This window comes from Rhizobium sp. MHM7A, assembly GCF_005862215.1.
Taxonomy (GTDB): domain Bacteria; phylum Pseudomonadota; class Alphaproteobacteria; order Rhizobiales; family Rhizobiaceae; genus Rhizobium; species Rhizobium bangladeshense.
Genome location: NZ_VCHT01000001.1, coordinates 1 through 221,673, shown reverse-complemented (window position 1 = coordinate 221,673; position 221,673 = coordinate 1). Strand labels below are relative to the sequence as shown.

The following is a 221,673-nucleotide window of genomic DNA, read 5'->3' as shown; positions in this document are numbered from 1 at the left end:
AGAAGGCGGGAAGTCTCAGCGAGGCAAGAAATCGTCACCGCGCAGCGGCATGCTCACCCAGCGCAAGTGGTTCAAAGACTACATGGCCGGGCAGGGGTTCGAATGGGTAGCCACGATGACGATTGGCTCGGGATGCAAGGTTCACCTGACGGCCGACGAACTGCCGAAGGGACGACTGGTAGCCTCGGTCAGCAAGCACTACACCGCCATGATCGATGGCGTAATCCATGACACGTCCGACCCGCGTCGCGGCGGCGAGAGATGCGTCTACGGCTACTGGATTTACAAGAAAGCCGAAGAGGAGCGATCCGCATGAGTAACCAGAAGCCCCCGTACCGCATCGCCTTCAGGAAAGGCGGACAGCTGATCATTGAACTCGACTGCTATGCTCTCCCATCGAAAGGCGATGTCGTGACCCTTGATGACTGGGACTACCTGGTGGATCGCCGCCAGTTCCACGACCTCACTGAAGCACAGCAGGTTGTTTCGATTGAAGTGATCACGCTCTGAGCGTGCACACAGACTTCACGCACAAGTGCGGCCAAAAAGAAAAGGGCCGCCCTGTTGCACTCCTTGCGGACGTGTGGCGACCCGAAGCCTGATCATAATCGCTTACGGCTACGCGGAGCGCAAGAGACCGGCTCATCAACCGTTCGTCTACTCCCTGAAGCTCGAAGCCTATCCTTTTCGCTCGGCAAGCAAGCCGCAATTCCTGGTGTTCCATGCACGAGGCTCCAGCAAGGTGTCTGCAGATAACCCGGATCAATGACATGCATTCAATTTTCTCGGCCCGCATCCAAGGCTTCGCATCTTCACGCCTCGACCCTCTGTTCCCCGGCATCGCCTTCCGCTGCAGATGGCTGGACAATGTTGGCGCATATCGATCAAGCAACCTCACAGAAAAGCACTTCCTGGAGTTCGCAGCTCACGACCTCCTGCAGACGGCCAGAAACACCAAGGCAACCGACATCTACGGCCTCGTTGGCGCAAAATTCAGAGATAGGCTCATCGAACACCTGCCCAGCAAGCCCGTATCATTGGAAGTCACCAATCACTTCCTACTCGCTCTTCGGGAACGTTGTTTTGTCGATATTCCCGCAATGAAATTGCTCGGGAATGATGCCGATGTCGGCTTTCTGATTGATGTTCATCGCCGATACGGCTCGACGAATGTCTACGGAGCCACAGACCCCACTCCAGCCGAACTGAACCAGGCCGCCATTCACTTCAGCAATGTGCTGGAGGACTACGGCCGCATGGCCAGGCTTTCAACATCCCTTAGCGACGACGAGACGTTCAAAGCAGTTCTCGCTACCGCAGAGACCGCATCAGTGGCATTTACCGACATCTGCGAGGCGCGAGTCATAGAAGCTATCCAGTCAGGGACAGAACGACTTCGCGAAGCGACGCATTCGAGAAGTGTCGCGCCTTGAACTAAAACTCCTTGCGAACTGCAAGAATTCCTTTATGTAAACCTTAAAACGAGAAAAGGAATTCTCCATGCGCTTTTCGAAAATGCTTATTTCTCTGATCGTCGCTACGACGACTGTCATTCCTCTGGCAATGGCTGGAGAAGCTGATCAAAAATCAGGAGCCATTTGGCCGGACAACTCGCGCGATGAGCTGACCCACGAACAAATCGCCGTCGGTCTTCGTCTTGCCGGAAACAAAATGTACAGCGTTCTCGACAACGACAAATGCAAAGGAGGCGTCAGAGACGCCTGGAAATATTGCATCATTGGGGACTATCGGTTCAGTCAAGACACCCATTACGCGGCTACGGGCTATCTCCAGTCGCCCAAAGACCCAGACGCTTACTCACCTGTTCTCATCATCAACAGTTCAAACGTCTACCTCAACTCCAACCTGGACCCGAAGCAGGCGAGAGCGATTTCTGTCGACTTTGCGGAGACGATCCTGAACAGGAAGCTCAATGAAATCGACCCCAAAGACCCTGACACCTTCTTCGATCCGCGTGACCTGGACCTCATGAACTTGTACTTCCGTGCAACGCAGAAGGTTCAAGGCGCGCTCGCGGACGAGGCCTGCAGCAGCAAGGAACAGGCATCGTACCTCAACGGCGAACAGACACCCTGCACGTTTGGCCGGTTCTTCGTCAGGAAGGACGGGGAATATGATTACACCATCCTCACGCGCCATGGTGATGAGGCTGTCGTCTCTGGCTACTTTGGCGGCGGAAGCTTGCTCATGGATGCCACGGCCAGCGATGCCGAGAAGATCGAGCAGGCGCTCGAATTTATCGAGGCGACACTGAACATCAAGCGAGAAACCATCATTGGCATTCCACTCCGGATCAAAAACGCGCAAGCAGACGCTCGTTTCGCTTCAGTTACGAAGAGGATCACCGACTTTGCCAAGGAACGAAAGTGCGACTACGACGCCAGCACGGATTACCTGAAGGGCATTCCAACGAACTGTGAAGTCGGCGGGTACTTTTTTGACCGCCTTGACGACGGGGGATATCAAGTCCGTATGAGGAATGAGCCCAACACGACCAACGTCGCGCTCTGGATCAAGGATGGGAAACCTTTCATCCGCTTTCACGATCTTGCCGACCAGCCTTATCTCGATACATCCAAGGTCGTTCCAGAATTGGATGGCGCTTTCGTAAAGCTGGAGCAGGCCACCGCTAGGTAGCACCCTAGCACCCTGACACACCGATGGCCGTCGGTATCGGTGACGAACGAGCATGGAACACTGCACTTCCAAGGGCGCGACTCAGCGCCCTTTTCTCGTTCTTTTGCCAATTGCATGTATGGACGTCATCATTCCAACCAGAGCACACCGCCTGAGTTTTTCAATGACCGACCTCACATTCACATCCTACGGCCGCGCCATCAAGTCCGCGCCTACAACCGCATCCGCAAGCCTTTACGCGTCAACTTCATCCGGCACACAGATTGGTGCCGTGTACAAGCACGAGTCCGGTAATGGATGGTACGCTCTAATTTCCGGTCGCTGGTTGGAAGATGCACTCTCCCCCATTCACAAGACCCGCAAAGACGCGCAGAACTGGCTCGCACATGAAGTGGAAAGGCAGGAACTGCAGCGTTCCACGAACCCTAACAATGCGAAATATCACATCTTCTCAACGCGAAACGGGTGCCGAGCATCGACACTCTTGAAAATTCTTCAGATTTTCGACGAGCACAAGATGATGGTGGGCCACATTGCGGACACTAATAACGAATTTAGCGCACTTATGAAGACGCCATTTTATGCCGCGATGCAGTATTCCTCCTACGCACTCCCCGACATGGACAAAACAGGTCTCAGAGACTTCCGCTTTCTATGTGCCGCTCAGGAGCCCATTCTCGAAGCCATGGCAACTTTCCCGAAAGAGGTCAAACTTCACGAGACCGTTTTCCTTCCCCTCCATGAGCTTTCTCAAAGTCTCGACGCAAAGTTTCACCCAGTTGCCGACGAAATTGCACGAATTGCTGAAATATACGAAAACGAGCGCAAGGGCAGGGCTCCAAAATAGGAATTCCGGCACCGGTCTTTTAACGGTTTTCCAGACATCTATATAGGAAACGACGGCAAACAAACACGCACGGAAATTACCTATGTCCTACAAAGCAGAACCCCACGAGGTCGGTGAACGTTTCAAGCTCATTATGCGCCGGACGACAGCCCGTAATGTGTGGAACAAGTCGGAGTACATCGACCGAGCAAAGGCAGCAGTCATCGAGTTGGCGAAAGACAGGAACCTTCCCGAGGTCAACGGCCGACCCTGGAAGGAATTCTGGATGGAGAAATTGAACGGATCAAAGTCAGAGCTTTGCCGCCTGCTTTCGTCACGCGACACAAAGGACGCCGACATCACCCGTTACAGCCCATTCAGCCTGGAATGGATGGACGAGATTTTTCAGGACCAAACCTGGCGCACACGCGCAATCCGTAAGGCGAAGATCGGGATCATTTCACTTCAAGCCAGCCTTGCACGCAAGGGCGATCCTCGGGCGAACCACCAGTTTCTGTGGAGCGAAGTCAATGAGGAACTGGCACACGAATTTGCCCGGGTCGCAGACACAACCATGCCCGCCTTACCCTGAGCGTTCTACCTAAAACGCGGGGGCATGACTTGGCTCCAAACCACAAGCCTTCAGCAATTTCCCGGCCAGTTCCTGCTGGCTGTCACCAAGCTCAAGTTTCTCGGTTCTCCGCATCAGAATCCACCGGATCGACGCCCACAAAATCGCGCGGCTATCTGAGGGAACCTCAAACTGCAGCGGAGACCGCGAACCGGTATCCGGCTCCAGGTGGTGAAGGAAGTCGACCGCTGCCTGAAAATCGTCCCCTTCAAACTTTTGATGTTCCCCGATCAAGGCGTGTGCAAACGCAGCCGTTACGATACGGCGCTTTTGCTCGGTAAGACCTTCAATCCAGCTTACATCCTGGGTAGGTGGCTTCAGCAGAGCCTCCACTTCCTTAAGTGAGGTAAACGATCTGACTTCCTGGCGCTCGCCAGGACGGGCGGACGCCCATTTAACTATGTATCTCGCGGGAAGGTCCTGCATCTTGGACCGCTTCTGGTAGTGAAGTGCCACCGTGCAGCCCAGCGCCTCATTGAAACCAGCCATGTAGAGATGCCCGTTCTTGGACTCACGCATGACCGGACGCTCCACGAAACACGCAAAGAGGTTGTACGGCGTCTTCTGTGACCACCGTTGCAAATCGATGCCTCTGTGCTGCCGCTCTACCAATCCTACACTCATCTCAAAAACTCTTTTACGTTGCTGGCAGGATGACCTGACAAAACGTATGGAACAAGGCCGGGACCGTTCATCGCAGCCCGGCCCCAGCCGCCTCTACGCCGCAAAAGCCAGCACCTGATCATAGGTGTAGACGGCCGACAGATTACGATCCTTAAACATCGCGTTAACGCCGGAGAACAGGCCATGATTACGCCCACGGAAAGCCCTGACGCTGCCGTCGGGATAGTGGACCTGATAGTTCGGATAGACGCCTCGGCCGGTGGTGCCAAACCTGATGCCTGCCGGATGACCAAACTTGATCATGTTCGCGAGCACCTGACGGTAAAAGCCCTTATCACCCAGCGTTTCCCAAAAAGCTTGACCTGAATTCTTCATGTGGACCTCCTTTAAGCTCGCCAATCGAGCCGACAGGCACATATTCAGGTGAGGGCCGTTTGAATTTACACTTGGAGCGACGAAATTCTCAGCGTTGCCAAAATGTCACGAAAATAGGGGGCGGATGCGAAAGCCGAGCTTCTCCGTCTTGTAACGCAGCAGCCACTCGTACACCTTGACCGCCTCTGCGTGCTCCTCTTCCCGAGCATCTCCCAATGCCTCGGCGATCTCGACTTCGAGAGCGCCCAGCACTTCCTCAATGCCGACTGCATCCTCGCGCCCGTAGAGAACATCGAGCTTATGCGCACTATGCTGTGAAAGCCCTTCAAGGGTGTTGATCTCCAGGATGTCTTCCGCAAAGCATTTCTCACAGCTCGTTGCAACGCAGGTGCAATCGCCACAGTGAAATCCGCTTTCAAGTTCGACCAACATGTCGTTGGCGCGTTCTTTCAAGCCATTTTCATCGAGCGCGTGCTGCAGATATGACCTCGCTCGATCCGGATCGTAGAGCTTCTCACTTTTATCCCGCAGATGCAGAGCTGCAGACTGAGCCGCACTCTTCAACTCTCGAATCTTGGCCTTTTCGGCGAAGATTTTCTTCTCAATCTCATCAAGGACAACCGAAGTCTTCAGCGGGTTTTCGTGCCAGTTAATTTTCAAGAGATGCGCCTTCAGTCGGAATTTCCTCACCCAATATAGGCCATTTGGTAAGCCTCTCAAGATTTCAGATTTGCGACTCACACACCTAGGCTTCCCGTGCGCTCGTCCCTTGCCTATAAACGCGACATGCTCCTGAGACCGCTCACGAAGGACACAGCTATGAGACCCGACACCCACTATCTTCTTGGACCAAAGGAATTCCGCGAGTTCATCGACAATTTCGAGTATCAGGACGACATTCCGGAACGGCTTCGCGATGGCAGCTTCATCGCACAAGCAGTAATGGACGCTCCCGCACCCGATGAAACCGAGATCGACCTCAAGATCATCGGTCTGAATGGCCAGGTCTTCGACGCGGGTCGCAATGACAACGAATACGATGCTTTTATCTCGGCGCTGACCGGTCAGACCGTAATGATCGGCAAGGACATGACCGAAACCGACACTGTCGTCCTCTTTCGCCGCGATGAGGAAGGCGAGATCACGGCTGTTATGCCGTTCGAACAGGGCTCTCCCGACATGATGATATGCTACGCCCACATCGGCCAGCACGGCAGCTGCCATATTGACTGGGTGAAGGAGACCTTCCCTGCAAGTGAAGACGAGTACCGCGCCCTCAAGGCCGAACTCACAAGCGCCCCATTCGACTACAAGTTTCTGATCCTGGACGATCTGACCGCAATCGACCTCGAAGAACAGCCGACTCCCGCACCAACGCTCTAGGCGCAAGAACCCTGAAACAGAAATGCCGCCGAACAGACCTCGTGTCAGTTGGCAGCATTCTCATTTGATGGGTCACGATTAGCCTCAGAGGCGAGGGCCCTTTGGCGGAAAATTGCCGTTCTCGTCAAAATAGGCCTGGAGTTCGTGAATGTGTGCCATCCGCTCTTCCGGAACCGCGCGCAGCAGGTTGTCCAACTGCTCACCGGTTGCAGGAGCATCGAAGTCGAAAGAGTCATCATCGGTTTGCGACTGGCGAATGATACCGCACCATGCTTTCGTCTCGAAGCTATATGACAACGTTGCGATGGATCGGAGATCGCCTTCCACTTCCAGGTCGAGATCGATGTGAGGCACGCTGTCAGATGGTTCCTGGTTGGTCAGCGTGAATTTCACCTTGGCCTGATCCAGAAACAGGTGGTCGAAGTCGCGAATTTCCGGCATGTCGTATCCTCCTAAAAGATTCCCTGCCGAACAGTACGCAGCAGTGAAGCAATCCGCAAACGCTGCACGCAAGGCATTACACCACCATCGTGTTGACAATCACGCCATTTGAGACCCACCCTGGACTTCCGGTCACCGAGAAGTTCAAGATGATAATTCCTCAAGAAGAGCACCTTGCCGTCGTTTACGAGGACTCAATCCGCATTCCCGGAGATGATGGCGAGCCCTCATATTTCAAGCACCATACGGTGTTCCTACCGTTTGAGAACGAAGATCGCCTGAAGGAGTGGCTCGAAAATGAAGGGACCAAGGTCAAGCACCGCGTTCTCCGCTGCATTCCTCAGGACGTGACGCGGAAAGTCTCCTACACGTTCAGCGACCGGTAACGCAGACAGGGCATCAACAAATGACATTCATCGACTCCTTCAGCTCCGGCCTCGACGATCTTCCGCTACGCAAGCAGCGCAGCACGAGACACGTACTTCAACACCTTGAACGGCATGGACGCTTCTCCGTCTTCGAAGCGACTGACAACGACACGATTGCCGCGACCGTGGATCGTGTTATCCGACGCGGCTATATCGAGACCGACATTTCCTGCGGATATCCCTGGACGAAAACGCAGCTTACGGAGGCTGGCAAGGCCTATCTTGCAAAGTTGACACCGGCCTGATCCATAAAGAATAGATCATGCTTTGAATAATTCGATCTTGACCGCTAAGTTCGTCCTATCTCAATGCGGACGACACGATGACCACTAACGCTGCGCTGCCGACAACACACCCCAGCCGTCTGACCCATTTCCTGATAAGCTCGTTCAAGCGCAAAGCGTATTCGGCAGTCCTGCAGGAGCTTCACGACAACAAGCCCTCCCGGGCGATCACCCGCGATCCCAACTCGCTTGTCGAGGCATGGAAATCGATGCTGGATGCTGCGCAGCGCACCCGCGACGGTTTGAATGAAGCAGATCGACCGCTTCTTTACGCGCTTCTGCACACGGGCCTTGCCATGGACTATGTTTCATTTCTTCGCAGCAATGAAGAATTCGCTGAAGGCATTTCAACGGTTCGCGAAACCTCTCTCTATCGCCAGGAGCAGGAACTGCTTTTCGATGCACTGTGGGACCACCCATTCGCGAAATCCATGCGTGAAGAGTTCATGCTGCTCGACCGCGCAACCGCATTGGACAAAGTGAAGACCGCATGGGACGAAGGCGATATAAAGGCCTTTCTCTATATCGTGAACGCTCTGACATCGATCCAGAACCACCAGCACCGCCGCACTGACCCGCGTTTTTCGGAAGGAACCTTCAGCGATGCAATTGCTTCGCACCCCGGCCTCGAACTGATTGTTATCCCGGTACAACGCGGAAACGGTGTCGATAGCGGCGATACTCAGGCACCACTGCCTCCTTTGAGGCTTATCGTATCCAACAAGCCGTTGCCGGTTGAATACGCGCAAGAGCCGACAGAAGAAGATGTCACCGGTTTCGTCCTCGCGAGTGCGGCGGGAACCTACTCATCGCTCAAGCGCTATATGGTCGACGCCTTGTCAGATCGAAATGAGAGCATCGGACACGGACCGTATTACTACACCTCAAATGACGACCGTGGGCTGGCACCGGCATCGAATGTTGTCTCCGCCATCCATCATTACCTGGCAACTCCAACCAATTTTGCATTCAATGCTCAGGAGCGTATGAAAGAGCAACTCGAAGCCATTAGAAACGTTGCGGTCGGACCGACCTATGCCCATCGTTACCTTAGGGCAGACAAACAAGTAGACTGGTCGGAGGCACTGAACTTCGCCAATGGTTTGTCGAAAGAACTGAAGACGCTCGATCCGCGCGCGGCATCGGAAGTCCTCGTGACCCATGGCATGTCCTACGCAGTCGAGAACCTTTTGAAGCTCCGGTTCAAGGACGAAGCAGCCGTGGAAGAAGTAAGGACCGGTTATCTGCAAGGCATTTCCATCCTGCATGCCGATATGGTCGAACTGATTCACGCCGAAGGCGGGAGTACGGAAGCACTTGAACGCTTCGAACGCTATCGGGGCTTCCACCCGGACGTCCTCATGTTTCCCGTCGAAGAGCGCTTGCGATTGGCCTTCCAGGACATCAGCGACATGATGACCGCTCACCTTACTGGCTTGACCATTCTCGAAGAATTATTTGACGAAGAACGACCACTCGCTTCGAAGATCGATTTCGCCAACATCGTGAGAACGATGATCGTCGCGGGCGATATCACCAATGCGATGCGCGTTTACGAGAGCCTTGGTGTCCAACGCAACCCAAATATTGCCGACGCGATCAGTCAAACCTTCAAGGACCTCGGCTACCACGTCTTTCCCGAGTTCAAAGTGACAAAGCTCGACGGATTGGCGGGACGCGCACTCCTCGACAGCCACGGCAATCTCTATTCCAAACTCGTCAAAGCGCCTCACTATCAATCGGTCGACCAAATCACGGCGGGAACCGACTTGCTATCCGCATCGCTCGCCTACTACGTCCTGACATCGCTGAAATTCAGGGACGATGTCGGCGAGCGACCAGCGCAGCAGATAGCAGCTCTCAAGGACTTCATAGCTCAGCGATCACTGGTCAAAGAGCTGAAAGAGAACATGCAAGACCTACCAGACCCCTTGAAGCCGCTGTATCTGGATGGCGTGAAGCTTGAGGCTGACGATCTTGCCGACAATCTGGCGCTGAAGGGCGTCAGAAACCCCCAGGAAGCAGTGAAACAGGCTATTTCAGAGGTGAGCGGCAACAAGCCGAGAGCAGCCTTCCATCGTATCATGAAGGCACTCGGCAACGTCAGTGAGTTGATGAGCAATAAATCGAAGAAGTGAGTTTGGGAGGTGAGGCTTTCACGGCCGTTGTCGGCCTCACCTAGCAATCCTGCACATTTCGCGTACGGGGCCGGAACCCTCTACGGCGGCACCAGGTCTCCGGTCAACGGGATGCAATGCATCTGGAAGCCTTCGACTTTCGTGCCTTCTGCTACTTAGCGATCAATTCGCCTTCCCATCCCTAAATGCTATGCAGCAGCCGCATCGGTGACAATAGGCCAGAGCACTTGCTCTTCCGAAGATCACCAAATAGCGTGAGATGAGTAAGGAGTTGAGCGATGCTTAAGCAATTCAAAGAGCTTTTCAATCGTCACGCAGCATTGATCTCAGAGCTTCGGGCTCGCCACGAGGGTCGTCCCTACCACAACTGGAACCACATCCTCGCGATCCTCTATCTGGCCTCCAAACATCCGCATCTGATCAATGATATCGAGGCCTTCTTCTGGATGGCAGTTTTCCACGATCTCATTTACCGGAGCGACCGCCAGGACAACGAGGAAAAATCTGCTGCAGCCGCGCAGGAAAGTCTCATTGCCCTGATTTCAGAGGCTCGCTTGACGCTGGTCTGCCTCGGCATCTCTGCCACCGCCAAGCATCAAGTCCCTGAAGGTCTGAGCCCTGCAGAAACTCAGGACATCGCTTTCTTCCTCGATTGCGATCTTGCAATCCTTGGCACGGATAGCGAAACGTTCAGTACCTACGACGCTGCCATTCGGGAAGAGTATGCATGGGTGCCTGAGCCGCAATGGCGAAGCGGCAGGGCAGGGGTCATGAAAAACTTCCTGGGAAGAGACCCGCTGTACTTCACTGCGGAGATGCGCAAGGAATTCGAGGCGTCTGCTCGCTATAACATGAAGGCACTTATAAAGGAGTTATCGGCGTAAAATTGAAATTCTCATCAAATATTTTTGGAGAGAATTCCTTTGCGTGATTGACAGGCAGCTTCTTTCCCGATTTATTCGCGCAGAATTCCTTTGAGCGTGGATATTTTCTTTGTCTGTTAGCCGCACTTTCAAAATCCTTGGTTCCGGCACGTTTCGACCTGATCGGGAAGTCACGTCTATTGAGCTTGATGATCGCCTCAAGCGTCGACGCGGATGGGTCGAGAACAAATCTGGTGTGAAAGCTCGGCGATTTGCTGGCGAGAAGGATACGACCGTTTCCATGGCAGCAAACGCCGCTCAGGCAGCGTTTGCGAATGCAGGCTGGTCGAAGATCGCCGTCGGAGACATCGATTGCATCATTTCCGCGTCAGGCACCATGGAGCAGGCAATTCCTTGCACCGCTTCCCTGATCCAGAAGGCCCTTGGCCTGTCACACATGAATATCCCTTGCTTCGACATCAACAGCACATGTCTGAGCTTCCTCACGGCCCTGGACAATGCCTCAGCTCTGATGGCTGTCGGCCGCTACCGGCGCATTCTACTGGTGTCGAGCGACATTCCTTCTCTCGGCCTCAATTGGGACCACATGGAAAGCAGCCTGATCTTTGGCGACGGCGCAGCGGCCATGATTATCGAACGATCCAGCTTCGGTTTTTCCGCGTCGGCGACCGTCAGGGCAAGCCACATGGAGACTTACAGCGTGGCCGCCAACGTATGCCAGGTGCAGGCTGGCGGTACGAAGTTCCACCCATCGAGACAGAATGGTGACCTTTCCAAGCTTGCCCTGTTCGAGATGGACGGCAAAGCCGCCTACAAGGTCACAGCCGCTAACATAGACAGTTTCCTCTCGACGCTTTTTACTGGCACGGGCCTCCAGATGAAGGATATCGACCTGGTCATTCCACACCAGGCGAGCTTCCTCGCGATGCAACACCTGCGCAAAAAGTTGAAAATCCCGCAAAACAAGCTGGTCGATATTTTCGCTGATCACGGTAATCAGATTGCCGCCTCCATCCCGACCGCCTTCCATATCGCCAGGACCGACGGACGCCTGAAGTCCGGCGACAATGTTCTCCTCATCGGCACCGGTGCCGGAATTTCGCTCGCAGGCATGATTCTGCAGTTTCACTGAACAATGGGAATTTCACGTGACGATTTCGCAAGACCTTCGCAAGATTGCCGATGAGTACGCCCCTCAGGCCGTTCTTCCATTCACCTACGATGAAATCATCTCCATAGCACGGGCCAAGCTCGGCATTCGGCAAGAACAAGTACACTCAGCGCTGCACCAGCTTTACGCAGCTAAACAGATTTCCTACCCGAGAACCGATGTACCCTATCTTCCGACCGTCCTTCTTCCTGACCTGCCGCTGATCATGTCCGCCCTCGACGTGAGGTTCTCGACCGATGAACCAGCGCGACATCACAACGGCCATTACATGTCCCCGGCCTGGAGAAGCCCGGAGAGTTTCGATCTGCATTACGGGATCATTCCGACAAGCGCGTTCGATCCAGAACTGTATGACACGATGCCCGATGAATGGCGAAAACTCTTCGACCTCATCGTCGAACGTTTCGTCGCCGTGTTTACTTTCAAACCGTCCCTCATCTCCAAGGAGGCGCGCGCAACACTCCTCGCTGCAGCCGACCTTATCGATCAGCTTGAAACGGACGTCAGCGACGAAAACAAGGGGCTTTGGCGCTTCTGGAGCCGCAAGGCCTCAGAGCTTGCCTCCAAGCTTGCAGACAAGGAATTCTCATGAGAGCCCTCGTTACAGGCGCGACGGGCGGCCTTGGCCGGAACCTGGTTGAACGACTTCATCGCGACGGTCATGACGTTATCGCAACCGGCCGCAACAGGGCTGTCGGCCAGGCAATTGCCTCGGAAGGCATTCGCTTCGAGGCTGTCGATCTGGCAGAAGATCAGCGACTTCAGACCCTTTCAGAAGGATGCGATGTCGTATTCCACTGCGCCGCTCTATCCTCACCCTGGGGACGCAGGGAAGACTTCGAAGCCATCAACGTCAATGGCACGATCAACGTTCGTGATGCCGCGCTTGCCGCTGGCGCGCGACTGGTTCACGTCTCGACCCCGAGCATCTACGCAAACTTCAGCGATCAGTTGAACATCAGCGAATTCTCCCTGCTTCCGAAGAGAAAGATCAACGACTACGCACGCACGAAGTGGGAAGCTGAAGCGCACATCGATCTTTCCGTTCGAAACGAAGGTCTGGAAGCGATCATCATTCGACCGCGCGGCATTTTCGGACCATATGACACCACCTTGATGCCGCGCCTGATGGCGACCGCCGAACGCGGTCCAGTTCCGCTTATCAACGGCGGCCAGGCTGTCGTTGATGTGACCTATGTCGAGAACGTCGTCGACGCACTCATCCTTGCTGCGGAGGCCCGCCACATCAAGCACGGCGAGGCATTTAACATCACCAACGGAGAGGCGGTCGTAATCGCCGACCTCATCAAACAGGCTCTGACCGCAGTCGGCGTGCCGTACACTACGAAGAACGTTCCTTACTGGCTGGCCAATCTCGTCGCCCGAGGCATGGAATTTTCCGCAAGGATTGGCGCGATCAAGGGCGAACCTGCACTCACCCGCTATACAGCCGGTCTGTTCGCATTCGACCAAACCCTCGACATCACGCGAGCCCGAACAAACCTCGGCTATTCGCCACGGATTTCGATCAAGGAAGGGATCGCTCGTTATGCCGAGTGGTACCGCCTGGATAGGTTCAGGGGACAGCAAGGATGATTACCGTCAGGAGCAAGCTATACGTCGCCGGTTTCTGCAAGAACATCGGCGCTTTGACTATGCGCGGCGAACCCTGGGCCGTGACGAAGTTTCCGGCGATTTGCGCCCTTATTCAGCACCCTTCCGGACGAAACATCCTGTTCGACACTGGCTATGCAAAGCGTTTCCACACGGTGACGCAGAAGCTTCCCTACAAGTTCTATGCATGGTTCACTCCGGTTACCGTAACCGCTGAGGATGAACTCCATTCACAGCTCCTCCTCGACGGCCTTCGCCCGCAGGATATCGACACGGTCATCCTCTCACACTTCCATGCCGACCACCTCGGCGGCATCAAGGACTTCCCCGACGTGACCGTCATCGCGTCTCAGAAAGCTTTTGACGCCGCACAGGCCCTTTCACCGATCCAGGCTGTGAAGACTGGCTTTATCCCCGACCTTATCCCGGGCGATTTCAAAAATCGCATGATGCCTCTGGAGAAGATTCCGACTGTTCCCGTTCTGGACTACCTTCCAGGCTTCCAGAGTGGCTGGGACCTGTTTGGCGATGGGAGCGTGCTCGCTGTGCCGCTTCCAGGACACGCCAAGGATCAGTTCGGCATCTACTTCCAGGATGCGCAGCATGGCGAAATCTTTCTGGTCGCAGACGCTGCATGGTCCAGCCGGGCCATTCGGGAAAACCGCCTGCCTTCGTCCTTGGCTTATTCAGCCTTCGACAGCGGACAGGATTACGACCGCGTCATGGGCAAACTCCATCACCTCACGAAAACCAGGCCGGAAGTAAAGCTCGTGCCTTCCCACTGCAGCGAAATATGGAAGGAAATCGACAATGCCCGGCCTCTTTGACAGCGCCACCGTGCTTTGGCACTACCTCGCGGCCAAACGCCGTCTTGGAGCGATATCGTCCAAGGCTGACGTTGAACAAATCCAGACTGATGGCATGGCCCGCTTTCGTCAAAAGGTCATGGCACGATCACCATTCTATCGCGAATATGTCGACGCTCCACTCTCGGAGATTCCGATCATAACGAAGCGGGAAATGCTTGAAAATTTCGACCGGATGAACACGGCCCGAATCAAACTCACCGAGGCTTTGGCGGTTGGTTTGCAGGCCGAGAAGGACCGAGACTTCTCACCAATGATAGGGGACATCACGGTCGGACTTTCCTCCGGCACCTCGGGCAGCAGGGGCGTCTTCCTTGTTTCCAAGGAGGAGCGTCTGCGATGGGCGGGCATAATGCTCGCGCATGCGCTTCCACATTCGATCCTGAAGCCCACTCGGATCGCATTCTTCCTGCGCGCCAACAGCAATCTCTACACCACCCTCAACAGAGGCAAACATCTCGTCCTGGACTTCTACGACATCACTGCTGGCCACCTTCTGGGCGGCACCAGATCAGGGAAAGGCGACGAAGCCTATGTGGACAGGCTCACCCGCACACAGCCGGATGTCCTTGTGGCCCCAGCGTCAATCCTTAGGCATCTTTCAAACCTTGCTTCCACCGGCAACTTCCACATAGCGCCCAAGCGCATTTTCTCGGTAGGCGAGGTTCTCGAACCTGATGACCGCAAACATATCGAAGGCGTGTTCAATAGGCGCGTCGACCAGATTTATCAGTGCACGGAAGGTTTCCTGGGAATATCGGACAATTCAGGAACGCTGCAGTTGAATGAGGCGTTCGTTATCATCGAAAAAGAATGGGTCGACAAGGCATCCGGCCGGTTTCGACCCATGATCACTGATTTTTCTCGGACCACCCAGCCCATCATCAGGTATCGACTGGACGATATTCTGATTGAAGACCGTTCACACATTGGGCCGTTTACCGCGCTGAAGCAGATTGAGGGCAGGGCGGATAGCACGCTCTACTTCCCGACAGCCGACGGTAAACTGAAGCCGATTTTCGCAGATGCGATCCGGCAAGCTGTCCTCGCTTCCGATCTCGGCACAGCAGAATATCAGATCGTTCAGACGGCACCGGACAACATCGAGATGCAATGGGGGCCAGCACCCGCCGTACCGGGACCGATCCACACCAAGACCTTCCAACGCCTGCTCGCCGATGTTGCGCAGCGTCATGACTGCCTGCCCCCTAGCGGCTTCGTCAAACCTCTTCTGCGAGCGGCTTACGACGTCAAAGTGAGGCGTATCGCGAGACATTTCCCGGTCAACGAGGGGCAGACGCGATGAAAACGGTTCTCGTAACCGGCGCGCGCTCACCGGCCGCCCTTGAAATCTGCCGAGGCCTGCAAGCGAGCGGATCGCGCGTCGTGGCAGCCGACAGCATGCGCTTTCCCATTTGCCGATTTTCGAACTCTGTCGACCGCTCGGTTCGGATTGCGCCACCAAGGCAACAACCGAAAGCGTTCGTCCGCGACCTCAACCGGATCATCGCAGATGAGAAGGTCGACATCATCATTCCAACCTGTGAGGAGCTCTTCCACCTTGCACTTTACCAGCAGGAGATCAACTGCCAAATCTTCACCGGCGACATAGCCCAGCTTTCCTCCTTTCACGACAAGTATCGCTTCCTCCAATGCGCCGAACCCTACGGCATTTCGATCCCCAAAACGGCAATCCTCAACACACGAGAGGCAATGCTTGAAATCGCAAACACGTCCGCAATCGAGGGCGACAAGGTCAACGGCCTGGTCTTTAAACGTGTTTTCTCTCGCTTTGCGGAGGGAACTTTCGTGAAGCCCACAGCGGCGCAGCTCGATGCAATCCATCCGACCGCGCAGAACCGCTACATCGCGCAGGAATTCATTCCAGGTGAAGAATTCTGCTGCTATGCGATTGCGGCCAAAGGAAAGCTGAAGGCAATCAGCATTTACAAGCCAAGTTATCGGGCGGGCAGGGGTGCAGGCATCTTTTTCGAGCCGCTTGATCAACCGGAAATAAAGCAGTTTGTCCGCGCTTTCGTGGACGGCCATTCCTTTACGGGCCAAGTTAGCTTTGACTTCATCGCAGCACCTGAAGGCCGAACCTACGTCATCGAGTGCAATCCGCGCGCAACGAGCGGTGTTCACCTTCTTGACAAGGACACGGACTGGAACCGCATGTTCAGCATTGGTCCCGAAGATGAAGATCACTGCCACACGCCGCGCATGGAATCGAAAATGGTGGCGCTCGCCATGCTCACCTACGGACTCAAGAATGCAAGACCACGAGCCTTCCTGACCGATTGGAAACGCGCCAAGGACGTCACCTATCGCAGAAACGATGTCTTGCCCGCAGTCGGCCAGCTGGCAACAATGACAGAATTCCTTCTACGATCAGCGAGAAAATCAATCTCGCCTCTCGCAGCAACCACGCATGACATCGAATGGAACGGAAATGACTGACCATCCTTCTTCCGCCGACCACGGCCAGGCCATGGACCGTAAATACAGGCGTGCGCGGCATGTGTACGATCTGACGCGATTTGGTTTCCTGCTCGGACGCAACCGGGCAATCCAGGCTTTGGCAATCCAGCCAGGCAAACACATTCTTGAAATCGGCTGCGGCACCGGTCGGAACCTACATCTGATGTCGAAACGTTCTGACAACGCACACTTCTACGGGCTCGATATATCCGAAGAGATGCTGAAGTCCGCGACACGTAAATTGCAGGGCACGCCGAACATCAAGCTTGCCAAGGCTGATGCTTCCAACTTTTCGGGACAAGAGCTGTTCGGAAAGCGGACTTTCGACGGCATCTTGATGTCATTCACGCTGTCGATGATGCCCCAATGGCACAAGACACTGGACCTTGCTCTTTCCCATCTGGGACCTCAGGGCGTCGTTTCGATTGTCGATTTCGGTGATTTTTCAGGATTTGGCCCACTGCGTTCATGGGCGATTACCGAATTGGGGAAACACCAGGCTCCACCGCTTCCCGACCTATGGGATCAGATTTACGAGCGGACATTCGGCAAAGACGGCAAATACTATCCATCCTTGCGACAGGCATACCGAGGTTTCGTTCAGTTTGCGACGATCCAGAAATCAATGAATTTTGGCAAGGACACGAACAGGGCCCATGACGATGTCATAAGCCCCATTTCGCAACCGCACCGAAAAGCCTGACGAAGACCATCAATTCTGATGCTTAGCCTTGATGTCCTGACAATACTGAACATGCTCCGGGTTTTTAGCGAATTCAGGATTGTCACATCTCGCGATCCTTGCGCTATTGGCCTGGCCCCAGAACATCATCACCAGAGTAACCAAAATCACGAATACGCAAAGTGCAATAAGATGCTCGGGCCAGTTTCTCAATATCGTCTCCCTTAAAATTTGAACGGCTCTCGTCCGCGAGAAATTCCAGAGGACGGCGACAGCCTGACCAATCGGTACCCCCACCAGTTTTTAGACTGCAATTCCTGCGCGACCGACGAGCCTCTTCAGAAGTTTTGACTTATAACCCGGCCGCGTCAATTCCTTGTGACGCTCCAGAAAAGCCTTCGCCGCCTGGTCCGGCGTCCAGGGAATTACCTTGAAGTCGTAAGGCAATAGTTCCTTACCGTCTGCCGACCAAGATTCACCGCCCCAGTTTGTGAGATCGCGGCGCTCGGTCATCAGGAGGCGTACATCCATGATCTTGATCTCAACCGGATGGGTCATCACGACTTTAAACCGCCGCAGGATCGAACTTTCACAGCGCTTTTCGACAACCTTGTAATCAGGGCAAAGGGACTTCAACGGCGCGCTCATATCGCCGCAAACCGCCTCCCCAGCCTCATGCCAGAGGGCCTGCAGCCGCAGCTCTTCCTCAACGGAATAGCTGCCCAGAACGCAATGTTGCGCGGTCGCGAAAAACTTCCGTTTCTTCAGAATGTTACTATAGCACTGTCCTGAAAAGCGCCCCTCGTAACCAAGCCCGTAGGCAATGTCCTCGATTGTTATTTCAGAGGAATCCGGGTCACAAAAATCGAAATACGATCCCGATCCGAGGATGATGGTGGGGCCAACTGCATGCTTGACGACACTGCCGCGAAGCCGGTCAATTTCCTTTTGCTCGTCCATGAAAAATCTAGAAATCAGAGTGCGATCCTGAAAGGGTCAACCAATTATCTTCATCGCGCAAGGAATTCCTTGCTGCTCACCGCAGGAATTCCTTGATGTCGATATTTTCACGATGGCACTCAGATTTGGCGGAGAGGACTGTTTCCCTCTCCGCCAATACGCCTACCACTGTTTCAGGATCGCTCGGCCGCGCTTGTCGATCTGCTTCCACTTCATCTTGAAGCTGACAGAGTCTACGCCGCCAAACATCGACGCATTTGCGTGAATTTCCGAGAGACCGATAAGCATCAAGGTTGCCGCTTCCGGTCGGGACGCAAACTCCGCAACATCGGCATCTTTGATCGTATGAATGTCCATATCCATACCGATCAACCGACCGATCTGCGGATCACCCCCGATTTCAAGCCAGATACGTTCACTCGCAGCAGCGTGCCCCGGAAAATGCTGACGGCCGTCTTCATCAACGGTCCGGACCGAGGGTTTTCCACAATCGTGCAGGCGTGCGTATTCCCTGACCGTTTCCCGGTCCAGTTGCTTCTCCAAGACCCTCGGATCAGCAACCCAGTCGGGAAGCTTCCATTCCCCCTTGAGCGGCGATCCCGTTTCCAGGTGTGCAATGAGGTCATCGTAAAAGTCTCTGACGAGTTCGCCGTGACGAAGAACCGACATCCCTGCAGTCTGTTCGCAGGCCTTCATCTCGATTTCGAGAAGAGCGAGCTTTTCCTGAAAGCTGTTCATGACATTTTCCTTGAAGCCATGCGCAACCGGCGTCGCATCCATTCCAGGACATGCGATATCGTTCACGGCGCGCGCGTTGATCTGATCGTGGTGGAAGTCGAGCGTTAGCTTTCCACGATCTGGCGGCTTCAGGATTTTGTGGGAGGGTCGGTCGCCTCTGTACGAGGATTGCTCAACGACGCTTGTCGGAGCTGAGGCAGACCTGCTGCGGGTATTTTCAGTTGCTGGTAGTCCAGCGCGGGCGTCCCGTATGGAAGAGCTACAACATGTTCATTTTCCAAATCTCCTGCTGCTTAAACCAAAAATAGAATGCTGATGTTCGCGTTTCAAGAAGGACCGTTCAATTCATCGGTGATAACCCGAGCGTCTCGACAGTCCTATTACATCAAGGACGGGACAACGCTCCGTCATCCATATCTTTCCAATTTCCAGATTTTCTGTGGTCAGCGGAGAGAAGGCGTCGATCAGATACTCTCCATCGCTCCCTAGTTCGCAACGCCGCGACCCATCAAAGCCCCGTATTGTTTTGAGCGAACCCTTTACCTGCATCACCGGAATGTCCTCCGCGACATCGGCCTCTGGCATGATCGCCATCAGATGAGATTCCTGGCCGGGCACACCATATCTTGCATGCTCGAAGTGCGGTTGAATTAGCACGAAATGACCTGGGTGACCCGGGTGTCGATAAGCCCGAAACACACAGACACCAGCTTCATGGGTCATATTACCCAACTCCACCCGCCATTGATCCTGGGCATCCTCGACGTCCTCCCCAATCAAACCACATTGAGAACGACCTGACTTAGGCATCGGGCCAAACCGAATGAAAATCCAGTCTGACGACGAAGGTTCGAACTCAACAGTACGGCCGTAAGCTCCTGACTCTTCAAGATCGTCTCTGTCTTCAGTCTCCGGCTCATCATCGTCCGGCAGACCTGCTGCCAAGGCTATTTGCTCTTCATGCCAGGCGTTTGACAGAGCAATAATCTCCTCAACGCTCTGCGTCTCCAGCGCAAACCATGAGTTCAAGTCGCCATCTGCGTGGAAAGCGTTTGCCCTGAACATCGCGTCAACAAACCAACCCACGCGATGCAGATCACGCAGAACCCTTTCCCTGCACTCAGATGGAGTTTCGCGCCAGACTGCAACAATACGATCCCGCACGGCTTCTCTGACGCGACCACCGCCGAAGGAGTGGTAACGCAGGTGCACTTCTTCAATCTTGGCATCTTCGTCCGTCATGTTGTCGATTATGCAGACCTGTCTGCAAAATTGAAGCCGCCATTCAAAACCGTATATGAATAAGGCCGACCCCTACACACCTTCTTATATGCATCGCGTAAAATTATGCTGGGCAGACACAGGAGTAGCACCATGTCAGAACACTTTGGAATCACAACGGACCTAATTCATTTCAGTGACGCACCCGCACTGCTCGGAGTTGACACGAATGGAGCAGCCCCGCAGCGCGTATACGGAATTTTCGTCGAAGCCGAAATGTACGAGTACGAGGGAGACATAACCCAGAACTACTGGCTTAAACTGGCAACAAGTTCGACGTTCGACAAGAGTTCGAGCCAGCCAGGGGCGGAACACTTCATGTGGGCCAGTGACGTTCAACGCATCGATCTTTTCCTGGGAGCTATCGTCAGCGCCTCAGTTGTCAAAGGATGGAACAGAGAGCTGAACGGCAAATTTGATGGCTACCAGAACATCGCGCAGGTTGAATTCTCCGAGGACGCGACAGAGGAATGCTGGGACAATCTTTCGTGCAGAGTGAATTCAACCGATGGTGGCTTCGAAGCTCGCCTCTACAACAAGCATGCTACACTCGCATCGATCTATGCCGCCCTTTCAGATAAGGGCATCGACCAAGCTCTGGACGCCGTCAAGGAGCTGAGAGAATGGGCCGACAAACATCAGCGGCTCCTATACAAATCGATTGCTGAGAAGAACGAAAACGAGCCAGCTTCGCTCGGAATGCGATAATTGACCAATTTGCGCATTGAGATGCGCAAAAATCCTTGTTTCTCGCTCTCGATGAGATCAAATCCCTCAGAGAATGGAGCGACAAGCACCAGCGCATTCTCCTGAAGGAAATCGCCGCCAATCTGCTGCGCCGGGCATTCGCTGATTAGGGGCAGGAGTGGCCAGAAAATCTTCTTGCCACTCCTTTTCACCTTGCAAGAACCTCAAACCAACGGCGACAATAGCGCCGTGAATATCGGGACTTCACCGCCCCTTACCTGTGCAGGTTCATGAGCGTTAAGATTTATCACGGCTTCAAGTTTCAATCAGGCAGCCTTCAGGAGTTGCAGGAATTCCTTATGAAGTGGCGGGGAATACTCAAGCCTCTGCACCGCGCGGGACTCGCTGCCGTTCACGCTCGCATCGCAACCGACACTTTTGACCAATCCTTCATAAACCCGAAGAGTAAAGCCGGTAAAACGCCCCTGATGGAGGCGTATCACTCCGTCATGGACAGGCAGAGAGAAATCAAGAAGACCGGCTACAGGGACTGTGAAGTCGATTTTGACTTCGAGGTCTCGATCATGCCCCATGGCCGAAACATCTATGGGATCATCTACACTGAACGAGGCAGTTGGCGCGATCTCTTCATGGACCAACCGGAGATTTCCGATTTTTCCTATTGGGACAACTCAGACAGACCGAGCGAAATCACCGCCCGCCAATGGAGACATCGTTACAAAGTCTGGGATGCGCTCCTGCTTAGAGGCCCCGATGCGATCCCCGCCATGAGAGGGCTGTCGGCCCAATGCACAACGGAATCCTTCTATGTCGAAGCGGATGACATTGTTGCGGCGATCAAGCCTCACGAGGTGCGTGTTCGCAACCTGGCCCGAAGCGCCGTGATGGACGCAGACATGAAACGCCGAATGGCGAGACTTTCAGAAGCGGAAGTTAAATCCAGGGTTTTCGAGACCTTTTTCGATGTCGAAAAATGGCTCAAGAGCCCCGACGGCAATGCCGCGCTTCAGGCCAAGATCAAAGAGCTTGAGATCATTCTGCCGAAAAAGCTCACCAAGGATATGCTCCTAGAGAAGCGACCGACACCAGATGAGCCAGATAGTCCTACACCTTCATAATGCCTGGCTTCTTAGCTGCTATTCGACATGACCGCATTCCCTTCGATTGAGGGGCCACATCTATTCCAGCTTAAATGGGAACAGACGTTCAAAGGTGGAATAAACCTTCCGACCTTCACCAAGATGCTCAGCCACACTTACAATTGAACTGACCAGCGCCATCTCTTCTGGCTTAGCCCCCAACAACGGCAGTACCGTTGCGAGATCGTTTGCAATCCTCCGAGCATCGACGAGAACACGATTGCCCATCCGCGCCAATTTCACAGCCTCATTCCAGTCGTCTATCGTCCCCAGACTGCTCATGACTATCCCGGCCGGTAGAAGTCGGTCTCGAACCCGCCAGACGTTAGGCGCGCAATAAACTGGAAGACCATGCTTCTCCGACAGCGAGGCAGCCCGAACGCCGACATAGGCCGACCTGGTCGCGGTCGACGGCCCGACAAAGAGGTCGATTGAACCAGAACCCGGACCGTCCGAACCAGAACCTGGACCATCATCTGAAGTAGGAACAGCACGACTACGGCCCTTCTTCAGATGATGCATCAAGGCGTCACCTTTCCATCCAAAGGCTTCAGCAACCAGATTGATCCGTTCAAACTGACGAAGATTGCCGCTATCCACCTTGGCAAAGGCAGCGGTCAGCTTACGCATGATTTCATGCGTCAATTCTATACTCGACATCCCATACTCCTAATCGGACCGTAACAGAATGCTCCCGTTTTCCGAATTCCGATTTGAGAAAGGAAATTCGATGGTTTTCTTGCTCGGGTTTAGCATGCCTTTCGGTGGGAGCTGCCTGGTTGACCGACGACCAAAATTTAACCTAAAGGAAATCTCGCGAAAATAAATAGGGATGCAAAGGAAAATCTAGGAATAATGGAGCTTTTTAGTGTCGCGAATTAATCATCTGTTAAGGCGCAGATGCGATGGATTTTTTGAAATTAGAATAGGAATTCATCATGCCGAGACGCAAAATTCACCGCCGCAAATCCTTCAAAACTGTCCGTTATATTCAGTCCGTCGGTGGCGCTGGTATCGAATGCACCATGGTCGACATGCACTCCGAAGGTGCTCGCCTGAAATTCAAGGGCCCTGCTCCCGAAACTGCATCTGACGTCGAGATCATGATCCTGCCCGAACTGATCCCAGTGCGCGCGACACTCGCCTGGAAAGACAAGAATGAAATGGGGATTACGTTTCGCAGACCGCTCGAATATTTGCGCAAAAGCGATCATCCGGCCGTACCGCGAGCGGTGTCGGGTTAACGCCGCAGCCCCTTCTGCTCATCAGCTTCCGCTAATGACTCCACGTATCGACGATTGTCCAGAGGGATGAAGGCTCGATACCCAAGCATGTCGAGCGCCCGGTAGATCGAAGCCGCATTTACCTTCAAATCGGCCAACGGCCTATTCCCAAGCCAGCGGGCCTGATTTGCGGTTATCAAACCCTCATCGACCCGGGACTGCTTGCCCAGAAGCTCGCACACCGCTTTGGTTACGTCCGGGTCGTTGATCGGCCAACGAACAACGCCGTCTGCCTCATTGAACTCCGGCGCGTTGTGATCTTTCAAAACGACAGACCGCAGTCTGCGTGCACCCATATCGTAGTCTTCCACACCACAGACACGCAGTTCCGGCTCCTCATTCACGAAGACCCAATAGGTCGGATCGATCACGATCCCTTCCTCCAGTTCCAGCCATCCATGGCGAATCAGCGGCTTGTCCGAGAACTGGTTTCCTTCCAGAACGACGCCAAAATACTGACCATAAGTCGCCTGGATCAGTCCGAATTGATCTATCACCGGCTGGAGAAGGCCGGAATTCAGCAGAGCCTCGGCGACGCCGTAGCAATTTCCTTTCCAGGTTTCCGCCGGTCCTATGGAAGCCTCGATCTGCGCTATGGAGGGCAGCAGACTTTTCAGTTCGTTCATCCGATACTCAGCTGAACGATTGGCTCCACGAGCATCGTCTGCAGCCAGGTAGATGGGATGACTGAAATCGAGGGGGTCGACATCCTCTTCCAGAGAAAACGTGTCATTCGCCTGCGTTTCCCAGTAACCCTTCCGCCAGTGATGATAACGGACAGTGTTATCCTCGTACGGACAGTCGTCGACTTGCTTGCCGTCGCAATAGGCGTCCCGCCCTTCCTCAACATAAGACACCAGTGCCCGCATCGTTTCATTTCCCAAAAGCTTTGTTCCACACTAGAGAGTTCGCCTGCAGCAAACAACGACGATGGGATCGCCTCAACGCAGCCTTGACCTTTTCAGGCCGGATCAGGAGTATACTCCTCAGAACCGAGGACCTCACAGTATGAAAGATACTCTATTATTGGCGACAGCCTGCCTTAGCGCCGTAAGAAGCAGGGCCGACGAAATCAGCGCGGCGAATGCGAAAGATCAAGACCTACCCCGCTCCCTCCTTCAGGAGGAAGCTAACGACATCGTACGTGGGATCGTCCGCTCGGAGGTTCGCTATGACGCGAACGAAATTCCGACCTACCTCAAGCGCTTCCCCGACCTCCTGAAGGTGCAGTCGGGCGGTGGGGAACTCAATCACGAGATCGAAGACAGCCTCCACCGATCCTACACGAAGCTTATTCGCCCGCACCTGAACACATTGCTGCTCACTCAGTACGAGGACTTCACCCTCGAAAGCATCACGCAGACGCTGGCCGACACGGACCGAATCATCAATCACAAGTCCGAACCGGCACACCTGTTTTCGAAGGCTGTGGCAAAGCTCAGGCAAGACCCTGATCATAATGTGCTGGCGGAACTGATTGTCCGTATTCACCTGCTCAACCAGGACCTTGCCGAGCAAGGCGTCACCTACACCGGGGAAGGACTGCGGGAGGTGCCGGTCAGTTATGAAGGAGCGGTCAATCGCCTGAACGAGATCAGGGACTATCTGGACCTGCTTCTGGAAGGCGATGGGTTCGACGCCCTACTCAGCCCCGACAACGGTCCAAGACCTTGAATTCAGCTGGCGCGGGCGAGGGCCCCGCGCCAAAAGCCTTCAATACCACTGATCCAGAACAAGGACCTCGGCATTCTTATAGTGCTGCAGCCCCAGGTCATTCACGAGATAGGCCCGCACCCACTCGATGTCGTCAAGAAGGTCCTTGTTAAAACGCTTGAGGTAGAGACCACCGCTTTCCTCGCGAAAATCCAGGAATGCCGGGAAATACCGCGACGTCAATTTTACGCCGTAGAGGTGAACGTCCTCGCCCACGTCCTCGCCTTCATGATCCCATTTGAAGACCTCTGCGATCCCGATGGCCGACGTCTCCCGTGGATGTACGGACCAACCATATTTCGTCTTCAGATAATCCAGGGCGACACTTCGTGGCACGATATCTTCGACATAATGTTCTTCTTCCTCGCGCTCACCCGAAGCGTCCGGGAGATACTTTCGATACAGCTCTTCGCCAACCGCCGCAATAATTTCCTGTTTGCCTGCGAAACCCAGATAGATGTCCGACTGAAACCCCATAGATAAACTCATTGATCGCACTTCGACACATTAAGGTTGATGGCGAATTCCTAGAGAAACAAGCAAAATCGCACCAGTGGAAGGGCGCTCCCTACGGCTACTGATTGACGCTCAGAATTTTAAAGTTAACGTTTGAGCCGACAGAAGTTGCCTCTAGATTATTCGGAGGTTTCAATGTTTAACGTCGAATGCGTTCATGAATACAATCATCCATGTGAACCGCCAGTTCATAGCGAAGAATGCGAAGGATGGTGGCAATCGGCCGGTCTACACCCTCAAGGGTCCGCACGGGACCAGGTACGCAAGAGAGGTGATAAATCGAGGCCCATCCAAATTGGTTTACAACGGCAGTCAACTTTCTTGCGGAGCTAGAGCCTGGATCGAGGCAGATTGGGAAAATCTTGAGCTTATTGACGAGATGAGCTTCGCTGAGGCGAAGGCTACCGGATCGGGCTGGTAGCGAAATTGGCGGCGCTATGGTGATCCTTGAAGTGGAAACAGGGTTGCCTTATGTATCCCGTTGACCGGCAATGACTTTTCTCTGAGGGGTAAATTTTCAAATGAAACTCCACCTCCTTATCGAACGTGGCGTTGCCGGACATGGCTCTTACGCCCGGGAGTTTGTACTCGCCGACGAGAATGACAGAGTTGTGGCGGTCATCAGGGGCGATAATCTCGATCCTGAAAAGCTTTCGATTGGTGAGGCCAGAGAGGCTACGGAAACCATCATTCGCGGGGTTAATGGCGAACCCACCTAAACCTTCGGGGTATTGGCTGATTCTGTCTGCCGATTCCATCGTGCCATTGCAAACAGCCATACCGGGGAAAAGACTATAAGATTAAGGAGACCAGTCACTACTGGCCGGGGCATTCTCCGGAGGAGATCGGAGATTCGAAATACGACCGCCGCGCCAGGCCTGACCTCAGGGAAGGCTGCGGACACCACCCACTCTTGCTGTGGCCACTTGCCCCATAATGCAGCAAAATCGCGTGCTTTCTTGACCGCACTGAACAGTGAGAGCGATCATGTAACGATAGAGCACAAGAGCACACCATGAACGCCAAACCTCCCAAGAAATCGGGTCACAACCATCTGGAGCCGCCGCCCGATATTCCTATCAAGGCTTGTCCCGGCTTTCCAAGGAATCCGCTTTTCGCCACGAGCTATACGCAGCAACTCTTGCCAGCGTCGGACTTCTTTTCCTCGGGGTCAGCTGGAAAGAATTCGCAATAGGCATCTCCTTCATCCTGATCGTTTTCGCTGCGGAAGCTTTAAACACTGCCATCGAAGAAGTTGTCGATCACGTCTCGCCGGATTTTTCCCATGCCGCAAAAGACGCGAAAGACCTGGGGTCTCTCACTGTTGCAATCGCAATTGTTGCCGCATTCATCTATTTTGCTGCACTGGCAGCAGAAAAACTGATGGCGTAAGTTGCACTTGCAGTCCGGACTTCTAAATTGGGAAGAACAAGGGGGACCCAATGCCTTATCTGAGCGAAGACAGACTAACGCCTGGAGTTATCGACGGTGCGGCCGAACACGCCTTTTCTCACGGCGCTTGTGCGGCGCTCGCTTATGCCCTTCACGAAGCCACCGGCTGGCCCATTATCGGGATTACGGACAGCCACAACATCCACGACAGAAAGCTTGGTGGCGGCTCTTCATTGCATTGGGGTGTTGAACACCCGTCCGGAAAGTTTCTCGACATCGACGGTCTTCGGGACTTTGACGAGGTGGTCGACAATTACAGCGCCGATGCTGACGACGGCGAAGCCGCATGGGGTAGAGGCACCCGCGCGGACATAGAAGAATGGTATATTGCGGCACAAGGCGAGCCGATTTCGATTAAGCTGGCGCGGACCTTTGTCGACCCTCTGCTCGACCGTATAAATCCATCTGCGCCGCAGCCATAATCAGGACGGAAAACACATGATCAATATCGACCTGGCAATCGTCCAGACCATCAAGAACCTTGAGCAAATTGCCAGGGAAGAGAACACCATTATTTCCCCGCTTGCCGCATATAGAGAAGCGAGCGCGGTAATCTCACAGTCTTTCCACTTCGACCTCGCGAATTTCGGCATTTACATCAAGCAGTATCCAGACCTGGTGACTGACCGCGCTATCGAGGGCGAGGAAATCACGGTCGCCATTGAGCGCAATCTTCGCAGCCGCATCCTCATCGACACAGTCAAAGGCGTAGAAGCGCATATTGCGGAGAGAGGCGATGTCCGGGGCCAGCCGCTTGAACGCCTGCTGTCAGACATTGTCGAACTAACCAAGGAATGGGATCGCATCCAGAGTTTCAGAACTTCTTACGCTGACCGGGTGATGGTATGGGCCGAACGCTGCAAGCACGACCTCAATCCGAACACCCTGAGACTGCTTACAACCAGTCTGGACAACTTTCTCCGGCAAGGCACGTCTTCCGTGCACCTAGAACTCCAACTGGTGAGAGGCAAGCTCCAGGACATTTTCCATGTCCTCAAAGCCGAAGCCGTAGTCCAAGCCGCTGCAGCTTGAACTGAGTTTGTGCCTATCGGCCTAACCAGATATAAACGTCCGACATTCGGGAGAACCCTCATGCGCGCCCACGTCCACATCACCGCCAAACTCCCAGCCAACCGTGACAGGTTCTTCGACCAATTGACGGACGCGAACATCAGACTCTCTACGGAAGAGCACAGCCCCGTGCTCACCAGGAATGAATTACTCGCCCTCCCAAGCGACCAAACGACAGAATTGTTCGTCACCAACGATTACGGGATCGACGCCATCCGCAACGCGAAATATGTTGCACATTTGATCCAAGAAGCCGGTGGCGAAGCTCTCGTGGTGGGTGAAAAGACCGTTACTACGAAAGCAGACAAACCGGGTCTCGTGACGACCAATTCCAAATTTAGCGAACAGCTCAAGAAACTGATCGAGGCGAAGAAATTTGAGCCCGGCATCGTCATTCCGGACGAGATCACCCTCGCCGCCAAAACGTACGACGAAGCTGAAGACAGAATTCTCGCTGCTCCGACCATTCGATAGGATCGCGAGCAACGTTGCCGTTGCGTCGGAATTTGCTATGGTTGCGCGCCGAGATGACGAGTAATCGAATGACAAAGCAGAAAACCGCTAAATTACCGTTCATCGGCACCGACCGGGACAAGCACGATCCTGCGGTAACGATCACCGATCAGGACTACTTGTGGGGAGACCGGCTGATACCGGCAGGTTCGGAAACAAAACAGTTCGAGACCGATGTTTCGTCCTGGGTAATATGGAAGCAGCCAGACGGTGCGACAGGCATCAAAAAGCAGACGATCACACGCGCCCGGCAGCTAGCCAGGTAAAAGAAGTTACAATCACCGAAACTTGGGTTTCAGGATACCTGGATCGAGTTCCTCATTCACATTCTGAACTTCGGCTTCGTGCGCGGACTGGCCGACCTGACGCTGAAGCTGCGCGTGTGCTTTGCCGGTCGGGGCCAGATGGACTATCGCTGGCAATGGCGCGATGCGGCGATTGATACGTCCCATAAACTGCACGAAGATGTCGCTCTTTCGCGGACCGGGGACAAGCCTATCTACAAGGCAGTTTTCATCAAATCCCTGCTTCGGGTCGCCTGAGGTCTTGAAATCGGTCATCACGTATCTCCTGCTTGTTCACCCACGCTGCGGGGAAAGAACGCAAACAACAACTTTTCCTATGCACTCTTCGACTGCTGCCGCGCCTTCCGCTCGGCAGCATGCTTTTCCATCAGCGCCAGGGAGTGTTGCGCCTGCTCCTCGGTGACCACCCCCGAAACTTGGCCCTCCAGGTCGATCCGGTTGGTCTGCGCAACGGCGGTCAAGCGCAGGTAAGCAGGGTGATAGACGTAACCGTTGACGAAGTTTCGGATCGTTTTCTTGGACACATCCGGATATTTTTCACAGAGGTCCCGGTGAATGCCGACTTTCAACGGCGCAAGGCGAGCGACAGGCGAGGCGGGATCGCTGAAAGTTTGCGGATGGTTCTTGGCCAACAACTTGTGAAAGTCAAGAACTGCTTCTCGATCTTGCTGCCCCAGCCGCTTCGCCATACGCCTTCTCCACGCTAATGAACTGCGCCGCATATAGGCAAGCAGACACCCTCGCGCAATCAACGCCCGCCATGTTCCTTACTCAGAATGTTCTGCCGTACCTTTTTAACTCATTCTGGCGGTCGATATAGGCGTTGTAGTGAGTCTTGTCCGACAACCACCATCCGGGTTCGCGGGTTCCACCCTTCAGGGTATCGACATCTTCGTCCGGGACGCCGTCGTAATACGGCAGCCAGGCATCAAGCGCTGATGCGTCAGGGTGACCAGGGTGGTAATCCACGTAGAACTCCGGCCGGTACCGACCGATTTCATCGGAGTCACTCTTGATGTGAGAAACGGAGAAGCCTTCACCGAATTGATCCCGTGTAGGATCGAGAATGGAGCCATCGGGAAGGACATTGATCACATGCCCGCCGCCACAGATGATCTCGCCGCTTGGCGAAAGATAGGATACGTAAAGCCTCTCCCACCCATACTCCTCGGCGAGATAGTCGGTGACGATGTGGCACATTCCGCCGCCACCTTCCTGTTCTCGCACTTCATCGCGATATGCCTCGACTTTCGAGACGAACTCAGGTGTCAGCTCGAAATCATGTACACGGCGTCCACCTATGATGCTCGCAAAGAACTGGCGTGACGCTTCAGGCAATATAGACATCGAATAGCTCCATTTTGACCACCCTGCTGATGGGCGAGGTAAAGGTCAATGGAGCCATTCGCTCTCAAAGTGCTCACGAACCTTCGACAGTCGCGTAGCTATTATCCGCGTTGGATCAACTCAACGTATTTTGAACGACTAAAGGGTCGCTGGATTTCCTATCCCGACCTTCCGACTGATTGATCGGGAAACAACACTGTCGTGAAGTCTAAAAGAAGCCTTCAGGCTTTGAGCCAGGTTCCGGCTTAAAGTCTTTCAGTTCTTTGAATCCGATTGAGCTTACTAGTTTGAATACGCCATCTTGTTCGACGAGATCGCCTACGCTGGTGCTGCGGAACGGCCCCTCGCCAATCGGCTTCACGCCTTCTGCCGGAGGATCACTCCATGCTTCATCGATGTTCTGGGTGTATCGGAAAGCATATTCCGGGCTGTCACTATCAATCTCGGCGACCTCCACGTAGAACCCAAAGTCGAACGCGGTCTTCGCGCTGTCAAAAACATCATCCCCTTCAACCAAAACATCACCACTTTCACGGCCCGGAAAAGTGAGGATTGAGTGAAACTCGTGCTTGTAGCCACGCGCCCAGTCCAGATGATAAAGTTTCATTCCAGTGCCCTCTCAAAAACATGAAGACCTATTTAGGGGATCGGCGAACTTGCAACAAGGATGAGCCGCCCACCGACAGCTTATCGCCGCGAACTATCCCCTGAAGAAGCAAAAATGCCCCTGTAACCGCCAGACACGACGGCCCAGGCAACCACAACGACAATCATCGGTGTCGGCACCATGAGAACCGTCAACCAGAAATTCGTTCCGGTTGCCATAGAGTAGACGGCAGATGCGACATAGCTACCCACCCACACCAGTTCCTGCTTGGTCCTGATCCGAAACACGTTACAGAACAGAAAGAAGACCGCACACAGATGCAGCGGGATAACGGCGATCACAGCGGAATGCAGAGTAACGTAGAGCACAACACTTGCGACAATGACCAGGAGGATGAAAACCAAATCAGACAAGCTGACCCGAAACCCTGGCGCTGATTTCCGCTCAAAGAAATGCGACTTCATCGACCAACTTCCCATCAACCAGGGTGCTTGTGATCTCGCCATATCGGTTCTTGAAGTTCCGAACGGCCACGCAGCGGGAGACGACTGACGTAACGTCGCCCTTCGCATCCACCTCGAAACTGATCGGCCGGAAGAGTTTCAGAGCTTCCTCCAGGTCCTTGAACATGGGTCCGGCGCGCAGCACAGCCATCACCTCATCGGCGACGTGCGGCGTTACTCCCTCCCACACGATTTTCCGCCTGAAACCCCGGCTGTGCCCCACTTGCACTCCAGCCCCCGAGGCGTCTCGGGTCAGGTAATAAAATAGCGGCGATACGCCCGATGGGATCGCGGTGGCAGCCCCGCTCTCACAAACGACCTTCGAGCGCCACCAAACCTTCAGGCTGCTATAGGTCGCCAAAAATGAGAACCAGGCCAAGCAAACGGGCAGGGCCGGAAATTCTGACCAGAGCGCCCACACAGCCAATCCGCTTGCCGCGAAGACATAGATATCGACGAAGAAAAAGGCATCGACGGAATAGCGGCGAGGGGATGGCCACGTAGCACGGACACCAAACGAGTTCAGCATGTCAAAAGCGATATGTACCAGAGAGCCGAGAAAGCATGCCAACGCGACCACAATCCAACTCGCATCGAGGCCAAAAGCCAGAAGAGAACCCACCCACATAGCCAGAAACGGCAACACAAATACCGAATGAGTGATCGACTGATGCAGGCGCAGATATCTAGATTTACCGAGCGCCATGAAGACGACATCGAGATCGGGGAGCAAGGAGCCGATTAGAAAGCCAACCGCAGCGTCTACATTTCCCAGTTGCTGCGCGACCAGCGCTCCACCGAAACCGATGACGCTGTGATGAACGATATCGACCATGGCCAGACCTTTTTCTGACCAGCATCTAGGTTCATCCCGTCGGCCGCAACAGCCGCGAACGAACAACTCCTTGACGTCGTCCCTCTTTCAACAGGAGCATAGGTTAACCCTCTTCAGAACAAGCTGCGCCGAATGCGTAAACACCTGCCGGAAATCCTCATCACCATCTTCACCCTCGTGATGATCACCTTCCTCTGGAATATCTGGGATTCGAAAACCGAAGCTCGCCTAGCGGAATGCAAGGGGCGCGTTGAAGAATGCCGCGAAGAGGATCGAGTAGCCCGAAGCAAGCTTCCCAGATCACTGCGCTCAGCGGTTCCCAGAACGGATTATCAAGAATACAATTGACCGTTGACGGTTACATTTGCCGTTTAGGCCGCGCTTGGCGGCTGACGCGCTTCCGGAGGTGCCTTACCGTAGTGAGGTTCAATCTTCGCCTTCCTCAGCGCATGAGAGAACTGAAAGTCCGCATCGCAGAAATATTGGTGTTCGGCAACGACAACCCACTCCCAACGCTCAGCGATAGCCCTTGGAACAATAACTAGCCAATAATCGTCTGTCCCATTATACAGATCGATCACCCGCATGTCCTTCGCCTCAGCAAGCGGGCGATAGGCAACATAAGCCATGCCGGGACCTTCCCCACGCGAAGAGAAGGCCACGTCTTTCAACGACCGCTCAGCCGCTTCGACGGCGATGCCAACCCGCGTCAAAAGACGGGAAAACTCGTTGACACAGTCTCGGATCGGCTCTCGCCAGTCGAGCCTCACAACCCGTCCGGAGAAGGCCAAGCACTCGATAATAAGCTGCATCAGAGAGGCGTCAGCATCCAGCTCAGCGATAAAACTATCAGGGCTGATGGTCTTGTTCTTGATCGCTTCAATAAGCGCCTTCGTTCCCATGTCGTCACCCACGACATCCAGGATAAAAGCAAACGCGTCGTCACGGGTGAATTTTGATTCAAACTTCGACATGATTTCCTACCTGAATATGGAATTTAGCTTCCATATAGAGGTCCAACTCCTTACCGCAAACGAAAATGCAGCAATTCAGGTTAAACTATTGAGGACGTGCAGGAGAATTTAAGGTCCGAAGCCGCGATCAGCGTTGATGACATCAACCATATCCCAACCGATTGAGGCTGGATTTTTGAATTCTCGATCAATTTGATTGAGTGCTTCCTCTCTCACAGCTTCGACATCAGAGAGGTCCTCGATGTTGTCACGGCCATAGAGACTGTCAATCACGGTCAAAAGTTCATCGAGGTCCGCCGCCAATGCTTTATGCCTCGCTTCGCTACGACCTTCCCGATACATTGGTTCCGCCGACATGTGACCACTCCCTTGCCTTTCGACCACTATACGACCGAAATAGCCTACATCAACCGTGATCAGCACAATTCCAGTATGAATAGCCGTCACGGGCGGCAACAGAGCACCAAATTGACACCCGCTGGTTTTCCGCATTTCATTGTATAGGATGCACACCGCGTGGACGCCATCTAAAATGGTGAAACGCGCCAGGACTACGGTCTTGAGACCCGACGGGCTCAACGCTCTTTCATGCCGGTTACGACTAGCATGAAACAGGCAGGTTTTACGCTGCCTGACCGGCTGGTGGGCGTCCCCATTTCCCTTGTTGGAATTCCATCAGCAGACTATGTGAGCTGCAAATCGCCCGGGACGAAGAAAATCCCAGAGGGTGAGCCAAACCCAAACTGTTGACTATGGTCGCAGCTCAGCGATCATATTGCCAGCTTCATCCAGAGTATCCCCCATGGTCCTTCGCTCTACATTTAGCGCTGCAAGGCAAGCGCTTCAGGCCGCCACTGACACTGCCAAAGCTTCAGTCATGCAAGCATCCGAACTCGCCACGTCCGTCAAAGATAAGGTCGTGGATACCGGAACCGCTGCCTTTGACACTGTCATCGACACCAAGAACCTGGTCGTTGATACCAAGAACGCAGTCGTCGACACGGTAGCGCTAGCGACCGACACTGTCTGTACGATCACAAAGAGCGTGGTTTCCTTCGGCGTGACTACAGCCGTCGTTGCAGGCGGCGTGGGCCTGGTCGTTGCTGCCGTAACAGCCCCCGTGCCCGTTCTCATCGGTATTTGCATCGTCGACATCATGACGATGGCTTACGCCTTCAAGCCCAACCCACTCGACGAAGTGGAGATGAGAGCGATCAAACGACAGAATGGCCGCCTGATCGAGAAGCTGGCGCGATACGGGGCGATTCCAGCGACATCACTCATCGAAACTCCGAACGCCAAGTTCCGCCTGGACATGAACAACGGCACGATTTCAGGAACGATCAAGAGCGGATTTTTTAGCTCAAGCGACATCCAGACCATGTCGACGGACGACCTTAGGTCCGTCGCAGCCAGCACGGACAAGGAAACCCGGTCGCTGATCGAAGCCTATCTGAAATTCCGGGCCGCCCAGGAAAGTCAGCAGGCAAGCTAACAAGGCTCGTGCATACAAAGAGAGCGCCCGAAACTCTTTATCGGGCGCTCTCGCATGCTGAGACGATAAGGACGGAGAGAATGCGGGCTAGGCCGCATCGCTTTCCAGATCAACGCCCTGCGCACCGATAGCCATAGCCCGAGCAATGGGAACCCACTGTTCAATCGAAAGCTTTTTCGGGCGGCCACAAATCTCGATCAAACCGTCTTCCGTCTTTTTGTAAAGCAAGGAGACGCCGAGATAAGGTTTATCCTGAACACCCCATCCGGACGGGAAACCTTCGGTGTAAAAATCATCAACCGTCGCCGTTGCAAAGACGATCTCAGAGGAATTCTCACTGTCCGAAACCACGAAGATTTCCTTACGCGCGATCATCATTTGAATGACGTATGAAGAAACCTTGCGTCCATGCCCGATCCTGACGTCGCCATTCTCCTCGCGAAGCTCCCGTTTCGACATCACTTCGAAACAACCTGCACCTCCCTGACCCATCAGGCCCCGGAGGCAGCCACCTCCACGGATCATCGTCAGAATATTCCCAGAATGATCGAAGGATTTCTTCATTTTAAATGGAACGTGGGGCGCGGCTTTCCACTCGCTATCGTCGATGATGGCAATCGAATTAGGGACAGGCATAGGATTTCCTCTGAACGGACGGGTTGATATGGGAGCCGCAGCGCGACACGCTGTCAATCTAGAAAGGCCAGCGACTTCCTTCCTGTTTCCGCAAATCAATATATTCGGGCCAAGCACCTTCGTCGGCAGGAGTGAGAACACCGAGTCTCCGCAGGTGGGCCCTCATTACTTCGGTGCCACTCAAATCTCGCTTATAGATGCTCACCTTCCAGTCCGGCAGTTTGAGGTCCAATGTTGCGAAATCGAACTTGCCAGGAAGGCCACGGAACCCAAGCGCCTCCCACAGAGCATCCACTGACTGAACCGGATCGATTTTCGTCTTCTTTTGCGAAACACCGCCAACTCCCTGACGAACCCACTGCGTCATACCACCCACGAAAGGTACTATCCGCGCGAACTTGCCGTCGTCATTAATGAGAGATGACACCATAACGTCAAACTCGACACCGACCGGATCGGCAAAATTTTGACTGTCGATCAGGGACTTCGTTTTGAAATCAAAGAACCGGAGGCCGCAACCGAACGGCGCGACCGGGTAAGAACCGTACTCCTCATCAGAAGCCAGTTCGTCGATCCGGCGACTGACAAAGGTCGATTGACCACGAGCCAAACCATCGTCGAGAACGAAGTCCTGCAGGTGATTGGTGTAGAACAGGGCGCTCTTCACATCACCACTCTCGGACCTCATGCCTACCGTAATATAGCCACCCATACCGATTTCCTTGTCGTCGAATTGCTTTGACAGCGCTCTATTTTCGCAAAATCCTATCTTATCTAAACGACAGGGTAGGGCAATGCGAATCAGTTTCCGGAAATCCTTTAACCTTGGTCCTTTCCGAACCACGATCTCCAATCGTGGCATCACGAACAGCATTGGCGGCGGCGGATTTAGAGCAGAGTTACCCGGCTACCGTCGGCGCGGCTCCACCGGCCTGTCCCGACCTACCTCCCTTCTAGCCAAGATTATCTGGGTCATATTCATCCTCGGCCTCTTCTTTATGTTTGGACGCTATCTATGACCAATAAGACATCGAACAATTTTCAAGCCGCGATCATGGAAGGAATTCTGAAATCACAGAACCAATGGATTGAGCCCGTTACACCTGAGGAGCCGCAGCCGGGGAATGATTACAACGCGCTGAACCGCGTGTTTCACGAAATTGGCGCTGAAATCATCGAATTCTCGAAGCACACGACGAAGATCGGCCATGAAATCGACCCCAACCTGGGCGGACATATCGATTTGGCCGAGCAGACACAAAAGGCAGGCAAGTTCCAGCTCGTTCTCATTCATATGCAGGAAGAAACGCGACGCATTCCCGTTGCCATCCTTCAAACCAGTGAAAAGGGCTTTCCTGTTTCACTGACGTGGCCTCGCCCAAATCCCCACGACCACGATACGATCACCGCTTATAACGACGAGCATCTGGCCACAGCCATCAAGAAGATGGTCAGCGAGTATTATTTTGGATGCGCCCTGAAGACGATTATGGAACACGTGCCGTCGAACGAGCCCAAGGTCGTTATCCACTGATCGACGCGCCATTGCTATCTTGCATCGCTCCCGGATAGAACTTATCGCAGCTTCATCCGGGAGAATTGACCGTGACCAATCCTACACCCATTGCAAAAGCCCTGACCTGGGTGATCAAAGAACAGATCGACGTCGCCGAACAGAACTGCCTGGACTACTCGATCAAGGACTCCCTGACAGTCGTAAATGACCTGATGATGTTGTCAGTCCACCTCGGTGAACTCGGCGGCGATAGAGACGAGGTCTTGGCGCTGATCCAGCGAGTAGAAGACATGGAAAAATCGGTGCGAGCCCGTCCCGACTACGGTCCATCATCGCAGAAGGACGATCTCGCCAAAAGCCCTGTGGGTATCGCCATCGCGGAAGGGTTTGAGCCATTTCCGATGATGAGCACGGTCCAGCTCAGAAAGCATATGGAACATGCTGACGGGTACTGGATCATCACCAAGAGCGGCGGCGTGAACACGAGGTCCAACGTAGATGTCGCAGACTGGAACGTTGCTGCCTACATCAATCACGACAAGGGCGTGAGCGATACAGTTGTGGTCGAACTCGCTTCCCTCCAGCAGGTTCTCGACAATTACAAAGCTATCCCCGACCCGCAGCCGGACGCCAACGGCCGCAGAACGCAGACTGACATCCCTACCTGGGCCGATATCGGCGTATCGCTTCATGGACCGCGCCCTGGCATGTAAGCGCATAGCAAACTGCAGAGCCGTCCATCTTCATCGGTGGGCGGCTCATTTATGTTCCCGGCTCTCTACGGACGAAGTGCGTTGATCCGGCTTTTGATATCGCCCTCTACGCAATGGACACCCCAGCGTATGGTTGCCACCTCTGCGATACGAGCCCAAGAGACAAAGGCCCCAATGTGAGCGCCTTCCGCGACCGGCCAGTTCTCAAGGATATGGACGGGCACCTTCATATCCTCGCGGAGCTTGCGGTATGACGGGAGAGCGTAGAACTCTTCCTGATCATAGTGGTCGACCGCTTCTCTCACCATCAACCCAAGTTCACCCGTAACCTTCGACCTGACGACATCACTGTCATCTCCCTTAGTCGACAACAGTTCCTGGAATTGAGCATGCTCCCCCTTATAAACCGTCAGGGGCTGTTCACTGGAGTGGATAGCGTAGACGTTATGAACGTCGACCGGCAAAATCGAGCGCGACAGCACCAGAAGCGAAAGTCGATTGGCTTCGAGACTGCTCGGCCGGTGCCGCGTTGCGTGAAATCCGAAGCTCTCTACGCCCTTGCGCACATACCGCGTCATTTGAACCGAATAGATGCCTTCGTAGGCCGCAGGCTGCTTTATCTCGATCCGGATCGTCCTCGACCGATCTTCTTCGCCATCTTGCTGAACCGCCGTGACCGCATACGACTTCTGATCCTGCCAATCAGGCCGGGCAGCAAACTCCTGCTCGACAACCTGTGCCGCGACCGCTGTGGCCAGGTCACAACCGAAGTCCAACGACCGCTTCACCGCAGGATTGATGCTGACAGCCATGGGAGTGTAAGCTTCAGGCTCGGCGGGCGACGCGGACTCGGCGGGCGACGCGGACTCGGCGGGCGACGCGGGCTCGGCGGGCTCCCTCCACGAGACCTGCTCGATCCTCGGCGCAGGATCGTCCAGGACCCGCTTCCAAACACCTCCTACGCCGTCATCGGCGCTGACGCGGACATCTCCACCCTCATAAGCGTCAACCGCGACTTTCACCACGTTGCTCGTGAGGAGTTCTACCTTGCCCTGACTTGCCATCCAGGCGATGAAGCCGTCCCCATCGACATTATCGGAATACTCTTGACCGAAATGATGTTCGATCAAGAGTGCCGCTGCAGGCTTTCCAGTACGAGCAAGCCATTCAGCGTAACGCTCCATCAGGTCGGGAATGTCGATGTCGGCATTCGCTTTCAACGCCACATGCTTGCGGACGAATTCCGGGTAATCGAAACCTCCGCCGAAGGACGTCTCAAGGATGAAAAACTCACCGGCAGAATAATGCAAAGACATAAGGAACTCCTTCTTCTTGCAGAAAGAGATACGGACAAAAGACCTTATTACAAGAGCCAATCAGTCAAGATGACGCCTAAACTGTCGTTTATTTCCGATACACTTAACGTGATTTAACGGAATTACCGCATTAAAGGGTGTAAATTACGAAATTATGGAATCGTGGAGACCGAATTACGAAATTATGGAATCAGATTTTCGGGGCCGACGGCTCATCACCTGGCGTCTGCTCTTCGACTTTCGCCACCTTTTCATCAGCCTTTTTCGCCTTCATCTGCCGAGCAAGTTCTGCCGCAACCTTGTCCAGGACACTGCTGGGGTTTGAAGCCTCGACCTCGATCTTTAAGCCATTCTGATAGATGCGCGATGCATAGACCGTTTTCGTACGGTTCCGCGCAAAGCCAACCAGCTTCCCGTAATGAACCATTCCACCGATGCGCTGACCGGCAAGCTCGATGCCGCGCCGACCGCCAGGCTCAAACGTCATCTTAAGGTCGTCTCTCAGGTTCGCTTTCGAGATCGGCTTGTCGTATTGCATGGTCGCACCTCTTCATCTTCAGACGCCAACTATGTTCCGAATGGCTGCAAGAACCAAGCGGTCCTACTGCCTTGAACATTGGGTTTGGCTTTAACCTGGCCAGCCGCCACTATCAAACCCTGAACTTCAAACCGTTCATCCGTCTGAAATTTCTCGGTCGAGAAAAACTTAAAAGGCCGCCAATCGACGCCCGCTATCTCAACCTTCGCATTTGCCTTCAGGCGGACTTCTCGTTCTTCACCGACGGTGTAGAGTTCTGACGCGTTCAGACGAATTGTCTCTGTCCAGTCGACATCATCGATCTCAATGATCGAGACGAGTCGCACTTCTATCTCTTCTTCGATTTCCGGGGCGCAAGTAGCCAGCTTCCCATTCACGTCCGGATCGTACCAGCGGGCGAATTCGTAGTCCCACGACCAACACACGCCAACAGGGCGGGAAGTGATGTCGCTCTTAAGCCACTCAGCATTAACCAAGAGTCCTCTATAAAGGTTGATCGCACCGTCGTTCTCGTCAATTTCTTCTGCCAACCGTCCAATTTTCTCGTCGATCAATTCTTGCGCCCGCGTACGTACGAATTGGAGAAATTCATTCGACAATCTGCCATCCGAACATCTCGGATCAACGTTGTCGGGATTCTCGGCCTCAATGCTCTTGCCATACTCCCAACATATCAAACTCCCAGGGGCGACATGCGTCATTAATGCGCCAACCGTCTCCTCAAGAAGAAGGGACTGATTAATCCGGGAGATAATGTCGCACGCTCGCACCTAAAAACCACCGCTCAGATGCCTGGAACTGCGCCAGACAAAAATGAGGGAGGGGCCATCCGCGCGATTTCGTAAATTTCGTCAGCGGTGAAACTTATGTTGCGATCCTTGATGGCCGTAATATCTCCAGCCTCAGAAACAGCGACTTCCATAACGACAGCAGCAGGCTCCCACTGCTCGACGGTCGCGAGCATTTCAGGCGGCAGATCATTCAGATATTCGAGCTGATCCTTGGCGATGATCGCCTGCGCTTCAAGAGCGGTCTGCTTGATGAAAGGCGCATAAGCCTCCGCAAAGTTTGAGGCCTCTTCTGCAGGCTTCCGACATGGCTCCATGTCTCCACCCACGTCTATCATCATCATCCAGCCGCGTGTCAATTCAGTCATTTCTTTTCTCCATCTACACGTCGATGATGCTCAATCTGATCGCAATACACAAACGACCCGCTTCATTGACGCTTCTTGCCGCACGCGCCGCCGATTGCTAGGATTTCTGAAGTCACGGAAAGGAAAATTGAGATGACCAAAGGTGATGAAATCGGATTTATCGTAGGTACCGAAGTCGGCCTTATCCATGCGCACGCATTCGTTTGCGGGATTGATACCATCGTCTAATAACGAAGAGCAGGGTTCTTCCTAGCGAGCTTGAACAAGATCGCTGGGTCGCTATCTTATGGCGAACAATAGCTTTCGAGTTCACCTATGAAACCCGACCACGCCGCAATGTTGCGGGACCAGTACGAACATTTCTGGACCGAACGGCTCGCCAGTTTTCCAGATGGCTGGGGTGATTTGCTGATCGAGTTTTTCGCTCGGCTCGGCAAGTTGAATGATTTCCACGCAAGAGATCGTCGATCTGCATGGGTGAAACTCGATTTTCTACTCTACCCCGGCGGCGGCGGGATGAACATCAAAGCTACGCCGCTTCATTCTCCCAGCACATCGTGGACCCGCCCACAACGCGAATATCTCGCGCAAACGCTTGAGTGGATTAACGTAGAAATTCAGAAAGTGTGCGAAGTCTGCGGCAGCCCTTCTGAGGCGCTTTTCAAAACTCAGATGGGAGAGGGCAGGGATCGCTTGTTGTGCAAGCATCATCTCGCTGAAGCAGTAATCGCATAAGCCCAATCCCAGAACACAGTGTGGAAATAATGTCGCTAGCCGAAATCAACCTGAAAAATGCCATCGACAACCTCTGCGAAAACACCGCAGGTTATAGTGCTGACGAAAATCCAGGAACACTAATCACCGAATTAGGCAAAATGCTCGGTTTGCTTTGGCTCGATGGTCGATTTATCCACGAAAAACACGTGGTCGTCTCGGTTGAGGCATCTGAGCTTGACACGTTTGGAGCCGGGTTTGTTGCCGCGCTGAGAGAGAACGGTGCGCACGTCAAGTTGTCGTGTATCTGGAGCGAATTCATCCCGAAAAAGATGATTTCAGAGCCGCTCGACCAAAAGGCGGATTACTACGTTTTCGCCGCTTCCAACTTCTCAAACATGAGCGCGGGCTCATTTGTTCTAAGCTCCCTACAAGCAGGGGCCCCGAACGTATCACTCGCATGCCCTGCTCGTGTCGATCTACAATATGGGCAATTCGTATCGAACTGTTTGGCCTATGCAAGCGCCAACCTACTCTTGTCCGACTGGCTCGCACTTCCTCGTATCGAAATTGTCGGAACTAAGTTGGAAACCAAATTCGAAGAAACCGGCGTTTACGATGCCGCGATGAAACGCTGCAGCGCCATTACCGAATTCTTCTTCCAACACCGAACATCTCTTTACAATCACCGTTGGGACAGCGAAGTCGATCAATTGAGCTACGAGAATTACATTCCGGAGCTTGTTGCCGAGTTAACTCACCCAACGACATGGCATTGGAAACGCCCGACTAAAATGGACGAGTTACGCGTGAAATCTTCTTTCGCCGGGGCTTTTCGATAACTAGCCAAGAAAGCGATGGCTGGGGCGGCTGGATTCGAACCAACGCATGCGAGTACCAAAAACTCGTGACTTACCGCTTGTCGACGCCCCAAAGCTCGTCGGATGCATCCAATATAGCTTTACAAACTCCTTTGACAAGTAGCTCCCACAGATTTCCTCAAGGAGCCGGTGCCACATCGGCATTAGGAGACCCGAACACCTGTTCGATCACTCGTTGATCAACGATTTTAACCTGCTCGACCGACTTTGCATGACGTCATAGACCCCCATAACGAGCCACTTTCTTCGGATAATCCTTGTCATTCCAGGGGCTTTGCGTGTTGTCACCCATCGCATCCAGGTCTTCCTGCAATGCAGCCGATACGAGACGATACCGAATGAGCTGCAATGCGCCTAACGTTTTCAGAACTTCGACTGCTCTTGGCTCCTTTGGCGCATTCTGCGACTTCAGAATGTCATCCAAGGGAACGACGCACAGGCATGAAATCTTCCATACGACCGAAATGCCCATTTTTGTTTGTCATGATAGGTTTCCCTGAGATTTTCTTCACTAGACGCGCTCTCGCCGCATTAAACCATTTGATTGGCTGCGCCTGTCAAGTCATGATCTCCTTGACAGCAAGGAGATCGCCATGTCGGTCGGATTTTTCTACGGAGCCCGTGATGTCTTGTAGGTGAAACACTTAACAGGAGATCATAGTGAGCAAAACGGTTCGCGCTAAATCCGGCGACCAATATTGGGCGACTTGCGACCACCCGTGGGCTGACGAGACTTCGTCATGGCGTCAACGCGACGCCACCCGCGCAACCTACTTCCACTCAGACTGCTTCCAGCGAGATGGAACAGGTGGTCAATACCTGAAGGCCAAGACAGCCTGGCGTCGCCGGTCACGCGACCGCCTGGAGATGCACAAGCTGCTCAAGGACGACGAACACGACTTCTTCGACATCGGAAAAAGCTACAAAAGCTGGCACTTCCGCGAATACTACTGAGTTAGATGATGGCCGGTGCCGCAGCGGGAGCCACACCCTCCGGCACCGGCAACATCTGAACATCATAACCTTCATCCTCATTGCCCACGTAGGTCGCGCAAAACAGAGGGATGACGACATCGTCCTTCTCAACGCGACTTACGCGCACGCCTTCTACGCCCGTGCTCCACTCTGAGATTTCGACGGCATCCTGACGATAATATGTGAGGCTCTCGTTCGCCGCAGCCATGGCTTCTTCAAGGGTATCGCAGTCATGACTCTCGCCACATTCGCGATCTTCGTACCTAAACATGAGAGAATTCCTATGCATCGAGGAAAGGTAACGATACGCTATCGCCGGGCTTCCACAAGATCAAACAGAGACGAGTGATCAGGAATTCGCGAAGAGATCGCTTTCCCGCCCGAAAAGCTGACAGCTTCCCTCGACCTGAGCATAAGTGTCTCCGTTTGCATTAGGCCTGCCAAAGTGGAATGTTCATATTCAGACACACACTTGGAGCCGCCATGTCCATTTCCTGCCTTGCAACCCGATGGTAAACTCGCTGTCTTCAACGGTCCGACCGGCTACTTTCTTGCCTTCGGGTTGACAGAGGAGGACGCCCGTCTGGTAGGCGTCGCCCACGGAATGACAGCAGACGATGCTGACAATGCCGTGAAGGATGGCCTGCACGACAAGGTGTATGCCGACATCGACCAACCGTTCGGCACCAGGCGCTGGAACGAGCTGATTTGCTCAATCGAGAAAGATCGTGGCGAGACCATCGCCAAGCTTGCACTAGATACCAGCGGCCACACAGATTACGTCGTGCCGGACAAGATCAGAGCCCGCTTCAACCTTCCGACGGAAACACAGCCAGCCCTTGGTCGCACCACGCCCAATAACGTCATGCCCCTGTATTTCCTGAAATGCGATGACACAACAGGCATGGTCCACTTCCGCGACGACATGGCAGAGCGCTGCTCTTTCAAGATAACGGCAGACGGCGGTTTTGAGCTGTGGCGACTTGAGGAGGACATGACGCCCAGCAGCAAGTTCGATATCGAGGGAATGGAATTCGAAATCCTGCTTCCTCTGCGCGGCGACACGAAAATCAGACGCGAGTTCGAGCGCTGGTATCAGGAAACATACCCGAACGCGGTCAATCCAGCCCCGGGCCTGCGCTGAAGCCTAGAAAAGACTGGCAAAGCCGAAACGCTTCCACGACAAACTATATGCCAAAAGTAGGCACTTTCTCTTCCGGAATGACGATGTACCGGAATTCCGCTGGCTGCGTATTCATAATCCGCTCAAGCTCTTCGACGCGATCCGTGATCTGATTCCAGTCAGACAGCGCCTCTAGTGCGGCACCCCGCTCAGAGGGCTTTAGTTTCAGAATCTCTTCAGCTCGACGCTCATAGGCCCGCAGCTTCTGTGTCAGGGTCGCCACATCCCTGGCGGCCATAACAACGGCCTCGTTCACCTCAATCCGCCACTCCAGCGAATTCAGCAGTGCAGCTCCGGCAGCTGTACTCATCCCGAACTGAATGACTTGCTCTGGATAGGCCTCCTGCAGCGCCACGACCAGTGCGGTGCCAACGCCCTTGCGGCGCTTCTCTTCCAGGACATCGACAATCTGGACAGCTACCTCACCCTGGTAAACCGAATACTCCAGGGCTCCGGCATATTCGCCGTCCAGTGTAGCGATCAGACTGAAATCGTGCTGCCCTGAATGGCTGTTCCTGTGCTCACGTTTAATCTCGATCATGAGGCTACACCTTGTAAGCTAGGACCCTGTCTATCTCGAACAGCTCGCGATTATCAACAACGTCCTTTGCAAGCTCCCAGCGCCTAGACAGCTGATCCTTGAATGCTTCCGACTGCTGACAGACCGACTTCAGCTTTTCCAGCATCGGATGAGCATAATTGGGCTCATGGGTCATACCGGCGATCCGGTTAGCCTCTGCCAAGTCGTCCATCTGACTGCGCAGTGCAATCGACCCGATGCCCTTGGCGTCGGTCATCCAATATTGTTCCATTGCTTGAGCCGCATCTCGAAGCAGGGCTACCGCGTTGTCGGCAGGCGAGAAATCATCACCGAACTGAGCAACGTAAAATTCTTCTGCAGTCGCCCTCAGCTCCTGCTTGATCCAGTCCTCATAGGCATATCTCGTCGCCTCGATAACTGTCACGCGCTCGATCTCATCAATCACATGGTTGGCCAACTGAGGATACCGTTTCAGGATGCGTGTCACATCGTCACCGCTATCGACACCCGAGGCTTCAATGATCGCCACACTTTCAACGAGCTTGGCAATTTCATCCCTTGTTAGAACTTCCTGACGCTCTGCAAGGCTTCGCCGCAGGTCCTGTTTCAACGCTTCAATTTCCATTTCATCCAAATCCTCATGACGCTTGAGTACCGTTATGAAGGACATTTTTGAAGGAGACAAACACCTCCTGAGCTTGCAGTTGCACCACAGAACTTCTATCTATTTTCGGCATAAGAATGGATGGAAACCATGCAATACACCTTCGCACATTTGGTAGGACAATCCCAAAAAGCCATTGAAACAATTATGGGTGAGCAGGACTACAATCCTATTTCCGTCATTCAGGGAGAAGTCGCCACCATTATTAAAGAGCTATCCGCTGACGATCTGCGCAAGCTCATTATTGAGCGGCCTTCGATCCTCGATCTCAAGCCGCCCAGGGATTATTACACCGCGCAGTGCCCGTCCGGTGCCGATATCATCCGAGCATGCGTCCAGATGGAAATTGAAGCCAACATCGACTTGAGCCCATTCAGTGACACCGTAAAAACGTGGATCGCGCAGGTCTTCCGGCCGCCCGAACACCTACTCTCCAAGATGAAAACGATTGCCCAGGCAGCCTGACAATCCAATCAGCGGGCGTAATAATCGCCGGTCGGAATATCACAACGCGGTTCCGAGGGCAGGGGCTTCTTGCCTTCCTTCCAGATAAGATAGGTGCAGGCGGCCTGGATACGCAGTCCCAGTTCGTCAAAATCAACCTCCGGATGATCCTCTGAGGAGTAGACCCATTCCGACCATGTATCGAGGTCAGCAGTCAACTTCTCAACCGACACAGCATCGGTGCCGTAGTGCGCCTTTAAAATCTCTGGAAACGGCATCTCTTTTAAGGCCATAGCGTTTTTCTCCTGTCTTGAGTTGAAAAATCGTATCATCGCACTCTGCAAGCACGAACTGACTTGCGACACCCCGGCGCGACCTCTATTTATAGGAGAGGAGCCGCCAACAGCCTCCGGCCGTCCTCACCCTCACGGGCACGCTCAACGTTGGCATCGACAATCTGATCGCTTGCGAACTCTTTCCAATGGTCGCTGGCGGACGATGAGGACAACCGCCGCTAGACCAGTGAAGGAATTCGCATGTCCGTGTCCATGAACCACGACCAAGTCCGCGTCTTCGCGCAGTTGCTGCGAGAGCTTACCGGACGGGACGTCAAGCACTCACAAATCCTCAAGCAGATCGCCGCTGCGAAAAGCGTCGCCTATGACGCCCTGATGCACCGCCTCAAGAACCGCGAGACCGAACGCGTCGAACTCACCAAAGCTGAACTCCAGTCCATTGCGACGCTTTTGAGCGCTGTCAGCAAGCGAACAATCGAGCTGGCTCAAGTCGAGAATGCTGCAGCCCTGTCAGTCGACGATACTTCGAAGCCTGACATCTACTCGATATGGGCCACATTCAAACGAAACGCTCAGGGTAAAATCGCGCTATTCCCATTCACACCCAAAAAACCTGGAGACCTTCCAACTGAAGATTTCGGTTTTGGGGACGCAAACCTAGTTGATGCATTCCGGCTCGCCCCGATCATCGCAAACTTCGACGACGGCTCTCGCAAAGAAGCTGACGTTGAGATTTCATCCGCCTTCACACTGAAGCTTCTGGTGGTTCCAGCAGAAGGCAACAAGTTCAAATCGTCAGGACTCCAAGCCGTTGATAATCTCCTCAACGCGCTGACGGTATCATTCGCACCAAAAGGAACCAGGTACATCGCCGATGGCTGCGTGTTCCGGCCTGCGACATTGAAGCGTGTACCAACCGTGACCGCTGAAATGACCCGGGCGATTGAGCAGCTGCAACCACTCCTCAAGAAAATGCCGCTCACAATTACCAGCGGCGATCAAAAACCCTCATCCGAACAGGAAGACATCCAATCGAACCATAACCATTCATCGTCGCTTACTCTGCTGCGTCACGCCTTAAATGGCATGATCTTCCTGCAGTCGATACCGGTTCATGAGTGGCGAAAGGAGATCAACTCGATTGAGATCGAAGCGCGCGACCTGACTTTTCAGGGGCACAGTGGACCACTCAATGACTACAAACATCTGATCCAATCACTCTTCGACGCTCTAAAGGTCATCGTCGGCATTTACGAACTGGCAGCGATGCCAGTCGAGGATGATAGATGGAAGGATGTGAAAGGCTTGCTGCCCCTGATCGAGAACATCATCTTGAAGGACAAGCAGCGCGAGAGAGTTGGCAACTCAGTGCACCGAGAACAGCTTGCCAGGGACATCAACGAGTCAATCGGGCGACTGCGCACAATGAGCCAGATTTTCAACGAGACGGGCGAAGAGCAGTCCGACAGGACTAGCGCCTGGATATCAGCCGTCTGGGAACTGATGCGCAACCCGCTCTGGACCGTGATTGATGACATTGCCATATATGTCAGGAAGAACCCCATGACGGCCTATAACGGCTATCGCTTGTCGTCCTGGACCCCCGATTGACAAAACTTGAGCCGGGAACCAAGCTTTGAGAAGTAGCGGACAGGGACGCTTCCGCAAGGACGCCGCTACAAGCCCGCCCATGAGGCCGGTACACCACGATAAGGGGCAGTCTCTCGGTGCTCAGGCATCTGAATAGGGTCGCGATAAGCGGCCCTTTTTGCTGCGCCCGTTCAAATCCTGGGGCTACTTGTCCATCGCATCCGTCCAGATTTTTATCGACCTTAGAACGCGTAGCCTAGCGCTGGAGCAACAGATGACCAAATTGATTTCCGACGAAACCGCCGTAACCGCAATGTACGTCTTCGAGACCGTCCAATGGATGCTCAAGAATAAGCCCGCCGATCACCCTGTTCACGCATGGAGAGCAGATCGTGGGATTGTCGACACTCGTTTCCAATGCGTCGACATGGCCGAGCAAATCGACGCCGTCTGGGGCAGCTTTAAAAACGATGAACTCGACGGCATTGAGTTCGAAGAGCACTTCGTTCCGACGATGTTGGAACTGATGGACTTTGCGAGCGCCGACTTGAATACAGGCCCCAAGTTCAAGGGCGGCTTGGAAGCTGCTATCGCCTATGCAAAGAAAGACGCCGAACTGGCTCTTGGCACTCCCACGCCGTAAAGGATCACTGGGCGTAAGCCCTCTACGGCTCCGTCACGACTTTAACTGTCAGTGCGGAGCCTTATTTTATCCAGGAACTCCTTCTGAATCTAATTCTGCAAGGAATTATTTATTGACGAATTCTTTTTAGCAGCTAAAACGGTTGCGCTTGAAATCCTTCTAAGGCGCATCGAATGAGCAATTCCCGTTTCGATAACACCCAAGAAAACCCGCTTTATACGGTAAGCCCGCGCCTCGCGTTTCCCTTTTTTGGTTCGCTTTCAGCACCCGCACCGCAGGAGCTAATTCCACTCGATCCTTTCGACGAAGATTCCTTTGACGGCTCGTGGCACCATGAGAGCGATTTTCGGTCTTTGAAACCAGCAGAATTCGAGCTGGATGGAGAAGACCAGGAGAAGCTCAACATCCTGCGCGAAAGTGATGCCCCCTGGGCACTCGGGTACAATGGCCGCTGGATGCGTATCACCGAGACTGACACTGAAAATGTCAGCGTATCACTGCATATGATACTCAAAGACCGCGCGACATCAGCCATTTCACTAGGCGCAACTCCAGTGAAACTTTCGCATTTCCTACCGGAGGCCTGGGAAGGCTCGGAATGGTTCTCTGCACACATTGTCAACACTCTCCAGCAGGCGACAATCTCCCTCACTGTCTGGGATTGTCACAAGCGGGAATGGAAAGCGATCAACAGCGTTTCCGAGATCAAAAATTCTACAATTCGAGGTTCCGCAACTGCCCTGCTCGACATGATCTTTGCATGCAACACCTCTGGCAAAACCCTTGACGCCGGGGATTTCAAGCTCTCCCCAAGCCGTGGGGTGGTAACGTTTTGCCTTGGCGAGACAGAACTTGCGAGGACTTACGCGATCAACTCTGCCGTAGTCCCCAAAATTGACGCGGCCACGTTTAGCTCGCAAGTCGCCGATGCCCACGCCTTCGCAGATCAACTCGTACGGCCAAAAATCGAAGAGGGGATTGCCGATCTCGCCAATCGTGCAATTTTGTCCCGCCCGGTGCAGTCCTTCGCCGCTGTGGTCGACGCCATTGCCGACCAATACAGGGATGATCACCGCATTCTATTTGAACTTCTCGCCCGGCCTCGACCCACCTGGACCTTCGAACCGAGCGCGAGAACGGTGATTTCTAAACTGTGTTCGATGCAGGAGCTATCAGCTCCCTTCGCATTAGCGACATTGGCGGGCCTACCCATTGTAGAAAAGGCAGAGAACAAGCCGCACTTCTATCAGAGCAAGATTCCCGTTGAGGACGCTATGAGGCTGCGGGATCGCTACCTGCGTGAAGGTCCGAAGGCGTTCGAGGGCGCTTTCTGGAACGAGTACCAGCCAGAATTTCAATCCGGCGCACGACTTCCGAGAGAGATCGGAAGTGTCCCGGTGCTATGGGTCCATAGCCTCCCGCATGACTCCGTTATCGAAAACATCATCGCTTTTCGTCCGGAAGCTGAACCTCTGATGCGCAGGTGGCGCGAAATTTGGGACCGCTCCTTCCCAAACTGGCAAAACCACGAACCATGGACCACGGACAAAGTCGAAAAGAGTCAGGAGGAATACTGGAAGGAATGGGCCACCGATGCTCTAAACGAAAAGAACTACAAATGGCAGCCTATCGACAAGCTTCATGTCATGGATAACGCAATCCATGCAGACAAAGCAGACCTGCGAGACTATCGCCTGCACGTGATTGACGATGCCGACAAAGTCCTCAACATGACCCAGTTGGACGATGGCATGGGCATTCTAAAGGTCATGGATGAACCCGTTATCTACGTCGGGAGACATTCGGACGGCATGGCAAGGTTCGAGTTTGCGAAGCATGTCTCCAAGTACCGGATCAACAAGCCTCTCCATGAAACACCGCGCTACTGGAACTGGCCGTTTTTCCTGAAGCACCTCGGCCGAAAAGGCGCTGTTGCTCCTTCGAAGGGCGCGGCTGGAGCAATCCTGTTCGATATGTCACTGCAAGGGCATAGTCACGCGTTCCTGAAACTTGCCAAGGGCAAGGGAACCTGGACAATACCCCTGACAGGCATCAACACCCTGACCGATGCCGAGAACAGATTGCTCGCCCTTCTCCTCAAAGATCGCTCAAACGAGAACCCGAACCTCATCATCCAGGAGCACGTGCCGTTTACGCACGAACAGCGTTTTTACATCAACAATGGCCGAGTATTCGCCTCTGCTTGCTCCGACCGCCACTTCTGCGTCTTGGATGCCAGCGGCAAGCGACTGGATCACAGGCTCGCCGTACTGACGCGTCCATCCATCGACAGCGGCTACTTCGACCGAGGCATCACGCGCCACATTTCGGATCGCAAAACGTCGGCACTTTTCGCTCGTAAAGCGCGCCGGATCGCTCGGGAGCTTAAAGCCCACGGCATTCTGGAATACAGCCTGGATATCGGCCTGACAGAACGTGGACCGGTATGCATCGAAATCAACACGCTTCACAATGCTGGCCCGTACAATCTCCGCCGGGAATTGTACATGAGAGCCTACAAGGCGAAGACAACACAGATGCGAAGCTCTCTCTACGCCGCTGTCGCAACCCTGATCGAAGACCTGATCGAGGACAAAGACCTCAAAAGATGGTCTCATGACCTCCTGGACAGAAATCGCGAACGGCTGCCAGAAATATTCCTGGCGCAATTCGACGCGCTTCCGCCATCGACTGAACCTGACAACAGCACAAATCTAGCTGCACTGGTTGCGCAGTCGTTCGTTCTCACCGCAATGCTTGAACAGCCTGCCAACGTTAGCACTGTTATCGAGGTAGCAGCATGACCACCAAAGACACGTTTTTCACCCCCGAATTCAAGCTCGACGCGCTAGACCGAATTGCTAACTGGGAATTGAGACAACACGAGAAACCAGCGTGGACCGGCGTATTCTGGCCCGGCACACCGCCTGCAGAGCAACCCTACAACGCATTCCATCACGATGGACGCTTGACGATTTCACTTAACGCGACACTTCGCCGAAAGGATTTCGAAGCCGCCATTTGCCGCTTTCCCGAATCGAAGGCGGCTATCGAAAGCCTTCAGAAAGCTTTGTCCGAAGCAAACGTTGCGTTCGATGAGGACGATCTTTCACTCTTTGAACATGCCGTCGGCGGACAAATCAGCCGTTACGAATTTCACAAGCATATGCTGGAACTCGTTGCCGAACCCGAGGACACCATTGTATTTCGTATTGCGTTTGTGGCGGAGAGGCTCGAACTTGCTGCGCAAGCTGCTCTAACAGGGTTACTCTTCAAAATCGACAAGAGTGTGAGGCCCAATTTCTTCAAGGTCATTTGCTCTGAAGGCGGGTCCTACACGTTCAACTCCTTAGACACCATCAATGATCTGGACGGAGCGTTTCACCGGCGGCGTTCTGATAATGGTGAATTCGACGCTTACTGGCGAAGAAGAGAAAACGCGCGCGCGCCACAAAAAATCAACATCTTCAACAACCCTAAATTTGGGGAGTTTATTTCTGGTGAAGTCCTGTACATCACTCGCGCAACAGGCGGCCATTCAAGACTGGCTGTGATTTTGACGGACATGGCTGCACAAGGAATTAAACAAGTTCAACTGATCGACCATAAAGGACAAAGCCACACGCTCGTCGATCTGGATCAGCTCACAACTCTTAAAAAGGCTCGCGCCCGTATCCACGAATTGTGCGGTTGGAACCCGTTTGCTGCTATCCGGGAACTCCCATCCCCACAAACGGTCCACCGCTTCATCGTGGTAAATCGACAGGTCATTGCCGACACGCCGCTCCTTAACGCAGACACGGTGGGTTCAATGTCGGAAATGTCCTACGTCTGTGCAAACGGCAGAACGTCCACAGCAACGCGCAGCGTTCCCAAACAGACCGTGAAGGACACCGTGCTCGACTGGGTAAACAAAATCATTGATGCACTCCATCCGGCGCAGACCAGCGTCTTGATCGATGTCGGACTATCCGCCACGGGACCCAACCTCGTTGCGGTCCATGATATCCTGGAGGAAGACTGGTTTACCGCAGATAGAAGCCTGATCATCGGCAAACTCGCCGAGCAGCAGGATAGGCTGTACGACCATCGTGGTTTTAGGCGTGTGCCCGATAGACCCAGCGTCCTGGCGGCGTTGCGCGTCCTCGACAACGTCGATCTTCAACCCGACACCTAGTCGGACCGTTCAGATTTTTATGGGACCCGGACCACAGAATAAGGTTTTAAACGGGTCCAGCTTACCTTTCGTCACTGGAGCGATCTGAATGATTGGCTCGCTCATATTGATCTCCTGCCATCTACTAAGATGACGATGACAGCGGGCCTTGTCCGACGCAAGCCGCGCTTGAAGATCAGGCAAGCCAGGCTTCCTGAAGCTTACCGACCAACAATCACCGAGGACCATTTATGACCAGAATGATTATTGATGAGATCGCAGTCACAGCGATGTTCGTTCACGAAACCATCAACCGAATGCTCGAAATGCAGTCTGCCGACCACCCAATCCACGCCTGGCGCAAAAAACTTAGCGGCGTTGAAACACGCTATCAAAGCATTGGCATGGCGGTGCAAATCGATGCCGTCTGGAACAGCTTGGCCGAAAGCGAGATCGACGCCATCCTTTTCGAGGAAGTTTTCGTTCCGAAAATGCTGGAGCAGATGGACTTCAGCGTTGCTGACTTGGAAAATTCCCCGAAATTCAAATACGGCGGCAAGGGCGCACAAGAGTATACGAGGCAGCACCTCTTGACGGCTCGGAACGGATAACTCTCGCTTCACCGGCGTTTAATCACGGAATTCCTTTTGATTCTCCCGCGCCAAGGAATTCCTATTGACGAATTTGAATTAAACTCTAAAACAAATCCCAATTAACTCCTTTTGCGAGAATCCCATGAACCGCATCGAGCAATATTTTAAAGACAACTCCTTGTCTCCGCTTCCGGACGATGAGCTGCTGTCCCTGTTCTCCGGGGTCGCCGAGTTCATGACGCCCGATCATATCATCGCCTACGTCGAACGCGCCAAGCGCTTCGACACTCAGCCAGTTCACGTGTCGGATGAGAACTTCATCCATAGTGTTGTCTACTGGTATTGCCTTCGCGCTGATCTGCGAACTATGCCAGCTTTCTTTCAGGCAGGACAAAAGCTCGGACTAACCAACGACGACTGCAATACCCTGCTGGTCAACCTTGCCGACGCCTGCAAGTACGACTTCCGCCACGGCGAAGAGTTCATTTCTCTCGCGACTGCCATTTTTTCCGGCCTCATCGAACGAGATCAACGGCTTGATGTGACCGCTTTCCAGGCCTTCCTCCTCATCGCCAAGGAAGACGGCGAGATCACACGCGCCTTGCGCGTCGTCAAGCTCTGCATGAATACCGGGCTGTCGATTGAACAGAGCGCCGACATCGTCAAGCGCCTATATGAAGCGCCTGGTATCGTCGGGTACACGCTCATGCACTTCTACGACGAAATCGACGCTCTGCGCGCGAATGCAGTAGAGCCCGCGCTTCTTTACGATGCTCTAAAAGCCATGATCGATTTGGACATCAGCCCCAAGCGATTTACACAATTCCTGCAGATCGCAGCCGCCAAGTCGCCGCTCCCACAGGCTGGAATACTCGGCCGTTTTCTGCAGATCGCCAAAGATTTCAAACCAGAAGAGAAGGGGGAAGCCATCCTCCTCGCGACTCTGGAATCCATCACTCCACAGGGCGTCGACTCCCCAAAGCCAGTGACGGACTACTTCCCTGAAATCCCGGGGAACAAGCTCATTCTCGGCTGCTTGCCGTATCGACTTTCGAAGTCCCTGGAAGAAGGATTGACCGACCTCAAGCAACTGATGGAAGAGGAATACACGCAGGGTGTCTGGGTCTTCGATCAGCAAAGCGAAACCTGGTACTCGATGGGTGGCCGGACCCAGAATTCGATGAACCGCGTTCGCCACGAATTCTACCCTTACGACATCTCCTCATTGAGCAGCACGCCGATCATCGTCAAGACGAACCCTGAGCAGAGCGAGATACTGATCGCGCCTGATCGACGAAACCTCGAATTTCCCAAGCTGGAGAAGCGCCTGACAGGTTTCCTGACCGCGATGCCGAGCGGCGCTGATCTCGGCATGATTGCCGAGCTTCAGAAAGCTTCGACCAGGAAGGTGCCGATAACAGGCCTTATCGTTTCATCCCAAGGCGTCACCGAGTTTTCGGTTCCTGACGATGCGTCAGTGATCGCCGAAATCGCACCAAACCTGAGAGGCATCAAAGGGCAGGTGATCTCCGAACTTGATCAGGCGAACGCGGTGAGGGAGTTCGGCACGAACGGCAACAGCCCCGAATTCGTGCGGTTCATGAAAGACAAGCTGATCAGCTTGCTGCCTCCAGGCTTCGTGATCGCATTTCACACCTTCAAGGGGTACGGCAACTACCTGCAGCGACAGTCCGAACCCGGCTTTACAGCTTAAGGCACAGGATCAAGGCTTCGGAGCACTCACAGACATCAATGTCTTCAGGTCTTCGTAGCCTGCATCACTCTCTTCGAGCTTCATTGGTGACGTCCAGCCATGTGCGTCCTCAAGACCGCTGAAATATGCCTTTTTCTCGGCTTCATTAGAGAAGGTGATCGACGTCTCATCGCCGCCAAAACTCAAAACGACGGTGAGTCCTTTATCCTGGACGACTTCATACTCCATGCAGTCTGGCAAACCCTCCAGACCCTCAATGTAGGACTGCAGTTCTTCGGCGGTGTCGAATTCTCGGGAGAAAATGTTGCCGACATCCGGCTCGCGACCATTGGCTATTTTGAGTTGTTCTTCGGCGGTTGGGATAACAATAACGCTAGGCACTTGGGCTCTCCCGGTGTTCATAGATGGAATTTCACGCAGGTCTTTGCATTCCACCAGGTGACGGTAACACGCAGGATTACCTTCGTCCGGAGCCAAGGTTGCCAAAATGAAGATGGCCGAACCGAAGTTCAGCCATCACATACGTCCACGGTAGCAGCACACGCTTAGCACCAGGGGTCGAGTGTCATCTGGCGAACCAGATGTCCCGTAGATAGGCCTCTTGCCACGCCTACCGTCCAGCATCGACGGACCAATCGACAAGTGATGTCGGCCGAAAATGCTCTTACGCCGTAGAAACATCATCAAGCAGGAAATACAGGCTGGCAAGCTCAATCCCGATGCTTACGACACCAATATCGGCAAAGCTCCGATTTAAGGGTGTAACCTGCAACATTTTCCAGTTCAATCGAACGAGATCGTTCTCAAAGGTAATAAAATGTCGAATGTTTTTCAGGTTTCCATCGCAAGAATTGATGCTGGCATCACCGCCAGCTACGGCAACGCGGTCGAGCGCGCTTACTACTGTGGCTTTGACGAGGGATATATCGGCGAAGCGGAAGCAGCGCCGGACGTTCTGATCGGAACGCCCTATGAAGGCAGCCAACTCGACCTGATGGCGAGGGCCCTGGAAGAAGACAGCTCGGTCGAAGGCATCGTTATCACCAAGCACGACATCGAAATGGAGCCGAGATCGAGTTCCAACATTGGGCCCGCACCATTCGGCCGGATGGAGGTACCGACATTCGCCTTGCAGCAAGCGATCTACGATGTAGCATCTGGCTCTGACCCGGCCTTCGCACGAGAAAATCTCAAGCACCTGATGGATCGGCTTGTTTCAGGTGTTGGGCCGACGTTTGCGGAACAGCAGATTTTCTACTTCGATTGCCGGGACGCCGGTCGATATCTCGGCACAGCCTACCGCGATAGACTTCTTCCAATACCGACCTTCAACCAGAAGGAAAGCCTTCCACAACTGATCGACCAGATTCCATACGGATGCCTGTCGGAGTTCGACAAAGCCGTTGAGCTAATTGCAGAGCTTCGCGCTGAGGCGACGCCCCGGCCGTAGGCGTTGTACAGTCAGATTTTTAAGCCTGACTCCAGCTGAGGTTCCAAACGAGCGGTGATTGCCCGCAAGACATCCCTATCAACGATGATGTCACGCTCCTCCGCCTTCTCCAGGGCCTCAGCTTCGTCGACACCCATGTATCGCACCATGAGCGCAAGAAGCACACCGGCGAAGCGCGGTCCGTGTGGTGGCTGACGCGGACCCTTCAGGCGAGCAACGACGTGATGAGCCACTTCATGAACGGTCGTATGGTTGTCGACCATGTCAGCAGCCAGGACAACCGCCCCGCCCTTGTAATAGCTGTGATCGGTTAGGTTCTTCCGACCTGCTTTGACCGTTACATCCGAAATCCCGAGGTCGTTACATATTTCGCTCGCCAGTTCCTGAGCTTCCGACAAATTCTCAAACTCGCGGTACCGCGACTTAAACGAATGCTCCCACAGATACAGCCGCTCTCGCTGCTCGTCTCGGGGACGATTCTTCTTCGGGCCGTATGGAGGCAGGAAGTCCCTGGCAAACTTATGAGCTTCCTTGAGCGCGAGACTCACGTGACTGTGGCGCGAAAGACCGACGATGTCCTTTCTTATCCGACCATCAATCCGCCAGCCCACAACGATATCCGCCCCTGTGTGCTCCCCAGTGTCGATCACGACGATTTCGCCGTCCTGCCTGGCTGGGATCACGTGTTCGACGCGAGCTTCAACTCTTAAATCAAAAATGTCTGGAACGCGAAGAGGAGAGGAAAGTGTTACTTTCCTTTCATAAGAGATCGGGCGATCAACTAGAACAAGACGGCGAGGATCGACAGCTCCAAAGCCTGTTCCAAACTCAAAGACGACGTTGCCGTTGTCGTCCCGCAACCAGACGTCCACGATCTCTGCGAATGGATGCATTTCCAGCGAAATCTCGTCGCCTTTGATAATCTGATATTCATCCCCACCCACGACGCCTTCGAACACGTCCTTCGCCGGGAATAATCGATCCGAGCGGCCGTCAAACCAACGCGCAAACAGAGACCGTGCCTGTCTACTCTCGAAAGGACCAATAACGCGGCCGTCCGGAAGCACGTGGTCATGCTCAGTTGGAATGTATCCTTTCGAACTGTAACCCAGTAAATTCAAAGCTCTACTCTCTCATGTTCACGTAATTGTTCATCGATATAACGCCGCGTGCTGACTATGCGAACTGTCCTCGACAAGTCTCACCACCTTCAAAGGCGATAATAGTCTTGTGCCTGAAGCGCGTCGAAGCGCGCTTCAAACTCGTAGGCATCGGCGCGATTTGTCGACCACTGACTACCATCAAAATAGATTTTGATGGGCGACACACCGCTCTCAATGACAAAAATGTCAGCCATCATCATTCCTCGCCCCTTCGAGATGACACTCATACATGGCGCGGCATCGCACAAGCCTATCCCGGAAGCGTTGAGACTCAACGGGCATATCCCGTCGCAAAACAACACGGAACCGACTTGATCGCTTCAAAGCGGCGTTCGACACCTGCTTCGATGGGAGACCACATCAACGAACTATTCAACTTCTTCAAGCCAAGCGCACACTGAATTAAAAGGCGAGGCTCACACGTCTCCTCCTTGGCAAAGATTTCGCAAGCCGCTAACTCTGTGACAGAGCCTGCGGGACGGCAAAACAATGACAGAAAGATTCCTCCATGAGTGCAGTCGGCGATAGCGATCCAGTCAAAACCAAGCTCGTCCTGCAGTGTGGGGCAGGGCCATTCCGAGCAGCCCTCCAGCGCCTTCCCGAAGAAGAGCGAATAGCTTTCATCAGTATCGTATGGCCAGACATCGATCCCGGTATCGCGCGACTACTTGCCCGGTATCCCGATGAAACGAAGGTCAACGGTGCGCAGTTGACGCTTCCGAACTCATGGAACGACGCCAAAACTAGATAGCTGATGATACGGCATTAGTCAGTTCGTGTTGCCCTTTGCTACGCCACGAAGCCAGGATCAGCGACTAACCATTCTTATTCGCTGAGACCAAATGTCATTTGAAGAAAAATCACCGGTCATTCGCGACACGTCAATCGCCTACCCTAGCGCTCGCGATGAAGACTGGCACATCGCGTATCCTTTGCCCGGCGTCCAGGATAAAACCGTCGCAGAGCACTGCCGTCAGCTATTCCACGCCTTGGAGGACAGTTGCCTATTCGACGAGGACGAGGAATGTCACGTATTCCCGACCGGAAAGGCATTTTACATCTGCACCAACTGGGCCAATCTCACGCGCCGGTATTTTGGCGAGGATCGCGCTGTTGTAATGGGCTATCTACATGACAACAACGAGACCTCGGCCATTTCCGAGAAATACGAAGGGCACGATTTCACACTCCTGGACGGCAGATACATCGTTGACGGATGGGTAACTGGCGTAGGTCTGGAGAAGCCTGGCAGGGCGACACCGGGTCTCTATGACCTGCAAAACGAAGACGACGCTGCCGAGATTGCGAGACTTTACGGCAATCAAGCTGCATGGGAATTGTCGGGTAGCAGCTATGAGAGCACTGAGCCAAAGCCGTTTTAAGCCCCTTGTTAAAGGCTTTGCCCTGCATTCATCTCGAACTAGAAGCTACCATCTGCAGACAGGACACGATGATCGACGAACTCAAAGCTCTCATTCAAGCACAAGACGATAGCGTACCCTTCAGCGCAGATGGGCCCGCAACGTTCCCCGACGGCAGTGACTGGGCTATTTGCAGCAACTGGGCGCAAGACCTCCATAAACGCCTTGGTGCCCGAGTGGTACAATACGGGTTCGACGATGAAGATAACGAGACATCCGAGATTGCCCAACTTGCTGGCGGGCATGATTTTGCGATTGTCGACGGCCGATACATCGTCGACGGCTGGCTCGTCAAAGTCGAACAGATGCACAAGACAGGTGTGTTCGACCTCGAAGATGAGAGCCAGTTTGCGGATATTACCCGCTTATACGGCGACCCAAGATGCTGGAAGGACGGCTCCACCTTCGACTTTCTTGACGAAGACGACGAAGACGATCTTCGCAATCAGCTTGCTACACGTTTTTCAGGTTCAACACATGCTCCGGCGATTTGATCAGGGCCACTAAAAGCCGCCTGAATGCAGACGCAAACGCGACCGATGTCCAGGTCCAATTTGGCCTACCTTTCTGCAACTTAACTTCGAAACGCTGAACTCTCCATCCAGATCGAAGGATCAATTTCCATGTGACACGCCTCGTTGCCTTTGCGAATTTTGCAGCATTATGGAGCAAGTGACACAAGCCTCAGCGCAAGTTAGTTAATTTAGCGCATTACCTGTAGTATCCGCCTGCTGTTTGCTGCGGCGCAAAGATGACGGAGGGTCAGCCGGAAAACGATAACAACATGAAGACGGGGCTATCTCCCCAATTGTTAGAGAACATCGATGACCCTTCAGATACCAAGGCGCTTCATACTCGCCGGAGCTGCGCTCGCTGGGACCTTCGCATCACTAGCCAATCACGCGGTTGCGGCCTGTTATGCGGATCAATTCGTCCCGGGAACACTCGCATGCGAGACAACAAAGTCCAGCTCGGCCGACTTCGCGTTGGGCTGTGATGCCACCCCCGATAGATTTGTTCAGGTGGAGGTGGAATGCCCTAAATTCAGCCGCGAAACCGATAATACCAGCGGTGACTACTATGATGGTGTCGATAAGAGCGATTCCGCCTGGTAGAATCGTGTCAGTCTGACTGTTGGGAGCCGGTGGATCGAAAGAAATCCATTCGCTTTCAATAGTCGGTCACTGAGATGGGTGCTGGACGGCCTCATCTTTGAAACGTCGACAACGCGAGTGATCATGCATCGATCCGAGGGCATTGAAATGTTTTCACTTCGGGGCCCGAGCCACGCTCTGCCGACGTCTATCCATCGACAACGGTCGACATTTTGTCCCTTACAACAATGGATGGCTCAATCGCTCCAGCGCAAATGTTGGAAAGAAAATGGCCCTAGCATATTTACAGCTCAGGCTCCGCGAAGCCGCCACCCAATCCGCTCTGTCAGCTTTCAACGAGCAGGTTCGTCGCCGCAACGCCGGTACGTTCCAACGCGAACCCGCAGCTGAAAAAGCGATCCTGAAACACTGGCCAACTGCTTATCGCTACTGCAAAGAAATTCTTGGCAGACCGTGGCCCGAATTTGAACAATCCATGACCGCAGCGCCACCCAGCACCGACACCCGCGACGCCAGGGCAGCATTCAACTACGCCCACTATATCGTCAAAGATCGCATCGAAAAGATCGAGAAGCACATCGCTCCAGATGCGATGGCCGCCCTGGATTATGCCAAGGAAGTGCTTTGCCGTCCATGGAACAAGGCTGACGATCAATACGAGATCGCCACACGCTCAATTAACCAGCATCCGACTGCGCTGAGAAGCTATCAGATGGAAATGCCGCCGAGCAGACGCTCAACGGCTTTAGAATTAACGCCGTAAATTTTTACGAACTAGAACGACGCCGTGTATTGCGGCTCTTCATTCAGGTTCCAGATAACAATCCCATATTCACTCGACATGGAGATTGCTTCACGGAAGTTGTCCAGCTTAATCTGAGCATCTTCAAGCGTATCGGCACCTTCCACCTCGATGTCGATTGCGAAGCTGCCAGCATCAACTTCTCTCAGGTTCGACATCGTGAGCCCCCACTCGGTGCCGGGAAGAGCACTCTCACGGAAATTGTCAAAAAGATCGGAGACGACGGACAAACGCTGCGATACTGCATTCTTGAATTGAATCTCGGCCGTGGTTCTCAATCCCATATTATTCTCCTAAAGCTGTTGGTTCGCATGCTGGTAAGTTCACCATACGAAAGTTCTCGCATACGGCAAGGGCCCCAACGAGCGCCCTCAAAGCGACGGTAGAGGAGACAACGTCAACAACCTCAAAATGCTGGCTTTACCTCTAAAGTCTTTGAAGGCCTATTGATCAATACGGGCTTTCGACTGCTGTACCTGTCATAACTCCAGAACTGCAAATCTCTGACTTCATCCGCCGACGAAGGCACCGGGTCAAACCCCTTCTCCTTCTTGAACTGGTTCCGGGTCCATTCCATCCACTCGCCATCGACACTGAACCGGACGCTACCGCCTTCTCCGGATGCTCGATATTCAAATCTGGATTCGATCTTCAAGCCGTTCATCTCGTAGGTGGCCTTTGTACCATGGCCAGCCAGATTGATCCCCCGAATATCGCCGTTGAACATCAACCATTCCGAAGCGGTAATCTCCACTTCCTCAGGCGGGAATTTATGATCTGGTGAAAGCCTGATGATCCACTCGCGTTCATGTTTGTTCGTCATAGGGTCCTTGCCATCAAGTTCCTCGTTGAAACTCCAGGCCGCGACAACATCGACTTCTCGCGGGTCTACGCTAACGACAAACCCAGCTTCATTGGCAAAGTATCTCGCGACATCGACATTCGCAGTGAACGAGAGAACGTTCCCAGGAAACATCGGCCCCACGCTGTGACCCACAAGATGATCGAAGCGCGCTTGTGTAAGAGATGCCGCGAACTCCTCGTACATCTGACCCTTAGCACGCTCGATACCAAATTCTGGAAACTCAAGTTCTCCCGCACGAACCCCTCGATACAACTTCTTTGGCAACTTCACCGCACCCGAGCGGACCATCGCGGCGTTACGCTTTTCCCAAACGTGAAATGCACGAGCCATCTGATTGACGTATGCGACCCCGGCCTCTGACGCCGTAATGGCGACGACACCCCGCTCGCGATGGAACCGCGCACCATGATCCTTGCTCCGCACAGCCTGCAAGTTCCGCGAACCCTGACCGCCGACCCGACACAAGCCCGCCAGAAAGTGCGTCTGATGCTCCAGGCTGTTAAACATCTTCTTGCCCGCACGAGCAAAAGGGGCATTGCCGACCGCACTCAAAAACGAGCGTCCAGGATTTTCCCGCCATTCCTCAAGGGAGCGGCTGACCACCTCAGTAAACTGATCTGGAGGTAAGGGCGAGAAGTACGCAATGTCCGCCTGATCCATCTTCAGAAGATCGCTGTCCGACAGCGCCTTCACCGATGCCCAATCTCCGTCGAATTTCACCATAGCTTCTTCAGGGAACTTGCCCGAAGAGGGCAGGCGCTCACCGTAATCCATTCGGCGTTCTTGACCAAAGAATAATGACATAACAAGCTTCCATTACCGTCCCCATGAACCTACATATCTGACTTGAAATCGACAAAACTCCTTTGCAAGATTATCTTGTAATCTGATCGCCTCAAATTTTGAACGGACATTCGCCATGCACCTCATCACACTTGCAGACGGTCGCACTGTCGACATCGACGTGAATCCTGTTCTTGAGGCAGGCTACGCTCTCCTGAAGGACAATCAAGCGGTCGCTGACTTCCTCAAAGACAACAAGGCCGCACTGCAGGCCTATCTGGTCCTGCGTGACGATGACTGGTTTATGCCTGATGGCGAACGATTTTTGATTGGATCGATTTGTTACTCCACACTTCTTACCCGAATCCGCAGTGCCGAAGATGAACATCACAAGAAGCTTTGGTGGGACGCTGCGTTCGACAAGGATGGGTACGATTTCGAACTGATCGAAAAATTCGTCGCCATTATGGAAACGGCTGGCTGGAAACGCGAGACGTTCGGCACCACGTTCAAGCCGTAAGCTTAGGGCAGGGGGACGCGGTTGCCCTCAAACTATGCACGCCGATTTGGTATTGCTGCCCAAACGCCACCGAGAGCCTGATTATGATCGAAGAAGTTGAAACCACGTATGGCCTGCGCCACAAGAGCGGTAAGTTCGTCCGTTTGAGCGACGAACGCGAAGGCCTGTATGGAGGTGAGTTCTACCTCACCATGGACGCAAGCGAACGCATTTTCCGAACTGAGATGCTGCATGATGTCATGCGACTGATGAAGCACGAGGTTCACGGATGGGGCACGAGTGAAACCCAGCCTTCGAACCGGCACATCTGGAAGAACATTTCTGATTTCGAACTCGTTGCGTTTCGCACGAAGCGAACCTACGACATCGAGGGCGGCGACCCGATCCTCACTTCCGAAGTGGTGGAGAGACCGGTCATTCGTTATATCTCCGGACACGAACCGCAGGGCCTGATGTTCGACCGGCACCTGACGCCGCCGCGCGTTACCTTTGAATCTCAATACAAGCGCTACAAGAACGACGACAGCGACCGCTCTCCATTCTTTGAGGAAATCTACCTGGTGACCGACAGGGAACCTGAGCCGGGTATGTTCTTCATCAACAGGCACAACAACACCTGGGAAGTTCTCGCAGCCGAAAGGGTCATGAACCCGTTCGGAGGACCGACCTATGCAATCCTGTTCAACGCCAACCCGAACTTTGCGCTCGATCCCGAGATGGAGCCGTATTCGCCAGACAGCCCCGCTATCGAGTACGACGACTCCGGCCTCCGACTTTAAGGGGTCATCGTATCCGAAGGGAAGAGGTGTTCCTCAGCAGCCATCGCAAGGTGGCTGTCGATATTACTCAGGACGTTCGTGCTTCCCGGACCGATGTAGAGGGTTTCGCCACTCACTGTCACTTGCCTGCCGGGCGTGAAGGAATCCGCCACAGTCTGGACAATGCCGGTCTCGTTGAAACGCTTGCCGGTATGCAATTTCATCCGACCATCTAATTCGTCGCAGCTCAGCGTCCACAGCAGCTCCCTTTCGTCTCTTGCTGTGACGGTCACTTCACGGCGTTCCGCAAAGTCAGCAATCGTCACCTTGGCTGTCGCGTGATCACGAAAAGCCGAGACCGATGCCGGGAAGGCAGACTTCATCTCATTGAACAGGGATGAGTGCTCGGTCCAGATCACCTCGTTATGCAGGTGTTCGAACTGCTCATTAGCCGGGTTCTGTCTGTAATCAAGCCTCTGCGTAGGGCCTTCGATTTCACTCATACGACCGACCTTGGCGAAGGACGCCAGAATGTCCTGATCGCGTGTGAATCCGCCATAGGAACGCTCAAAAGCTCCGCCACGCATGCGCAGACTGAATTCCGAGATATGCCCCTCTTTAGTTACAAGGAAGCATCCGCCAACCAAGGCGTGTATTTCATCGCCACGCTTTGCCAACACTGCTTCCTTCACTAGGCGCAGCAACATGCTTGCTCCAACATACTCGTTCGTCGTGCAGCTCCCTCGATGCTTGAGAACAAGTAAGGGTTCCTCCACCCGATAAAATGCATTCTGCCCAAAGGTCATAGACTTCAGTCCTTCTCATCTGTTGACCAATGTTAGAAGCGTCCTGTGAAAGCGACCAATCAGCCGCCAAATGGCGTGGGCTCCGTCGACTCCAGTGGCATACCCTGCCAGTAAGTTTCTGCCGCTTCCGGAGAACCAAGGACGCAATAGGCTCGGCATATTGCGCCAAGACGCATCACTGAGTGACGGAAGTAGCCTCCGACGGCCACTTTTATGTCGTGCTCATCGCGCATGATCGCAGCCGCCAAACGATGCCAACCATCGTCGATCTCCAATGTGTCCCCGGAAGCATCGACGAATTCGATGGAAATTGGACGGTCATCTTTGTTGACGGTCAGGTAGGCGATGCGCTCCTCATGTCGGACGCGATCCCATTCCGATTCCCCAGAGAACGAGTATCCAGGATAAGGACTCGCTTCCAGACGTCCCGCATCGATAGCAGCTTGCACGCCTTCGCGGGTGACACCGGCACCATCGTACCACGGGGATTTCTCCAACGGGTTCATGAGACCCAGGCGCTCAATAGGAACGGTTCCGACGATCTCATCATCCACGATATGCAAATCGATGAGCTGAGAGTCGCCGCCCCACACAGCCGCTTCAGCTTCCGAGATAATGTCCCGCTCGTCCGTCATGAACTGCTCACCCTGTTTGCCTCCCAACAAACTCGCTCACCGGCTACCAAAAAACAACTGACGGGTTTCACTTTGCATTCGCATTCCCTACATTCGATGAAGATTTCAAAAGGAATTTTCGCATGACGGCCACGAACAGCTGGGTCAAGTTCTCCATCTCCAGGTCAACCTCACCCGACAATGAGAAACTGGGCATTGATCGTTGGGAACAAGCCACCATCGCAGACTATGGAAAACTGGTTGAAGCCGAACTGGTCGACTTTATCGACACCAAGCAGCTCTCCTTTATCGGCTTCGTGCCGTACGGCAACGAGGCCTATTACACCCTCACGGCAACACTGGCCTTCGATGCCACCTATCCGACACCCGCAAAGACGCATATTGAAGGTCTCGGCATGCAGCTTGCGCGCGCCCTTTCGGAAAGCTCTCAAGTCGACATCGAGGCAATTGTCATCAATGATTTCACCTTTACCAAGGAAAGCATCCTCAACAGCAAGCGCGAGGCATTCACGACAGACCTGCTCAACCTCACGGAGGCATTGAAGGACGTCACTTCACTGACCACCCCCTGGTTCGAGTTTCAGGTGAACGAGAAGGACCTGCAGGGCGACACGTTAATTCCCGTGCTTGAAGCGCAGATCGCCCGGATGGAAGTAAGCTTGACCGTCGCGAAAAACAAACCCTTCACCGGCCAGGGCGGAAACAAGACCCACGACCAGCAGACGCGTGTGATCTTCATGAACACCGGCTCTAAGGACGGCAAGATGTCCGAGCTACTTCGTGAGAAAGTCGTCAATGGCGACACCAAGCCGGAAGAGATCATTTCCGAACTTAAGGCAGCGCGTGACGCCCTGGTCGCGCTCACGATTGGCGTAGATTTTCACGGAAAGCCTCCACGGCTAGTACCGGGCGAAGAGGTTCACAGGCTGGCTAAAGAATACGGGCCGACTATCGACAGGGGCGGCGCGCAAATGCGCCCAGATTATCTGGAACGCACTCTTTCCGACTTCCCACTCGATACCCTCCACGGGAAAATGATGCGCTATGGAATGTTCCTTGCTGCGCAGCTAGCCATGGAAATCAGGGAAGGCGCTGGCGGAACAGCAAACATCCGTGATCTTCACAGCCGCCTTGCAAACGAGTTGGGCGCGACGGTCGTGCCCCCGCAGCCAGCTGCCGACGAAGACTACGCGCCGTCTCCGGGCCTCTGATTTCGATTTTAGAACGACAGATAGGTGGCTGGCAGGGCTTCCGTCAGCCACACGCCGTTATCGGCAACAAAGAATGCGATGCCATCGGCATGGGCTCGACCAGCATTCACCTTTAGCACCAGCGCCTTACCGTGACGCTGACCGACCTTCAAGGCGGTTGTCTCGTCCTTCGACAAATGCACGTGCCTGCGGCTGCCGGGGATCAAGCCCTTCTCGAAGATGGAATCGAGATTCGCCGTCGCCGTTCCGTGAAACAGCAGGGCCGGAGGAACCGACGGAAGTAAACCGAGGTCGACCTCAACAGAATGACCCTGAGCGGCGCGAATACGCTGGCCGTCCTCCGAGATGGTGAAGCGCTTCTTGTCGTTGTTCGCGACAACCGCGTCAAGAAGTTCGCGATCAGCCGTGAATCCTGACTTCTTAACCTGCGACAACAGTTTATCGATCCGAACCCAGCCTGCGGGGTCCAGGTCGATACCGATAAACTCGGGTTCATGACGTAGCACTCGGCTCAACAGCCGACTTAAATCCTTAGACATTCCCTATCTATGCCTGCGGCCCACAGAGATGTCAACACAACGCCCATCAACTGTTTTAGGGTTGCGAATTTCCGAAATTCGCCCTGTAATTTCTTCAGTGCAATCGCGCCTCCCTATTTCCAATGAAGAATTCCTGCAATCCCAACGACGTTGTCTACACCCCAAAGGAATGGGCAAAGGACATTGTCGACTTCTTCAAACCTGAAGGCACGTGCCTCGACCCCTGCCGAGGCGGCGCAGCGTTTTACGATGAGCTTCCGGAGCCAAAGCTATGGTGCGAAATTGCCGATGGGGTTGATTTCTTCAAACACAAGCAAAAAGTCGACTGGATCATATCGAACCCGCCCTACAGCACGTTTTCGAAATGGCTTGACCACAGCCTTCCGCTGGCGGATCACATCGTCTACCTGATCCCGGTGAATAAGCTACTGTCCTCGCTCGGCAAGTTGCAGAAGGTCAAAGCGTTCGGCGGCATCAGACACATTCGCTATTACGGAACCGGCCGCGACGCTGGCTTCCCCTTCGGCTTTCCTGTCGGTGCCGTTTACATGCAGCGCAACTACGACGGCCCGATTGATATATCCTGGTACCCGGCAGCTCTCATCGCCAGGAAATCATGAACGGCTAATCGATCATCCTGTCGCGCATTTCCCGGGAGGGAAGACTGCAGGCATCTTTCTTGCCCATCCATCGAAACCTGTTTCGCGCCACAAAATCATATAGTGGCTCGGAGACAGGCTTCGGAATCAGGCCAAGAACACCAAACGCCTTCCACGGCCAGCCAAAACCGGACATGACTTTGGCAAACGCAGACATCTTGGTGAACAGCACCCCATCAACAAACACAAGGTTTGTCGTGAACCGGCGATTGTCCAGGCCATGCTTTAGATAGAGCGACTGCCCCAAGTCCGACTGTGCCGTGGCAAACCGGAACCTGACTTGACGATCATGCTTTAGGACGAACTTAGCAAAACTCGAACAGAAGACGCATTCGGCATCGAAAACGATCAGATTTGGCTCTGACTTCTTTTCGTTGCACATGATCACCCGCCTTCTCAGAAACGCATAGGCTCCAGTGCAACATCAAAATCCATCGACTGCAACGGCTTCCATTCGCCCGAGAGTCCACCTGGATGAATTCAGCAGGGATCGGCGAGAGCGTAAACACCTCACAGCTGCCCATTTCATGTTCATCTGGCATCGGAGCGCTCACCTGCAGAGACGGGACTCGAAGAATGACAGCGCTGCCTCGATATCCTCACCCAAAACCAGCACACTGCCGAGCGGCCCTTCCACAAAACCGAAACGACAGCCTTCGAAGTGAAAGTCATCGGCGTCAAAATCTCTCCGGAAAACTTTCCCGGAAAGCTCGACCATGAAGCCCTTGCCGCGCATCACTTGAGACCTGGTCTATTGTCCGGGACTAGCCCAAGGCACTCAACCGCATCCGGATTGTAGATAGCCAGGCCACCAAAGCTTCGATCATAGACCCCGTCCACACCTGCCTTGACAGCTCTTGCCGCAAAGTCACGCGAGCCGATGGCATTTGCCAGTCCGGACCTAACCCAGAAGTCGGCGTCCACCGCATTTCTCATGTCGAGAATACGCGCTCCATCCTTGATTTCTAGTTTTACGACAACGCCACCATCCTCGTCGCCGCTGAAGTCAGCATAGTTCGAACGGGCAAGGGCCTCTTCCTCCGCAACGTAGAAGCCTTGACCGAAATAACCGCCACCGGATTTATGCATGTCGATACCATTTTCCACGATATCATCCGCCGCCTCCGCCGAGGTGCCGTGGTAGACATCCGCCATGGCCCACCCGATTACCCCCCTGGGGACACCCATGTTAGGGTTCAGACTGGCCTGCAGAATAGCTTGCTTTATTGCCTCAACGTCATCCCACGTCAGTTTGCATCCGATAGACGGCGACGACACCTCCAGCGGCACGAACTTATTGGCGACGGCCTCCGGAAGCCCAAGAGTGAACGGGTCGACCGACCCCTGAAACGGACCGTATATGACGGCTTCTACCGAGGTGTACTCTTCCAATGTTGCAAAATGCTCGGCCGGACTACACTGGTAACCGGCACGATCAGCCTGCAGCGACAAACTCCAACCATGATCCCATGTGATCGCGGGAAAGAGGCGATCATCGATACGTTTTGTCGACATATTAAGTCCTTGATTGCGCGTCGCCCACAAGAATACGCGAGGATCGTGCATGATCCAAAACACCAAAGGATTCCTTGACCGACAAATTCGCCCATATGACGATAAAGTCAATGCATTCGGAGGCGACTGACGTGTGGGAAAAACTCCATCAAAAGAGCGAAAGACTGGCCTCAAGAGCAGATTTGACTGCAAAGAAGGGCCGGATAACCGAGGCAGAGCTTCTTTACGCCCAAGCCGCCACCTTTGAGGCCGCTGCCCTCTTGATACATGGAAATCGAACACCCCGGACCACCGGGATTCTAGCAGTAAGCGCTGCGGCTCTCTTCTCGAAGGCAGGACGACCTGAAGACGCTCTCTGGATTTCGATCACCCTGCTTCCTTCACCCGCACTCCCAAAATTCGCGCGCGATCAACTGGAAGAAATTCGCTTTCTGAATACGAGATCGGCCCGGAAGGCATCCTAAATACTTCCGATCTCCTAAATAGGAGAAAACGGGGCCAATCGTGTGTTTAATTGACTTTCTATGTTGACATTCACTTTGCGTTCCCACTAGGATATGTTGACATAATTCAGTGTGAGGCGGTCAATTGGCAAAGCGGAAGAAAGGCAAAGAGGGTGAAGCTCCGTCGATTTTCCGTTGTGACAAGTTGCCGACGCATATGAACGCCGGAAAAATCCACACCTTGAAGGTTATGCTGCAAGCATGGCGCAGGTCGGCGAAGGTCATTTCCGATCTGCAATGGAATTGCTTCTTCAATGCTGGCGCGTTTAATCCATTTTTCGATCCTGCGACGGTTCACCGAAAAGAAGGCGCTGACGCTCGCCGGGGTATTCTACGGCAAATCAGTCTGCATTTTGAAGTCGAACCCAGGGTGTTTAAGAAAAAGCGCCTGCCGAAAATGATCCCGGGTGTGGTTGATGCCCTCGCACCGCTCAAAGCGGTCCTCGGGGCGGCCGAAGTCCAGATGGTTACAGGTCAGGTTCTTGGAAGCCTGAATAGCTACATCTCAAATCGCCAAAACGATTTTCGCCAAGCTGTTTTCGGTTCGTGCCTGTCTGCCGATGAGTATGAAACGACGCGACACGCGCTGCTGGTCATCAACAAGGCGAAGGCATGGTTCAATCTGAAGCGGGAGCTTCAAATTGAAGGAAAACCTATCGACAGTGCGACGCGCAAGCTGGCGCGAAATATCATGTCGCAGATCATGAACCGACACCGGAAACCACGGTTCTCTCGCATTGGCATGGTCGTCGATCAGCGCATCGCGACGTTGTCGACCAGTGCCTGTAGTACGACGTTCGATATGTGGCTGAAGCTCAGGGTCGCCGGGCTGAAGGAAGCACGAAAAGCCACCGGTCAGAGAAACCCTGATGGTTTTCTCCACATCCCGATCCAGAGCTACGACCGGTTCAACGCTCGACAGGGTGAGCGGAAGCAATCCTTTCAGATCATCGAGGATCGCCATACAGGGACGATCACCGTCGGAATTGTCACCGAAGTTGGCGAAGCATTCCAGGCGTCGAGAGAGGCTTACTCCGCCAGTGCCAATGGACCATTAGCACTGGACTTCGGCTTGACGACGACGTTCGCGACGAACGAAGGCGACCTGCTCGGTAGGGACTTCCTCCGGAAGCTCAAGGCGCTGGACAACACGTTGTCTGGCATCGCTCGCCACGTCCAACGTTCAGGGCAAAAGCCAAGGTCCTCGAAGCGATACACGCGACATGCCGAGCGCACGCGCGGTTATAATCCGGACCGAACTGAATCGGATCATCAGCAAGCTCATCGCCACGAAACGGCCGTCTCAACTGTTCCTGGAGCGCCTGAACTTTCAATCACCGCAGTTGTCGCGGCGTATGAACCGCTTGCTGCAGAACTGTGGCCGCTCGGTCTTGCAAACGAAACTCCAGGCGCTCAACGATGAATTTGGCATTGAGACGACGGAAGTCGTCTCTGCCTATACCAGTCAAGCCTGTTCCTGCTGTGGTTATGTCGACAAGCGGAACAGACCGAGCCAGGAGTGGTTTTCCTGCAAATGGTGCGGAAACAAGATGCATGCGGATGTCAATGCAAGTCGTAACATCGGGTCGGAACGTTTCCGGTCATTCACGGTGCTACGGCCCGGCATCCGCAAGGCTGTCCTCGATGTACTCGTAAGCGAGCACATCGAGCGAAACAAACGGAGACGAGGGTCGCCGTCTGATCCAAGGGAGACCAATCCTTACTTCAAGGATTGGGAACCGGAGGTGAGGTTCCTTCCGCTTGCAGCCTAGCTGCAGCGGCAAAAAGCCAGTTGTGGAAATAAACACACGATTGGCCCGTTACCCCAAGGCCGACAAAGCAGCGAGGCCGAACTACGCCTGAAAAACAATCCTTCGAACCGAACAGCCGCCGTTATCGGATGTTCGAAGCTCGGCGGAACCAATCAAACCAGATGGACAGCCGTTCCGCAGAACTCGAAACCGTGTACGGCTCGACAGGAACGCCACGCGTCAAGGAAAACAATCCGACGTGGACCGACAATCACGCCAAAGAAAACGCGATGGCTTGACCAAACACAGGCCGCCACCTATTCTAATCCCATGAACGCACAGAGCTTCCATTGCTGCCGAACCACAACGACGACCGCCGACGGCGAGTCGTCCATGTTCGCGCGCATCTAGGAATTCTCTAGCGAACACAAGACAGGCCTCGCCGGAAACGGGCGGGGCCTTTCTCATTTTTGGAACCTGAGATCGTGTCCCGTGCCTCCTCAACCCAACCAGGAGACATTGAAATGGAACTTAACGATCATCGCAGGCTCGGATCAGACCTCAGCCTTTATCACATACAAGAGAACGCGCCGGGAATGGTGTTCTGGCACCCACGCGGCTACGCGGTCTACCGGGTCTTGGAAGACTACATCCGTGGCGAAATGCGCCGCCTCGGCTTCAGGGAAATCCGCACTCCTCAGCTTCTCCCACGCGAAATCTGGGAAAAGAGCGGACATTGGGACAAGTTCGGGAAGAACATGTTTTGCGTCGAGGACGACGACGGGAAAGACTTCGCACTGAAGCCCATGTCCTGCCCGTGTCATATCCAGGTCTTTAACCAGGGTAAGAAATCCTGGCGTGATCTCCCGATCCGCTACGCGGAATTCGGAGCCTGCCACCGAAACGAAAGCTCAGGCTCCATGCACGGCCTCATGCGCACTCGGGCTTTCGAGCAGGATGATGCCCACGTCCTGTGTCGCGAGGAGCATGTTCAGCAGGAAGTCGCCCGCTTCATCGGCTTACTGGACAAGGTCTATAACGACCTCGGCTTCGCCGGTTACAAGGTTGCACTCTCCACTCGGCCGCCCGTCCGCGCCGGTTCCGACGAGCTTTGGGATTGGGCAGAGGAACAGCTTGCGGAGGCAGCTCACCAGAGAGGCATCGAATACTCGATCCAGCCGGGCGAGGGAGCCTTCTACGGCCCGAAGCTAGAGTTCGTCCTGAAGGACAAGCAGGGCAGGGAATGGCAGTGTGGAACTGTCCAGCTCGACACCGTGCTTCCCGCCAGACTCGACGCGTCTTACATCAACGAGAAGGGGGAGGAACAGGTCCCACTGATGATCCATCATGCAGTCTTCGGATCGATGGGACGCTTCCTAGCCATGTTGCTTGAACACCACGAAGGCAACCTGCCGTTCTGGCTCTCACCGGATCAGGTGGCCGTCATGCCGATCTCCAGGCAGCAAGCCGAGCACTCCGAAGCCTTCCACAACAATCTCGCGGATGCAGGCATTCGCAGCATCCTCCTCGACGGCAACGACACCCTTCAACGGCGCATTGTCGAGGCAGGCAAGATGAAGGTGCCCGTCATCGTGGTGATCGGCAATCGTGAAGCCGAGGCTGGAACTGTCGCTGTTCGGGAGAGGGACGGATCGCAAAGCGTGATCGACATGTTCGATGCCATCGAACTTTTCAGGCTTCGACGCAATTGACGGGAGCCTGACGCCAGCCGATATCTTTGCGAATTTCGGCTGGCAGCGCTTCAAAACGACGACGCTCCTGCCAGACCCGCACCTTGCAGGCCACCTTCTTGAAAATGTTCATGGCAATACTCTTCCTGGAAACACGATAAAACCATACACCTTCGGCCTGCGCCCATCAAAAGAGTTCGCTTGAAGCTAAGCTGAAGTTTCTTTGAAGTTTCCAAATTGGAGACCATTTCAGGAACAAACCCAAACGACTCCTGCTTTAACGGCTAAACCCATGGAATTCCTGCCTTTCCATTTACGTTGGCGCATGAAAATGTTGACATATACTGTCGAATCTTTATTTCTACATTATCGCGAATTGTGCCGCAGCGCCGTAAAGGGTTTGACATGTATCACCTAGCCCCAACCAAACTCTCAAAAGCGGTCAACACTTCTCAATTTGACCGGGTGCTCAATATTCATTCGGGCTTCATCATTTGCGATATGAACTATTCCGTCGAGGTCATCTACAAGGGGCGAAAGCATTCGATCCTGATGATCAACGGCCTGCGCAACGAGTCTCCTGCCGTCTACCATGATAATGGCAGGGTCTTCGTTATCGAAGGCAGCTTGCTTCTCGAAGTGAAGCTCAACGACACGCATGACCTCAACGGCGTCAATCTCCCTTACGATATCAGACGAGCTGCAAAACTGTCTCAGGGCGCACTCATATGCCACATGGCAGGATGCGTCATGATGTCCGACGATCTGCAGGAACGACTATGGTCGATTGAAGACGAGCAAATCACCGACGTCGTCTGGCGGGATGGAGAGCTGCGGGCTTATTACGGCGAGTACACCTCGATCCTGCTCGACCCGGAGACGGGGGACGAAATGAACATGACACCTTCCAAAGTGACGATTGAAGACCAGGATGGGGATGCCATTGTCCTTCACTTCCCCGCGAGAAGAGGACATTGATCATGCCCGCCTCGATCCAATCTCTGGTAGCAGAAGCGATGAACGACCTCGATGTCGTTGCAAAAATGGATGATCTTGAGCTTCTCGCAACCGAATGGCTCTGGACGCTCCGGGACAAGTCCACCGCCGCCATCCGCGACCTGACGAATGAACAGTTGCGTTCACTGCTGATCGAAGACCTGCTCACAATCACGAGCCTCGAAGGGCAGGGAAGGAAGCTCGCACAGACCGCCGACGGCATGATGCGGTTTCTCGATGGCCCCGGAAGAGCGCGGATTATTCAGGCGTGCTTCAACGATAAGCGGATCGGGGCAATGATCGTTACAGATGAAGACAAGCGTATTCGTCTTGATCCTCGACATATTCCAGCGGCCATGCGTCTGCTGGGCATCAACTGAAAACGCCGAAGGGGCCAATCTAACAGATCAGCCCCTTCGATCACCACAATCTCATTCCGGTGTCAGGCGGCGATGAGCCCCTTCTCGACGAATAGGGTCTTCAGCTCACCCGACTGAAACATTTCTCTGACAATGTCACAGCCACCGATGAACTCGCCTTTGACGTAGAGCTGCGGGATTGTCGGCCAAGCAGAATAATCCTTGATCCCTTCCCGAATTTCGTAGTCTTCAAGCACGTTCACCGACGCGAACTTCACGTCAAGCGCATTAAGGACTTGCACGACGACACCGGAAAACCCGCACTGCGGCGCTTGAGGCACGCCCTTCATGAACAGCATGACGTCATTTTCTTCGATCTTGGCGGCGATCTTTTGCTGAATATCAGACATATTTATTTCCTTCGTGAAAGCGTTCATCAATTGTTTGAAGAGCGGTGAGCCACGTCAAGGTTTCAACCCAGCCGCAGGCTCCTCGAAGCGATCCGCCAGGCTTCGAACCACGTGTTTTGCCTGCTCAAGATCACGATCACTGTCGCCGCAATATCTAACCCTCTCCGGACGCTCCACAATGAGCTTGCAGACATGATAAAATTCGCGCTGATGGCCCCGCCATTCAGCAAGGCCCTTGATCGAACGCTGCTGCTCGACGATGGAGGCCAAGATACTGTCCCGCTCGCCTTTTAGCCAAATCACAAGCGCGGCCCGGGCATCTTCAGCAGAGAGCGCGAACTCCTCCTGAAGTTCCAGAATTGCCGGATCATCGAGAGTTACACGACCTTTCTTGAAAAAGTTCACCGCCGAACCGTAAAAGCTTGCCGGGCCGACCGAACGGATCGAGATTTCGATGTGACCCCGCTGAACTAGGACCCGCTCAATGCCCTCGATCTGGGCAAAGTAGGTCTCACCATCCACGATGAAGACCGCAACGATCAAATCATCACGGCACCTGTGTTCAACCGCACACTTTTCCTCAACATCCAAATGCGCGGTCACTGCTTGTGACAGCTTCTTCGGCGTCCGATCTTCAAGCCTGTATGGATTGAATTTTTCCTCGTCGAAAAGGAGTCTATCCGATTTTCGACTGACGAACGACACATCTACCAGCTTGTGAACGCCGTCAACCTGTACCACCTTCGCATTCTCGTAACCGGAAAAGAAATCACGTTCAGTCGACACGACCTTAACCGCCTTTTCCGGATGAAGGCCGTCGATGACGTATTTTCTGGCGGCGTCGAAAAGATCGCGGTCGGTGACAAAAGCGTGGCCATGAGCGTTGTATTCGCCGCTCGCGATATAGATCGCAAAAGGAGAACCATCGAACTCCAACACCTTTACCGACGTTGCCTGCTCACCACGGTCGAAGACGTATTCCATCTTCGTCTGCACGATCAGACGGTCCGTCGTCTCAATATCGCGGATTTCACTGAAATAGTTTAGGTCGAAGACGCCATCGATGACCGCCGGAGCAACTTCATTCCACGGCTCACCACTTTTCGATGGCAGGTTATATATCTGTTCAGGCGTCATGTCTCACTCCAGGACTTTCTCAGGATTTGATCAGTTGGCAGCGTCAAGAACACCTTGCCACTTTGAGAAATCCTTTTGATGAATTATATAAGGGAGAGATAGGTTGGATACAAACATGGCTTCTGTTCAGACGCGGTCGTTTCATCACGACCGGGAAATTACCTGGCTAGACCAGCAGGACTCCATCGTGGGTTACCTGGACGGGATGCGACTATGCATAGAAAAGCTACCGAACCGGGGCAGGGCGCTATCGGACGATGGGACTGTCGTTCGGTTCATGCCCCGTCAGTACAAGACGACCGTCGATAAAGTCATAGCCAACCCTAAGTGCCCCATACGGACGGACCTTAATCTCGCGAAAGACGACGCAGTCGCATTCGCCCTGGAACTTCCAGGCCGCGTTCTTGCCCGGCGTGAAGCCCGAAAGGCGGAGCTTCTATCCAAACTCAGCCTTCCCGACGACGCAGCCGACTAAGCCGATGGTCGACACTCCATCGGCGATTGAAGCCCAACTCGACCTCCCAGGCTCTCGACCATCCCGCACCCACTGCAGCGTCACGTTCTGCAATCGAACCAGACGCCTGGAATGCGAGACAATCAGCGAGGACGGCCGAACAATCTATTATCCGGTCGAGTGGCTTTGCGCCGTTCATTGGCCAATCATTCCAAAAGCCATCAAGCAGCGACACATCAAGGCCAAGCGCGCCTTCAGGCGGAACCCATCAGCTGAAACCGCGAACGAGGAACTCGACGCTTGGGCGGCGTGCGTCAATGCAGCCCATGAAGCCGCTGCCGGTATCTAGCCGCGTTGCGCAACGCAGAATCAATGGTGACGGCAATGCTCACCGGGAACGCAAGGGTAAACGGCCACACGGCCTGTAATGCCGGGCTTTTTCCACTGATTACGGCTGTTTCAGATGGACAAACCACTCAACCAGGCCGACTGAAGGGTCATCACCACAAGTGAGTGTCCACGGATTGCCTGACCCTGTCTTGTATCCTGATCATATCGACAACACAGTCTTTGCATGGAGACAAAAACATGAGCGACATTCGCGACCTTGAAGTCTTCCTTGCGAGCCTGACGGTCGATCCACGACCGGCCGATGAAAGCGATATCGAACGGCAGATCAACGCGACCTATAAGTCAAACGGCCCCTGGATGGTATGGATCAATCCACCATGGAAGGACTTTACCCGTGAGTTTATCGAACCCGGGTACACGACGAAGACCGACGACGGAGAGGTAGACACCACCTACGAGGAAGGAGCCCTTCTTATCCGTGGCGATACCAATTTCTGGATTACCGCAGTGCTGCCCCGGAAGTTCGAAACGATCCCTCTCGCCGATCTCGTCAAAACGATCTGGCCTCATATCGACCAGCCAACACTATACCCGGATGACGGCGACATCTATTGGACGGCCCTGGACAACCAGGATATGGAGGTTCCAGGCGAGCCTTACGAGCTTTGGATCGAATATCCGTACCCGTCCGAGACAGAACTCGAACAAAGTCGGCTCTGCATGTATGCAAACGAGGTCGAGCTTTCGTCAGCCCTGAGCGACGCCAACCGCCAAAATGCCGAGCAGACAGAACGGTACCCGGAAAATCGTGCGCGATACTACGGCCTTGCGTGGAAAGACGGCGTCCGCCTTCCGTTCGCGGCCTGACTTCAGGGATCGGGTACAGGAAAAAGGGGCGGTGCTATTGCGCCGCCCCTTTAATTTTAGAACCCACCACCGGTCTTGAAGCTACCACCTCCGCCGCCGAACCCACCGCCCGAGCGGAAACCACCGCTGGAAGAACTGGAACGGCTGGAGCCGAAACCCCCGCCAGAACTGAAGCCGCCGGAGGACGGGGACTTCCGAATAGGCGGTGGCGGCGGACGACGATGGGCGCTCTCCAACTGACCGATGATCAGGGCTTCGTTCATGACACCTTGAATGAACCCGTTGACCAGCAGATCGACGTTGATGCCGGAAAAGCTATGACCGGAGCCGTTCCAATTGTTGTTGTCGATTTCATTTTCGATCTTCCGGAGACCGGCGATCTTCCGCTCGACTGCCGCCATCTGACGGGTGAGATCGTCAATCTGCTGTTCGCGGGCATGGACCTCGTCATGAAGACGCTGAATGCGACGTGCAATCTCATCGTCCTCCGGCGTGGATGTCTTGCGAGCCAAGGCTTCAAGATCATCTACACCGTTCTTCTTCAGGATATCGGTGAACTGACGGACCGTCTCCTTGAGATCGCCGTCCTGCGCGAGAGCAGCGTCGGCCAAATATTGATTGATCTTGGCGAGAGCCTGCGCCTGATCGTCAGCTTCCTTCAAGGCAGCATCGCGCTTCGCCTTGAGGTCGGCCAATGCCTCATGCTTCACATCCATGACCTGGAAGAACTCACGCTCCAGCACCTGAACCTTCGTGTCCAGATCGGAAATTTCAGGCTGCATAGCCTCCGAACGAGCCTTAATCCATTCCGGGATTTCAAGGAGGCGCTCGTAGTTTCCATTCGCCTCTTCATAGCTGATCTTCTGGGCCAGACGGCGATCCCAGACTTTAAACACGAAGGTGCCGCGATAGTCGGATGCGCCGAACTTACGGCCACGCAGGTAAACGAAATGCTCGTCGTTTTCATAGGCGACGCGCTTTTCATCACGCTCGGCGACCGCACGAGCATACTTGCGTTCCCACTCTTCCTGGGCGCTCTCAAGCAAGGAAAGACGCTCGACAAGCGGCTTCACTCGCTCATCGGCCAAGTAAACCGCCCGGATTTCAGCTTCCTGTGCATCAATTTCGCCCTGAAGCTGATCCATCTTGCCCTGATAGATGCCAGCCTGTTTCTTGGCGACTTCGATCAGGCGTTGATGTTCTGGCGCGGCTGCGCGGCTTTTTTCCACGCGCGCCTTACGCTCGTCGAGGGCGCGGGTAACGGAGGCGGGCAGTTGCACTGGCTCGGCGATATGCAAAGCGGCAAACCGGCTCCAGAGGTTGCTCTCCTCACGCAGAGCGGCCTCATTATCCTGCTGAAGATCGAGGACCTGATCTGCGAGTTGGCGACGATTTTCGTCCAGACGTTCACGATGGGAACCGAATTCGCGATAGACGCTGCTTCCTGAAGACATGATATAGCTCCCCTCGCTTACCAGGATGTGATGCGCTGATCATTGATCGTCGGGAGGTCCCAACGGATATCAATGCTTCCAGCAGGCTTCACACCTGCCTTCGTATTGTCGACGACGCCGTCGGCCTGCTTGTCTGCCCCGACCTTTTCATAGGTCCGCTGCGGAACGCGAATAGCCCAGGTACTGGCATTGTATGTCCGGCCATTTTCAACATTCTTCACGTCGACAGACTGCACTCGGCCGGTCCTATCGACCGCCTCGACGACAAGGTAATAATATTTCTCGCCTGTCGGCTCCCAGTAGCGCCAGACACCTGACCGCTCACCCTCACGATCCACGATCCGGATGTCATAGGTCGACTGGACGTAGTTGAGCGTAGTGGTGTAGTTACGGATCGCAGACTTCAGGGAAGATGCGTCCGCGCTTTCCGCAGCCAGGCTGATACTGTGAAGCTTAAGATTGAGGGCCTCGCGAGCATTCGCATCCACGCTCAGACCGGCAACCTTGGCCGCTTCGGCGTCGATGATCTGCTTGGCAGAAGCCAGCCGAGTCCGGCGCGCTTCCGTTTCCTTCAGCGTGCGACCAAGCTCATCAATCGCCTTGATACCATTTTCCGCAGCGAAGGCGTCACGAGCACGGATTGCGCTATTGACGATTGTCTGCTGGGCCGCGATTTCGGATTTGGAGACCTCGTCCTGAAGCCGGGTAGCACTGGCAAGGGCATCTTCACTGACTGCTTTCAGGCGGTTCGGAAGGACTTCAGCGAGCTGCAGTTCAAGGTGACGAGCCGCCTCAAGTGCAGGCTTCTCAACAAATTGATACTGAGCAGCGTTGTAACCAACGACACCGAGAACAACCACACCCACGGCAACAGAGAGCCTCAGTGCATACTTGTTGCGACGAACATAGCTCGTCCACAGGAAGCGACTGACCCCTGCCTTCATCGGCTTGAAGATGAACCGCTCAGCATCCTTACGCTGAACCGCTTCCTCGATGACAGCGTCGGAAACTTCCATTCCCTGCGCTTTATACATGTCCTTCAGACGTGCCTTGAGAGCCTTCTTACGATCCTCGCTGCCGAGTTCGTGGTCGATAAGGCGTTCGTCGTTCCTGATCGTGTCGACAATGTCAGACGCCACGATCAAGTCGTTGAAGGACGGGGAATGTGCTGATGCCAATGCTGTCATCGACTTGCTCCGTTAGGCGGCGAGCTTGATCTGGGAAGACTTGTTCGCAAGCTCGGAATAACGCTGCTTGCCTTCTTCAACCTTGGCGGTGATGTCGGCGGCGTTCTGAGTTGCGACGTTGCGCATTTCCTCGATCAACGGAATGCTCTGCTCCGTTTCCGCGATGAGAGCGTCGACGAGCTTGGCAACCGAGTTCGGATCGATGGTCGCGCCATAACCGGAACGAATTGCTTTCTCGTTGACCTTGCCGGTCACGTCAGCGAGGTCTTCAAGCGACTTGTTCACGCCGTCCGTCATCGCGTCGAGGGCATTGGTGCCCTCGGCAAGACCGACGGTCGCCGAGTAGTTGGCCTTGAGTGCTGCCAGCGTCGAGCGGTTGGTCGCAAAGAAGGTCACTGCACGACGCCAGATGCGATCCTTGAGCTTGCTCGTATCTTCGAGCTTCTTCATGGTGACTTCGGTCACGCTGTAGGCGATCTGCAGGTTTTCCGCCAGGTCCTTGGCAACCTGCCAACGAGACTCTTCTCGATCACGCTGATCGTTTGCGGCATCGCGCTCAAGCGCCAGGGTAACGCGAGCTGCTTCGTCATCGGCTGGTGCCGCATCAACGGCACCTTGGGCAGCTGCAGCCTTTGCCTTGACATCCTCCAGGATAACGTCGAGCTTCTTCTTGATTTCGAGCGCAGCAACGTGCGAACGGCCCAAAGCATTCCGGAAAAGCTTGTAGGCAGCAAGGATTTCAGCCTCGCCCTTCAGCTGTGCCTCAAGCGCTATTGTGACCTGCTCGAAGCGATCTTCGATCTTCTTGAAGCGGTCTGCGATGTCGCCCTCGGTCGCTTCCTTGAAAAAGCTGGTGATGGACGAGAAGAAACCCTTTTCCTTGCCGCTCGCGGCATCCGTCACAGCAGCCTTGGCTTCTTCACGGATAGAGGTGAATGCATCGTTGATTTCCTTGTAGTCGTCACCGACTGCGATGCCGCTAATCTTGGACACGACCAAGCCGTCGAACATGACCTGTTCAGCGAGCGTGCGCGCAACGAAAAGCGCCATTTCCTCATCGACATCTTTGATCGCCTCGATAATCGTGACGATTGCCTGCGGCCCCTTGGGTTCCGTACGGAGACCAAGCGCCTTGATCTTGTCGATTGCGGTCTGCAGCGCCTGCGAACCAACCGTTACGATTTCATTCATCCTGCTTTCCCTCTTGTTAGCGGAAATCTGACTTCTGTCGCGTTACTTAATGAGAAACGAGAACCCCTACAAGGGCGCGGAGACCGGAAACAAGGAAATCTTTGGAGTGACGGGTGGAGCAATAGGAATTCAGCATCGAACATCGGAAGAATTCCTTCACATCAAAAGCGCAGACACGGCTTCAGCAGAGGATTTCCACGGCAACCCGAACCGAAGGGCAGGACGACGCATACGCCTGTTTTATAGCATTCCTTTAACGCATGCGAAATCCTGAGCATCTTGCACATTGACCATTGTTTACGTCACTAACTGCCTGGAATATAGGCATGTTGATTATTTTTTATGCCGCATACTCCCGCCGAACTTCGGCTCATGATAAGAGTCGTTAATCAATGGAGTTCTGCTATGAACATTGCAGTTGGAGCCAATACGCGCGTCATTTCCCTGTCCGCATTCCGGGCAACGCGCACCGCGACGGTCGATCCGCGTTTCACGCCACCTGTTGTCGACATCGATGGCTGGTATCATCGCGATGAGATCGTAAAGGCCACGGCTAATTCGCCGCACGAGCGGCAGCAGTCGTAAGACATCTGACTTTTTGCCTCAAGCGCCAGGCCAATCTTGACCTGATGTTGTCAAGGTTCTACGCTCCCGCGACGCGAAGAGGGACGATCATGAGCAACACCGTTACCCGTGCAGACCTCTCGGAGGTCGTACACAAGAAAGTCGGTCTCACCAGGACAGAGGCCTCGGAACTGGTCGACCAAATACTGGATGAAATTTCAGACGCGTTTATCAGGGGCGAAGAGGTGAAGCTTTCCGGCTTTGCTACGTTCTCCGTGAGGGCCAAGAACGAGCGACTTGGCCGCAACCCCAAGACAGGGGAAGAGAAGGTTATCTCACCCCGGACCGTGATATCGTTCAAGGCTTCTAACGTCTTGAAATCAACGGTGCTGAGGGGAAATTTGAAGGCCCGCAAGCTTCAACGAAAAAAGGCTTGAAGCAGTCAGAGCCGCCCAAAGTTATCGACATTAGGAAGATCGCTCGCGGCCAACTCAGCAAAGATGTTGGGTTCGCCATTTGCTACTTTGTCGGCAGAGTCTGCAAACGCCGTCCACCCCGCGCGACCGATAGCACGGATACCCACATAAAAGCCGATATAGATGCAGGACACCCACAAAACGGAACCCTGCCAGGAAGGAACACCCTGCAACAGGTCATAGTGGAGGATTTTATAGAAGCCAAGCGACGCTAGGACCGTGCAAGAGCAAACCGTCACCGTCAACAGGACGAGAAACAGTAGCCTGAGCGTATAGAGATCAAAACCCAGCTCCCGATCCATCATGGCCGTCCCCTTCTATCCTGGCGTCGATATAGAAAGGATATGGCCACAAAACAACTTGCAACCACCCGGTGGTCACGACAAAGTAAATAATACCTTAATCTCCACAGATCGTTTGAGCATTTCATGCGGCGTTTTTTCGACTTTTCTTCTTCGATGTCGCACTTCCTCGGCGTATATATCTACGGGCCGAACCGAGGCAAGTGGTGGCATTCATGCGCGATTATGCCCCTCTGGAAGCTCGGTCGGGCCATTCATCGGCGTAAGCTGCGGTTACTCTACAGGTTTCATCCGTCCTATCGTTTCCATATGATCGATACGGGTCTTAAGCCAGGTCCCCACATGGGAGAACGGCTCATTCTTCACGCTTCGTTCTCGATCCTCATGAATTCGATGAAAATCCGCTTTGACACCCTAGATCGGCTGGAAACCGAGACACGCGACCTAGAGGCAGCACCTATAGGAAATAATTCCCCAGAGCTGATCGACCACGAAGTCGCATTTCGCAAAGAGATGATCCAGCTCATCAGGTGGTGGACAATCACTCGACCCGCTGACCTCGCACACGCAAAATCGCTCGCAGACCTGGTTTACGGTGACGTTTACATGGTCGAGAGAATCGACGAAAAAACCGGCGCAAAATCGCTTGAAATCTTTCCGACAGCACCTGAACATAAGGGGCAGAAGAAGGAATTACGGGCCCTCCGAAAAAAGATCGCTCACGAAGAAACCGAGATGCTTCACCGACTGATCGACATCAAGGGCGGGCTCGACTAACAAGGAAGATCAAGCCGATGCAAACACAGCGGTCGTTCCCGATTGCAACCTTCAACGGCTTGACCGAAACCGCGATGCGGCTCCTGATCATTCTTGAAACCCATTACGGACAAGATTTCGATTTCGAGACGCTGCGACTCATGGATTTCTTTGCGGTGTTCTCTGGAGATGTCGACGGACCGCAAAGTCTCCACCCTGTGACATCTGCAAGAGGAGGAGCCTACAATGTTCGCAAAACCTCCATCGCACATGCCTTGGATTTCCTGTTAGCGGCGGGACTGATCTCCGATGAAAATGGTGTGTATTCCGCAACCAATAAAGACGATGGCGATCCCTATCGAACGCGATACCTGACTGGAATCCAATCGGCCTCGGCGTGGATGAAGCAGCGCGCCAAGCAGATTGGCTCGAAAGCTTTCACAAGCGAGATGAGACGGACTGCATTATCACTGGCTGAGGAAAGCCTCTCTGCACAGCCACCACAGGCCGATGAGATGTTCGCCTCCCTAAAAACCACCTACGAGAGCGACATTCTCCGACTTGAAGGTCTACAGGACGCCAGCGAAATCTTCCAAAGCCTTCTAGAGATCGACCTCAAAGCAGCCTCTAACGACAATGGATCGGTTATTCCGCCATTTTCCTATTTCGAGGCAGTTCATGCCAAGGCGACCAAGGAGATTGTCTCGACCCTGAGCCTTTACACAGGCCTCCTGAAATTAAGACCAGAATTGAGAGACACACCTACCACCACCGGCTGATATCGAGCTTGTCGAATGCTCCAGCCGCCGGTCAACTGAAACAGTATCAAGGAGATCGTCATGCGATTCATTCGCCCGGAAACAAGCTACGAGAAGCAAATTACCGAAATTAAGTCCTACCTGCGCACGATTGGACGCGATAGCAATTTTCTGGCGCTCAAAGCTTTCAACTTTGCCCGGGAATATCACACCGGGATGCGGAAGGGCGGAAACGCACCCGAATATTCTCACCAGGTCTTCATTGCAAACTACGCCCGATCCCTGGAAAGCGGGCTACTCTATCCACAAGAGACACTCGCCGCCATCTTCCTGCATGACGTTTGCGAAGATTACGACGTCACCTACGAGAAGATCGAGGAACTGTTCGGCAAGCGGATTCGCAACTCCGTCGAGGCCCTCACGAAAGTGTACAAGGGTGAGAAAATTCCTTACCCGGTCTATTTCGCAAACATCGCCAAGGACCCGATTGCCAGCATCGCTAAAGGTATCGACCGCTGCCACAACATCCTGACCATGAGCGATGCGGAGTGGACCACCGAAAAGCAGGAAAACTACCTGATCGACATCACCGACTGGTTCCTTCCGATGCTCAAGGAAGCAAGGGAAAGATTTCCCGAACAATGGGGTGCCTATGAGAACATCAAGGGCAATCTCTTGATGCAGGCAAAACACATCCAGCTCAACATCGCACTGCGAAATCAATACGAGGATAGCTCGTTGACGGGCCTTTCTGTCGGCTAAAACGAGCAACATTTTACTTTTCTTGCGCCGACAGACTATATTTCTCTTGAGGCGCAAGGGAAGGAAAACCGATGAGCTTTGTCGAAAAACTGAATGACCGTATCAGATCGAAGATCACGCCACAGACTTCGGCTCGTATCACAGCGATCCGGGAGAGAGAACACGGCATCGAGATTGCCGGTGATAATCGGGCCCCCGAATACGGTGCCGATATCCACGACTCCATGTGGGCATTTTCACACCGAGCCGCAGCTCAGGCAGAGGCCCGTCAGGCTCAGATCGACGAAGCTGCACCCGTGATGCGGATGTAAGCAAATTTAATTTCGAGTCATCATGGAAAACGCACGGGGCTATTGTGGTTTTCTGATAAAGCATTAACGATCCCGACATGCTTTTCAGGAGAAATGTTAAATGACGACCGAAACCAGCAAGTCACAAAACCGGGAACTGACGCTGTTATATCTGGAGGAAGACAACGGCAACTGCCGCGTCTATTTCCGCTCTGAAGCCCGTAGACTATATTGCTACCAGCTTGAGAGACGCGGTGAATTCAAGCTTTTTGCATGCACAAGCGATGGGGAACCGCTTGCCTCTATCGACCCAAGCGAAGTTGAAGTCACGCTGAAGTCGACGGCCCCTGGCGAAGTGAAAATCGGCAAGGAATTCCTTGAGTGGCATGAGGCGATGACAGCCCAGCCATCATCGCCTTCCATGTGAACCGGCGATATTACTTCCGCGTCAGCTCTTGCTCAACCAAGGCACCGAGAGCTGACGCTCCCATAAAGCCACCATGAACATTGTTCCCAACAACGAAAGTCGGTGTCGCGGAAACGCCGTGACGAGAGGCTTCCATCCCGATTTCCGAGATCGTCTTAGACGTCGCAGGGTCCGCAGCACAGCTAACAGCCTTCAACTTCCGATCACCTTCAAGGCCGACGACATCAGCTGCAGCCTCCGCTGGGTTCGACGCGTGAACCCAATCAGACTGATCCTCCATCATCTTTTCAACTGCAACAGCGCGCTCGTTTACTGACAAGCAGGTGACGAACGATGCACCAGCCAGACCTGCCTGATCATATGGGAAATGACGGAATACGAAGTGAACTTTCCCCGTGTCGACGTACTTCTTCAGGAAGTCCGAAAGGTGATTGTCGTGGAAATTCTTACAGTGGACGCACGTTAGCGAGCCGTATTCCGTAATCCGAACCGGTGCGTCAGCCTTCCCAAAGGAAATGTCACTCGGGTAAACGTTCTTGGTGTCCCAGGTCGCAGATCGCTCCGCCTCCAGCGGCTTGTTCACATAAGAGATAGAGCCGTAGGCAACCGCGCCGACGCCCGCAAGGCCCACCGCAGCCAGAACACTATTTCGTATCACACGAACCTTCTTCTGCCGGGCCTCACGAATCTTGGTCTCAGCCAGGCGTACTGCAGCCTGCTCGCGCGTCTTTCTGCTCATAGGAATTCCTTCACTGGAAACTTTAATTCCTTTACTGTTGCGGCATCGCAGCACATGTGCAAGCTGCTTTCGTCCAGGATTTAGTCAAAGCAAAACTTCCATCAAACAATAAGTCGTGAAGCTTGAGCGGGCGCTCCTTCCCGACCTTGGCGATGCTCCTCTTGTTTAACGCTGCCTGTTTTGCTTCTATTCAGAGAAACGGGAGAATAGTCATGATCCTCACGACCGCGAGCGAACAAACCAAGCGCCTGACCGACGAACAGGTGAAGCTCCTCCGCGATGAATGCGATGATGTCACCGCGCGGATGGAGGCAGGGTGGCTAATCGTCATAGGGTACAAGGGAGACAAGAGACTGGTGTTGGCTCATTGCGATAGCCAACAAGATTACGAGATGAAGATGGGCATCTTCAGACCGAGCCGCTACGGCAACGACGGGTCTGGCTACGCGTTCAGCGCAACGGCCACCTACGAAAAGGAAGGACAGGTTACCGGCACCCAAGTCTTCTATTTCTGCCACGTGACGCGATATCTCAATGACATTGCCGACGAAGTCAGAGCGCTTGCGGATGAAAATCTTCGCGAAGTGAGGGAAGGGGAAGATCGCAAAATTACCTTCGCGACGGTTTATTGGGACGACATTCCTCGAAACAGCCAGGTCCTCACCTTAGAACGCTCGAACACACCGACCCCATGATTAAGACACCTCCGAGCAACATCAGGCGCTACATGTCGACCCTCCACGGCAAACTTGCGGAATGGGAGAAAGTCGCCATGGCAGCACTGGACATCCTGGAGAGGAACGCCGCAACTGGTGAGGACCTTCTCAGATACATCACACGACAACTCGATCCGGATAACGGAAGCGAATCCTACGCGCTGGAAACCAAATGGTTCGCCACCTACAGCATCCGACATCTTCAAATTGAAGACCTGAAGTTTGCCACCGAGTCCGCAACGAAAAAACCGGGCGATTTCGCCCGTTACGTGCACTCATTCGCGCAAAACGTCAGGTATCTGCGAGACGAGGAACAGTTTTTTCTCTCCCTGATGGCGCGATTTGACGAAGGGGCCGCGCAGTACGGATTTGTCACCGGCGATCCCGCCAATGAGGAAGACCCAGAGTTCGTCGCCGCCAGGAACCTGGCAAAAGCCCTGTCCGACCTCGCAAAGCTTCACGAAGAAGCGCGCTTGGTATTGCCCGAAATCACCACCAGGATCGGACACTGGATCGATCTCAGCAACTCTCTTAGCCCACATAAGTGGAAGCCACCTTTCGAACCTGTCGAGACGCTTTGGCACGCCACCCTATATGCTACAGACATCTGCAAGGATGGCTTTTCATCAGAACGCCCCACAGACCGAAAGGGCCTGGGAGCATTCGGCACCTTGAACACAATCTCAATGACAGCAGAAGTTGACCTTGCTCTGGATGCGGCCAATATGTTTCACACGGCCTGGCACATTGCGCACGGCAACATCGCCGCTCTGGACATCCTCGCTGCCATGCGGGAGGAGGGGATCGACACGACCTACGATTTCCGAAACCATTTCGGCAGCCAGGACATCGAAACACTGAGCGACCCGGCCGATGCCATGAAGATGCTGCGCCTCTACCTCTATGCCAGTGAACGGCAATCCAACCCGGTTTTCGTCAATCCAGACGAATTACTGGAAGCCCTTCTTGCAATCGACATCGATCAGATCGGCCTGGTCGCGTGTGATGTCGGTCTGTATGACACCACGGAATACCTGCACGGGGAGGCAGAGTTCAGGGTAACTCCCAGTCAAGTAATTTCCGTCAAACGCGGGGAAATGGAGATTACCGGATTACCCTTCGCAACCGCTTTGATTGAGAACACGCCTTCAACATTGACCATGTGACGTTCTCAAGGCGGTCACATGGTCACAGCTCAATGAACGCTAACGTCGGCCATCACCCGAAGATGAACATCATGATCGACAGATCGTCCGGCAAGCGATCTTCATTCTGAGACCGCACAAGCTGCTCAAGCCTATGAACGATCTCCTCGGCCGATCCTGCACCACGGACAATCTCACCGATCACACCACTTTGAGCAAAATCCCAAAGGCCATCCGAAGCCAGAAGCAGGCGCTCACCAGGTTTCACCTTTCCTTTAAACCCTACCGGGGTCGCGCCATTGCCAAATCTTGGTTTGCGAACTTGCCAACCGGTCAACTCCACAACACCATCTGCCTTGTACAGCATTCCTCGACTATCTCCGGCTGACGCACCCCACAGGTCTTCACCATTGGTCACGATCAAGATGCCGGTGGTGTCGCCGTTACACTTCAATTTGACGGAAACTTCCTCATCAACAAGTCTCAACAGATCACAACAGGATTCCGCCGTAAGATACTGATATTGCTCAGCGTCTCCTAAGGCAGCAATGAAGGCATCAGCAGCTTCCGCGCCAAGGCCGATCCCAGTTGCACCGTCGGCCAGGTAAAAGGCCCCGAAGCCATCCATGGCCTTGTAACCAACCCTGTCGTCACCCTTTTCATTGGCCGTTTTTCCCCGGAAAGTACCAGGCTTAACCAGGGCCGAACAATCAAAAGCTTGCTTCATATCTTTTCCATCAAGTTCTCAGTTCATCAGTTTACAAGGAAAACAACACCCCTCGTAAAGACCCAAGGCTTTGAACTTTCGCTCTCGACCCCTATGTTTTGGGAAACCAACCAGGATTTCTGCAATGCCATCTTTGAGCTTCTCCACCACTGGCCCCGCTATCATCGAGCATGTGCGCGGACTGATGCACCGTGGGGACTGGCGGTCAGCGTTGAACGACGCCAAAGAAATTTTCCCGGATGTTCCCGACGAGCCGCTTATTGAAATCCTGAAAGGCAATAAAACCCTGATCGGCCGAACCACCGATCCCGACGGGATTGACTATGTCGACGATCTGGACCCGACCTATCGCGACCATCTTGCCAAGATGTACGACGGAGCAATCCTCATCGATGGCATGATGTATCGTCCCATCTCTGTGATCACTGACTACGGCCCCCACGATCAGATCGGCGAAGCATACCTACCGGACGACATTTCGACGGAAGATCAAGCAAGCCTTTCAAATTTCGACCGATCCGAACTCATGAATAGGGCTCTTTTTTACGCCAACGGCAACCGATTGGCAAAAGCCATCCTCTGCGACGTTCCTGCGACGAATGGTGGCGACGATATTCAGACCCTCGCTGTGATCTTCGAACCCACCTTCGACCTGCCAAGCTGGATAAAACCCGCGCCTAACGCGCAGGCCGCTGCCGAACAACGGCTGTCATGCCTTGAATACACCGGCCACGAGAGGCTCTTCCCGAAGAAGAAGACTTCTACCCTGCCACCCGAAGAGGAACGCAAAGCCGCTATTCTGAAACAAAATCAAGACCTCGGTTACGGGCTACGTGCAATCGACTTCGGCGAAAAGATCGGCGTCCGCCAGGTGCCCCTTGCCCCGCTGATCGTCTGGGCAGCTGGACATCTGCGCAAATACCAAAAGGTAGAGACCTCTATTCCTAATTGGCGACCCGTCAACCCAAGCGGGCTGAAGCTCAATATGGATGATCCGACCCATACGGACTGGATGCTGGCGGCCGGACTTTTAGACCCAAACCTCTGGGGAGAAGACCTCGACAAGCGGATGTGGCAGATATCCGAAGACCTGCAGATGGAATTGACCGGCACGCATTTCCACGTTCTTGCGGCTGGAAAGTCTGCCGCTTCTGGAGTTATCAAGTTCTGTAAGACTGCTGACGACGTCGAGCACAACACTATCGCTGTCGTCCCCAATGCCAGCGTTCGTTACTACGAAATCGCACTCAAGGCCACCGCAACAATCGTGATTGAAGGTGGAGCGATGTCGCATCTGGCGGTAAATGGACTCGCAGACAATCTGCTGATTGTGCGGGTCTCGTCTGCCAAGGCATCTTTCAAGGATGGCGACCACGTGAGCCTGGACATCGAAAAAGGCATCGCGTTCAAGACGCTTTCCGATATCGAACCGGACACCTCGTTCAAACCCTGATTTCAGATCGGGTATCGCGGAATGTCAAAGAGGGACGGATCAGCCACTCCCAGCCGCGTCAGATTCTCAATCAACGCCTTGACGCGGTTCGGGTTCTCTTTGCAGGCATTGAATTCCGCAACCGTCGCTTCAGCAACTGGCATCGACACCACGATAATTTCACCATCGCCAATGACCTTCAAACGGTTCTTCTCCACCCACGAACGGACAGAAGCCTCGCTTCCCATCTTCAAAAGCTGATCGTCGATGAACGCAATGGCCAACTGCTCACTTCCCCGACAGACATGCTGCAGGCCGGATGACAAGACTGTCTTCGTCTCCGACTTCAACCACACGTCACCATGCTCGATCACATAACGGTCCATGCAAAATTCCCTAAGAAGTTCGTCTATGTACAGCTTAGCCGCTGTGGTAGCTTTTCACAGAAGGAAATAACGAAATGCCTCACCATTCTGTGAAAGCGATCATCCTCGACGCCTTCGGGACCGTCATCCAACCGGTGCCGAGAAACGGTCCGTATCATTCCGTTCTTTCAGGAGCTTCCGACTTCCGGGCAGCCAGAAATCTTGCACTCACACTGAATGACAACCTTCCCGCCCTGGCCGAAGCACTCGGATTACCCACTGTAGGCGACGACATTATGGGGGCTTTAGATGCAGAGGTTGCCAACCTCTCGCCGTTTGAGGACACGCAGCCGTTCCTCAGGCACATCAAGAGCGAAGGATACCTTGTTGCGATCTGCAGCAATCTTGGTCACGCATATGGAGCAAGGACAAGAGAACTCCTGCCCGAAGTTGACCATTTCACTTTCAGTTTTGAAACCGGCTATTTCAAACCGGATCAGCGCATTTACCAGCACACGTGCGACGGCCTAAAAATTTCGCCTGATCACGCAATCTTTATCGGCGACACCCCCTTGGCGGACGGCACTGGACCGCGCGAATTCGGCATGAATTCAGAGATCATCAGGAGAAACGATGGAGATACGCTTTTCTCAGCTCTAGGCCGAGCACTTGAACGCGTCGTATGTGTGCGGTGAAGGAGAGAACGAGGTCGGCCCCCGTTCCTTTTCGCGTAGCCAGCGCGCTCCCATCACCCTTCGCTCTCACATCATATCCGACAGTTGGTATTTGAGCGTCCAATAAGGGTTGAACACTTCCTTGTCATTGTCAACCAAAGGTCGCAACCGGCTCCAGGTACTCTTCTGGCGGAACATCCTCCAAATCGATACCCGGTGAAGACTTGCGCAAAGCGATATCGCGCTCCGCGTAGATCATCATATTGAAAATCTGCTCCGGCGTTGCGTCCGGATGGGTTCCTAGCAACGCATCAGCCGCATGCAGCATGTATTCAGTCGGCTTCAAAACATCCATGACCCTGGACGCTACCTTTCGAGCCTCCATGATCCTTGGCATCCAATGCAATGTCTGAACCGTGGGTTGTCCGGTCTTTGAGGCCTCAATGAAGTGCTCGCGCACGGTGTCACTGAAGGCAGCTGGATCGACAGCCTTGGCAAGACGATCAATCAGATCACGCTCCAGGCCCGCCTTGTCATATGGCTCTGCAGCCGATTTTATTCTGATCATTGATAGCACTAGAGAGCCATTTCCTGTTCGACAGTTTCCTCAAGCTCGGGATCAGCACCGTCCCAAGGAGAATTGCGAAGCTGGTGGTGACGCTGAATGACGCTTTCAACGCGCTCCCTGATATCTACAAGTTCGCCCCTGTAGAGCCCCCGGTAGGCGTACAGGTCTTCCATTTCATTCTTGAGGAGATCACGAACTTCAAGAGCATCATCGACGAGATAGGCACCGACGACTCCATAGGGAGCATTCTCTGGGAACCGTTCCCTGACAAACTTCAGCGTGTTGTCGATGGTTCTGGTCGTCGCGCCGACAAAATACTCGTTCGCCTTGCTCTGAGACCAGAGAATGAAGGCAAACCCGGCCTCGTCGATAAGGTGCTTTCCTTTGACGTTCAGGTCAATGAAATGCTCCAACATTTCCGGTACTGGCAGTTCACTCAGCTTGGAAAAAAGTTCAGCCTGCCGACCAGCGTCATCACTGAGGATGGCAGCGCGGTAGTTGCCCAGGGCAAGGGATATCTCCTTGGACAGGTCGTGACCCGGGTAGGCAAGTTGCCTGCAGACCGTAAACCAATCCCAGCAGTCTCGCACGTAAACCCTTGAAAACAAGCCTTTAACGGTGCTCAGCGCCGCCAGGGTATCATTGTCCTTTTCGACCGTGTTTCCATCCAGGATCGACAGGACCCGCTGAACAGCCGCATTACGGACGTCCCAGTCTTCTCGAATGGGGAAGGTGCCAAATCCGTATTTTGAGTAGTTGCCACCAGGAATGTCAGTTACCACAGGTTTGATCTTCGCCACTTGCGTCACTCCGCTCGAAATCACTTATCCAAAACTGACGATAGCCAAAGCATTCCACAACCCGGGCGAACGTCTTTACGAAGTTTCCTCTTGCTACTTGAGAGGGCAAACCCGTAGGCTGTCTGCCGGTAGCCGATCACGAGAAAATCCCATGCATTTTGAAGTTCGATGCTATGAGCATGTCATCAACGGACAGAGTTCTACGCTCGCTATTAGCGACGAAATAGAGCTACCCCATCGCGACGGGGTCAACTACCTGACGCTCTGCCTGAATGGCGATCAGCTGGACATTGTGCTTTCGAATTTCAGGAATTTGCCGGACACATCGGAACTCGACAATGACCTTGAGATCATCAAGCGTGAGATATCGACCGAGCCTGTCGATGTCGGTGATTTTTCCATCGATAAACTGACTTGGACGACACGTCATCTTTATACTCCTGAAACGGAGCACACGATTGCACCAGAAGAAGACGTGATCGCGCTGGCGGTGGCTGTTCTAAGAGAACCCGGCGTGATCACTGACTTCCTCGCGAAGGCGTCGGACGCCCTCGCGAGTAAACTCGATGACCAAATCGCAGAGGCTTGGAAAGCGGTCCACGACCTCACCGAAGCCCGAGACAGGGCAAGACTCCTGAAACTGCATTTACCATCCCTGAAAACACGCAAGACAATTCAGCGGCGAGATGATTCCTACATCGAATTCGGCAGAGGCATGGGAGAAACCAGCTCGACGCCTCCGGCAGAGGACCTTGACGAACTATTCGCCCAAGGCGTCAGCAACGTCCACATCGAGATGATGAGTGACGAACACGCCTGGTTCGGCATACGCCTCGTCAACGGACGATATTTTCACGGCTCATTGACCGGGAAAGGTTTGCGCGTCCAAACGCACGAAGAAAGCGACGTCTAGGGGAGGGCGCAGCGATAGCGCCCATTCACAAGCTCAGAAATGCCTGATCTTGGCGAACGCGGCAGGATCAATCCCAAGCTCCCGAAGCTGCGAAGCCTTCGGCGTCCGACGTCCTTCCACGGCCGCTGAAACCTCGATGGCTGAGCCGAATAGGCTGATCGCGTTCGAAATGCGCTTGAAGACACTAACCTTGGACATGCCATTCTCTCCATATTGAAGTGTCTTAAGTGTGCGGCGCAGCAAAACTTCAAACAAGAATTCCTTTCACAACGCTGCCATGCCTTTCTGACGGAACTCCTCTGGACGAGAATAATTCCATTCCCTACATTAGATGCATTCTAAAGTGGAGTGAAAGCCATGAAATTCCTTAAGTTCACTTTGTCTCACGCCGATGATGTGTTCGATATCGGCGTCGCATTTTCTCTGCTCGCCCTATTCAGCTACTGCGGCTTTCTGGTCGCAACCTGGAGCCACGTCTGATGACGGATGATCAGGCGCGTGACGAACTTATCACGCGCGCGATCTCTGCAGTCGGCGTTGCCCCTTCGCTCCACAAACGATTGACAGAGAACCTGTCCAGGCTCAGCAACGAAGAGATCGTTGAACGTATAGAGCGCGCTGACGACCTACGCCAACGCGCTCAAATTTTGCTTGATAGCCTCCGCTCCTGAGCAAGCTCCTATCCCTTGACGGTCAGAATTGGTCTGATCTTCGCCACCCGCGAGACCAGGCCCGCATCGACCATCGGATCAACGACATCATCAATTGACCGATAGGCACCTGGCGCTTCCTCAAGAAGTCGGCCGGACGCCTCTTTTCTGATGTCCGGCCTTGACTTGAGTGCTGCCGCATTCAGATCAACCGGCCCGACGACCCGCAGGGCCGACGGAATGACTGCCTGATGCCGCGCCTCCTGACGTGACAACTTCCGCCCAGCACCATGGGCAGCAGACTGGAGCCCGTCGACAGACCCACAACCCTTCAGAAGCCACGTCCCATCCCCCATGGAACCGGGAAGGATCACCGGTTCGCCAAGCCAGTGATAAGGCGATCCCTCCAGCTCACCAGGCCCTCGCGCCGGGCATGCACCCTTACGATGCCTTGCAAAGCCATTCCGCTCCCACAGGACATTGTGAGGCGCGTCATAGACGACCCGTCGGCCTACTGACCGTCCCAGTACGCTTTCAAGTGCCTTGATCGACGCCAGCGCGATCAGGAACCTGTTTACGAACGCAATGTTGCAAGCATTCGCAAGGCCATTGACGTAGCGCGCGTAGAGGGCAGGGTGCCTTTCTGCCGACAACACCCGATGATCCACTCCGGGCTGGCGAACCTCGGCGAGGCGTTCCCGGGCGAAGCTTCCGACTGCTTGCCCAAAATCGAGCGAACCCGAATGAACGACCAACACCACCGATCCGGCCGCTACACCACAGGATCGGGCGTGGGCCCCATCAGCCAGGCGATCAACGACGCCGAACTCGACGAAGTGATTGCCACCACCAATGCTACCAAGGATGGCGTCATACTGAACTCCCCCGTCAACATCACCGTAGCGCTCGAACATTGGATCGACACCCACTGTCTCGAAGCGACCCAGATCGCATGTTCGACCGATATCGCCCCACATGTCATCCAGTGACAGGTCGGAGAAAAGCCCATGGCGCTCCGCCTTCAAGGCATCAGCAAGCCCCGGCAGTCCGTCCCGGAGGATGGCGTGGCGGTGTCGACCATTGAGTGCTACCCCGCGACCACCCTGGAAATGGACGTACCGCAAGGCATTCTCCAACTCAGGAGAAAGCTCATCGGCTTTCACACCTTCCAGGACAAGCATATGCATTCCACAGCCAACGTCGTTCCCGACTAGGTGCGGCATGATCATTCCTTGAGTGTCGACGACGACACCAACTGGCACAGGTTTGCCAGCATGAAAATCCGGCGTCGTTGCGATGGACGTTATGCTTCCGACCTCTTCAGGCAAGTCGCTGGGTAGAGGGATCGCCGCCGACAAATCGTCGAGCGCACGTCTTCGCTGAGACAATGGCTCGTTTTTGGCGATAACTGAGTGAACTTCCTGACCATTGATATGGTCGCGCGTAATCGCAGAGCTTTGCTCTGTAAACATGATCATTCTCCATAAAGACAACTCGGTTCAGCAGCCGCAGTGCTTATGGATAAAAGCTTCTTATCATAAGAAATTCTGTCATTCAATATTGAACTCAAAACAATGGCGGAATTCCTTTCTTGACGGCGTGAGATGCCAGGTGTCCCATATGGGAAAGGAGTTAACGCGATGACATACGACGACTACGATCTCGCCATGGACCTTATAGCACTCCTTTTCCTTGGAGGCGACCGGCGCACATTCCCGGATCATGGCGGCAAATTGGATCGCGCTCTGCAAGATTGCTCCGGCCACTTAACCGACGATCTCAATTCTGCGCTCACCTTCTCGCAAACCAATGTTGGCCTGCGCTGTAATCAGCTTCCACAAATCCTTCACGCTGCCGTCGAGATCGGATTGATCGACTGGTCCGGTTTCTCTATGAATAATTTCACCCTCAAGCTGGACCGAGAGAGCGCAAGGCTGAATGCGGTTAGAGCGAACTCCTCTACGGCCGAGTTCGAAGCACGAGGCAAACGGCTTGTTGCACTTATTGAGGCGGAGGAAGCCGCGAAAGCTTGAAGATTGCGGCTTTTGATCGGAACATGCTTCTATCCTGTTGCAGAACCGAGAACCCAGATGACCGAGACGAAAGATATCCAGAGCCGCTTCAAGGTCTCGCTCATCGAGTTTCTGAGGCCAGGCCACTCATGGCCGTATCCGTATACGATTGAACAGGCCTTCCAGGTCCTTCGCTGGATGACAGCTACCGGTGCCGAATATCGAGCAGATACTCGGTGGGGCGACCAAGGCGTATTCGAAGTTCTGAGCATGAAGCCAAGCTGTCGTGGGTTTTCCGGGGTTTATCCAATTACATCTCTCGCGGACCTTCAGCACCGTTTCCACTACGCAATTCTGTCGAAGAGCGAAAACCCAATCGTCGAAAAATGGCGTAGGGATCATGATATCCTGCCAGACGGGAAAGCAACCATTCTGTACCCTGTCCACAGAGATTGGGGAGTCCGTGAGCCATTTAAGAACCAGGCTGAATTTGAGAAAGCGCTTGCCGAGCTTCTGGAACCACCAAAAGATCAGAAACTACAGATGGCCGTGGCTCTGAACAGTGTGCATGGAAAAGAGACCGCCACCTATCACGATGTACAAATCAAGATCAGACCTAGCGGTTTCGCCTTTATGTTGAGATATGGGGATGTCGGACGCAACGAGTTCGGCTCTCGATGGGACGAGGTGATAGCATCCACGCGCGGCAATGAAACGTTCATAGAGACGGCCGTGCGCGCCTACACCAACTATCACGGCCTCGTTTTCAGGACCATTCCGAGGGGTGGTCTCGACCTCGATGACATGTGGGGCAGCTATGACACGGCCACCAAGAAATTCGTCAATGCACAGCTGGCAAAGATGACCGAAGACAAAGAGGCGACACTGGAAGATGCCGCCCCTGCTTTTCGCTGATCAGGCCAGGCGTTTTATCAGCGCGTTCGTGAAGCCTTCAGTATTGTTCTGACCGCCCACGTCACCGGTACCTTCACCAGCCGTGATCGTTTCCGAGATCGCAGCACGCAAACGCTCAGCCAATTCCGGCGAACCGATCTGATCAAGCAGCATGGCGGCGGCCATCATCATCGCGCTTGGATTAGCGATGCCCTTTCCGGCAATATCCGGTGCCGATCCATGAACGGCTTCGAACAGAAAGACGTCGTCGCCCACATTCGCACCTGCAGTCACCCCGAGCCCACCGACAAGGCCAGCAATCAGGTCCGACAAAACGTCACCGAAGAGATTGGTGGTAATGATGACGTCGAAGGTTTCCGGCCGAGTAACCAGCTTCATCGCACAGGCGTCAACGATCATGTCATCGAAGACTAGCGTCGAAAATTCTCCGCGCACCTCTTCCAGGGCTTCGAGGAAGATGCCAGTCAGCATCTTGAGGATGTTGGCCTTGTGGACGACGGTGATGCGCTTACGACCCTTTTCGACAGCCATATTGGCCGTAAATCGAAGCAATCGCTTCAAATTTCCCTTGTTATTGAAAGCGGTGGCAACAGCCGTGGCGTGCTCATCATCACCTTCCGGAATCCACATTTCTTTGGCCGCGTAAAGGCCCTGAAGGTTTTCGCGAACGAGAATGATATCGACATTCTCAAAGCGCCCCGGGAAGAGAGTTCTTGCCGGGCGCACATTCGCGAAAAGCTTGAATTTCTCGCGCATCTGGACGGTCGCCGACCGATATCCGCCACCCGAAGGTGTCGACAGAGGACCCTTCAGAGCATAACGGGTAGCTGCAATGCTATCGAGCGTCTCCTTTGGCAAGGGTTGGCCATACGACCGGAAAGCCTGCTCCCCTGCATATCGCTCTTCCCAAACAATCGGAGCACCAAGCGCCGAGAGCACCTTCTTGGTTGCGGCCGTGATTTCCGGACCGATCCCGTCACCAGGGATGAGCGTTACAGCAATCCTTTTTCCATCTGCCATGTCAGAACTCCTTTTCTACCCTTCATGTAGAAGTCCTGCGCCACCGCATCAATGAAATTTCGGCGGAATTCTCGAAATTAAATCCGGCTAACATAGGAAAAGTGATATGCGACCCGGTAATCTCACATGCACACCGCCCTGGACGTCAACGGCAATCTCTTAACCCCGAAGGACCAAGCACTTCTTCTAGCTACCCCGACGGGAGCAATGAGGATGAGCCCAAAGACAGACGCAAATCAGTCGTCAACCTGGATTTACAAGCGTGCAACAGTGTTGAAAATCACCGACACCAACAGGGCCATTGTGCATCTGGACGAAATCAACGGCCAAACGCCACTTTTCGAGATCGACAGTGTCATGCTCGAAAAGACGGCCTAGCGCCCTCACGCCGCAACCGGCATTTCCAAATGAGCCTTGATGGCGTTATTCAACTCACCGAGCGACTTGAATAATTTCTTGTCTAGATCGATGACATGAAATTTCACGGCGACGAATCGCAGTACGCCATCTTGAGGAATAACAATTCCGACGGGCACGCCGTCATACACGACTTCTTGTCTCTTCATAAGAGTCTCCTGCCCGTGCGGGCAAATATAGATGATTTTTGTAAAGGTTTAGCGACAGTTTAGAGCGAACAAAGTCGCATATTGGTCGCAGAACAAAGCGGCGCGAGACGGAAAGCCACGAGAGAATTTTTAGTTTTCATAATCGCAACCTCCTTATCCAAAAATGGGGACAAATCCCCAGCCGCGAGATATCGGCTACAATTAACCGACCAAGGTTAACATTAGATGAAATTTCTATGGGCGCAAATGTTTTTCGTGCTGGACGGAAATTTATTCCGAAGGCTTGGGGATCGACCAGAAAATATCACGACCACCCCCGTTGGTCATCGATTTCCCAGTCTCACCATGAACAACACCCTGTCGCTGGAGCTTCTTCATGTGACGGTGCGCATCTTCGTATGTCCAACCGAACCGGCGGCCGACCTCATGGCTTGTAACCGAACCGCGACGGCGAACAAAATCCTCGACCGTTTCAACGGACGCTGTACCGCCAATACCTACGACGTTCGACATCATCAGCTCCATGCATCGACCGGTAGAAGATAGGCGAAACGAAACTTCGTCACAAGCCTCGAAACTTTCAAACAACCAGGCCACACTAATCTACACACCCCTATGAGGCCGGAACATGAAGTATTACAACCTACCACTCGACTGCTTTGGATGGGCAAACCAGGACATCGGCATTTTTGGCGGCTGGCGTCATCCGACCTTGCATCCTCCCGGAAAGCTCGTCTGCAATTTCGGCATATTCGACACGAAGTCCAAGCTTGAGACCGGGATAGACCTGCAGGTCGGCAAGGTTCGAATGCTCATCAAGCTCCCGACAGAAGACGGGGGCGAATGCGAAATCGAATCCCTCATCGAACTGGAAATCAACAAAGAGCTTCGCAAGAACGGCTACGGGAGGAGGGCTGTCGCAGCCATCCACGCAGCGGCAAAGCAGGACGTCAAAATCGTCGACATCAAGAAGTCGAAAGTCCCCTTCTGGAAGAAGGTGGGCGTGGAGGACATCCAGACGGAACGGTCTCACATCCACGGTTGGCTACGTAAGGAACCGGAACTCACACCAGCGCCTGCAATCTGACACAACGCAAGAAACGGGTGGCGGCCGAAAATGGGTCGCACACACTGCTGCCAATCACATGCGGAAGCCACCCATGCCCATTACTTACCATATCCAGAAGACCGGTCAGGTCACCTATCTCGCAAAGAAACAGGACGACCGATGGATCGCTATCGATGTCAGGCTTTCCACAGTAGACGCACTTGGTCCGCTCAGGGTTGGCGTACCCTTGATAGCAGACCTTGACATTCATACCATCGACCCCACGGGCCTCATCGAGGCGACAGACGCCACGCCCTTCCAAAAGTCGGTGTGGACAGCGATAACACAGATCAAACCCGGAGAGACTGTCTCCTATGCCGTCTTGGCCGCACAGGTTGGTCGCCCTAGAGCCTTCCGGGCGGTCGCGAATGCCTGCGGAGCAAACAGGTACGCGGGCGTCATCCCTTGTCACCGCGTAGTCGGTTCTGATGGTAAACTCGGAGGCTACCGATGGGGTCCACCGACAAAAGCGATCCTGCTCGCCGCAGAAAAACTCAGTCCGAGATGACCTTGAACAGGCCTGACGTATGATCGAATGGAATGAAATGAAATTTTTCGTCGGCGTTCTTCAGGTATCTGATCTGTAGATCGACAGCTTCCAGACCGACGTCCAAAGCGATCCTCAAACGATGGTTTCCCTCACCGATCTTCACGTTGAAATCGTCAACGTAGAGAATGATGTGCTGACCGTCTCCGCCCAGGAAGCCATTGGCCTTCATACTTTCCTTGAGTTCTTCGTACTGCTGATCGCCTGGACCGTAACGATATTTGTTGCCATTACGGACGACGGGAGCGATCTTTCTCGGATCAACTCCACGGTGATAAGCAACGCACGTAGCGTTGAGGTCACGAGCGTGACTCCTAAGCCCGTCACCCGGCAGTCCATAGGGATACTCGACACGATAGGGCAACGGCCCCTCGATGCTCCGCCGAACGTCCGGTATCTTTATCAGACCCTCTAGACGATCTTCGAATTCTCCAGTGTCGACGCCGAACTTCATCGCCTTCCCCATATTCTGTCTTGCCAGACTATCCACGATACTAAGGCTTGTCACAACCGCTAAAAACGTAACAATTCAGGGGCAAATTTTCTTTTTTGCCCCTTGTTCGTTACAAACAGACTGCTTACGATCCCGACATGAGAGAACCAGAACGCCTTTTGCAATTTTTTGCCGACCGAAACCTCCACTCAAACGCAGAGCTGGAGGCACATGGATTTAACCGAAACGCGGTAAAACGCCTTACGGATGAAGGTCGGCTGATCCAGTTCACGCGCGGGATATACCTGACACCAGAGGCCCTAGATCAGGGCAACCTCAGCCTGGCCGCCATCTCCATGCTTCGCGAGGGGGCTGTTTGCCTATTGTCCGCCGCTGCATATCACGACATTGGCGACGAAGTGCCACCAGAAATCTGGTTTGCCGTGGACAGGGCGAAGGTGAAGAACGCAAAAATCCCGTCGTTCGACTACTCACATCAGCTCGTCTTCTGGCCCACCGAGTATTTCGATGTGGGCATTCAGGAGATAACTGTCGCGGGGCAAAAAGTTTCCCTCACAAATCGGGCGCGAACTGTTGTCGATCTCTTGCACAACAGGAATAAATTGACTGAAGAGGTGGCGCTTCGAGCATTCTCTGACTTTCTCAGAACCGACGGGGACATGCGGGAGGTCTGGGATATCGCAATAAAGCTGAAGCGTCATGAGTCTCTCGCTGCCTACCTCAACATGGCGGATGAACTGAAAGAATCCATCCCGCAGAGGAGAGGGCCATGAAAAAATTAACGAACGTCAGAGCCAGCAGACTTGCTCTTATTCATAACGAGTCCAAGCGCCTTCAGATTCCGCATGAAATGCTGCTTCGCCGTTACGCATTTGACCGTTTCCTACACCGTATGGTGGTGTCACAGGAGCAAGGAAAACTCGTGCTGAAAGGCGCGATGGCGCTCTACGCCTATTCCAAAGAACTCCTTCGCCCCTCAAAGGATATCGACTTTCTCGGCAACGCCATCACGCCTGAAAATGTGCTGCCAATCGTTACGGCAATTGCGAGCACACCACCAGATGAAGACGATGGTATCGAATTCGACATCGACACCTTCATAGCCGAACCTATCCAGGTCAAAGACGAAGAGTCCGGAACCCGCGTTACCGGCATCGCCCGCATGGGCAATATTCGCATTCCACTCAAGATCGAGGTGTCGTTCGGACATCTGGTAACGCCCGAGCCGAACTTTGTGACGATCCCGACCATCATTCCTGGTGAACGCGAAATCAAGGTTCTTGCCTACACCCGCGAGACGATCCTGGCTGAGAAATTTCAGACAGTGATCGTCCGAGGTGTCGGAAACACCAGGATTAAGGATTTCTTCGACATCCGGGCTCTGCAGCGCACGCAGTTCCTCGATGGGGAAGTTGTTGTCGCAGCCTTCGAGGCCACCTTCGGCCGTCGCGAAACGGCCATCCCGAACGCTCCCCCACCAGCTTTTCAAGAAGATTTTATAAGGGATTCCGGCACGAGAGCGTGGGCCAACTTCCTCAAGAAGTCTGGCATCCAGGAGAAGACCGACTTCAACAGCGTTATCGAAGAGATCGAGCCGTTCTGCATGGGATTTGCCGAAATGGCGCGCGGCGTACGCGACGTCGAAGACTGGACGCCGGGCGAGGGCTTCACAGCAAGAGCGAAGACCTTCACCATGTAATTTGTAACAAATCAGGGGCAAAAATCGAAATTTGCCCCCGAATTGTTACGTTTTCAAAACTGGCAATGCTCACGATGTCTCCTATATGCAGCGCTACAGGCATAAGGATCATTCATGTTCATACCACCGCAACTACTGGCCAAGGCCGAGATTCTAAATGCCAATTTCCCCCGGGATTCACACGGCAACCCTAGCGACGACGCTCTCGCCAACACCGTGACCTGGCTCATTGAGACTTTCACCATCAAACGCTCTCTAGACCTCGCTCTCGCGATTGGAAGAAAGATCGGCGAACAGCACTGCATCCGAGCAGTGAAGGAAGACGGCTCCACCAGCTTTGCGTTGATCTCAGAGGAGCCACACCAGGCTGGTAAAGAAGCAGAAGGAAACGGGATCACGATCTTCGGCCGGGCCAAGATCACAGAGATTGCTCAAAGCCTGAGCGGAGAGAGCGAACCTCGGCTGCAAGTCGGAATAGCACCAAGCGAACTTGATCCAAGTGACCAAGACGCCATTCTAGTTCGGCTCGCTACTTTGCTCCCCTGGTATCGCAACGCCCTCAAACTTCCAACACACACAATCGACACACAGACGATTGTTAAGACCTGCCTCCAGTTGGGAATGCCCGAGGCACTTGTTAAAAGATGAAGAGAAAAGAATTCCTTGATCTTCACCTCTTGAACTCCTTTTTCCTGTCACCTAAATTGATTTCGGTAAGGGCGTATAATGCTCAATGGTTAGAGCTTCTGGACTGCTGCGTCAGAGGTTGCGGGTTCGAGTCCTGCTACGCCTACCAACTCCTCTCGCGCTTCACATCCGAGCGGAAGAACCTCAATTAATCCGGAATCAAAATTCCCAAGCGCTGACCGTTTCCCTTGCGAGTTGGCGGATAAAGCTGCTCTAAACGACGCGGATCGCGCCCAGCGCGTCAGAATTCAATATTCAGCGTCGCTGATGGCACAGAAAACCGACTGAGAGACCCTCATTGAGGGCTGCGTTGCGAATACGTACGAAGTCAACAATGGCACGATCAAAAAGCTCAAGATCGCGACGACTACATTAATCCTCCACCTTCGAACAAGACCAACATGCAAGGCCACCCATGCCGACAACACGATTGCCGACACCGGCAACAACGTCACCGACAAGTTTCTCTTAACTGATAAACAATTTATACCGCCGAACGGATCAAAGGGTTCTGGTAGGCGAAATGCCAAGAGCATCATAACAACCAGAAATATGCCAACCACAGATGTTAATTCAAGAAACTTGAAGAGATTGGTGGATGTAGCGCCGATGGTTTTTGTCATTCATGATTCTCCCAGCCATATCAAAACCTGAGACCAAAATGACCAATTCCGTTTCACTGAATAGCAATATCGATCTTACGGGAATTCTCAAATATTTTTCCAACGGCTTCAAGGTGGACGGCGTCATAGGCTACAACTTCGATGTTGACGGCCTTTTTCCCCGAACAGTTCAAATCAAGAATGAGCAGGGTGTACTGGAGAGCTTTAGCGACGTTAACGCCTACCTCACGTTGAAGGGCCTCCCGACGAGCCCGATTGTCGACATCACTCAAGACTCCAAGGTAATATCAGCCTTCAACAATGCCTTTGCTGAAATCAGCTACCTACTCGAACATTCAAGAAGTCCTAGGTACGAACGACAAGGATACCATCCGCCTAAGCAACTCCTCTTGGGGTTACACGTGGACCTACAGTGGCGACGATGACGTCTATGGCGGGACAACCAAGAACGGCGTCTTCGACAATCTGGTCTACACACGAGAAGGCAGCGACCACTTCTACTACCAGGCTGGAAAAGCCACCTACTACGGTGGAACTGACATTATCGGCGGTATCGACACGGTTGATTTGTCTCTTACCACGGACGGGTACCTGTTTAAGGCCACCAGCGCGAATATCCTTATCACGAGAAATGACCTGCAAAATTATCAGCAGATTACCGCTTACGAGACAGAGGTTTTCATTGGCTCGGGAGGCGCTGACACCTTTCAAACCGGAATACCCTCTTACACGAATGGGATGACCTTTGATGGCGGCGCTGGAAGGGATACGTTGGACTTGAGCCAAACCTATTTGGCGACCGGCAGCGCTACTGGGATTCGCATAGACGTTGCGAACGGTGTTGCTCAAACCACCGGCGGCGTTCGACTGGCAAATATAGCTAACATTGAAAAATTTATCGGCACAGCAGTAAACGACTACTTTGTCGGCACAACTACGGAAACCTGGTTCGAGGGCGGAAAAGGATTGGATACACTTTGGGCTGGCGCGGGTATTGATCATTTTGATGGCGGACTTCATTATTTCGACGACAGGGTGCAAGACGTTGTAAACTATCAGTATTCGAACGAAGCCGTCTTTGTAGACCTTCGAAGCACCGGCCCACAATCCGGAGGTTACGCTGAAGGCGACACGCTAGTGAATGTTCACTCCGTCATTGGCTCTCAGAAGGGCGACACCATCTGGAACTCTGGGAACGTAAAGTCCGGCTCGACCATCTACGGCTTGGGAGGTGAAGACACATTGCATCTCGTCCGCTTCAACACAAACGCCAATGGCGGTGAAGACGACGACATACTCTGTTCCCACGCAAATGGTCAGACGTTGATCGGAGGAGGGGGAGATGATGATTTCCACTTCGACTACGCAGGCACAGCCTACGTGAGCGACTACGAGGACGGAGAAGACGTCTTCATCCACGGCCTCAGAAAGGATTTCATGACAATCGTTTATCAGCCGAGTTTTGCCACAGACGGCGCTCTCACCCTGTCGTGGTCGGGTGGTGCGAGGTACACTTTCATAGGTGAAACAAGTCACATTTCAGATCATCTTATTTTCGTATGAACACCATTATCGATGATTGTGCGCACAAGGGAGCGCCACCATTCCGTCTGGATGTGAGGTTTCGCTCTTCCATTCCGGACGAATGTGAAGTTCATTTCGGAAAACACCAAACGCAGGAGCGAATTTCGCAACGATTTCAGCAATTGTGATTCCGCTCGGATGTGACGCTCGTCACAACAACTTCTCTCGCGCTTCACATCCGAGCGGACAAACTTCAATTAATCCGGAATGAACCTCACATCTAGGCGGAATTGACGTTCCATTCTGCCTCAGGAGAGTTCCGCACCTGCATCAAAGGTTAAAACTATTCCCCACGCACCTGCGCATCCACCCAGGCATCTAATCTTGCTTTAACCTCGGCGTTTTGCCGATCCCAATGCGCTTCGAGACGCGCCATCAATTCTTCATCCTCATCGAACCAGCCGTTGCCTTCTAGGTCCATCAAATCTTCCAAAAGAATGCATACAAGGATAGCCGCCTCTTTTGGATCACGATGGTTTTCTAACAGTTCTTGAATTTTGGCACGGAACATTTCGAGGCCTATGTAGAGCTTACACCTCTTTATGGTGGCGGCTTAAGTCGTCGGCGCAAGATGGATTACGAACTAATCATTCCGCCAAGATGTGAGGTTTCCGACTTCCATTCCGGACGGTTGTGATGTTCATTCCGGAAAGCACCGAGCACCAGCACGATTCTCGCAATCTTTTCAGTGATTCCGATTCCGCTCGGATGTGAAGCTCGTCACCATCTCTCGCGCTTCACATCCGAGCGGAATACCTTCTTTTAATCCGGATTCACGACCACGCGGAAGTGCAACCCATGCTTTCCTTGGTACTGAACCTGCCATCTCTGACTTAGGAGGCAGGCACTTCTCAACCACCATTTCGTGAAGGTTCGTCATCTGGGAATTGTGCAATCAACGATAACTCAGATTATCGGCTGTTCTAAATCACCGAACGGCTTTCGCTCGCGCAGCTTTGATGGCCGGGGTCGCGCAAGCCGGGATGGCAATAACGGCATCACACTGCAGACATGTGAATACGGGTATTTGATGCACCATGCCGATGCCATCATCGAACGGTACATCGCGCACGGAATCAGCTGTACCGACAATCTCCTGACATTGGAAACAAAATGCCTTACTCGCCACTAGATGATCCTATTCGCCTTGCGCAGGCGATAATTCCTAGACAACAGATCAAAGGTGACACCGGCGTCACAGTAAATCAATATGTTTGGGAGCAAGAAGCTACTTAAGCAGGAGGCAGTCGCGAGACTACATCTTCACGAAGAGCTTCCTGAGCGTGCTCTGAGCCATCGCTGTCGGAATTGCAAATACCAAGACCGCAAAGCAAAGCGTTGCGATGATCGGCTCGCATTCGAGACACTCACCGATCAAGTGTAAATACCCGCCAAGAAATGGCCCCACAACCAGAACGGTCGCAGTGAACAAACTATCCAGAAAACTCATTCGGTTCTTCTTTCTAATTACCAGCATCAGCAGGCTTTCAAGAAAGGAAATGAAGGGGAGGACGGCCGCAGCGATGACTCCAGCGATCCAGAACAACACCCCTTCAACTTCAAACAATCTGAACAGCAATGCCATCCAGATGGCCGCGAAAAGCCACGACAGGAACATGATGCCAAACTGAACGGCGAGCCACTTCAAAACCTTCATTGCTGTAGAAGACCCGAGGCTTGAACAAGGCTCAGAACACGATCACCTACCATCGAGAGATATTTTACGATTACTGCATCTGGAATATATCCGGCAATGATCAAACCGACGACCGTGAATACGACGACAAAGGTCAGCGCAACCAGCATGTTCGCCACATCACCAACAATCTTGAACGGCACATAAATCGTCTTCGCGCATATCGCGGCAACATAAAATGCTTCTGCCCACCAGGGTCTGCCTGCAGCCTGAGTGGCGTTCACTAATCCCTGGAGTGGATTTCCGACCGGCTTGCGGCGCTGAACTTGCGGGGTGACTATACGCGAAGGGGCCGCTTCCATTGGTCTCTCGATCTAATACAAGGATTTCTGCTTCATGAAATGCTCTTCCAACTCGCAACACCTGTCAACGTAATTTCCGACGACAATCCGTTGCGCCGCGCATAGACCGATGACACCCTTATATGGTTCAACATCGGAATTTCTGACATGCGCAATCAACTCGCAGCGATCTTACTTTCCTTCGCCTCCGCCTGGGGAGGAGCCGCATACGCACAAACGCCAGCTGCCACTACGAGCCCCGTCCCGAGCCAGTCTGATTGCATCTATCCCTCCTATCAATCCGGAGCCCAGATCAGCTGGTTCTTGAATCTCTCACCTCAAGACGATCTTATGACCGCCTGGTGCAGACTTCAGACACTGCGAGGCGAAATCAAATTCAACGTCCTATTTCCAACCACACAGGCGACAAAGACCTGGGAAACGTCGTTCAACGGCAATCTTCCCGCCGCCCGCATCGTCGATCTTGTTCAGTCCCTGATGCCCATGGACCCAAAGGTCCGAAGCAACGAAAACATCGAGCAGTTCGAAAAAGTTCTAGAAAACGTCGTGCAGCTCCAAGCCAAGGCAGCACCCGATGGCACCACCCTGGGCTTCGCTTCCAACCACCCGGCCGCAAATGAACTGGTCCTCTGGGAGCCCCTCATCATCAGGGTGAAACCAATCCTGCTCTCCGGACAACAATTCACCATGTTCGTCAAGTTGGTACCAAACATGGGCTTTCTGTCGCTCGCACTCCAAGGCAAAGCGACTGATGTACAGCTGCAGGGCTGGAAAGGCCGTATTCCGCTCGGAAACTTTTTCTCCGGCGACTGCTCGTCCTACATCCCAAACTGCAAACCACTACCGGAGACTGTCAACTTCCACACGCCCTGGATCGTGCAGGGGGTGGAGTTGGTCGCAACAGGCGAAACCATGACGGCCTCAGCGTTGAACATCGCAGATCAGCTTCTAAAGACAAATGCATCTGTCGTGCCGTCAATCAGCCCGCTGAAAAGTTTCAACTCAAAAACAGGTCAATTGACCTTCAATCTGACAGACAACATCACGGCCCTGAGCTTTGTGGCCGACGGTTCACCGAGCGGCACGAAAAAGATCACCATCCGTTACACGGCGGCGAATGGGCAATACAGCATCACCTCCGCCCTTCAAAAACTTGGCAACGAATATCGCCAGGCCAAGAAACAAGAAGTCGAGAAACTTCCGAACGTTCCGGAGTCCCTTAACAGGCTCTGAGAAAAAGCCCTCGGTTTCATCGAGGGCGTTTTCTTTAGTCACGAACCGGTCTTTGCAAGCCGTCCTCTAATTTCTGTCCGCGACTTGAACATGAGGAGTTCCTGGTCTGGGTATCCTCCATTGCTTCACGCACCCTAGCCCGAAACCAGGTGTCATATTGCTCTGGGCTCGACACGAGAAACGGCGGTAGTCCACCCTCGTTGACGATTTTGGTTAGTAGAATTCGGGTCGCATCCGAAACCGTCAGGCCATACTGAGCCAAGACTGATGCAGCTTGATCTTTTAGCTCTTCAGAAACTCGTACGCTGATAAGGGAATTCTTTGGGGGCATGCTGTAAATCCTTGTGCTAGAATTCAAGTGTTCGTCATTTGATTTACGTCCACAAGGATTTCTTTTCATCTCGTCGAAATAAATTCAGCCCAATTCCTTCACCAGGTCACTGAGGTTTTCATGCGCCTTGGCATGCACGTTCCACGTCTCGTTAAAGGTATGCTCGGTGCCGCCGTCTTTCACACCGGCCTTGCGATGATCGGTAAATGCAGGGTCATCGCTTCTTATTTCAGTAAATGTTTTCGAGCCAAACGTGAATGCGAGGAGATAGTCACAATGGCTCGCAACCTCACAGTTGCGATTATGAAATCCCTCGAAAACATGCACATTCGCACCTTTTTCAATTGCCTGCGCGATTTCTGCAAGCCCTTGAACACCGGTCTTCCTACTGAACCTATCGTGGAAATTGTTAGACGTTTTTCCCGGGTTAAACTGGATGCGCGGGTTCGGGACATAAGCTCCGTTTTCAAAATGCGCCGGAAGATAAAGGGTCAGGTCTTTTACGAGCCCGGCAAGATACGCTCTCACTGCAAGATGATCTGCAAAAGCTGCGCCGCCGGAAACTGCCGATGTGATCTCCCACCGCTCGACATACCACGCAAGGCGCTCATACATCTTATCGTAAAGTGCAAGAGAGATCGGTGCGGCCTCGTCCCGCCCAGCACTACCAATAACAGCCAACCTCATCTTCAACTCCTTTTCAGAACGAAAGGAATTTAATCTGAGATTATAGGAATTTCAATGCTTGAGGCTTTTTTCGATTGAGGCCGCCAAACCGCCATCCTTACCAGCGCCAGGAAGCTGCATAACAAGGAAAAGCGCGACCGCCACCCCTAGACCCACCGCAATAGGGAACTCGTACCGACGAGAGATTTTGATTAAGGTTCTCATTTTCAGGGCCAAGACCGTTTCCCTTATTCTGAGAGCGCTTTTTACGGGCGTCATTCAAAAATTCTCGCGAAGTCGAATGTTTTATGAAGCGCGACTTCCCTACCACAGCTTTAGCCGCGCAAGGTCCTAGCTCTCAGCATATCTTTCAACAAAGTCATCCGGTGAAATCACACCATCAACTTTCAGGACCGAGACCATCTCCGGTGCGAATTTTACCTCTGGCTTCTTCTCCCATACATATCCACCACCGGTTTCGTAGTGATACGGGGAAATGTCGATCTGGTAGACACCATCGTCTAGAAGAGCCATGACAAATACGTGATTTTCGCCAACGGCCGCGCTGACAACCAGGACATCCTCAAAACCAGATTCACCCAGACGACTCGCCATGGCTGAGGCCACATCCTGACAGATGCCACCACTGCCTAGCTCGACGTCAAAGCCGTCGACTTGCTCCCATTGGTCATAAACGCCTTGTGCAACTGAGGCCAGGTGGGGGAGAGTGCTGATCAGTTCAGAGACAGACTTCATGGGCATCGGAATCTCAAGTTTCATGATCACATCCCCATCGCAGGCTGTTGCTTAAGTGACATCACAAAGTCTTGCAAGGCCGTCTGCATTTCTTCAAAAGGCTTCCAGGAGTTGGTGGAATAGGTCCTTCCACATTCATGTCCAATGTAATACTGAGTGAGCTTAATCACCTTCTCTGTCGTCCAGTCGTCCTGCTTTAGATCGTTTGCAAAGCGTTTCATATGATGCTTCACGAGCCCCAGAGATGCGCGAGTAACCATCAACCGCGTCAGGAAGCCAAGCGCCTTTTCACCGTTCTCCAAAGCTTTGATCTGAACTTTCACCTGACACTCAAATTCCTTCGCCTCCTCGATTGCGCTTTGCAGGTCCCGAACAGCTACCTCCGGTCGAATACTCTCGAACCGCGCTAGCGGGCCGTCATAATCTGGGAGCTTAAAATTGACGAAAAACTCTTTTTGCGCCAGCGCGAGCCGTTCGTCTATAAGACGCTCCTGATATAGGAATGCGGCGTGAAGATCACCCGCGTAGGCGACCGGAAACGACCGCACGCTCAACTGCTTCGGACTGCGACTCAAACACTTCATTGGGGAAGACGTCTTTCCCAATGATGATGGCGGCATGCGACTGCGGCGTTTCGAGGGGGACGATTTCTCCTTCAGGAGATATCCAGTAACCGAAGCGTGAAACTTCAAACGCCTGCATTTTGCGCCACTCCATCAAACCCGAACCAGGGTACACCTCAGTGACGCAAAAGACCTTTGGTTTTTAAGCGGTAGCGAATGACTCGCCACAGCCACAATAGCTTTGCGCCATTGGATTGTTGAAGACAAACTTTCTTTCCACATCGGTGTCTTTCCAGTCGACTTCAGTGCCGAGGACCTGCATCAGCGAAGTCTTATCGACAAACACGACGGCCCCATTCTTTTCCACCTTTGGATCGTGCGGGTCCAAAGTTTCAACAAAGTCGAAGACATACTTGTAGCCGCTGCATCCGGAAGCCTTCGCGGACAAGCGAACAACCTTTCCCGGGGTTCTCGCACTCATTTCACGAATACGGACAGCAGCAGCATCGGTCAGCTTGATGACGCTCATTTCAAAACTCCTCTTACCAGATTCCTGTCGCGACTTTGGCCAGTTCATTCATGTAATCCGGCACCCACGGCGGATCGAAGGTTAACTTTACACCCACTCGACCAGTCCCGGGTAACGCCGATGCAGCCTCGCCGATCCACCCTGGGAGATCACCCGCAACGGGGCAATTAGGGGAAGTCAAAGTGAGCAAAATGGACACATCACCTTTGTCGGAAACGCCAATGTCGTAAACCAGACCAAGATCGTAGACATTAACCGGAATCTCAGGGTCGTACACGTCTTTGAGACCTTCTGCCACCGCGAGCGGAGTGGCAATCTCAGCACCATCGGCAAGCGGAGCCCCCAGGGTAAACTCAAACGCTGTTTCCTCTTCGTAGGGAAGGGCGGCACGCATGGGGTCTTCACGAGGCTCAGAGCACTTTGCGTCGATCTCGTCCTGGGTCACAAAAAACATTTTAAAACCTGATGTGGAGCATCTTACTCAAGAAAGGAATTCCTGTATAATCCCTCAATCGAACCTTGGCAAAGGAATTGTCATGACTTTCACAATTACTGAAAGCGCCGCCTCAAGGATTTCCACCCTTGTGAATAAAAATGACCAGGATGGCTTCTTTCGTATCGCGGTGAACGGCGGAGGATGCCAGGGATTTGAATATGATTTCGGGGTCCGAAACGACGCTGCGGATGATGATGAGGTCTTCCCCGCTGGCGACGCGACCGTACGCATTGACAGAACAAGCCTGACGTTTTTGCTCGGTGGAAAGATCGACTGGGTTGAAACGCTGGCGGAGGAAAAGTTCGAGTTTATCAATCCAAACGCATCTTCGTCTTGCGGATGCGGCGTCTCCTTTTCGATCTAACGACTAAATCTCCGGCTGCTGCAGCATCATATCTTCTAGCTCATCCGGCGTCGGAAAATCAGCGACGGATGACAAGCCAAAATGTTCCAGAAGCAAATCGGTCGTGACATATGTTACCGCACGGCCAGAATCTGTTTTACGCATTGATGCTCGGACGAAGCCCGCATCCATTAAAGCATCGACCACACCTTTGAACAGCTTCACGCCACGGGCGATCTCTATCTCCTTGACCGTCACAGGCTGATTTAGAGCGATAAAGCACAAGGTCTCTACTGCGGCTTCCGTCAGTCTACGCCCATTGCCCCCGCCAACCTGGCTCAGCGCCTTTGCAGCGGTCTTGGAGGGCAGCAGAGACACTCCGACGGACTCTTCGACAAGGCTCATGCCCCGACCTTGCCAGTAACGGCTCAGCTCCCCCAAAGCAGCTGCAATATCTGCATCAGGCAACAATTCGGCAAGCGCCTCTACCGAGACCGGCTTACTGGACGCAATGAGCAACGCTTCGATTTGTCCGGCGAGAGCACTCATCGACCACTCATCAACAGCTGTCTCACGCCAAGTCCCTGAGGGTTCAAGAACTCCGGCATCCGGACAACGGTAACATCCACATTGACCGCCTGGTTGTTAGTCATCGGCTGTTTGGTCTGCGGATCAAGTCGCGCCGAACGATATGTAATCAGCATCGGAAAACGCACTCGCCACGCGTAACGATAGACCCCATCAGGCCACTGAAAATTCGCGGCTTTGATAATGGTACCGGGACCAGTCGGAACGGCAGTCGTGACAGCTCCCAAACCAATAACGGAATTCAGCATCCCCGCCGTCGCCATTCCCTTCTCGTAATTTTTCCAACCTTGCGCCGTCATCGCGAACTTCGCTTCCTGAAACTGGGCAGGGTAATTCACATAATCGAACGTGTTGAGACGCGTGACCGCGTCGATTGCCCATTTGATCACAAACTCATCCGGGTGATTTGGTTTCGAGACCGGGACGAGGTCAATCAACTTTCCTGAGGTATCGGATAGGACATAGCGAAATTGCGTCTGCTTTCCGCAAACAGCATAGAGCCCACCGAAAGTAATCAAAAGCATCAACAAACTAAGCGTGACAATTCGCGCCATAATATGGAGACGAACATTTGAATACCAATGGCCCGTCAAAATAGCGGCGGCGGCGAAATCAGCCGATGGCCAAGTTTTTTTCTCTGTCATCACGATTCCAATTTAGTTGACCAGCCCGGTTATTTCCTTGCCATCTCAGATATAGCGCGGAAATTCTTTTTATATTACCGCAGATTTCCTTGAATCGCTCAAGGCAGCGAGCAATCATTTAATTACGGACAGCCGCGAGAACTCCTTTTGCTTAAAGGAATTCATCGAGCAGGCCGCCATCAAATCAACGCTGGAAACGCGATTTCCAAAGGGAACCGAGGTGCTCACATGCTTAAGAAATTGAACAAGATTCGCGACTTCAAATATCAGATCGCAGCCGCCATCGCCGTCGGCGCAATGGCACCCGCAACCGCTCACGCCGATGGCGGCACCGTTGGCACGATTGCAGACGGCCTCATCACTCAGTTGAGCAGCGTCGGCAAGGTTGTTCTCGCAGGCGGCGCTATCGCCGGGATCGTCCTGATGATCACCGGCCTGATCAAGCTGAAGCAGGCGGCGGAAACCCAGGGACAGCAGGTCAAGTATTCCGAAGGCCTGTGGCGCTGCGTCGTAGGCGCAGGCCTGATCGCAATTCCAGCACTGAACGGCGTCCTCGCCCAGACGGTCGGCTTCGGCGCTGACGGCGGCGCGTCTCTGACGGCAGGCGGCGGCCAGTCCTTCTAATTACAGGAATAAAAGGAACGATCATGTTCAAGAAAGTCGAAAATATTCGCGATCTGAAGTACGCCATTGCAGCCGCCATCGCCGTCGGCGCAATGACACCCGCAACCGCTCACGCTGATGGCAACAACATTGGCGGCATTGCCGACGGCCTCATCACGCAGCTCGGCTCCGTCGGTAAGGTCGTTCTTGCAGGCGGCGCGATTGCCGGTATCGTCCTGATGATCACTGGCCTGATCAAGCTGAAGCAGGCCGCTGAAACGCAGGGGCAGCAGGTCAAGTATTCTGAAGGCCTGTGGCGCTGCGTCGTCGGCGCTGGCCTGATTGCCATCCCCGCGCTGAACGGCGTCCTCGCTCAGACCTTCATAGGCGCTGATAACGGTCCGCCCCTTTCCGCAGGCGGCACGGCAACGTTCTGAGGGATAACACCTCGACACCTGGCCAGTCTCAATCGTGAGGCTGGCCAAACTCCTTTGCAGACGGATTGACAATGAAGCGCCTCCAATTTTATTTGCTGACCGTATTTCTGTTCTCGGTTGGATCGAGTGCTTACGCATCATCGCCGGACGATACCGGCAGCGGGGCAGCATCGACTGTTGGCGAAGCGCTCAAGAACCTCATTACCGACGTTTGGAACCCAATCCTTCTGCTCATCACAATGGGAGCAGGCATCGGGGGGATTTTCCTTCTCATTCGCGGCCTTGTAAAAATGGCCGCAGCTGCGCAGGATCGCGGCAACGGCTCCTACGGAAGCGCTATTGCCTACATCCTCTGCGCCGCGCTCCTAATCGCTCTACCGGAGTCGTCCGGTATGGGAATGACGACGTTGTTCGGTGACGCGGGCCGGTCCAGCCTGCAGACCGCCGGTCTCGACTATGACGACAATGGAATATCAGACAATCTTCTTTCAGCCTTAACGGGAGGAACAGCGGCAGTCGGCGGAGTTCAGAACTGCCTGTCAGCCGATCAGCCCGCAGTGTGCATGTCCTCCAATATCGCCCGCAACGTCATACCAATGGCGGTTATGGCGCTATTCGCTTTGACCTTCCTGGCTGGCCTCATTATCGCAGGGACGACGATCTTGCAGTGGGCGAAGTCCACGGAACGTGGACAGGGAGATGGCCGATCCTACCTCACGCGCATCGTAGCTGCCATCTTCCTTATGAATGCGTCGGTTCTTTTCAGGATCGCCACAAAGACCGCGATGGGACAGGACTCACCTGTTACTGATCTCGGCCACATGGTGGACGCAAGCTCTCCTCTTCTCGCTTATAAGACCACATCGACCAATAGCGTCTTCGTGGCCTACTCCCAGCTGCTCAGCAATGCATTCGTCATTCTGGTATTCTTTGGAGCCTGGGCCTTCGTGCGTGGCGTCTTCATGTTCAAGGGCGTTTCAGAAGGAAAGCAGCAAGGCTCATACGGCATGGCGTTTACCTACACCATCGCTGGCATCATGCTTGCAAACGCCAAATTCTCCACCTGCTTGATCCTCGGTACGGTCGGTGGCGTCGATGCAGCAGTCGATTTCTGTACGTGATGAGACTAAGCGCGACGGGCAACAACTGCTTGGTCGCGCTCTTCCGGATAATCGAACTGCCTGATCAAGCCCTCTATGTCAGAGGGCTTTAGATTTTTCTGGCGTTGCCGAAAATATTCTTGGACAACCTCGTCCACGTCCGCTTCCGCAATTTTCGACTTAACAACTTCAGACATTCGCAATTCCTCATGCCGCCCGGGCAATTTCGCTCAAAATTTCTTGAAGAGATCAGGCGGCCTGCAGGCGTTCCGCACGTTTTGCTTCGAAGCTTATAACATCAGCAGTAGTCGTCACCTTGTGACGGCAACGGTAATCGAACATGTCTGGCAAGATCGCGACGCCTTCGGACTGGAAACAAATTCTCAATTCCGATTGAAGCTCATCTCTATGAATGAAACCATGGTACGTCATCAGATAATTCGCGCACCAGTGTCCTTTTTCCTCGTTGAGAGGGTCGATTTTTCCAAGAGTGACGTTTGTATCAACAATACGATCCTGAAACACCTTGCGCGCTGCTTCCACGCTTACAAGACGGGAATCCGACAAAGCGCCGTAACCAATGATGTCCGTGACATACATCCAACCCATTGACGCCATGACCTGCTCGACAGGGACGCGACCCGGCCGCTTGAATTGACCACCGCAGGGCAGATTTACTGTATATTCCCAAGGATTTTTCACGCCAACCTGATGACGAACCGCATAAGCCAGGGCGCTATCCAAATCGGCGTAGGAGAATAGATATTCCCAGCGGACACCATCACGATCCTGAGAGAGGATTACCCAAGGCCTTGCCTTGTAATCAGGGTTAAAACCGACCCTAAGAGACCCGCCCATAGGCTCCACAGAAGGAACTTCGAAAAATCCATGCTTCTCAAGGGTGACGTTGAAGGTTGTCATGTTCGGTCTCCGGCAATGCGATGTTCACGGATTAGCAACTAACAATTCCTTGGGTCAAGAAAGAATTTCGCATTTTTACAAGGAATTCTTTCGCGACAGGAATTCCTTGTATTTTTCCCACAGCCGAATTTCCCGCCATCTAAAGGAGTTCTCGGGAAAATTCAGCCGCAACTCCTCAGATCAAGTTGCAGGGACGTCCGGAAATGCCGGAAACAGCCCGATAGAGAAGCTTCCGAGCGACGTGGCTGGCCAACAGATCGGCCAGGCCGTCATGCAACGGCCCCGGCAGAGTATCGATATCGACCCAAAGGCTCGCCTGAGTCTCGTCGCCCAGGGTCGGCTCGAATTCATCGTCGACGACAGCAAGGAACGTATCGAATTCATGGCCTTTCAACTCATAGTGATGCAGGTGATCCAGCACACCTTCGTAGACCAGGCCCGACTCTTCTTTCAGTTCGCGCCTTGCCGCATCATCAGGATGCTCACCGTACTCACACTTGCCGCCCCACGGTGCCCAGGTGTTCGGAGCAGGGGAGTCCGGCGAGCGCTGGCACAAAAGAAAGCGACCAGTACGAGCGGCCATGACCATGGCACCCGCGCTGCGACGAACTCCAACTCGTTCAATGTAATGACTTTTCATTCAAGCGACCTCAATGTGTCTACACCCGGGGTCTTGGTCGAGTTCTCGAACGGAACCGTTCCACGGTCGTATGATCCAGCAAAATCAACGAAGAATGCCGCCGCAAAACAGAGAACAAACAGGAAGCCCAACACGGACAACACCTTGCTGATCGGGCTCGTGACAAACCCAAAAATTCGCTCAAGTACGAACCAGCTCGCGGCTCCGATCAGAAATGCGAAACCACCATTTTGAGCGCTGGCCCAGCCCCAAAAAGCGCCGATGTATCCGGGCAAATCGTGAAAGAAAGTGAAATCCATCTCAAACCCCGAGTGAATGCAGATGAATTTTATGATGTCCGCAGGAATTCCTTTGGTCAAACACTCGAACAAGGAATTCTTGTTTACGCTTCGCCCTGACGAGCCTGAACGTAAGTCGCCGCCTGTTCCATATCGAGGGTCATCAACTTCGAGACCCCCTTCTCAGCCATGGTGACGCCATAAAGCCTGTCACATTTCGACATGGTGAGAGAACGGTGGGTGATCACTAGGAAGCGAGTCTGCTCGCCAGCCAGTTCTTCGACGAGGCGCGTCAGTCTGTCGATATTTGCGTCGTCCAACGCCGCATCGACCTCGTCAAGCACACAAACCGGAGCTGGACGGATCAAGAATGCCGCGAAAATCAGGGCGAGGGCCGTCATTGCCTGCTCACCACCCGAGAGCAGCGACATGCTTTGCAAGTTCTTGCCCGGAGGTGAGGCGAAGATTTCCAGCCCGGCCTCTAAGGGGTCGTCCGATCCGGACAACTTCAAGAACGCGCGCCCACCACCAAAAACTCTAGTGAAAAGGTCTCTGAAATGCCCGTCGATGGCCGCAAACGCCTCGATCAGCCGCTCGCGACGTTCACGGTCGAATGCGGCGATCTGATCCCTTAGACGCTTCACGGCTGTCCGCAATTCATCCCTGGCGGCGTTCGCCTTACCCAGCTTCTCCTCAACCTCCTTGAGCTGTGCTTCAGCGAGAGGGTTTACCGCACCGATGGCCTCGCGACGTTTCTTGAGACCATCCACACGGCCGTCACAGGTTGCGACATCAGGAAGCTCAGCATTCTCCTCGACACCAGCGACTGCCGCCAGCTTGTCGGGCGATAAATGCAGGCTTTCTTCGATGATCCGGACCAGCTCTTGCGAAGCCTCCTGGGCCGCCTTGATCTCGGCGACGATCCGCGCGCGGTCTTCCCTTCGTGAGCCAAGCTCCTCCTCAGCCGTCTTCACGGCGACCTTGGACGCTTCGACAAGAGCCTCACACTCCTGCGCGGCTCTCGCTGCCTCAACCAGCTGCACCGAAAGTTCTTCGAGGTGCTCGTTGGCCGCAGCCTCATCCTCCGGCAGGCGCTCGATCAATTCCTGAAGCGAAGCTTGCTCGGCCTGATATTCAACCTGACGCACCTCCAACTCAGCAATGTGCTCTCTTGCGTGAACGATGCGCCGGTCGAAGTCGACGATCTTCTGCTCGATGGAGGCCAGCCGTTCGACACGAACTTCAGCATCGCGACGAACCTTCTCAAGTTGCCGCCTCCGACCTTCGTACTGCTCTGAGATAGCTTTCTGACTGCCCTTGAGCACAAACACTTCCGCCTCGACAGTATGGATCGATGCGAGGCCCGCACGCTGCTCGTTCAGCCGAGCCATTTCTTCCTCAAGCCCGATAATGTCGATCTCGAAGGACTCCGAACCTTCTTCAAGCGTTTCAATCAGGGTCTGCAGCGACAAGCGCTTGGTCTCGATTTCGGTTTGCTTTGCCCGGGCATCGGCAAGCGCTCGACGTGTTGCGTCCGCCTCTGCTCCGACCTGCTGTTCCGTCACCGAACAGTGCTTCGCCAGCTCCTGTGCTTTTGAAAATTCCTCATTCGTCCGCTCGACAACCTTTTCGGTCTCTTCCACCTCCACCTGAAGCTCACGAATCCGACGCTCGCGCTTCATCTCCTCAGCCTGGTAGTCGTCGACCGTGGACCGGAAGCCATCCCATCGGAAGCGTTTGCCAGAGGTCGTCACGATCATCTGGCCTGGCAGAAGGCCCTCAATGAGCGCCAGGGCGTCATTTTCATTCTCGACAACCCCAACAGCCCCAAGGGAGGCGTGTAGCTCCTGAGGCGCGTTCACGTGCCTCAGCAATGGCGCTGCGGCATTCGGCGGACCCTGTCGGACTCCCTGGACATTCCAACTGCGATCACCACCGCCTGAAATGGTCGCATCCATTTCCCCTGCAAATGCAGCCGCGAAAGCGAGATCATACCCATCGGCCACGGTAACAGCTTCAGAAATGCTCGCCGATTTTTGTCGGGAAGATATCAGTAGCGAAAGCTCAGACTTCATAACCGACAGCTTCGTCTTGGCAGCGGTCAGGACGGCGGAAATTTCCGACATCGATACGTTTGCTGCTTCCTTTGCGGTAAATGCCTGTGCATGCTCCTCATTCAGCCGCTGCAACAGATCGGCAAGCCTGACAAGCTCTTCGTCCGTTGCCGGAAGCGAGGCAAGCTCTGAACGGGCGGACGAAATCCTTTGTTGATTGGCCGACCGTTTTTGAAGGACAGTCTCCTGCCGACGCTGAAGGTCAGAGATAGCCCTCTCAGATGCTTGCCACTCCACCTTGACTGCAGCGAGCTTCCCGGCACTTTCATTCAGTTTAGCCGTTACCTCGTCAAGTGACTGCTGGGCATCGAGGAGGTCAGCCGTAGCCTCCTCCAGGAGAACGGTATCGTACTCCTTGTCATCCTTGATGACAGTTTGCTCGTCCTTCAGCCGCAGGAATTCCTCGGCAGAATCCCCGATCTCCTGCTTGCTTTTCGCCAGGTCAGAAATGGTTCTGGCTATATTGCGCTCAGCTGCTGCGAACTGACGACGGGCGGCCTCTCCCTCTTTTCGCAGATTGTCTATCTTGGCCAACGCAAGTGCATGCGCCATTTCCGCGTCTGTGCGCAGCTTCAGGGTCGGTGCAGACCGCGCGGCCAGCCCCTCAAGCTCCACCTGCCGGTGGATGTGAGACGTCATCAAATCTTTTATGACGGTCTCGATCCTCTCGTGCTCCTGATTGGCAGCAACAAGCTTCGCGGAAGCATTCCGCCATCGCACGAGAAAAGCCGTGGCCTCGGCAGCCCGGACCAACTCATCGACTTCCTGACGAAACTTCGCCTGGCGGGCTTGGCGGCGCAGTGACGACTGCTGATCCGAAAGCCCCTTTTCAAGGTTCTCAGCCTGCTCCAGGTTCTGTTCCGTAGCCCTCAGCCGCAGATCGGCTTCATGACGGCGGCTAGCCAAACCAGTGACACCAGCCGCCTCTTCAAGGACCTGCTTGCGATCCAGAGGCTTGGCACTGATGATTGCAGCGACCTTACCCTGCGAGACCAGAGCCGAAGACGACGCCCCTATACCAGCATCCTTGAATAGGACGCGGACGTCCTTCGCCTTCACCGGCTTGCCGTTGACCTTGTAGGAGCTACCTTCACCGCGATCCAGACGGCGCGACACCTCCAGAACGTCAGCATCATTGAACTCGACAGGAGCGGTACGATCACTGTTGTCGATGATCGTCGTGACTTCACAAGCCGCTTTCGGCGCGCGTAAGTCGGTGCCACCGAAGATCACGTCGTCCATGCTGTCGGCGCGCATGCTCTTTGCCGATATCTCACCCATCGACCAGCGAAAGCTCTCGATGACGTTCGACTTGCCGCAGCCATTTGGACCGACAATACCGGTCATCCCGGGCGCGATATTCACCTCGACCGGGTCCGCAAAGCTCTTGAAGCCAGCAATCTTAAAACCAGTGATCTTCAACGAAGGTCCTCAGCACTTCACTTGGCGGCGAGCGCCCTTGCGTCTCGCACCATTGCACCAAGGTCGTCATAAGCAGTCGCAGCCGCGCCGCGCAACATGCCATTGCTGCCTGCCACGAAAACGAAAGGAGTTCCGTTGATCTTCGACTTCGTCGCCGTTTCCAGAGTCGCAGCAACACGGCCAGCGACAGCCTTCGCCAACTCATCATCATCGACCTGAAGCGCGCGACCAAGTAGCTCACTACCCTTGACCGGACCAAGGATTTCTACAACGGTGCGATCAATGTCGTTGTTTTTCATGCCCGGGTTCATTGCCATCAGCTTTGAATGGAACTTCGGGTATTCCTTCGGGTAGAGCACCGCAAACACGCCACCGACCTGCGCGGCGTAATGACTGCTGTCCGCCAGGATCGGCATTTCACGCAGGACCAGCTTCACATCAGGATTATCACCGACAAAGCGAGCCAGATCGGGCTCAAGCTTTTTGCAGTACGTGCAGTTCACATCGTAAAAATAGAAAATCGAGACCTTACCTTCGGCATTTCCGAAAACCGGATAGCCCTCGGAAACCGTGATCAGGTCCTTGTTTTTGAGTGTCGTATTGCGATCAGCAGTCTCTCGATTGCGCTGTTCTTCAGCGCTATAAGCATTCACGGCATCGAGGATCAGCTTAGGGTTCTTGCGGATTTCGTCGCGAACCACCGCGCGGATTTGATCGATGGTCAAGCCTTCAGCCGGAGCAGATGGCGCAGTTGACGCCGGAATGTCGATGGATGTGGAAAGAGAAGTTTCAGCGCCCTGAGCAAACGCGATGTTCGTCGAAGCGATAGTGGACGCGAAAAGCGCGAGAGCGAACAGGGAGCGCATAGGAATTCCTTATCACAAGATATGATAAGGATAGGGTGAGTAGCGGAAGGAAGAAAGTCAATTCCAACTCACGAAAGTAGAAGGGGTCCGGCGAGAGCCAGACCCCGTTCCCGAATTAGGCGTTGCCGAGAGCAGCGTCCTTCAATGCCTTGCCAGGCGTGAACTTGGCAACGTCCTTTGCAGCAACCTGCATCTGCTCACCGGTCGCCGGATTGCGGGCCGTACCAGCAGGCTTGTGGACGACCTTGATCTTGCCGAGCGAGCCGAGTTCGACGTCCTGCTTCTGAGCGACCGCACCGAGTACGACTTCCGTCAGTGCGTCAAATGCCTTCTTGGCATCATTCTTCGAAAGGCCAGCCTTCTCTGCGAGTGCGTCGACGAGTTCAGATTTCTTCATTGCTTTACCCTTGTTGGTTGAAATGGGGAATTATTGGATTACACGTTTTTTTCCTTAGTGCAACTCCCCATGAAAAAATGTCAACAGAACGAACGGAGCCATTTTTCGGCGTCCAGAGCGGCCATGCAACCCATAGCCGCCGAGGTCACGGCCTGTCTGTAGTGCGGATCGGCCACATCACCCGCCGCGAACACACCTTCCACATTCGTCTTCGTTCTTCCAGGCTCTATTAAAATGTAACCTGCTGAATCTGTTGCGATTTTTCCCTGTAGAAATGCGGTTGCCGGATCATGGCCTATGGCAACAAAAACGCCGTTCACGGAAAGTTCTTTCACCTCATTATTACCCTGCGTTGACACAACCTTCACGTGAGTAACGGTTTGGTCACCATGGATCGAATCGAGTTTCGAGTTCCAGATAATTTCCACATTATCAAGTCGAGAAATTCTTTCACACAGAATTTTTTCAGCCTTTAATTCGTCGCGCCGGTGAATCAGGTAGACCTTTTTGCAGAGGCCAGCCAGGTGAATCGCTTCCTCAGCAGCCGTGTTTCCACCTCCGATAACAGCCACTGTTTGCCCCTTAAAGAAAGGGCCGTCGCAGGTCGCGCACGCCGAAACACCATTGCCATGGAACTTAGATTCGCCTTCCACACCGAGCCAGCGGGCAGTTGCACCCGTGGCAATGATGACGGCGTCAGCGGTCCAGGTCGCGGCGTCGCCAACCAGCGTGAACGGCCGAGCCGAAAAGTCCACATCATTGATGATGTCGTATTCGATCTCGGCACCACAGGCCACAGCCTGAGCTTCCATGTCTCCCATGAGGGCAGGGCCATTTACCGGTTGCGCGAAGCCAGGATAATTCTCGACATCGCCGGTAATTGTCATCTGCCCACCCACTGACAAGCCGGTAATGACAAGAGGTTTCAGTCCTGCACGAGCAGCATAAATTGCGGCCGTCCAGCCAGCCGGACCGGAACCTATAATGATGACCTGACGATGATTTTCCATTTTGTTAGCACTCCGTAACTTCCTCCCATCAGCGTGGGATCATAGTACGAAAAGTGCAACACAGGAGTTCACGCAGAACTCTCTTCCCTCTAAGGCAGCTTTCTCAGAAACGTAGCTGGACGAAACCATACTGTTGACTCGGCGTCCCAACTCCTCAACGCCCCACCTCTGGAAAATGTCGATGGCACATGAGCCGCGTCAAAATCTGAGGTAATCGCACGCCACGCCGCCGCAAAAGCCATCTTTGATCGCGCATGACGCTCCACGCCTTCTGGGCTATAGTCGCCAGCTTCCAACAGGTCTTCGACACCGTATCGCTCGCCGCCGTAGTGGGCGAGGGCCGCGTCGACATCGTCATCACCTCTCAGAACAAGCACGCGAGGCGATCCTATCACCTCAAACTCAAAATTACGGAGCTTGCGGCGGCCTTCATATTGCTTTGCGTATCGCGACCATTCACTTGTTTCATCTGCCTGCTTGCTCGATGTCCAAAAGCCCCAGGCAGGCTTGAAGAACCCCAATGGCACGTCGACGACCAAATTCTCATCGACGAGATCAGCCACCCACGAAGGCGACGCTCGGTGCATTTGAACTGAGAAGCTGACTGCTTCAGAATTTGAGGCCAACGTGTTCAAACAGATTCATTTCCTGTTGTGGCTTCATCTGAGCTACGGTCTTGCCGCCAAGCTGCTCTTCGAGCCTGAGGTTCTGTTCGAGATAGTTCTTTCCGTCAAGCCCGTCATCCAAAATGAGATGCTGATCGTCTTCATGAATGAAGTAGCGCTGGATGCTTTCCTGTTCCGGAATGTAATTGTTGAAGTCCGGGTTGTACTTCTTCATGGCGGCAATTGCCTCGTCCGGCGTTATCGGCTGGTATCCCCAGCTATCGACACCAACGTCAATCGACCGACCACGGCCAGGGAGCTTCCCATGTGTGTGCCCATAGAGGAGGAAGCTGCCGCTATACATGTAGTCCCAGGACAATGGCGCGAAGTGCGACAGAATGAACTTGCGACCCGGCTGCTTGACGATGCGGCGATCCTTGAAGGGCTGTTCCCAGGGATAGTTGCTGTCTTCAGCATCCGCAGACAAGGTTACCTGCAGGCGAACCGGCGTCGCCCAGGGGAGGCTCAAGACCTGTTTGGAGTCGTGATTACCCGGAACGAGGTGCTTTTGACCGTTTAGCGCATGGAATATCTTTCGCAGATATTTCTCGTCGCTCGAACCGGAGAAGTCGCCGACAAAAAAGACATGGTCCTTTTTGCCGACGCGCTTGTTATGACGCTCGATCAGTGCGTCATCCATATCTTCGACGGTTTGGAACGGCCGCCCGCGTTTCAGAATACCCTGATGACCAAAGTGCTGGTCAGCCGTTACCAAAAAATCGTCCATTTACACTCCGATGACGTCACGAACGATTGCAGACCATGCCTTGTCATACCGCTCGCCGTAACGCTCCTTCAACTTGTTGATCACAATACCCTGACCGGCCCTTGGATTCGCTTTTACAGCATCGTTATCGGCAAAGTCACGCGCGGCGGCGCGAACTTCATCGAGATCAACCTCCTCAGGCAGGTACGCCTTCAGTATGGCGATCTCGTGATGAATAGGACCAGAGTCGCGGCCTTGCCTGTCCCAGGTAACGACGTTCTCCTTGGCCGTGTTGATGCTCTCTTTCAGCACTTTAATCACGTCGAAATTCGTCACGCCGCGATCTTCAACCTTCGGGCGCTTCTTTGCGATACCTTCCGCGTCGGCAAGAACCACATTCAGGGCCGCGACCTTTACCTTATCACGGAGGTCGCCCGCCTCGTCACGATCTTTCCGAGCCGCGTCGTAGTCGGCTTTCATTCTCTTATAAATGTCGTCGCTCATCACTTAACTCCTTACAATAGGCAATCCTCCCCTAAAGACACGGAATTTCTTGGATCGTCAAGTGTTGACAGCGGATGGGCTGTTTTTATGCCTTATAGCGGAATTTCTTCCGGGCGCGCTCCAAGCCTGAGAGCCAGAACCGCTAATCCGTTGTCCACGAACCGGCGCGGCAGATATTTGATGTGATGAGGATTACATTCAACGATGGCAACACAAGCTTCCCGGCTTGTAGCAACACTCTCGTAGGAGACATCGGTCGACGTAACGACTTTCATGCGGCAGCTCCTTATGCAATAACTGGATCAAGCTTGAATTTCGGCTACAAGAGCGACAAGCCCACGTCAGCAAGCGAGCACCGATGATCGACATTTCAAAATTGGCTAAGGACGGCAGTTTTCTGTCATTCGACATTGAAGGCGATGGAAACTCGGGGCAGCGACCTGTCGAGCTATCTTTTTGCCAGTTCAACGAGAATGGTTTCGTCGAGGAGCATTATTTTCTGATCGACCCCGAGCGACCGATAAACACCTTTGCAATCAGCAAACACGGCCTGACGGATGCAATGGTTCAGGGGCGTGACACCATCCGCGACGTTGCAGAACGCATACGCGAATTGGTGAGCGACCAGATGCTCGTCGGCCATTCCTCGATAGATGACGTTCATCTGATTTCCACCGGCATCCCGGATTTCTTACTTCTACCTAAAGCGATCCTGGACACTCAACGAATTGCCCGTCGACTTGCCAAACTTCGTAAAGAGACGATACCGGAGGCGCTCTCACGTTTTGCTGTTTTCAATGGCATCGATCCACATGATGCACCTGCCTCACTGGCTCGGAGAGGTTTGCATTCGGCCTCTACCGATGCTTGGCTGACCGGCCAGGTCTTCAGAGCAGCGATGCCCCTGCTACCTGACGACTACACTTCGAAGAAGCAGTATCCGGAAATGCTGTCAGTCAAGGTTTCTGATGCGCGGCGCAGGGAAATCGAAGACAAACTCCTAGAACAAGCCGCGAGCATGAAGCCATGAACGAAATCACACCTATCGAACAGGTCACGGAGCGCATGCTGACATGGGGACGCAACTCCGCCCTATTCAGATTGAACCAGCGAGACATGTCCGAGCACGAGCTTTTTGTCGCACTCAAGCGCAAGGCGGGGACGAAGTTTCCCGGAATCACTGAGGAGTGCGCGCAGACGCTTGCCCAGCAGACAGTGTTATACTGCAGCGAACTGCGCCTCCTGAATGACAACAACTACGCAGAGGTCAAGGTCAGGAGTGGTGTGAACTCAGGGAACTCGCGAAAGCGTATTGCGATGAAGCTACAGGAAAAGGGGATCGACGTCGAAAAGGCCAACAATGCCCTCGAAGAGGTAGATGATGCCCGGGCTGCCATCATCTACTGCAGGAAACGTGCGTTTGGCCCCTTTCGACGGGGTGACGCAGACCAAGCTCGTCACAACAAGGAATTATCCGGACTGGCCAGGCAGGGATTCCCATTCGACCTTTCGAAAAAAGTCCTGGGCCTGAGCTTCGAAGATGCGAATGATGTGCTGGACGGCCACCTGACCCTGGATTAACAGCTTTTTGAACCTTTCAGCCGATTCTCCTACAATCTCTGACCAAGTAGGAGCGTTAGCTCCCGGGGAGATTGGCATGCCTGTTCGGGTCAATGATAAAGAATACGCACTTCGGAAAGCGGACTTCATCTGGGGTTTTGACAACGGTCATCGTCAGAGCATCAGACCGGCCATCTATCCGGCAGAGAACACACTTGCCCGGAAAGGAACCGAACTTGTCCGCGAAATCGCTCGGTGCGGTTGGGACATCCCCGAGATTGACGTTGAACTAACAACTGCCGAGTCCCGCAGCGGACAACTGTTTACTTTTATTTCGTCCATCACAATCCCACACAACGGGACACTTCAAAAACTCGGCTTCGATGTGAGTCTGAATGCTGCCTGCGACGGCGTTTCGACGAATTTCATCGATTATTTCCATGAGGTCGGCTCCGAGGACACTCACTACGGCGATAAGCTGGCAGCCAACAGCGATGAAGTGACCAAGTTCACACAGATGGTCGACCAAGCAATCGCCCTGCTTTCCGTCAGACCATCTGTGGAGGGGCACCTGGATTATCAGCCATCCGGAGATGGCAATCTGCGCCGCCTGCTTGAGATCGCGCCGATCCCCGCACCACAGATTTGCCCAACGCTTTACGCACGAGTCTCACCTCACCAGATCGAGCGCACCGCGAAGGATGGCTCCAGCCGTTTCTTTGGTCCCCGGTTGCTGCCGCTTTCCTCCTCCATCAACAAGAAAGGGCTCCACCCGAGGGCATTTGACGGTTTCATCTATGCCACGGCGAACCCCGACAAAACGCCTAGCAACGGCATCCACACTCCGAGTGGTGAAGAACTCGTCGTCGAAATCAAGCTATCAGACCTCAATGAAGTCTACGTCGTCGACGGCGCTCGCCGACTGGAGACAGAGATGGCCTACCAGGAACTCATGGAAAAGACAGGACGGGATTACCTCGAACCCGACGAAGCCGAGGAAATTTTCACCTCGATTGCTCGCACCATGGTCCCGATGACAGAGTACCGTGGCGGCTTCCAAAACCCCACATATCTCATCGGTCGATGCCTGCTTCCAGGTGAACCACGCCTTGTTAAGGGGCCAACGGAAGTGCTTCGATCCGACGATGGCATCGAGGTCAAGCTGATCGACAACAAATCTGGACGCAAAATCAGCCTTCACCAGTATCAGGATGCAAATGCCGCAACGATGGAAAGGGCCGCTGCCCTGGCTCAACGGGTCGCGACAGAACTCTCTACTGAAGCACTTATCCCGAAGTTCATGCTCTCGGAGATCGATGCCGACCGGCGCAAGAGGTATACCAGCTTTGTGGAGAGCCAACTGAAGTCCGGAGAGCGCTACGAGATACTCGATCTGTTGCTAAGACCCTCAGCCAGGTGACATCGAACTTGTCATTGCCGCTGGCTTCAACCGCTCAACGATCTTGATCCGCTCAGGCAGCCACACGACTGCGTGCAACTCACCACCCTTGGGCCGGATCAATCCATCGTATCCGGAAGCGATGTTCACCGCGCGCAGGAACTCCGCTTCTCGCCCCTGGTAGAAATCGTTCGACAAGGCATTGAGCCCCATCAGGGTATCACCTTCAATCGTCGTCGCGTATGTTTTCACCGCGAATCCGATGACCTTTGCCTCACCTTCGTAGTCGACGTCACCAAAGTTCATCAGAACTTCGTCGAACTCCGACGACGCGCGCATGATCTGCTCGATCTGACTGAAGGTGAAGCCACCTTCGAGAGGCAGTGGGTTAGTGATGTCAAACTCGGCCACCACGACAACGCGATCCTCATCGTCCCCAGCCTTCAAGGCGTAGTTTTTTGCCGTATCGAAATTGTCGGTGAAATAGAAGCCGCTCCCAAGCTCATCGTTTCCGCGACCAACAAAGGCAGGATCGAAGGTTTCAAAATCAATCGGGGTTCCGTGGTACCAGGGCATGTTCCATCTCCATTTCGACCGACCATGCACTGAAGGCTGAAGAGGGACAAGCCTATCCATTGCCTCAAGGCCGATCTCCTTCTGACCCGCTCAACAAAGCAATCCGCTGCATTCCTCTCTGACGCCCGTGCAAGAGATCATTCAAAACCATCTTGGCATCCTTACCTTCGAGAGCCGCAACGTTCGATGGGAACCACTGCGGCTCACCAATGTTCACGAGGCCCACATATGGTAACTGCCGACCGACGGACGACAATTCCTCGATAAACGCCAGCAGTTCACCACGGCCATCGCCTAAAAGCCAATCATCAAAGCCGATCTCAAACGACCGGATGTAGGCAACCTGATCCGACAAGCACTCAGCCAAATCTTCCATGGAAATTGGAGCTAGCCATGAACCAGGACGAGCAATCAAACGGTCAATCGGCTCAAAATGCCGAGCGAAATCCAATGGCGTCAGCTTTTCCAGCTCTGGAAAATCGAGCTTCCCTATCGATACCAAAACTGGAGCAGAAAGCCTGTCGCGGCCAAAGTATGCGGAGTTGTTCCTGATTGCCAACGCGATCTGAACCCCTTTCACCTTCCAAGACACTAAAATGTAAGCCCGGCGCAGTTCCAAATACGTCACTGCATCAGCGAGGACAAAGCCTGGACCAAACAGATCGCGATGTGGTTCTTTCAAGTCAGAATCAGGATAACGATCCGTGTCCCTGACGAGCTTCCGAAACCCGTAGTGCTCCAGCAACGACTCTCCTGCAATACTCATTGCCGCGAACCGCCATGCTGAAAAACCGTAGCCATACATCATTCCCGCACGCCGCACCGCTTCCAGCGTCGAAAACGTGTTCATCCAGCGAAACACCGTCCCATCGACATTATCAGCCAAGACTTCCACACCCGAAATATCGGATATCGCCCGCGAAAGGCCAAGCTGACCATTAGACACTTCAGCGGGCAGGGTAGGGGCGGGCTTGTACGGTATCTGCCGCTTAAACTCAGATGCCGCAACCTGCTCCTCGATAAAGGAGTTCAACCGATCCTCAAGCTCAGCTAGCTCGACAGCGGCATCCGACGCGAGAGGTTGACCAACTCTTCTTCTCAGAAGCACATCAATCTCTTCGATATGATCCGCTGCAAGATCGAAACGACCGCAATCGCAGTCGACCTGCCTGCTTTGCGAGACAGCTACTTCCGGCACGCCCAGAAGACGGCAAAGGCGGAGTACGTCCGACTTCCAAAGCCGAATAATCGGCTGCAAGCTGACTGCCATTGATAGGTTGCTGTAGGTTCCCAAGGCGTCTTCCGTCGCGTTGCGAGTTCCCACGACCCAGTAATTCTGGGTTCCATCCAGCATTTCCGTCTTCGCGGCACCAGCAAGAGAAATCGCGAACAGTTTTGCCCAACGAGCATGATCGTCGAGGTCTGCCCCCTGTGCGTCTACCAACACCTGAGCCTGTGGTGCGACGGATCGAAGCCATGGAATGATCTCGCGAGCCACCCACCGATAAGAGGGCGTCAACTCCAAAATCTTGGCAAGTCGTTCAGGACCCACATCAGGGTCAGGAAAGTCCCGACCGAAATGAATACCAATCACCCGCTCCGGCCGTCCACGTCGACGGAACGCCTCAGCGCAGATCAGAAAGGTCAAAATAGAATCCGTACCGCTGATACCCACGACAAAGCCAGGGGCAGCCTTTTGATCGATCAGGGTGCCACACCATTCAACCAAGGTCTCAAATTCAGCAATTCCTGCAGAAGACAAATTCACGGCGGACTCCGATCCTGCAACATGAGCTTTTGCTGCATCGAAAGATTTTTAATTCCTTGGCAAGGATACGAGCTGCCAATTCTATTGACTAGCTCAAATTTTCAGCGAACATTTCCATAAAGGATTTCCGGAGAATTCCTTTAATAATGTTCGGAACTGCACAATCCGGAAATCGCTCACACAAACGAGAGTCAGAGAATGGATTTAGGTACCATTATCGTAGGTCTGGTAACTCTGGGCATATTTGCCCTCTTCGTCGGTTTCATAGCGTTCGCGAGCCGACCAAGTAAGCACACTTCCTCGCGCGATGGACGACGTTCGGCTGGAGGAACCTCATCTAGCGACGGCGGAGATGGCGGGTTCTATTATGGCGGCTACGACGGCGGAAGCGATTCCGGCGGCGGTGGTGATGGCGGCGGCGGTGGCGACTGAGCTACAAAGCGCTTCTCAAACGCGAGCCCACATGCTTAAAGAGGGCACTGTTACTTCGATGTGGTGCCCTCATGAAAAAGATGTCGTTCGAACAATTTGCTGTCTCAGATGCCCGAAACGAGCACGTTCGAGAGAAGGGCATCACGATCTATGTGCGTAGGCCCAATAGACATGCTCATAACGCCGATTTTGAACTCGCTACCTTCAACGCGGATAAGCCAGGCAATGGCGCGCTCACCGCTTTCATGGACAAGTACGGCGACAAATACACCTTCTACATTGAGAACATTTTAGAGGATCGCCTCGTAGGCTTCTTCCAGAAACGCGGCTACAGGATCATCGGAGAACACATCGACGATCCGGATCGATGCATGATCTCGGAGCAATGCCACCATTTCAAGGATGACATCCCGGCGCGGAAAATGGGTTTCTGAAGCATCACCGTGGATATTCGAGGGCAGGCGGCCTACCATATGTCACGTTCCAAAATGCTTACGCGAGGCCTCAATGATCACCGTTCAGAAACTGAAGTTCCAAAACGGGTTCCTGACGCCTCCCGATGTGCTGCCACCGAGTGAACTGATTAGCTCTGTCCTACCATAAACATTCCAGAGGACTTTCGCATGGAACCCCTGACCGAGGATCAATTGGGAAGCCTGACGGCCATCGGAAATGAATTCTGGAGGGCGTTCTCAGAACTATGCAACGAACACATCGAGAATGGCTAGTCAGCGCGGCATCCCCGCTGACTACGCTGAAATGTACCTTGGCGAAAAAACAAGCATCTACGGCAGGAAGACACATTAACCTCCGGTCAACTCAGGCCATACGAATAGCGACCTGAACTCAAACGTGGGTGAAAAGTCTGCTGATGACGTGAGCCACTTCCACGTCGGCGAATATCTTCGCGACGGCTATGAGGAAAAGTGGGAAGCCAACCTTTAGTTTGACAGGAGCGTCAAGCGCTTGGCGATACCCGGTCATCGAGCATCACGGTAAGTGTTGCCATGGCGTCTCGGTAGTTGAACTCTCGCGACGCCCCTGACACTCATACTTCAGCCCCGCCGAGACATGTCATGAAACAGCCTCACGCATCCGGCAGCGGAGACACCGACCGTCACACCAACTCTTATCACACTCGTTCACCAGGGTGTGACGATGAGAGAAAAGAGAGTGTCGCGAAGTTTCGCGATAGCACTTTAAATGACTCGAAGCCGATAAGCTCAGTTATCGCCGGATCGAAAAGCAGATGTCATGTCACTTCGACGGCTTGTCCGCCTGCTCCTCTGCGTCGACTTTCGCGATGGTCTCACGAAGCCTCGCGCTGTACGCATCCATGTCCACCTTGCGAATTTTTGCACTATACGGAGCACACCAAGTCTTGAACCACATCGCCGGGTTGATGGTCCGGTAAATGCCGTCACGTCCGACTGACCAGGCGTAATCCTTGCACTCCGCTGTAATTTCCTCATCCGAGCTGTAACGGAAAATACCAGCACTGTTCGTATTGGACATCAGCGCCCAGGATTGAATGCCAGCAATAGCAAGGCATGCGACACCCGCAATCCTTGCCTTAAGTGCAAAAGAACTCTTTCCGGAAACATTAGTGAACATAACGACCTCGCGATTGAACAGGAAATCCATACAGAAGGAATTCTAACAACCCCATAACCGACTTGGTTAAAAAGCAGTTCAGAGATTCACAACACCTTGATCAACCAATTAAATTGTCCGTTAAGGGTCCTCCTTGAAGCAAAATTAATTGCGCCGCTGATAAGGAATTAATAAGCGATAGAAGGAGATACGAATGAGCGACGCAGGAAAAGCCACGGCAGCTGGTATGGTTATGTCAGCAGGCATCGCAAACGTAGCTGTTGGTGGCGTGTTGGCAGGCGGGGAAGCCACCGGCCTGATCATTGCTGCGACTCGTCGTGCTGTACAGGCCGGTTTCCAGGGCTGGGATGTTGACGGCAATTACGTCTGCTCGGCCTTCGTTTTCAACTTCCGTACCATGGAAGTGTTCGACGGATCGGAGACCCATTCCATAAATGACATCGTCAAAACTCGCTACCAGGACAACATGTTCCAGCTCTATCTGAACGGCCGGGTTCAGCCCAAAGTGATCGCCGTCGGAAACGAACTCAGGGGAGAGGCAATCCACCGCGTGATCGAGGCCATGTGGAACGGCGAGGCGTTCGAGCCAGACACCTCGCGCCGACACCCTGGCTCCGAACTCCGCCTTCGATTGCCCGGTGTCGGGACGCTCATCCGATACGGCGTTAGATCGGCCATCCTCGGGCTTATAATGTCCCTCATCATCAAGACAGGTCTTGATCCAGATGGTTATTTCACCTTCAGCCAATGGAAGACAGGAGCCATCGTCATCTTCTCAGCATCGATGGCATGGCGACTGTTGCGCCCGATCAAACTGCCCAGTTGGAAAGCGCACGCTCAATGAGGCGTGCCAAAATAAGTCCGGCGCTTGTCGCCGCGCATTCCAGAGCCGATCTGTCGGCGGCGGGCACCGTCCTCAACAGCCTTCGATCCTGACGCAGCCCGCTTTTGCAACATGGCGAGGAGCGCGACCACCCCTGGGAGGGGAATGCCGATCAGTCCACATGAAAATTTCATCCCACAACTGTCTATCGGGTTGAAATCCGGTAAGGGCATTGGCAGTTGCCCGCGAGTTGGGAGTTTCGCGTTGAAATCTGCTTGGGCCGGAGGCTTTGCAGATTGACCAGGAAAAGTGGCTGCGTTCTGAAAGAGGGTGCCAGTCGCTGAAATCATATGCTGTCGGTACGGGCCCGATTGAGGCCTTGCTTGAATCGAATGGAGCAGCGCAAAAGTTGCCAGATGCACTGTTCCATTCGATCAGTTCGGTCAGTCACTCTTAGTGAGCGTGTAGGTGTATGGTCGCCCAAAGGTGGTCTTATAGGTGCGCGTCATATCCACCGATTGTTCGGTCCAGGTCTGGCCATCGTCAGAATAAAACAATTGACCCAGTGTGGCTCGGTACAGGGGATAGCCTGTTTGAGTAGCAACAAGATTGTCTGAACCTGCTGCGACCACTTTGTGAACGCGCACCTTGCTGGTGAACGTATACGTCATTTCAGCGGTAATTGGGCTCTGCACGAGGTTACATGCAGAGTTAGCGCAGATGTAGAACAATTGAGTGTTGGCCCCCGAGACAAGATATGCCGGGGTACTACCGATTGTGCTTGACGTCACAGTCACGGTGGACGGCGAGGTCAGAACTGTATCCGTCACGTCGTACATGTGCATTTTGCCAACGAGGTTGTATCGTTGCGAGGATTGCGTCGACGTTGTGATTACAACTTTCCAATACTTGTGAGCAGGGCCGCCAAGCACGTACATACCGACAGTGGTCGACCCCTTGGCATTGTCCGAAAGGTCAGTTGCCGTAACGGTGACGGTGTAAAGGTTCGCGTCCACATCCGTAGTGCCAGTCACCAAGCCGGTGGTTGGATCGTAGGTCAGCCCTGGAGGCAGTCCTTCGAACGAATAGCTGACCTGTCCGAATGCTTCCGTCACAGTCGGAAGAGAACCGGTGTAAGCTATTCCGCTTTCAGCGTTTACAGGCGCGTAGGCCACAGCAACGCTTACCGATTCTATGTCGAAACGCTTGCTTGCCGTTCGGCCAACTTCGTCAGTCGCCATCACGTTGACGGTGAGATCGCCGTCGGCGTTTGCCACAATGTTCATCGTTGCCGCAAGTTGATCCAACGTTACGGTTCGGGCGACTCCGCTTGAAGAGGCGATCCTGTAGGTTACATCGCCGAGGGTGTACTGGGCGTTTACCGGGATGTCTTTCTTTTCAACGCCAGCATGAACTTTGAACGTTGTTACAGGTCCGGCGACGAAGTCAACCGCCTGGCTGGGAACAATATAGAACCAGAAGGGTGCCGTGCTGTCCGTCTCGCCGCGAGGGGAAGTAACGGTCATCACCATATCCTTGATGAGGACCGGTGCCGTTGGCGTGCCAGAGATCGTTCCAGTGGTTGGATCAAAAGTCAGACCATATTGGGTCAAATCATGGTTGATCGCGAAGGTCGTGCCCTTGAAAGTCCATGCCTTGGACGTCTCATAAACCTTTACGGTCGGCGAGTAAAACGAAGCTGTTCCAACAGTGCCGAACGCAACCTTGTTCTGGTCTGGATCGATTATGTCCGGAAGCGCAGTCGCGGGATCGATTTTGATCGAAAAGACATTGGAGCTTTGCTGATCGCCGAACGCATCCTTGCCGACAATCGTCAGGCCCGGGTATTCCTTGGGCTCCTGGTCGACGAGGCCGGTTATCGTTCCGGTTGCCGGATCGACGTCAATTCCACCAGGCCAGGTGCCAGCCCCCTTTCGGTAGGTCACAGCGCCAATCGCATAGAAGGTATCGACCGTTCTGTTAAGCGCATCTCCCTGGTTAGTCAGAACCTGGGTCGGCACGATGATGTCGAGGAACGGCATAACCTCAATCGTCATAGGCTTGGAGGTCAGTCGGTCCGTCTCGTCGGTTACGAACAGATCGAAGTCGATCATCTGCGTCGTCGTGAACTCGCCGTCGATCACGCCTGTTGTCGGGTTGAGATTGATCTCAGGATAGGTCGCAAGATCGTAGGAGTAGAAGCGGACGGCACCATAGGTGTTGCCCGTTACCGGCAGTGTTGATGTGAAGGCGAAGCCGGGCTTCGTCTTGATATTCTCGGTTTCGAGTATGATCGGATCACTGCTCGAAATCACCTTGAAGGTCAACGAGACAGAGGCTGTTGCACCAAGGCTGTCGGTTGCCGACACGGTAATACCCGAAAAGGTGCCGATCATGTCGGACGTGCCGCTAAAGGTGACCTTGCCATCGGCAATGGCGAAAGTCACGCCCGGAGGCAGGTTATCCGCTCCGGAGACCGACCAGTCCGCGTCTGGGATGGCCCTGCCATACGGCGAGTTTTTAGGTGTCACCGTCGTTGCAGCATCAGTCGTGAAGACGACCATGCCTTTCGGGTTAGACGAAGCAACCAGCTGGAACGGCAAACGCGGCTCGACAGTCAACGAAACAGGGTTTGCGACTATCGAGCGACCGGCGGCGTCCGTGGCCCGGTAGACGATGTTATCGTAGGTGCCCAACGCCTCCGGATAACCAGTATACGCCAGCGTGTCACCATGAGACGGAGAAGCGACTACGTTCGCCGGGAGATCACCCTGAAGGCGGGTCCACGTCGGAGTGACACCGTAGGCCGCGTTTTTTATGACAGTTTTAAGTGTGGGCGTCGAGGTATAATGATAGAGCGTTTCGGCATCGAGCGTATTAGCAATCTCCAACTCGTCAGCTTCGGCAACCGTGATCGAAAACGGATCGGAAGTGGCCGAATTGTTTTCGATTCGGGTCGCGTCGTCCATCTTCCAGTAGGCGTCCTGATGATCGTCGCTAACAGCAATCGTCAGGTTGTCGAATTTGCCATGTTTCGACGGAATGCCCTTCAGCGTCAGTTTCAGCGTGTCGAAGACCAAGTGGTCGAGGGACAGTCGAGCTTCGGTGTCGGAGGCAGACTCAGTCGAAAGCTGCTTGACGGTTTCGACTTGGCCATTGTCGCCGTAGTGGATGTAGGTCGCAAGGCCTGCGGGGTTATCGTTGGCGTAGAACTTGTAGTACAGCTTGCCTGGCAGGTCGCCCAGCACAACATAACTGGCCTTGCCCATAATAAAATCCGCAGGGGAGAACTTGATGAACAGCGGCTCGTCCGGCGAATACTGCTTACCACCAACAACGCTGGACACTCCAGGCTTGGCAACCGGTGGAATGACGGTGATATCGAAACGCGGGCTGACGGCCCCCAATATCGTTCGATCATGATCGTCTTTGGCCTGCAGTCTCCAGAGATGGTTGCCAATGCCGTCGAGGTTGCCTTGGAGCTGACCGGTCTCGGTGTTGAACTCCAGTGTGTCTGGACGTGGCTCGTTTAACAGCTCATAGACGGCCGTACCAACGAAGTTCGATGGCGTCTGTACAGCCGTCTGGAAGGATTCCCCCTGACGCACAATCCGCATTTGCGAACCCGGGCTGGTTCCGATGTTACCAGCAAGCGTTCCCCGCACCTCGAAGGTCTCGGGAGAAGCAGCACGCTGGTCAGCGTCCTTCGGGTTGGCGATCACGGTCCAGTCGCCGAGGGACGTCGGCGCACCGGTCAACTTGCCGGTAATGCTGTCCATGTCCACGCCCTGAGGGAGGCCGGACGCGGAATAGTCAATCGGTAGGGAGTAGGAACCGGAAAGCTTCGGCACGCCATTGCCTATGACCGGTTCTGCCAACGTAAGAGACGATTGGGACAGCTTATAGATGATCCGGTCGGTATACTCGATCTTGAATTCTTCCTGTGGTCCGATCTTGATCGCAAACGGAGGCGTGTCACGGTAGTCGACCGATCCGTCGTGCGTCGCGCGAATGACGATGCCGGGGTAAATCGTATCAACCGCATCCGGCTACCGCACGGTGATGATGCCGGTGGTTGTATTGAAGCCCATGCTTGTCGGCAGCTGCGCGGACGTCGGGGCAAGAGCGAAGGTCGCCCCTCTGAAGAAACCGACGGTAGTCGGCGTGATGGAGGCGTCCGCTAGCCTGGCGACCGTATACTCAGATTTATCCGTGTAAACATTCAGTTCCGGGTGGATTCGGAAATGGATATCGACGGTGCCTTCGCGATTGGCCTTGTCCTTGAAGACCACCGTGGTGATCCCGTCAAAAACTGCGGTCGGGATACCGGAGAAGGTGCCATCACTATTCATTGTCAGGCCCGGCGGAGGATTGTCCGCCCTGACGAACGTGCCCTCATCCTGGTTGCCGACGAGCGTCAGTGGGGCGAATGTCGGCTTCCCGCTCATCTTAAAAGTGATGTTGACGTTGCCCTGTTGCAAGTTCAGGGGCTGTGCCGAAATCGGTGGCGGGTCCTTAATGTCGATCATGAAAGGATCGGACGAAACCTGGTATTGTTCAGCGTCTATCGCGGTGATCACATAAGGACCGTGAACGCCACGGGCATTATCATTCGGGAAGCCACTGATTTCACCGCTGTCCGGATTGAAGCCAAGGTCCGTTGGCATTCCCGTCGGGCTAATCGTGTATTGTACGTCGAGGTCGGCTGCCAACGGCGGCTGCCATACAACAAGCGGGAGCTGACTTTGCGGAGCGCCCGTACCGAGGTAGAACTCGACCGGATTCACCGTCGTCTCCACGCCCATTGGATCACGCTTGGTCACGGTGATGTAGAAATAGGAGCTGTAAATCGGCTGATTATAGGCGTCTTCGAGTTTATAACGGAACGGGCCGTACCTGCCCTCTGGCAATTTGGTACCGCCGAGCAGGGTATCGTCCGAATAGGCGACGAGGCCTTGCCAGGTGAGCGGGGTGTTGAAGTCGAAGCCGAAAGGTGCGCCTCCTTCGAGCGTCAGCGGCGGCTGCGGTCCACCGGGAACGACAGCTGCGGCGTCATAGGTCACCGCCATCAGATTGTTGGAGACATCGTACTGCTTGACACTGACATTAGTCGGGATCGGATCGATTTTCAGTTCATCGTGAACTTCGACATTGAGGGTGGCCTTGCGCTCCTCTCCATCCCCGTTCTTGAAGGTGAACAGAAGGCTATGATCGCCGGGCACCGTTGGCGTACCCGAAACCGTCATAACACCATTCGAATAAGCAGCCGAGAGACCAGCAGGAAGGACCTGACCGGCATCAAGGGTAATTGAGTATGGTTGGATGAGAGCGAGCGGCGGACTGGCAGTGATCGTGCCGGTAAATGGCTTGTTGACGCGAACATGACCATTCATCGGACCGTTGTCGACATCAAGAGAAACCAGGGCCTTTTTGACAGAAAAGTCGTAGGGCCCGCACTCGAAATTGTCGGTGATGCCGTCGTTGGTGACTGCAACGTTAAGCATCATACCCTGAAGCAGCTGTTCCTTAACAGGCGTGCCCTTGAAGGCACCCGTTGCGGTATCCATGGTTATGCCATCGGGCAGCGACCCCGAGGTTATGCTATAGACGCGGCTGCCTCTGACCGCGCCCTTACCATCCGTATACAGTGGGATTGTCGCGCCATCATACGGCACCAAGGCCTGCATATTGACCAGAATGCTGGCCTGGTTCAGGTAAGGCTTGCACTCGGCTTGTGGACCGAGCGTCCCAAGGGTGAACCAGTTCGAGTAACCGATAGTTCCATCGGTATCGACGGCCTTGTAGCGAAGTTTTACGGACTGATAATAGGAGGTGGCAACGCCATGGACCCAAAGATCGTTCGTCTTCAGCGGGGGATACTTTCGCAATCCGTCAAATAGCGACCCCGGGCCGTCATATTCGAGAACGTAACGGACCCTCGTCATGTCATCTGGGTCAGCGGGAACGCCAACCGAATAGGAAAGAACCGAAGACGCAGCGGCCGATGTTATCGTCGTCTGCTGCGCCGCGCCGCCCAACGGAACGACCTGATCCGGTATGGTGTAGGCGAAGGTCGGAGCGTCTTCGACGATGAAGCTTCCGAAGAAGGCAATGATCTGCTTGCCGAGATAGTCATAGCCACGGATCAGGATTGGATAGCTACCCGCCGTCGTCGGCGTACCGTCGAAGTTCCTTCCCTTTTTCATTTCGATGCCGGGAGGGGCCGGACGGTCGTAGCGCCAGTTAGCGACCGCCACACCGTCAGGTAATTCGAGCTGGCGAAGGGTATATTTCCCCGTATGGGCATAGAAACTGACTTTCGGCTGCACGCCGACCAGTTCATACATCGAAAAAGTCACCTCGGCGTCAGCGACCGGCTTGCCGTTGGTGCCAAAACCAGTCAACTCAACAACCGTACCGACCCCTGCGACTGTCGGCTCACCGGTGAACTCCATCGTCTGGTTGTTGAAGGAAATACCTGGGGGCAGCGCTCCCTTGGTGACTTGCCAGTTGTCATCAAGCCATTCGGCTTTAAGTGGAAGTCTTTCCGAAAAGGTTTTGCCGACAGCGCCAACGAAAAATGCCGTGATGTCCTTCGACTGCCCTTCTTCCTCTTCTTCAGACGGCGAGGTAGTAGCGGTCGCCGCTGTATTGTATCGGAAATAGTAGCTCTGGTCGAAATCGACTGCAGCCGCCGAAGTAACCGTCAAAACAGCGAGGAGGGCAGTTGCAAGGATTTTTTTCAACATCGTCAACGAGATCAGCGGGTATAGGTATTAACAATTGTTTTTAGGCTAGTAAAAGTCAACGCGGCGAAGAGAGTAAAATGCACCAAAACTCCTATTTCTCAGGGCATTTCATATAAATCGATCAAGCTCACCTTTTGCCCCACCTCGTTGCCATGAAATCCTATAAGCTTCCGAATTCCTCGATTCACGATGAAGCCCGAAAGACATTTTCTTTTATCCCCCAGTTTTTGACATTTTCCTTTCCGCTCGTTGGAATTCTGCGAGCCTGCATACGAAACAGCCAAATCCTTAATGACTGCCTTCTCCTTTGGCTCAGTGCTATCCTACTCATCAAAGAAGGTTATCCGTGAAAGAAATGGTCATTAGTTCCGAAAAATCTGTTCGAAGTCGGCATTCACAGTGCTGCTCCTCCTATATTTCCTTCGTTCCTTCACAAAAAATGCACGTCACCATGAGAAGCGCACTTGGCAAGCGATTATGGAACGGATGCTCAAAAGGATTAACCAGTGCGGCGTAACTTCCCTCACGAATTTAGGCACTTGTGATCTCCAGGCTGGGAAAACCCCGCCCCCCCATCACCCGAAAGCCGATGAGACAGCGCTTGTCGCCGCTACACCGGGTTCTTCGACTGTAAAGCATGTTTGGGGACAATCGCTGATTCTAAGGGTCCACCCCTTGCTCCAACGGCTCTTACGAAATATAGACATGGCCTTTATCCACTCAGGCCCGAGACATATTTTATGCCGACCAGCGAACCGAGCATAGCTCTCCACATTCAGAAGCAACTTCTGGATTCGTTGTTTGGCAAGGAAACCATCCTTCATATGGGCATGGCGACCTTCGTGCTGGCTTCGGGTATCAACTACATGGCCACCGTGGACCGTGTTTTCCTGTATTTTCCCCTGTTCGTGCTGGCGGTGTTCGTCTATCGGCTGCGGACATTTGCGAAATATGCACGAAGCAAAAAGGAAATCACGACGGCGGAAGACATTGGCCGGTGGGAACGTCGTTACATCAACGGATCGGTTGGCGCGACACTCGGCCTCGGGCTTATGGGCTGCTATAGTGCGTTCTTTTACCCTCACTCGATATCCACGTCAGTATCCCTCGGCGTCATTATCAGCAGCATACTGGCGGTCGTGGGCAGGAATTTCGGTTCCATGAGGAGTGTCAGGTATATGACGCTTTCCTGCTGTGTGCCAATGATGTTGGGATTCATCGCGGCAAGCGTGGTATACAGGGAATTCTATCTCTTTCTGACAGCGCTGCTCCTTGCGGCCGTCTACGCCACGTCCATGCAAGTCGGGCGGTATTTTCGCTCGCTCCTGATCGGGGCGCTTACCGCTGCTCGCCTCTCCGGCATCACCTCGCGCCGGTTTGACGTGGCGATTTCGAGCATGCCCAACGGCCTTGTAATGGTAGACGGTGAAGGCAGGGTAGCCGTCGTCAACGCAAGAGCTGCTGAGACGCTCCGCATTTCGATATCCTACCGAGGCACACTTGAGGACGCACTGCGGGACATCTTCGATGAAGCGGATGTTGCACGCATTGCCCTCGAACTCGCGATCTCCGTTTACGACAAGGACAATCCAGGCATTCGTGAATTCGAGGCCGAAACACTCGATGGACGCTGGCTGCAACTGGAGTTCCGGAAGCTGGACAGACCTGATGACATCATCTTCAAGGGCGACACTGGAGGCGAAGACGATAGTGCGGCCGTCCTTACCATCCAGGACATAACCGAGAAGGTGAAGAGCAAGAACGATCTTCAACTTGCCGCCCGCTTCGATAAGCTGTCGGGTCTCGCAAACCGCTCATGGTGGGAATTCCTCACAAAGGAGAAGGTGGGTTCGCTTCCTCCCACAGGCATAACCGCGCTATGCATTCTCGACGTGGACCGTTTTAAGCTTATCAACGATACGCTTGGACATCATATAGGAGACGAGGTGATTGCTGGCGTCGCGTCCCGGCTTAATATGATCAAGGACCACCGGATGGTGGTTGGGCGGCTCGGAGGCGACGAGTTCGTCGTGCTGTTTGGAGGCCTGACGGAGACACACGAAGTCAACAAGCTCTTTGATCACCTGTTTTCCCTGATCTCTTCGACATACGTCATTGATGGCCACAATATCGAAGTTCGTTGCAGCGGGGGTGTAGTTGTCAGGTCAAAAGCGGCCTTCAACCTTCATGCTGACATGGGCCGCGCTGACATGGCTCTTTACAAGGGCAAGAGGAACCTGAACCAGGCGTGGGTGCTCTTCGACGAAGAGATGGAGGAAGAGTATCTCTCCACAACCCGCATCAAGCACGACCTCAGAAGGGCAATCGCTCAAGGAGAACTCCATGTCGTCTACCAGCCCATCTTTGACGTTACCGGACGGAAGATGGTCTCGACCGAGGCCCTCTGCCGCTGGGAGCATTCTGAGGCTGGGTACATCGCACCTTCTCAGTTCATCGGTATGGCCGAGGAAATAGGCGTCATTGGGAAACTCACCGAGTACGTACTTCGAACCGCCTGCCGGGACTGTAAAGCTTGGGGCGCTGACGTGGGAGTCTCGGTAAACCTATCGGCGCTCGACCTTGCCCGGGACGACATTGTCGGCATGATTAGGAGCGCCCTGGACGATTTCGATCTCCCAGCTTCGTGCCTCTGCATCGAGGTGACAGAAACAGTATTCGTAAAGGACTTCGTGAAGACGGCCAGGACGCTCAGCACCCTCAGGTCAATGGGAGTAAAAACTTCGCTCGACGATTTTGGAACCGGTTATTCCTCGCTCAGTTACCTGGACAAGCTCCCCCTCAACAGAGTGAAAATAGATCGTTCGTTCGTCCTCGACATCGTGGATGAACCCAAGGTCCAACGGCTTTTTCGCGGCGTCGTGAGTCTCGCAAAGGAACTGGAATTCGAAATTATTGTTGAAGGGGTCGAAGGAGCGGAGCAACTGGCGTATATCCGCAACGTCGATGGCGTGGACATGATTCAGGGTCACATCTTCTCAAAGCTCCGGACCGCGAGGGAAATGAGGGACGGGCACGATGCGAGATTGGCAAGGAACTGTGCCAGCTGCGGCCCTACACTGAAGCTAGTCGAAAAGCCAATTCCGAGCGACTGCCGACGTGAACCTGAACAAAGTTCGGCAATCCAACTGGCTTCTCCGGACGCAAAGCTCCTTTCCAGTGGAAATGTAGCACTTGCTGCAAACCCCAAAATTTTCCCGGAGAGGCGTTCCGAGAACTCTGAATAGCTAATGTTACAGCACTGGTGAAAACAATGTGATTGAACAACAACCAGGAACTGCAGTTCTGGATATGAAAATCAACCAAAAAGAATATCGCGTTTGGTCGGAAGGTAATGAAATCTACTTTGACGGGATAATGCGCCTGCTTGGCGCAGAAGCGTATGCCCCGATTTACTCGCTCGTCATGAGTGTGGTCGAAGCTGAACCGGAGCGAGTTACTATCGACCTTACAGGACTGCAGTTTATCAATTCGTCTGGGATCAATCTACTGGCAAAGCTTACAATCAACGCTCGCAGCAGGCCGAGGATTCGCTTGACGGTCTGCGGCACCCCTGAACATCGATGGCAGTCCAAGTCACTGCCCAACTTGAAGAAGCTTCACCCTGGGGTCGATCTCGTCTGGACGGAAAATCCAGACAAGATGGAGGCTGGCGATGAGGCGCTCTTTCATCACAAAGAGGTTGTGGGCGACAGTCTAGGGCAAGTTCGTTCAGCCTGATTTGCTGACAGCTCGGAGTCCTACTGATGCGGCGATGTCTTCGATAATTTCCGAATGCCTCATGCATGCCATAGCTTGGGGCGTTCAAGTTTTCCGAACACCATCAGGAAAACGCCAACGATTGACGCGGCGGCCAAAAAGAAGAAAGGAAAAGACAGCGTTACCAGCGGGGCATCGCCGAGAAACTTAAAGGCCAAGCATCCTGCCACTGCTGCAATTATGAGTATCTCTGACCAAGAGCCTCGCTGTTGAAAGCACGTTCCTGCAAGAACGGACAAAGTCGCAAACGCAATACAAAGCAGAGAACTATCACAAGCTTCAGCCACTGCCCATTTTACAGGCAACGAGAGAAGCAAACAAACCGCAAAATTTCCGCCAAAGTACAGAAAAGCATTGAATAGGTTGTTGAGAATTACCGCTGATCGTGTTGGCATACGGACTTCCTATTTGTGACATGGTCAAGTCTGCTCTGATTTTGATGCGGGTGCAACTTGATGCCAAAGCGCTGTGGTGCGATGCGAATATTCTCGGTATTAACATGGAAACCTCATGGTCATGAGGTTTCCATGTTTGGAGCAAGTCTGGAATTACCAGAGCTTCGAAATACCTCCGCGTATCGCTTCAGATGCCCTCATTGATCGTCCAGAAACGTGGTCGATCAACTCGTCAGCCTGGAAGCGCCATGTTCGCCGCTTTTCGCCGCTGCGCTCTCCTGATCCCATTTGGCTGCGGCGAAGGGAGTTCTTCGCATGATGCTCCCCTGCGGCCGCAAGGCGATCCAACTCGGAGTTAATGGATTCCATAGCGAGGTGATAACTGCTCTTCCGCGAGCGCGTTTGTGACGTCCGGACGATCCCCGTGGGAATGTGGATCAGGCGGCAACAGGTGGCGTTCTTTTGGTGGTGCTGGCCACCGGCCTTGATCGTGCCGTTGTACCAGTCGATCCTGAAGTCCTTCTCGGTACGCTTGGCATGGTCGCCGCCGTCGCTGGTCATGTCATCGTCAAACACTGCTACCGTGACCGACGACGAATGGACACGCCCCTTTCGCTCGGTCGGTGGAATGCGCTGAAGGCGGTGGCCCCCAGCCTCGTTGTCCATCCTCGAAGCATTCTTTCCTTCGATGTGGAGGACGATCTGCTGGTGCCCGGATTGCAGGTTGATCTGCGGCTCCGAGCGGTGCTTTCAATCCTCGCGCTCAGCGACACGGCAGTATGCTTGGGCCAGCTCGGCGACAAACAGGCGGGCGTCTTCACCACCCTCTGCGGCACGGATTTCGATGGTACGCTTCTCATTCGCAGACATAGGGTATCCTTTCGTTGATCTGCTGTTGACAAAAGTATGGCGATGAATTTAATACTCATCTCAACACATTGATTTTGTTATTTAAGTATGGCGAGAAGGGAGGCTTCGTTTCCATGTTGCCCGCCTGCGCCTTGGCCCGAGAACCATCCCACGCCAAAATCTATATCCGCTCTTTGTAGGAGAGGGGACTTCGCAACACTGATGGTGGACGTATGTACGCGCCCACGCCGCTCCGTGGGAGGAATGCTCTGAATACGGTGGCACCGGCTTCGTTCCGAAGTGTTTCGACACCCTTGCCCTTAACCTCAATGCTAATGGAGTTAAACCCGCATAGGCAAGGGCAACATCCAAACGGTGACACTTTCAATCGTTACCCGTTGCCAGGCGCTCATACGCCTGCGCAAGCTCCCCAACGAAGAGTTTGGCATCATCACCGCCTTCATCGGCACGAATTTCAAGGATGATCGATGACATCTTTATCCCTTTCTCTGATCATTCCGGTTTTTGCAAAAGCGGCTGCGCCGCCGCTCACCAGAACGTCGTCAAAGGAAATGGAAAATAGACTTCTTCGCTGTCATCATGTAGACACCATGCAGCAAGGTGGCTAAATACACAAGAGATTACAGCACCAGTATTTACCATCTGATCAGACCTGACTACCGATCAATTGTCGATAACGCTCATTATCGGCGTTAATACCGTAGCCTCTGCGAAGGTTAGGCTATCCTCCAGAATTCATCACAATCTCAGCAACGCCCCCCATCTTCTTAGCTCTGGCTTTGAACTCTCCCCAACAAGGTGTCTCGATAGAGAGCATATCTCTCTCCAGCATACTGGTTTGAAGGAAATCTCAAGGGCGTCTCCGCGTGCAACCACGCTTGTCGAAGGCAGGAAATATGTATTTCCTAGACAGAATTTAAAGGAGAAATAGAAATGACAATTACCCACCCACTTCCAATCGGTACGATCATCAAGGTCAACACGCAGTCGTCAGATCATGGCATCATGTCCTGGGACGACACTGACACTGAAATCGAACGCGTTGCTGAAGCCGGTTCGACTTGCCACGTTTGGGCCCTCGACAAGGGTGATAACGGCTATTCTTACCAGGTTGAATTCATCCCTTCCGAGGTCTGGAATACCTTCGACGAAGCCGATTTCGCCGAGAAGCCTGAAGATTTCGAGATCGTTTCATTGGGCGACGGCACAATGTCTGCCGACTACACCGAATACCACGACAACGAAGATCGGACGCGCGATCCGGAAGCGATCCGCAAGATCGAAGCCGAATTTGACCACAAGCTTTCGTTTTAACAGAACTATGCCCAACTGGCATTCCAGCCAAATGGGAGGCTAATATACGCGCCTCCCATTTGGCTTACTGGTCGAATTAAGGATATTCATAGGCCCAAACGCGCTCGACAGCGTCCTTAAAGTTTTTAAAATGTCGATTTATTTATTTTCTTTGCTAAATATTAAAGGAAATGATTGTTTTAAATCCGCCATTGCAAAATAATCACGCCTATTATGGGACAAATGGGCTGGTTCACTCATGTTTGGCAGACTACTCCTCACCACGGCACTAATTCTTCAGTCGGCGTTGCCCATGCAAGCTGCCGACGATCAGTTCTATTTCCGTTCTTCGAATACGGGCATCCTGACTTCCGGGAATACTGGCTCTGAAAACCCAGACCCCGAGGACCCGACGCCAACAATAGCTCTTCCCGATATTGCCGACCAGTCTCAGGTCGTCCTTGGCAAGGCAGGCACACCTATTTCGAGCTGGGTGCCTCAAGCCGCTTCCGGCTGGCCGAGCGCTGTCGTTGACAAAGATACGCGTGCCGCCTGGACCGCTTCCGGCACCACCTTCTCAGCGAACTATGATCTGAGCCAATACGGACTTTCCTTCAACCAAAGCACCGGTGCTATCACCGGCACTCCAAACAAGCCCTTCATCCTGAACGACTTTGCGATTACGGTTACCGCCAGCGGGAACAGCGACACTACGACACCATTCCGTATTGCGGCCATGCCCGCACAGCCATTGGCTGTCGCAAGCACACAGAAAACAACTTATAGCGTCCGAGCAGGCACTGCCTTCTCTACTGACCCTATTTCCGTCGAAAATGCCATCGGCGATCTCACATTCAGTAAACCGTCCGGCATTGCTGATTACGGCTGGGACACCGCAACAGGTGCGCTGATCTGGACGAGCAGCACACTGGGAACCGACAACTTCACGACAACGATCACGGACGAGTTCAACCGTAGCATCTCCTGGGCGTTCTCCGTAACGTATGAGCCTGTTTTGTCCGTTAGCACACTACTGCCGGTCAGCCTGACAGGAACCAGGTCCTACGACGGCTCGACGACCATTCGCAAGCCAACCGCTACCGGCCTGGTCGGAAGCCCGTTCTGGTTCGCTGGTGATGTGCCAACAGGCCTGGCGTACGACGTCGCAACTGGTGTGATCGCCGGTTCGGTCACCGATAGCGCGTTCCAAGGTCAGCACAACATTCCGCTTATGGTCTTCGACGATGCCGATGGAAGCCAGGCATCAGGCACGCTGACGCTAAATATCGAGCCGCCGTTCAGTGCCCTTGCCTTCGCCGGAGCGACACTGAAGCAAGGTACGACAATGACGCCCGTCAGCTTCAACATCCGCGAGGCTGGCACCAACGTGGCTTACAACAACCATAATCTCTCCTGGACCATGGTGTCCGGCAGCATTCCTCCCGGCATCGCCACGACGGTCAATGGCGAGCTTTTCACCTTCTCAGGCAAGCCAACCGCCCAAGGATCATTCACTAGCATCTGGAAAGCGACGGACGCGAATGGCTGGTCGTTGACACTCAACCCGATCACATTCACCGTCGAGCCGAGGGACCCACTCACGCTCAGCCCGATTGCTGACACCAGCGCCGTCGGCAATAAAACCTATACCGAAGCCTCTCCTCTCGTTACGGCGACTGCGACCAACGTTTCCGGGACTCCGACGTGGTCCGCAGAAGGTCTTCCCTCCGGCTTGAGCATTAACCCAACAACAGGTTCCGTCACCGGAACGGTGACTAACGGCGCACTCCAGGGCGACCATATTGTCACTATCAAGATCACCGACAACGGCGATGGCACAACGATCTCGACGTCCTTCAAACTGACGCTGACTGCGCCATTTTCATCTTGGGCCTATACGGGTGCGACCCTGAAGCAGCAGGTTGCCATGACTGCAAGCGGTTTTAACCTTCGGGAATCCGGCAGCAATCTACCCTACAAGGACAAGGGCGTCACGGCTACGCTGCTTTCCGGCAGCCTGCCAACCGGGATCAATGCAGCGATCAGCGGTGAATTCTTGCTGTTCTCGGGCGTGCCTACCGTGTCTGGAACCTTCTTCAGCACGTGGAAGGTAACTGATGGCAATGGCTGGTCTCTCACTCTCCCGGCGATCATGTTCAAGGTCGACCCAAGAGCAGCTTTGGCCGTCACCGTTCCGGCATCCGGAAATGCGAAGGGCGAGGTCGTCTACACGGAAGCGACGCCAGTGAAAAAGGCAACATCGACCGGCGTGATCGGAACGGCAACCTACTCTGCAACCGGCTTACCAACTGGCCTCACTATTGGGGCCACGACAGGTTCAATTATTGGATCAGTGACCGACAGCTCCTTCCAGGGAAACCACAACGTCACAGTCAGCGTTGTTGACTCCAATGACAACGCAACGGCCTCCGTCACCACCGTCCTCACGGTAACATCGACAATGTCCAACAACTCCAGCTATACAGGCGCGACATTGACGAAAGATACGGCCATGACGGTAGGCGGATTTAACATCAGAACGGCTGCAAATGGCCCCTATCGAAACAAAAGCCTGGCTGTCTCGCTGATATCCGGTAGCACTCCACCTGGAATCACCTTTGCACCCGCATCTTCAACCAGTGAATTGTTGAATTTCAGCGGCACACCGACAGCCACAGGGACATACACTAGCCTGTGGAAAGTCACTGACGTAAATGGATGGACCTTGACACTTCCGTCGGTCACTTTCGTCGTCAACCCCTGACCCAGAGACGCTTTACTTGAAAGAGAAAGAGGCCGCCAAATTCCTTGGCGACCTCTTTCTCGACTTGCAAAGGAATTCCTTTCAGGGAACCATTGTGCGTCCCAAACTGGAATTCCTTTGCCATGCCAGCACCTGACTTTTCCTATGAACAAGCACTTCTCGACCAAGGCATTGAAAACATTGCAGGAATAGACGAAGTTGGCAGAGGCCCCCTCGGAGGGCCAGTTGTGGTTTCTGCGGTTATACTCGACCCCTACAACATTCCCGAAGGATTACGCGATTCCAAGCAGATGTCAGCAAAGAAGCGAGAAGCGGTTTTCGACGCCATTCTCCAGTCATCTTACGTCAGCATCGCCAGCATCTCCGCACAGATAATCGACAAGATCAACATCCGTGAAGCAACACTTCTAGCCATGACACGCGCCGCAAACGGCCTTGAAATCAAGCCAGGCTGGCATCTGATCGATGGCAACGTCATCCCAAAACCGCTCCTGGGGAAGGCCGATTTCGTCATCAAGGGTGACGCCAAGTGCCTGTCCATTTCGGCCGCCTCAATCGTCGCAAAGGTAACACGCGACAGAATGATGGAACGCGCGGCGAAAACGTATCCGGGATACGGGTTTGAGAAACATGCCGGTTACGGAACTCCAGTTCACCTTGCTGCGATTGCCCAACAAGGACCCTGTCCGCTTCATCGAATGAGCTTCCGACCGCTCAAACAAGACGCGAAGGCCGCATAAGATGAACAAGCTCTTCTCCCTTTTCTCGAACTTTTCAGGCTCGCCGCATAAGACCCATTCCATTCGTGGAAACGGCAAGATCACCATTCAGGAACGGAAGATTTTACCCTTCGCGACGGTAAAGGTCTCCGGGGCCATCAGCCTCAATTTGACGTTGGGCAGCGAGGCCATCGAAGCTTTTGTCATCGCTGACGAGAATGTCCTTCCGCTTATCCTCACCGAGATCGTCGGCGACGTGCTCCACATCTACAGCCAAGACTCATTCACCATGAAATCTCAGCCCTCTGTGAACCTGGCTGCGCCGGAGGTTTTAAATGTCGTCTCATCAGGGTCCAGTGACGTCATGGTTCACGGTATCAACCAGGCGGAAATATCCCTTTCGACGAGCGGCTCAGGTGACATCACCGCCAGCGGAAATACACGCAGTGCGAAACTCCGAGTGAGCGGGTCAGGCAGCATCCGCTGCGTCTCACTCGACGCCGATAATCTTGATGCGAAGATCAGTGGCTCCGGTTCAGTCTCGGCCACAGCCAAATCCAGCGCCTCACTGAAAGTCTCGGGTTCTGGCAAAATCCAGGTGTGGGGCAGCCCAAAATTAGTGCAAAGCGACCGAAGCGGCAGTGGTTCAATCCATCTCAGATAACCGGATCGCCGTGGTGCAATGCATTGGAGGCCTCTAACATCATGGCATCGCCAGGAGGTATCCAATGCCATCACACGACACAATCCAGATCAACCTCGTCGAAATCAGACACCAAGGGGGCACCCTGCAGCTCCGGGTCGACTCGCTGACAGACTATATTCACGGGACCGTCAAGAACCGTAGCGGCGAAGACATCCACTTCTCCGAGCAGGCTAAAGACATCGAAAAATGGGCCGCCTCGCATGAGGGAGTCGAAGCGCGTTCAGCGACGATTGTCCCACCCAAGATCAGCCTCGATATCCTTTTCAAGCGCCCCGGTTTCCGCCAAACGCTCAATCTGGGCGCGGTCTGCGACACTGTAGAACTTATTATGGAAGCGAGAGCTTCCGGCGCTTTCGGAACCATGTTCACGAAAGGCGATGTCGAAACTATCCTGGAGCAGGACACCGAAGGCTACAAAGACCTTACGCCTGAGGAAAAAGAGGAGTTCCTGGACGAGAACCTCTACAACTTCACCAAGCGACTGGACGACGTGCTGTCTCAACGCGGCAACGACCACATCGCAGATCGTGTTGCCGACGAGTTCGATGACGCTTTGGAAGGCTTCAAAAAATCGCGGAACCGGGCTCCCGGGCTTTAATCTCAAAGCGAAGGCTGAGGCTTCATCAACCAATCGCTGAGACCTGCCTTTTCCTTCTCCTGCGCTTTCTCTACCGGCGGCACCGGATAGATACCCATCAGGTATGTCGCGAAGATCACGCCTCCGGGCGTGATCACGGAGCGGACAATCGTCAACGCAAACCTGCCCCAGGTCTCCGGATATCCGTAGACGTAATTCCCCACCGATGGACCGAAAGCGAAAAACAGCACCATTAAAAACAAGACAAAGCGCATCGGTTGAAACGTCCAACGTAATCTATTGACCCAACCAAACCACCAAACCATCCGATCAGGTGACCAACTCCGTTTCTGGCGGGACAACCAGGGTAGCGCAATTGCCAGAAAGAAGCCCCACATGATCGCGTAGGGCGCTATGACGAAAGTGGTAGGCAGATTACCCGTCACCACGACGGCAGCGGTCATCAGGGCAAGAATACCCCCGTTTCCGACCTTCCAGATATCGACAATGTGCCAGTTCAGTTTCGTTTGCAGCTGGTATCCAGCGCGATCAAATCGCTCCACAAACCAACCATCGAAACGTTTCACCCTATTCAGCATGCATCCAAATAACATCCGCCTTGCCGGAAGTCATCGGCAACGTGAGGAATTAAGCCGATTTCGGTGGTTCCACGTGCCGAAGGGCAGGGGTCTTCGGCATCTCGCGCATCCATGCCCGCAACCACTCTCTACCCTTGAACATCGTCATGCGCCTTTCTTCCGGTTCCAAAAGTCCGAAATCGTGGCGATAGCTCATGCAGGCTGACGCCGTTTGGGCATCCGTGGGAACCCAGTTGTTCTCCGGCTCACGCGCACCTGGCAAGACAGTGTTGGCGGGTTTACTCGCCTGCTTCTCGCGGATCGCATCGACACGATCCCAATTACGCGCCAACGCCTCTTCACCCGCCGCGATCAGGTCATAGCCATTCGCTTCGGCCAACGCTGCAAGCGTGACCATAACATCGCCAAGTTCATGCTGCGGGTCACCTGCCGGACGAGAATAGACCCGCCTTGCCAGGGCAACCAACTCTTCGAAGGACTTCCCCTGCGCATGAAACAGCTCAATGCTCTCTTCCATATTCCGGGCAGCGCGTTCCTGGTCCGGATCGGCAAACTTTTCACCAAAACATGCGACGAGCCACTCCCGGACGCGCCTTTGATAAGGAGCCGCTGTCGCAGTACCCACGACTTTATTCATCAGATTTGAAAGCATTATGAAAATTCCTTGCCGCGTAATATTACTCTCGCTTATCGCGCGAGATTTTCAAGAAGAGAATTCCTTAAGCACACCAATCCGCATGCGGACCCTTCAAGCGCTTTCTTGTGCCAGCACACTTTCAAAAGTCGCACTGCCAGCACCTTGCTCGCGTAAGGCACTGGCTTTTGCACCGATGACTCACTAAGTATCTTTCAGCGTGATTTTAATGGAGAGAACCTCTAGGCCGCTTCAATCGAGAGAGGTTAAAAGTGAAGGCGTTTGTTTTAAGCCATCCAGGCCTCGATACGTTTGAAACGCTAGGGATCAAGTCCAGGAGCAATTGGAAATGTCTGACACGAGCAAATCTTCCGAAAACCACGATCCCCGCTCCCCGCGCGGGCACACGCGAGCTACCGTTGAACCGCAGAAGGACGCCCAGTTGTCCGCGAAACTGAAGCGGACGGAGGAAAAGTTCGGCATTGAGACCGGAGTACGCTTCAAAGAAGACGGACAGTACATCGTGTCGGTTTCCTTCTATCCAGAACCCAAGTTCTATATTCAGAAGATGAACGCGGACCACACGCTCCAGGAACCCGAAGTCCTTGCACAGGAAGAGTACGAACAGACCTGGGCACTGCAGCTTTAAGGTTAGCGATGACTGCTCTGGACACCATCAAATCCTACCTCGCAATGAATGCCGCTCTTGAAAATCAGGGCAGAGGCATGTGCGCGTTTGTTCTGTCACACGGCCGGGAGTGGACACCAGCGCCGCTTCAGGAAAGAAGTCCTATCAAGCGTGGCATTCCAAAGCAGTGCTTTGCGAACAGCCAGGCGATCCTCGTGAAACTTCTCAAGAAAGGACTTGAAGAAGACTACACCTATGTCGAGGGATACGCCTCGTCAGGGGACCTCAGCTTCATACTCCCCGTTCATCATGCCTGGCTCGTTGATCGGGAAGGACGAGTGATCGATGTCACCTGGAAGAAGCCCGAGGAGAGCGTCTATTTCGGCGTTCCGTTTCGTAGCGATTATGTGTTCGACTTGATAGAAAAGACCTCTAGGTACAATTCTCTCATCGATCACTTCCCCTCAAAATGGGCACTCTTGCAGGACCCTGCGAAGGCTCAAGAAGTCATCATAAATTGGGAACAAGATGTCATTTTATCTCAAGGACATGCTGGTTTGCGGTAAACCACCACTTAAGCTCACCAAGGCATTAGTGGTTATCTCCGAGATGCTTCATCAGACCTGGTTCGACATGCTTGAGGGTTCCGAAATCTCAAAAGGCAGTTGCGTGCTGTCATCCTTGACCGTTCGCGATTTCCTCTTCCAGGCTGGAATCCACGATGCCGTCGTGGAGCCGGTCTTTACATTCATGGAAGCTCAGCAAGACGGGGTGATGATCCACAATCTCGGGATTGGCAAACCGGACGAGCCACCATCGAGCCCGACCCACTGGGCAGGTCATATGGTGGTGGTGTCGCGAGAAGCAGGTTACCTGATCGATACAACGTTATATCCAGCTCAGCGCCCCCAATGGCCGGACCTACCAAACATGATCGCAGTTCCCCTGAACGGTGATGGCACGGTCTTCGGTGAGTTCGATGCGCTTGCCGGTCTGCAGATTCCGCGAGACGAGACCGGCTACTCGTTCGACATTGCCTGGCTCCATACCCCGACTAACGTCGGATGGAAGCGTGCTCCGGATGTTGGAAATCAGAGGCGCAAAAGGAAGCTTGTGGTTGAAAAGATGATCGCGATGTTTAAATCTGGATCGCATAGGCAACAGTAGCAGCGGTCAGCGCTGCAATACTCATGAACGCATCTCACCTCAATCCGAAACTCGCGTGGCTTTCCATCAACAGCCACTTCCAGATTTCCGACCGCGAATTTCGTGTTACCGACATCGGAACACGAACCATCATCGCCGTTCGGATCACGGAAAAAGAAAAGGCGGACCCGTCCTGGCTGAACGGTCCGCCCTATGCGATTGCTGAACTTGTCTTCGACGAAGACGACTTCGAGGCTATCGAGCCGGTACCTGTCGATTAAAGCTTTGGCCCTGAAGGTGCAAATGCCTTCGCGAAGACTTCCTCTTTGAGGTGCTGCTTCCAGGCCTCGAAGGTCTTTGCGTTTGCACGTGCATATTCGAACGGGATCATGACCATCATGTTGATACGGTCATCCATGTCTTCTTGAACCAGAACGTGACCACCAAAATCAACAACATGCTCTGCGAGGCAGCGAACCGACGTGTCGCAGGCATCACGCGCTTCCTGCTCGGTGGTGGAAACGCCTTCGCCGTAATAGAACTCGACCGTCGGCGCAAGGAACTTGCGGCCTTCGTAGAGCACCGAATATCCAGTCATGGCCTCAAAACCGTCATAGACTGGCACCAGGTCTTCACCGATAAACTGGAATTCCGCATCAGTGAGAGGGTAAAAATCCCCGTCATAAATTCCGCCGAGCAGACCATGTTCAGCCAGCAGCTCCGGCGTGCCATGTGCGTTCTCGCAACACGCATTGGTCAGGTAGACCGGAAGCTCCATCCCCGGCATAGACGACGTTTCGATGATAACTGTACTCATAGCCATGCTCCTCGTTAAATTGGACCTGACGAGGATGCATCTCATCCTCGCATTCAACAAACGCCTAGAAGCCAGACGTTGGAGCTGCATCAAGCTCTGCGGGGCGGCCCATGTAATTCGGCGGCAGGTCGATGCCTATGTGTGCTGAAAGGGCCTCGATCTGCTCCGCAAAATCCGGATTCCCCGGGTCAGTACCTTCTGGTAGAAAAAATGGCATGCCCGCCTCCATGGTCTTCTTGATCGGATAGATACCACCACTGTGTACAGAACAAATTTCAACGAATTCCTTGCGATACAATCTGAACCTTCTATCTAGGACGCAAAAGTGAAAGATCGAGAGACATGACGGCAGACATCGACACCTTAAAATCCCTTGCCCCTGTCAAGGTTTGGCAGGAATTCCTGGAGATGGAAAAGTTCCAGGAGGATCGTGAGCGCCTTTTTCCTTCTCGGCTTGAAACGGGCAGTCGCGAAGACGTACTCGTTGTCACGGGCGAGAATGCCAGCGGGAAGAGCCTCGCCTTCCTGATCCTCAATAATCTCGTGCGCAGCTTTGGCAAAGAAGACAAGATCGACGTTCTCGTCATGGATATCGGCATGAACCGCCGCACCAGGAGCGGCATAGAGCGCGCCTTCATGTTTGGAGATGAAGACCTCGACAGCACCGGCAACATCTCCATCAAGGTCATGCAAACTGGCGTCGACAACTCCCGCAACAAGGACCGATACCACTACCTCATGCTCGATGAGCCTGACATCGGAGTAGGGGAGGGCTATCACAACGCCATCGGACAGTTCCTGAGTGACTTCGCAACCTCGCTTCCAGAAAAATGCCTGGGACTCGTCATCGCCACGCATAGCCGAAAAATCACGACGAAGCTTCTCGATGCGGGTGCGTCGAGCCTCCGCATCGGCAGCGATCTGCGCGATGTCAGAGACTGGGTCATCAACGGCGACATTGAAAAGTCACTCGACGACCTCGCTGCACTGAAGACAATATCCCTGGAGCGCTCTCGCGGTGTTTCCAAGATGCTCAACGGGAAGAAGTGAAAGGACGAAACGATGACCACAGAGACCCTGCGCTACACCCCAGGCAACTCCTACGCATTCGCCCGTATCCTCTACCGGCATAAAGGCGATGACGTCGTCAGAAAGTCCGGCCTGTTCGACCCGAAACAGCACGATTTCGTAGCCATCGACCTCGTTCTCCTGAACTGCGAGCGGCAGGAACGCGTCCATTGGGAGTTCGACGAGAGGGAAGAAAAGAAATATGACGGGTTCATTTTCCGGCAAATCGGCGGAGAAAATGACCGCCGCATCTTCCACAACCAGTACCCTGTCGCACATTTCGGCCAATTCGACGACTCGGCGAACTACCGTGCAAGACCAGCTCGGACCGAACAACGAATTACTGAACTCGAAACGCTGAAACAAGAGAACGAGCAAGCCTACCTTCAGGAACTCATCAGTCCCTATGAAGATGCCTTCACAGTGCTGGGCAGACTGATCGGGGCGACTTCCGATGACAGCAAGCGACAACTGAAGGGATACTGGACAGCTGACGAGAAGGCCGTCATCAACAGCGTCACGGAAACCCTCAAAACGAGCATCGAGACCCTCATCGGCAAGAAGCTCGGATATCGCGGGACCCTAATTACCTTCACCAACGGCAAGCCTCCGGAGACGCTGGACGGCTTCCTAGAGCCCTATATTATCGAGGAAGCCAAGGCAGCGTGATGCGCGAAATTTATGAGTTCGCCGAATTCTTCGCGGCGGGGTGGAGACTTGCCTATCCAGGCAAGGCCATCCCGATCAACGATGGCCGTCTGGATCAGGCACTCCAGAAAGTCAGAACGTCACTCCCGGCAAAGTTCCTGGAATTGCTTTCGTTCGGAACGACGAGGATTGGCTTTCGATGTTACGAACTGCCAGAAATCCTCCACGCTGGGTTCAACAATCTCCTTTTGTCGGCACCGACACCCGCCCACACCTCCGTTGATGTCATAATCGACGATCAAACCGCACGCATTCTCCTGCGTCGACGCGGGATTACGCCACAAAAGGCCATTGAGTGCGCCAAGCTGATAAATTCAGCCATTCCACAAAACTGAACACCCGGTCGTTCATTTCAGCCACGCGGGTCATGATAGGAGAGCACCATTACACCGCAGAGGCTCGGCGATGTTTCACTTCACCCATCCAGACAATGTGGACGATATTCTTCGCGAAGGCCTGAAGGTCGGCAGGGCTATTGCCACAGACAGTGGCGTTGCATGGACGCTCGATTTCTATGAAACAAACCCGATCTACCTGACCACCCTCGAATCCGATTTTCTGAAAGCATTCCAAGAGACAGAGTGGGCTGACTTCGCAAGGTTCGAAATCGACATCAGCAAGCTCAACCTGGTTGCCGACCTTGCGAGCCTCGCTGACAAGGGAGCCCGATATGTGGGCGGGATGTTTGACCTACGGTGCAAGCCAAATCTGGAGCCGCTCATGGCCTTCGCCGATGATTACGGCTTCCTGGAAATCGAGCACCTCATCGACCCCGCCTCGACCGCAGCCAAAATCGCAATCTCGATCACTGGCACTGCAGCCTGCCTGTCAGACATCAGCCCACAGCTTCTAACGCTGAACAACGAAATTTCACCGTCACCGCGTCGCTAACAAGCGTTCAAAGAGACAACCCAGGCTCACGTGCCGCTTCGAACGGGATCACATCACGCTTTGGTTCTGCATATCCCTTGACTGCAATGGTCGCGACCTCGTCGTAATCCTTATTCTCGGCAACCTGAATGAGAGCACGCGCCCTGATCCTTCCTTCGTGATCATGACGAAACTCACGGCGCTCTCCAGGATGACCTTCAGAGGTCCTATGAACTGCGCGACCAAATTCGCTTCGAAGGCATGCTACCGCTCAGCATTCTGGTAAATCTAGCCGTGAACAATAACTGCCTGTCCGGAAAGGCGAGCCCGGAATTGGCTGAGTTCCTGACCGCAAGTGTGTTGGACTGCTCCAGCACATGGTTGATATACCACAGCAGTTCAGCCGTTTCGAAATATTGACTGGGGAACACGATCCGGCCCTCTTCATGCATTTCCGAGATCATCAGAAAAACTCCCGCACTTGTCAAAGCACACCGACTGGTTTCATGCGCTCGCACCGGGTAACAAGGATTAAGTACACGATGACGCGAGAAGACAATGAGCGGACTACTAACCTGGCATGGCGGCCACAAATGGGAAGGCGCTCCGGAAATCCGAGCCAGCAAGAAGGGACAATACGAGTGTGGTCCCGGTATCTACTCTACAACCAACCTGAATACCGCCTCTCGATATTCGAAGGGCGGCGGCCGGATTGTCCAGTTCACTATCGATCCCGATATTACCTGGCTAGAAGACGTGAAGATTCCCTTTGATGACGCCATGACCTTCGTCAAGAACAGCAATCACATCGGGAAGCGCCGAATTCTCATCGACTGGAGAGAAGACAAGCTTCCCTCTATTGCGACCCAACTCGAAGCGTTGCGTGCTGCTGCCCATCGAATGTGAGGACGACAATCACCTACTGCCGAGGCGAGCCCTCCAGAGGACGGAACCGCATTACACCGGGGTAGGGCGGTTGTCTCTATCGTAGCGATGGATAAAGATACTGCTCAGTTCGGAGACTGTCATGACTCACTACTACCACGGAACATTCTGGTCGAAAGTCACCGACATCGACGAGGCTGAAGATACCGCATTCTTCGACCTCGATACAGGATTTTCCGATCTCGACGTGGTCTTTGTGACCAACCTGATCGACACAGCTCACTATTTCTCCAACTGGAACAGAACCTCGGAGAATGACATCCAGGTTGTGCTGAGAGGTGAACTACTTGCAGAAAACATTCTGACAAAATCTACCTATGAACTCTCGCGCAACCCGATGGTAGACATAGATGGCGAGGAGTTCGAAGTGGGCGACCGCGAGGAATTCTTCTCCGCAGCCAGACGCAAGTATGATGGCTTCAGCATCCAGGGGAACTACGCGGGAGGAGGGGACGATATAGCCCTCTTCTCAGGCTCCCATTTTAATGCCACGGAAGCCAAATTGCTGATCGACGGAAAATGGACCGAGTGGATGGATCGGGACGCCGCACGCGAATTTCACATCGAAGTATGCGGGCTACAGGACAAATCCTTGGCTTTGTGAATCATATTTTTCAAGGAAAAAACTTAGCGCTTTCAACGTCGAAAAACAAAACTTTATCGGCGTTCACTGAGTTTTATTATTTTCAGGCGCTTATTTCCCGCAATCGCTTTGAATAACCTGCCCTCGTCTTCTATCTATGAGTTCGGTTCATTAAAGCATATCACTTGGAAGGTCCGCGCCATGGCAAAATCTGCAGCGTTAAAAAGCAATGAAGTTGAAACGAAGCAGGGCGAATCCAGCGACCGTCCTCTCCTCGATCTTTCCGACGACACCGTCAAGCGCATGATCAAGGCCGCCAAAAAGCGCGGCTACGTCACGATGGATACGCTCAATAACCTCCTGTCAGCAGATGACGTCACATCCGAGGGTATCGAGGATGTCATGACAACGCTTTCCGACATGGGCATCAACATCGTGGATGCCGACGATGTCGAGGAAGAAGAGAACGAAGAAGACGCGGCCGACAACGACAACGAAAGCAGCTCCGAGGTCGCCATCTCCAGCGGTAAGGCGGTTGCCACTGGGAAGAGCAAGGAACCGACAGACCGCACTGACGACCCTGTGCGCATGTACCTTCGCGAGATGGGAGCCGTACAGCTCCTGACGCGTGAAGGTGAGATTTCGATTGCCAAGCGCATTGAGGCTGGCAAGGAAGCGATGATCGCCGGTCTTTGCGAAAGCCCGCTGACCTTCCAGGCAATCATCATCTGGCGCGACGAACTAATGCAGGGCACGACGCTCCTGCGCGAAATCATCGACCTCGATGCGACGTATTCGGGACCAGACGCGAAAACCGCACCACAGTTCAAGACAGCAGAACAGCTTGAAGCCGACCGCCTGGCCGCTGAAGCAAGGGAACAGGCGCGCAAAGCCCGGGCAGGTGGCGAAGAAGACATTACTGACGTGGGCGGCGAAGGTCCCTCCGGAGGAGAAGACGAGGAAGAGGACGACAACAACCTCTCCATCCTGGCAAAGGAGACGGAACTGCTTCCGCAGGTTTCAGCGACCCTCGACACCATTGCAGAAACCTACGAGCAGCTGCGTATCATTCACGACAAGTACAATGGCCAGCCCACGGGTGCCGACGCCGCTCGTTACGAGACGCTGAAGGACGAGGTGATTACCGCCGTCAAGTCTCTGTCCTTGCATCAGACCAGGATCGACAACCTTGTCGAACAGCTGTTCGAGATATCGAAGAGACTGCTTCAGAACGAGGGCAAACTGCTCCGTCTTGCCGAGAACCACGGCATCAAGCGCGACAGCTTCATCGAAAACTACACCAACCACGAGGTGGATGCCGACTGGATCGACCAAGTCGCCCAGCTTCCGGGCCGTGGCTGGAACACATTTGCAACCAAGGACCGCCACCTGATCGAAGAGCTTCGTTCGGACATCATCGGAATGGTTGCCGCGACTGGCATCTCCATCTCGGACTTCCGCAAGATCGTGGCGAAGGTCCAGAAGGGACATCGTGAAGCCAAGATCGCCAAGACGGAAATGATCGAGGCCAACCTGCGCCTCGTCATCTCGATTGCGAAGAAGTACACCAACCGTGGTCTGCAGTTCCTCGATCTGATCCAGGAAGGCAATATCGGCCTGATGAAGGCCGTCGACAAGTTCGAGTATCGCCGTGGCTACAAGTTCTCGACCTATGCCACTTGGTGGATCAGGCAGGCCATCACGCGATCCATCGCCGATCAGGCGCGAACGATCCGTATCCCCGTCCACATGATCGAAACGATCAACAAGATCGTGCGCACATCTCGCAGCATGCTGAACGAAATGGGCCGGGAACCGACGCCTGAAGAACTGGCTGAAGTGATGAAGATGCCAGTGGACAAGGTCCAGAAGGTGCTCAAGATCGCCAAGGAGCCCGTTTCCCTCGAAACGCCGGTCGGCGACGAAGACGGCGATTCCGCAATCGGCGACTTCATCGAAGACAAGAATGCACTGTCCCCCATGGAAGCCGCCGTCCAGGCCAACCTTCGTGAACAGACCACGCGGGTGCTCTCGACGCTGACACCGCGTGAGGAACGGGTCCTGCGCATGCGTTTCGGCATCGGCATGAACACTGATCACACGCTTGAAGAAGTTGGCCAGCAGTTCTCCGTCACCCGCGAACGCATCCGTCAGATCGAAGCAAAGGCCCTGCGCAAGCTGAAGCACCCGACACGAAGCCGCAAGCTGCGCTCGTTCCTGGATGAATGATTTAACCAGGGTCGAGGGCAGGGACTGCCCTCGACCCTCACGGCTGCGGCATTTAGTGAAACAGCGCTTCCAACAATGAAGGCTGGAAGTTAGCGACTTTCTGAGGTGTCACCTTGAAGGATGCTTAGGAGAGCGATACATGCAATTGGGACTACGGCGAATGTTTGGACTCCCTCTTGCCCTAATGACGGCGATATGGCTTGTTCTGCTGATTGTTACACCACATTTTGGCGTCGCAAGCGCGGTCAATTTAATAACCTTCCTCTGCTTAGCCCCATTGAGCATTGTGACGTCAATAAATCTGATTTGTGGTCGATCACAGTAAGACGGTGACTTCTCCCGACCGGAAACCACCGGGCTTCAGGTCTTGCTCCTACTATGGCCCGTAACCGAATACCATATTCGCTTGCTCAGATGGAAAATAGGGGCTCGCTCTGCACCGGCTGGATCATCGCAGCTTCCAAACGGCCATCCTGGTAGACGAGGGGAGGGATTTCGGGAAGACGCAGTTCACCTGTGGCAACGCGGCCAAGCACGAAATCCAAAAACTCTTCATTGGCCAATGGCACGATATAGAGATGATCAGCGTCCCCAGACAGCAGGCAAAGTGGACCACCCGCTTGCGCAGATTCTTTCTCTAGAAACTCCGGAACCACGACAAGCGCAGATGCGAAACCACCCAGGCCGGAGAATTCTCGCGATCCCTTGGAATAGTCCGAGGGCGGAAGTGCCTCATAAGCCGATCTGACATTCTGGATCGCAATAGCCTCAATCTCCTTTGACGTCAGACCCGACGGCACCAGCTTGTCACCCGTGATGAACTCATAACCACCCTCATGATTGACAACTGGAAACGCTACAACCTGCGAATTCACCTCCCAACTCAGTTTCGCATGAAGGTCTGGATCGAGACCGTTATTCAAGGAGGCCTGTCTCACCACCCTGGCATTTCCCTGCGCATAAGCGCTCGATTTCAGGAGGGGCACGACGTCCGACAGGAGGTCCTCGATGCTCCGCTCCGCCGCGTCCGGGTTCATGCGGACCATTGAACTCAGGTGAGCCACGAACGGAGTCAGGCCTTCCTTCGGAACCTTGGAATCAAGCCTGCCGAAATGGTTTGTGAGCGTAATGGTTCTGACCGCCTTGGTGCCGGGCTTCGTCATCCTGATTGAAGATGAGCCCACCAGGAGAGTAACCGCTTCAGGAATAGCGAGCTTGAGCACCTGAGCCGCGAAGTCTCTGAACGCTTCCATTGAGGTTACGACTTCATGCTCGGTCCTGCCTGTCAAAAATAGCGCGCGGCGGATTACGAGGGACGCTTCTTCATTATCCATTTTCAGTTTTTCTTCCTACACCGTTCAGCAGAGTATGACCTGCCGACCAGCCAGTTTCATCTCTTTTCATCCGACAGCGGATTTTTCTAATGAGAAACTCTCTCCAAAACGTTTCGCGGCAAGCCTTTAAGAGATTGTCTCTGGCCAACCAAACCGACAACATCGGCGAAACAGTTCACAGGATATCCCGATGAATACGGTACAAACCTTTACTTTCTTTGGAAAAATCACCGACCGCGATGATTTCGATCTGTTGAAACACGCGATCCAGACCTCTGTTCATCTACATCAGGAACCTACCGAACATCTCATCGATGCAGCCACGACTGGAAAGCCGATCTCGATCATGGGAGGAAATCGGGAACGCTTGAGCAGTCTCGCCGAAGCTTGTGAAGAGGCTGGTCTCGCATACCATATTACCGAACTCGATGAGGGCAACATTGCGTTGCGCCGAGAGTGCTGGCAACCGGGTGCGGGCAGGGCATTCCACGTCGAACTGACCCGCGAGGGCGAGCCAGCCTACACCAGTGAGCAGATCAGGGACGCCATCCAGGCCGCTGGCAACTCTCGCATTATTGAGACGTTGCAGCGTTGGGCGCACGCAGACCGACCTGTAAGATTTGAAATCGATCCTGATCTGATCGAGGAATTACGCCAGGAACGATCCCCAAAACTCTAATCGCTAATTCCTTGTAAATCTGAGGCCGCAGCCTAAATTCATTTAAGCACCGGAACACCTTTACGAATGCCTGGATGTCAGACGATTTGTGCAACAACCTGTTGCACAAATGAGCGCAGAAGCAAGAGAGCGACCATGACTGATTACAAGCCCATCTGCGAAGCCGAACGACGTCTTGGTCTCTCATACATCAACATCGCACACCGAGGTGTCAAAGCTCACCCCGGCAAGGTGGTCAATGAACATCTCGCTCTGGTTCTGTTTGACCGTCCAAGCTCAAGCGAAACCATGGTGGCACTCTGGCGACTGAAGGACGGCGAGGCGGTCACGAGCAAGAACCTTCCGTTTCCGGTTGGAATGCTCTGGGACTGGGATTGGCGCGCTGAAGCCGTCGAGAAGGCATTCAGCGAGCTTCTGTTCACACTCCATCCGGTGCCGACACAATGAGTAGCAGACGCAAAGGACAGGGGTAGTGTCCCCCTGTCCTCGAATCCAGCCAATCGAGACTAGTGAATAATCCTTTTGGATTACTAGACATCAACCGCCTTATTCGCCATATCTGATCGCGCTATAGCTGTACTACCAACGGAATACATCCATCAATTTTCAGCAAGCCATTTGGAACAGGGCCCGATCAAGAAGAGCACGGGCTCTGTTTGCTTGCGCGGTGGTCGGGCCCACGGGAGGGCGAGTTCGCCCGCTGGCGAAAACCTAGCGATAAAATCGTGTCCTTGCACCGCAAAATACCCGCATAGCCTGAAATCAGTATCGCACTCAACCTTGCACTCCGGTGGATTTCTCTTTACGTCTGAGGCTGACTCTGGAAGAGGGTGGCCAAAAATGACGATCCGGATGAAAGCCGTCGAAACGAAATCACAGGTCACGAACGCGATTAAGAAATGGACCAGCGCCTTCAGACAACTTGGACGTATTGATCACGGTTTCGATGAGGCAGTGATCTGGGTCGAGAAGCTCGGAATTTGGTTAAGTGCTCGGGGAAACAGCACAGAAGGCGGGTATCGCTATTGGAATGCGCTTGGGACTACTCTTGGGGGCCGAGAGACCAGAAATCTGGCGGTCGAAGTAAATCCGCCGGAGAATGGCGCACCTCCTGGACGGTTCCAAGGCGTAGTTGCCACGGATAGCGATGGGCTCATTTGGATATTACATCGAGGCGAACTCAACGTGGGACTCAGCCGCGTCAATCTGAAGGAGCACAGAACGGTCGCAGCTGACGCCGGGTTCAAGATCGTCGACGTCGAGTACGATGACGGGACTCTGCAGGCGTGCTACCCAGTTGCTCGCTTAAGCGACGATGTACTGGTGACCGTTTCCGATACAAAAAGGTTCATTGATCTTTGCCAAACGGTTAGAACATTGGTCAATGACGGCACCGAAGAAGCGGAGGTGCAGAAGGAAGCTGGTTTGTTCGAGGAACCGACTGGCCCTTACACGATTGGTCCACAAGGAACCAAGCAAATCGAGAGAGTTCATGCGGCTGTCTTCCAGGCGCTGAAAGACGACCTTCTGTTAAAAGGTTTCTCCCTCGCCAGCGAGCGGGTGGGGTCCTTAGGCCCTGACCTCTACACAAAAGGCAAAAGTCCTCGAATCCTTTTCGAGATCAAGACTAGCAACGGCGCATCCGATATTCTCAAGGCAGCGGGACAACTCATTGTCTACGAAAAGCTCCTTAAGAAGCCATATCGGAAAATGGTCGTTATTCCGACGGGCGTGAACATGCGCCAGCGGTCTCTGCTCGAATCCCTCGACATCGAGATCATCGATTTCGCAGCGGACGGCGTTTCGTACTCATTCAACTGGCCGCCGAGCCTTTCATTAGCAGCGTAACCATCGCTGATGTGGGCGAGGGCTTCACCGAATGGGGCAGGGGGACACCTACCCCATGGCGTGAATCTTTCTTAATCAATCAACCTAGATAGTTGCATCACATCCGCCGATGACCAAAGCTCTTTTATATACAAGAGGATACTGCAGGGTACGCGATGCCGTCGATCAAGCCGGAAAATGAAATTGGCCCGATGCTGCGCACACAAACCGAAGTCGTCAATCGCAGCATTGCACTTTTCGCAACGGCGGGGCGCGCGGTAACCAACGGCGAGATCGGCAAAGCTCTGCTCGACCGTTTCAGGGCCGCAGAATTCCTGTCCCCCAGAGAACAGTCCTTCATGAGCGAGCCGGAGCCGAGCCCCCAGGTTCTGCCGTACTTCTCCTGGCGCTACGAATGTCTGCATGTCCTGCTTTGGGCGCTCGAAATCTTCGACAACCTGGGCGACCCAAAGGAAATCTGCAATGTCAGGCGTATCGATGAGACTATGGTTGAACTTGGCCCCGATGGATTGCGACGACGCGCAAAGCTGCGGTCGCACCAGGAAATCGCGGCCATGACAGAGAAGGTCTACGGATTGCACTGGTCCGTCCGAGATGCAGAGCTATTTAGCAAACCGATTCCACAGGGCCTCAATCCAGAGATCGTCTACGAATGGCATTATGTCCTCAATTGGCTGATCGGAACGGAAGATTGGGACGACGTCTCCACCGACACCTAAAATCGAAACCGCTCGGCCGAGGCAGTCGCCCAAAAGGGTTAGTGTGGCTGCCTGACGATCTTTGCTAGAATGTTGCTTTCCGCGTCTCCAACAGGGGTTTGGAGTCGTCGCGATGACTTATACGAGAACTCTGATTTTGAAAGTGATCGTTGTGGCCGCGACGGTCCTCCTTGCCAGCGGCCACGCCCACCAGCCCGGCAACAAACGCTGGACGTACCCGCCCGCATGCTGCAATGGCTCTGATGTTAGCGGTGATTGCGAGCGTATCCCGGACAGCGCCGTCAGGAAGGGCCGAGAAGGGTTCTCAGTTATCCTTCATCCCGGCGATCATCACCTGGTCACGAGGGAACATAGATTCCTGATCCCCTACGGCAGCGAGCTTCCTTCCGGCGACAGCGATTTTCACATTTGCCTCCATCCAACTGAGCATCACGCTAACTGTTTCTTTGCGCCTCCCGACGGAGCTTGAACGGAAGTGTTCGGGTGCGCCGGTCACTGGTGATCGCTCGGGTCGCAGCATAAGGCGCGGTGACGGGCGTCGGCAGGCTGCCGATCCTCTTCCGCAGAGATGAACGTCTCACGCAATTGGGGTATGCGCAGCGACGCGTGGGTTGCCATGATGTGACGGTCAGACAAAGGGGGCGCAATGAAACGCAGGACAGCATTCTTTTCTGGGTGGTCGAAGAGACATCGTGAAGGTGTGATCGAAGCCTACATGGGAATGTATGAGATCAACCGCAGCGAAGCCATCATCATGGCGAGCCGGGCAACACCTAAGGAACGCCTCGCGACCATCCTTGAGTGGAATGAGAGAGGTCTGCGCCCCAAATTGAATACACTAAGAACGAAAAGTTCCGTATTCTAAAGGAAAGATGCGAGCAAGAGGTGCAAAACCACAGATTCACCTCCAGTTGGAGTATGCGCGCCACCGCAAGCTCACCTTAAACTCAGGTTTCGATTTTTGCATTTGAGGGTTTTTTGATGCGGGCATTCGTGTTTGTCATGGCAATCACATCAGCGACGGCTGCATATGCGGCAGACTACAAGATCAACGTGCCGATGTCCGATGCCGACGCAAAGGGACTGATGCGCAGAGCTGAGCTATGGGTCAAAAACAAGTGCACCGGGAAGAAGCGACCCGATTGGAGATGCGACGATTACGCAGCAACGGTCATATACACATCCATCCAGCTCCAGGATTATGTCAAAGCTGCGAACTATGCCACCGTGTACCCCTTTAGCGACGCCCTTGATCAATACAATCATTGCGGGACCTATATCGGGGAGGGCGGCCGACCGAGGCATACCTACATTCTGAACGGCCCGTTGACATACTACTTGCTCAACAAAGAGCGCGGACTCGAAGACACGGGTAACTTCTGGCACGCCTTCCTGTGCGAAGCATTTCACCCATACGCCACCGTGCTGAAAGCGGTACCCCCAAATCCGAAATTGCCGTCGAAGTTATCTGAATATCTCGATATCGCGCGCAGCGACTTCCCAGCCCGTGAGTCAAACGAGTTGGCCCGTTTTTACGAGGAGATCGTCACCCCCTATAAAGAGACAGAGGACGCTATTACCTTGAAAGATTCCGCAAGGTATGCCGCCGTCCTCGATTTAACTCGAAATGCCGCGCAGGCCGCAAAGCAGCTCAGATTCGGTAAGCGTTATGTGACCTTTCTCGAAAACTCCACCGAGTATTGGCGACGCATGCTGACCATATCGGAGCAGAATCCCCGATGAAACTCAGATGGTCTTGATTCACTTGTCTAAAATCGCTCCGGTCGAGGTGAGGCTCTCCTCCAAGTGGGGTATTCAACCGGTCTCGTTTTCGCGTTAGCTCTTAAGGTCAGTATTGGCGGGGGCCATTATGCGTCTGGGTGTCATTTCTGCACTAGCATTGTTTTACGCGGCAGGCTCACTCTCTGCGGCAGATAAGCCACGATATAACATTCCCATGTCTGAGGCCGACGCTAAGAAGATCATGCGCCGGGCCGAGGTCTTCATCAAGAACAGATGCACGGGAAAATCAATCTCCGACCAACATATCAAGTGTTACAATGAAGCCATGTCGGTAATTTATACGGCATTACTTTTAAATGATTACTATAAAGCGGCAGGTTATATCAACGTTTACGATACGCGCGACATGTGCGGATCGATCACCTGGATCGTTCGCCAAAACAAACTTCACAACAGGCTGAACGCGCGCCTGACCTATCATATCGTAAACGAAGGTCGCGGCATGGCAGATGATAATAACTTCTTTGCCGCCTTCTTGTGCGATGAAATTCACCCGAGCCTTTCATCAGACGGCGCGGTCCCGCCTGATCCTACATGGCCATCGACTCCGTCCGATTACATTGAAATGGCACGGAAAAAATTTGGCGACCGCGAAGCGGACGAAATGGCTCGCTTCCATGAGGAAATCACCATCCCATACAGGGAAGCCGAGCAAGGATTGCCCCGAGGTGAGGGGCACTGGTCTGCATACTGGGCGGGGATGACCGATCTTAACAAAAATGCCGCCAACGTTGCTCAGGAGCGAGGTTTCAAAGAGCGGTATGTCACGTTCCTCCATGCATCTGCGAAATATTACAGAAAGATTCTCACACAGACGGAACAAAATAAATGAGCTTGGCTCGCAGTGTCGCTCGCAATGAGGAGGACGTTTGATATGGCAACGCATCGCTTCGACAAGTTTTCACCTGCTCGTGTGCAGAGGCTCCTACACCACAAAGCAACAGTTGCCATATGGATACTGTCACTGGGATGCGTAGCTGCATATCCTCAAACGGCGATGGCCCGCTGTGAGCTTGCCCCGGCCCATGGCGGCACCAGCAAGAATTGCGGCTCTGGAGGTGCTGTGAGTAACGGCTCCAGCGACGACAAAGCTGCGGCTGCGGCGGCAATCGGTGCCGGGCTGGGCTTGATCATTCAGGGCCTAGCGAACCAGGGCGACGACGATGCTGACCGCCAGGCGGAGGAAAGCAAACGTTGGCTGAACGACTATGAACGCCGCCAACGCGAGGGGAAGACGAGCGCCGAGGCAATGGAAAAAGCTGCTGTGGGTCGCAGTGAAACCAATCCTTGGGCGAAAGGGAAGGGCAAATCGAGTTCTAAGGCAAAGACGAAATCACTTCCAAAACATGCCAATCCGCTCGACTGCATCAAGAGGGGAAAGCAAGTCGGGATGACGAAAGTCTGGAATTCGTGCAGTGAGACGGTCCGGTTCAAATATTGGGACGACAAAGATTGCGTTACTGGATGCATCCGCGAAGTTTTGCCCGGTGAGGCTGCCCATCTCGAACTCACTCGTTCAACCGAATTCGGTGCGTGCTACGGCGACTGCAAGTTCGACACCATTAAGAGACCGGGCACTTCAAAAACAGCGAACTTCCAAAGCACGGCATCGAAGAGCAAGGCGCAAGACAGCAGCAGCACAGGCTACGATATAAACCCAGTCACAAAAGAGCCATGCGTACTTATGAATCCAGGGCCGACCAAAAAATTGTATAGCGGAGGCTCCAGATATGACTACACGATCCAGAACACGTGCGACAAGCACTACAATATCCACATCACAACGCACGCTGGCTGGACGGTTCCGGACCAGATCGGGCCTGGTAAAACAAAGACCTGGTTTTGCACTGACGGATTTCGCGGGAACAAGGACTGCAAGGGTGGCGTACAGAGTTATCAATTCCGCTAAAAATGCTCGGAGGACGTTGATAGCAGCGATAATGAACATGTGAGGGGCTATTATGGGGAAAATCGGACTTAGCAACTTTCCACAAACAAGTGCTGCATGGCTAATCTTGCTTGTAGGAGTGCTGTTACTCGTTGCGCCCGCAGGGCAGGCTGAAGCTTTTTCCGACTGTGATGGCCGCGACTCTTACTTCAGGGTAAATTTATTAGGGCTGTACCGCAATGGCCCCAATCAAGAGGTACTTAGAGACAAATGGTCCAACGATGAAATTATGCTCGAACTATTCCCTGATTGTGCCATGTCCTATGACGAGTATTACGGTTTGGTAAAGAAGAGACCAAAGGCGAGAGCGAGCACGCAATCGGATTCCGTGCAACGAGAGACCGGCCCCGAGAAAAAAGTAAAGGTCGATCCGAACCCCCTTTGGGCGAATTCGACGAAGGAGCGGATTCTCAACGGCAAGCAGGGGGAAGAGGTCGCCGTAAACCTCAATCCGAAGCGGGTCGCGCCCTATGGGTCCTCGGAATGCGCCGAGATCACGCCGAAGGCCAATCGCGGAAAGCTTGACTGGGACTGGGTGACTGTACGGAACAAATGTTCTTATCCCATCAAAGTCCTGGCATGCTATCACGACACAGGGCAGCAAGGGGACTGCAACCCCGCAAGCTCACGGGGAAACTGGGGGATGTCAGGCGTCCTTAATCCCGGCGCATCAACAACGAGTGTTGCCACGTCTCAGAGGTGGCCTTGGTTCGTCAAGGCAGTGGTGTGCGACATGCGCGACGGATCAAACTTGTTGTGCGTGTTGCCCAAGTAAACTCGCGAAACTGCGCAGCGCACTCCTGCTCATAAAGGTCGTTTTGATATGAAGAAGGCTCCCCTAATTTTCGCGGCATTTACTCTCTTGGGTTCCTCTCACCTGACAAACTTGGTGTTCGCTGCCGATCCACAAGGGCAACGAGACACCTCAGCGCAAACCCCGACGGAAGGGGACGCGGCAGATCAAGCCAAAGCCTTGAAAGCGGCGGCGGCGGGCGAGCCAGAGGCCGCCTGGAAGATGGGTCTCCATTACCAGACAGGGGATGGCGTCGCCAAGAACCTCGACGAAGCCGTCCGCTGGTTCTCAAGCGTGGAATCGGGCCTCACCTACCGTGCACTCGGAGATTTATACCGGTCCGAGTTAAGCAACATGCCGGTCGCTCTCAAATGGTATCGGAAGGCGAGCGAACTCGGTGATGCTAAAGCCTATCAGGCTCTGGGTGAGGCCTATCTCAAAGGGAACGACGTACCGCAGGACTATGCCGAGGCAATCAGATGCTACGAACTCGCCGCTAAGGAACTGCCGGAGGTCACAAGTGTTCTTGCTGACCTGTATGAGAAAGGGGAAGGCGTCCCGATGGACTATTCGCGAATGCTGAAATGGCTAGAGCAAGGTGTTCAGCAGGAAGACCCCAGAGCAACCTTCAAATTTGCAAAACGGTTGGTCCAGCGCGATCCGCAGGCGGCAATGGCCCTGTACAAGAAAGCGGCCGATTTGGGCAATGTGGACGCATTGAGCGCGATTGCAAGCATGCACCTTGATGGCGATGGCACACCTAAGGACGTCCGGGAGGCGATCAGGTGGTATCTGATGGCAGCGCAGAAAGGAGATATTAAGGCGTACACCCAGCTTGGCGTGGCCCACCAGAACCTATCGCCTCCAGAGCATGAAACCGCGCTCGAATGGTATAAAAAAGGGGCGGCTAACGGTGACATCACCGCGATGCGGAATCTCGCCTTGATGTACAGGAACGGAACTGGGGTCCAACAGAACGCAAGGGAAGCCATCTCCTGGTACGAACGGGCGGCCGAGCACGGCGATGTCGATGCAATGATCACTATTGCGGTGACGTATCAAGACGGCCAGGGTGTTGAGCGTAGCTATTCGAATGCTGGGCTGTGGTATGAAAAGGCAGCAGCAGCGGGAGATGACGCCTCCAATCTGAGCCTCGCGTCTCTCTTCGCTCACGGACTTGGCGTCAACAGAGATTTCAACCTTGCGGTCGATCTCGCGGAACTGGCGATAAGCAAGAACGAAAGGGCGAAGTTCAGTTTCCAGCACGGATGGGAGAATTGGCCTCCGGAATTTCTGAAAGCATTTCAGTCGCGTCTGGTCGAGCGCGGCTACTATGAGGGAGCCGTCGATGGGCAGTACGGCCCCTTAACGCATTGGGCCATTCATGCCCTCCATTCAAGCGGAAAGACCCGTTGAGCATCAGCCTATTGCGGAGGAGGGGAGATCGACAACATTTAGACGAGTGAGGAGAGCGGCGAGTTCCGCCTGCCGCCTCGTATTCGTCTTACTGAAGATGGAGCGCAAATGCGTACGAACTGTTTCGTAGGATATCGCTCTGTCCCTCGCGATGTCTTGCAACGTCTCCCCTCGGGAGATCATCGTTGCGATGATCGCTTCAGTGGCCGTCAGGCCGAAGAGTTGGCGAAGCTGTTGCAGGTTCTGCCGCTGTTCACGGCCAACGTCCTCGATCAGGCAAACACCGACCGAGTGAGCGAAGAAATCCGGCAGATTACCTCCGAGGCGTTGGATGCGCAGTATCATCGGCCGCATACCATCCCGCTGTATAGCGAGCGACGCCCCGGGTTCGTCGGGCCGGAGCCACCTCTCTGTTACTGCCGCGCGCATTCGCTTTCGAATCGCCGTGGTGACATCCGGAACACGGGAGCAAATGGTCCGGTTGCTGACATAAATCTCCTCTCCGAAGAGCCTCTCCGCTTCCGGGGTGACTTCCGTGACGTGACAGAACCTGTCGAAGAATATCGCCGCCACACCGGTCGAGCGGAAGGCTTCGACCATTCCACCGACCCTACTCGCGGACATAGCACGCATCACCATGGCCGATGCCATGAGCCGTTCCCTGGCCCTCTGGAATACAGCAGCCTCATCGCCGCTGAAGAAATCAGAATCCAAGGTCCTGTGCAACGCGAGACAAAGAAGATCATCAGGAGAGGAAAACCCGATGATGCAGCTCTTTCCCATCCCGAACTTGGCTTGCCAGCGATAATATTCGAGCCGCTCGAATTCTTCCCGTGTCGTGTACTCCTGATCGCGAGCCGTTCCGTTTTTCATGAGCAAGGGAACGCCCCGCAAGCGCCATTCATTAATGTGCCATCCGTACTCGAAGTAATGTTCGAGCGGGGTCTTCATAGTATCTGTGGAAATAATCACCTCCGGCGACCTCGCCGTCGTCGGTATGATGGCTGTCCCGAATGAACCGGTGGCTGTCCTGATCCTATCCAGTATTTCCGGCCACAACGAAGGATCGACAGCCGCCTCCAAAGATCGATCTAACGCCTGATCAAGCTGTTCCAAATTAATGAGCATAAACGCACTTCTGAAATTTGTTTCCCCAGCAACATCAGCGCACTCTACATAAGTGCACAAAAAAATAAAGACATGCGCCAGGTTGTCGACGATCACAGTTAAGACGGCTGGGGAAGAAGTGAAACTGGCCTGGTGGGAGTTCCCGCTCCAGAGCGGCTTTACCAGGATCGCAGGGAAGGGTAGGAGCCTCTCCACCGTCAACACGAAGCAATAGGGCAGGCGAACTGTGGGCCAACCAAGCATTCTTAGGCGCATGAAAAACAGCAGCGCAATCATTGTCGCCATCCTAGCCACGGTAACGACCGTGATCACCAATCTGACCGAAATCAAGGAGGGGGTTGAGAAGCTATTCGGTGGCGTCACACCCAAGCTTGCAATAGTTCAACCGCGCCTGGACTTCTCCCGGCCACCATTCGGCTTCGCTATCCCGGGCACAGGTTTCCCCGGTGTAAGCTCCCAACCCGAGCGACCCACCGACAAGAACGGCATCACGGTGATTGGGCTTGACGAGTTGCGGGAGGGATCGGCGGACGATCACACCAAGTTCGCAGAACTGAATGAATTTCTTCAGCTCTTTATCAGGCAGCAGCTGGTGAATGAGGACAGGCATGGTTACATCGTCATCAATCCAGTTTTGACTGACTCTGTCGCCGCTGGGACATTGCGGGTCGCCATCAAGAAGGAGACAACACCGTCGGTCGAGAACTGCACCATGAAGGTTAATGATCCGAACGGCGAAGTTGTTACCTCGTTCAACTCGGTGGAATTGCCGGATGGGATCGGAACCAACTACTACGAATTCGGGGTGGCGTTCGAAGAAAAGCCAATCAGAGGAACTGCCCAGTGGACTACTGTCTTGGCCTGCGTCGCCGCAGGGGCGGGCCCGGAAAATCTGATAACTGTTCCCTGACGTTCCAAGCTTCCCGAGCCAAGCAAACTCCTGGGCTCTTGGAGCACGTGCCCAGAATCCGTCGAGTAAAATTGAGGCAGGCGACGAGGCTCACGCTTAGACGCCGCCGCTGGCCCGCTCACCGGGGTATGTAAGCGATGAAAATCGCCATTCCCTATCGGGCAACCTTAAGCGGACCCGGGTTCATGCGGCCTTTGTAGATTGCGATCTACAATGCTCTTCTCGGAACACCCGAACCGGCAGGCTTGTTTAATGAAAGCGTCACGATAACGCTCACCAAGGTGATCCATTCGCTAGGGAGCGTCCGTCCTCAGGCCGAATTGTCACTTTCAAACACCGCAAAACTCCTGCAACGAAAAGCAGAGGTCTAACATGAGAAACACTACTCACCAATGGCTTCAAAAGGCGGAAATTGCCATTGAGGAGGCCGAGCTAATCCTGGATGGCGAGCGTTTCGATTACGGAGGAGCCTGCAGTCGGGCGGCATTCGCGGTAATGTTCGCTGCAAGAGCGGCCATCGAACAGAAGCGTGAGGCGCATGATACCCTCGCCCCGACATCGACGCTCGATCTCCTGAAGATGTTCGACGAGCGGTTCAAACACACCAGCCACTGGAAGGTGCTTTTCACGGGCCTGAGAGACGCTGTACGCCTACAGCGTTGGGCAGACAACGAATGTCCGATAATCACCCGCGACCATGGGTATAAAGCTGTTGAAGCCGCGAAGCAATTCCTGAAAGCCGTTGAGCCATATCTGGAACGAGAACCGGGGACACAATTTAAAATGTGATCCAGATTGCCGGACGTCTCTCAACAAGGGCGGCGTAGAAGCGAACGTTGTCCGAGGCATCGCCACTACCCACAGTCGACATCTGAACTCTGAACAGTGAGAACTAAAATGCCGGATGAAAGCCACGCCCACGAAGAACTCCTCGAAGCATTCGGCTTTGAACGGCTCGACCACGGCCTCTGGTACTTTGCGCAGGAATACAGTTCTCCAAACTGCACGCAAACCTTTCCACCCAAGGCAGTTGTGGTCGTCGAGACGAACCAGGATGGAAGTTTCACCGGTCACGTTCCCATCAGCAGTCTGGGCCGCTACATCCCCTTCAGATCGTATACCTTCAACAGCAAACTCGCCGAAGACATGATCGCACTCGCCCAGAGTGAAGTTGCGGCCAAATCTGAGGAGGCGACCGGAGTTCCCATCGACGAAGGCTTCATCGACCTCCGCGATCATCGAAGACCTCTGATCACTGCACCGTTCAAGAACAGTCCTTGGAACGATTATGGGCTTGGTTTGGGTGCAAAGAGGACGGACAAGCGCGTCCGACTTGAGTCTCCCGGAGCCGTTTACGGCAAGGCGTACCATGCCTGGCGCGATGATTTTTGCGCCCGTCTGCTTGAAAATCGTAACCAGTTCCGGATGCGGTAGCTACAAACGGCCAACCACCTTGCGTCTCCGTGTGGTCCATCCTACGGTAGTTCTCTTTAAACACGAGAGACCGTCCTCTATGTTTTTATGGCGCTTTTTCAGCAACTTTCGACGAAAAGATAAACCGATCATTGAAACGCCTCCGACACGCATTTTTCGCGCGATCCTACTCATGGCTCCCGACACGGTCAGCAGAATGGCAGAGCGGTTCCCCTGGAGCAGAGAGGCGAGTTTTGATGACAGGGTACTGTTTTTTACAACAGCATTCGTTTACGTCGCAGGACTTGACCTCAACGGCCTCGAAGTCACCCCTGAACGCAGGTCTGCTCTCAGGCAGGAACTGCTTCATCTTTTAAGGGAGTGGCAACCGGAGGGTTTGAAATTCGTTGAGGATTGCCACGAGTTCATCCAGAGCGAACGGGCAAGACTAACCGCAAAGGGAATCGAACTCGCTCGGCCTCAATTCGAGCAGGCTCTTGGGTTCTGGACGCTCACTAACTGCGCCTCCCGTCCAATAACACTGGATGAAGAAGCATCGGCTGCCGGAATGGTTGGCGGCTACATTAACAGAGTGCTGGAGGGATGCTGGCAAATCACGGCAGACGAACAGTCGATGTGAACCCAGCGGCGAGGAGCATTCCGCGTAGGTTCACATCGGGACCCTACTGCCGGGTCTCAACATCTCACTCACATCTAAGCGCGCAGCGAGAAACTGTAAGCGAGATCGCTCACGGCGGTGGAAGTTGCCAAAGGGTCAGTTCTTGCCTGATCGGGGCGGCGCTGCCCTCGCACGCGCCTCAGTCCAGGAACGACCGCAGCTTGCGGGACCGGCTCGGATGTTTCAGCTTTCGGAGAGCTTTCACCTCGATCTGTCAAATGCGTTCCCTTGTGACAGAGAACTGAAGCCCGACCTCTTCCAGCGGGTCCGTGTTCATGCCGATCCCAAAGCGCATGCGTTTCACTCCACGACCGACACGCATTAATAAGTCCGACCCAGCAACTTACTCGATTCAGTAGATGCTGAGCGTCTATAAAGGCTCGACTTAAGAGTGTAATCATGCTTCAAGGAGTTCGTTTACTGTGAACGTCTTTGAGGTGTGTCGTGGGGCTCTCTATTGTTTGGCGTAGCTGTTTACTTGCTTTGTTTCTTTATGGCGGCGAGTGCTTGGCGAACGATAGTTGGACCGAATCCGAGTTGATTCTGAGTGGACTCAAGGTTCCCCAAAACGCGTCTGCTTTGCCGCCTGCCTTGGAAATTCCGGAGACATGGGCTGAAAGTATGCAGACGCTCGCTGGCATGACGGCACAGGACGGTTTGGAGCACGCGTCTTGCCTCAGCCTGGTTGCTTCGGACATTGAGGGATTGAAGAAAGAGTATGCGTCTCTCCTCAGCAAACGCACGTCGATGTCCGACGAAGCATACGCGGCAGCAGAAAGGAAACTGCTTGGCGACGCTGTCTGGAAAGCAGGAGCGTCACAAAGCCTCACCAGGATGGGCGGCGTTATAAAGAACGACGAGCAATGGTGCGACGGGGAAGCTGTGGCTGAGGTCCACACCCACCCCAAAGCCCCCGCCGTTCACTCCGATGTCGATCTTTTTTCCACAGTCCGCAAATCCCAATTCCATTCTAGTTTCGCCGTCTTTGAGAGCACGGTCTGCGGAATCGTTAAGACAGAGGCATCCCCAAAGGATGAATATGAGGCCCGAAGCTTCTACGCAGTTGCCCAGGCTGGCGGCCATCTTAAGGCAGTCAGAAACAGCGAAAAAATAACGGACGAGAGCCTCGCGAAAAGCGTTCCAGGGTTGGTAGCCCGGACATCGGAATCCATCAGCATGGGACTTTATTGTGGGAAGCTCGGTGGGCCTTTAGAGCGGGTTGCTCCGTCATCCTTCGACTCGGAGGACCCAATGTTTGTGCTGATGGCCAAGGGTGTCGCGATCTCGATGAAGTATCTGGAGAATGGCGACGACTTGAAGTTTCCGTTCACCCCTGAATTTGACCCGGTGTTCGACCGGTATATTAGCGAGGGAGATTTCCTCTTCTCGGAAGAGTGGGCAACCCACAGGTCACCGGCTGAGGCCTATCGGAGAATGGTTTATGTGGCGGCGGTGACACAGAGTATGGTTGCGATGAACTTTATCGACATTCCTGGTACGAGGTCGGAAAGGGAGACCACCTTCTACCGAACTTTCTGTTCTTCCGAGGCGGGTATGGTTTGCTTTGTGTTGGAGAGATATGGGAACGTCGAGTCATCGACAAACAACGGTGTTCTGGCCAGATACAGATTCGAGGAGCGACAGTCGATCCTCGTGGACCGAATCGCTGGGAAATATGTCCTCGATGAAAGGATGCCGGGCAACAGCGTTTACAAGGGGGAATGTTCCTTCGTCGAAACACGATGCAGGGCACATGGTGTCGGCACCCTTACAGCTGAAGGGCTTCAGTTCGAGGGCAGTTTCACTAAAGGTTCGCCGACGGGTAAGGGGATTGTAACGTTTCCATCAGGTGAAGTTTGGACCGTTAATATGACCAACGAGGGCTTCGAGAAACTTGAACGGATCAAATAGCCACGAAAGTCTGGAGAGTTCTCACCAGCCGAGTCGCGGAAGGGCCCAAACTGTCAGGATTTTTCCACATTTAAGTAAATCGCATCCGACGCCACTGTTAATGGCAGCCATTAACAGGGAGCGGATTTCAGGATGATCGCCACCTCTAAAATGCGTCAGAGCCTCACAGTTATGCCCGTTTACTTGCGTCAGAAAACCACTCGCCTTCTGGCACTCACCATGACGGTAGCTCTTTGCCACCTGAGTGACGCTACTGCCGGTGGTGTTCGCACCTATGGCGATCCTCCCCTGCCGCTCAACCTCAAAGCATTCGAAGACTTCGTACAAGGCCTTAAGACAGCTACGAACGGAAACGAGGCCGCAATGGCGAGACAGCTACAGGCACTCGGTTTCTCGTGTACTCCAGCTCGGTCAACACAGTTCCAATGCGTGAGGTTCGGCTGTCGTATCGGCGGCTTTCTGCTGCGGGGCGCACGGCTGCAATGGACCGTCACCAAGTACAACGGCGTTATGGGGAACGAAGGCTTCCACGGTGCGGCCGTTGACTACTCGTACATTCTCGGGTGCATTCCGAAATCCCGCGTTGAGAAAGAGCAGATCGATTTCCTTTCGCAACATGGGACCTGACCAGTGTCTCACAGGCAACCTTCGTTTGCCGCGCTTCCATCCACCTAAGCTCTAGAATTCCATGCGGACGCGCCACGAGAACACATTTGGAGTATGCGTAGCGACTTGCAGCCATGGTAGTTCCATCTCAGAGACCCAAGGAAATGCAACTGGAACAAAGCAGCCAAGAAGACAGAGGTGAATTCTGCGATGTGTTACGCCCATTGCTCTCCTGATACGGTCTGGCCGCACAGACTTTACCTCAAGCCAACTACTCAATCGGACGAGTGGTTTGGTCTTCATGGCTATTCCCAAATTTGACGGCCAGGAGCGACCGTCACGGGGAGGGTAGGGGCCGTCCCCCTACCCCGTGTCTGGCAAGATGGGTGATCAGTTCGAGGGGAATCCGACTACGTATGGCAAGAACCGATGCGCGACCTTCAGGTATCCCGCAGCGCTGGCGAGGTCAGCATCGATTAAAGCCTGGATGGCCAGCAGTCGAAGCGCCTCCGACGCGACCTGCCGGAGGGCATGGTTTTCGCCTCGTCTTAATCTCCGAGAAGACAGTCTAACGCATCTTTCGTACAGGAGGCAGGTTGAGCGGGCGTATAGCGGTCTGCGGGATTGAGCGGCATCGAAGGGGCATCCGAGCGCAAGAGCGGCAAACGGACAGGACTTGGATGACGAACGGAGGATAAGCAGATCGCGCAAACGGTCGATTGACGGCCGGTCTCGCGTCTTTAGCCGAAGCAAGGCCTGCTGGCCCCGGATAGTTGCCTCCATGGTGTCGCGATCCGTGCTGCCAATCATCGCGATGTTTGGTGCGAACTCGACCAAGCCGTCCATTTGAGGCCTCCGCTGCCAAGTAGTTTGAGCGGGGCCAAAATAGCTCGCCCTTTGAGGCAGGTCAATATTTACATTGAAATTTCAACTGCTTACACTGTTCCAAAGAGTGCGGTTTCGGCAATGAAGCTGGGTGAGTGAGTGATAGAGTCGCCCAGCACGCCAGGGGTTCGGCCGAGCCAGCTTGAACTGGGGTGCTGCACGTCCAATTCACCCTCGTTTGTTGCTTTTCATTGAGCGTCAAATCGCAACAGACAATTCTAGTGTTGCGGCAGTGAACGAGCGCCAATTGAGAACGTGGACCAGAACCGACCCCGATTGTTTACGACTATCGGGCCGCGCAGCGACAATGGAAATGCCAAAGATTTGGGATCGATGATCATGATGTCTTCCGGGGCAGGGGACACCCCTACCCCGTCCCAAAGCGTCAAAGGGAGTCTGGCTGACCACTTGGTCTCTAGGTTGGGCATCGACCGGACTTGGAAGTGATGAGCCGCGCCACAGCGGACTCGTTCGGCGTCTCAGGCCACGGGTCAGGAACACTGAGGTCCTCCAAAATCCGCCTCGTCAGAAACAGATCGACCGGTGTCTGAAGCGCCTGCCGCTGTGCCTCCAAATCGCTTGGGTCCGTAAACAACAAACGCGGATCGACTCCGAGGATGGCTCCCAGGGCAATGATTTCGTTCTTACTGGGCAAACAGCCCCGGAGCCAAAGACGCAGCGTACCATTCGAAATACGCAAAACACTACGTATCCCGTTTTGCGTCACAGACGGTACCATATCCATCCATCGGGCCAGCAAAAACGAATAGGAGTGATCTTTGCTCATGGCGAATTTAATAGCCCGCATCAACGCTCAAGTCAATTACCCCCACTAAAACAAGGACTTAAAAGTTCCATAACCCATGTTATGCGATTTTGAGGTGTCTTGATACCGCACCTACTGCCCGCGTCGGTCGGCCTCCTTCGCCCCGTCAGCGCGATCACCAGCCTAGAGATCGGCTCGCGTCAAGCCGAAATGATCGCCCAGAGCTGCGTGACCCCCATCGCAAGGACAAGAATGAAACTGGTTCCGGTGTAAAGCGCCGTTGGTATCTGCTTCAGTTGAGCGCCGAAATTGCTGCCCGAGAAGTCGTCGACTGCATCGGCCAACATTGCCTTCAAGTCATCCAAGGCAGACTTGGTTGCCAAGACCCCGTAGACCGTGTTTGCGACCACAATCGTCGCGAGCGCGAACCTGGCGGCCAGTCCGGCTGATGATGCGTAAGCCAGTATCGCGAACATAGTCGCGATACTGGCGAAAAAAATGATCGCGTATGTCTGCGTCAGATGGGCAAGTCGCGCCGCCACCGCCGCTACGTATTGATCAGTGGTGAGTTTCGCCATGCGCTCCTCCGGCAGGACTCGCCTGGGTGCCGAGTTGGAAATGAACTCAAGAGTGAAGCGAGCCCTTCTCCTTTCGTTAAAGGTCACCAGAACGGGCATTTACAATCCCCGTTCTGCGCACTCTCCATTCCAGCAATTATAGCATAAGTTGAACAGGATGGTGGGGCGAGATACACCCTGCGCTGCACGCATACGACCGATGGCCGTCAATACGGTCGCGACGTTTCCACCTCCACCTTGGCCTTGAACCAGTTCGCTGACGATCAGCGACTCCCACCCTAACACACTGCGACAAATTAAGCGGCGCTATGAAAGTTCTTGCGGCCGTCAAAGTAATTGCAAATCATTCTTAATATCGAGTTCTAGGACAACGCCATGAGCTACAGATATTTGTTGGCTGTCGCAGGATTTACCCTTGCGCTGTCGCATGCTTTCTCCACAAGCGCCTTCGCCGCAACCAAGTGCTACGAGGAACAAGAGCTACCGCCCGAACTCGTGTGCGACAACAACTATTCGAAGTCAGCTGATTTCAGCTCCGGTTGTCATTATACAACTGGCGAGACAGTCCAAGTTGAAGTGGCTTGCCCGGTAATGTGGGTGAATATTGCGGCAAAGAATGAAACCCACTCCCAGACGTGCCGAGGGGTCGGGTTGAAGGTAGCAAGCATCGAGGGATCAACATGCGCCTCAGGCGAGCTTCGTCCCTCGATAGGTCAGAACTGGCAAGGAATAAGCTACCGTTTCGGACGCTGGGGCGGTCTCGACGCTCATGGCGGTAATAAAATCGTCTCCATTCCAGACCGCACTTCTCGTACCAGCAGAGATGGTCCCACAACATTCTATGAAGGCGGCTTATTTTGCTACGAGAGCGGAGGAACACGAGACAGCGATAAAACGGACAGGGTTGTCGCCTACGCCTGCGGACCGTGACCCGCGCAAGCTAGGCCACTTTTTTGGTTGCCATGATCTCATGGCATAAGAGAGCCCGGTATAAAATTGTCACCACCGGCTCTCGCGTTGTCCATCAAGTGCGATTCATCATCTTGAGAGCGAAGTCATTCGGTGCCGGATGTGTGCAGATTCAAACAACTGATCGATTGATGAAGAATGACGACGGATGCGCCTGGAACGCGTAGGCCACAATTTCCCTTGCGAGGTCGCTCATTGGATCGACATGCTTATTCGCCTCGCGCATCAGATAGGCTGTCAGCGACGCATAAACGCCGCATGGATCAATGAACCCGAGCGACGCGGCCAGCGCCGCCGTGTCTTTCGTAGGCCTGCATCCTTTCGAAAATGACGAAATCGCTGGCGACAGGCGCGGTTTCATTTGCCTTCGCGATCTCCCAGGTCTTTCGGAGCTTGAATAGATCGCGATGGCCGCTCGCCAGCTCCGGGTTGCCCGCGACGGTCGCCTCAACAACCTCAGCAATTGACCTTCGGTTTTTCACGGCAGCCTCAAGAGCAGACGCCATCGCGTCTTCCGATGCGATGGCGTCTGGATAAATTCATAATGAGAAGCGGCGATCCGGCTGATATGTCAGGACGCCGCTTCAGGTTCATTCAATAAGCGTGGGAACAACCTTGTTCGCAAACGTGCCATTTCCAAGCTGACCACTGCCGTTGTTCCCCCAGCAGTAACCCTCATTTCCGGCAGTCGTTGCGCAGGTATGATAGTTCGACCTACTTGCGCTAAGAGTTGCGGCCGTGAGGGCTGCGGAGTTTGCAGGGGCCGAGACGGTTGTGGGGACCGAGACGGCCGATGAAGTATAGCCCACACCCACTTGCCCAATCTGGTTCATGCCCCAGCACTGCACGGCACCACTGGTGAGAAGCGCACAGGTATGCCTGTAACCCGGTTCTATATCGGCCACTGTGCCACCCAGGCCTTTGACGGGCACGGGCGTATATCTGGTAGTGGTCGTACCATCTCCGAGAAGATAGTTGCTGTTGCTTCCCCAGCACTTCGCAGAACCATCATTCATAATCGCGCAGGCATGAGTATCACCAACTGAAATACTCCGCACCGTATTCCCGAGTGAAGTCACGTCGACTGGAGTGGAGAAGATGCCCGTGGTCGCGCCGGTTCCCAGTCGACCACTACTCGCGTTGCCCCAGCATTTCACGGAGCCATCAGTCATATGCACGCAGGTTGATATTCCTCCTGCCGCTACGCTTGCGACGCCGCTAGTGAGGCCAGAAACTTGAACAGGCGAAAGTCTGTTGTTACCGCTGGTGCCGTCGCCCACCTGACCGTACTGGTTATCTCCCCAGCACATCAGACCGCCGCTGGAAGTCACAGCACAGACGTGATTTCGACCGACGGACAGGCTTGTGACGCCAGAACCGACACTTGTCACCCTTTGCGGCGTTTTCACCGTGCCGGTGCTGCCTACACCCACTTCTCCACTTGCGTTGTAGCCCCAGCAGTAAACTTCACCATCGGTCGTCAGCGCACAAGAAGTGCTGCCATTGACACCGACTTCCGCGACGCCGGATTCGAGTCCTGAAACCTTAACCGGGGATGTCCTCGCGGTGAGGGTGTCGTCGCCCAATTGTCCGTAGCTGTTGTTGCCCCAGCACATGGCTGCGCCATCCGGAGTGACACCGCAGGAATGCAGGCCGCCCGCTGAAATCTTGTCCAGCGCATAGCCGTGACCGACTACCTTAATTGTGACAACCGCGTCGTCAGAGAGAGATTCGTCGGTGCCATCGGTAAACGTCGCTCTGACGGTGAAGCTGTACTCACCAGCCGCCGTCGGCGTGCCGGAGAGGACTCCGGTCGCGTTTAGCGACAGACCGGCTGGGAACGTATCCCCTGTCAGGTTCAAACGCGACCACTTGAGCAATGAAAGCTCGATGTTCTTGGTAGTAGCCTGGCCAGACAAATCGACCGAATATGCCTGATCCCTGGTGCCGTCCTTCAACGCGCCGTCCGCGACATTCAATTCAATTTGCGGCAGGCCGACGTTAAGCGTGAACACCTGGCTCGTTATAACGGTCGGCTGATCTTTCTTCCATGCACGAACCGTAAATGCATACGTTCCGGAAGCAGTTGGAGTACCGGACAGCACGCCTGCAGCCATCGACAAGCCAGGAGGAACCTGCTGTCCGGCCTGAAGAGCTTTCACTTCCCAGGAAACATCCGCCAGCGACAGGTTTTTCATCGTCAGCAGCGGCGTGAAATCGAAGCTATAAGTGCTGATACGCTTCGTTGCATCGGGCATCTGTCCTGTGGAAAGGCTGAGATAAGGTCCGTTCGTCGTAACCCTGATCGTGAAATCGTTCGAAGATTGAACATCCGTGAACGCGCCAAATTGGTCCGTTCCGACTATGGTCAGCCCGCTGTATTCCCCCGCCGGTACGCTCACCACTCCATCACTGACGATTGCACCAGTCGTCGGATCGACGTCAATTCCGGCAGGCCAAGTCCCCGCCCCTTTCGCGTAAGCGACCGCGCCAAGCGCGTAGTCGGTAGCGATAGCTTGGTTCAACTCAACGCTCGTTTCTGCGTCGACGATGCTTGGGACAAGCACCCGAAGATTTGGAACTACTGCAACGTTCACGGGCTTCGAGGTGACGCGATTAGTGTCGTCCGTCACATAGAGGTCGAACGCGAACTGCTGTGCCGAAGCGACGCTGCCGCTAAGCGCTCCCGTATCAGGATCAAGGTTGATGCCCTCAGCCTGGGGCAGGTCGTAAGAGTAGAACCGCACCTTCCCATAAGTGTTGTCCGTCGACAGAACACCGAGGGTAAAGGGTGGGGCCATCATGATCGGGTAGCCCGGCTTCGTGACGATATCGAAGACGTTCAGCACAATCGGCTCCGGATTGGCGATAACCTTGAAGGTGAGATCAATCGAGGCAGTTGCCCCAAGCCGGTCCCTCCCCTGTACGGTAATGCCGCTGTAAGTGCCGATAACGTCCGACTTACCATTGAAGTAAACGCCGTCATCCTTAACCTGGTAACTCACACCGGGTGGCAGGCTCTCACCACCTGTGACCGTCCAATTAGCAAACCCGATATTTGGACCATAGGCGGCGTTCTTCGCCGAAACCACCATATCCGCATCCTGATCGAACACGATCATGTTGCGTGGGTTGGCGGTCGAGGTGACCAACTCCATAGTTTTTCGCGGGCCAACCGTGAAGGACACCGGATCGGAGACGATCTCACGACCGGCCAAATCCGTTGCCTTCCAGGCAATATTGTTGAAGGTCCCCTGCTCCTCGGCGTAGCCAGTATAGGCAAGAACCCGCGAGCCCTTCGAGCCAACAATGTTCTGCGGCAGACTGCCAGAAACCTTGGTCCACGTTACACCACGTCCGTAAGCATCGTTCGTGACGGTCGTGCGGATCGTTGGCGCAGAGGTGTACTCGTCGAGTGACTCGCTATCCGCCGAGTTCGCAATGGTCATGTCATCGGCTTCATCTACCGTAATGTTGAATGGACCGAATTCTGCGGTGTTGAATTCCTCGCGAGTAGCGTCAGAAGAGTCTAGGTAGTAGTTCGCATGATCGTCGAAGGCCACAACCTTGATCGGGAAAGTTCCCGAACGAGACGGAATGCCCTTCAGCGTCCGCGTTTCCTGATCGAGGATCAGGTGATCTGGCGCTAGGCGAGCAATAGTTACTTCCAACTGCTCACCGGCATTCTGGGTAACAACACCCACATACGAGGACCCAGAGTATTCTAGGAACGACACCAATCCGGTGGCCTTGTTTACCACCTTGTAATACAGCGTTCCTGGGACATCGCCTTCAATCGCGTAGGTGATCTCGCCAATCTGATTGTCCGGCTCCGGGAACTGAATGTCGACCGGCAGCGCGGCCGAGTATCGCTTAGCCGCTTCGTTCTTGGTCGGTCCACCGATTTCCAATGGGGGAAGGGTCTCGACCGAGAATTCCGCTGCCCTGTACATCGTCCGCTCGTGGGCATCCAGCACGTTCAGGGTCCAGAGCGTCGTCTTGGCTGTGTCGATCTTGCCCTGCATCACCCCTGTAGTGGGATCGAGGCTGAAACCAGCAGGAAGTTTCGTTGCTTTGAACACCGCCGGATTAACGACGTTGCTCAGCATCTGAGTCTCGGTCTTGAACGTCTCACCCTGTCGCACGACACGCGACTCGCCGCCCGGTGCGATTTGGACAAAGCCGGATAGGGTCGAGCGGATGGCCACCTGACCCGGTATCGCCAGGTTTTCCGCGTCGGTACCAATCACATCGACGGTCCAATCACGGATGGTCGGCGGTGTGCCGCCTATAATTCCGGTCGTTTCATTAATCGTCACCCAAGACGGAGCGTACGGACCGAACGACCACTTCACCGGCTTCACATAGGAGCCCTTCAGGTAGAGAGGCGATACAACGTTCTCCCGGCTAACAACTGCCCCGGTCGTTCCATTGAGCCATACGTGAAACTTGGTCGCTGGAAACTGCAATGTTGGCGGAACGCGGTCAACAAGCTTCAATGTAAAGGAATGCTCGACGACAATGCCATTTGCCTTGCTGGTCGCACGGATTACGACGTTGCGGGTGGTGCCTGTGGGCAGGGACGTGCTGTCGTCAATCACCCCGCTGGTATCAAGTGAAAGACCGGTCGGTAACGGATCGGAAGTTTGCGCTAACGACCAGGTAATTCCGCCATAAAAGCCGGAATTGGCCGGTTCGGCGTATATGCCGTAGTCGCTAGCGTCCGCGAGACGCGGCAACTCATAGACCAATTTGTCGGACTGCAGCGCGGGATAAGGATAGATTTTAACGGGGAGAACCAAAGTCCCCGCGCGACCAGCGCCATCCATGAAGCTGATCTCGACATCACCCTCATACTCAGCCGTGGGAATGCCTTCCAGCTTTCCGGTGACCGTGTTGAGTGACAGACCTGGAACATCCGGAGAGGACGAGACATAGGTGACGGCTTTGACACCACCAATCAACCTGTTCTCGATATCAGCAAGTGCGATCTTCGGATCGACGGACGAAACGCTCGGGCCGTTCTCATTACCGCGCAGTTGCGAAAGCGTAACCGAGCCGATTGGTTTCGGCTCCGCCACCGTGATGGTAAACGGATCGGATGTCTCCCTGAGAAGGTCCGGACTTACTTCCGCAACCTCGACAGTGTAACCGCTAATCGTTTGAATTTGTTTCGGCGTACCCACGATCAGACCGGTGACCGGGTCGAAAAAGAGCCCTTCCGGCAAATCAGGACCAATGAGTTTGTATTGAAGCGGCAGATAGTTCTGAGCAAGCGGCGGCTGGGTCACCGAGAACGGTTTGTAACCCAACACCTCGATATTTGCCTCCAACTGAACCGGATCGGCCGTAGCGCCCCTGACCAGGCCGTCTCGCTTGGTGACCTGGATATTGAAGGTATTTGAATCAACATGGCCTGTCTCGTCGCTGAGACGGAAATAATATGGACCATAGGTATTCTCTGCAAACCTGGTTCCGCCAAAGACAATGCGCTCATCAGAATTGAATAAGATGCCATCCGGCATCGGTCCATTCATGAGCTTAAGGCTCGCATCTCCAATGACACCCTTCTTGTCGTAGGTGACAGCGAAGAGTTGAGCGACCCGGTCATATTGCTTGATCGAGGCGACAGCAGGAACGGCATCAATCGTCAGAGGATTGTGCACCTCGAAGGCAACGCCCTTGGTCCTCGTCAATCCATTCCCGTTGGTCAGCTTGAAAGCCGCTTTGTATGTACCCGTGACTGGGAGCGTCCCGGTCAATTTGCCTGTGGACGGGTCAAAGCCTACGGTCGATGGAAGTACCGCGCCATCGAGCATCGCCACCGAGTAAGGAGCAATCAGCCCACCGCTTGGCTCCATGTCGATATCGAGCGTGTCGCCGATGCGATAGTGCTCCTCGGCCCCAACAGCGTCGAGAACGATCTCTGCCGGGCCGATATTGAAATCATATGGTCCGCAGGTCACAGGATCGGCTAGGTCATTTCCCGGGAAATCAACACGAACCATAATGCCGGTCTGCGTTTCCTCGCCAGCTGGGACACCGGAGATCACTCCACTATCCTTGCCCAGCGACAGTCCTTGAGGCAACTGGCCAGCAGTGATGGTGAATTCCTTGACGGCAGCATCGCGGCCGGTGGGAATTTTGTAGCCATTTTTCAGGAAACTATCCCCGGTTATTCCGTTGAGAACGATTGACTCGTCCCCAGTTTCCGGAGTGCACAGGCCTGTAGGACCCAGCGAACCGATCTGGAACCAGTTGGAATAGCCAACAGCCCCGTCCGTATCGACCGCCTTCAAGCGCACAGTCGCCTGATCGTAGAAATCGTAAACCCTTCCAGACACACGCAGGTCATAAGGGTCACTGCTGAAACGCAATGTACCGGGCATGGTCTGATTGGGTGCCAATTCCGCGCTGTACTTGACCTTGTCGGCGTCCTTTACCGCGCGGACAATCTTATCCATCGCCTTTTCGTCCCAGATCGCAGCGCGGTAGTATGCGCCAATTTCCTGGAGTTGGTCGGCAATCTGAGCAAAGGTTGGCCCATCCTCAACGAGCATTTTTCCGTAATAGGAGAAAATTGCCTCTCCGCTATACGAATAACCAATATTGAGGATCGCATACTGACCGGCCTCCGCAGGCGTACCCTCGACGTACCGGCCGTTATAATCGACCCCCGTCGGCGGAGCCTTCAGTTCTACCCAGCGGTCGACGACAACACCGTCCGGCAGGTCAAGCGTGGTGTTGTAGAATTTGCCCGTATGAGCATAGAGATCGACGTATTTCGAATTCTCCGGCAGGACGTAGATGTCAAACGTCGCATAGGCCCTCGCGACGCGGTCTCCGGCACTGTCGTAGCCGTAGAGAGTGACTTGCACGCCGGTAGATGCAGTCTCCGGGGTCCCTTCAAAAGTCCTGTTCGTGGCATTGAAGGAAATCCCAGCCGGGAGATTGCCGACTTCAACCTGCCAACGATCATCTTCCCATTCGGGCTTCAGCGGGAGTTTTTCGGAGAGCGGAAAGCCAACGCCGCCGACGAAGTTCGCGTTGACGGTCTTTGAGGCCAGATCGTCATCCTCTTCCGGTGGCGTCGCGCTGCCCACATAGCCCGTCTTGTAGCGGAAGACAAATTGCCCACTCTCAGCCGTAATCGCATACGCGTTTACCATCGAACTGAAAGCGATGACGAAAGAAAGAAATAGCCTGATCACGATAATGCCATCCCACCAGAAGGTCGCATTTCATAATTGTGTGCTAATGGTGTGCCAAATTCTAGCCGGACTAAAAAAAATGCGATTAATCGAGCTTAACTCCTATCTCGCCGTCGCCTCCCCGGCCGCCATTCGGTGGACATTCACTTACACTACCTCACCTCCTCCGACTGGACGGTGACAGGCCAGTTGCCCGAAAGTGCCATCTATTCCGTCGGCGTAACCGCCGTCATCTTCTCAGAACAGCAGACATTGTCGGGACATACGACGCCTCGGCGTCACCGCAACTGACAAGGCTGGTGATACGGTCAGGACCAACGTCAGCTTCACTGTCGAGGAAAATATCGGCGCTCAGGATTTAAATGTGGGATCGCAGAATAAGCAAGAAGCAGTGTTGACACGGATCGCCGACGGTGTTTTCACAATTGTCAACATTAAGTATTCGAGCTTCATGCAGGCCATGTGCTGAAGGCAATAATTCCGGAGAAAGACCTGCGAGCGCTGGTGAAGGCTCGCCATGCCCCGACCTGATCGCCCTGGTCGTTACTACACCTCCCCCTTCGACCATTTCGCGACGAAGAGACATTGCGGCCGCTCAAGGAATTGCAAATCATTAATCTAGACTCCTTTCTTGAGAAGATGCCATGCGCCACAGATATTCATTGATTATCGGAGGATTTACGCTCTTCCTATGCCAGGCCGTCTTATCCAGCGCCTTTGCCGCAGCCGTTTGCTACGAGGACCAGGTGCTGCCGCCGGGCCTCGTTTGCGATAACGACAACTCGAAATCGGCCGACTTCAGTTACGGTTGCAAATACCTTCCCGAAAGAACCGTTCAGGTCGAAGTGCCTTGTCTCCAACGATGGGTGAACATCGTCGACAAGAAAGAAAGCCATTCCCAGGCATGTGCCCGCGTGGATTTAAAGCCAGCAAACATCGAAGGATCAACCTGCGCTTCAGGCGAACTTCGCCCGTCTACCGGATCGAACTGGGAAGGCATCAACTATCGATTTGGCCGATGGGGCGGACTCGACTACTTCGGCGGTTACAAAATCATCTTCAAACGTGATTGGACAGATCGTGGCGGTAAAGACGAACCGGATCGCTTCTACGAGGGCGGATACTATTGCTACGAGGGCGGAAAGCAAGACTCAGACAATACGGATAGGGTCGTTGCCTATGCCTGCGGTCCTTGAAGCAGCCCCAGAGACCAACGCTGCTCCTCTCATGACCCCCGTGGTCCACGTTGACAACAGCGATAACAACGATCATCGCTCTCGCACATTAGCTCACCACCTATGACACAAGGACGGGCTCAGCTGACAACCAGACCGAGCCCGTCGGAACCTGCCACCTCGGCCCTAGGCAACGACCAATGTGGCAAATGCACTCTACGCATAAGAGTTTGCCCGAAACTGACCTAAACGCCTGTGGCTCGGATGTCGCCGACAGCGTGCCAAACGAGCTATAACGACGCCAGGTGTTGTCGCACGGCTGCATCCCGGATGATCTCAGCCGCCTCACCGGTATAAGCCTCTTCACAAACCGAACAGGACACAACAGGAACCAGCACCGATAAGACAACGGAATCATCACCGCTTCCATAGGTAAAGTTGTCCGTTTCGATGCTTTCCATCGCGCCCGGAGAGCCACAGATGCCGCAGTCAACCACAACACATTTTGACTCGGCTTTATCCGTCAAATCCAAAATCTATCTCCTCAGGAAGGCGTCAGTCAGTGTAACGTGATGCCCAGTTGCTCGTCGAGCCTACCTGCCCTTAGCTCCGAGACAAAATGACGAAAAATATCTGGGTAGTAGACAATATCAGGACCAAATTTGGCTCTGATCATATCCCACTCGTCTTCCGAAGCGTCACCGTAACCCTTATCACCGGTTTCGATTTTATTATCCTGCATGAGAACTCCTTGAGCTGCCACAGCGTTTTGGACACACAGCACATGTGGAGGCAAGCGATTTCCTCACTACTTTATATCATTGGTTAATAAAACAGCAATCAGTGATTGCCGGGCACCCTGATGACCCATAAATATTTGTAGCAAATCACCCCGAATTCCGCAGATGATACGGAAATTGACTGGTAATTTTTCCGGCCAGCAACAATCCTCTTATGACTGCCACTGGAATTCCTTGTCATGAAAAGATCGTTGCGCACCCGGACAGCCGCTGTCACTGCTCTGATTTTGGCTCAAATTGCGATGCCATTTTCGATAGCCAGGGCCCAAGAAGCGCAGTTCTATTATCGGCATAATCAACAACTGATCACACAGGGCGGAAACGGCGGCCCTGTCGATCCAAATGCGCCGGAATTCATCGCCATCAATCTAAATGGCGATAGCGAAATTCTTTTCGAGGTGACGACGCTACCATCACTCGGCATCCAGCTTCGTCGCCAGGGATCGAGTGCCCTCTACACAAACGGCGCGACATGGACACTTGCTTCCGGACAGCTTCCGCCTGGAGTTACAGCAGATATCGCAGATGATGGCTCAAGTCTGATCTATGCCGGATACCCTACAGCAACTGGCACCTATGGCAACATCACCTGGAAAGTGACGGGAGCTGACGGAAAACAGGTTACCACACAACCCCAGACAATCATCGTCAATCCCCGCACCCCTCTTCTACTCACATCAACGCCAGCCACATCCAGAACACTGCTCGCCGGGACTGACGACGCCAACCTAACCGTCAAGGCATCGAACATTGCCTATAACGACAACCTTGCGCCATCCAACTGGTCGGTGAGCGGCCAGCTTCCGGCAGGCGTCAGCTATTCGATTAATGGCAATGAAGTTCACTTCAGCGGGATTTCTACCCAAACAGGAACCTTCAGCAACATCATCGTCTCTGCGACCGACAATGCCAACGGCAGCGCAACAACCACCCTCACCTTCAACGTCACAAACCAGACAAGCTCCATCCTGGCCGCAAACGTGGGCGACAACGACCAGATTCTGACTCAGTACACGTCACAGCCGATCCTTGGAACTGCGATCCGCGACGTCACCTCAAATGCGGCCTACACGGAAGGCGCTTCTTGGACCCTCGCATCCGGAACCTTGCCGCCTGGCATTCAGCCGAGCATCGCCGCCAACGGTTCGACCATGACCTACACCGGCTATCCGACCGAGATCGGCACCTGGTCAAACATCACCTGGCTGGTCGAAGCGGCAAACGGCAGCCAGGTTCAGACCAACCCCATTTCCTTCACAGTCGAACCACGTCTACCTTTGACTCTGGCAGCCACTCCGTCAGCAACACGCAACCTGATCACCCTTCAAGACGATGCTAATCTCCAGGTCACAGCGTCAAACGTCGCTCTCGGCACGCCTATCCCTGCTGAGAATTGGACTATTACAGGGCAGCTGCCTCCGGGCATAACGTACTCAACAGGCGTGAACAGCTTAAAATTCTCCGGCACCGCAGATGAAGGCGGCAGCTTCAGCAATATCGTTGTTTCAGCGACCGACACCCTGGGCGCAACGGCCAGCACAACAATCGGCTTCGACGTTACCGCCAATCCCGCACCGTTCGTCGCTGTAAACGTCTACGGCAGCGACATTACGCTCGGAAAGCTCACGACGAAACCAGAAAACGGAACCGCGATCCGCGATCACGCAAATGCCACCTATCATGGAGGCGTAACGTGGGAACTGGTCTCCGGCACCCTTCCCCCGGGCATCACCTATTCAAATGTCGCTGATGGCAGTTATCTCTCTTATGGTGGCTACGCGACTGAAATTGGCACCTGGAGCAACATCGTATGGGAAGTCTCCGACGCTCAGGGCAACAAGATCAGAACTAAGCCCGTGTCCTTTACAGTCACCGAACGGTCACCGCTCACGCTTGTCGCGAGCCCATCGCCCACGCGCGTCATGAATTCCTTCACGGATGATGCCTATGTCACCGTCAAGGCAACGAACTCACTCTACGGCAACGCCATCGAAAGCGCGAACTGGTCGATTACAGGCGATCTGCCACCGGGCGTCGGATACACCTTTAAAAACGGCGGCATTGCATTCACCGGCAAGGCAACGCAAACGGGAACATATGCCACCACGATCAATGCAACTGACAGCGACGGAACGGTAGGGACGGTTACAGTGACATTCGAAGTCACAACCTCACCCCCGCCCTACATCGCCGCCAATGTTTACGGCAGCGACATCACGCTCGCCCGGTTCACCGATAAAGCCAACAACGGCACAGCCATTCGCGACGCTCAGTCAAACACACCCTATACCAGCAGTGTCAAATGGGAACTGGTTTCAGGCACACTCCCGCCCGGCATCGAAGCCGTTATCGATGAAGAGCATGGCCAGTGGCTGAACTACACCGGGTATCCGACCGAAATCGGTACATGGAACAACATCGTGTGGGCCGTCTCCGACAATACAGGACACGTTGTCTTCACCACCCCGGTCTCGTTCGACATAACCGAGCGGAAAACTCTTACACTTGCTGCAACACCGAGTGACAAGCAGGTCCTCGCCGCCAATGTCGACGACGTCAACACGACAATCGTGGCCAGCAATGTGCCTTATGCGACGCCTATTACTGCAGACAATTGGACCATTACCGGTTTGCCCACAGGCATTAGCGCTACGAAAACCGGTAACACTGTCACGCTGACAGGAAAACCGACGACGACGGGCATCTACAACATCGTCGCAACGGCAACCGACTCCCTCGGCTCCACAGCGTCAGAAACGGTCACGGTTGAAGTCTACACCAACACAAACTCCTTCAAGCAGGTCGCGCTCGGTCAGCACCACACCTGCGGCCTGACACTTGCCGGTGGCGTCAAGTGCTGGGGACTTAATGGCGACGGACAGCTTGGGGACGGAACCACGGTCAACAAAACTGTTCCCGTTGACGTCGTCGGCCTTCAGAGTGGTGTGAAATACATTTCCTCGGGTCACCAACACAGCTGCGCCATCCTCAACACAGGTGTTGTGAAGTGTTGGGGACAGCAGGCTGACGGACGCCTTGGCAATGGTCTCACCGCCAGTGCAAAACTCTCCACGCCGGTCACCGCAACAGAAGCAGGTTCGGACCTGATGCAAATCTCTGCTGGCGCTTACCACACCTGCGGGGTGACGAATGCTGGTGCCGCCGTCTGCTTTGGCCTCAACACCTATGGCGGTATTGGCGACAACACGACTATCACACGCGCCAACGGCACCACTCCTGACGGCATGGGCTCCGGCGTTTCCATGATCAACGTTGGAAGCTATACAACCTGCGCCGCAAAGACCGACGGTAGCGCCTGGTGCTGGGGACTTGGTAGCTTCGGCCAGATCGGCGACGGCTTCAAACTCAACAGACTATTGCCGGTTCAGGCCCTTCCAGCCGGTAGCGGCGTCACCAAGGTTGAGACCAGGGGCTACCTCGCCACCCACGGAACCTCGTGCGCCCTCACCTCGTCCGGTGCAAAATGCTGGGGAAGAAACAACAGCGGTCAGGTCGGTATTGGAAACACAGTCGACCAGGTAAGCCCGATGCCTGTCACAGATATGGGCGACGCCACCGATATCGCCGTTGCCATCGAGCACTCCTGCGCCGTTAAATCCGACCGATCCCTGTATTGCTGGGGACGCAATTCGAACGGACGCATCGGCGATGGAACCTGGATCAACAAGAGTGTTCCAACAGCAACCTTAATCGGAAAGGTCACGGGCATCACGGCTGGCGGTGACTCAGCCTGCGCTCCGACACCCGACGGTGTCTTCTGCTGGGGCGGAAACACGTACGGCGCACTCGGAAACGGCAACACAACCGCCCAAAACACCCCCGTTCCGCTCACCTACTAAGAAAGAAGGCCTTAAGCGAAAACAGAAACGGCCGGTCCAACCAGACCGGCCGTTTTAATTTGATTGTTCGTCACCGGCCAAATGTGCCGGAACGATGATCAGCAGTAATCGAGGTAGCGATTGCCGTAACGGTCACGATAATAGCACTGATCAGGCTGCTGGTGATCTGCCGCATGACCGATCAAGGCTCCTGACACCCCACCGATAGCGCCACCAACAGCTGCACCCCGGACATTACCGGTCAACGCGCCACCAATGATCGCACCGCTCACAGCACCGACGCCTGCACCTTTTTCAGTCGCTGTACACGACGCCAGAGCAGCGCCCATACAGATAATTGTAATGAGTTTTTTCATGTCGTAACTCCTTAATATAAGGAGTTAATACTGGACACACAAGAAGACGAATTGCAACTCGCCGATACCACGGAAATCCTTAGCGGCGTCTGAAATCCTCGGTCGCTGCTCATCGACCAAAATTGAAGCGCAAGGCGACCGCTACAACTCCTTGCGCACTTCAGAAGACGAATTTCCAAAAATCGATGGGCACACCATCGAGCAGACGCGCACGTTCTCGTTTCACGGGGCATGAACCTCCAGCAATGGCAGGAGCATCATCCATCTGTCGTTCTCATTAACAACGGCAGAAGACCGCTAGCTCCCCGAAACTCTGCCCTTCTCGAAAACAAACCGGGCATTTTCTGTGAGGACCACAACCGCCTCAGGGTCGAACGCTCCGCCCTCGCAACACAACAAATCCCGACTAATCAGCGAGCGGACAGTAGGTCGTCGAGTGACGCGACGCTCGACCTTCGGCCCCGCTACGAGGTCGTAAAACGAAGTCTTCTCTTCCCTGATCAGTTTCGATCCAACTTGCATCATCAACGTCAGCAGCGTCCGCTGCGCAGGAGATATCGAATGCCAGACGTTCCTTGCTTGCGTCAGCCCGAGATTGACATCTCTTATCCTTTGATCCAACTCCGCGACCAGGTCAGGTCGCCCCTCTGCTTCCAGCAGCGCGCGCACCCGGGCGTTGCTTTCGCGATTCTGCTTTTCAATCTCAAACTCAATATCGGGCTTGGGAATTTTCATTGGTCACCATCTGTCCTCTTGAGCCAGATATAGCACCTGCGAAGCGCGTTTCAAACGGCTTACTGCAGTTCATTGGTAACCGCCCCTATCTGCTCATCGCTTTGGCCACATACCCCTCTTCCCAAACGCTGATCCGCCGTGGGCGGAGCGAACATTCCAGCAAGACTTCGTCCGTCATCTGATCAATAATCGACAGCAGATTCACATGAGCCTCCGGTTTCAGACGAATTTCGTATTCTTCACCGACCGTATCAGTATCGACCGCATTGAGGACAATCGTCTCAGGCCAATCAACGTCATAGAAATCAACAGTCGCATGCATCTTGATGTCGTGGCACGTCTCGTCGCCCCCACCTCCATCATGTGACACGGCACCGACCGGATCAAACGCCCAACAGACGCCAATCCCACCTTCACTCAGCCCGTTCTCGACCCAGTCTCCTGGAACGATCATCGCACGCCAAATTTGGATCGCCTCACTTTCAATCTCCAGGTCAAAGGCAAGATTCTCGATCTCATCCTCGACCAATTGCGCCGCCCGGTCACGGAGGAACTGATCCATTTCACCTTGAAGCTCAGGATAATCATCCGGTTCAAACATACCAGAACTCGGAACGCCACCATGCGCGTCTGCGAAAGCGGCGAGTGTCGGCGATCCCATCTTCAGGTCCGCCTTCAAGGCAGCAAAAGCCCGTTTTGCGAGATCATCACGGTCCAACGTCGCAAGCTTCTCTGCAATCCAATTCTGATCGATCAAGGTGCATATTCCGGTTTTTCGGTCGCTAATCGAATATTTGTCGCTTTTTCAGCGTTAGACAACAGGACTCCTCAAGATGGGCCAGGCTTTAATGTTGACATCTATCCAGAGCCATTTATGCTTTTCTTCAAAGGAATTCATGAATGAAAATCTGGCTCTTTTCCGACCTACATCTCGAACATACGCCAATTGCGAGCCTTCAGCCGCCACAAGCTGACGTTTGCATCGCGGCTGGCGACATTCTCGACAAGGGGATCGTTCCCTCACTGGAATGGCTGAACGCAAATATTGCACCATCGATGCCCGTCATTTTCGTAGCCGGTAATCACGAGTTCTACAGAAGCTCAGTCATCGAAAGCCTTGCAGCTGCGAAGACTGCAGCTGCCGATATGCCTAACGTCCATTTCCTGCATAACCGTGCAGTCGAAATTGGCGACGTTCTTTTTGTTGGAGCCACACTATGGACCGACCAGGACCTTCACAGCAATCGACAACTTTCGGCGTTCTTTGCCAAGGATAGCCAGATTGGCATGAAGGATTACAAGAAAATCAGCTGGCAGAAGTCACCCTGGCAACGGTTGACACCTGCCCGGACGATTGGCATGCACAGGGAAAGTCGATCATTCATCGCGAAGACCTTGGAAGCCCGCAATGGCAAAGCCGTCGTTGCGTCACACCATGCGCCCAGCATTCAGTCGATGAGCGAGACCGACGGAGCAAACACTTCAGCTCCTTCCTACGCTTCGAACCTGGAGGCCCTGATCGAGGAATTGAAGCCTTCAGCATGGGTTCACGGCCATGTTCACCGCTCGAACCGCTATCGCATCGGTCAGACCGAAATCCTGTCAAACCCGCGCGGCTACGGAGACAATGAGAAGGGAACCAGCTTCGATCCGAGCTTCGTTTTCGAGGTCTGAGCTGACAACCGAGTTGCACGGTCACATCTGAAGCAGGGACTTCCTGGCGCTGCCCAGTTCCGGAGCATCCAGAAGATAATGCGCCGTGTCGACAGCTAACTGGCGTGATCTGGCATTCTGAAAGGTTTGCTGCTCGGTGGCGGGGTCTATAAAGCGAACCTCGATTTCCATTCCCCTTCCCCACCGATCAATCCATTCATCGATGTCGTGCACACCCTCTATATCATAGACCCAGTCATCCCGATGCACTCCGGCGTGCAACAGCAAGCCCTCCGGCCACTGTCCAGCCGTCCTGACCTGGATGACCTCCCCACCCTCTACAAGTTCCGCCAGAGCGACAGCCAACTCATCGCAGGCCCTGGCAGTATACATCTCATGGAGCGAAACGACGACGTCGACACCAAGTTCGTCATCCCGGACCTCGACGTTGCACGAAAGCAGACTCTGAAGCTCGGGTGAGCAATGATCCGTCACCGTGCGCTCTCACATACCCGGTGCCGGAGCACTCGGCTCTTTCTCCCAAAATCGGCCATTATAGCTGATGTGACCCACCACTTCGTCCGTTTCGACGTCCCGAACTTCGGCGTGCGGCCAGTTGCCACCACCGAGATCATTTTCAGCAATATAATCGCGGCAGGCCTTGCTGGCGGCTTCAATATCAGCCACCTCGACCCAATAACCGGATCGCGTACCATACAATGGACGACCCGGGTCTTGCCTGTGATCAGGATTTCCTACGTTCGAAAGCAATACTTTCAAAGGCATCGTTATTTCCTTTACGAATTGTGCCGGTCAGATGCGCGGACCTGAGAAGGTGATTGGACGGTACGTCCAACGCTCTACGCCGAGACGTCCGTAAAGGACGGTCTTGTTACGCCAATCCTCATCAACTTCTTTATTGTGTTCGAGCGCGTTTGCCGACTTCTGCACCAAAGAAATCATCTCATCGACATCATCAACACCGGGCTCAGGGTTACCCAGCAGCTTTTTCAGCGCATACCAGGGCTCAGCCGTCTCCCAATCCATTTGCCTTAGATATGGGGCCAACTTATCAAAGTAACGACGTGACAGGCGCAGTGCCTCATTCATCTCGAAGTCGCTCGTCAAGGGTTCCGGATCGACAACGTTCAGGTCGGTGAACTGAGCCGTAATTACGTCCTTTGACCACCGATCTTCAACCATCTGCAAGGCTCGGTCATACTCATCAAGTCGGAAATAGTGTTCAAAAATCGGTACGATTGCGTTGTCGTCATGTTTGGTCACCATGCACATCGACACCTTCTCGGAACCGGTCCTCACAAGGATCATTGGTTCCTCAGTTCGGGCGAACAGGATACCGTCAATAGCGATGAAATTCTTTTCCAGGTAGCGCGTCAGACGCTCGACGCGATCTGCTTCGTTTGTCCCAAGCAACACCTGCCCATCCGGGAGACCGGTTTCTACAAAGGGACGGCCGCCGACGACACCATGATTCCTTATGTTGAAGCCCATGTGTTCAGGGTAAAGTTCACGGGAACCAAAGGGATTAACCGTGAGCAGGCCACTCGACAGGGCGCTTGCCGCGTTCTGCGTTGTTATAAGATATTGGACGGCACCGTCATGCTCCCTGCCTCGAACCGGTGTGTAGAAGACGCCATCGATAACAACCAAAGCCACCATATGCTCGGCTTGAGCGAGCTTGCGCTGCCAGTCTCCGCCGACGAGATTAACGTCGCTGGATGTCACATGTTTGGAAGAACCCCACGGCTGACACCACTGCGCCACGAAACCGACCTGATCAATCGAAAACGAGGGAACGCTGAATTCAGTCTCGTTATACACCTTCAGCGTTTGACTACCCCGAGAGCCGGGTTTCTTATGTTCGACGTTGATTGGCACCGGGATGGTAATTGAGGTTGATGACATGAGAGGTTCCTAAGTGAGTTCCCAGGAACGCTCTCATAAAGCTTCGCAGCAAACAAGAATGGATCAATCGCCCTGATCGTCCGCCCCTGCCGTATCACCACCAGCCATCTGAGCAACAAGGGCATACACAGCTTGCTGTCTTTTTTTGTCGCTCAGCTCATCGAACAAGCGAGCAAGCTTATAGCCACGGGGGCTCAAGGTCAGGCGCTCAGCCGCATCCGGCGTTGGGGTTCTGGCCGGTCCCGCACCGGTGAAAAAGGCATTATGGTCGACATTGAAGAGCTGCGCGAACTCATCCAGGCGACTTGCGGATACGCGATTGGTGCCCTTTTCGTACTTTTGAATTTGCTGAAATGTAACGCCTGATTGTGCACCAAGCTGCTCCTGCGACATACCACACTGCAGCCGCAACCGGCGAACATTCTCGCCGACGATTCTATCGACCGGATGCGCTTTCTTAGCGCCGCTTGCAATGCTGCCGCCCCTAGAGCTGATCAACTTCTTGATTTCCTTGGCCACTTATATCTCCTGTTAGCCACGCCACGAATCCTTTCGAAGACCTCGAAAGGCCCGAAATTCGGGCATGAGTAGACGCCAAGGTACCGTTCGTCAAACTGAAAATAAGTGGAAAATTCTTCGCACAACCACCACGCGATTTCCTTTGTGCGGAAACGGATTATCGCCCGAACGACCGGGTAAAGCCATCTGCTTCCATAACCTCTGACATCACCTCACTGACTTTTTCCTCATGCAAACGCCGCTGCTTCCCGGTCAAAGGCTTGTTTCCAACCAGTTCAGGGTATTTCAGTCGCATTTGCTTAACAAAAGCCTTGAAATCTTCGTCTTTAGCGACATTATCAAGCCCGGCTCGACGCATTTCCTCCTTCAGGCCAGCGAATTCTTTTTTGTCAGCCGCGCTCAAGCTTTCAGAGAAGAACAACTCCATGTAACGATCCATCTTTTGATACATGCTCAACCGCATCGTGCCGGGCAAAGAATAGGCCTCATCGCCAAAGCCCCAGAGCGGCTTGCGGAGAAACGATGACATCGCGTCGCCACGCGTGGTTTCGACCATATCCTGCCGTCCATCTTCAAGACGTCGCTCAACGCCAGAGCGTCCAGCATAAATCATCACATTGTCCTGGCCGGAGGTTGGGCTCTCGAACCATACGACGTCGTTAAAGCTGAATCTTTGCTCAGGTTTTACATGAAGGAAGCCCGAAAACGCAAACACTCTTCCACCCTCGACAGATGGTGGCACCTCCGTCTGCCGTAGCACAAAATCAGCATTATGAATGTCGTTCGGGATCGCACGCTCGATCTGAGACATTAGCAAACCTTCAAGGGTGCCTGTTTCCAGCTCGGTTTCCAGCCAACCCCAACTGTCAACCAGCCTGCGTGGAGGCCAATGGGTTGAGGCGGCTACCGCATGCTCCAGAGCTGGATTGAAGTCGAAACGGAAAACGAGACTTTTATCTTCATAGTCAGTCGTATCCTGAGGACCAACTTCAATGACACCGACAGCCATTGCCACATTATGATCGTGCCTGGTGGTAACGGTTTCGCGAAAGGCGATCTGCATCTTCATTGTCTATCACTCCTCAGAAGTATCCAGATATTCGCTCCCCCATGAGAAAGGGACAAATCACGGCGTCCCACTCGGCTCCATGAAATCCGGACGCTGAAAGTCACCCTCAATCTCCACACCGAGAGACGTGACCAATTCCTTCAGAAGCTCGTTCAATTCCGGAATGCTTGGCGCATAGGCGCGTTTCCATTGATTTCGCAGAACTTCAATAGGAATGAATTCATCCCATTTGCCAGATACGAAGGTTTCAACACCGGCAGCGGCATCATCGATAGTGACGCCGACACGAGCCCAAGTGGCCAATGTCCTTGCAACGTCGTTTTCATTCGTCGCCGGAATATTGATCCCCGCATCATGCAGCTCTGCAGGTAACCCAGACATCTTGAACGCCAGAGCCAGGAGTTGATTGACGGTGGTACCGCGCCAGGTAAAGAGCAGCACCGCATCTCTGTGTGTGAGCATCACAGCGTCGTCGAGACCGCTATCCTTGTAATAGCGACAGGCTTCGGAGAGCAATTCCTTGGCGGTAGCGTCAAGATATGGATAATCCGCCTCCCCTCTCAGGACCTCTCTCGTTTCCTCCACAATCCGGCGATCCAGGTATTCATTCCCAAGCGTTTCGAATTTCGGAACCTTTCCGGACCGGTGAGCCGCAACCTCAATGACCCGCGAAACATTGTCGACACCTTCAACGCGCCATCTTTTCCCGGCGAACGAGAGATAACTGCCTGGTCCCAACATATTGCTCAGGGGCAATGTCCCAAGAGGTTTACCATCCGCCATGACACGCCACTCGTCGATTGTCTCGAAAAGCGCGAAAAAATCATGCTTGGCCACACGCCGCTCACCCTGCTCACCCAGCATAATCAGCCCGCTCGGGGCCTGCTCGATCAGCTTCACATTGGGATGAGCCATCCCCTTCAGCAGCAGAACGAAATCGCTTTTCGGCATCTCAGCCAACAGCCCACGGCCACAGATCATGCGGTAAAGGTCTGACGCTGTCATCCCGCCATACTCGGCCGTCAGCGACAGAACCTGCTGAAGCACGACGGTGGGTACAGCCAGATTGACCTGTGGAGGTTCGATATAGTCCGCGATCAACAGACGAATAGCAGCCACGGACCTCGCCACCTCCATCCGCAGACGATCCAAAGGGAAGGAACCACCGTGAACGCGACGCTCCCGAACGAACAACCTGAGGATCGCTGGAACCCCTTCCCGCCGTCCCGTCCGGCCCAGTCGCTGCCTGAGTGCCGCCATCGATTGCGGTGCGTCGATCTGACCGGTGGCCTTCACCTGCCCGATGTCGATCCCGAGTTCCAGCGTGGTCGTTGCAATGGCTGTCGTCGGCAACGCCTCCTGCTTGAGGCGGGCTTCCAGGTCTTCCCGCATTTCCTTGGCAAGAGAGCCGTGATGAGCAAAGAACTCGTTTGGAACACCATTTTTCTCACAGCGATCTCGAAGTCGATCCGTCAGGGACTCGACGCGACGCCTGGAACCGGCAAAGACCAGATTGCTTGTCGTACGGAAGTAGCGATAGATGTCATTCGCTATCTTATCGAGCGCCAGACTGCCCTCCGCCTCACTTTCCAGCGCATCCTGATCCTCGACATCATCATCTTCGATGTAAGCCTTGATCTGGGTCTTCAGCTCTGGCCGTCCGTCCTTCGATATAAGAACAGAACATGTTTGCGGCTGGCCGGACGTCAGGTAGCTTTTCGCTTTCTCGATATCACCGACCGTAGCTGACAAGCCAATCCTTCTGGCAGGCTCGGCACCCACGGCATCGAGACGGTTCAGCAACGAAGCCAGATGCAGCCCACGCGGACCTTCAAGGAAATAGTGAAGTTCATCGATGATCACGAAATCGATCTCGGCAAACATCCGCCGAGCGAGCGCAGGCCGACGAACAAACAGAGCTTCAATCGACTCCGGGGTTATCAGCGATATACCCCGGGGCTTCTTGACCGCCCTGTCCTTTCCAGCCTGCGGAGCATCGCCATGCCAACGAACCACATCGATCTGCAGAGCTTCGCAAAGCTCCTCCAGGCGGCGAAACTGATCGTTGATAAGCGCCTTTAGCGGAGAGATATAAAGAATTGAAAACCCGGGTTTTTGCCGGTCAACGACCGCCGTCAATGCAGGAAGAAATGCGGCTTCCGTCTTACCGGCAGCAGTCGCAGCACAAACCAAGACGTGATTACCACCATCGAGAACAAGCGGAATGGCCCTGTCCTGCACATCGCGCAGTTCACGCCATTTCTTCTCCCAAATCCACCGCTGAATGCGATGATCGAGGCGGTCAAAATTGCTCACCGGCTACTCCCGTCAGAGAGTGATGGAGGCAAGTTCATCGTCGTCTTCACCGCCATCTGCATCCGTGATCGAAAGCTCTTCCTGGTCCTTTTCCACCTTGATATCGCCGAGCAGCTGACGCCAATCCTGACCCGGGTTCTGCTGAAGAACCGACAAAAGCTGGACGAAGCGACGGATCGTATTTCGCGGTGTGCGGAAATAAGCCTCACCAACCTGCTGACTGCAATGCTGCATGAAGGCGATGAGTGCCTCGTCAGGCACCAGATACTCGTCAGCCTTTCCAAGCGCGAAAATCGCCCGGATTTTCTCCAGCAGTAGATACAGGTCTTCGGTCGTGAGGCTCTGAAGGCGAATGACCGGACCGGCGACGTCAATCATGCCAGGCTTGGCGAAGGGATTTTCCTGCAGGCGACCTTGAAGCGCGGCGTAGCTGTAAACACCGCGACGGCTATCCATAAGGAATTCCGGCGTTCCACCAAACAGGAAGCCAAGCCCTTCAACGTGTCCCTGCAAAAGATCATTGGTGATGCGCAACAGTTGCTCATAATTCTTGGTGCGAGCCTCGACGTTCTGCAGCTTGTAGATGTTGACCATCTCGTCAAACATTACGACAAGACCAGCATAGCCCGCGATCCTGACAAAGCCAGAAAGGAGCTTGATGCTGTCGTAGACAGTTGAGTCCTCGATGATGGTACGCACACCGAGGTCCGCACGCGCTTCAGTTTTCCTTGCATATTCGCCACGCAACCACCGTATGGCATTTGCTTTCAGCGTTTCATTCTCTTCCTGGCTGCCGCGCCAGTAAGCCTTCAGAACCGTGGCGTAATCGTAACCGCCGAGCATATCCTGCAGGCCTGCGAGACGCTGCTCGACAATGGTTTCAACACCCTTTTCCGGCGTTGCCTCCTTCATGCACTCTGAAATGAAACGTTCAACGATGCTCTGCAGCGCTCCACCTTCCGGCTTTGCCCGTGTAGCAAGATTACGAACCGCTTCCTGATAGAGTGATCTTGCCTGGCCAGCCGACGCAAATATGCGCCGTTCCGGGCCGAGGTCAGCATGCATCGTTACGCAGCGCTTCTCAAGCGCGATAGACCGAACCAGATTGAGAAAGAAGGTCTTGCCAGCCCCGTATTCACCGATAATGAAACGGACGGCAGAGCCACCATCAACGATACGGTCGACATCCTGCACGAGGGCAGATACCTCAACAACGCGACCGACCTGGACGTGAGCCAGACCCGTTCGCGGCACAACACCAGCCTGCAGGGCCTGTACGATTACATCCCTGTCCTTCGCCTTGATTGTCACACCTGTCACGTCGCGCTCTCCATCATCGATTTCAGGCCGTCCATCATTTCGTCAACGACCGCGATTTGCGCGCCGTCTTCAATAACAGGGTCGTCGAATTGCTCGAACGCCCAGTCATTGATCGTTTCCAGCGCACCATCCGGAAATACACCGAGCCCAGTTGCTGCCGTGACGAATTCCTGCCTTGGGATTGGCCCCTTCTCGATCACCAGGAGAAGCAAGGTTTGATGCGCTTCATCCAGACCGGGAAAGGAATTCTTTTCTCTATCAGTCTGAGGTATTTCAGACCTCACTTCAACGACATCTTCCTTGAAAATATCCTGAAGGATGCCGGACACCTCCTCGGTTTCCCGCTTAAGACGCGCGAGTTTTTCGAAATCGATTGTGACGACTGGCGCAGGAGGCGCGATGGGAGCAACTTCTCCGACCTTGGGCGTGACCTTTTCCTTCGGAATCTTGACGCCAGCCGCAGGGATACTTCCCGCAATCTTAGCCAGCCCATCGATATCAGGCTGCGAAGCTGCAGGCTCGATGCGATGCAAAAGCTGATGAACTTCCGTTACCGGCCGCTTCCTCGCCTTGAACAACCGCTCCAGAAACCGAACCTCATCGACGACAACAGGGCCGTCTGCGGTCATGACATCCATGATGACTGCGACAGCCTTGTCCCATATGCCATCCGCCAGACGCGCGGCGGAACTAAGATATGGCCCATCAATGTTTCCGCTTTTCATGATAGCCCGGGCGACCGCAGTCAGCCGCCGACGCTCAAGTTCGCCGAGCATGGTGAAGCCGTCCATGAATTTGCGGACCACCGCCATCTCGCGCTGATTGACCTCACCATCGGTTTTCGCAGCCAGAACAGCAAGCTCGACAAGGAGACGTGCAACGGAATACTGCGAGGCCGCAACATCAAGAGAGCCACCCCCGTCGGCCTTGAAGAGGCAGATCGCCCCCTCCCCCACCAGTCCGCCATTGCCATACCGGCGATCTGGCTCAAAACCGAAACCCATACCATCCAGGAAACTGGCCACCGACGCCTGCACCTTCGGAGGGACAGGACCCGCCCCTTTGGCTTCCAGGTGCAACATGCTGAGGAACTTGCCAACATCCGTTTGGATATAGGCACTGGTCTTCACGGCCTCATCAAGAGCACGGATGACCTTGGAATATCCACCGACAAAATTACTGCGCTTCAACGCGTCCGGTAGCAGGGAAATCGCTTCAAGCGAATTTTCATCAGCCGCGCCTTTGCGCGCCATGTATCGACTGTATGGCTCAAGCTCATCGCCGCATTTGGTTGCGATATAGCGCAATTTTATGAGCAGGTTTGGGACCAGCTCGACATCTGCCACATATCCTGCATGAGGCGGCAATTTAACAGGTAGAGCCCGCCGCCACGTCGCCAGTCGATGCGTGATCCTTAGAGGCGACGGCGTCATGGCGACGGGATAGCCCGAAGGGAATGCCTCACGGAAACGAAGTCTGAACAGCGCTTCAAACTGCCGCTGGCAGCGAGACGCCGCGACAGATAAGCCTATCTTGAACGAGCTTTTCAGCCACAACAGAGCATCATCCGCATCCAGAACACCATCATGGGATATGCGCCTTCCAAGATGGATCAGGACGGCCGGAGCCGGGCGAAGAGCGGTTTCCATAAACGCATCGAAAACGGGCATAACCCCCTCGCGCAACGCCCCGACGCCGACGGACATGAACAACCGATTGATATCTCGCTGAAGCCGCGCCTCTTGGGCGAACAAGAGCTGCAAGCGCCTGATCTCTCCGAGCAGATATTGGTTCTGCCCGTTTTCTTCCACCATCAGGCGGTGCTCAAGTCCATAGAAATACAAGAGCGGAAACTCGACAGGAACTCTGCGATCTACGCAACCCCCCGCCAGCCAACGGATGTAATCCAGCTTCAGACGCAATGGTAGGAGCGCGAACGAAGGTGGTTCGTGTCTTGGAAAATCGACAGGAGGGGCAGATGGATCAAGCAGTTCCGGATTAACCACCGGATTGTCGTTCGCCTCCCCCGCCCTTTCTCCCAGGATTTCTCCGAAATAGAAGTTCCCATGCTTCAGCGTGATCCCGGCGATCCTCACCACTGCGCCCGGCTTGATCCACCTGGCAACCCCGCCACGGCGCAACTCGTCGGCTGGCCGCTCTGGAAGTTGCGGAACAACCGTATACGGGTCATTGATGTTCAGAAAAGCGTCCACGCACTGCCGCCAAAAGGGAATTTGCGGAAATTATCATCTCTTTCGGCGTGATTTTCAATCAGACAAAGCTGATAAAACCTTGAGATTTTCTTGCGACCAAGGAGTTCCTGCCAAATTCATACTACGTTCAGGCGACTGTAGTATTGTAGAATTCCTTTGATTTAGCAGGATTTTCATCATGAAGAAACTTGGCACCACATTGATGGCGATCACAATGACTTTTTCAGCCGTCGCCGTTCCGAGCTTGGCAAGCGCCCAGCAGAATGGCCCGATCCCCTACATCCAGGACCGCGAACGCATTCGACCGGAAGATCGTCGCCCCGAATTCAGACCGGATGACCACCGTCATTATGACAGGCGACATGACGCGCGTCGCGATGAACCCCGACGTCATCATGATGGTCGACGCAACCGCGATGACGACCTAGCTATTGGTATCCTGGGTCTTGCTGCTGGTGCTATTATTGGCGGGGCCATCGTTGACGACCGGAGATACGAACCACCACCGAGGTTCAGACCCCCAGTCCGCGAGTACCACTATGGATTTATCCGCCCGTGGTCTCCCGAGTGGTACCGCTGGTGCTCCAACCGCTACAGATCGTTCGATCCAAGAACAGGCACGTTTATCGCTACGGATGGCGTCCTGCAGTTCTGCGATGCGAACCGCTAATCACTACTCATTTTACCCACAAATGGCTCGGATTTCCCGGGCCATTTTACATTGCGTCGCAATCGGGACCGGCATTGTAGTCAGTACGATGACGGTTCTTTTGCCTGGTTCAGCGCAACAAGAAACGCGCCCCACACCATCTGCGCCGTCAGAGCCACAGCGCAGATCAAAAGAAAGCTTTCAACACGGTCCGGAACTACCATATCGATACCGAACTGTGGTGAGGCTTGAGAGATGGCAAGCGCCCGCACCTCACTTCAAAGCAGGCGATGTCGCGATACCCAGGTGCTGTGCAGGGTTCGGAATTCTCGAAAGCAGATATTCAAGTCCGAAGTGAAGAGGGTCCGGCAAGTCGCCGATCTCACACCACAGGGAGTCTTCACCCTCCCAATTGAGGATAGGATCAAATTCCTGTTCTACAACCGCGAGGAAATTTCGATACCGAAAACCACTTGCCTCATCGATGAAGTCGACCAGGAAATGAAGCTCCGGCTCACCGTCAAAGCCGGTCTCTTGCATCAGTTCGGCCAACGCATTCTCTTCTGGCGTAAGCCCATGATCAACAGCGCCGCCCCAGACACCCCACGTCCCGCCCTGCAGCACTTCCTCGGATCGCAGTTGGACCAGATATTTGCCGGTATCACGCGCGTAGACGAGACAACCGGAGCCTTGACGTCCCCAGAAACCGGTTTCGGCTTTTGCTTGCCTGTGCAGGGCTTCCTGCTCTTCAAAAGTCAATGTCACTGCAGGATTCTCGCTTCTGGGTACACTTTTATGACGGTCTCACAAATCTTGTCGATAACATCGGCGTAGTCCTGCTTGCCTACAGGAGCAACAACCAGGTCGACGACGCTATCCCTGACTTCAGCGGAGATCATGCCGGGACCGTAAAGTTCAAGAAGTTCATCCGATGTCGGGATATGCCCGGGATCGAACATCATTGTTAGAACAATCTCGCCGTCCATGTCGGCCTCCTATCGGTCAGCTACCCTTCTTTCCGGGTAGGTGGCGGCTACGCTTTACTTCCACATGAATATCACCTCTGGTGACTGGCCGCCAGTCGCGGCGTAGTTGAGCTGCTCGCTCCGTCGTCATCGAGCCGACCTTTGGGGTATCACCAAAAACAGAGGCGGCCGACCACTCCCCTTTTGCGATCTCTTGCTCAAGATCGACGATCTCTTGATCTAATCCGAATTTCATTTGCGCTCCACAGTGCCTGTTATCAGCGGAGAGGCATCGCGTTGTGAGTTGAAGGTTCCGCCGTTGACCGATGTTTCTCCTCGGCTTTGCAAAACACCAAACCAAGCTCAGGCATTTCGCTTGCAGGGTCTAGTCGCTCGCACTAAAAAGTCGGACGTTGCGTGGGGCAACCCACACGATAATCCGAATAGCCGTTGTGACCAGGCCTTTTTCGTTACATCGGAATTTTGACGCGCGATTTTGGCCATGCGAGCAAGGTCTGATCGATAGCCTCATCAATCGTGATTGACTTCTTCGCCTTCACCCACGCACGAATACAGTCGTCGACGAAGATTTCAGCCTCTGCAAAGTTCTCGACCTGCAGACTGATACCAAGAACGCGCAAGTTCCGGCTGGGCTCATGTCCCCACTTCTTGAATGCCATCTTCAGGTATTTTGCATATTCCGTCGTTCCCGGGTTGGGCAGCATGATACGAATGTCAAAACGGCGAAGGAACGCACGGTCGAGGAGACCCGCGTGGTTTGTTGCTCCCATGCAAATGACGTGGGGCGGAACGTCGTCAAGCTGAACCAGCAGGGTCGAAACGACGCGTTTCATTTCGGCCGTTTCATTCGGGTCGGAACGTTCTTTACCAATCGCATCGATCTCGTCAAAAAACAGGATGCATCGGTGGCTTTTGGCAAACTCGAAGGCCGTATTCAGTCGTTTAGAGGTTTCCCCGGGGCGCTGCGAGATCAGGGCGTCGTAACGGACGAAATACAAAGGCAGCCCCATCGCATTGGCAAAGGCTTTGGTCGCCTGGGTTTTCCCGTTGCCGGGCGGACCGATGAGGAGCAGCTTGTGACGCGGCTTCAGGCCAGCATCCAGGAACAACTGATAGTCCTGCTGTTCTTCAATAACGCTGGAGATGACGTCGACCGTTTCCTGTTTCAGGATAAGCGCATTCAGCGTCGCGTTCGTCTTCTGCCACTGAAGACCAATCGGAATGTCATCTAGGCTTCGCAACTTGTTGTCGAAGGCGGCCGATATCGCCGCTTTATCGGTTCGGTCTTCAATACTGCCCTTCTCGCCGCCCGTCATGGCAGCTTTCAGCAGGCGGGCAAGCGTCTCGTCTCCTTTGCTCTCAGCTTCCTGCAAAAGCTGATCGACGACCGCCTTGAAGCCACTCTTGTCGCCGGATACGCCCGACCGTACAAGGTTTTCGAAAGCGGACATATTACTAATCATTGAGCATGGTCTCCGGAATTCCTTTTAAAGGATGAATCCGAAGCCATGTCGGCGCAACATGATGAAATTATCAGGGCTTCCTGGAAACCCAGACAGCCTCAGCCACGAGATCGTCGAGTGACACAGTTTCAATCTGGCTGGCGAAGTCACGATTGTCGCAAAACGCTTCCAGCTTACCGTCCAGTCGTATTCGCAGTCGGCGCAGGACCTCGTCATTGCCCGCCCTGATCAGATACACACAGCCGTCATTCAACCGGGAGAGGTCACTAGAGAATATAACTTCCGCGCCCTGCGGGATGGTCGGAGCCATCAAGTTACCCGAGCCAAACCCGCAAAACAAGGATTCGACCGGCCGCTCCAGCATTTCGATCAAATTCAATGCATAGGGAATTGCCTCGTTTCCGGTCGGACCGTTACGCCAGGGAAGAAAGCACACGTCACTGTGGGCGGGCTTCTTGGAAACGCCGTGAACCCAGTACGAGAGATCGAGGTCGAGAACTTCACAGACGGCAAGTGCCTTTTCGGCATTCGGGACTTTTCCCTCAACGTATCCGGCAATGGTCGAGACAGCGACACCGACAGCTTTCCCGACGTCAGCATAGGTGCGCCCACCCATTGCTTCCAGAAAACGTCTGCCTCTTTCGTCTGTCTCAGACACTGGCCGCCTTCTTCACGATGCCGAAATTTCTATACGACTTAGTGAACGACAGGCATTCTGTCAACAAATTTGGCCCCAAGATTCGGAATCTCGAATATTTGCCATAATTTTGTTCGACATCTCGAACTTCTAGGCTTTTCCAGGCCATAGAGACCTTCAAAACTGCTTACTGATTCACGATGTCGAACAAATGATTCACGATGTCGAATTTTTAGTGGACTTGTCTAAAAAATAAGCAGTGAGCATTTTTTAGGCGTCAACGTTTTTGTCCCAGACTGATTCACAATGCCGAATAAAAGATTCACGATCTCGTACAAAGAAGTTCGAGATGTCGAAGAACTCCTGCACGCAACCTCAACATCTGGATTCACAAACTCGAACGCGGATTCTGAATCTCGAAATTTGATTCAAGATGTCGAACTGCTGATTCACAATGTCGAACAAATGATTCACGAAAGCGAATATGTAGCCGACTACCTACTTTGAACGGCGACGATTTGCTAAAAAAGTGGCGATTTTCCGTATCGAAATTTGTTGAATCAAATCCGTGGCTTCACTTTCCGATCTCGCTGGAACGGGTGCCAGAAACGGCCCGGCCATCGACTGCTGGAACGACCCGGTATTGCGCCGATCCATGCCGTGCAAGAACATGAATCAATTGACTGTTTCTGGAAAATCCACATGAACTTTCCTGCATCGCCTCTGACCGTCATCGGTTTTGCATTACTGGCAACCGCATCGCCTCTTCACGCTCAGACGCTGAACGTCAGCACAAGCAGGACGCCGGTGCTCTCCGATATCCCGTCCATTAACCTGCCAAAACAGCACGACAACACTATTGGACAGGCTTTTTCGTCGGCCGACCTGACCGCGCCGTTGATCCCAACCGAGACGGTTGCCACGCCAGAAGAGCTTACACCGCCGAGGATTCCAACTACAGAGATTACGCGCGGGACCGACGGAATGAGAACCTCATCCCCCCAGGACGTTGCCGCCCCTCAAAAACAATCGGCGAAAGCCCAGGAACAGACCAAATACGCCGCTGGAATGACACTTTCCGGAGTGACGAAGGTTTTCGACGGTCATAGTTTCCTCATCGACAATCATCCCGTACGACTGAATGGCGTAGACGCGCCGGGCCTGAAGCAGGTTTGCACGGCAGCCGGTGGGGCTGCCTGGCGATGCGGGGAAGCCGCCAGAACGTTCCTAAACCGCCTTATCGACGGTAAACGACTAAAATGCCTGGTCGACGCTCCAGCAGGCGCTGGCGCGGCGGTAAGTTGTTCCGGTGTGGGTATTCCCGATGTGACCAGGATGGTCGTCGACGCGGGTATGGCGGTCGTCAACGGCCATGGCCGAAAATATGTCGAGGTTCAGGCTGCCGCACAAAGAAAAAAGGCCGGTCTGTGGGTTGGAAAATTTACCGGGCCAATTGAATGGAGACGCAAGAATCCGTAGCCGTTGATAGGCCGGGAAACCCGCCCTATCCTTCTTCATAGGAATCAGGAATCGACCCATCAAATCTATGTCAGATTCCAGTTATCTAATTCTTATAGATTCCAGATTTTCGAAACAGCCTTAAACCGATGAATTAATTCATGAATCAGGTTACCTGAATCGGGAAGTTCACTAACTTTCTACAGAAATCCCCTAAAAACGCACAAGGAATTCGGGTCAAAATTCCGGCTGGGGACCAAAAGGAATTCTTTTGAAAAATGGCTTGACCTTAGCTAGCCGACACCCCTAAGTTCTAAACACACTTCACTAAGGAATTCTCCTAACGCTAGTGGAAATAGATAGTCAACTGCGTTGGAAATATAGGGGCATAAAATGACAGGTCAGGAAATAATTACACGCGTTGATGCAATGAAGGATACGATCCGAAAGCACAGCTCTGTCATTACAGCTGCCCATGTCATAGTGGAAGGTGGCCTGAGCCTTAAACCCGAGGACCTGTCTTTTTTTAATTATCTCCTCGCCCGGGTCCATCCTTACCCAAAACAGGGGTTCATTTACGAAATCCCGATTAAGGAAGCTATGGAGTTCATGCGCTGGGACCGGACAGCTAAAGTCCACACTTCACTCGACAGGTTGTGCAAGGTCAACATTGAAATTGACTACGAGAAAGATGGTGAGCGTCATTCCATCAGAGCCCATTACCTTTCCCACAACAGTTCCCATGCCGAGAACGGGCTTCTCCAGTTCGCATTTGATCCGATCCTTGTCCAGTTTCTACCCGACCCGAAAGTGTACGGAAGCATCAACGTCAATCGTTCCTATGATCTCAAGTCGATGGGTGCCAAGCGGCTCTATGAGTTCGGATGTATGAACCGAAACAAATATGACGCCACCTGGCGATTATCCGTCGCTGAGTTTCGGTCCATTTGCGAGACCGGGGAAAAACATCCTCGTTTCGACAATTTCCGGAGACTGATTCTCGACAAGGCTGTCGAAGAAGTCAACAACATCGCGGATTTCGATATCGCGTATGAGACTGAGACTGCTGGTCAGGGCGGCACAGTGTCTACAATCGTCTTCAAAATCCTGGGCAAGTCCCATGCGCGACTGCTTCAGGCCACAACGATCAAGTCGACGAACACCAAGACAAAGACAAAGTCCCCTAACAACGGAGACCAGTTCACGGTGGACATGCTGGATGGCAAGACCAACGAGGAGCGTGGCGGTCCTGCCGAATTGACGTCGACCGTCATTGAGCGGGTCGCTTCGAAGCTGTCCACAGAGGATGATATCGAGAAGCTTGTTCGGGAGTGGCGAGATGTCACCCGTGGCCTCACCCTAAACGATCCCGATACGCACTTTGAGAGCTGGATCGATCTACGCGAGATCAAGAAGAACGATCCAGTTCTTAGCGGCTTGGACGAAGATATTTTCTCGAACTTTTTCAATGGCGAGGATTGATCGATGAACATGAATGTTCAGAGAGCCACAGCTCTTTCAAATCGGATAAGACCGATCATTCTAACGACCGATATCCAGCACGAGATCGCCGCCGAACATAAGGTCCAACGTAAGCGGGTTGAGAAATATTATCAGGAATGGCTGTTCGAGATGGCCGACTCCACTCGCAACGATGACTATTTTCTGGCGACCAGAAATCCTCGTGAGCAGTTCTCCCGTTGGGTCTCGGCTCGGGTCGCCGAGCCGTTCTTTGTTTCCAAGAGCGTTCGCAATATTCTCAGCCAGCGCTATCAAGTGGATGTTGCCAATAAGATTTTCATGATCATATGGCCCCAGGAGATTGCCTGGGCACAGCGTTACCGCCTCGACACCAACGTTTACACGGCGACGAAAGCGGCGCTATTCCTCAGTCAGGCTCAGGACGACACGAAAACGGTGTTCCTTTCTATTGCCGATCTGCATGCCGAAGCATTCATGATGCTTGACTACAACCGCAGCCATTTCCAGGACATGTCGCCTGAGGAAATCCGTAACAGTCCCGAGTTGTCAGACTTCACGCCATTGTTCCTGATGCACGCCAATCGGAATTACATCGAGAAGCTCTCGAAGCTCGATTCCGGAGACTTCCAGAAGTATGCAGCCGTCGCCGCACAACTGGAAAAGAACGAGCGCCAGAGTGTCATGCGGTCCCAGTTGGTCCATCACGCGAAAAGATTTCCATTGCGGCGGTCTCTCCCTGTGCTGGCTGCGGCGCGTGCTCACGGTATCAGTTCGAATGAGCTTTACCTTCTGGAAGAGTATTTCCTCGACCAGGTGGAGAAGAAGGTCATCGAAGTTGTTCCGGGCAGTTCGACAGCTTTGCCAATTTTCACCGCGTTCATCTCGGATCGACGTGGCATCAAGCGCACAATCATGGAAGCGGCAAACTTCGCTGGCCCTGATGCAAAGGCTATTGACCAGCTGGGCGTTTTGAACCTTCGCAACTGGTGGATTGAACAGCTGCCGGACGGCTACCGAAACCTTGGGAATATCGTCACCAGATTTTCGGAATGGCGTGAGGCGCTGATCGACGACAGTAGAAAAATGCCCTTCGATCCGGTCAGTGACTTCGGCTACTTCCTTCTGGAACGGTCGGACCTGCTTGCATGAGTGATCTTACCGGCGTTCCCGCTCACCTTGTGATGAAGATGCTGGAACGCGGCAGTGAGGTCGCGGTCCAGACATCAGCCAACGCTATGCGTTATGCCGAAAGTCGGAGTATTCTGCGCACGGCCCTCATCGAAGGGCTGGCCCTGCCGTCGGAGGCGGGGGTTTATGAAGTCACCCCAGACATGCTGGCATCGGCTCCTGTCTCTCAGGTGAGTGCTGTCGACGGTGCCGTCGTCTGCGACAGCCGCAGTATCGGCGACTTGTGCACCGCCGTCGCTATCGCTCTTGGCGATACCGAGGAAAACTCCGAGTCTAACGTTTTCATGGAGCAGGTTCCTCGTGCGGTCGGAAACAAGGAACTGACGACCGGCATCATGCACTCCCTGGAAATCGACGTCGCTTCCCGAGCGGTTGGAGACATTGTGTTGATGGATGGCTCATTGTTTGCTGCCCTGATCGCAACGTCGAAGGCGATCTCCAACGCGGATAAAGGCGATCCGAACCACGCGCTTGTTGCCGCAACACGGGCTATTCGTCGGCCGGAATTTGTTGAACAGGTTCTTTTTCTGCTTTCGAGCAAGAAGCACATCGGCATGCCGAAATACGTGACCACGAACCAGTTCGCGAAATACGTTCCGGACCAATTCAAGGCGCTCGACGCCCGTTCTGTGGCAACCATGGCTTTGCGACCTGGTGAAGCAACGCGGTTTTTCGATTTCAGCAAGGATCGTGAGGCAGTTCTCGACCGAAGCCTGATGAACAAGGCATTTGGCCTGGATGATGCCTCCCAAAAACTTCTGACCGCGAAGCTGACAGGAATGTTTTCCTGTTACTATAAACCACATCCCTGGACACAAGCTTTTCGTATCGACATCAGTGCAGACGCCTTTCTCGACGACGAAGCCAAGGTTCGAATTCTGCGAGCTGTCCACGACCAGACGATGGCATCCGGCATGCAGGAGCCGCTGCCGCAATATCTGGTCGATCAATTTGCAAAGCAAATTTCCGTCGGTGCCGCTGCCGTCGTCGAAATGTCTGCTCTATCATCAACTCTAGACCCTGAAGCGCAGATGTTGATCGCGCTTGGTTACCGGACCTGACAATGACCATCCACAATGAAACTCTCGCCGTGATCGGCAGCCCTTCCACCAACGATGAAATGACTCTCGATATCCTGGAGCGTGCCAAGGATGCGCGGTTGGTCGGTTCGCTGGTCCGGTTCACGACATTGCAGGATGGCCAGGAACTTTGCGTCACCGGCCAGATCACCAGCTTGTCCATGTTCAACAAATGGCACCAGAATGACGTGATGCGAAACATCATCAAGTCCAACGGTTCGGTCCCTCACCTTTCCGGCAGCCAGGACGTCCGGTCCGCCACGCTTTCGCCAGGAGCCGTTTTCGGCCGGGCAGACAAGAATTCAGACTGGGGCTTTCGCGTTCTCGGTAATCTGCCGCCCACAGGGACGGCTGTCGAACGCCTGCAGCAATCGATGCTCGAAGAGCTGGTCCATAGCCAGAAGGACAACCTTTTCTATGTCGGCCGGGCCTATGGCGACGGAAACGTTCGGCTCCCGATGTACTTCAAGCACTTTGGCGATCCGAAGACGGGGGGACAGGGCGAAGCCTATCACACCTTGATCGCCGGTAAGACGGGCTCTGGCAAATCGACTGTCGCTAAAATGGCGCTGCTTTGCCACGCTCGACACGCCGATGAAGCGATCCTGATTGTCGACCCTAAGGGAGAGTTCGCCGATGAAATCAGTAATTACCAGGTTGGCTCCTCCGGTCTGCAGTTCGCCAACATCCTCAAGGGCCTGAACCGTAAAGTCCAACGATACGGCATCACCCAGGTACGTTTGGAAGGCTACGAACTCTTTGAGGATATCCTCCTGTCACTCGGGATCGATGCCGCGCTCAACATTCGCGGCGCGGATAACAAGATTGAAATGGCGACCGCCTTTTCCGAAATCATCCGCGAGGCCGATAGCGGATTGACCCTGGATACATTGCGCGGCAGGGCAGCATTTACGCATATCCTCGAAAAGCTCGGCGCAGACTACGCTACACGCATTTACAAGGGCAAAGAAGGTCAGGATGCGCTACAGGCAGAAATCGAGCGCATTCTCGACAATCAGAAGCATCGCGCCTGGTCGGCTTGGGAATTCGTTGCATTTCTGTTTTCCAAGGATGGCAACCGCCAGACCATCGGCTCTATCGTTCATCACCTGATGGCTTCCGACAGCGGCAACCGTCCGCTTGTCGTTCTTGACCTTTCCGTTTCCGGCAACCGGCGAGACCTTTTTGATCTTGGAGATCAGTTCAAGGAGTTACGGGAAGCGGACGAAGAGCGCGACCTCTTCACCGATTCTCTGCAGAAGAAGATCATCTATCGCATCGTATCTTCGATGCGCCGTCTCTGCGAAACCATTGTCTCCGAAAGGGTTCGAAATGGTGACAAGCGCAACGTCAATACGCTGGTGCTCTTTGAAGAAGCACATCGCTTTGCGCCCAAGTCCATTGCTGCGGATGATGAAGATGGAAAGAAACTTAAAGCGAAACTTGTCGAGGCAGTACGAGAAACGCGTAAGTATGGTTTAGGCTGGGCATTTATCGACCAAACGATAGGTGGACTCGATAAAGAGATTATACAACAGATTAGATGTTTCTATATTGGTTATGGCCTTTCGATGGGTGAGGAATTACAAGCCGTTCGTGAAATTGTAGGCGGAGATCAAGGCGACGTTGCTTTGTATCGCTCATTTAAGGACCCAGCAAGCTACGGGAGTGTTGAAGAAAAAATGTATCCGTGGATGGCCTTCGGCCCGATTTCGCCGATGTCTGCCAACCATCCGCTGTTTTTCAATGCGTTTGGGGCCGAGGATTTCGTGAAATTCAACAATATGCCGGTCGACATGTCCAACCGTCAGTTCAAACGTCCGACGATGGCTATGCGGAAAAGCAAGTCTACCGGCAACGTTCAGACGCTCACCATGAACGATCTGGCAAATGGTTTTCTTGACGATTGATCCGATTGAGGTTTATTTTAGACAATAACTCCTTGTGTCAACGGTTTTGCCGTTGTAAGGAATTCCTTAAATCCGTTTTCGGGAAGTTTACCGATGGCTCTTGTGCCGACACTCAATCTACGTCAGTTCCGTGATTTCGACGGACAGATGACATTGCAGCAGATGTTTTTTGAGGGCGGTATCGTTCCTGTGTGGAAGGACGTACCTGTCGTCGATTATTACGATGAAAATGAAACCCGCAGACGCGAAGCCGAGCACGCCCGCAACAAGCAGACAGCGGCTATGAAGAAGGACACAGACATTGTCCTTTGATCTCGATGAACGTCAGGTTCTTCGCCTGGCCATGGCTGCTAACGGGCCGGTAAACCCTCTTCCTGAAGGTTCCTCGGTGACGTTGGAGCAGTTGCAGGAAATCCGCTGGAACCAGCATCTCACCAACGGTGAGCGTCAGGAACGCCTTGAGCAGGTTCGGCGCATCTTGCGCGCCCTGGATAACGATGTCGATCTCGATGCGCGAATGAAATCGCGGGGGATGTTTTCGGTGTCCGAACTCATTCAGGGAACGGATATCGACAAATGGACGGCGCATACAGGCGTGAACAGCCTCGAAACCTTCGAGGAGTGGCTGCTTATGAAGCGCCGTCATTTCGATACGCTACGCGGTCGTTACGAAACAGGTGAAAAGTCCAAGGACGACGAGTTGTTTGAATGGGTGTTTGCCCATTCAGGTGTCTTTAATGAGGTTCATGTGAACTTCAAGGCGATGAAAGCCCGTATGTTGGCGGCGTCGAGCAACGACAAGGGATCACTTCAATAATGAATGGCTCCACTCTCCATTCGGCGGTCATCCCGCCTGTATTGTCCTCCGAAACCGTTGATCTCGTCGACCTGCTCTACGAACTGGCCCACATTCGTAAACCTGACCGGTTCGTGGATCGCCTGGTCGAATTGCTGGTTCACCGTCGTCGTTTCGATGAGGTTTTGACCACGTCCAAGGTTCGGTTTGCCAATTGGCTGGAATCTGAAATCCCGACCTTTACGCAAGGTGGACCAGCACTCAATGTGTTGGCAGCGAAGCTGGGATATAGGGTCGTCGTCACTCAGTCGGGCGACCGATATGTTGCAACAGCAAGCGATGTCAGAAGCCGTCGCCGGGTCGAAGTTCAGGGGTATCTTGCGGGTTCTGCGGGTATCCTGGCTCTTGTTCGTCTCGCACTGGAGGAGAAGCGCACGCAATGAACGCAACTGATATCATTTCGACCTATGATCTTCAGCTCACCGCCTCTCCTGTCATGGAAAACCCTTTCATGGCACAGGAAAGCGCGGACATGACGCACTACTACTGCAATCTGCACAATGACAGGGTCTCGTTCGATTTTTACATGTCGCTTGGCAGTGACTACAGCGACAGTCTGACGCCCGAGTTTTGCCTTGCTCGTGTGCTCGAAGATGTAGGCTCCTTCCGGAATTGCTCCGGATACGCGGAATTCTGCAAGCTCATCGGCGTTGAAGAAGACGATGGCAAGGCCAAGCTTGGCTATGAAGAAGTTCGTCGTATCAGTGAAAATCTCGATTTCCTGCTGTCGCAGGAGAATGAACTGAATACAGGACCCACTATCTAGAATTCCTTTATCGGTCCAAATTCCGGGAGTTCAAACAAATCCTTTGTCAAAATTTGCGCCGTAAGGGAAGATGAAGATCGAAAGCAAATACCAGCAACGAGTTGTTGATGGACGGAACGAAGGTCTTCATAAAGGTTCCTGGACCACCCGCTGAAATCGGGTTGCATACCTTCGACGGTTTCAAAACCCTCTCATTTCCAAAGGCGCAGTCGTCTCCCGACTGCGCCTTTTTTGCTTTCTCAATCCCGGCAAATACAGGAGTTTGAAGCATGGGAAGAAGCGCAGTCCGGAAGAAAAAAGACAGACATTTCCAGCCGATGCCCGAAAGCGTCGCCAACATGGTGGTAATGGACGAATATCGGCAGCGTACAGAGCGCAAGACGCCACTCTTTACCTATCGGTACAAGTTCGAGTCCCGCAATGAACGCCAGGAAATTATGCTGAAGGCGATTAATTCAAATCGTAATCGCGTGACCTTCGGTATTGGCGCTCCCGGCACAGGAAAAACCAAGGTTGCTGTCTCCTCCGCGCTGAAGCTTGTTTCCACTCCCGGGAGCAAATATGGAAAAATCTATATCACCCGCCCGGCTGTCGAGGCAGAAGGCGAGAAGATCGGCTTCCTGAAAGGCGGTATCGACGAGAAGATGCATCCGTATTTCATTCCGATCTACGACATCCTGGAAGAAGAACTCGGCGTCGAGCTATTCGAGAACCTTCTCAAGCGCAAGGTCATCGAAATTGCTCCCCTCGCCTTCCTTCGCGGAAGAACGTTGAAGAACGCAATCGTGATCCTCGATGAAATGCAGAACGCGACCTACGGCCAGATCAAGATGGCGCTTACGCGCATAGGTAAGAACTCAAAATTCATTTTGACGGGCGACCCTTCCCAGAGTGACCGAAAGGGTATCAACGGCTTCATGGAGGCTGCAAACAAGCTGAGGACTGCGCCTGGCTACACGATTGTCGACTTCCTGGAAGAAGACGTCGTCCGCGACGACATGGTCAAAGTAGCACTAGAGTACCTCTAACGCCACGGGCTATCCGGAAACTTCGGTTGAACGCTGAGACCAGCCGATGTCATCCAGAGGCAAACGTATCGTCTCGATGGACGATACGCCACCCAGGCAAGCCCTTGCCTGGGTGTTGCGTTCCATAGCGGGAGCCACTCCCGATCCGGACAATGACGAGGGACCACTGGCCCATCTATCCCGCAGGCTTTGCCTCCCCTTGCGGGTCGACCTCCTTGCTTTGGATCGGGAGGTTGATCCTCCCGCCCGTTCAGCCGTGGCATAGGCCTTGGCTGTCGCCTTTTTGTACTCACGCTGCAAATCGCTCCAATTCGACCATACATGCCTGATGTTCGTCCTTGCAGGGGAACACAGGGTGACATGATCGCCTGTGTTCAGAGGGACGAGAACGTCCCTCTGAACCACGAATGGCACACGTTCGGACAACCCCATCGCCCGGCGGGCGATAGTGACAGCGGCGGCCGCATGGACGCTCAAGCCATAACGGCGAGCGAACTTGGTGCGACC

General features: G+C 53.9%; 261 protein-coding genes, 2 tRNA genes and 2 pseudogenes (1 of these 265 only partly in view). 144 read left to right on the top strand and 121 right to left on the bottom strand.

Annotated features, from left to right (window positions below):
* The 6 genes from FFR93_RS01300 to FFR93_RS01275 all read left to right on the top strand — a co-directional run.
* Positions 1-316, top strand: partial view of a hypothetical protein gene (locus FFR93_RS01300; RefSeq protein ID WP_138391530.1) — the 3' portion only. The gene continues 131 nt to the left of window position 1, outside the view; only the last 316 of its 447 coding nucleotides appear in the window; its start codon lies off the left edge, out of view; its stop codon occupies positions 314-316.
* Complete coding sequence (locus FFR93_RS01295; protein WP_138391529.1) at positions 313-510, top strand: hypothetical protein; 198 nt, start codon at positions 313-315, stop codon at positions 508-510. Before FFR93_RS01300 ends, FFR93_RS01295 begins: the two co-directional genes overlap by 4 nt.
* 260 nt (positions 511-770) lie before the next feature.
* Positions 771-1,433, top strand: coding sequence for a hypothetical protein (locus FFR93_RS01290; RefSeq protein ID WP_138391528.1), 663 nt, complete (start codon positions 771-773; stop codon positions 1,431-1,433).
* 67 nt (positions 1,434-1,500) lie between these two features.
* The gene (locus FFR93_RS01285; RefSeq protein WP_138391527.1) at positions 1,501-2,658 is read left to right on the top strand and encodes a hypothetical protein; all 1,158 of its coding nucleotides are present in this window, start codon (positions 1,501-1,503) and stop codon (positions 2,656-2,658) included.
* 163 nt (positions 2,659-2,821) lie between these two features.
* Positions 2,822-3,505, top strand: coding sequence for a hypothetical protein (locus FFR93_RS01280; protein ID WP_138391526.1), 684 nt, complete (start codon positions 2,822-2,824; stop codon positions 3,503-3,505).
* An 82-nt stretch (positions 3,506-3,587) separates the two neighbouring features.
* Positions 3,588-4,076, top strand: a complete 489-nt coding sequence (locus tag FFR93_RS01275) for a hypothetical protein (protein WP_138391525.1) — start codon at positions 3,588-3,590, stop codon at positions 4,074-4,076.
* Positions 4,077-4,085: 9 nt separating this feature from the next.
* Here the strand turns inward: FFR93_RS01275 and FFR93_RS01270 are convergent, their stop codons facing one another.
* The 3 genes from FFR93_RS01270 to FFR93_RS01260 all read right to left on the bottom strand — a co-directional run bounded on the left by FFR93_RS01270 (position 4,086) and on the right by FFR93_RS01260 (position 5,774).
* Positions 4,086-4,634: a hypothetical protein gene (locus tag FFR93_RS01270; protein ID WP_138391524.1), complete on the bottom strand. Its 549-nt coding sequence runs from the start codon at positions 4,632-4,634 to the stop codon at positions 4,086-4,088.
* A 198-nt stretch (positions 4,635-4,832) separates the two neighbouring features.
* Positions 4,833-5,114: a hypothetical protein gene (locus FFR93_RS01265; RefSeq protein WP_138391523.1), complete on the bottom strand. Its 282-nt coding sequence runs from the start codon at positions 5,112-5,114 to the stop codon at positions 4,833-4,835.
* Between the two features lie 105 nt (positions 5,115-5,219).
* A complete protein-coding gene (locus FFR93_RS01260) occupies positions 5,220-5,774 on the bottom strand; it encodes a hypothetical protein (protein WP_138391522.1) in 555 nt (184 codons plus the stop codon).
* Between the two features lie 159 nt (positions 5,775-5,933).
* Here FFR93_RS01260 and FFR93_RS01255 point away from each other — a divergent pair, with 159 nt between their 5' ends.
* Positions 5,934-6,497 (top strand): hypothetical protein, encoded by a 564-nt coding sequence (locus tag FFR93_RS01255; RefSeq protein ID WP_138391521.1) that lies wholly within the window; start codon positions 5,934-5,936, stop codon positions 6,495-6,497.
* Positions 6,498-6,581: 84 nt separating this feature from the next.
* On the opposite strand, the gene FFR93_RS01250 is transcribed toward FFR93_RS01255, so the two are convergent.
* Positions 6,582-6,938: a hypothetical protein gene (locus FFR93_RS01250; RefSeq protein WP_138391520.1), complete on the bottom strand. Its 357-nt coding sequence runs from the start codon at positions 6,936-6,938 to the stop codon at positions 6,582-6,584.
* Between the two features lie 149 nt (positions 6,939-7,087).
* On the opposite strand from FFR93_RS01250, the gene FFR93_RS01245 reads away from it, so the two are divergent.
* The 11 genes from FFR93_RS01245 to FFR93_RS01195 all read left to right on the top strand — a co-directional run bounded on the left by FFR93_RS01245 (position 7,088) and on the right by FFR93_RS01195 (position 17,507).
* Positions 7,088-7,324 carry a hypothetical protein gene (locus FFR93_RS01245; RefSeq protein WP_138391519.1) on the top strand — a complete coding sequence of 79 codons (237 nt, stop codon included), beginning with the start codon at positions 7,088-7,090 and terminating at the stop codon, positions 7,322-7,324.
* Between the two features lie 20 nt (positions 7,325-7,344).
* Positions 7,345-7,611 carry a hypothetical protein gene (locus FFR93_RS01240; protein ID WP_138391518.1) on the top strand — a complete coding sequence of 89 codons (267 nt, stop codon included), beginning with the start codon at positions 7,345-7,347 and terminating at the stop codon, positions 7,609-7,611.
* Positions 7,612-7,688: 77 nt separating this feature from the next.
* Positions 7,689-9,788 carry a hypothetical protein gene (locus tag FFR93_RS01235; RefSeq protein WP_138391517.1) on the top strand — a complete coding sequence of 700 codons (2,100 nt, stop codon included), beginning with the start codon at positions 7,689-7,691 and terminating at the stop codon, positions 9,786-9,788.
* A 278-nt stretch (positions 9,789-10,066) separates the two neighbouring features.
* Positions 10,067-10,672, top strand: coding sequence for a hypothetical protein (locus FFR93_RS01230; protein ID WP_138391516.1), 606 nt, complete (start codon positions 10,067-10,069; stop codon positions 10,670-10,672).
* A gap of 109 nt (positions 10,673-10,781) precedes the next feature.
* Positions 10,782-11,804 (top strand): beta-ketoacyl-ACP synthase III, encoded by a 1,023-nt coding sequence (locus FFR93_RS01225; protein WP_138391515.1) that lies wholly within the window; start codon positions 10,782-10,784, stop codon positions 11,802-11,804.
* Between the two features lie 16 nt (positions 11,805-11,820).
* Positions 11,821-12,435 carry a DNA topoisomerase gene (locus tag FFR93_RS01220; RefSeq protein ID WP_138391514.1) on the top strand — a complete coding sequence of 205 codons (615 nt, stop codon included), beginning with the start codon at positions 11,821-11,823 and terminating at the stop codon, positions 12,433-12,435.
* Complete coding sequence (locus FFR93_RS01215; protein ID WP_205910719.1) at positions 12,432-13,439, top strand: SDR family NAD(P)-dependent oxidoreductase; 1,008 nt, start codon at positions 12,432-12,434, stop codon at positions 13,437-13,439. Before FFR93_RS01220 ends, FFR93_RS01215 begins: the two co-directional genes overlap by 4 nt.
* Positions 13,436-14,284: an MBL fold metallo-hydrolase gene (locus FFR93_RS01210; RefSeq protein ID WP_138391513.1), complete on the top strand. Its 849-nt coding sequence runs from the start codon at positions 13,436-13,438 to the stop codon at positions 14,282-14,284. Before FFR93_RS01215 ends, FFR93_RS01210 begins: the two co-directional genes overlap by 4 nt.
* Entirely contained in the window at positions 14,268-15,629 is a 1,362-nt protein-coding gene (locus FFR93_RS01205; protein WP_138391512.1) for a F390 synthetase-related protein, read from the top strand. The genes FFR93_RS01210 and FFR93_RS01205 overlap by 17 nt, the downstream gene beginning before the upstream one ends.
* Complete coding sequence (locus FFR93_RS01200) at positions 15,626-16,783, top strand: ATP-grasp domain-containing protein (protein ID WP_138391511.1); 1,158 nt, start codon at positions 15,626-15,628, stop codon at positions 16,781-16,783. The genes FFR93_RS01205 and FFR93_RS01200 overlap by 4 nt, the downstream gene beginning before the upstream one ends.
* Complete coding sequence (locus tag FFR93_RS01195; RefSeq protein WP_171049015.1) at positions 16,776-17,507, top strand: class I SAM-dependent methyltransferase; 732 nt, start codon at positions 16,776-16,778, stop codon at positions 17,505-17,507. Before FFR93_RS01200 ends, FFR93_RS01195 begins: the two co-directional genes overlap by 8 nt.
* Before the next feature lie 282 nt (positions 17,508-17,789).
* Here the strand turns inward: FFR93_RS01195 and FFR93_RS01190 are convergent, their stop codons facing one another.
* Together FFR93_RS01190 and FFR93_RS01185 are read right to left on the bottom strand one after the other, a co-directional pair.
* The gene (locus FFR93_RS01190) at positions 17,790-18,446 is read right to left on the bottom strand and encodes a hypothetical protein (RefSeq protein ID WP_138391509.1); all 657 of its coding nucleotides are present in this window, start codon (positions 18,444-18,446) and stop codon (positions 17,790-17,792) included.
* Positions 18,447-18,608: 162 nt separating this feature from the next.
* On the bottom strand, positions 18,609-19,115 hold the full coding sequence (locus FFR93_RS01185) for an HD domain-containing protein (protein WP_205910718.1): 507 nt from the start codon (positions 19,113-19,115) through the stop codon (positions 18,609-18,611).
* Here FFR93_RS01185 and FFR93_RS40600 point away from each other — a divergent pair.
* The gene (locus FFR93_RS40600; protein WP_171048998.1) at positions 19,098-19,292 is read left to right on the top strand and encodes a hypothetical protein; all 195 of its coding nucleotides are present in this window, start codon (positions 19,098-19,100) and stop codon (positions 19,290-19,292) included. The genes FFR93_RS01185 and FFR93_RS40600 overlap by 18 nt on opposite strands.
* Positions 19,293-19,529: 237 nt before the next feature.
* On the opposite strand, the gene FFR93_RS01180 is transcribed toward FFR93_RS40600, so the two are convergent.
* Entirely contained in the window at positions 19,530-20,426 is an 897-nt protein-coding gene (locus FFR93_RS01180; protein ID WP_138391507.1) for a hypothetical protein, read from the bottom strand.
* Positions 20,427-20,558: 132 nt separating this feature from the next.
* Here FFR93_RS01180 and FFR93_RS01175 point away from each other — a divergent pair, with 132 nt between their 5' ends.
* Both FFR93_RS01175 and FFR93_RS01170 read left to right on the top strand, forming a co-directional pair.
* The gene (locus tag FFR93_RS01175; RefSeq protein ID WP_138391506.1) at positions 20,559-21,173 is read left to right on the top strand and encodes a hypothetical protein; all 615 of its coding nucleotides are present in this window, start codon (positions 20,559-20,561) and stop codon (positions 21,171-21,173) included.
* Positions 21,174-21,496: 323 nt separating this feature from the next.
* Entirely contained in the window at positions 21,497-22,291 is a 795-nt protein-coding gene (locus FFR93_RS01170; protein WP_138391505.1) for a hypothetical protein, read from the top strand.
* Positions 22,292-22,351: 60 nt separating this feature from the next.
* Here the strand turns inward: FFR93_RS01170 and FFR93_RS01165 are convergent, their stop codons facing one another.
* Positions 22,352-22,972 (bottom strand): hypothetical protein, encoded by a 621-nt coding sequence (locus FFR93_RS01165; protein ID WP_138391504.1) that lies wholly within the window; start codon positions 22,970-22,972, stop codon positions 22,352-22,354.
* A 278-nt stretch (positions 22,973-23,250) separates the two neighbouring features.
* Here FFR93_RS01165 and FFR93_RS01160 point away from each other — a divergent pair, with 278 nt between their 5' ends.
* Positions 23,251-23,556 (top strand): PilZ domain-containing protein, encoded by a 306-nt coding sequence (locus FFR93_RS01160; protein ID WP_138391503.1) that lies wholly within the window; start codon positions 23,251-23,253, stop codon positions 23,554-23,556.
* Here FFR93_RS01160 and FFR93_RS01155 read toward each other — a convergent pair.
* Positions 23,553-24,464 (bottom strand): hypothetical protein, encoded by a 912-nt coding sequence (locus FFR93_RS01155; protein WP_138391502.1) that lies wholly within the window; start codon positions 24,462-24,464, stop codon positions 23,553-23,555. The two genes, FFR93_RS01160 and FFR93_RS01155, sit on opposite strands and share 4 nt — an antisense overlap.
* Before the next feature lie 139 nt (positions 24,465-24,603).
* Between FFR93_RS01155 and FFR93_RS01150 the strand changes: the two genes are divergently transcribed.
* Positions 24,604-25,269 carry a hypothetical protein gene (locus FFR93_RS01150; protein WP_138391501.1) on the top strand — a complete coding sequence of 222 codons (666 nt, stop codon included), beginning with the start codon at positions 24,604-24,606 and terminating at the stop codon, positions 25,267-25,269.
* Positions 25,270-25,308: 39 nt separating this feature from the next.
* Here the strand turns inward: FFR93_RS01150 and FFR93_RS01145 are convergent, their stop codons facing one another.
* The gene (locus FFR93_RS01145) at positions 25,309-25,785 is read right to left on the bottom strand and encodes a hypothetical protein (RefSeq protein ID WP_138391500.1); all 477 of its coding nucleotides are present in this window, start codon (positions 25,783-25,785) and stop codon (positions 25,309-25,311) included.
* 560 nt (positions 25,786-26,345) lie between these two features.
* On the opposite strand from FFR93_RS01145, the gene FFR93_RS01140 reads away from it, so the two are divergent.
* From FFR93_RS01140 to FFR93_RS01115, 6 genes are all read left to right on the top strand, one after another.
* Entirely contained in the window at positions 26,346-26,543 is a 198-nt protein-coding gene (locus FFR93_RS01140) for a hypothetical protein (protein ID WP_138391499.1), read from the top strand.
* A 319-nt stretch (positions 26,544-26,862) separates the two neighbouring features.
* On the top strand, positions 26,863-27,216 hold the full coding sequence (locus FFR93_RS01135) for a diacylglycerol kinase (RefSeq protein ID WP_281407900.1): 354 nt from the start codon (positions 26,863-26,865) through the stop codon (positions 27,214-27,216).
* A gap of 50 nt (positions 27,217-27,266) precedes the next feature.
* Entirely contained in the window at positions 27,267-27,698 is a 432-nt protein-coding gene (locus tag FFR93_RS01130) for a hypothetical protein (RefSeq protein ID WP_138391498.1), read from the top strand.
* 16 nt (positions 27,699-27,714) lie between these two features.
* Positions 27,715-28,308 carry a hypothetical protein gene (locus tag FFR93_RS01125; RefSeq protein ID WP_138391497.1) on the top strand — a complete coding sequence of 198 codons (594 nt, stop codon included), beginning with the start codon at positions 27,715-27,717 and terminating at the stop codon, positions 28,306-28,308.
* Between the two features lie 60 nt (positions 28,309-28,368).
* Entirely contained in the window at positions 28,369-28,821 is a 453-nt protein-coding gene (locus tag FFR93_RS01120; protein ID WP_138391496.1) for a hypothetical protein, read from the top strand.
* A gap of 68 nt (positions 28,822-28,889) precedes the next feature.
* Entirely contained in the window at positions 28,890-29,126 is a 237-nt protein-coding gene (locus FFR93_RS01115; protein WP_138391495.1) for a hypothetical protein, read from the top strand.
* Between the two features lie 12 nt (positions 29,127-29,138).
* Here FFR93_RS01115 and FFR93_RS01110 read toward each other — a convergent pair whose 3' ends face one another.
* The 8 genes from FFR93_RS01110 to FFR93_RS01075 form a co-directional block, all read right to left on the bottom strand.
* The gene (locus FFR93_RS01110; RefSeq protein WP_138391494.1) at positions 29,139-29,420 is read right to left on the bottom strand and encodes a hypothetical protein; all 282 of its coding nucleotides are present in this window, start codon (positions 29,418-29,420) and stop codon (positions 29,139-29,141) included.
* A 59-nt stretch (positions 29,421-29,479) separates the two neighbouring features.
* A complete protein-coding gene (locus FFR93_RS01105; protein ID WP_171049014.1) occupies positions 29,480-29,854 on the bottom strand; it encodes a ProQ/FINO family protein in 375 nt (124 codons plus the stop codon).
* Positions 29,855-29,936: 82 nt separating this feature from the next.
* On the bottom strand, positions 29,937-30,512 hold the full coding sequence (locus tag FFR93_RS01100; protein WP_138391492.1) for a hypothetical protein: 576 nt from the start codon (positions 30,510-30,512) through the stop codon (positions 29,937-29,939).
* Between the two features lie 208 nt (positions 30,513-30,720).
* Positions 30,721-31,119, bottom strand: coding sequence for a hypothetical protein (locus FFR93_RS01095; RefSeq protein WP_138391491.1), 399 nt, complete (start codon positions 31,117-31,119; stop codon positions 30,721-30,723).
* A gap of 80 nt (positions 31,120-31,199) precedes the next feature.
* Positions 31,200-31,583 carry a hypothetical protein gene (locus tag FFR93_RS01090; protein WP_138391490.1) on the bottom strand — a complete coding sequence of 128 codons (384 nt, stop codon included), beginning with the start codon at positions 31,581-31,583 and terminating at the stop codon, positions 31,200-31,202.
* The gene (locus FFR93_RS01085) at positions 31,564-32,457 is read right to left on the bottom strand and encodes a metal-dependent hydrolase (protein WP_138391489.1); all 894 of its coding nucleotides are present in this window, start codon (positions 32,455-32,457) and stop codon (positions 31,564-31,566) included. Before FFR93_RS01085 ends, FFR93_RS01090 begins: the two co-directional genes overlap by 20 nt.
* Before the next feature lie 371 nt (positions 32,458-32,828).
* Complete coding sequence (locus FFR93_RS01080) at positions 32,829-33,431, bottom strand: hypothetical protein (protein ID WP_138391488.1); 603 nt, start codon at positions 33,429-33,431, stop codon at positions 32,829-32,831.
* A 108-nt stretch (positions 33,432-33,539) separates the two neighbouring features.
* On the bottom strand, positions 33,540-34,010 hold the full coding sequence (locus FFR93_RS01075; protein WP_138391487.1) for a hypothetical protein: 471 nt from the start codon (positions 34,008-34,010) through the stop codon (positions 33,540-33,542).
* A gap of 298 nt (positions 34,011-34,308) precedes the next feature.
* On the opposite strand from FFR93_RS01075, the gene FFR93_RS01070 reads away from it, so the two are divergent.
* On the top strand, positions 34,309-34,926 hold the full coding sequence (locus tag FFR93_RS01070) for a hypothetical protein (protein WP_138391486.1): 618 nt from the start codon (positions 34,309-34,311) through the stop codon (positions 34,924-34,926).
* Positions 34,927-35,013: 87 nt separating this feature from the next.
* On the opposite strand, the gene FFR93_RS01065 is transcribed toward FFR93_RS01070, so the two are convergent.
* Together FFR93_RS01065 and FFR93_RS01060 are read right to left on the bottom strand one after the other, a co-directional pair.
* Complete coding sequence (locus tag FFR93_RS01065; protein WP_138391485.1) at positions 35,014-35,562, bottom strand: hypothetical protein; 549 nt, start codon at positions 35,560-35,562, stop codon at positions 35,014-35,016.
* Between the two features lie 58 nt (positions 35,563-35,620).
* The gene (locus tag FFR93_RS01060; protein ID WP_138391484.1) at positions 35,621-36,274 is read right to left on the bottom strand and encodes a hypothetical protein; all 654 of its coding nucleotides are present in this window, start codon (positions 36,272-36,274) and stop codon (positions 35,621-35,623) included.
* A 303-nt stretch (positions 36,275-36,577) separates the two neighbouring features.
* Here FFR93_RS01060 and FFR93_RS01055 point away from each other — a divergent pair, with 303 nt between their 5' ends.
* Together FFR93_RS01055 and FFR93_RS01050 are read left to right on the top strand one after the other, a co-directional pair.
* The gene (locus FFR93_RS01055; protein WP_138391483.1) at positions 36,578-37,096 is read left to right on the top strand and encodes a hypothetical protein; all 519 of its coding nucleotides are present in this window, start codon (positions 36,578-36,580) and stop codon (positions 37,094-37,096) included.
* Between the two features lie 71 nt (positions 37,097-37,167).
* Complete coding sequence (locus tag FFR93_RS01050) at positions 37,168-37,791, top strand: hypothetical protein (protein WP_138391482.1); 624 nt, start codon at positions 37,168-37,170, stop codon at positions 37,789-37,791.
* A 65-nt stretch (positions 37,792-37,856) separates the two neighbouring features.
* Here FFR93_RS01050 and FFR93_RS01045 read toward each other — a convergent pair whose 3' ends face one another.
* The 4 genes from FFR93_RS01045 to FFR93_RS01030 all read right to left on the bottom strand — a co-directional run bounded on the left by FFR93_RS01045 (position 37,857) and on the right by FFR93_RS01030 (position 40,801).
* Positions 37,857-39,107, bottom strand: coding sequence for a hypothetical protein (locus tag FFR93_RS01045; protein WP_138391481.1), 1,251 nt, complete (start codon positions 39,105-39,107; stop codon positions 37,857-37,859).
* 190 nt (positions 39,108-39,297) lie between these two features.
* Positions 39,298-39,645 (bottom strand): hypothetical protein, encoded by a 348-nt coding sequence (locus FFR93_RS01040; RefSeq protein WP_138391480.1) that lies wholly within the window; start codon positions 39,643-39,645, stop codon positions 39,298-39,300.
* Between the two features lie 29 nt (positions 39,646-39,674).
* Positions 39,675-40,244, bottom strand: a complete 570-nt coding sequence (locus FFR93_RS01035; protein ID WP_138391479.1) for a hypothetical protein — start codon at positions 40,242-40,244, stop codon at positions 39,675-39,677.
* Positions 40,245-40,429: 185 nt separating this feature from the next.
* Positions 40,430-40,801, bottom strand: coding sequence for a hypothetical protein (locus FFR93_RS01030; protein WP_138391478.1), 372 nt, complete (start codon positions 40,799-40,801; stop codon positions 40,430-40,432).
* Between the two features lie 315 nt (positions 40,802-41,116).
* Here FFR93_RS01030 and FFR93_RS01025 point away from each other — a divergent pair, with 315 nt between their 5' ends.
* A complete protein-coding gene (locus tag FFR93_RS01025; RefSeq protein ID WP_138391477.1) occupies positions 41,117-41,536 on the top strand; it encodes a hypothetical protein in 420 nt (139 codons plus the stop codon).
* 29 nt (positions 41,537-41,565) lie between these two features.
* Complete coding sequence (locus tag FFR93_RS01020) at positions 41,566-42,357, top strand: hypothetical protein (protein ID WP_138391476.1); 792 nt, start codon at positions 41,566-41,568, stop codon at positions 42,355-42,357.
* A 16-nt stretch (positions 42,358-42,373) separates the two neighbouring features.
* Here FFR93_RS01020 and FFR93_RS01015 read toward each other — a convergent pair.
* Both FFR93_RS01015 and FFR93_RS01010 read right to left on the bottom strand, forming a co-directional pair.
* Positions 42,374-42,448 (bottom strand) — tRNA-Gln (locus FFR93_RS01015).
* A gap of 165 nt (positions 42,449-42,613) precedes the next feature.
* A complete protein-coding gene (locus tag FFR93_RS01010; protein WP_138391475.1) occupies positions 42,614-42,868 on the bottom strand; it encodes a hypothetical protein in 255 nt (84 codons plus the stop codon).
* A gap of 188 nt (positions 42,869-43,056) precedes the next feature.
* Between FFR93_RS01010 and FFR93_RS01005 the strand changes: the two genes are divergently transcribed.
* Entirely contained in the window at positions 43,057-43,350 is a 294-nt protein-coding gene (locus FFR93_RS01005; RefSeq protein WP_138391474.1) for a hypothetical protein, read from the top strand.
* A gap of 1 nt (position 43,351) precedes the next feature.
* On the opposite strand, the gene FFR93_RS01000 is transcribed toward FFR93_RS01005, so the two are convergent.
* On the bottom strand, positions 43,352-43,642 hold the full coding sequence (locus tag FFR93_RS01000) for a hypothetical protein (protein ID WP_138391473.1): 291 nt from the start codon (positions 43,640-43,642) through the stop codon (positions 43,352-43,354).
* A 201-nt stretch (positions 43,643-43,843) separates the two neighbouring features.
* On the opposite strand from FFR93_RS01000, the gene FFR93_RS00995 reads away from it, so the two are divergent.
* Positions 43,844-44,515, top strand: a complete 672-nt coding sequence (locus FFR93_RS00995; RefSeq protein WP_138391472.1) for a hypothetical protein — start codon at positions 43,844-43,846, stop codon at positions 44,513-44,515.
* 43 nt (positions 44,516-44,558) lie between these two features.
* Here FFR93_RS00995 and FFR93_RS00990 read toward each other — a convergent pair whose 3' ends face one another.
* Positions 44,559-45,095, bottom strand: coding sequence for a GNAT family N-acetyltransferase (locus FFR93_RS00990; protein ID WP_138391471.1), 537 nt, complete (start codon positions 45,093-45,095; stop codon positions 44,559-44,561).
* Between the two features lie 4 nt (positions 45,096-45,099).
* The gene (locus FFR93_RS00985; protein ID WP_138391470.1) at positions 45,100-45,720 is read right to left on the bottom strand and encodes a hypothetical protein; all 621 of its coding nucleotides are present in this window, start codon (positions 45,718-45,720) and stop codon (positions 45,100-45,102) included.
* A gap of 129 nt (positions 45,721-45,849) precedes the next feature.
* Between FFR93_RS00985 and FFR93_RS00980 the strand changes: the two genes are divergently transcribed.
* A complete protein-coding gene (locus FFR93_RS00980; protein ID WP_138391469.1) occupies positions 45,850-46,224 on the top strand; it encodes a hypothetical protein in 375 nt (124 codons plus the stop codon).
* Between the two features lie 8 nt (positions 46,225-46,232).
* On the opposite strand, the gene FFR93_RS00975 is transcribed toward FFR93_RS00980, so the two are convergent.
* The gene (locus FFR93_RS00975; protein WP_138391468.1) at positions 46,233-46,496 is read right to left on the bottom strand and encodes a hypothetical protein; all 264 of its coding nucleotides are present in this window, start codon (positions 46,494-46,496) and stop codon (positions 46,233-46,235) included.
* Positions 46,497-46,739: 243 nt separating this feature from the next.
* Between FFR93_RS00975 and FFR93_RS00970 the strand changes: the two genes are divergently transcribed.
* The 6 genes from FFR93_RS00970 to FFR93_RS00945 all read left to right on the top strand — a co-directional run bounded on the left by FFR93_RS00970 (position 46,740) and on the right by FFR93_RS00945 (position 55,195).
* The gene (locus tag FFR93_RS00970) at positions 46,740-48,110 is read left to right on the top strand and encodes a hypothetical protein (protein ID WP_138391467.1); all 1,371 of its coding nucleotides are present in this window, start codon (positions 46,740-46,742) and stop codon (positions 48,108-48,110) included.
* Positions 48,111-48,363: 253 nt separating this feature from the next.
* Positions 48,364-48,732 carry a hypothetical protein gene (locus tag FFR93_RS00965; RefSeq protein ID WP_138391466.1) on the top strand — a complete coding sequence of 123 codons (369 nt, stop codon included), beginning with the start codon at positions 48,364-48,366 and terminating at the stop codon, positions 48,730-48,732.
* A 173-nt stretch (positions 48,733-48,905) separates the two neighbouring features.
* The gene (locus tag FFR93_RS00960; protein ID WP_138391465.1) at positions 48,906-51,536 is read left to right on the top strand and encodes a hypothetical protein; all 2,631 of its coding nucleotides are present in this window, start codon (positions 48,906-48,908) and stop codon (positions 51,534-51,536) included.
* Entirely contained in the window at positions 51,533-52,909 is a 1,377-nt protein-coding gene (locus FFR93_RS00955; protein WP_138391464.1) for a hypothetical protein, read from the top strand. Before FFR93_RS00960 ends, FFR93_RS00955 begins: the two co-directional genes overlap by 4 nt.
* A gap of 230 nt (positions 52,910-53,139) precedes the next feature.
* Positions 53,140-53,499: a hypothetical protein gene (locus FFR93_RS00950; RefSeq protein WP_138391463.1), complete on the top strand. Its 360-nt coding sequence runs from the start codon at positions 53,140-53,142 to the stop codon at positions 53,497-53,499.
* A 124-nt stretch (positions 53,500-53,623) separates the two neighbouring features.
* A complete protein-coding gene (locus FFR93_RS00945; protein WP_138391462.1) occupies positions 53,624-55,195 on the top strand; it encodes a hypothetical protein in 1,572 nt (523 codons plus the stop codon).
* Positions 55,196-55,204: 9 nt separating this feature from the next.
* On the opposite strand, the gene FFR93_RS00940 is transcribed toward FFR93_RS00945, so the two are convergent.
* Positions 55,205-55,576, bottom strand: coding sequence for a hypothetical protein (locus FFR93_RS00940; RefSeq protein ID WP_138391461.1), 372 nt, complete (start codon positions 55,574-55,576; stop codon positions 55,205-55,207).
* Positions 55,577-56,012: 436 nt separating this feature from the next.
* Between FFR93_RS00940 and FFR93_RS00935 the strand changes: the two genes are divergently transcribed.
* Positions 56,013-56,645, top strand: coding sequence for a hypothetical protein (locus FFR93_RS00935; RefSeq protein WP_138391460.1), 633 nt, complete (start codon positions 56,013-56,015; stop codon positions 56,643-56,645).
* Between the two features lie 11 nt (positions 56,646-56,656).
* Here the strand turns inward: FFR93_RS00935 and FFR93_RS00930 are convergent, their stop codons facing one another.
* Together FFR93_RS00930 and FFR93_RS40595 are read right to left on the bottom strand one after the other, a co-directional pair.
* On the bottom strand, positions 56,657-57,604 hold the full coding sequence (locus tag FFR93_RS00930) for a hypothetical protein (protein WP_138391459.1): 948 nt from the start codon (positions 57,602-57,604) through the stop codon (positions 56,657-56,659).
* A gap of 251 nt (positions 57,605-57,855) precedes the next feature.
* Positions 57,856-58,002, bottom strand: a complete 147-nt coding sequence (locus FFR93_RS40595) for a hypothetical protein (RefSeq protein ID WP_171049013.1) — start codon at positions 58,000-58,002, stop codon at positions 57,856-57,858.
* A gap of 648 nt (positions 58,003-58,650) precedes the next feature.
* On the opposite strand from FFR93_RS40595, the gene FFR93_RS00925 reads away from it, so the two are divergent.
* The 3 genes from FFR93_RS00925 (at position 58,651) to FFR93_RS00915 (ending at position 61,107) form a co-directional block, all read left to right on the top strand.
* Entirely contained in the window at positions 58,651-59,190 is a 540-nt protein-coding gene (locus FFR93_RS00925; protein WP_138391458.1) for a hypothetical protein, read from the top strand.
* 68 nt (positions 59,191-59,258) lie between these two features.
* Complete coding sequence (locus FFR93_RS00920) at positions 59,259-59,723, top strand: hypothetical protein (protein WP_138391457.1); 465 nt, start codon at positions 59,259-59,261, stop codon at positions 59,721-59,723.
* Positions 59,724-60,612: 889 nt separating this feature from the next.
* Positions 60,613-61,107, top strand: a complete 495-nt coding sequence (locus tag FFR93_RS00915) for a hypothetical protein (RefSeq protein ID WP_138391456.1) — start codon at positions 60,613-60,615, stop codon at positions 61,105-61,107.
* Positions 61,108-61,118: 11 nt separating this feature from the next.
* Here FFR93_RS00915 and FFR93_RS00910 read toward each other — a convergent pair whose 3' ends face one another.
* A complete protein-coding gene (locus tag FFR93_RS00910) occupies positions 61,119-61,430 on the bottom strand; it encodes a hypothetical protein (RefSeq protein WP_138391455.1) in 312 nt (103 codons plus the stop codon).
* Between the two features lie 122 nt (positions 61,431-61,552).
* Positions 61,553-62,785 carry a hypothetical protein gene (locus tag FFR93_RS00905; RefSeq protein WP_138391454.1) on the bottom strand — a complete coding sequence of 411 codons (1,233 nt, stop codon included), beginning with the start codon at positions 62,783-62,785 and terminating at the stop codon, positions 61,553-61,555.
* Between the two features lie 145 nt (positions 62,786-62,930).
* Between FFR93_RS00905 and FFR93_RS00900 the strand changes: the two genes are divergently transcribed.
* A complete protein-coding gene (locus tag FFR93_RS00900; RefSeq protein WP_138391453.1) occupies positions 62,931-63,314 on the top strand; it encodes a hypothetical protein in 384 nt (127 codons plus the stop codon).
* Positions 63,315-63,397: 83 nt separating this feature from the next.
* On the top strand, positions 63,398-64,093 hold the full coding sequence (locus tag FFR93_RS00895) for a hypothetical protein (protein WP_138391452.1): 696 nt from the start codon (positions 63,398-63,400) through the stop codon (positions 64,091-64,093).
* On the opposite strand, the gene FFR93_RS00890 is transcribed toward FFR93_RS00895, so the two are convergent.
* Positions 64,090-64,779, bottom strand: a complete 690-nt coding sequence (locus FFR93_RS00890; RefSeq protein WP_138391451.1) for a hypothetical protein — start codon at positions 64,777-64,779, stop codon at positions 64,090-64,092. The two genes, FFR93_RS00895 and FFR93_RS00890, sit on opposite strands and share 4 nt — an antisense overlap.
* A gap of 158 nt (positions 64,780-64,937) precedes the next feature.
* On the bottom strand, positions 64,938-65,513 hold the full coding sequence (locus FFR93_RS00885) for a hypothetical protein (protein ID WP_138391450.1): 576 nt from the start codon (positions 65,511-65,513) through the stop codon (positions 64,938-64,940).
* Positions 65,514-65,635: 122 nt separating this feature from the next.
* On the opposite strand from FFR93_RS00885, the gene FFR93_RS00880 reads away from it, so the two are divergent.
* Entirely contained in the window at positions 65,636-66,724 is a 1,089-nt protein-coding gene (locus FFR93_RS00880) for a hypothetical protein (protein ID WP_138391449.1), read from the top strand.
* An 8-nt stretch (positions 66,725-66,732) separates the two neighbouring features.
* Here the strand turns inward: FFR93_RS00880 and FFR93_RS00875 are convergent, their stop codons facing one another.
* Positions 66,733-67,263 (bottom strand): RNA 2'-phosphotransferase, encoded by a 531-nt coding sequence (locus tag FFR93_RS00875; protein WP_138391448.1) that lies wholly within the window; start codon positions 67,261-67,263, stop codon positions 66,733-66,735.
* Positions 67,264-67,385: 122 nt separating this feature from the next.
* Here FFR93_RS00875 and FFR93_RS00870 point away from each other — a divergent pair, with 122 nt between their 5' ends.
* The gene (locus tag FFR93_RS00870; RefSeq protein ID WP_138391447.1) at positions 67,386-67,883 is read left to right on the top strand and encodes a hypothetical protein; all 498 of its coding nucleotides are present in this window, start codon (positions 67,386-67,388) and stop codon (positions 67,881-67,883) included.
* Positions 67,884-67,887: 4 nt separating this feature from the next.
* Here FFR93_RS00870 and FFR93_RS00865 read toward each other — a convergent pair whose 3' ends face one another.
* The 3 genes from FFR93_RS00865 to FFR93_RS00855 all read right to left on the bottom strand — a co-directional run bounded on the left by FFR93_RS00865 (position 67,888) and on the right by FFR93_RS00855 (position 69,500).
* Positions 67,888-68,304 (bottom strand): DCC1-like thiol-disulfide oxidoreductase family protein, encoded by a 417-nt coding sequence (locus FFR93_RS00865; protein WP_138391446.1) that lies wholly within the window; start codon positions 68,302-68,304, stop codon positions 67,888-67,890.
* A 168-nt stretch (positions 68,305-68,472) separates the two neighbouring features.
* Entirely contained in the window at positions 68,473-68,658 is a 186-nt protein-coding gene (locus tag FFR93_RS00860) for a hypothetical protein (RefSeq protein WP_138391445.1), read from the bottom strand.
* On the bottom strand, positions 68,658-69,500 hold the full coding sequence (locus FFR93_RS00855; RefSeq protein ID WP_138391444.1) for a hypothetical protein: 843 nt from the start codon (positions 69,498-69,500) through the stop codon (positions 68,658-68,660). The genes FFR93_RS00860 and FFR93_RS00855 overlap by 1 nt, the downstream gene beginning before the upstream one ends.
* A gap of 11 nt (positions 69,501-69,511) precedes the next feature.
* On the opposite strand from FFR93_RS00855, the gene FFR93_RS00850 reads away from it, so the two are divergent.
* The 4 genes from FFR93_RS00850 (at position 69,512) to thrS (ending at position 73,403) form a co-directional block, all read left to right on the top strand.
* The gene (locus FFR93_RS00850) at positions 69,512-69,901 is read left to right on the top strand and encodes a hypothetical protein (RefSeq protein WP_138391443.1); all 390 of its coding nucleotides are present in this window, start codon (positions 69,512-69,514) and stop codon (positions 69,899-69,901) included.
* Positions 69,902-70,025: 124 nt separating this feature from the next.
* The gene (locus tag FFR93_RS00845; RefSeq protein ID WP_138391442.1) at positions 70,026-71,363 is read left to right on the top strand and encodes a hypothetical protein; all 1,338 of its coding nucleotides are present in this window, start codon (positions 70,026-70,028) and stop codon (positions 71,361-71,363) included.
* The gene (locus FFR93_RS42045; RefSeq protein ID WP_348640307.1) at positions 71,296-71,712 is read left to right on the top strand and encodes a transposase; all 417 of its coding nucleotides are present in this window, start codon (positions 71,296-71,298) and stop codon (positions 71,710-71,712) included. Before FFR93_RS00845 ends, FFR93_RS42045 begins: the two co-directional genes overlap by 68 nt.
* Positions 71,713-72,215: 503 nt before the next feature.
* Positions 72,216-73,403 carry a threonine--tRNA ligase gene (gene thrS / locus FFR93_RS00835; protein ID WP_138391441.1) on the top strand — a complete coding sequence of 396 codons (1,188 nt, stop codon included), beginning with the start codon at positions 72,216-72,218 and terminating at the stop codon, positions 73,401-73,403.
* Here the strand turns inward: thrS and FFR93_RS41870 are convergent.
* A complete protein-coding gene (locus FFR93_RS41870) occupies positions 73,384-73,515 on the bottom strand; it encodes a hypothetical protein (RefSeq protein WP_281407895.1) in 132 nt (43 codons plus the stop codon). The two genes, thrS and FFR93_RS41870, sit on opposite strands and share 20 nt — an antisense overlap.
* 272 nt (positions 73,516-73,787) lie before the next feature.
* On the opposite strand from FFR93_RS41870, the gene FFR93_RS00830 reads away from it, so the two are divergent.
* On the top strand, positions 73,788-74,360 hold the full coding sequence (locus tag FFR93_RS00830; protein ID WP_138391440.1) for a hypothetical protein: 573 nt from the start codon (positions 73,788-73,790) through the stop codon (positions 74,358-74,360).
* A gap of 2 nt (positions 74,361-74,362) precedes the next feature.
* Positions 74,363-74,758: a hypothetical protein gene (locus FFR93_RS00825; RefSeq protein ID WP_138391439.1), complete on the top strand. Its 396-nt coding sequence runs from the start codon at positions 74,363-74,365 to the stop codon at positions 74,756-74,758.
* A 62-nt stretch (positions 74,759-74,820) separates the two neighbouring features.
* Here FFR93_RS00825 and grxD read toward each other — a convergent pair whose 3' ends face one another.
* Positions 74,821-75,147 carry a Grx4 family monothiol glutaredoxin gene (gene grxD, locus FFR93_RS00820; protein ID WP_138391438.1) on the bottom strand — a complete coding sequence of 109 codons (327 nt, stop codon included), beginning with the start codon at positions 75,145-75,147 and terminating at the stop codon, positions 74,821-74,823.
* Between the two features lie 54 nt (positions 75,148-75,201).
* Positions 75,202-76,284, bottom strand: a complete 1,083-nt coding sequence (locus FFR93_RS00815) for a hypothetical protein (RefSeq protein ID WP_138391437.1) — start codon at positions 76,282-76,284, stop codon at positions 75,202-75,204.
* A gap of 115 nt (positions 76,285-76,399) precedes the next feature.
* Here FFR93_RS00815 and FFR93_RS00810 point away from each other — a divergent pair, with 115 nt between their 5' ends.
* On the top strand, positions 76,400-76,759 hold the full coding sequence (locus FFR93_RS00810; protein ID WP_138391436.1) for a hypothetical protein: 360 nt from the start codon (positions 76,400-76,402) through the stop codon (positions 76,757-76,759).
* A gap of 567 nt (positions 76,760-77,326) precedes the next feature.
* Positions 77,327-77,956, top strand: coding sequence for a hypothetical protein (locus FFR93_RS00805; RefSeq protein ID WP_138391435.1), 630 nt, complete (start codon positions 77,327-77,329; stop codon positions 77,954-77,956).
* 56 nt (positions 77,957-78,012) lie between these two features.
* On the opposite strand, the gene FFR93_RS00800 is transcribed toward FFR93_RS00805, so the two are convergent.
* From FFR93_RS00800 to FFR93_RS00790, 3 genes are read right to left on the bottom strand one after another with little or no spacing between them, the layout of a single operon-like run.
* Complete coding sequence (locus FFR93_RS00800) at positions 78,013-79,410, bottom strand: hypothetical protein (protein ID WP_138391434.1); 1,398 nt, start codon at positions 79,408-79,410, stop codon at positions 78,013-78,015.
* A 17-nt stretch (positions 79,411-79,427) separates the two neighbouring features.
* Entirely contained in the window at positions 79,428-80,597 is a 1,170-nt protein-coding gene (locus FFR93_RS00795; RefSeq protein WP_138391433.1) for a DUF6384 family protein, read from the bottom strand.
* A gap of 12 nt (positions 80,598-80,609) precedes the next feature.
* Positions 80,610-81,788, bottom strand: coding sequence for a hypothetical protein (locus tag FFR93_RS00790; protein ID WP_138391432.1), 1,179 nt, complete (start codon positions 81,786-81,788; stop codon positions 80,610-80,612).
* Positions 81,789-82,193: 405 nt separating this feature from the next.
* On the opposite strand from FFR93_RS00790, the gene FFR93_RS00785 reads away from it, so the two are divergent.
* Both FFR93_RS00785 and FFR93_RS00780 read left to right on the top strand, forming a co-directional pair.
* Positions 82,194-82,373 (top strand): hypothetical protein, encoded by a 180-nt coding sequence (locus FFR93_RS00785; RefSeq protein ID WP_138391431.1) that lies wholly within the window; start codon positions 82,194-82,196, stop codon positions 82,371-82,373.
* Positions 82,374-82,459: 86 nt separating this feature from the next.
* Entirely contained in the window at positions 82,460-82,789 is a 330-nt protein-coding gene (locus tag FFR93_RS00780) for an integration host factor subunit alpha (RefSeq protein ID WP_138392850.1), read from the top strand.
* A gap of 5 nt (positions 82,790-82,794) precedes the next feature.
* On the opposite strand, the gene FFR93_RS00775 is transcribed toward FFR93_RS00780, so the two are convergent.
* A complete protein-coding gene (locus FFR93_RS00775; RefSeq protein WP_138391430.1) occupies positions 82,795-83,133 on the bottom strand; it encodes a hypothetical protein in 339 nt (112 codons plus the stop codon).
* A gap of 123 nt (positions 83,134-83,256) precedes the next feature.
* On the opposite strand from FFR93_RS00775, the gene FFR93_RS00770 reads away from it, so the two are divergent.
* The 5 genes from FFR93_RS00770 to FFR93_RS00750 all read left to right on the top strand — a co-directional run bounded on the left by FFR93_RS00770 (position 83,257) and on the right by FFR93_RS00750 (position 86,123).
* A complete protein-coding gene (locus tag FFR93_RS00770; protein ID WP_138391429.1) occupies positions 83,257-83,907 on the top strand; it encodes a hypothetical protein in 651 nt (216 codons plus the stop codon).
* 17 nt (positions 83,908-83,924) lie between these two features.
* Complete coding sequence (locus FFR93_RS00765; RefSeq protein WP_138391428.1) at positions 83,925-84,665, top strand: ABC-three component system middle component 2; 741 nt, start codon at positions 83,925-83,927, stop codon at positions 84,663-84,665.
* Positions 84,666-84,725: 60 nt separating this feature from the next.
* A complete protein-coding gene (locus FFR93_RS00760; protein WP_138391427.1) occupies positions 84,726-85,406 on the top strand; it encodes an HD domain-containing protein in 681 nt (226 codons plus the stop codon).
* Positions 85,407-85,477: 71 nt separating this feature from the next.
* On the top strand, positions 85,478-85,717 hold the full coding sequence (locus FFR93_RS00755) for a hypothetical protein (RefSeq protein ID WP_138391426.1): 240 nt from the start codon (positions 85,478-85,480) through the stop codon (positions 85,715-85,717).
* 100 nt (positions 85,718-85,817) lie between these two features.
* Entirely contained in the window at positions 85,818-86,123 is a 306-nt protein-coding gene (locus FFR93_RS00750) for a hypothetical protein (protein WP_138391425.1), read from the top strand.
* A gap of 10 nt (positions 86,124-86,133) precedes the next feature.
* Here FFR93_RS00750 and FFR93_RS00745 read toward each other — a convergent pair whose 3' ends face one another.
* Complete coding sequence (locus FFR93_RS00745) at positions 86,134-86,862, bottom strand: thioredoxin domain-containing protein (protein WP_138391424.1); 729 nt, start codon at positions 86,860-86,862, stop codon at positions 86,134-86,136.
* Positions 86,863-87,074: 212 nt separating this feature from the next.
* On the opposite strand from FFR93_RS00745, the gene FFR93_RS00740 reads away from it, so the two are divergent.
* Both FFR93_RS00740 and FFR93_RS00735 read left to right on the top strand, forming a co-directional pair.
* Positions 87,075-87,557, top strand: coding sequence for a hypothetical protein (locus tag FFR93_RS00740; RefSeq protein WP_138391423.1), 483 nt, complete (start codon positions 87,075-87,077; stop codon positions 87,555-87,557).
* A gap of 77 nt (positions 87,558-87,634) precedes the next feature.
* Positions 87,635-88,744, top strand: a complete 1,110-nt coding sequence (locus FFR93_RS00735) for a hypothetical protein (protein ID WP_138391422.1) — start codon at positions 87,635-87,637, stop codon at positions 88,742-88,744.
* A gap of 52 nt (positions 88,745-88,796) precedes the next feature.
* Here the strand turns inward: FFR93_RS00735 and FFR93_RS00730 are convergent, their stop codons facing one another.
* Positions 88,797-89,450 (bottom strand): SpoIIE family protein phosphatase, encoded by a 654-nt coding sequence (locus tag FFR93_RS00730; RefSeq protein ID WP_138391421.1) that lies wholly within the window; start codon positions 89,448-89,450, stop codon positions 88,797-88,799.
* 124 nt (positions 89,451-89,574) lie between these two features.
* On the opposite strand from FFR93_RS00730, the gene FFR93_RS00725 reads away from it, so the two are divergent.
* Complete coding sequence (locus tag FFR93_RS00725) at positions 89,575-90,903, top strand: hypothetical protein (RefSeq protein WP_138391420.1); 1,329 nt, start codon at positions 89,575-89,577, stop codon at positions 90,901-90,903.
* Positions 90,904-90,905: 2 nt separating this feature from the next.
* Here the strand turns inward: FFR93_RS00725 and FFR93_RS00720 are convergent, their stop codons facing one another.
* A complete protein-coding gene (locus tag FFR93_RS00720) occupies positions 90,906-91,268 on the bottom strand; it encodes a hypothetical protein (protein WP_138391419.1) in 363 nt (120 codons plus the stop codon).
* A gap of 74 nt (positions 91,269-91,342) precedes the next feature.
* Here FFR93_RS00720 and FFR93_RS00715 point away from each other — a divergent pair, with 74 nt between their 5' ends.
* Positions 91,343-91,942 (top strand): HAD family hydrolase, encoded by a 600-nt coding sequence (locus FFR93_RS00715; RefSeq protein WP_138391418.1) that lies wholly within the window; start codon positions 91,343-91,345, stop codon positions 91,940-91,942.
* Between the two features lie 130 nt (positions 91,943-92,072).
* Here the strand turns inward: FFR93_RS00715 and FFR93_RS00710 are convergent, their stop codons facing one another.
* Positions 92,073-92,498: a hypothetical protein gene (locus tag FFR93_RS00710; RefSeq protein WP_138391417.1), complete on the bottom strand. Its 426-nt coding sequence runs from the start codon at positions 92,496-92,498 to the stop codon at positions 92,073-92,075.
* A complete protein-coding gene (locus FFR93_RS00705; protein ID WP_138391416.1) occupies positions 92,498-93,289 on the bottom strand; it encodes a hypothetical protein in 792 nt (263 codons plus the stop codon). The genes FFR93_RS00710 and FFR93_RS00705 overlap by 1 nt, the downstream gene beginning before the upstream one ends.
* A 151-nt stretch (positions 93,290-93,440) precedes the next feature.
* On the opposite strand from FFR93_RS00705, the gene FFR93_RS00700 reads away from it, so the two are divergent.
* Complete coding sequence (locus FFR93_RS00700; RefSeq protein ID WP_138391415.1) at positions 93,441-94,202, top strand: hypothetical protein; 762 nt, start codon at positions 93,441-93,443, stop codon at positions 94,200-94,202.
* Positions 94,203-94,235: 33 nt separating this feature from the next.
* On the opposite strand, the gene FFR93_RS40590 is transcribed toward FFR93_RS00700, so the two are convergent.
* Positions 94,236-94,400, bottom strand: a complete 165-nt coding sequence (locus FFR93_RS40590) for a hypothetical protein (protein WP_171049012.1) — start codon at positions 94,398-94,400, stop codon at positions 94,236-94,238.
* Between the two features lie 159 nt (positions 94,401-94,559).
* On the opposite strand from FFR93_RS40590, the gene FFR93_RS41865 reads away from it, so the two are divergent.
* Together FFR93_RS41865 and FFR93_RS00695 are read left to right on the top strand one after the other, a co-directional pair.
* Complete coding sequence (locus FFR93_RS41865) at positions 94,560-94,682, top strand: hypothetical protein (protein WP_281407894.1); 123 nt, start codon at positions 94,560-94,562, stop codon at positions 94,680-94,682.
* Positions 94,682-94,873, top strand: a complete 192-nt coding sequence (locus tag FFR93_RS00695) for a hypothetical protein (protein WP_138391414.1) — start codon at positions 94,682-94,684, stop codon at positions 94,871-94,873. Before FFR93_RS41865 ends, FFR93_RS00695 begins: the two co-directional genes overlap by 1 nt.
* An 8-nt stretch (positions 94,874-94,881) precedes the next feature.
* On the opposite strand, the gene FFR93_RS00690 is transcribed toward FFR93_RS00695, so the two are convergent.
* Positions 94,882-96,324 carry an RtcB family protein gene (locus FFR93_RS00690; RefSeq protein ID WP_171049011.1) on the bottom strand — a complete coding sequence of 481 codons (1,443 nt, stop codon included), beginning with the start codon at positions 96,322-96,324 and terminating at the stop codon, positions 94,882-94,884.
* A gap of 168 nt (positions 96,325-96,492) precedes the next feature.
* On the opposite strand from FFR93_RS00690, the gene FFR93_RS00685 reads away from it, so the two are divergent.
* Together FFR93_RS00685 and FFR93_RS00680 are read left to right on the top strand one after the other, a co-directional pair.
* Positions 96,493-96,885 (top strand): hypothetical protein, encoded by a 393-nt coding sequence (locus tag FFR93_RS00685; RefSeq protein ID WP_138391412.1) that lies wholly within the window; start codon positions 96,493-96,495, stop codon positions 96,883-96,885.
* 57 nt (positions 96,886-96,942) lie between these two features.
* Entirely contained in the window at positions 96,943-97,779 is an 837-nt protein-coding gene (locus FFR93_RS00680; protein ID WP_138391411.1) for a hypothetical protein, read from the top strand.
* On the opposite strand, the gene FFR93_RS00675 is transcribed toward FFR93_RS00680, so the two are convergent.
* On the bottom strand, positions 97,780-98,799 hold the full coding sequence (locus FFR93_RS00675; protein WP_138391410.1) for an isocitrate/isopropylmalate family dehydrogenase: 1,020 nt from the start codon (positions 98,797-98,799) through the stop codon (positions 97,780-97,782). It lies immediately after the preceding gene.
* 213 nt (positions 98,800-99,012) lie between these two features.
* Here FFR93_RS00675 and FFR93_RS40585 point away from each other — a divergent pair, with 213 nt between their 5' ends.
* Positions 99,013-99,177 (top strand): hypothetical protein, encoded by a 165-nt coding sequence (locus FFR93_RS40585; RefSeq protein WP_171049010.1) that lies wholly within the window; start codon positions 99,013-99,015, stop codon positions 99,175-99,177.
* A gap of 5 nt (positions 99,178-99,182) precedes the next feature.
* Here FFR93_RS40585 and FFR93_RS00670 read toward each other — a convergent pair whose 3' ends face one another.
* Together FFR93_RS00670 and FFR93_RS00665 are read right to left on the bottom strand one after the other, a co-directional pair.
* Positions 99,183-99,365, bottom strand: coding sequence for a hypothetical protein (locus tag FFR93_RS00670; protein ID WP_138391409.1), 183 nt, complete (start codon positions 99,363-99,365; stop codon positions 99,183-99,185).
* A 270-nt stretch (positions 99,366-99,635) separates the two neighbouring features.
* Positions 99,636-99,878, bottom strand: a complete 243-nt coding sequence (locus FFR93_RS00665) for a hypothetical protein (RefSeq protein WP_138391408.1) — start codon at positions 99,876-99,878, stop codon at positions 99,636-99,638.
* A 115-nt stretch (positions 99,879-99,993) separates the two neighbouring features.
* On the opposite strand from FFR93_RS00665, the gene FFR93_RS00660 reads away from it, so the two are divergent.
* Together FFR93_RS00660 and FFR93_RS00655 are read left to right on the top strand one after the other, a co-directional pair.
* Complete coding sequence (locus FFR93_RS00660; protein WP_138391407.1) at positions 99,994-100,452, top strand: hypothetical protein; 459 nt, start codon at positions 99,994-99,996, stop codon at positions 100,450-100,452.
* 73 nt (positions 100,453-100,525) lie between these two features.
* A complete protein-coding gene (locus FFR93_RS00655) occupies positions 100,526-100,981 on the top strand; it encodes an MGMT family protein (protein WP_246661270.1) in 456 nt (151 codons plus the stop codon).
* Here the strand turns inward: FFR93_RS00655 and FFR93_RS00650 are convergent.
* Positions 100,968-101,474 carry a hypothetical protein gene (locus tag FFR93_RS00650; protein WP_138391405.1) on the bottom strand — a complete coding sequence of 169 codons (507 nt, stop codon included), beginning with the start codon at positions 101,472-101,474 and terminating at the stop codon, positions 100,968-100,970. The two genes, FFR93_RS00655 and FFR93_RS00650, sit on opposite strands and share 14 nt — an antisense overlap.
* A 137-nt stretch (positions 101,475-101,611) precedes the next feature.
* Here FFR93_RS00650 and FFR93_RS00645 point away from each other — a divergent pair, with 137 nt between their 5' ends.
* The 4 genes from FFR93_RS00645 to FFR93_RS00630 all read left to right on the top strand — a co-directional run bounded on the left by FFR93_RS00645 (position 101,612) and on the right by FFR93_RS00630 (position 103,969).
* Positions 101,612-102,247 (top strand): type IV toxin-antitoxin system AbiEi family antitoxin domain-containing protein, encoded by a 636-nt coding sequence (locus FFR93_RS00645; protein ID WP_138391404.1) that lies wholly within the window; start codon positions 101,612-101,614, stop codon positions 102,245-102,247.
* Entirely contained in the window at positions 102,244-103,173 is a 930-nt protein-coding gene (locus FFR93_RS00640) for a nucleotidyl transferase AbiEii/AbiGii toxin family protein (RefSeq protein WP_138391403.1), read from the top strand. Before FFR93_RS00645 ends, FFR93_RS00640 begins: the two co-directional genes overlap by 4 nt.
* A 114-nt stretch (positions 103,174-103,287) precedes the next feature.
* Positions 103,288-103,821 carry a hypothetical protein gene (locus FFR93_RS00635; protein WP_138391402.1) on the top strand — a complete coding sequence of 178 codons (534 nt, stop codon included), beginning with the start codon at positions 103,288-103,290 and terminating at the stop codon, positions 103,819-103,821.
* Positions 103,822-103,890: 69 nt separating this feature from the next.
* Positions 103,891-103,969 (top strand) — tRNA-Ser (locus tag FFR93_RS00630).
* 139 nt (positions 103,970-104,108) lie between these two features.
* Here the strand turns inward: FFR93_RS00630 and FFR93_RS00625 are convergent.
* Both FFR93_RS00625 and FFR93_RS00620 read right to left on the bottom strand, forming a co-directional pair.
* Positions 104,109-104,483, bottom strand: a complete 375-nt coding sequence (locus FFR93_RS00625; RefSeq protein WP_138391401.1) for a hypothetical protein — start codon at positions 104,481-104,483, stop codon at positions 104,109-104,111.
* Between the two features lie 53 nt (positions 104,484-104,536).
* A complete protein-coding gene (locus FFR93_RS00620; RefSeq protein WP_138391400.1) occupies positions 104,537-104,755 on the bottom strand; it encodes a hypothetical protein in 219 nt (72 codons plus the stop codon).
* Positions 104,756-104,783: 28 nt separating this feature from the next.
* On the opposite strand from FFR93_RS00620, the gene FFR93_RS00615 reads away from it, so the two are divergent.
* A complete protein-coding gene (locus FFR93_RS00615; protein WP_138391399.1) occupies positions 104,784-106,046 on the top strand; it encodes a hypothetical protein in 1,263 nt (420 codons plus the stop codon).
* A 304-nt stretch (positions 106,047-106,350) separates the two neighbouring features.
* Here FFR93_RS00615 and FFR93_RS00610 read toward each other — a convergent pair whose 3' ends face one another.
* The 3 genes from FFR93_RS00610 to FFR93_RS00600 all read right to left on the bottom strand — a co-directional run bounded on the left by FFR93_RS00610 (position 106,351) and on the right by FFR93_RS00600 (position 108,065).
* The gene (locus FFR93_RS00610) at positions 106,351-106,578 is read right to left on the bottom strand and encodes a hypothetical protein (protein ID WP_138391398.1); all 228 of its coding nucleotides are present in this window, start codon (positions 106,576-106,578) and stop codon (positions 106,351-106,353) included.
* Positions 106,579-107,322: 744 nt separating this feature from the next.
* Positions 107,323-107,724: a hypothetical protein gene (locus FFR93_RS00605; RefSeq protein WP_138391397.1), complete on the bottom strand. Its 402-nt coding sequence runs from the start codon at positions 107,722-107,724 to the stop codon at positions 107,323-107,325.
* Complete coding sequence (locus tag FFR93_RS00600) at positions 107,721-108,065, bottom strand: hypothetical protein (RefSeq protein WP_138391396.1); 345 nt, start codon at positions 108,063-108,065, stop codon at positions 107,721-107,723. Before FFR93_RS00600 ends, FFR93_RS00605 begins: the two co-directional genes overlap by 4 nt.
* Before the next feature lie 147 nt (positions 108,066-108,212).
* Here FFR93_RS00600 and FFR93_RS00595 point away from each other — a divergent pair, with 147 nt between their 5' ends.
* Positions 108,213-109,298, top strand: coding sequence for a hypothetical protein (locus FFR93_RS00595; RefSeq protein ID WP_138391395.1), 1,086 nt, complete (start codon positions 108,213-108,215; stop codon positions 109,296-109,298).
* 34 nt (positions 109,299-109,332) lie between these two features.
* On the opposite strand, the gene FFR93_RS00590 is transcribed toward FFR93_RS00595, so the two are convergent.
* The 7 genes from FFR93_RS00590 to FFR93_RS00560 form a co-directional block, all read right to left on the bottom strand.
* The gene (locus FFR93_RS00590; RefSeq protein WP_171049009.1) at positions 109,333-109,629 is read right to left on the bottom strand and encodes a type II toxin-antitoxin system RelB/DinJ family antitoxin; all 297 of its coding nucleotides are present in this window, start codon (positions 109,627-109,629) and stop codon (positions 109,333-109,335) included.
* An 84-nt stretch (positions 109,630-109,713) separates the two neighbouring features.
* A complete protein-coding gene (locus FFR93_RS00585; protein ID WP_138391394.1) occupies positions 109,714-110,316 on the bottom strand; it encodes a hypothetical protein in 603 nt (200 codons plus the stop codon).
* Between the two features lie 330 nt (positions 110,317-110,646).
* Positions 110,647-111,075 (bottom strand): hypothetical protein, encoded by a 429-nt coding sequence (locus FFR93_RS00580; RefSeq protein ID WP_138391393.1) that lies wholly within the window; start codon positions 111,073-111,075, stop codon positions 110,647-110,649.
* 2 nt (positions 111,076-111,077) lie between these two features.
* Positions 111,078-111,599, bottom strand: a complete 522-nt coding sequence (locus FFR93_RS00575) for a hypothetical protein (protein ID WP_138391392.1) — start codon at positions 111,597-111,599, stop codon at positions 111,078-111,080.
* Positions 111,568-111,753, bottom strand: coding sequence for a hypothetical protein (locus FFR93_RS00570; RefSeq protein ID WP_138391391.1), 186 nt, complete (start codon positions 111,751-111,753; stop codon positions 111,568-111,570). Before FFR93_RS00570 ends, FFR93_RS00575 begins: the two co-directional genes overlap by 32 nt.
* A 63-nt stretch (positions 111,754-111,816) precedes the next feature.
* Entirely contained in the window at positions 111,817-112,143 is a 327-nt protein-coding gene (locus tag FFR93_RS00565; protein WP_171049008.1) for an iron-sulfur cluster assembly accessory protein, read from the bottom strand.
* 13 nt (positions 112,144-112,156) lie between these two features.
* On the bottom strand, positions 112,157-112,597 hold the full coding sequence (locus FFR93_RS00560) for an iron-sulfur cluster assembly protein (RefSeq protein WP_138391389.1): 441 nt from the start codon (positions 112,595-112,597) through the stop codon (positions 112,157-112,159).
* An 82-nt stretch (positions 112,598-112,679) separates the two neighbouring features.
* Between FFR93_RS00560 and FFR93_RS00555 the strand changes: the two genes are divergently transcribed.
* On the top strand, positions 112,680-113,003 hold the full coding sequence (locus tag FFR93_RS00555; RefSeq protein WP_171049007.1) for an iron-sulfur cluster assembly accessory protein: 324 nt from the start codon (positions 112,680-112,682) through the stop codon (positions 113,001-113,003).
* A 3-nt stretch (positions 113,004-113,006) separates the two neighbouring features.
* On the opposite strand, the gene FFR93_RS00550 is transcribed toward FFR93_RS00555, so the two are convergent.
* Entirely contained in the window at positions 113,007-113,531 is a 525-nt protein-coding gene (locus tag FFR93_RS00550; RefSeq protein WP_138391387.1) for an SMC-Scp complex subunit ScpB, read from the bottom strand.
* Positions 113,528-114,214 carry a DotI/IcmL/TraM family protein gene (locus FFR93_RS00545; RefSeq protein WP_138391386.1) on the bottom strand — a complete coding sequence of 229 codons (687 nt, stop codon included), beginning with the start codon at positions 114,212-114,214 and terminating at the stop codon, positions 113,528-113,530. The genes FFR93_RS00550 and FFR93_RS00545 overlap by 4 nt, the downstream gene beginning before the upstream one ends.
* A gap of 228 nt (positions 114,215-114,442) precedes the next feature.
* On the opposite strand from FFR93_RS00545, the gene FFR93_RS00540 reads away from it, so the two are divergent.
* From FFR93_RS00540 to FFR93_RS00530, 3 genes are all read left to right on the top strand, one after another.
* Positions 114,443-114,838 carry a hypothetical protein gene (locus FFR93_RS00540; protein WP_138391385.1) on the top strand — a complete coding sequence of 132 codons (396 nt, stop codon included), beginning with the start codon at positions 114,443-114,445 and terminating at the stop codon, positions 114,836-114,838.
* Positions 114,839-114,861: 23 nt separating this feature from the next.
* Positions 114,862-115,254 carry a hypothetical protein gene (locus FFR93_RS00535; protein ID WP_138391384.1) on the top strand — a complete coding sequence of 131 codons (393 nt, stop codon included), beginning with the start codon at positions 114,862-114,864 and terminating at the stop codon, positions 115,252-115,254.
* A 71-nt stretch (positions 115,255-115,325) separates the two neighbouring features.
* Positions 115,326-116,375, top strand: a complete 1,050-nt coding sequence (locus tag FFR93_RS00530; RefSeq protein ID WP_138391383.1) for a hypothetical protein — start codon at positions 115,326-115,328, stop codon at positions 116,373-116,375.
* A gap of 5 nt (positions 116,376-116,380) precedes the next feature.
* Here FFR93_RS00530 and FFR93_RS40580 read toward each other — a convergent pair whose 3' ends face one another.
* From FFR93_RS40580 to FFR93_RS00475, 12 genes are all read right to left on the bottom strand, one after another.
* A complete protein-coding gene (locus FFR93_RS40580; protein ID WP_171049006.1) occupies positions 116,381-116,551 on the bottom strand; it encodes a hypothetical protein in 171 nt (56 codons plus the stop codon).
* 52 nt (positions 116,552-116,603) lie between these two features.
* Positions 116,604-117,275: a hypothetical protein gene (locus FFR93_RS00525; RefSeq protein ID WP_138391382.1), complete on the bottom strand. Its 672-nt coding sequence runs from the start codon at positions 117,273-117,275 to the stop codon at positions 116,604-116,606.
* Between the two features lie 175 nt (positions 117,276-117,450).
* Positions 117,451-117,915 carry an NUDIX hydrolase gene (locus tag FFR93_RS00520; RefSeq protein ID WP_138391381.1) on the bottom strand — a complete coding sequence of 155 codons (465 nt, stop codon included), beginning with the start codon at positions 117,913-117,915 and terminating at the stop codon, positions 117,451-117,453.
* Positions 117,912-118,214: a hypothetical protein gene (locus FFR93_RS00515; protein WP_138391380.1), complete on the bottom strand. Its 303-nt coding sequence runs from the start codon at positions 118,212-118,214 to the stop codon at positions 117,912-117,914. Before FFR93_RS00515 ends, FFR93_RS00520 begins: the two co-directional genes overlap by 4 nt.
* Before the next feature lie 83 nt (positions 118,215-118,297).
* Complete coding sequence (locus tag FFR93_RS00510; protein ID WP_138391379.1) at positions 118,298-121,729, bottom strand: AAA family ATPase; 3,432 nt, start codon at positions 121,727-121,729, stop codon at positions 118,298-118,300.
* Positions 121,730-121,746: 17 nt separating this feature from the next.
* On the bottom strand, positions 121,747-122,595 hold the full coding sequence (locus FFR93_RS00505; protein WP_138391378.1) for a thioredoxin domain-containing protein: 849 nt from the start codon (positions 122,593-122,595) through the stop codon (positions 121,747-121,749).
* 115 nt (positions 122,596-122,710) lie between these two features.
* The gene (locus FFR93_RS00500) at positions 122,711-122,992 is read right to left on the bottom strand and encodes an HU family DNA-binding protein (protein ID WP_138391377.1); all 282 of its coding nucleotides are present in this window, start codon (positions 122,990-122,992) and stop codon (positions 122,711-122,713) included.
* Positions 122,993-123,072: 80 nt separating this feature from the next.
* A complete protein-coding gene (trxB, locus tag FFR93_RS00495) occupies positions 123,073-124,002 on the bottom strand; it encodes a thioredoxin-disulfide reductase (RefSeq protein WP_138391376.1) in 930 nt (309 codons plus the stop codon).
* A gap of 89 nt (positions 124,003-124,091) precedes the next feature.
* Complete coding sequence (locus tag FFR93_RS00490) at positions 124,092-124,637, bottom strand: hypothetical protein (protein WP_138391375.1); 546 nt, start codon at positions 124,635-124,637, stop codon at positions 124,092-124,094.
* Complete coding sequence (locus FFR93_RS00485; RefSeq protein WP_138391374.1) at positions 124,612-125,394, bottom strand: metallophosphoesterase; 783 nt, start codon at positions 125,392-125,394, stop codon at positions 124,612-124,614. The genes FFR93_RS00490 and FFR93_RS00485 overlap by 26 nt, the downstream gene beginning before the upstream one ends.
* Positions 125,395-125,877, bottom strand: coding sequence for a GatB/YqeY domain-containing protein (locus tag FFR93_RS00480; RefSeq protein ID WP_138391373.1), 483 nt, complete (start codon positions 125,875-125,877; stop codon positions 125,395-125,397).
* 92 nt (positions 125,878-125,969) lie between these two features.
* Positions 125,970-126,152 carry a hypothetical protein gene (locus FFR93_RS00475; RefSeq protein WP_138391372.1) on the bottom strand — a complete coding sequence of 61 codons (183 nt, stop codon included), beginning with the start codon at positions 126,150-126,152 and terminating at the stop codon, positions 125,970-125,972.
* An 83-nt stretch (positions 126,153-126,235) separates the two neighbouring features.
* Here FFR93_RS00475 and FFR93_RS00470 point away from each other — a divergent pair, with 83 nt between their 5' ends.
* The 3 genes from FFR93_RS00470 to FFR93_RS00460 all read left to right on the top strand — a co-directional run bounded on the left by FFR93_RS00470 (position 126,236) and on the right by FFR93_RS00460 (position 128,857).
* Entirely contained in the window at positions 126,236-126,907 is a 672-nt protein-coding gene (locus tag FFR93_RS00470; RefSeq protein WP_138391371.1) for a 3'-5' exonuclease, read from the top strand.
* A complete protein-coding gene (locus FFR93_RS00465) occupies positions 126,904-127,458 on the top strand; it encodes a regulatory protein RecX (protein WP_138391370.1) in 555 nt (184 codons plus the stop codon). Before FFR93_RS00470 ends, FFR93_RS00465 begins: the two co-directional genes overlap by 4 nt.
* Before the next feature lie 76 nt (positions 127,459-127,534).
* A complete protein-coding gene (locus FFR93_RS00460) occupies positions 127,535-128,857 on the top strand; it encodes a hypothetical protein (protein WP_138391369.1) in 1,323 nt (440 codons plus the stop codon).
* On the opposite strand, the gene FFR93_RS00455 is transcribed toward FFR93_RS00460, so the two are convergent.
* Positions 128,846-129,412, bottom strand: coding sequence for a DUF3990 domain-containing protein (locus FFR93_RS00455; protein ID WP_138391368.1), 567 nt, complete (start codon positions 129,410-129,412; stop codon positions 128,846-128,848). The genes FFR93_RS00460 and FFR93_RS00455 overlap by 12 nt on opposite strands.
* Before the next feature lie 64 nt (positions 129,413-129,476).
* Positions 129,477-131,180 carry a hypothetical protein gene (locus tag FFR93_RS00450; protein ID WP_138391367.1) on the bottom strand — a complete coding sequence of 568 codons (1,704 nt, stop codon included), beginning with the start codon at positions 131,178-131,180 and terminating at the stop codon, positions 129,477-129,479.
* 503 nt (positions 131,181-131,683) lie between these two features.
* Between FFR93_RS00450 and FFR93_RS00440 the strand changes: the two genes are divergently transcribed.
* A complete protein-coding gene (locus tag FFR93_RS00440) occupies positions 131,684-132,046 on the top strand; it encodes a hypothetical protein (RefSeq protein WP_138391365.1) in 363 nt (120 codons plus the stop codon).
* A gap of 823 nt (positions 132,047-132,869) precedes the next feature.
* Here FFR93_RS00440 and FFR93_RS00435 read toward each other — a convergent pair.
* Positions 132,870-133,256 carry a hypothetical protein gene (locus FFR93_RS00435; RefSeq protein WP_138391364.1) on the bottom strand — a complete coding sequence of 129 codons (387 nt, stop codon included), beginning with the start codon at positions 133,254-133,256 and terminating at the stop codon, positions 132,870-132,872.
* Between the two features lie 163 nt (positions 133,257-133,419).
* On the opposite strand from FFR93_RS00435, the gene FFR93_RS00430 reads away from it, so the two are divergent.
* The gene (locus FFR93_RS00430) at positions 133,420-134,070 is read left to right on the top strand and encodes a hypothetical protein (protein WP_138391363.1); all 651 of its coding nucleotides are present in this window, start codon (positions 133,420-133,422) and stop codon (positions 134,068-134,070) included.
* Between the two features lie 422 nt (positions 134,071-134,492).
* Here the strand turns inward: FFR93_RS00430 and FFR93_RS00425 are convergent, their stop codons facing one another.
* Both FFR93_RS00425 and FFR93_RS00420 read right to left on the bottom strand, forming a co-directional pair.
* Positions 134,493-137,828, bottom strand: coding sequence for an Ig domain-containing protein (locus tag FFR93_RS00425; protein ID WP_138391362.1), 3,336 nt, complete (start codon positions 137,826-137,828; stop codon positions 134,493-134,495).
* A 270-nt stretch (positions 137,829-138,098) separates the two neighbouring features.
* Positions 138,099-140,798, bottom strand: a complete 2,700-nt coding sequence (locus FFR93_RS00420) for a putative Ig domain-containing protein (RefSeq protein ID WP_138391361.1) — start codon at positions 140,796-140,798, stop codon at positions 138,099-138,101.
* Positions 140,799-141,538: 740 nt separating this feature from the next.
* Between FFR93_RS00420 and FFR93_RS00415 the strand changes: the two genes are divergently transcribed.
* Positions 141,539-144,043 carry an EAL domain-containing protein gene (locus FFR93_RS00415; protein WP_138391360.1) on the top strand — a complete coding sequence of 835 codons (2,505 nt, stop codon included), beginning with the start codon at positions 141,539-141,541 and terminating at the stop codon, positions 144,041-144,043.
* Between the two features lie 64 nt (positions 144,044-144,107).
* Positions 144,108-144,443 (top strand): annotated as a pseudogene (locus FFR93_RS00410) (STAS domain-containing protein); the annotation flags it as partial.
* 152 nt (positions 144,444-144,595) lie between these two features.
* Here FFR93_RS00410 and FFR93_RS00405 read toward each other — a convergent pair.
* The gene (locus FFR93_RS00405; protein ID WP_138391359.1) at positions 144,596-144,970 is read right to left on the bottom strand and encodes a hypothetical protein; all 375 of its coding nucleotides are present in this window, start codon (positions 144,968-144,970) and stop codon (positions 144,596-144,598) included.
* 153 nt (positions 144,971-145,123) lie between these two features.
* Positions 145,124-145,531: a peptide chain release factor-like protein gene (locus tag FFR93_RS00400; RefSeq protein WP_171048997.1), complete on the bottom strand. Its 408-nt coding sequence runs from the start codon at positions 145,529-145,531 to the stop codon at positions 145,124-145,126.
* Positions 145,532-145,567: 36 nt separating this feature from the next.
* Between FFR93_RS00400 and FFR93_RS41305 the strand changes: the two genes are divergently transcribed.
* Positions 145,568-145,858, top strand: coding sequence for a hypothetical protein (locus tag FFR93_RS41305; protein WP_246661269.1), 291 nt, complete (start codon positions 145,568-145,570; stop codon positions 145,856-145,858).
* 345 nt (positions 145,859-146,203) lie between these two features.
* Here the strand turns inward: FFR93_RS41305 and FFR93_RS00385 are convergent, their stop codons facing one another.
* Positions 146,204-146,314: a PCRF domain-containing protein gene (locus tag FFR93_RS00385; protein WP_138391357.1), complete on the bottom strand. Its 111-nt coding sequence runs from the start codon at positions 146,312-146,314 to the stop codon at positions 146,204-146,206.
* Positions 146,315-146,773: 459 nt separating this feature from the next.
* On the opposite strand from FFR93_RS00385, the gene FFR93_RS00380 reads away from it, so the two are divergent.
* From FFR93_RS00380 to FFR93_RS00360, 5 genes are all read left to right on the top strand, one after another.
* On the top strand, positions 146,774-147,154 hold the full coding sequence (locus FFR93_RS00380) for a hypothetical protein (RefSeq protein ID WP_138391356.1): 381 nt from the start codon (positions 146,774-146,776) through the stop codon (positions 147,152-147,154).
* 292 nt (positions 147,155-147,446) lie between these two features.
* On the top strand, positions 147,447-149,897 hold the full coding sequence (locus FFR93_RS00375) for a putative Ig domain-containing protein (protein WP_171049005.1): 2,451 nt from the start codon (positions 147,447-147,449) through the stop codon (positions 149,895-149,897).
* 122 nt (positions 149,898-150,019) lie between these two features.
* Positions 150,020-150,637: a ribonuclease HII gene (locus tag FFR93_RS00370; RefSeq protein WP_138391354.1), complete on the top strand. Its 618-nt coding sequence runs from the start codon at positions 150,020-150,022 to the stop codon at positions 150,635-150,637.
* A gap of 1 nt (position 150,638) precedes the next feature.
* The gene (locus tag FFR93_RS00365; protein ID WP_138391353.1) at positions 150,639-151,280 is read left to right on the top strand and encodes a DUF2807 domain-containing protein; all 642 of its coding nucleotides are present in this window, start codon (positions 150,639-150,641) and stop codon (positions 151,278-151,280) included.
* 64 nt (positions 151,281-151,344) lie between these two features.
* Positions 151,345-151,920 carry a hypothetical protein gene (locus FFR93_RS00360; protein WP_138391352.1) on the top strand — a complete coding sequence of 192 codons (576 nt, stop codon included), beginning with the start codon at positions 151,345-151,347 and terminating at the stop codon, positions 151,918-151,920.
* A 2-nt stretch (positions 151,921-151,922) separates the two neighbouring features.
* Here FFR93_RS00360 and FFR93_RS00355 read toward each other — a convergent pair whose 3' ends face one another.
* Positions 151,923-152,486: a hypothetical protein gene (locus tag FFR93_RS00355; RefSeq protein ID WP_138391351.1), complete on the bottom strand. Its 564-nt coding sequence runs from the start codon at positions 152,484-152,486 to the stop codon at positions 151,923-151,925.
* Positions 152,487-152,547: 61 nt separating this feature from the next.
* On the bottom strand, positions 152,548-153,150 hold the full coding sequence (locus FFR93_RS00350; RefSeq protein WP_138391350.1) for a hypothetical protein: 603 nt from the start codon (positions 153,148-153,150) through the stop codon (positions 152,548-152,550).
* Between the two features lie 331 nt (positions 153,151-153,481).
* On the opposite strand from FFR93_RS00350, the gene FFR93_RS00345 reads away from it, so the two are divergent.
* The 4 genes from FFR93_RS00345 to FFR93_RS00330 are packed head-to-tail and all read left to right on the top strand — an operon-like array spanning position 153,482 to position 155,187.
* Positions 153,482-153,781, top strand: coding sequence for a hypothetical protein (locus FFR93_RS00345; RefSeq protein WP_138391349.1), 300 nt, complete (start codon positions 153,482-153,484; stop codon positions 153,779-153,781).
* A gap of 8 nt (positions 153,782-153,789) precedes the next feature.
* Positions 153,790-154,326, top strand: coding sequence for a hypothetical protein (locus FFR93_RS00340; protein WP_138391348.1), 537 nt, complete (start codon positions 153,790-153,792; stop codon positions 154,324-154,326).
* A complete protein-coding gene (locus tag FFR93_RS00335; protein WP_138391347.1) occupies positions 154,289-154,927 on the top strand; it encodes a hypothetical protein in 639 nt (212 codons plus the stop codon). Before FFR93_RS00340 ends, FFR93_RS00335 begins: the two co-directional genes overlap by 38 nt.
* A 23-nt stretch (positions 154,928-154,950) precedes the next feature.
* A complete protein-coding gene (locus FFR93_RS00330; RefSeq protein ID WP_246661268.1) occupies positions 154,951-155,187 on the top strand; it encodes a hypothetical protein in 237 nt (78 codons plus the stop codon).
* On the opposite strand, the gene FFR93_RS00325 is transcribed toward FFR93_RS00330, so the two are convergent.
* Together FFR93_RS00325 and FFR93_RS00320 are read right to left on the bottom strand one after the other, a co-directional pair.
* A complete protein-coding gene (locus FFR93_RS00325; protein WP_138391346.1) occupies positions 155,184-155,729 on the bottom strand; it encodes a hypothetical protein in 546 nt (181 codons plus the stop codon). The two genes, FFR93_RS00330 and FFR93_RS00325, sit on opposite strands and share 4 nt — an antisense overlap.
* A 58-nt stretch (positions 155,730-155,787) precedes the next feature.
* Positions 155,788-156,021, bottom strand: coding sequence for a hypothetical protein (locus tag FFR93_RS00320; protein ID WP_138391345.1), 234 nt, complete (start codon positions 156,019-156,021; stop codon positions 155,788-155,790).
* Positions 156,022-156,065: 44 nt separating this feature from the next.
* On the opposite strand from FFR93_RS00320, the gene FFR93_RS00315 reads away from it, so the two are divergent.
* From FFR93_RS00315 to rpoD, 7 genes are all read left to right on the top strand, one after another.
* Positions 156,066-156,773 (top strand): hypothetical protein, encoded by a 708-nt coding sequence (locus tag FFR93_RS00315; RefSeq protein ID WP_138391344.1) that lies wholly within the window; start codon positions 156,066-156,068, stop codon positions 156,771-156,773.
* Between the two features lie 12 nt (positions 156,774-156,785).
* A complete protein-coding gene (locus tag FFR93_RS00310) occupies positions 156,786-157,460 on the top strand; it encodes a hypothetical protein (RefSeq protein WP_138391343.1) in 675 nt (224 codons plus the stop codon).
* Positions 157,460-157,834 carry a hypothetical protein gene (locus tag FFR93_RS00305; protein ID WP_171049004.1) on the top strand — a complete coding sequence of 125 codons (375 nt, stop codon included), beginning with the start codon at positions 157,460-157,462 and terminating at the stop codon, positions 157,832-157,834. Before FFR93_RS00310 ends, FFR93_RS00305 begins: the two co-directional genes overlap by 1 nt.
* Before the next feature lie 70 nt (positions 157,835-157,904).
* Positions 157,905-158,390 carry a hypothetical protein gene (locus FFR93_RS00300; RefSeq protein WP_138391341.1) on the top strand — a complete coding sequence of 162 codons (486 nt, stop codon included), beginning with the start codon at positions 157,905-157,907 and terminating at the stop codon, positions 158,388-158,390.
* A gap of 537 nt (positions 158,391-158,927) precedes the next feature.
* Positions 158,928-159,275 (top strand): hypothetical protein, encoded by a 348-nt coding sequence (locus FFR93_RS00295; RefSeq protein WP_138391340.1) that lies wholly within the window; start codon positions 158,928-158,930, stop codon positions 159,273-159,275.
* Between the two features lie 121 nt (positions 159,276-159,396).
* Positions 159,397-159,918, top strand: coding sequence for a hypothetical protein (locus FFR93_RS00290; protein ID WP_138391339.1), 522 nt, complete (start codon positions 159,397-159,399; stop codon positions 159,916-159,918).
* Positions 159,919-160,098: 180 nt separating this feature from the next.
* Positions 160,099-162,126, top strand: coding sequence for an RNA polymerase sigma factor RpoD (gene rpoD / locus FFR93_RS00285; RefSeq protein ID WP_138391338.1), 2,028 nt, complete (start codon positions 160,099-160,101; stop codon positions 162,124-162,126).
* A 410-nt stretch (positions 162,127-162,536) separates the two neighbouring features.
* Here rpoD and FFR93_RS00280 read toward each other — a convergent pair whose 3' ends face one another.
* On the bottom strand, positions 162,537-163,460 hold the full coding sequence (locus tag FFR93_RS00280) for a hypothetical protein (RefSeq protein WP_138391337.1): 924 nt from the start codon (positions 163,458-163,460) through the stop codon (positions 162,537-162,539).
* 190 nt (positions 163,461-163,650) lie between these two features.
* On the opposite strand from FFR93_RS00280, the gene FFR93_RS00275 reads away from it, so the two are divergent.
* From FFR93_RS00275 to FFR93_RS00225, 10 genes are all read left to right on the top strand, one after another.
* On the top strand, positions 163,651-164,139 hold the full coding sequence (locus tag FFR93_RS00275) for a hypothetical protein (protein ID WP_138391336.1): 489 nt from the start codon (positions 163,651-163,653) through the stop codon (positions 164,137-164,139).
* A 135-nt stretch (positions 164,140-164,274) separates the two neighbouring features.
* Positions 164,275-164,586 carry a hypothetical protein gene (locus FFR93_RS00270; protein ID WP_138391335.1) on the top strand — a complete coding sequence of 104 codons (312 nt, stop codon included), beginning with the start codon at positions 164,275-164,277 and terminating at the stop codon, positions 164,584-164,586.
* Between the two features lie 393 nt (positions 164,587-164,979).
* Positions 164,980-165,987: a hypothetical protein gene (locus FFR93_RS00265; protein WP_138391334.1), complete on the top strand. Its 1,008-nt coding sequence runs from the start codon at positions 164,980-164,982 to the stop codon at positions 165,985-165,987.
* A 155-nt stretch (positions 165,988-166,142) separates the two neighbouring features.
* Positions 166,143-166,706 (top strand): DUF4272 domain-containing protein, encoded by a 564-nt coding sequence (locus tag FFR93_RS00260; RefSeq protein WP_138391333.1) that lies wholly within the window; start codon positions 166,143-166,145, stop codon positions 166,704-166,706.
* 646 nt (positions 166,707-167,352) lie between these two features.
* Positions 167,353-167,571, top strand: coding sequence for a hypothetical protein (locus FFR93_RS00250; protein WP_138391331.1), 219 nt, complete (start codon positions 167,353-167,355; stop codon positions 167,569-167,571).
* Positions 167,572-167,687: 116 nt separating this feature from the next.
* Positions 167,688-168,449, top strand: a complete 762-nt coding sequence (locus tag FFR93_RS00245; protein WP_138391330.1) for a hypothetical protein — start codon at positions 167,688-167,690, stop codon at positions 168,447-168,449.
* 127 nt (positions 168,450-168,576) lie between these two features.
* On the top strand, positions 168,577-169,341 hold the full coding sequence (locus FFR93_RS00240) for a hypothetical protein (RefSeq protein ID WP_138391329.1): 765 nt from the start codon (positions 168,577-168,579) through the stop codon (positions 169,339-169,341).
* 42 nt (positions 169,342-169,383) lie between these two features.
* Complete coding sequence (locus tag FFR93_RS00235; RefSeq protein ID WP_138391328.1) at positions 169,384-170,418, top strand: hypothetical protein; 1,035 nt, start codon at positions 169,384-169,386, stop codon at positions 170,416-170,418.
* Positions 170,419-170,470: 52 nt separating this feature from the next.
* The gene (locus FFR93_RS00230) at positions 170,471-171,232 is read left to right on the top strand and encodes a hypothetical protein (protein ID WP_138391327.1); all 762 of its coding nucleotides are present in this window, start codon (positions 170,471-170,473) and stop codon (positions 171,230-171,232) included.
* A gap of 48 nt (positions 171,233-171,280) precedes the next feature.
* The gene (locus FFR93_RS00225) at positions 171,281-172,666 is read left to right on the top strand and encodes an SEL1-like repeat protein (RefSeq protein WP_138391326.1); all 1,386 of its coding nucleotides are present in this window, start codon (positions 171,281-171,283) and stop codon (positions 172,664-172,666) included.
* Between the two features lie 3 nt (positions 172,667-172,669).
* Here the strand turns inward: FFR93_RS00225 and FFR93_RS00220 are convergent, their stop codons facing one another.
* Positions 172,670-174,070, bottom strand: coding sequence for a helix-turn-helix transcriptional regulator (locus FFR93_RS00220; RefSeq protein WP_171049003.1), 1,401 nt, complete (start codon positions 174,068-174,070; stop codon positions 172,670-172,672).
* On the opposite strand from FFR93_RS00220, the gene FFR93_RS00215 reads away from it, so the two are divergent.
* The 4 genes from FFR93_RS00215 (at position 174,048) to FFR93_RS00200 (ending at position 176,757) form a co-directional block, all read left to right on the top strand.
* Positions 174,048-174,704, top strand: a complete 657-nt coding sequence (locus FFR93_RS00215; RefSeq protein ID WP_138391324.1) for a hypothetical protein — start codon at positions 174,048-174,050, stop codon at positions 174,702-174,704. The two genes, FFR93_RS00220 and FFR93_RS00215, sit on opposite strands and share 23 nt — an antisense overlap.
* Positions 174,705-175,076: 372 nt before the next feature.
* Positions 175,077-175,493 (top strand): HEPN domain-containing protein, encoded by a 417-nt coding sequence (locus tag FFR93_RS00210; protein WP_138391323.1) that lies wholly within the window; start codon positions 175,077-175,079, stop codon positions 175,491-175,493.
* A gap of 108 nt (positions 175,494-175,601) precedes the next feature.
* Entirely contained in the window at positions 175,602-176,138 is a 537-nt protein-coding gene (locus FFR93_RS00205; protein WP_138391322.1) for a hypothetical protein, read from the top strand.
* Positions 176,139-176,310: 172 nt separating this feature from the next.
* Positions 176,311-176,757, top strand: a complete 447-nt coding sequence (locus FFR93_RS00200; protein WP_138391321.1) for a hypothetical protein — start codon at positions 176,311-176,313, stop codon at positions 176,755-176,757.
* A gap of 178 nt (positions 176,758-176,935) precedes the next feature.
* On the opposite strand, the pseudogene FFR93_RS00195 reads toward FFR93_RS00200, so the two are convergent.
* A pseudogene (locus FFR93_RS00195) lies at positions 176,936-177,094 on the bottom strand (sigma factor-like helix-turn-helix DNA-binding protein); the annotation flags it as partial.
* A gap of 323 nt (positions 177,095-177,417) precedes the next feature.
* Here FFR93_RS00195 and FFR93_RS00190 point away from each other — a divergent pair.
* Both FFR93_RS00190 and FFR93_RS00185 read left to right on the top strand, forming a co-directional pair.
* Positions 177,418-178,707: a hypothetical protein gene (locus tag FFR93_RS00190; RefSeq protein ID WP_138391320.1), complete on the top strand. Its 1,290-nt coding sequence runs from the start codon at positions 177,418-177,420 to the stop codon at positions 178,705-178,707.
* Between the two features lie 132 nt (positions 178,708-178,839).
* Entirely contained in the window at positions 178,840-179,334 is a 495-nt protein-coding gene (locus tag FFR93_RS00185; RefSeq protein WP_246661267.1) for a hypothetical protein, read from the top strand.
* A 1,830-nt stretch (positions 179,335-181,164) separates the two neighbouring features.
* On the opposite strand, the gene FFR93_RS00180 is transcribed toward FFR93_RS00185, so the two are convergent.
* Positions 181,165-181,542 carry a hypothetical protein gene (locus tag FFR93_RS00180; protein ID WP_138391319.1) on the bottom strand — a complete coding sequence of 126 codons (378 nt, stop codon included), beginning with the start codon at positions 181,540-181,542 and terminating at the stop codon, positions 181,165-181,167.
* 375 nt (positions 181,543-181,917) lie between these two features.
* On the opposite strand from FFR93_RS00180, the gene FFR93_RS00175 reads away from it, so the two are divergent.
* Positions 181,918-182,472 carry a hypothetical protein gene (locus FFR93_RS00175; RefSeq protein WP_138391318.1) on the top strand — a complete coding sequence of 185 codons (555 nt, stop codon included), beginning with the start codon at positions 181,918-181,920 and terminating at the stop codon, positions 182,470-182,472.
* Between the two features lie 151 nt (positions 182,473-182,623).
* On the opposite strand, the gene FFR93_RS00170 is transcribed toward FFR93_RS00175, so the two are convergent.
* Together FFR93_RS00170 and FFR93_RS00165 are read right to left on the bottom strand one after the other, a co-directional pair.
* Positions 182,624-182,872, bottom strand: coding sequence for a hypothetical protein (locus FFR93_RS00170; RefSeq protein WP_138391317.1), 249 nt, complete (start codon positions 182,870-182,872; stop codon positions 182,624-182,626).
* 229 nt (positions 182,873-183,101) lie between these two features.
* Complete coding sequence (locus FFR93_RS00165) at positions 183,102-189,722, bottom strand: putative Ig domain-containing protein (RefSeq protein WP_138391316.1); 6,621 nt, start codon at positions 189,720-189,722, stop codon at positions 183,102-183,104.
* Positions 189,723-189,857: 135 nt separating this feature from the next.
* Between FFR93_RS00165 and FFR93_RS40570 the strand changes: the two genes are divergently transcribed.
* On the top strand, positions 189,858-190,013 hold the full coding sequence (locus FFR93_RS40570) for a hypothetical protein (RefSeq protein WP_171049002.1): 156 nt from the start codon (positions 189,858-189,860) through the stop codon (positions 190,011-190,013).
* 353 nt (positions 190,014-190,366) lie between these two features.
* Positions 190,367-190,918, top strand: coding sequence for a hypothetical protein (locus FFR93_RS00160; RefSeq protein ID WP_138391315.1), 552 nt, complete (start codon positions 190,367-190,369; stop codon positions 190,916-190,918).
* A 269-nt stretch (positions 190,919-191,187) separates the two neighbouring features.
* On the opposite strand, the gene FFR93_RS00155 is transcribed toward FFR93_RS00160, so the two are convergent.
* Complete coding sequence (locus tag FFR93_RS00155; protein WP_138391314.1) at positions 191,188-191,430, bottom strand: YgiT-type zinc finger protein; 243 nt, start codon at positions 191,428-191,430, stop codon at positions 191,188-191,190.
* A gap of 26 nt (positions 191,431-191,456) precedes the next feature.
* Positions 191,457-191,639, bottom strand: coding sequence for a hypothetical protein (locus FFR93_RS00150; protein WP_138391313.1), 183 nt, complete (start codon positions 191,637-191,639; stop codon positions 191,457-191,459).
* 237 nt (positions 191,640-191,876) lie between these two features.
* On the opposite strand from FFR93_RS00150, the gene FFR93_RS00145 reads away from it, so the two are divergent.
* Positions 191,877-195,557, top strand: coding sequence for a hypothetical protein (locus FFR93_RS00145; protein ID WP_138391312.1), 3,681 nt, complete (start codon positions 191,877-191,879; stop codon positions 195,555-195,557).
* 98 nt (positions 195,558-195,655) lie between these two features.
* On the opposite strand, the gene FFR93_RS00140 is transcribed toward FFR93_RS00145, so the two are convergent.
* From FFR93_RS00140 to FFR93_RS00130, 3 genes are all read right to left on the bottom strand, one after another.
* Positions 195,656-195,913: a glycine zipper domain-containing protein gene (locus FFR93_RS00140; RefSeq protein WP_138391311.1), complete on the bottom strand. Its 258-nt coding sequence runs from the start codon at positions 195,911-195,913 to the stop codon at positions 195,656-195,658.
* A gap of 297 nt (positions 195,914-196,210) precedes the next feature.
* Positions 196,211-196,648: a hypothetical protein gene (locus FFR93_RS00135; protein WP_138391310.1), complete on the bottom strand. Its 438-nt coding sequence runs from the start codon at positions 196,646-196,648 to the stop codon at positions 196,211-196,213.
* A gap of 85 nt (positions 196,649-196,733) precedes the next feature.
* On the bottom strand, positions 196,734-197,405 hold the full coding sequence (locus FFR93_RS00130) for a hypothetical protein (protein WP_138391309.1): 672 nt from the start codon (positions 197,403-197,405) through the stop codon (positions 196,734-196,736).
* A gap of 143 nt (positions 197,406-197,548) precedes the next feature.
* Here FFR93_RS00130 and FFR93_RS00125 point away from each other — a divergent pair, with 143 nt between their 5' ends.
* Positions 197,549-198,322, top strand: a complete 774-nt coding sequence (locus FFR93_RS00125; protein ID WP_138391308.1) for a metallophosphoesterase — start codon at positions 197,549-197,551, stop codon at positions 198,320-198,322.
* Between the two features lie 21 nt (positions 198,323-198,343).
* Here FFR93_RS00125 and FFR93_RS00120 read toward each other — a convergent pair whose 3' ends face one another.
* The 8 genes from FFR93_RS00120 to FFR93_RS00085 all read right to left on the bottom strand — a co-directional run bounded on the left by FFR93_RS00120 (position 198,344) and on the right by FFR93_RS00085 (position 207,664).
* On the bottom strand, positions 198,344-198,796 hold the full coding sequence (locus FFR93_RS00120; RefSeq protein ID WP_138391307.1) for a hypothetical protein: 453 nt from the start codon (positions 198,794-198,796) through the stop codon (positions 198,344-198,346).
* Between the two features lie 9 nt (positions 198,797-198,805).
* Complete coding sequence (locus FFR93_RS00115) at positions 198,806-199,087, bottom strand: hypothetical protein (protein WP_138391306.1); 282 nt, start codon at positions 199,085-199,087, stop codon at positions 198,806-198,808.
* Between the two features lie 27 nt (positions 199,088-199,114).
* Positions 199,115-200,227: a hypothetical protein gene (locus FFR93_RS00110; RefSeq protein ID WP_138391305.1), complete on the bottom strand. Its 1,113-nt coding sequence runs from the start codon at positions 200,225-200,227 to the stop codon at positions 199,115-199,117.
* 63 nt (positions 200,228-200,290) lie between these two features.
* Positions 200,291-200,746 carry a helix-turn-helix transcriptional regulator gene (locus FFR93_RS00105; protein WP_246661266.1) on the bottom strand — a complete coding sequence of 152 codons (456 nt, stop codon included), beginning with the start codon at positions 200,744-200,746 and terminating at the stop codon, positions 200,291-200,293.
* 157 nt (positions 200,747-200,903) lie between these two features.
* Positions 200,904-201,815 (bottom strand): hypothetical protein, encoded by a 912-nt coding sequence (locus FFR93_RS00100; RefSeq protein WP_138391304.1) that lies wholly within the window; start codon positions 201,813-201,815, stop codon positions 200,904-200,906.
* Between the two features lie 57 nt (positions 201,816-201,872).
* On the bottom strand, positions 201,873-204,131 hold the full coding sequence (locus tag FFR93_RS00095; protein ID WP_138391303.1) for a DEAD/DEAH box helicase: 2,259 nt from the start codon (positions 204,129-204,131) through the stop codon (positions 201,873-201,875).
* A gap of 12 nt (positions 204,132-204,143) precedes the next feature.
* A complete protein-coding gene (locus FFR93_RS00090; RefSeq protein WP_138391302.1) occupies positions 204,144-205,451 on the bottom strand; it encodes an ATP-binding protein in 1,308 nt (435 codons plus the stop codon).
* On the bottom strand, positions 205,448-207,664 hold the full coding sequence (locus FFR93_RS00085; RefSeq protein ID WP_138391301.1) for a TerB N-terminal domain-containing protein: 2,217 nt from the start codon (positions 207,662-207,664) through the stop codon (positions 205,448-205,450). The genes FFR93_RS00090 and FFR93_RS00085 overlap by 4 nt, the downstream gene beginning before the upstream one ends.
* A 178-nt stretch (positions 207,665-207,842) precedes the next feature.
* Between FFR93_RS00085 and FFR93_RS00080 the strand changes: the two genes are divergently transcribed.
* On the top strand, positions 207,843-208,334 hold the full coding sequence (locus FFR93_RS00080; protein WP_246661265.1) for a BA14K family protein: 492 nt from the start codon (positions 207,843-207,845) through the stop codon (positions 208,332-208,334).
* Between the two features lie 252 nt (positions 208,335-208,586).
* On the opposite strand, the gene FFR93_RS00075 is transcribed toward FFR93_RS00080, so the two are convergent.
* The 5 genes from FFR93_RS00075 to FFR93_RS00055 form a co-directional block, all read right to left on the bottom strand.
* Entirely contained in the window at positions 208,587-209,072 is a 486-nt protein-coding gene (locus FFR93_RS00075; RefSeq protein WP_171049001.1) for an NUDIX hydrolase, read from the bottom strand.
* A 2-nt stretch (positions 209,073-209,074) separates the two neighbouring features.
* Positions 209,075-209,299: a hypothetical protein gene (locus tag FFR93_RS00070; RefSeq protein ID WP_138391299.1), complete on the bottom strand. Its 225-nt coding sequence runs from the start codon at positions 209,297-209,299 to the stop codon at positions 209,075-209,077.
* Positions 209,300-209,315: 16 nt separating this feature from the next.
* Entirely contained in the window at positions 209,316-209,534 is a 219-nt protein-coding gene (locus FFR93_RS00065; RefSeq protein WP_138391298.1) for a hypothetical protein, read from the bottom strand.
* Positions 209,535-209,748: 214 nt separating this feature from the next.
* Complete coding sequence (locus tag FFR93_RS00060; RefSeq protein ID WP_171049000.1) at positions 209,749-210,672, bottom strand: ATP-binding protein; 924 nt, start codon at positions 210,670-210,672, stop codon at positions 209,749-209,751.
* 160 nt (positions 210,673-210,832) lie between these two features.
* Entirely contained in the window at positions 210,833-211,378 is a 546-nt protein-coding gene (locus tag FFR93_RS00055; RefSeq protein WP_138391296.1) for an XRE family transcriptional regulator, read from the bottom strand.
* Positions 211,379-212,101: 723 nt separating this feature from the next.
* Between FFR93_RS00055 and FFR93_RS00050 the strand changes: the two genes are divergently transcribed.
* The 10 genes from FFR93_RS00050 (at position 212,102) to FFR93_RS00005 (ending at position 221,166) form a co-directional block, all read left to right on the top strand.
* Positions 212,102-212,878, top strand: a complete 777-nt coding sequence (locus FFR93_RS00050) for a thermonuclease family protein (RefSeq protein ID WP_138391295.1) — start codon at positions 212,102-212,104, stop codon at positions 212,876-212,878.
* Positions 212,879-213,250: 372 nt separating this feature from the next.
* Positions 213,251-214,339 (top strand): replication initiation protein, encoded by a 1,089-nt coding sequence (locus FFR93_RS00045; RefSeq protein WP_138391294.1) that lies wholly within the window; start codon positions 213,251-213,253, stop codon positions 214,337-214,339.
* 3 nt (positions 214,340-214,342) lie between these two features.
* Positions 214,343-215,488, top strand: a complete 1,146-nt coding sequence (locus FFR93_RS00040) for a hypothetical protein (protein ID WP_138391293.1) — start codon at positions 214,343-214,345, stop codon at positions 215,486-215,488.
* Between the two features lie 86 nt (positions 215,489-215,574).
* Entirely contained in the window at positions 215,575-216,588 is a 1,014-nt protein-coding gene (locus FFR93_RS00035; protein ID WP_171048999.1) for a DNA double-strand break repair nuclease NurA, read from the top strand.
* Between the two features lie 2 nt (positions 216,589-216,590).
* A complete protein-coding gene (locus tag FFR93_RS00030) occupies positions 216,591-218,516 on the top strand; it encodes a DUF87 domain-containing protein (protein ID WP_138391291.1) in 1,926 nt (641 codons plus the stop codon).
* A gap of 93 nt (positions 218,517-218,609) precedes the next feature.
* The gene (locus FFR93_RS00025) at positions 218,610-218,828 is read left to right on the top strand and encodes a hypothetical protein (protein WP_138391290.1); all 219 of its coding nucleotides are present in this window, start codon (positions 218,610-218,612) and stop codon (positions 218,826-218,828) included.
* Positions 218,818-219,333, top strand: coding sequence for a hypothetical protein (locus FFR93_RS00020; protein WP_138391289.1), 516 nt, complete (start codon positions 218,818-218,820; stop codon positions 219,331-219,333). The genes FFR93_RS00025 and FFR93_RS00020 overlap by 11 nt, the downstream gene beginning before the upstream one ends.
* Positions 219,333-219,755: a hypothetical protein gene (locus FFR93_RS00015; protein ID WP_138391288.1), complete on the top strand. Its 423-nt coding sequence runs from the start codon at positions 219,333-219,335 to the stop codon at positions 219,753-219,755. Before FFR93_RS00020 ends, FFR93_RS00015 begins: the two co-directional genes overlap by 1 nt.
* Positions 219,752-220,138: a hypothetical protein gene (locus tag FFR93_RS00010; protein ID WP_138391287.1), complete on the top strand. Its 387-nt coding sequence runs from the start codon at positions 219,752-219,754 to the stop codon at positions 220,136-220,138. The genes FFR93_RS00015 and FFR93_RS00010 overlap by 4 nt, the downstream gene beginning before the upstream one ends.
* Before the next feature lie 269 nt (positions 220,139-220,407).
* Complete coding sequence (locus FFR93_RS00005; RefSeq protein WP_138391286.1) at positions 220,408-221,166, top strand: PhoH family protein; 759 nt, start codon at positions 220,408-220,410, stop codon at positions 221,164-221,166.
* The last annotated feature ends 507 nt before the right edge of the window (positions 221,167-221,673 follow it).

Excerpts from the sequence above, each read along its gene's own strand:
- FFR93_RS01295 (WP_138391529.1), top strand. The coding sequence starts at position 313 with ATGAGTAACCAGAAGCCCCCGTACCGCATCGCCTTCAGGAAAGGCGGA.
- FFR93_RS01290 (WP_138391528.1), top strand. The coding sequence starts at position 771 with ATGCATTCAATTTTCTCGGCCCGCATCCAAGGCTTCGCATCTTCACGC.
- FFR93_RS01285 (WP_138391527.1), top strand. The coding sequence starts at position 1,501 with ATGCGCTTTTCGAAAATGCTTATTTCTCTGATCGTCGCTACGACGACT.
- FFR93_RS01280 (WP_138391526.1), top strand. The coding sequence starts at position 2,822 with ATGACCGACCTCACATTCACATCCTACGGCCGCGCCATCAAGTCCGCG.
- FFR93_RS01275 (WP_138391525.1), top strand. The coding sequence starts at position 3,588 with ATGTCCTACAAAGCAGAACCCCACGAGGTCGGTGAACGTTTCAAGCTC.
- FFR93_RS01270 (WP_138391524.1), bottom strand. The coding sequence starts at position 4,634 with ATGCGTGAGTCCAAGAACGGGCATCTCTACATGGCTGGTTTCAATGAG.
- FFR93_RS01265 (WP_138391523.1), bottom strand. The coding sequence starts at position 5,114 with ATGAAGAATTCAGGTCAAGCTTTTTGGGAAACGCTGGGTGATAAGGGC.
- FFR93_RS01255 (WP_138391521.1), top strand. The coding sequence starts at position 5,934 with ATGAGACCCGACACCCACTATCTTCTTGGACCAAAGGAATTCCGCGAG.
- FFR93_RS01250 (WP_138391520.1), bottom strand. The coding sequence starts at position 6,938 with ATGCCGGAAATTCGCGACTTCGACCACCTGTTTCTGGATCAGGCCAAG.
- FFR93_RS01245 (WP_138391519.1), top strand. The coding sequence starts at position 7,088 with ATGATAATTCCTCAAGAAGAGCACCTTGCCGTCGTTTACGAGGACTCA.
- FFR93_RS01240 (WP_138391518.1), top strand. The coding sequence starts at position 7,345 with ATGACATTCATCGACTCCTTCAGCTCCGGCCTCGACGATCTTCCGCTA.
- FFR93_RS01235 (WP_138391517.1), top strand. The coding sequence starts at position 7,689 with ATGACCACTAACGCTGCGCTGCCGACAACACACCCCAGCCGTCTGACC.
- FFR93_RS01230 (WP_138391516.1), top strand. The coding sequence starts at position 10,067 with ATGCTTAAGCAATTCAAAGAGCTTTTCAATCGTCACGCAGCATTGATC.
- FFR93_RS01215 (WP_205910719.1), top strand. The coding sequence starts at position 12,432 with ATGAGAGCCCTCGTTACAGGCGCGACGGGCGGCCTTGGCCGGAACCTG.
- FFR93_RS01210 (WP_138391513.1), top strand. The coding sequence starts at position 13,436 with ATGATTACCGTCAGGAGCAAGCTATACGTCGCCGGTTTCTGCAAGAAC.
- FFR93_RS01205 (WP_138391512.1), top strand. The coding sequence starts at position 14,268 with ATGCCCGGCCTCTTTGACAGCGCCACCGTGCTTTGGCACTACCTCGCG.
- FFR93_RS01200 (WP_138391511.1), top strand. The coding sequence starts at position 15,626 with ATGAAAACGGTTCTCGTAACCGGCGCGCGCTCACCGGCCGCCCTTGAA.
- FFR93_RS01195 (WP_171049015.1), top strand. The coding sequence starts at position 16,776 with ATGACTGACCATCCTTCTTCCGCCGACCACGGCCAGGCCATGGACCGT.
- FFR93_RS01190 (WP_138391509.1), bottom strand. The coding sequence starts at position 18,446 with ATGGACGAGCAAAAGGAAATTGACCGGCTTCGCGGCAGTGTCGTCAAG.
- FFR93_RS01185 (WP_205910718.1), bottom strand. The coding sequence starts at position 19,115 with ATGTCGGTTCTTCGTCACGGCGAACTCGTCAGAGACTTTTACGATGAC.
- FFR93_RS01180 (WP_138391507.1), bottom strand. The coding sequence starts at position 20,426 with ATGACGGACGAAGATGCCAAGATTGAAGAAGTGCACCTGCGTTACCAC.
- FFR93_RS01175 (WP_138391506.1), top strand. The coding sequence starts at position 20,559 with ATGTCAGAACACTTTGGAATCACAACGGACCTAATTCATTTCAGTGAC.
- FFR93_RS01165 (WP_138391504.1), bottom strand. The coding sequence starts at position 22,972 with ATGTCGAGTATAGAATTGACGCATGAAATCATGCGTAAGCTGACCGCT.
- FFR93_RS01160 (WP_138391503.1), top strand. The coding sequence starts at position 23,251 with ATGCCGAGACGCAAAATTCACCGCCGCAAATCCTTCAAAACTGTCCGT.
- FFR93_RS01155 (WP_138391502.1), bottom strand. The coding sequence starts at position 24,464 with ATGCGGGCACTGGTGTCTTATGTTGAGGAAGGGCGGGACGCCTATTGC.
- FFR93_RS01150 (WP_138391501.1), top strand. The coding sequence starts at position 24,604 with ATGAAAGATACTCTATTATTGGCGACAGCCTGCCTTAGCGCCGTAAGA.
- FFR93_RS01145 (WP_138391500.1), bottom strand. The coding sequence starts at position 25,785 with ATGGGGTTTCAGTCGGACATCTATCTGGGTTTCGCAGGCAAACAGGAA.
- FFR93_RS01140 (WP_138391499.1), top strand. The coding sequence starts at position 26,346 with ATGAAACTCCACCTCCTTATCGAACGTGGCGTTGCCGGACATGGCTCT.
- FFR93_RS01130 (WP_138391498.1), top strand. The coding sequence starts at position 27,267 with ATGCCTTATCTGAGCGAAGACAGACTAACGCCTGGAGTTATCGACGGT.
- FFR93_RS01125 (WP_138391497.1), top strand. The coding sequence starts at position 27,715 with ATGATCAATATCGACCTGGCAATCGTCCAGACCATCAAGAACCTTGAG.
- FFR93_RS01120 (WP_138391496.1), top strand. The coding sequence starts at position 28,369 with ATGCGCGCCCACGTCCACATCACCGCCAAACTCCCAGCCAACCGTGAC.
- FFR93_RS01115 (WP_138391495.1), top strand. The coding sequence starts at position 28,890 with ATGACAAAGCAGAAAACCGCTAAATTACCGTTCATCGGCACCGACCGG.
- FFR93_RS01110 (WP_138391494.1), bottom strand. The coding sequence starts at position 29,420 with ATGACCGATTTCAAGACCTCAGGCGACCCGAAGCAGGGATTTGATGAA.
- FFR93_RS01105 (WP_171049014.1), bottom strand. The coding sequence starts at position 29,854 with ATGGCGAAGCGGCTGGGGCAGCAAGATCGAGAAGCAGTTCTTGACTTT.
- FFR93_RS01100 (WP_138391492.1), bottom strand. The coding sequence starts at position 30,512 with ATGTCTATATTGCCTGAAGCGTCACGCCAGTTCTTTGCGAGCATCATA.
- FFR93_RS01095 (WP_138391491.1), bottom strand. The coding sequence starts at position 31,119 with ATGAAACTTTATCATCTGGACTGGGCGCGTGGCTACAAGCACGAGTTT.
- FFR93_RS01090 (WP_138391490.1), bottom strand. The coding sequence starts at position 31,583 with ATGAAGTCGCATTTCTTTGAGCGGAAATCAGCGCCAGGGTTTCGGGTC.
- FFR93_RS01085 (WP_138391489.1), bottom strand. The coding sequence starts at position 32,457 with ATGGTCGATATCGTTCATCACAGCGTCATCGGTTTCGGTGGAGCGCTG.
- FFR93_RS01080 (WP_138391488.1), bottom strand. The coding sequence starts at position 33,431 with ATGTCGAAGTTTGAATCAAAATTCACCCGTGACGACGCGTTTGCTTTT.
- FFR93_RS01070 (WP_138391486.1), top strand. The coding sequence starts at position 34,309 with ATGCAAGCATCCGAACTCGCCACGTCCGTCAAAGATAAGGTCGTGGAT.
- FFR93_RS01065 (WP_138391485.1), bottom strand. The coding sequence starts at position 35,562 with ATGCCTGTCCCTAATTCGATTGCCATCATCGACGATAGCGAGTGGAAA.
- FFR93_RS01060 (WP_138391484.1), bottom strand. The coding sequence starts at position 36,274 with ATGGGTGGCTATATTACGGTAGGCATGAGGTCCGAGAGTGGTGATGTG.
- FFR93_RS01055 (WP_138391483.1), top strand. The coding sequence starts at position 36,578 with ATGACCAATAAGACATCGAACAATTTTCAAGCCGCGATCATGGAAGGA.
- FFR93_RS01045 (WP_138391481.1), bottom strand. The coding sequence starts at position 39,107 with ATGTCTTTGCATTATTCTGCCGGTGAGTTTTTCATCCTTGAGACGTCC.
- FFR93_RS01040 (WP_138391480.1), bottom strand. The coding sequence starts at position 39,645 with ATGCAATACGACAAGCCGATCTCGAAAGCGAACCTGAGAGACGACCTT.
- FFR93_RS01030 (WP_138391478.1), bottom strand. The coding sequence starts at position 40,801 with ATGACTGAATTGACACGCGGCTGGATGATGATGATAGACGTGGGTGGA.
- FFR93_RS01025 (WP_138391477.1), top strand. The coding sequence starts at position 41,117 with ATGAAACCCGACCACGCCGCAATGTTGCGGGACCAGTACGAACATTTC.
- FFR93_RS01020 (WP_138391476.1), top strand. The coding sequence starts at position 41,566 with ATGTCGCTAGCCGAAATCAACCTGAAAAATGCCATCGACAACCTCTGC.
- FFR93_RS01010 (WP_138391475.1), bottom strand. The coding sequence starts at position 42,868 with ATGGGCATTTCGGTCGTATGGAAGATTTCATGCCTGTGCGTCGTTCCC.
- FFR93_RS01000 (WP_138391473.1), bottom strand. The coding sequence starts at position 43,642 with ATGTTTAGGTACGAAGATCGCGAATGTGGCGAGAGTCATGACTGCGAT.
- FFR93_RS00990 (WP_138391471.1), bottom strand. The coding sequence starts at position 45,095 with ATGATCGAGATTAAACGTGAGCACAGGAACAGCCATTCAGGGCAGCAC.
- FFR93_RS00985 (WP_138391470.1), bottom strand. The coding sequence starts at position 45,720 with ATGGAAATTGAAGCGTTGAAACAGGACCTGCGGCGAAGCCTTGCAGAG.
- FFR93_RS00980 (WP_138391469.1), top strand. The coding sequence starts at position 45,850 with ATGCAATACACCTTCGCACATTTGGTAGGACAATCCCAAAAAGCCATT.
- FFR93_RS00975 (WP_138391468.1), bottom strand. The coding sequence starts at position 46,496 with ATGGCCTTAAAAGAGATGCCGTTTCCAGAGATTTTAAAGGCGCACTAC.
- FFR93_RS00970 (WP_138391467.1), top strand. The coding sequence starts at position 46,740 with ATGTCCGTGTCCATGAACCACGACCAAGTCCGCGTCTTCGCGCAGTTG.
- FFR93_RS00965 (WP_138391466.1), top strand. The coding sequence starts at position 48,364 with ATGACCAAATTGATTTCCGACGAAACCGCCGTAACCGCAATGTACGTC.
- FFR93_RS00960 (WP_138391465.1), top strand. The coding sequence starts at position 48,906 with ATGAGCAATTCCCGTTTCGATAACACCCAAGAAAACCCGCTTTATACG.
- FFR93_RS00955 (WP_138391464.1), top strand. The coding sequence starts at position 51,533 with ATGACCACCAAAGACACGTTTTTCACCCCCGAATTCAAGCTCGACGCG.
- FFR93_RS00950 (WP_138391463.1), top strand. The coding sequence starts at position 53,140 with ATGACCAGAATGATTATTGATGAGATCGCAGTCACAGCGATGTTCGTT.
- FFR93_RS00945 (WP_138391462.1), top strand. The coding sequence starts at position 53,624 with ATGAACCGCATCGAGCAATATTTTAAAGACAACTCCTTGTCTCCGCTT.
- FFR93_RS00935 (WP_138391460.1), top strand. The coding sequence starts at position 56,013 with ATGTCGAATGTTTTTCAGGTTTCCATCGCAAGAATTGATGCTGGCATC.
- FFR93_RS40595 (WP_171049013.1), bottom strand. The coding sequence starts at position 58,002 with ATGGCTGACATTTTTGTCATTGAGAGCGGTGTGTCGCCCATCAAAATC.
- FFR93_RS00925 (WP_138391458.1), top strand. The coding sequence starts at position 58,651 with ATGTCATTTGAAGAAAAATCACCGGTCATTCGCGACACGTCAATCGCC.
- FFR93_RS00920 (WP_138391457.1), top strand. The coding sequence starts at position 59,259 with ATGATCGACGAACTCAAAGCTCTCATTCAAGCACAAGACGATAGCGTA.
- FFR93_RS00915 (WP_138391456.1), top strand. The coding sequence starts at position 60,613 with ATGGCCCTAGCATATTTACAGCTCAGGCTCCGCGAAGCCGCCACCCAA.
- FFR93_RS00910 (WP_138391455.1), bottom strand. The coding sequence starts at position 61,430 with ATGGGATTGAGAACCACGGCCGAGATTCAATTCAAGAATGCAGTATCG.
- FFR93_RS00905 (WP_138391454.1), bottom strand. The coding sequence starts at position 62,785 with ATGGATTACGGTGAGCGCCTGCCCTCTTCGGGCAAGTTCCCTGAAGAA.
- FFR93_RS00900 (WP_138391453.1), top strand. The coding sequence starts at position 62,931 with ATGCACCTCATCACACTTGCAGACGGTCGCACTGTCGACATCGACGTG.
- FFR93_RS00895 (WP_138391452.1), top strand. The coding sequence starts at position 63,398 with ATGATCGAAGAAGTTGAAACCACGTATGGCCTGCGCCACAAGAGCGGT.
- FFR93_RS00890 (WP_138391451.1), bottom strand. The coding sequence starts at position 64,779 with ATGTTGCTGCGCCTAGTGAAGGAAGCAGTGTTGGCAAAGCGTGGCGAT.
- FFR93_RS00885 (WP_138391450.1), bottom strand. The coding sequence starts at position 65,513 with ATGACGGACGAGCGGGACATTATCTCGGAAGCTGAAGCGGCTGTGTGG.
- FFR93_RS00880 (WP_138391449.1), top strand. The coding sequence starts at position 65,636 with ATGACGGCCACGAACAGCTGGGTCAAGTTCTCCATCTCCAGGTCAACC.
- FFR93_RS00875 (WP_138391448.1), bottom strand. The coding sequence starts at position 67,263 with ATGTCTAAGGATTTAAGTCGGCTGTTGAGCCGAGTGCTACGTCATGAA.
- FFR93_RS00870 (WP_138391447.1), top strand. The coding sequence starts at position 67,386 with ATGAAGAATTCCTGCAATCCCAACGACGTTGTCTACACCCCAAAGGAA.
- FFR93_RS00865 (WP_138391446.1), bottom strand. The coding sequence starts at position 68,304 with ATGTGCAACGAAAAGAAGTCAGAGCCAAATCTGATCGTTTTCGATGCC.
- FFR93_RS00860 (WP_138391445.1), bottom strand. The coding sequence starts at position 68,658 with ATGCGCGGCAAGGGCTTCATGGTCGAGCTTTCCGGGAAAGTTTTCCGG.
- FFR93_RS42045 (WP_348640307.1), top strand. The coding sequence starts at position 71,296 with ATGAACCGCTTGCTGCAGAACTGTGGCCGCTCGGTCTTGCAAACGAAA.
- thrS (WP_138391441.1), top strand. The coding sequence starts at position 72,216 with ATGGAACTTAACGATCATCGCAGGCTCGGATCAGACCTCAGCCTTTAT.
- FFR93_RS41870 (WP_281407895.1), bottom strand. The coding sequence starts at position 73,515 with ATGAACATTTTCAAGAAGGTGGCCTGCAAGGTGCGGGTCTGGCAGGAG.
- FFR93_RS00830 (WP_138391440.1), top strand. The coding sequence starts at position 73,788 with ATGTATCACCTAGCCCCAACCAAACTCTCAAAAGCGGTCAACACTTCT.
- FFR93_RS00825 (WP_138391439.1), top strand. The coding sequence starts at position 74,363 with ATGCCCGCCTCGATCCAATCTCTGGTAGCAGAAGCGATGAACGACCTC.
- grxD (WP_138391438.1), bottom strand. The coding sequence starts at position 75,147 with ATGTCTGATATTCAGCAAAAGATCGCCGCCAAGATCGAAGAAAATGAC.
- FFR93_RS00815 (WP_138391437.1), bottom strand. The coding sequence starts at position 76,284 with ATGACGCCTGAACAGATATATAACCTGCCATCGAAAAGTGGTGAGCCG.
- FFR93_RS00810 (WP_138391436.1), top strand. The coding sequence starts at position 76,400 with ATGGCTTCTGTTCAGACGCGGTCGTTTCATCACGACCGGGAAATTACC.
- FFR93_RS00805 (WP_138391435.1), top strand. The coding sequence starts at position 77,327 with ATGAGCGACATTCGCGACCTTGAAGTCTTCCTTGCGAGCCTGACGGTC.
- FFR93_RS00800 (WP_138391434.1), bottom strand. The coding sequence starts at position 79,410 with ATGTCTTCAGGAAGCAGCGTCTATCGCGAATTCGGTTCCCATCGTGAA.
- FFR93_RS00795 (WP_138391433.1), bottom strand. The coding sequence starts at position 80,597 with ATGACAGCATTGGCATCAGCACATTCCCCGTCCTTCAACGACTTGATC.
- FFR93_RS00790 (WP_138391432.1), bottom strand. The coding sequence starts at position 81,788 with ATGAATGAAATCGTAACGGTTGGTTCGCAGGCGCTGCAGACCGCAATC.
- FFR93_RS00785 (WP_138391431.1), top strand. The coding sequence starts at position 82,194 with ATGAACATTGCAGTTGGAGCCAATACGCGCGTCATTTCCCTGTCCGCA.
- FFR93_RS00775 (WP_138391430.1), bottom strand. The coding sequence starts at position 83,133 with ATGATGGATCGGGAGCTGGGTTTTGATCTCTATACGCTCAGGCTACTG.
- FFR93_RS00770 (WP_138391429.1), top strand. The coding sequence starts at position 83,257 with ATGCGGCGTTTTTTCGACTTTTCTTCTTCGATGTCGCACTTCCTCGGC.
- FFR93_RS00765 (WP_138391428.1), top strand. The coding sequence starts at position 83,925 with ATGCAAACACAGCGGTCGTTCCCGATTGCAACCTTCAACGGCTTGACC.
- FFR93_RS00760 (WP_138391427.1), top strand. The coding sequence starts at position 84,726 with ATGCGATTCATTCGCCCGGAAACAAGCTACGAGAAGCAAATTACCGAA.
- FFR93_RS00755 (WP_138391426.1), top strand. The coding sequence starts at position 85,478 with ATGAGCTTTGTCGAAAAACTGAATGACCGTATCAGATCGAAGATCACG.
- FFR93_RS00750 (WP_138391425.1), top strand. The coding sequence starts at position 85,818 with ATGACGACCGAAACCAGCAAGTCACAAAACCGGGAACTGACGCTGTTA.
- FFR93_RS00745 (WP_138391424.1), bottom strand. The coding sequence starts at position 86,862 with ATGAGCAGAAAGACGCGCGAGCAGGCTGCAGTACGCCTGGCTGAGACC.
- FFR93_RS00740 (WP_138391423.1), top strand. The coding sequence starts at position 87,075 with ATGATCCTCACGACCGCGAGCGAACAAACCAAGCGCCTGACCGACGAA.
- FFR93_RS00735 (WP_138391422.1), top strand. The coding sequence starts at position 87,635 with ATGGCAGCACTGGACATCCTGGAGAGGAACGCCGCAACTGGTGAGGAC.
- FFR93_RS00730 (WP_138391421.1), bottom strand. The coding sequence starts at position 89,450 with ATGAAGCAAGCTTTTGATTGTTCGGCCCTGGTTAAGCCTGGTACTTTC.
- FFR93_RS00725 (WP_138391420.1), top strand. The coding sequence starts at position 89,575 with ATGCCATCTTTGAGCTTCTCCACCACTGGCCCCGCTATCATCGAGCAT.
- FFR93_RS00720 (WP_138391419.1), bottom strand. The coding sequence starts at position 91,268 with ATGGACCGTTATGTGATCGAGCATGGTGACGTGTGGTTGAAGTCGGAG.
- FFR93_RS00715 (WP_138391418.1), top strand. The coding sequence starts at position 91,343 with ATGCCTCACCATTCTGTGAAAGCGATCATCCTCGACGCCTTCGGGACC.
- FFR93_RS00700 (WP_138391415.1), top strand. The coding sequence starts at position 93,441 with ATGCATTTTGAAGTTCGATGCTATGAGCATGTCATCAACGGACAGAGT.
- FFR93_RS40590 (WP_171049012.1), bottom strand. The coding sequence starts at position 94,400 with ATGTCCAAGGTTAGTGTCTTCAAGCGCATTTCGAACGCGATCAGCCTA.
- FFR93_RS41865 (WP_281407894.1), top strand. The coding sequence starts at position 94,560 with ATGAAATTCCTTAAGTTCACTTTGTCTCACGCCGATGATGTGTTCGAT.
- FFR93_RS00695 (WP_138391414.1), top strand. The coding sequence starts at position 94,682 with ATGACGGATGATCAGGCGCGTGACGAACTTATCACGCGCGCGATCTCT.
- FFR93_RS00690 (WP_171049011.1), bottom strand. The coding sequence starts at position 96,324 with ATGTTTACAGAGCAAAGCTCTGCGATTACGCGCGACCATATCAATGGT.
- FFR93_RS00685 (WP_138391412.1), top strand. The coding sequence starts at position 96,493 with ATGACATACGACGACTACGATCTCGCCATGGACCTTATAGCACTCCTT.
- FFR93_RS00680 (WP_138391411.1), top strand. The coding sequence starts at position 96,943 with ATGACCGAGACGAAAGATATCCAGAGCCGCTTCAAGGTCTCGCTCATC.
- FFR93_RS00675 (WP_138391410.1), bottom strand. The coding sequence starts at position 98,799 with ATGGCAGATGGAAAAAGGATTGCTGTAACGCTCATCCCTGGTGACGGG.
- FFR93_RS40585 (WP_171049010.1), top strand. The coding sequence starts at position 99,013 with ATGAGCCCAAAGACAGACGCAAATCAGTCGTCAACCTGGATTTACAAG.
- FFR93_RS00670 (WP_138391409.1), bottom strand. The coding sequence starts at position 99,365 with ATGAAGAGACAAGAAGTCGTGTATGACGGCGTGCCCGTCGGAATTGTT.
- FFR93_RS00665 (WP_138391408.1), bottom strand. The coding sequence starts at position 99,878 with ATGTCGAACGTCGTAGGTATTGGCGGTACAGCGTCCGTTGAAACGGTC.
- FFR93_RS00660 (WP_138391407.1), top strand. The coding sequence starts at position 99,994 with ATGAAGTATTACAACCTACCACTCGACTGCTTTGGATGGGCAAACCAG.
- FFR93_RS00655 (WP_246661270.1), top strand. The coding sequence starts at position 100,526 with ATGCCCATTACTTACCATATCCAGAAGACCGGTCAGGTCACCTATCTC.
- FFR93_RS00650 (WP_138391405.1), bottom strand. The coding sequence starts at position 101,474 with ATGAAGTTCGGCGTCGACACTGGAGAATTCGAAGATCGTCTAGAGGGT.
- FFR93_RS00645 (WP_138391404.1), top strand. The coding sequence starts at position 101,612 with ATGAGAGAACCAGAACGCCTTTTGCAATTTTTTGCCGACCGAAACCTC.
- FFR93_RS00640 (WP_138391403.1), top strand. The coding sequence starts at position 102,244 with ATGAAAAAATTAACGAACGTCAGAGCCAGCAGACTTGCTCTTATTCAT.
- FFR93_RS00635 (WP_138391402.1), top strand. The coding sequence starts at position 103,288 with ATGTTCATACCACCGCAACTACTGGCCAAGGCCGAGATTCTAAATGCC.
- FFR93_RS00625 (WP_138391401.1), bottom strand. The coding sequence starts at position 104,483 with ATGACAAAAACCATCGGCGCTACATCCACCAATCTCTTCAAGTTTCTT.
- FFR93_RS00615 (WP_138391399.1), top strand. The coding sequence starts at position 104,784 with ATGCCTTTGCTGAAATCAGCTACCTACTCGAACATTCAAGAAGTCCTA.
- FFR93_RS00610 (WP_138391398.1), bottom strand. The coding sequence starts at position 106,578 with ATGTTCCGTGCCAAAATTCAAGAACTGTTAGAAAACCATCGTGATCCA.
- FFR93_RS00605 (WP_138391397.1), bottom strand. The coding sequence starts at position 107,724 with ATGAAGGTTTTGAAGTGGCTCGCCGTTCAGTTTGGCATCATGTTCCTG.
- FFR93_RS00600 (WP_138391396.1), bottom strand. The coding sequence starts at position 108,065 with ATGGAAGCGGCCCCTTCGCGTATAGTCACCCCGCAAGTTCAGCGCCGC.
- FFR93_RS00595 (WP_138391395.1), top strand. The coding sequence starts at position 108,213 with ATGCGCAATCAACTCGCAGCGATCTTACTTTCCTTCGCCTCCGCCTGG.
- FFR93_RS00590 (WP_171049009.1), bottom strand. The coding sequence starts at position 109,629 with ATGCCCCCAAAGAATTCCCTTATCAGCGTACGAGTTTCTGAAGAGCTA.
- FFR93_RS00585 (WP_138391394.1), bottom strand. The coding sequence starts at position 110,316 with ATGAGGTTGGCTGTTATTGGTAGTGCTGGGCGGGACGAGGCCGCACCG.
- FFR93_RS00580 (WP_138391393.1), bottom strand. The coding sequence starts at position 111,075 with ATGAAACTTGAGATTCCGATGCCCATGAAGTCTGTCTCTGAACTGATC.
- FFR93_RS00570 (WP_138391391.1), bottom strand. The coding sequence starts at position 111,753 with ATGCAGGCGTTTGAAGTTTCACGCTTCGGTTACTGGATATCTCCTGAA.
- FFR93_RS00565 (WP_171049008.1), bottom strand. The coding sequence starts at position 112,143 with ATGAGCGTCATCAAGCTGACCGATGCTGCTGCTGTCCGTATTCGTGAA.
- FFR93_RS00560 (WP_138391389.1), bottom strand. The coding sequence starts at position 112,597 with ATGTTTTTTGTGACCCAGGACGAGATCGACGCAAAGTGCTCTGAGCCT.
- FFR93_RS00555 (WP_171049007.1), top strand. The coding sequence starts at position 112,680 with ATGACTTTCACAATTACTGAAAGCGCCGCCTCAAGGATTTCCACCCTT.
- FFR93_RS00550 (WP_138391387.1), bottom strand. The coding sequence starts at position 113,531 with ATGAGTGCTCTCGCCGGACAAATCGAAGCGTTGCTCATTGCGTCCAGT.
- FFR93_RS00545 (WP_138391386.1), bottom strand. The coding sequence starts at position 114,214 with ATGACAGAGAAAAAAACTTGGCCATCGGCTGATTTCGCCGCCGCCGCT.
- FFR93_RS00540 (WP_138391385.1), top strand. The coding sequence starts at position 114,443 with ATGCTTAAGAAATTGAACAAGATTCGCGACTTCAAATATCAGATCGCA.
- FFR93_RS00535 (WP_138391384.1), top strand. The coding sequence starts at position 114,862 with ATGTTCAAGAAAGTCGAAAATATTCGCGATCTGAAGTACGCCATTGCA.
- FFR93_RS00530 (WP_138391383.1), top strand. The coding sequence starts at position 115,326 with ATGAAGCGCCTCCAATTTTATTTGCTGACCGTATTTCTGTTCTCGGTT.
- FFR93_RS40580 (WP_171049006.1), bottom strand. The coding sequence starts at position 116,551 with ATGTCTGAAGTTGTTAAGTCGAAAATTGCGGAAGCGGACGTGGACGAG.
- FFR93_RS00525 (WP_138391382.1), bottom strand. The coding sequence starts at position 117,275 with ATGACAACCTTCAACGTCACCCTTGAGAAGCATGGATTTTTCGAAGTT.
- FFR93_RS00520 (WP_138391381.1), bottom strand. The coding sequence starts at position 117,915 with ATGAAAAGTCATTACATTGAACGAGTTGGAGTTCGTCGCAGCGCGGGT.
- FFR93_RS00515 (WP_138391380.1), bottom strand. The coding sequence starts at position 118,214 with ATGGATTTCACTTTCTTTCACGATTTGCCCGGATACATCGGCGCTTTT.
- FFR93_RS00505 (WP_138391378.1), bottom strand. The coding sequence starts at position 122,595 with ATGCGCTCCCTGTTCGCTCTCGCGCTTTTCGCGTCCACTATCGCTTCG.
- FFR93_RS00500 (WP_138391377.1), bottom strand. The coding sequence starts at position 122,992 with ATGAAGAAATCTGAACTCGTCGACGCACTCGCAGAGAAGGCTGGCCTT.
- trxB (WP_138391376.1), bottom strand. The coding sequence starts at position 124,002 with ATGGAAAATCATCGTCAGGTCATCATTATAGGTTCCGGTCCGGCTGGC.
- FFR93_RS00485 (WP_138391374.1), bottom strand. The coding sequence starts at position 125,394 with ATGGACGATTTTTTGGTAACGGCTGACCAGCACTTTGGTCATCAGGGT.
- FFR93_RS00480 (WP_138391373.1), bottom strand. The coding sequence starts at position 125,877 with ATGAGCGACGACATTTATAAGAGAATGAAAGCCGACTACGACGCGGCT.
- FFR93_RS00475 (WP_138391372.1), bottom strand. The coding sequence starts at position 126,152 with ATGAAAGTCGTTACGTCGACCGATGTCTCCTACGAGAGTGTTGCTACA.
- FFR93_RS00470 (WP_138391371.1), top strand. The coding sequence starts at position 126,236 with ATGATCGACATTTCAAAATTGGCTAAGGACGGCAGTTTTCTGTCATTC.
- FFR93_RS00465 (WP_138391370.1), top strand. The coding sequence starts at position 126,904 with ATGAACGAAATCACACCTATCGAACAGGTCACGGAGCGCATGCTGACA.
- FFR93_RS00460 (WP_138391369.1), top strand. The coding sequence starts at position 127,535 with ATGCCTGTTCGGGTCAATGATAAAGAATACGCACTTCGGAAAGCGGAC.
- FFR93_RS00455 (WP_138391368.1), bottom strand. The coding sequence starts at position 129,412 with ATGCCCTGGTACCACGGAACCCCGATTGATTTTGAAACCTTCGATCCT.
- FFR93_RS00440 (WP_138391365.1), top strand. The coding sequence starts at position 131,684 with ATGAAAAAGATGTCGTTCGAACAATTTGCTGTCTCAGATGCCCGAAAC.
- FFR93_RS00435 (WP_138391364.1), bottom strand. The coding sequence starts at position 133,256 with ATGGATTTCCTGTTCAATCGCGAGGTCGTTATGTTCACTAATGTTTCC.
- FFR93_RS00430 (WP_138391363.1), top strand. The coding sequence starts at position 133,420 with ATGAGCGACGCAGGAAAAGCCACGGCAGCTGGTATGGTTATGTCAGCA.
- FFR93_RS00425 (WP_138391362.1), bottom strand. The coding sequence starts at position 137,828 with ATGGACAGCATTACCGGCAAGTTGACCGGTGCGCCGACGTCCCTCGGC.
- FFR93_RS00420 (WP_138391361.1), bottom strand. The coding sequence starts at position 140,798 with ATGTTGAAAAAAATCCTTGCAACTGCCCTCCTCGCTGTTTTGACGGTT.
- FFR93_RS00415 (WP_138391360.1), top strand. The coding sequence starts at position 141,539 with ATGCCGACCAGCGAACCGAGCATAGCTCTCCACATTCAGAAGCAACTT.
- FFR93_RS00405 (WP_138391359.1), bottom strand. The coding sequence starts at position 144,970 with ATGCCAACACGATCAGCGGTAATTCTCAACAACCTATTCAATGCTTTT.
- FFR93_RS00400 (WP_171048997.1), bottom strand. The coding sequence starts at position 145,531 with ATGACCAGCGACGGCGGCGACCATGCCAAGCGTACCGAGAAGGACTTC.
- FFR93_RS41305 (WP_246661269.1), top strand. The coding sequence starts at position 145,568 with ATGGACACGCCCCTTTCGCTCGGTCGGTGGAATGCGCTGAAGGCGGTG.
- FFR93_RS00385 (WP_138391357.1), bottom strand. The coding sequence starts at position 146,314 with ATGTCATCGATCATCCTTGAAATTCGTGCCGATGAAGGCGGTGATGAT.
- FFR93_RS00380 (WP_138391356.1), top strand. The coding sequence starts at position 146,774 with ATGACAATTACCCACCCACTTCCAATCGGTACGATCATCAAGGTCAAC.
- FFR93_RS00375 (WP_171049005.1), top strand. The coding sequence starts at position 147,447 with ATGCAAGCTGCCGACGATCAGTTCTATTTCCGTTCTTCGAATACGGGC.
- FFR93_RS00370 (WP_138391354.1), top strand. The coding sequence starts at position 150,020 with ATGCCAGCACCTGACTTTTCCTATGAACAAGCACTTCTCGACCAAGGC.
- FFR93_RS00365 (WP_138391353.1), top strand. The coding sequence starts at position 150,639 with ATGAACAAGCTCTTCTCCCTTTTCTCGAACTTTTCAGGCTCGCCGCAT.
- FFR93_RS00360 (WP_138391352.1), top strand. The coding sequence starts at position 151,345 with ATGCCATCACACGACACAATCCAGATCAACCTCGTCGAAATCAGACAC.
- FFR93_RS00350 (WP_138391350.1), bottom strand. The coding sequence starts at position 153,150 with ATGCTTTCAAATCTGATGAATAAAGTCGTGGGTACTGCGACAGCGGCT.
- FFR93_RS00345 (WP_138391349.1), top strand. The coding sequence starts at position 153,482 with ATGTCTGACACGAGCAAATCTTCCGAAAACCACGATCCCCGCTCCCCG.
- FFR93_RS00340 (WP_138391348.1), top strand. The coding sequence starts at position 153,790 with ATGACTGCTCTGGACACCATCAAATCCTACCTCGCAATGAATGCCGCT.
- FFR93_RS00335 (WP_138391347.1), top strand. The coding sequence starts at position 154,289 with ATGTCATTTTATCTCAAGGACATGCTGGTTTGCGGTAAACCACCACTT.
- FFR93_RS00330 (WP_246661268.1), top strand. The coding sequence starts at position 154,951 with ATGAACGCATCTCACCTCAATCCGAAACTCGCGTGGCTTTCCATCAAC.
- FFR93_RS00325 (WP_138391346.1), bottom strand. The coding sequence starts at position 155,729 with ATGGCTATGAGTACAGTTATCATCGAAACGTCGTCTATGCCGGGGATG.
- FFR93_RS00315 (WP_138391344.1), top strand. The coding sequence starts at position 156,066 with ATGACGGCAGACATCGACACCTTAAAATCCCTTGCCCCTGTCAAGGTT.
- FFR93_RS00310 (WP_138391343.1), top strand. The coding sequence starts at position 156,786 with ATGACCACAGAGACCCTGCGCTACACCCCAGGCAACTCCTACGCATTC.
- FFR93_RS00305 (WP_171049004.1), top strand. The coding sequence starts at position 157,460 with ATGCGCGAAATTTATGAGTTCGCCGAATTCTTCGCGGCGGGGTGGAGA.
- FFR93_RS00300 (WP_138391341.1), top strand. The coding sequence starts at position 157,905 with ATGTTTCACTTCACCCATCCAGACAATGTGGACGATATTCTTCGCGAA.
- FFR93_RS00295 (WP_138391340.1), top strand. The coding sequence starts at position 158,928 with ATGAGCGGACTACTAACCTGGCATGGCGGCCACAAATGGGAAGGCGCT.
- FFR93_RS00290 (WP_138391339.1), top strand. The coding sequence starts at position 159,397 with ATGACTCACTACTACCACGGAACATTCTGGTCGAAAGTCACCGACATC.
- rpoD (WP_138391338.1), top strand. The coding sequence starts at position 160,099 with ATGGCAAAATCTGCAGCGTTAAAAAGCAATGAAGTTGAAACGAAGCAG.
- FFR93_RS00280 (WP_138391337.1), bottom strand. The coding sequence starts at position 163,460 with ATGGATAATGAAGAAGCGTCCCTCGTAATCCGCCGCGCGCTATTTTTG.
- FFR93_RS00275 (WP_138391336.1), top strand. The coding sequence starts at position 163,651 with ATGAATACGGTACAAACCTTTACTTTCTTTGGAAAAATCACCGACCGC.
- FFR93_RS00270 (WP_138391335.1), top strand. The coding sequence starts at position 164,275 with ATGACTGATTACAAGCCCATCTGCGAAGCCGAACGACGTCTTGGTCTC.
- FFR93_RS00265 (WP_138391334.1), top strand. The coding sequence starts at position 164,980 with ATGACGATCCGGATGAAAGCCGTCGAAACGAAATCACAGGTCACGAAC.
- FFR93_RS00260 (WP_138391333.1), top strand. The coding sequence starts at position 166,143 with ATGCCGTCGATCAAGCCGGAAAATGAAATTGGCCCGATGCTGCGCACA.
- FFR93_RS00250 (WP_138391331.1), top strand. The coding sequence starts at position 167,353 with ATGAAACGCAGGACAGCATTCTTTTCTGGGTGGTCGAAGAGACATCGT.
- FFR93_RS00245 (WP_138391330.1), top strand. The coding sequence starts at position 167,688 with ATGCGGGCATTCGTGTTTGTCATGGCAATCACATCAGCGACGGCTGCA.
- FFR93_RS00240 (WP_138391329.1), top strand. The coding sequence starts at position 168,577 with ATGCGTCTGGGTGTCATTTCTGCACTAGCATTGTTTTACGCGGCAGGC.
- FFR93_RS00235 (WP_138391328.1), top strand. The coding sequence starts at position 169,384 with ATGGCAACGCATCGCTTCGACAAGTTTTCACCTGCTCGTGTGCAGAGG.
- FFR93_RS00230 (WP_138391327.1), top strand. The coding sequence starts at position 170,471 with ATGGGGAAAATCGGACTTAGCAACTTTCCACAAACAAGTGCTGCATGG.
- FFR93_RS00225 (WP_138391326.1), top strand. The coding sequence starts at position 171,281 with ATGAAGAAGGCTCCCCTAATTTTCGCGGCATTTACTCTCTTGGGTTCC.
- FFR93_RS00215 (WP_138391324.1), top strand. The coding sequence starts at position 174,048 with ATGAAAAACAGCAGCGCAATCATTGTCGCCATCCTAGCCACGGTAACG.
- FFR93_RS00220 (WP_171049003.1), bottom strand. The coding sequence starts at position 174,070 with ATGATTGCGCTGCTGTTTTTCATGCGCCTAAGAATGCTTGGTTGGCCC.
- FFR93_RS00210 (WP_138391323.1), top strand. The coding sequence starts at position 175,077 with ATGAGAAACACTACTCACCAATGGCTTCAAAAGGCGGAAATTGCCATT.
- FFR93_RS00205 (WP_138391322.1), top strand. The coding sequence starts at position 175,602 with ATGCCGGATGAAAGCCACGCCCACGAAGAACTCCTCGAAGCATTCGGC.
- FFR93_RS00200 (WP_138391321.1), top strand. The coding sequence starts at position 176,311 with ATGGCTCCCGACACGGTCAGCAGAATGGCAGAGCGGTTCCCCTGGAGC.
- FFR93_RS00190 (WP_138391320.1), top strand. The coding sequence starts at position 177,418 with ATGCAGACGCTCGCTGGCATGACGGCACAGGACGGTTTGGAGCACGCG.
- FFR93_RS00185 (WP_246661267.1), top strand. The coding sequence starts at position 178,840 with ATGATCGCCACCTCTAAAATGCGTCAGAGCCTCACAGTTATGCCCGTT.
- FFR93_RS00180 (WP_138391319.1), bottom strand. The coding sequence starts at position 181,542 with ATGGCGAAACTCACCACTGATCAATACGTAGCGGCGGTGGCGGCGCGA.
- FFR93_RS00175 (WP_138391318.1), top strand. The coding sequence starts at position 181,918 with ATGAGCTACAGATATTTGTTGGCTGTCGCAGGATTTACCCTTGCGCTG.
- FFR93_RS00170 (WP_138391317.1), bottom strand. The coding sequence starts at position 182,872 with ATGAAACCGCGCCTGTCGCCAGCGATTTCGTCATTTTCGAAAGGATGC.
- FFR93_RS00160 (WP_138391315.1), top strand. The coding sequence starts at position 190,367 with ATGCGCCACAGATATTCATTGATTATCGGAGGATTTACGCTCTTCCTA.
- FFR93_RS00150 (WP_138391313.1), bottom strand. The coding sequence starts at position 191,639 with ATGCAGGATAATAAAATCGAAACCGGTGATAAGGGTTACGGTGACGCT.
- FFR93_RS00145 (WP_138391312.1), top strand. The coding sequence starts at position 191,877 with ATGAAAAGATCGTTGCGCACCCGGACAGCCGCTGTCACTGCTCTGATT.
- FFR93_RS00140 (WP_138391311.1), bottom strand. The coding sequence starts at position 195,913 with ATGAAAAAACTCATTACAATTATCTGTATGGGCGCTGCTCTGGCGTCG.
- FFR93_RS00135 (WP_138391310.1), bottom strand. The coding sequence starts at position 196,648 with ATGAAAATTCCCAAGCCCGATATTGAGTTTGAGATTGAAAAGCAGAAT.
- FFR93_RS00125 (WP_138391308.1), top strand. The coding sequence starts at position 197,549 with ATGAAAATCTGGCTCTTTTCCGACCTACATCTCGAACATACGCCAATT.
- FFR93_RS00115 (WP_138391306.1), bottom strand. The coding sequence starts at position 199,087 with ATGCCTTTGAAAGTATTGCTTTCGAACGTAGGAAATCCTGATCACAGG.
- FFR93_RS00110 (WP_138391305.1), bottom strand. The coding sequence starts at position 200,227 with ATGTCATCAACCTCAATTACCATCCCGGTGCCAATCAACGTCGAACAT.
- FFR93_RS00100 (WP_138391304.1), bottom strand. The coding sequence starts at position 201,815 with ATGAAGATGCAGATCGCCTTTCGCGAAACCGTTACCACCAGGCACGAT.
- FFR93_RS00080 (WP_246661265.1), top strand. The coding sequence starts at position 207,843 with ATGAAGAAACTTGGCACCACATTGATGGCGATCACAATGACTTTTTCA.
- FFR93_RS00070 (WP_138391299.1), bottom strand. The coding sequence starts at position 209,299 with ATGGACGGCGAGATTGTTCTAACAATGATGTTCGATCCCGGGCATATC.
- FFR93_RS00065 (WP_138391298.1), bottom strand. The coding sequence starts at position 209,534 with ATGAAATTCGGATTAGATCAAGAGATCGTCGATCTTGAGCAAGAGATC.
- FFR93_RS00055 (WP_138391296.1), bottom strand. The coding sequence starts at position 211,378 with ATGGGTGGGCGCACCTATGCTGACGTCGGGAAAGCTGTCGGTGTCGCT.
- FFR93_RS00050 (WP_138391295.1), top strand. The coding sequence starts at position 212,102 with ATGAACTTTCCTGCATCGCCTCTGACCGTCATCGGTTTTGCATTACTG.
- FFR93_RS00045 (WP_138391294.1), top strand. The coding sequence starts at position 213,251 with ATGACAGGTCAGGAAATAATTACACGCGTTGATGCAATGAAGGATACG.
- FFR93_RS00040 (WP_138391293.1), top strand. The coding sequence starts at position 214,343 with ATGAACATGAATGTTCAGAGAGCCACAGCTCTTTCAAATCGGATAAGA.
- FFR93_RS00035 (WP_171048999.1), top strand. The coding sequence starts at position 215,575 with ATGCGTTATGCCGAAAGTCGGAGTATTCTGCGCACGGCCCTCATCGAA.
- FFR93_RS00030 (WP_138391291.1), top strand. The coding sequence starts at position 216,591 with ATGACCATCCACAATGAAACTCTCGCCGTGATCGGCAGCCCTTCCACC.
- FFR93_RS00025 (WP_138391290.1), top strand. The coding sequence starts at position 218,610 with ATGGCTCTTGTGCCGACACTCAATCTACGTCAGTTCCGTGATTTCGAC.
- FFR93_RS00015 (WP_138391288.1), top strand. The coding sequence starts at position 219,333 with ATGAATGGCTCCACTCTCCATTCGGCGGTCATCCCGCCTGTATTGTCC.
- FFR93_RS00010 (WP_138391287.1), top strand. The coding sequence starts at position 219,752 with ATGAACGCAACTGATATCATTTCGACCTATGATCTTCAGCTCACCGCC.
- FFR93_RS00005 (WP_138391286.1), top strand. The coding sequence starts at position 220,408 with ATGGGAAGAAGCGCAGTCCGGAAGAAAAAAGACAGACATTTCCAGCCG.